172 protein-coding genes, 3 pseudogenes and 1 riboswitch are annotated in these 199,223 nt (G+C 70.9%); of the genes and pseudogenes, 72 read left to right on the top strand and 103 right to left on the bottom strand.

Features of this window, described 5'->3' with window-relative positions:
- The first annotated feature begins 239 nt into the window (after nt 1-239).
- Nucleotides 240-833, top strand: a complete 594-nt coding sequence (locus tag ABZT06_RS00980) for a GPP34 family phosphoprotein (RefSeq protein ID WP_355732875.1) — start codon at nt 240-242, stop codon at nt 831-833.
- On the opposite strand, the gene ABZT06_RS00975 is transcribed toward ABZT06_RS00980, so the two are convergent.
- The 7 genes from ABZT06_RS00975 to ABZT06_RS00945 form a co-directional block, all read right to left on the bottom strand.
- Entirely contained in the window at nt 830-1,429 is a 600-nt protein-coding gene (locus tag ABZT06_RS00975) for a TetR/AcrR family transcriptional regulator (protein WP_355732871.1), read from the bottom strand. The genes ABZT06_RS00980 and ABZT06_RS00975 overlap by 4 nt on opposite strands.
- 57 nt (nt 1,430-1,486) lie before the next feature.
- Entirely contained in the window at nt 1,487-2,065 is a 579-nt protein-coding gene (locus ABZT06_RS00970) for a GAF domain-containing protein (protein WP_355732868.1), read from the bottom strand.
- A 58-nt stretch (nt 2,066-2,123) separates the two neighbouring features.
- On the bottom strand, nt 2,124-2,723 hold the full coding sequence (locus ABZT06_RS00965) for an ATP/GTP-binding protein (RefSeq protein WP_007386183.1): 600 nt from the start codon (nt 2,721-2,723) through the stop codon (nt 2,124-2,126).
- A complete protein-coding gene (locus tag ABZT06_RS00960; RefSeq protein WP_031052041.1) occupies nt 2,701-3,072 on the bottom strand; it encodes a DUF742 domain-containing protein in 372 nt (123 codons plus the stop codon). Before ABZT06_RS00960 ends, ABZT06_RS00965 begins: the two co-directional genes overlap by 23 nt.
- A gap of 2 nt (nt 3,073-3,074) precedes the next feature.
- The gene (locus ABZT06_RS00955) at nt 3,075-3,509 is read right to left on the bottom strand and encodes a roadblock/LC7 domain-containing protein (protein WP_123994033.1); all 435 of its coding nucleotides are present in this window, start codon (nt 3,507-3,509) and stop codon (nt 3,075-3,077) included.
- Between the two features lie 68 nt (nt 3,510-3,577).
- Nucleotides 3,578-6,514, bottom strand: coding sequence for an ATP-binding protein (locus ABZT06_RS00950; protein ID WP_355732863.1), 2,937 nt, complete (start codon nt 6,512-6,514; stop codon nt 3,578-3,580).
- Between the two features lie 796 nt (nt 6,515-7,310).
- A complete protein-coding gene (locus tag ABZT06_RS00945) occupies nt 7,311-8,519 on the bottom strand; it encodes an MBL fold metallo-hydrolase (RefSeq protein WP_355732860.1) in 1,209 nt (402 codons plus the stop codon).
- 177 nt (nt 8,520-8,696) lie between these two features.
- Between ABZT06_RS00945 and ABZT06_RS00940 the strand changes: the two genes are divergently transcribed.
- Nucleotides 8,697-9,875, top strand: a complete 1,179-nt coding sequence (locus tag ABZT06_RS00940) for a Glu/Leu/Phe/Val dehydrogenase dimerization domain-containing protein (protein ID WP_355732857.1) — start codon at nt 8,697-8,699, stop codon at nt 9,873-9,875.
- A 51-nt stretch (nt 9,876-9,926) separates the two neighbouring features.
- Nucleotides 9,927-10,592 (top strand): TetR/AcrR family transcriptional regulator, encoded by a 666-nt coding sequence (locus ABZT06_RS00935; protein ID WP_355732855.1) that lies wholly within the window; start codon nt 9,927-9,929, stop codon nt 10,590-10,592.
- A 59-nt stretch (nt 10,593-10,651) separates the two neighbouring features.
- Here ABZT06_RS00935 and ABZT06_RS00930 read toward each other — a convergent pair whose 3' ends face one another.
- The 6 genes from ABZT06_RS00930 to ABZT06_RS00905 all read right to left on the bottom strand — a co-directional run bounded on the left by ABZT06_RS00930 (nt 10,652) and on the right by ABZT06_RS00905 (nt 19,887).
- Entirely contained in the window at nt 10,652-11,437 is a 786-nt protein-coding gene (locus tag ABZT06_RS00930) for an SGNH/GDSL hydrolase family protein (protein WP_355732852.1), read from the bottom strand.
- A gap of 145 nt (nt 11,438-11,582) precedes the next feature.
- A complete protein-coding gene (locus tag ABZT06_RS00925; protein ID WP_355732849.1) occupies nt 11,583-12,299 on the bottom strand; it encodes a DUF6250 domain-containing protein in 717 nt (238 codons plus the stop codon).
- A 74-nt stretch (nt 12,300-12,373) separates the two neighbouring features.
- On the bottom strand, nt 12,374-13,465 hold the full coding sequence (locus tag ABZT06_RS00920) for a GDSL-type esterase/lipase family protein (protein WP_355732847.1): 1,092 nt from the start codon (nt 13,463-13,465) through the stop codon (nt 12,374-12,376).
- A complete protein-coding gene (locus tag ABZT06_RS00915) occupies nt 13,462-16,194 on the bottom strand; it encodes a Tat pathway signal sequence domain protein (protein WP_355732844.1) in 2,733 nt (910 codons plus the stop codon). Before ABZT06_RS00915 ends, ABZT06_RS00920 begins: the two co-directional genes overlap by 4 nt.
- 214 nt (nt 16,195-16,408) lie before the next feature.
- Nucleotides 16,409-17,341 (bottom strand): M23 family metallopeptidase, encoded by a 933-nt coding sequence (locus tag ABZT06_RS00910; RefSeq protein ID WP_355732841.1) that lies wholly within the window; start codon nt 17,339-17,341, stop codon nt 16,409-16,411.
- A gap of 4 nt (nt 17,342-17,345) precedes the next feature.
- A riboswitch (cyclic di-AMP (ydaO/yuaA leader) is annotated at nt 17,346-17,503 on the bottom strand.
- Nucleotides 17,504-17,811: 308 nt separating this feature from the next.
- Nucleotides 17,812-19,887 (bottom strand): alpha-galactosidase, encoded by a 2,076-nt coding sequence (locus ABZT06_RS00905; protein WP_355732838.1) that lies wholly within the window; start codon nt 19,885-19,887, stop codon nt 17,812-17,814.
- A 206-nt stretch (nt 19,888-20,093) separates the two neighbouring features.
- On the opposite strand from ABZT06_RS00905, the gene ABZT06_RS00900 reads away from it, so the two are divergent.
- Nucleotides 20,094-20,891, top strand: a complete 798-nt coding sequence (locus ABZT06_RS00900) for a tyrosine-protein phosphatase (protein WP_355732835.1) — start codon at nt 20,094-20,096, stop codon at nt 20,889-20,891.
- A gap of 12 nt (nt 20,892-20,903) precedes the next feature.
- Here ABZT06_RS00900 and ABZT06_RS00895 read toward each other — a convergent pair whose 3' ends face one another.
- The 20 genes from ABZT06_RS00895 to ABZT06_RS00800 all read right to left on the bottom strand — a co-directional run bounded on the left by ABZT06_RS00895 (nt 20,904) and on the right by ABZT06_RS00800 (nt 41,960).
- Complete coding sequence (locus ABZT06_RS00895; RefSeq protein ID WP_033415234.1) at nt 20,904-21,026, bottom strand: DUF6126 family protein; 123 nt, start codon at nt 21,024-21,026, stop codon at nt 20,904-20,906.
- Nucleotides 21,023-21,628 carry an XRE family transcriptional regulator gene (locus ABZT06_RS00890; protein WP_355732831.1) on the bottom strand — a complete coding sequence of 202 codons (606 nt, stop codon included), beginning with the start codon at nt 21,626-21,628 and terminating at the stop codon, nt 21,023-21,025. The genes ABZT06_RS00895 and ABZT06_RS00890 overlap by 4 nt, the downstream gene beginning before the upstream one ends.
- A 74-nt stretch (nt 21,629-21,702) precedes the next feature.
- Nucleotides 21,703-23,088 carry an aspartate aminotransferase family protein gene (locus ABZT06_RS00885; RefSeq protein WP_355732828.1) on the bottom strand — a complete coding sequence of 462 codons (1,386 nt, stop codon included), beginning with the start codon at nt 23,086-23,088 and terminating at the stop codon, nt 21,703-21,705.
- A complete protein-coding gene (gene dxs / locus ABZT06_RS00880; protein ID WP_355732825.1) occupies nt 23,085-24,986 on the bottom strand; it encodes a 1-deoxy-D-xylulose-5-phosphate synthase in 1,902 nt (633 codons plus the stop codon). Before dxs ends, ABZT06_RS00885 begins: the two co-directional genes overlap by 4 nt.
- Nucleotides 24,987-25,013: 27 nt before the next feature.
- A complete protein-coding gene (gene ispG / locus ABZT06_RS00875; RefSeq protein ID WP_355732822.1) occupies nt 25,014-26,171 on the bottom strand; it encodes a flavodoxin-dependent (E)-4-hydroxy-3-methylbut-2-enyl-diphosphate synthase in 1,158 nt (385 codons plus the stop codon).
- 4 nt (nt 26,172-26,175) lie between these two features.
- On the bottom strand, nt 26,176-27,198 hold the full coding sequence (gene hpnH, locus ABZT06_RS00870; RefSeq protein WP_355732819.1) for an adenosyl-hopene transferase HpnH: 1,023 nt from the start codon (nt 27,196-27,198) through the stop codon (nt 26,176-26,178).
- Between the two features lie 5 nt (nt 27,199-27,203).
- The gene (locus ABZT06_RS00865) at nt 27,204-27,845 is read right to left on the bottom strand and encodes a 1-hydroxy-2-methyl-2-butenyl 4-diphosphate reductase (protein ID WP_355732816.1); all 642 of its coding nucleotides are present in this window, start codon (nt 27,843-27,845) and stop codon (nt 27,204-27,206) included.
- Nucleotides 27,845-29,836, bottom strand: coding sequence for a squalene--hopene cyclase (gene shc, locus ABZT06_RS00860; RefSeq protein WP_355732813.1), 1,992 nt, complete (start codon nt 29,834-29,836; stop codon nt 27,845-27,847). Before shc ends, ABZT06_RS00865 begins: the two co-directional genes overlap by 1 nt.
- Before the next feature lie 121 nt (nt 29,837-29,957).
- Entirely contained in the window at nt 29,958-31,022 is a 1,065-nt protein-coding gene (locus tag ABZT06_RS00855) for a polyprenyl synthetase family protein (RefSeq protein ID WP_355734055.1), read from the bottom strand.
- Nucleotides 31,023-31,093: 71 nt separating this feature from the next.
- Nucleotides 31,094-32,488: a hydroxysqualene dehydroxylase HpnE gene (gene hpnE / locus ABZT06_RS00850; RefSeq protein WP_355732809.1), complete on the bottom strand. Its 1,395-nt coding sequence runs from the start codon at nt 32,486-32,488 to the stop codon at nt 31,094-31,096.
- Nucleotides 32,485-32,634, bottom strand: a complete 150-nt coding sequence (locus tag ABZT06_RS00845) for a DUF6380 family protein (RefSeq protein ID WP_355732807.1) — start codon at nt 32,632-32,634, stop codon at nt 32,485-32,487. The genes hpnE and ABZT06_RS00845 overlap by 4 nt, the downstream gene beginning before the upstream one ends.
- On the bottom strand, nt 32,634-33,584 hold the full coding sequence (hpnD, locus tag ABZT06_RS00840; protein ID WP_355732804.1) for a presqualene diphosphate synthase HpnD: 951 nt from the start codon (nt 33,582-33,584) through the stop codon (nt 32,634-32,636). Before hpnD ends, ABZT06_RS00845 begins: the two co-directional genes overlap by 1 nt.
- Nucleotides 33,581-34,483: a squalene synthase HpnC gene (gene hpnC, locus ABZT06_RS00835; protein ID WP_355732801.1), complete on the bottom strand. Its 903-nt coding sequence runs from the start codon at nt 34,481-34,483 to the stop codon at nt 33,581-33,583. The genes hpnD and hpnC overlap by 4 nt, the downstream gene beginning before the upstream one ends.
- Before the next feature lie 387 nt (nt 34,484-34,870).
- Nucleotides 34,871-35,659: an ABC transporter ATP-binding protein gene (locus ABZT06_RS00830; protein WP_355732798.1), complete on the bottom strand. Its 789-nt coding sequence runs from the start codon at nt 35,657-35,659 to the stop codon at nt 34,871-34,873.
- Nucleotides 35,652-36,581 carry an ABC transporter permease gene (locus tag ABZT06_RS00825; protein ID WP_355732796.1) on the bottom strand — a complete coding sequence of 310 codons (930 nt, stop codon included), beginning with the start codon at nt 36,579-36,581 and terminating at the stop codon, nt 35,652-35,654. Before ABZT06_RS00825 ends, ABZT06_RS00830 begins: the two co-directional genes overlap by 8 nt.
- 104 nt (nt 36,582-36,685) lie before the next feature.
- Nucleotides 36,686-37,558, bottom strand: coding sequence for a glycosyltransferase (locus ABZT06_RS00820; protein ID WP_355734053.1), 873 nt, complete (start codon nt 37,556-37,558; stop codon nt 36,686-36,688).
- An 8-nt stretch (nt 37,559-37,566) separates the two neighbouring features.
- Nucleotides 37,567-38,346 (bottom strand): CDP-alcohol phosphatidyltransferase family protein, encoded by a 780-nt coding sequence (locus ABZT06_RS00815; RefSeq protein ID WP_355732793.1) that lies wholly within the window; start codon nt 38,344-38,346, stop codon nt 37,567-37,569.
- Nucleotides 38,324-39,385 carry an iron-containing alcohol dehydrogenase family protein gene (locus tag ABZT06_RS00810; RefSeq protein ID WP_355732791.1) on the bottom strand — a complete coding sequence of 354 codons (1,062 nt, stop codon included), beginning with the start codon at nt 39,383-39,385 and terminating at the stop codon, nt 38,324-38,326. The genes ABZT06_RS00815 and ABZT06_RS00810 overlap by 23 nt, the downstream gene beginning before the upstream one ends.
- Entirely contained in the window at nt 39,373-40,125 is a 753-nt protein-coding gene (locus ABZT06_RS00805) for a phosphocholine cytidylyltransferase family protein (RefSeq protein WP_355732789.1), read from the bottom strand. The genes ABZT06_RS00810 and ABZT06_RS00805 overlap by 13 nt, the downstream gene beginning before the upstream one ends.
- Nucleotides 40,122-41,960 carry a DUF5941 domain-containing protein gene (locus ABZT06_RS00800; protein ID WP_355732787.1) on the bottom strand — a complete coding sequence of 613 codons (1,839 nt, stop codon included), beginning with the start codon at nt 41,958-41,960 and terminating at the stop codon, nt 40,122-40,124. The genes ABZT06_RS00805 and ABZT06_RS00800 overlap by 4 nt, the downstream gene beginning before the upstream one ends.
- A gap of 580 nt (nt 41,961-42,540) precedes the next feature.
- Between ABZT06_RS00800 and galE the strand changes: the two genes are divergently transcribed.
- The 3 genes from galE (at nt 42,541) to idi (ending at nt 45,418) form a co-directional block, all read left to right on the top strand.
- Nucleotides 42,541-43,509: a UDP-glucose 4-epimerase GalE gene (gene galE / locus ABZT06_RS00795; protein WP_355732784.1), complete on the top strand. Its 969-nt coding sequence runs from the start codon at nt 42,541-42,543 to the stop codon at nt 43,507-43,509.
- Nucleotides 43,510-43,659: 150 nt separating this feature from the next.
- A complete protein-coding gene (locus tag ABZT06_RS00790) occupies nt 43,660-44,601 on the top strand; it encodes a cation diffusion facilitator family transporter (RefSeq protein WP_355732781.1) in 942 nt (313 codons plus the stop codon).
- A gap of 223 nt (nt 44,602-44,824) precedes the next feature.
- On the top strand, nt 44,825-45,418 hold the full coding sequence (idi, locus tag ABZT06_RS00785; protein ID WP_355732778.1) for an isopentenyl-diphosphate Delta-isomerase: 594 nt from the start codon (nt 44,825-44,827) through the stop codon (nt 45,416-45,418).
- A gap of 15 nt (nt 45,419-45,433) precedes the next feature.
- Here the strand turns inward: idi and ABZT06_RS00780 are convergent, their stop codons facing one another.
- Nucleotides 45,434-45,958 (bottom strand): ATP-binding protein, encoded by a 525-nt coding sequence (locus tag ABZT06_RS00780; protein WP_355734050.1) that lies wholly within the window; start codon nt 45,956-45,958, stop codon nt 45,434-45,436.
- A 229-nt stretch (nt 45,959-46,187) separates the two neighbouring features.
- On the opposite strand from ABZT06_RS00780, the gene ABZT06_RS00775 reads away from it, so the two are divergent.
- Nucleotides 46,188-46,952 carry an enoyl-CoA hydratase/isomerase family protein gene (locus ABZT06_RS00775; RefSeq protein ID WP_355732775.1) on the top strand — a complete coding sequence of 255 codons (765 nt, stop codon included), beginning with the start codon at nt 46,188-46,190 and terminating at the stop codon, nt 46,950-46,952.
- On the opposite strand, the gene ABZT06_RS00770 is transcribed toward ABZT06_RS00775, so the two are convergent.
- Together ABZT06_RS00770 and ABZT06_RS00765 are read right to left on the bottom strand one after the other, a co-directional pair.
- Entirely contained in the window at nt 46,924-47,574 is a 651-nt protein-coding gene (locus ABZT06_RS00770; RefSeq protein WP_355732772.1) for a DJ-1/PfpI family protein, read from the bottom strand. The genes ABZT06_RS00775 and ABZT06_RS00770 overlap by 29 nt on opposite strands.
- A gap of 11 nt (nt 47,575-47,585) precedes the next feature.
- The gene (locus tag ABZT06_RS00765) at nt 47,586-48,545 is read right to left on the bottom strand and encodes a GlxA family transcriptional regulator (RefSeq protein WP_355732769.1); all 960 of its coding nucleotides are present in this window, start codon (nt 48,543-48,545) and stop codon (nt 47,586-47,588) included.
- Between the two features lie 113 nt (nt 48,546-48,658).
- Here ABZT06_RS00765 and ABZT06_RS00760 point away from each other — a divergent pair, with 113 nt between their 5' ends.
- The 3 genes from ABZT06_RS00760 to ABZT06_RS00750 all read left to right on the top strand — a co-directional run bounded on the left by ABZT06_RS00760 (nt 48,659) and on the right by ABZT06_RS00750 (nt 52,216).
- Nucleotides 48,659-49,528, top strand: a complete 870-nt coding sequence (locus ABZT06_RS00760; protein WP_355732767.1) for a hypothetical protein — start codon at nt 48,659-48,661, stop codon at nt 49,526-49,528.
- Nucleotides 49,529-49,617: 89 nt separating this feature from the next.
- Nucleotides 49,618-49,749 (top strand): LPFR motif small protein, encoded by a 132-nt coding sequence (locus tag ABZT06_RS00755; protein WP_256122763.1) that lies wholly within the window; start codon nt 49,618-49,620, stop codon nt 49,747-49,749.
- A gap of 94 nt (nt 49,750-49,843) precedes the next feature.
- On the top strand, nt 49,844-52,216 hold the full coding sequence (locus tag ABZT06_RS00750) for a Tex family protein (protein ID WP_355732763.1): 2,373 nt from the start codon (nt 49,844-49,846) through the stop codon (nt 52,214-52,216).
- A 78-nt stretch (nt 52,217-52,294) separates the two neighbouring features.
- Here ABZT06_RS00750 and abc-f read toward each other — a convergent pair whose 3' ends face one another.
- The 4 genes from abc-f to ABZT06_RS00730 all read right to left on the bottom strand — a co-directional run bounded on the left by abc-f (nt 52,295) and on the right by ABZT06_RS00730 (nt 59,028).
- Complete coding sequence (gene abc-f / locus ABZT06_RS00745) at nt 52,295-53,938, bottom strand: ribosomal protection-like ABC-F family protein (protein WP_355732760.1); 1,644 nt, start codon at nt 53,936-53,938, stop codon at nt 52,295-52,297.
- A gap of 49 nt (nt 53,939-53,987) precedes the next feature.
- On the bottom strand, nt 53,988-55,016 hold the full coding sequence (locus ABZT06_RS00740; protein WP_355732757.1) for an oxidoreductase: 1,029 nt from the start codon (nt 55,014-55,016) through the stop codon (nt 53,988-53,990).
- A 214-nt stretch (nt 55,017-55,230) separates the two neighbouring features.
- Nucleotides 55,231-56,931: a BCCT family transporter gene (locus ABZT06_RS00735; RefSeq protein ID WP_355732754.1), complete on the bottom strand. Its 1,701-nt coding sequence runs from the start codon at nt 56,929-56,931 to the stop codon at nt 55,231-55,233.
- Between the two features lie 87 nt (nt 56,932-57,018).
- Entirely contained in the window at nt 57,019-59,028 is a 2,010-nt protein-coding gene (locus ABZT06_RS00730; protein ID WP_355732752.1) for a Xaa-Pro dipeptidyl-peptidase, read from the bottom strand.
- A gap of 161 nt (nt 59,029-59,189) precedes the next feature.
- Between ABZT06_RS00730 and ABZT06_RS00725 the strand changes: the two genes are divergently transcribed.
- Nucleotides 59,190-60,683 (top strand): M1 family metallopeptidase, encoded by a 1,494-nt coding sequence (locus ABZT06_RS00725; RefSeq protein ID WP_355732749.1) that lies wholly within the window; start codon nt 59,190-59,192, stop codon nt 60,681-60,683.
- 31 nt (nt 60,684-60,714) lie between these two features.
- On the opposite strand, the gene ABZT06_RS00720 is transcribed toward ABZT06_RS00725, so the two are convergent.
- The 4 genes from ABZT06_RS00720 to ABZT06_RS00705 form a co-directional block, all read right to left on the bottom strand.
- Nucleotides 60,715-61,419 (bottom strand): DUF6766 family protein, encoded by a 705-nt coding sequence (locus tag ABZT06_RS00720; protein ID WP_355732746.1) that lies wholly within the window; start codon nt 61,417-61,419, stop codon nt 60,715-60,717.
- An 86-nt stretch (nt 61,420-61,505) separates the two neighbouring features.
- Nucleotides 61,506-61,919: a hypothetical protein gene (locus ABZT06_RS00715; protein WP_355732743.1), complete on the bottom strand. Its 414-nt coding sequence runs from the start codon at nt 61,917-61,919 to the stop codon at nt 61,506-61,508.
- A gap of 33 nt (nt 61,920-61,952) precedes the next feature.
- Entirely contained in the window at nt 61,953-62,429 is a 477-nt protein-coding gene (locus tag ABZT06_RS00710) for a macro domain-containing protein (RefSeq protein WP_355732740.1), read from the bottom strand.
- A gap of 39 nt (nt 62,430-62,468) precedes the next feature.
- Complete coding sequence (locus tag ABZT06_RS00705; RefSeq protein WP_355732738.1) at nt 62,469-63,935, bottom strand: amino acid permease; 1,467 nt, start codon at nt 63,933-63,935, stop codon at nt 62,469-62,471.
- 224 nt (nt 63,936-64,159) lie between these two features.
- Here ABZT06_RS00705 and ABZT06_RS00700 point away from each other — a divergent pair, with 224 nt between their 5' ends.
- Nucleotides 64,160-64,912 (top strand): MerR family transcriptional regulator, encoded by a 753-nt coding sequence (locus ABZT06_RS00700; RefSeq protein WP_355732736.1) that lies wholly within the window; start codon nt 64,160-64,162, stop codon nt 64,910-64,912.
- A 40-nt stretch (nt 64,913-64,952) separates the two neighbouring features.
- Here the strand turns inward: ABZT06_RS00700 and ABZT06_RS00695 are convergent, their stop codons facing one another.
- From ABZT06_RS00695 to ABZT06_RS00670, 6 genes and pseudogenes are all read right to left on the bottom strand, one after another.
- Nucleotides 64,953-66,581, bottom strand: coding sequence for a thiamine pyrophosphate-binding protein (locus tag ABZT06_RS00695; protein WP_355732734.1), 1,629 nt, complete (start codon nt 66,579-66,581; stop codon nt 64,953-64,955).
- Nucleotides 66,582-66,828: 247 nt separating this feature from the next.
- The gene (locus ABZT06_RS00690; protein ID WP_355732731.1) at nt 66,829-69,006 is read right to left on the bottom strand and encodes a 3-hydroxyacyl-CoA dehydrogenase NAD-binding domain-containing protein; all 2,178 of its coding nucleotides are present in this window, start codon (nt 69,004-69,006) and stop codon (nt 66,829-66,831) included.
- Between the two features lie 42 nt (nt 69,007-69,048).
- Nucleotides 69,049-70,263, bottom strand: a complete 1,215-nt coding sequence (locus tag ABZT06_RS00685; RefSeq protein WP_355732728.1) for an acetyl-CoA C-acetyltransferase — start codon at nt 70,261-70,263, stop codon at nt 69,049-69,051.
- Between the two features lie 21 nt (nt 70,264-70,284).
- Nucleotides 70,285-71,427, bottom strand: coding sequence for an acyl-CoA dehydrogenase family protein (locus ABZT06_RS00680; RefSeq protein WP_355732725.1), 1,143 nt, complete (start codon nt 71,425-71,427; stop codon nt 70,285-70,287).
- Nucleotides 71,424-72,578 carry a CaiB/BaiF CoA-transferase family protein gene (locus tag ABZT06_RS00675; protein WP_355732721.1) on the bottom strand — a complete coding sequence of 385 codons (1,155 nt, stop codon included), beginning with the start codon at nt 72,576-72,578 and terminating at the stop codon, nt 71,424-71,426. Before ABZT06_RS00675 ends, ABZT06_RS00680 begins: the two co-directional genes overlap by 4 nt.
- A 108-nt stretch (nt 72,579-72,686) precedes the next feature.
- Nucleotides 72,687-73,086, bottom strand: a pseudogene (locus ABZT06_RS00670) (MmcQ/YjbR family DNA-binding protein).
- Nucleotides 73,087-73,177: 91 nt separating this feature from the next.
- Here ABZT06_RS00670 and ABZT06_RS00665 point away from each other — a divergent pair.
- Nucleotides 73,178-74,356 (top strand): saccharopine dehydrogenase NADP-binding domain-containing protein, encoded by a 1,179-nt coding sequence (locus ABZT06_RS00665; protein WP_355732718.1) that lies wholly within the window; start codon nt 73,178-73,180, stop codon nt 74,354-74,356.
- Between the two features lie 7 nt (nt 74,357-74,363).
- On the opposite strand, the gene ABZT06_RS00660 is transcribed toward ABZT06_RS00665, so the two are convergent.
- Nucleotides 74,364-74,522, bottom strand: coding sequence for a hypothetical protein (locus ABZT06_RS00660; RefSeq protein ID WP_086723806.1), 159 nt, complete (start codon nt 74,520-74,522; stop codon nt 74,364-74,366).
- 62 nt (nt 74,523-74,584) lie between these two features.
- The gene (locus ABZT06_RS00655; RefSeq protein WP_355732714.1) at nt 74,585-75,295 is read right to left on the bottom strand and encodes an endonuclease V; all 711 of its coding nucleotides are present in this window, start codon (nt 75,293-75,295) and stop codon (nt 74,585-74,587) included.
- A 42-nt stretch (nt 75,296-75,337) separates the two neighbouring features.
- On the opposite strand from ABZT06_RS00655, the gene ABZT06_RS00650 reads away from it, so the two are divergent.
- Nucleotides 75,338-75,634, top strand: a complete 297-nt coding sequence (locus ABZT06_RS00650) for a YciI family protein (RefSeq protein WP_355732711.1) — start codon at nt 75,338-75,340, stop codon at nt 75,632-75,634.
- 3 nt (nt 75,635-75,637) lie between these two features.
- On the opposite strand, the gene ABZT06_RS00645 is transcribed toward ABZT06_RS00650, so the two are convergent.
- Both ABZT06_RS00645 and ABZT06_RS00640 read right to left on the bottom strand, forming a co-directional pair.
- Nucleotides 75,638-75,967: a plasmid stabilization protein gene (locus ABZT06_RS00645; protein ID WP_355732708.1), complete on the bottom strand. Its 330-nt coding sequence runs from the start codon at nt 75,965-75,967 to the stop codon at nt 75,638-75,640.
- A 50-nt stretch (nt 75,968-76,017) separates the two neighbouring features.
- Nucleotides 76,018-77,130, bottom strand: a complete 1,113-nt coding sequence (locus tag ABZT06_RS00640) for an oxidoreductase (protein WP_355732705.1) — start codon at nt 77,128-77,130, stop codon at nt 76,018-76,020.
- Between the two features lie 241 nt (nt 77,131-77,371).
- Here ABZT06_RS00640 and ABZT06_RS00635 point away from each other — a divergent pair, with 241 nt between their 5' ends.
- Complete coding sequence (locus ABZT06_RS00635) at nt 77,372-77,788, top strand: SsgA family sporulation/cell division regulator (RefSeq protein ID WP_355732702.1); 417 nt, start codon at nt 77,372-77,374, stop codon at nt 77,786-77,788.
- A 374-nt stretch (nt 77,789-78,162) separates the two neighbouring features.
- Here ABZT06_RS00635 and ABZT06_RS00630 read toward each other — a convergent pair whose 3' ends face one another.
- Nucleotides 78,163-78,381, bottom strand: coding sequence for a hypothetical protein (locus ABZT06_RS00630; RefSeq protein WP_355732700.1), 219 nt, complete (start codon nt 78,379-78,381; stop codon nt 78,163-78,165).
- A gap of 252 nt (nt 78,382-78,633) precedes the next feature.
- Nucleotides 78,634-79,281 (bottom strand): GPP34 family phosphoprotein, encoded by a 648-nt coding sequence (locus tag ABZT06_RS00625; RefSeq protein WP_355732697.1) that lies wholly within the window; start codon nt 79,279-79,281, stop codon nt 78,634-78,636.
- A gap of 282 nt (nt 79,282-79,563) precedes the next feature.
- On the opposite strand from ABZT06_RS00625, the gene ABZT06_RS00620 reads away from it, so the two are divergent.
- Complete coding sequence (locus tag ABZT06_RS00620) at nt 79,564-81,186, top strand: ABC-F family ATP-binding cassette domain-containing protein (RefSeq protein WP_355732694.1); 1,623 nt, start codon at nt 79,564-79,566, stop codon at nt 81,184-81,186.
- Here ABZT06_RS00620 and ABZT06_RS00615 read toward each other — a convergent pair.
- Complete coding sequence (locus tag ABZT06_RS00615; protein ID WP_355732691.1) at nt 81,155-81,862, bottom strand: MerR family transcriptional regulator; 708 nt, start codon at nt 81,860-81,862, stop codon at nt 81,155-81,157. The genes ABZT06_RS00620 and ABZT06_RS00615 overlap by 32 nt on opposite strands.
- A gap of 51 nt (nt 81,863-81,913) precedes the next feature.
- On the opposite strand from ABZT06_RS00615, the gene ABZT06_RS00610 reads away from it, so the two are divergent.
- The 3 genes from ABZT06_RS00610 (at nt 81,914) to ABZT06_RS00600 (ending at nt 84,437) form a co-directional block, all read left to right on the top strand.
- Nucleotides 81,914-82,348 (top strand): DUF6194 family protein, encoded by a 435-nt coding sequence (locus ABZT06_RS00610; protein ID WP_355734047.1) that lies wholly within the window; start codon nt 81,914-81,916, stop codon nt 82,346-82,348.
- 129 nt (nt 82,349-82,477) lie between these two features.
- On the top strand, nt 82,478-83,254 hold the full coding sequence (gene ddaH / locus ABZT06_RS00605) for a dimethylargininase (protein WP_355732688.1): 777 nt from the start codon (nt 82,478-82,480) through the stop codon (nt 83,252-83,254).
- Nucleotides 83,255-83,459: 205 nt separating this feature from the next.
- On the top strand, nt 83,460-84,437 hold the full coding sequence (locus ABZT06_RS00600; RefSeq protein WP_355732685.1) for an acyl-ACP desaturase: 978 nt from the start codon (nt 83,460-83,462) through the stop codon (nt 84,435-84,437).
- A gap of 533 nt (nt 84,438-84,970) precedes the next feature.
- On the opposite strand, the gene ABZT06_RS00595 is transcribed toward ABZT06_RS00600, so the two are convergent.
- Nucleotides 84,971-85,219 (bottom strand): WhiB family transcriptional regulator, encoded by a 249-nt coding sequence (locus tag ABZT06_RS00595; protein ID WP_355734044.1) that lies wholly within the window; start codon nt 85,217-85,219, stop codon nt 84,971-84,973.
- A 228-nt stretch (nt 85,220-85,447) separates the two neighbouring features.
- On the opposite strand from ABZT06_RS00595, the gene ABZT06_RS00590 reads away from it, so the two are divergent.
- Nucleotides 85,448-86,239, top strand: a complete 792-nt coding sequence (locus ABZT06_RS00590) for a VOC family protein (RefSeq protein WP_355732682.1) — start codon at nt 85,448-85,450, stop codon at nt 86,237-86,239.
- Between the two features lie 13 nt (nt 86,240-86,252).
- Here ABZT06_RS00590 and ABZT06_RS00585 read toward each other — a convergent pair whose 3' ends face one another.
- From ABZT06_RS00585 to ABZT06_RS00575, 3 genes are all read right to left on the bottom strand, one after another.
- Nucleotides 86,253-87,278 (bottom strand): LacI family DNA-binding transcriptional regulator, encoded by a 1,026-nt coding sequence (locus ABZT06_RS00585; RefSeq protein ID WP_355732679.1) that lies wholly within the window; start codon nt 87,276-87,278, stop codon nt 86,253-86,255.
- A gap of 118 nt (nt 87,279-87,396) precedes the next feature.
- Nucleotides 87,397-88,320 (bottom strand): ornithine cyclodeaminase family protein, encoded by a 924-nt coding sequence (locus ABZT06_RS00580; RefSeq protein WP_355732676.1) that lies wholly within the window; start codon nt 88,318-88,320, stop codon nt 87,397-87,399.
- Between the two features lie 14 nt (nt 88,321-88,334).
- On the bottom strand, nt 88,335-89,315 hold the full coding sequence (locus ABZT06_RS00575) for a multicopper oxidase domain-containing protein (protein ID WP_355732673.1): 981 nt from the start codon (nt 89,313-89,315) through the stop codon (nt 88,335-88,337).
- Nucleotides 89,316-89,504: 189 nt separating this feature from the next.
- Between ABZT06_RS00575 and ABZT06_RS00570 the strand changes: the two genes are divergently transcribed.
- Together ABZT06_RS00570 and ABZT06_RS00565 are read left to right on the top strand one after the other, a co-directional pair.
- Nucleotides 89,505-92,000, top strand: a complete 2,496-nt coding sequence (locus tag ABZT06_RS00570; RefSeq protein WP_355732670.1) for a ThuA domain-containing protein — start codon at nt 89,505-89,507, stop codon at nt 91,998-92,000.
- Nucleotides 92,000-94,192 (top strand): family 16 glycoside hydrolase, encoded by a 2,193-nt coding sequence (locus ABZT06_RS00565; RefSeq protein ID WP_355732668.1) that lies wholly within the window; start codon nt 92,000-92,002, stop codon nt 94,190-94,192. The genes ABZT06_RS00570 and ABZT06_RS00565 overlap by 1 nt, the downstream gene beginning before the upstream one ends.
- On the opposite strand, the gene ligD is transcribed toward ABZT06_RS00565, so the two are convergent.
- Nucleotides 94,179-95,210, bottom strand: coding sequence for a non-homologous end-joining DNA ligase (gene ligD, locus ABZT06_RS00560; RefSeq protein ID WP_355732665.1), 1,032 nt, complete (start codon nt 95,208-95,210; stop codon nt 94,179-94,181). The two genes, ABZT06_RS00565 and ligD, sit on opposite strands and share 14 nt — an antisense overlap.
- A gap of 74 nt (nt 95,211-95,284) precedes the next feature.
- Between ligD and ABZT06_RS00555 the strand changes: the two genes are divergently transcribed.
- Nucleotides 95,285-96,346 (top strand): ATP-dependent DNA ligase, encoded by a 1,062-nt coding sequence (locus ABZT06_RS00555; protein ID WP_355732662.1) that lies wholly within the window; start codon nt 95,285-95,287, stop codon nt 96,344-96,346.
- A 9-nt stretch (nt 96,347-96,355) separates the two neighbouring features.
- Here ABZT06_RS00555 and ABZT06_RS00550 read toward each other — a convergent pair whose 3' ends face one another.
- The gene (locus ABZT06_RS00550) at nt 96,356-97,546 is read right to left on the bottom strand and encodes a zinc-dependent alcohol dehydrogenase (RefSeq protein WP_355732659.1); all 1,191 of its coding nucleotides are present in this window, start codon (nt 97,544-97,546) and stop codon (nt 96,356-96,358) included.
- Between the two features lie 191 nt (nt 97,547-97,737).
- Here ABZT06_RS00550 and ABZT06_RS00545 point away from each other — a divergent pair, with 191 nt between their 5' ends.
- Nucleotides 97,738-98,763, top strand: coding sequence for a DUF3048 domain-containing protein (locus ABZT06_RS00545; protein ID WP_355732657.1), 1,026 nt, complete (start codon nt 97,738-97,740; stop codon nt 98,761-98,763).
- Here the strand turns inward: ABZT06_RS00545 and ABZT06_RS00540 are convergent, their stop codons facing one another.
- Nucleotides 98,764-99,228 carry a MarR family transcriptional regulator gene (locus ABZT06_RS00540; protein WP_355732654.1) on the bottom strand — a complete coding sequence of 155 codons (465 nt, stop codon included), beginning with the start codon at nt 99,226-99,228 and terminating at the stop codon, nt 98,764-98,766.
- A gap of 210 nt (nt 99,229-99,438) precedes the next feature.
- Here ABZT06_RS00540 and pcaH point away from each other — a divergent pair, with 210 nt between their 5' ends.
- Genes pcaH through ABZT06_RS00515 form a run of 5 tightly spaced genes read left to right on the top strand, consistent with a single transcriptional unit; the run spans nt 99,439 to nt 104,111 of the window.
- A complete protein-coding gene (gene pcaH / locus ABZT06_RS00535) occupies nt 99,439-100,212 on the top strand; it encodes a protocatechuate 3,4-dioxygenase subunit beta (RefSeq protein WP_355732651.1) in 774 nt (257 codons plus the stop codon).
- Between the two features lie 6 nt (nt 100,213-100,218).
- Nucleotides 100,219-100,824, top strand: a complete 606-nt coding sequence (gene pcaG, locus ABZT06_RS00530; protein ID WP_355732648.1) for a protocatechuate 3,4-dioxygenase subunit alpha — start codon at nt 100,219-100,221, stop codon at nt 100,822-100,824.
- Nucleotides 100,821-102,152 carry a 3-carboxy-cis,cis-muconate cycloisomerase gene (gene pcaB, locus ABZT06_RS00525; RefSeq protein ID WP_355732644.1) on the top strand — a complete coding sequence of 444 codons (1,332 nt, stop codon included), beginning with the start codon at nt 100,821-100,823 and terminating at the stop codon, nt 102,150-102,152. The genes pcaG and pcaB overlap by 4 nt, the downstream gene beginning before the upstream one ends.
- Entirely contained in the window at nt 102,149-103,270 is a 1,122-nt protein-coding gene (gene pcaD, locus ABZT06_RS00520) for a 3-oxoadipate enol-lactonase (protein WP_355732641.1), read from the top strand. Before pcaB ends, pcaD begins: the two co-directional genes overlap by 4 nt.
- 49 nt (nt 103,271-103,319) lie before the next feature.
- Entirely contained in the window at nt 103,320-104,111 is a 792-nt protein-coding gene (locus ABZT06_RS00515) for an SDR family NAD(P)-dependent oxidoreductase (protein ID WP_355732638.1), read from the top strand.
- Between the two features lie 58 nt (nt 104,112-104,169).
- Here the strand turns inward: ABZT06_RS00515 and ABZT06_RS00510 are convergent, their stop codons facing one another.
- A complete protein-coding gene (locus ABZT06_RS00510) occupies nt 104,170-106,839 on the bottom strand; it encodes an AAA family ATPase (RefSeq protein ID WP_355732635.1) in 2,670 nt (889 codons plus the stop codon).
- A 570-nt stretch (nt 106,840-107,409) separates the two neighbouring features.
- On the opposite strand from ABZT06_RS00510, the gene ABZT06_RS00505 reads away from it, so the two are divergent.
- Nucleotides 107,410-108,411 carry a DUF2510 domain-containing protein gene (locus ABZT06_RS00505; protein ID WP_355732633.1) on the top strand — a complete coding sequence of 334 codons (1,002 nt, stop codon included), beginning with the start codon at nt 107,410-107,412 and terminating at the stop codon, nt 108,409-108,411.
- 150 nt (nt 108,412-108,561) lie between these two features.
- Here the strand turns inward: ABZT06_RS00505 and ABZT06_RS00500 are convergent, their stop codons facing one another.
- Nucleotides 108,562-109,176, bottom strand: a complete 615-nt coding sequence (locus ABZT06_RS00500; RefSeq protein WP_355732630.1) for a TetR/AcrR family transcriptional regulator C-terminal ligand-binding domain-containing protein — start codon at nt 109,174-109,176, stop codon at nt 108,562-108,564.
- A gap of 231 nt (nt 109,177-109,407) precedes the next feature.
- On the opposite strand from ABZT06_RS00500, the gene ABZT06_RS00495 reads away from it, so the two are divergent.
- Together ABZT06_RS00495 and ABZT06_RS00490 are read left to right on the top strand one after the other, a co-directional pair.
- Nucleotides 109,408-110,250 carry a phosphatase PAP2 family protein gene (locus ABZT06_RS00495; RefSeq protein ID WP_355732627.1) on the top strand — a complete coding sequence of 281 codons (843 nt, stop codon included), beginning with the start codon at nt 109,408-109,410 and terminating at the stop codon, nt 110,248-110,250.
- Nucleotides 110,247-111,194 (top strand): hypothetical protein, encoded by a 948-nt coding sequence (locus ABZT06_RS00490; protein WP_355732624.1) that lies wholly within the window; start codon nt 110,247-110,249, stop codon nt 111,192-111,194. The genes ABZT06_RS00495 and ABZT06_RS00490 overlap by 4 nt, the downstream gene beginning before the upstream one ends.
- Before the next feature lie 21 nt (nt 111,195-111,215).
- Here the strand turns inward: ABZT06_RS00490 and ABZT06_RS00485 are convergent, their stop codons facing one another.
- From ABZT06_RS00485 to ABZT06_RS00435, 11 genes are all read right to left on the bottom strand, one after another.
- Nucleotides 111,216-112,079, bottom strand: coding sequence for a phospholipid scramblase-related protein (locus tag ABZT06_RS00485; protein WP_355732621.1), 864 nt, complete (start codon nt 112,077-112,079; stop codon nt 111,216-111,218).
- A 63-nt stretch (nt 112,080-112,142) separates the two neighbouring features.
- Nucleotides 112,143-114,197 (bottom strand): phosphocholine-specific phospholipase C, encoded by a 2,055-nt coding sequence (locus ABZT06_RS00480; RefSeq protein WP_355732619.1) that lies wholly within the window; start codon nt 114,195-114,197, stop codon nt 112,143-112,145.
- Between the two features lie 167 nt (nt 114,198-114,364).
- Nucleotides 114,365-115,336 (bottom strand): sugar phosphate isomerase/epimerase, encoded by a 972-nt coding sequence (locus tag ABZT06_RS00475; protein ID WP_355732617.1) that lies wholly within the window; start codon nt 115,334-115,336, stop codon nt 114,365-114,367.
- Entirely contained in the window at nt 115,333-115,944 is a 612-nt protein-coding gene (locus tag ABZT06_RS00470) for a nucleoside deaminase (RefSeq protein WP_355732614.1), read from the bottom strand. Before ABZT06_RS00470 ends, ABZT06_RS00475 begins: the two co-directional genes overlap by 4 nt.
- Before the next feature lie 22 nt (nt 115,945-115,966).
- The gene (locus ABZT06_RS00465; RefSeq protein ID WP_355732612.1) at nt 115,967-117,475 is read right to left on the bottom strand and encodes a GMC oxidoreductase; all 1,509 of its coding nucleotides are present in this window, start codon (nt 117,473-117,475) and stop codon (nt 115,967-115,969) included.
- A gap of 30 nt (nt 117,476-117,505) precedes the next feature.
- Complete coding sequence (locus tag ABZT06_RS00460) at nt 117,506-118,651, bottom strand: ROK family transcriptional regulator (RefSeq protein ID WP_355732609.1); 1,146 nt, start codon at nt 118,649-118,651, stop codon at nt 117,506-117,508.
- A complete protein-coding gene (locus ABZT06_RS00455; protein WP_355732606.1) occupies nt 118,645-119,955 on the bottom strand; it encodes a carboxylesterase family protein in 1,311 nt (436 codons plus the stop codon). Before ABZT06_RS00455 ends, ABZT06_RS00460 begins: the two co-directional genes overlap by 7 nt.
- Nucleotides 119,952-120,773 carry a carbohydrate ABC transporter permease gene (locus ABZT06_RS00450; RefSeq protein ID WP_355732603.1) on the bottom strand — a complete coding sequence of 274 codons (822 nt, stop codon included), beginning with the start codon at nt 120,771-120,773 and terminating at the stop codon, nt 119,952-119,954. Before ABZT06_RS00450 ends, ABZT06_RS00455 begins: the two co-directional genes overlap by 4 nt.
- Entirely contained in the window at nt 120,770-121,711 is a 942-nt protein-coding gene (locus ABZT06_RS00445) for a sugar ABC transporter permease (RefSeq protein ID WP_355732600.1), read from the bottom strand. Before ABZT06_RS00445 ends, ABZT06_RS00450 begins: the two co-directional genes overlap by 4 nt.
- Entirely contained in the window at nt 121,711-123,021 is a 1,311-nt protein-coding gene (locus tag ABZT06_RS00440) for an extracellular solute-binding protein (protein ID WP_355732598.1), read from the bottom strand. Before ABZT06_RS00440 ends, ABZT06_RS00445 begins: the two co-directional genes overlap by 1 nt.
- Before the next feature lie 271 nt (nt 123,022-123,292).
- Entirely contained in the window at nt 123,293-124,330 is a 1,038-nt protein-coding gene (locus ABZT06_RS00435) for a chitinase (RefSeq protein ID WP_355732595.1), read from the bottom strand.
- Between the two features lie 186 nt (nt 124,331-124,516).
- Here ABZT06_RS00435 and ABZT06_RS00430 point away from each other — a divergent pair.
- The 4 genes and pseudogenes from ABZT06_RS00430 to ABZT06_RS00415 all read left to right on the top strand — a co-directional run.
- Nucleotides 124,517-124,759 (top strand): annotated as a pseudogene (locus tag ABZT06_RS00430) (diaminopimelate decarboxylase); the annotation flags it as partial.
- A 298-nt stretch (nt 124,760-125,057) separates the two neighbouring features.
- On the top strand, nt 125,058-126,131 hold the full coding sequence (locus tag ABZT06_RS00425) for an aromatic ring-hydroxylating dioxygenase subunit alpha (protein ID WP_355732592.1): 1,074 nt from the start codon (nt 125,058-125,060) through the stop codon (nt 126,129-126,131).
- Complete coding sequence (locus ABZT06_RS00420) at nt 126,128-126,325, top strand: hypothetical protein (RefSeq protein ID WP_355732589.1); 198 nt, start codon at nt 126,128-126,130, stop codon at nt 126,323-126,325. Before ABZT06_RS00425 ends, ABZT06_RS00420 begins: the two co-directional genes overlap by 4 nt.
- Nucleotides 126,322-127,260: a PDR/VanB family oxidoreductase gene (locus ABZT06_RS00415; protein ID WP_355732586.1), complete on the top strand. Its 939-nt coding sequence runs from the start codon at nt 126,322-126,324 to the stop codon at nt 127,258-127,260. Before ABZT06_RS00420 ends, ABZT06_RS00415 begins: the two co-directional genes overlap by 4 nt.
- Here the strand turns inward: ABZT06_RS00415 and ABZT06_RS00410 are convergent.
- A pseudogene (locus tag ABZT06_RS00410) lies at nt 127,175-127,535 on the bottom strand (IclR family transcriptional regulator); the annotation flags it as partial. The gene ABZT06_RS00415 and the pseudogene ABZT06_RS00410 sit on opposite strands and share 86 nt — an antisense overlap.
- 175 nt (nt 127,536-127,710) lie before the next feature.
- On the opposite strand from ABZT06_RS00410, the gene ABZT06_RS00405 reads away from it, so the two are divergent.
- From ABZT06_RS00405 to ABZT06_RS00390, 4 genes are read left to right on the top strand one after another with little or no spacing between them, the layout of a single operon-like run.
- Nucleotides 127,711-128,682 carry an ABC transporter substrate-binding protein gene (locus tag ABZT06_RS00405; RefSeq protein ID WP_355732584.1) on the top strand — a complete coding sequence of 324 codons (972 nt, stop codon included), beginning with the start codon at nt 127,711-127,713 and terminating at the stop codon, nt 128,680-128,682.
- Nucleotides 128,679-129,452 (top strand): ABC transporter permease, encoded by a 774-nt coding sequence (locus tag ABZT06_RS00400; protein ID WP_355732581.1) that lies wholly within the window; start codon nt 128,679-128,681, stop codon nt 129,450-129,452. The genes ABZT06_RS00405 and ABZT06_RS00400 overlap by 4 nt, the downstream gene beginning before the upstream one ends.
- On the top strand, nt 129,449-130,228 hold the full coding sequence (locus ABZT06_RS00395) for an ABC transporter permease (protein ID WP_355732578.1): 780 nt from the start codon (nt 129,449-129,451) through the stop codon (nt 130,226-130,228). Before ABZT06_RS00400 ends, ABZT06_RS00395 begins: the two co-directional genes overlap by 4 nt.
- 26 nt (nt 130,229-130,254) lie before the next feature.
- Nucleotides 130,255-131,079 (top strand): ABC transporter ATP-binding protein, encoded by an 825-nt coding sequence (locus ABZT06_RS00390; protein ID WP_355732575.1) that lies wholly within the window; start codon nt 130,255-130,257, stop codon nt 131,077-131,079.
- Here ABZT06_RS00390 and ABZT06_RS00385 read toward each other — a convergent pair.
- The 7 genes from ABZT06_RS00385 to ABZT06_RS00355 all read right to left on the bottom strand — a co-directional run bounded on the left by ABZT06_RS00385 (nt 131,048) and on the right by ABZT06_RS00355 (nt 139,964).
- Nucleotides 131,048-133,213: a discoidin domain-containing protein gene (locus ABZT06_RS00385; RefSeq protein WP_355732573.1), complete on the bottom strand. Its 2,166-nt coding sequence runs from the start codon at nt 133,211-133,213 to the stop codon at nt 131,048-131,050. The two genes, ABZT06_RS00390 and ABZT06_RS00385, sit on opposite strands and share 32 nt — an antisense overlap.
- A 60-nt stretch (nt 133,214-133,273) precedes the next feature.
- Nucleotides 133,274-134,854 (bottom strand): alpha-amylase family glycosyl hydrolase, encoded by a 1,581-nt coding sequence (locus ABZT06_RS00380; protein ID WP_355732570.1) that lies wholly within the window; start codon nt 134,852-134,854, stop codon nt 133,274-133,276.
- A 26-nt stretch (nt 134,855-134,880) separates the two neighbouring features.
- Nucleotides 134,881-135,741: a carbohydrate ABC transporter permease gene (locus ABZT06_RS00375; RefSeq protein ID WP_355732567.1), complete on the bottom strand. Its 861-nt coding sequence runs from the start codon at nt 135,739-135,741 to the stop codon at nt 134,881-134,883.
- Nucleotides 135,738-136,646 (bottom strand): sugar ABC transporter permease, encoded by a 909-nt coding sequence (locus ABZT06_RS00370; RefSeq protein ID WP_355734042.1) that lies wholly within the window; start codon nt 136,644-136,646, stop codon nt 135,738-135,740. Before ABZT06_RS00370 ends, ABZT06_RS00375 begins: the two co-directional genes overlap by 4 nt.
- A 53-nt stretch (nt 136,647-136,699) precedes the next feature.
- Nucleotides 136,700-138,046 (bottom strand): sugar ABC transporter substrate-binding protein, encoded by a 1,347-nt coding sequence (locus tag ABZT06_RS00365; RefSeq protein WP_355732565.1) that lies wholly within the window; start codon nt 138,044-138,046, stop codon nt 136,700-136,702.
- Between the two features lie 132 nt (nt 138,047-138,178).
- The gene (locus ABZT06_RS00360) at nt 138,179-139,174 is read right to left on the bottom strand and encodes a LacI family DNA-binding transcriptional regulator (RefSeq protein WP_355732562.1); all 996 of its coding nucleotides are present in this window, start codon (nt 139,172-139,174) and stop codon (nt 138,179-138,181) included.
- A gap of 139 nt (nt 139,175-139,313) precedes the next feature.
- Entirely contained in the window at nt 139,314-139,964 is a 651-nt protein-coding gene (locus tag ABZT06_RS00355; RefSeq protein WP_355732559.1) for a hypothetical protein, read from the bottom strand.
- Between the two features lie 224 nt (nt 139,965-140,188).
- On the opposite strand from ABZT06_RS00355, the gene ABZT06_RS00350 reads away from it, so the two are divergent.
- Nucleotides 140,189-140,845 (top strand): helix-turn-helix transcriptional regulator, encoded by a 657-nt coding sequence (locus ABZT06_RS00350; RefSeq protein WP_355732557.1) that lies wholly within the window; start codon nt 140,189-140,191, stop codon nt 140,843-140,845.
- Between the two features lie 32 nt (nt 140,846-140,877).
- A complete protein-coding gene (locus tag ABZT06_RS00345) occupies nt 140,878-141,408 on the top strand; it encodes a toxin-antitoxin system, toxin component (protein ID WP_355732554.1) in 531 nt (176 codons plus the stop codon).
- Nucleotides 141,409-141,431: 23 nt separating this feature from the next.
- Here ABZT06_RS00345 and ABZT06_RS00340 read toward each other — a convergent pair whose 3' ends face one another.
- Nucleotides 141,432-142,454: an alpha/beta hydrolase gene (locus ABZT06_RS00340; RefSeq protein ID WP_355734039.1), complete on the bottom strand. Its 1,023-nt coding sequence runs from the start codon at nt 142,452-142,454 to the stop codon at nt 141,432-141,434.
- A 208-nt stretch (nt 142,455-142,662) separates the two neighbouring features.
- On the opposite strand from ABZT06_RS00340, the gene ABZT06_RS00335 reads away from it, so the two are divergent.
- Complete coding sequence (locus ABZT06_RS00335) at nt 142,663-142,902, top strand: hypothetical protein (RefSeq protein ID WP_355732551.1); 240 nt, start codon at nt 142,663-142,665, stop codon at nt 142,900-142,902.
- Between the two features lie 34 nt (nt 142,903-142,936).
- On the opposite strand, the gene ABZT06_RS00330 is transcribed toward ABZT06_RS00335, so the two are convergent.
- Together ABZT06_RS00330 and ABZT06_RS00325 are read right to left on the bottom strand one after the other, a co-directional pair.
- Nucleotides 142,937-143,617: a 4'-phosphopantetheinyl transferase superfamily protein gene (locus tag ABZT06_RS00330; protein ID WP_355732548.1), complete on the bottom strand. Its 681-nt coding sequence runs from the start codon at nt 143,615-143,617 to the stop codon at nt 142,937-142,939.
- Nucleotides 143,614-144,474 carry a metallophosphoesterase gene (locus ABZT06_RS00325; RefSeq protein ID WP_355732545.1) on the bottom strand — a complete coding sequence of 287 codons (861 nt, stop codon included), beginning with the start codon at nt 144,472-144,474 and terminating at the stop codon, nt 143,614-143,616. Before ABZT06_RS00325 ends, ABZT06_RS00330 begins: the two co-directional genes overlap by 4 nt.
- 263 nt (nt 144,475-144,737) lie before the next feature.
- On the opposite strand from ABZT06_RS00325, the gene ABZT06_RS00320 reads away from it, so the two are divergent.
- Both ABZT06_RS00320 and ABZT06_RS00315 read left to right on the top strand, forming a co-directional pair.
- Nucleotides 144,738-145,862, top strand: coding sequence for an ATP-grasp domain-containing protein (locus ABZT06_RS00320; protein ID WP_355732543.1), 1,125 nt, complete (start codon nt 144,738-144,740; stop codon nt 145,860-145,862).
- Nucleotides 145,863-146,001: 139 nt separating this feature from the next.
- Entirely contained in the window at nt 146,002-147,678 is a 1,677-nt protein-coding gene (locus ABZT06_RS00315; RefSeq protein WP_355732540.1) for a carbohydrate binding domain-containing protein, read from the top strand.
- A gap of 49 nt (nt 147,679-147,727) precedes the next feature.
- Here the strand turns inward: ABZT06_RS00315 and ABZT06_RS00310 are convergent, their stop codons facing one another.
- The 4 genes from ABZT06_RS00310 to ABZT06_RS00295 form a co-directional block, all read right to left on the bottom strand.
- Complete coding sequence (locus tag ABZT06_RS00310; RefSeq protein ID WP_355732537.1) at nt 147,728-148,978, bottom strand: alpha-L-fucosidase; 1,251 nt, start codon at nt 148,976-148,978, stop codon at nt 147,728-147,730.
- Between the two features lie 3 nt (nt 148,979-148,981).
- Nucleotides 148,982-152,023: a glycoside hydrolase family 38 C-terminal domain-containing protein gene (locus ABZT06_RS00305; RefSeq protein ID WP_355732534.1), complete on the bottom strand. Its 3,042-nt coding sequence runs from the start codon at nt 152,021-152,023 to the stop codon at nt 148,982-148,984.
- A 76-nt stretch (nt 152,024-152,099) separates the two neighbouring features.
- Complete coding sequence (locus ABZT06_RS00300; protein ID WP_355732532.1) at nt 152,100-153,437, bottom strand: 6-phospho-beta-glucosidase; 1,338 nt, start codon at nt 153,435-153,437, stop codon at nt 152,100-152,102.
- Nucleotides 153,438-153,672: 235 nt separating this feature from the next.
- On the bottom strand, nt 153,673-154,437 hold the full coding sequence (locus ABZT06_RS00295) for a DeoR/GlpR family DNA-binding transcription regulator (protein WP_355732529.1): 765 nt from the start codon (nt 154,435-154,437) through the stop codon (nt 153,673-153,675).
- A gap of 128 nt (nt 154,438-154,565) precedes the next feature.
- Between ABZT06_RS00295 and ABZT06_RS00290 the strand changes: the two genes are divergently transcribed.
- The 8 genes from ABZT06_RS00290 (at nt 154,566) to ABZT06_RS00255 (ending at nt 166,289) form a co-directional block, all read left to right on the top strand.
- Nucleotides 154,566-155,582: a carbohydrate kinase family protein gene (locus ABZT06_RS00290; protein ID WP_355732526.1), complete on the top strand. Its 1,017-nt coding sequence runs from the start codon at nt 154,566-154,568 to the stop codon at nt 155,580-155,582.
- 65 nt (nt 155,583-155,647) lie between these two features.
- Nucleotides 155,648-156,925 carry an extracellular solute-binding protein gene (locus ABZT06_RS00285; RefSeq protein WP_355732523.1) on the top strand — a complete coding sequence of 426 codons (1,278 nt, stop codon included), beginning with the start codon at nt 155,648-155,650 and terminating at the stop codon, nt 156,923-156,925.
- Between the two features lie 34 nt (nt 156,926-156,959).
- On the top strand, nt 156,960-157,934 hold the full coding sequence (locus ABZT06_RS00280; RefSeq protein WP_355734036.1) for a sugar ABC transporter permease: 975 nt from the start codon (nt 156,960-156,962) through the stop codon (nt 157,932-157,934).
- Nucleotides 157,931-158,800, top strand: a complete 870-nt coding sequence (locus tag ABZT06_RS00275) for a carbohydrate ABC transporter permease (RefSeq protein ID WP_355732521.1) — start codon at nt 157,931-157,933, stop codon at nt 158,798-158,800. Before ABZT06_RS00280 ends, ABZT06_RS00275 begins: the two co-directional genes overlap by 4 nt.
- 27 nt (nt 158,801-158,827) lie before the next feature.
- Entirely contained in the window at nt 158,828-159,787 is a 960-nt protein-coding gene (locus ABZT06_RS00270) for an alkaline phosphatase family protein (protein ID WP_355732518.1), read from the top strand.
- Entirely contained in the window at nt 159,784-162,723 is a 2,940-nt protein-coding gene (locus ABZT06_RS00265; protein WP_355732515.1) for a glycoside hydrolase family 2 TIM barrel-domain containing protein, read from the top strand. Before ABZT06_RS00270 ends, ABZT06_RS00265 begins: the two co-directional genes overlap by 4 nt.
- A 35-nt stretch (nt 162,724-162,758) precedes the next feature.
- The gene (locus tag ABZT06_RS00260; protein WP_355732512.1) at nt 162,759-164,591 is read left to right on the top strand and encodes a LamG-like jellyroll fold domain-containing protein; all 1,833 of its coding nucleotides are present in this window, start codon (nt 162,759-162,761) and stop codon (nt 164,589-164,591) included.
- A gap of 24 nt (nt 164,592-164,615) precedes the next feature.
- Nucleotides 164,616-166,289 (top strand): histidinol-phosphatase, encoded by a 1,674-nt coding sequence (locus tag ABZT06_RS00255; RefSeq protein ID WP_355732509.1) that lies wholly within the window; start codon nt 164,616-164,618, stop codon nt 166,287-166,289.
- 300 nt (nt 166,290-166,589) lie between these two features.
- On the opposite strand, the gene ABZT06_RS00250 is transcribed toward ABZT06_RS00255, so the two are convergent.
- Genes ABZT06_RS00250 through ABZT06_RS00235 form a run of 4 tightly spaced genes read right to left on the bottom strand, consistent with a single transcriptional unit; the run spans nt 166,590 to nt 170,368 of the window.
- Nucleotides 166,590-167,045 carry a MaoC family dehydratase gene (locus ABZT06_RS00250; protein WP_355732506.1) on the bottom strand — a complete coding sequence of 152 codons (456 nt, stop codon included), beginning with the start codon at nt 167,043-167,045 and terminating at the stop codon, nt 166,590-166,592.
- Nucleotides 167,046-167,059: 14 nt separating this feature from the next.
- Nucleotides 167,060-168,565 (bottom strand): o-succinylbenzoate--CoA ligase, encoded by a 1,506-nt coding sequence (gene menE / locus ABZT06_RS00245; protein WP_355732503.1) that lies wholly within the window; start codon nt 168,563-168,565, stop codon nt 167,060-167,062.
- Nucleotides 168,566-168,575: 10 nt separating this feature from the next.
- Complete coding sequence (locus tag ABZT06_RS00240) at nt 168,576-169,451, bottom strand: amidohydrolase family protein (RefSeq protein ID WP_355732500.1); 876 nt, start codon at nt 169,449-169,451, stop codon at nt 168,576-168,578.
- The gene (locus ABZT06_RS00235; RefSeq protein ID WP_355732497.1) at nt 169,451-170,368 is read right to left on the bottom strand and encodes an SDR family oxidoreductase; all 918 of its coding nucleotides are present in this window, start codon (nt 170,366-170,368) and stop codon (nt 169,451-169,453) included. Before ABZT06_RS00235 ends, ABZT06_RS00240 begins: the two co-directional genes overlap by 1 nt.
- A 196-nt stretch (nt 170,369-170,564) precedes the next feature.
- Between ABZT06_RS00235 and ABZT06_RS00230 the strand changes: the two genes are divergently transcribed.
- The 4 genes from ABZT06_RS00230 (at nt 170,565) to ABZT06_RS00215 (ending at nt 173,906) form a co-directional block, all read left to right on the top strand.
- A complete protein-coding gene (locus ABZT06_RS00230; protein ID WP_355732494.1) occupies nt 170,565-170,984 on the top strand; it encodes a MarR family transcriptional regulator in 420 nt (139 codons plus the stop codon).
- Entirely contained in the window at nt 170,981-171,805 is an 825-nt protein-coding gene (locus ABZT06_RS00225; protein ID WP_355732491.1) for an IclR family transcriptional regulator, read from the top strand. Before ABZT06_RS00230 ends, ABZT06_RS00225 begins: the two co-directional genes overlap by 4 nt.
- Nucleotides 171,806-172,044: 239 nt before the next feature.
- Nucleotides 172,045-173,241, top strand: a complete 1,197-nt coding sequence (locus ABZT06_RS00220; protein WP_355732489.1) for a sensor histidine kinase — start codon at nt 172,045-172,047, stop codon at nt 173,239-173,241.
- Entirely contained in the window at nt 173,238-173,906 is a 669-nt protein-coding gene (locus ABZT06_RS00215) for a response regulator transcription factor (RefSeq protein ID WP_355732486.1), read from the top strand. The genes ABZT06_RS00220 and ABZT06_RS00215 overlap by 4 nt, the downstream gene beginning before the upstream one ends.
- On the opposite strand, the gene ABZT06_RS00210 is transcribed toward ABZT06_RS00215, so the two are convergent.
- Nucleotides 173,903-174,322, bottom strand: a complete 420-nt coding sequence (locus tag ABZT06_RS00210; RefSeq protein WP_355732483.1) for a VOC family protein — start codon at nt 174,320-174,322, stop codon at nt 173,903-173,905. The genes ABZT06_RS00215 and ABZT06_RS00210 overlap by 4 nt on opposite strands.
- Nucleotides 174,323-174,520: 198 nt before the next feature.
- On the opposite strand from ABZT06_RS00210, the gene ABZT06_RS00205 reads away from it, so the two are divergent.
- The 4 genes from ABZT06_RS00205 to ABZT06_RS00190 all read left to right on the top strand — a co-directional run bounded on the left by ABZT06_RS00205 (nt 174,521) and on the right by ABZT06_RS00190 (nt 179,833).
- Nucleotides 174,521-176,623, top strand: a complete 2,103-nt coding sequence (locus ABZT06_RS00205) for an MMPL family transporter (protein ID WP_355732481.1) — start codon at nt 174,521-174,523, stop codon at nt 176,621-176,623.
- A gap of 50 nt (nt 176,624-176,673) precedes the next feature.
- Entirely contained in the window at nt 176,674-176,919 is a 246-nt protein-coding gene (locus ABZT06_RS00200) for a hypothetical protein (RefSeq protein ID WP_355732479.1), read from the top strand.
- Between the two features lie 121 nt (nt 176,920-177,040).
- Nucleotides 177,041-178,276, top strand: coding sequence for an Ig-like domain-containing protein (locus tag ABZT06_RS00195; protein WP_355732477.1), 1,236 nt, complete (start codon nt 177,041-177,043; stop codon nt 178,274-178,276).
- A gap of 171 nt (nt 178,277-178,447) precedes the next feature.
- Nucleotides 178,448-179,833 carry a glycoside hydrolase family 16 protein gene (locus ABZT06_RS00190; RefSeq protein WP_355732475.1) on the top strand — a complete coding sequence of 462 codons (1,386 nt, stop codon included), beginning with the start codon at nt 178,448-178,450 and terminating at the stop codon, nt 179,831-179,833.
- Between the two features lie 69 nt (nt 179,834-179,902).
- Here the strand turns inward: ABZT06_RS00190 and ABZT06_RS00185 are convergent, their stop codons facing one another.
- The 4 genes from ABZT06_RS00185 to ABZT06_RS00170 form a co-directional block, all read right to left on the bottom strand.
- A complete protein-coding gene (locus tag ABZT06_RS00185; RefSeq protein ID WP_355732472.1) occupies nt 179,903-180,925 on the bottom strand; it encodes a TolB-like translocation protein in 1,023 nt (340 codons plus the stop codon).
- Nucleotides 180,922-182,214 carry an MFS transporter gene (locus ABZT06_RS00180; RefSeq protein ID WP_355732470.1) on the bottom strand — a complete coding sequence of 431 codons (1,293 nt, stop codon included), beginning with the start codon at nt 182,212-182,214 and terminating at the stop codon, nt 180,922-180,924. Before ABZT06_RS00180 ends, ABZT06_RS00185 begins: the two co-directional genes overlap by 4 nt.
- A 5-nt stretch (nt 182,215-182,219) precedes the next feature.
- Nucleotides 182,220-183,110: an alkaline phosphatase family protein gene (locus ABZT06_RS00175; protein ID WP_355732467.1), complete on the bottom strand. Its 891-nt coding sequence runs from the start codon at nt 183,108-183,110 to the stop codon at nt 182,220-182,222.
- A 212-nt stretch (nt 183,111-183,322) separates the two neighbouring features.
- Nucleotides 183,323-184,237, bottom strand: a complete 915-nt coding sequence (locus ABZT06_RS00170) for an AraC family transcriptional regulator (protein ID WP_355732464.1) — start codon at nt 184,235-184,237, stop codon at nt 183,323-183,325.
- A gap of 146 nt (nt 184,238-184,383) precedes the next feature.
- Here ABZT06_RS00170 and tkt point away from each other — a divergent pair, with 146 nt between their 5' ends.
- From tkt to ABZT06_RS00130, 8 genes are all read left to right on the top strand, one after another.
- Nucleotides 184,384-186,459, top strand: a complete 2,076-nt coding sequence (tkt, locus tag ABZT06_RS00165) for a transketolase (protein WP_355732461.1) — start codon at nt 184,384-184,386, stop codon at nt 186,457-186,459.
- A gap of 19 nt (nt 186,460-186,478) precedes the next feature.
- On the top strand, nt 186,479-187,624 hold the full coding sequence (tal, locus tag ABZT06_RS00160; RefSeq protein WP_355732458.1) for a transaldolase: 1,146 nt from the start codon (nt 186,479-186,481) through the stop codon (nt 187,622-187,624).
- Nucleotides 187,621-189,156, top strand: a complete 1,536-nt coding sequence (gene zwf / locus ABZT06_RS00155) for a glucose-6-phosphate dehydrogenase (protein ID WP_355732455.1) — start codon at nt 187,621-187,623, stop codon at nt 189,154-189,156. Before tal ends, zwf begins: the two co-directional genes overlap by 4 nt.
- Nucleotides 189,153-190,088, top strand: coding sequence for a glucose-6-phosphate dehydrogenase assembly protein OpcA (gene opcA / locus ABZT06_RS00150; protein WP_355732452.1), 936 nt, complete (start codon nt 189,153-189,155; stop codon nt 190,086-190,088). Before zwf ends, opcA begins: the two co-directional genes overlap by 4 nt.
- Before the next feature lie 269 nt (nt 190,089-190,357).
- Nucleotides 190,358-192,010, top strand: a complete 1,653-nt coding sequence (pgi, locus tag ABZT06_RS00145; protein ID WP_355732449.1) for a glucose-6-phosphate isomerase — start codon at nt 190,358-190,360, stop codon at nt 192,008-192,010.
- A 1-nt stretch (nt 192,011) separates the two neighbouring features.
- Complete coding sequence (gene gnd, locus ABZT06_RS00140; protein WP_355732446.1) at nt 192,012-192,890, top strand: phosphogluconate dehydrogenase (NAD(+)-dependent, decarboxylating); 879 nt, start codon at nt 192,012-192,014, stop codon at nt 192,888-192,890.
- Between the two features lie 7 nt (nt 192,891-192,897).
- The gene (locus ABZT06_RS00135; RefSeq protein ID WP_355732443.1) at nt 192,898-193,485 is read left to right on the top strand and encodes a histidine phosphatase family protein; all 588 of its coding nucleotides are present in this window, start codon (nt 192,898-192,900) and stop codon (nt 193,483-193,485) included.
- 99 nt (nt 193,486-193,584) lie between these two features.
- A complete protein-coding gene (locus ABZT06_RS00130; RefSeq protein ID WP_355732441.1) occupies nt 193,585-195,048 on the top strand; it encodes a membrane-associated oxidoreductase in 1,464 nt (487 codons plus the stop codon).
- Nucleotides 195,049-195,066: 18 nt separating this feature from the next.
- Here ABZT06_RS00130 and ABZT06_RS00125 read toward each other — a convergent pair whose 3' ends face one another.
- A complete protein-coding gene (locus ABZT06_RS00125; protein WP_355732438.1) occupies nt 195,067-195,942 on the bottom strand; it encodes a shikimate dehydrogenase in 876 nt (291 codons plus the stop codon).
- A 130-nt stretch (nt 195,943-196,072) separates the two neighbouring features.
- Here ABZT06_RS00125 and ABZT06_RS00120 point away from each other — a divergent pair, with 130 nt between their 5' ends.
- Together ABZT06_RS00120 and ABZT06_RS00115 are read left to right on the top strand one after the other, a co-directional pair.
- On the top strand, nt 196,073-196,738 hold the full coding sequence (locus ABZT06_RS00120) for a TetR/AcrR family transcriptional regulator (RefSeq protein ID WP_355732435.1): 666 nt from the start codon (nt 196,073-196,075) through the stop codon (nt 196,736-196,738).
- 125 nt (nt 196,739-196,863) lie between these two features.
- A complete protein-coding gene (locus tag ABZT06_RS00115) occupies nt 196,864-198,204 on the top strand; it encodes an MFS transporter (RefSeq protein ID WP_355732432.1) in 1,341 nt (446 codons plus the stop codon).
- A gap of 25 nt (nt 198,205-198,229) precedes the next feature.
- On the opposite strand, the gene ABZT06_RS00110 is transcribed toward ABZT06_RS00115, so the two are convergent.
- Nucleotides 198,230-198,640 carry a VOC family protein gene (locus tag ABZT06_RS00110; RefSeq protein ID WP_355732429.1) on the bottom strand — a complete coding sequence of 137 codons (411 nt, stop codon included), beginning with the start codon at nt 198,638-198,640 and terminating at the stop codon, nt 198,230-198,232.
- Nucleotides 198,641-199,223: the final 583 nt, after the last annotated feature.

Raw genomic sequence — 199,223 nt, 5'->3', positions numbered from 1 at the left:
TACGTCGGCCATCTCGTCGACGCCCTCGCGGGCATCCTGGCCCCGGCTCCTGGCCGCCCTGGTGGTCCTCGTGGCGGCCGCGGCCGCCGGTGTGCTGCGGATCGGCTTCCCGCACCACATGGTCGTATCCGGCCACACGGTCCCCGATCAGCAGCGAGAATCGACCGAGGACGCCCGGCCCGCCGCGGCCGGTCCCCTGAGCACTCACCACCGCACGGCCGACTCACGTGGAGCCGCTGATGACCACCGCACGGGACCTCGCGATCGTCGCCCTCGACGTGACCGCCGACAAGCCGGTCGAACAGGGCGATCTCTCGCTCGCGCTCGCGGGAGCCGAGCTGTTCGACCTCCTCGACGCGCACGCCCTCGTCCTGGACGGCGACCGCATCCTGCCCAACGCCCCATCCCCCACGGGCGACCGCCTGTTGGACGAGGCCGCCGAGTCGCTGGTGCGGCAGCAGCCGTACGAGTCGGTCGAGGACTGGCTGTGGCGCCGGGGCCGCGGGCTGTCCTCGGCCTACGTCGACGACCTGGAGCGGATCGGGCTCACGACCCGGCAGCGTGGCCGCCGGATCCCGCTGCGGACCGGGCGGACGGAGCTGGTGGACTCGGCGGCCCGGCGGCAGGCCGAAGAGCGCCGGGCGGCGGGCGAACCCGTCCTCACTGCCCTGGCGGCAGCCGCCGGGATCGGCGACGAACCGGCCGGGGAACTCGCCGACGACACGGTCACCGTGCTGGCCGCGGTCGGGGACGCGGTGATGGAACTGGAGGCCGTACGCCAGCGGAAGGCCATCGAGGACGCCGCGTTCGACAACGTGTGGCGCGGTTACTAGGAGCCGGCGGCGCCGAGCAGGGCCCGGCAGTTGTCCCACAGAGGGCTCAGGCGCTGGGGGCTGTTGTAGAGCTTGGCGAACATCACCTGGCCCTCCAGTTGGGCCACCACCGCCCGCGCCGCCTGCCGCGCGTCGGACACGGTGGCGTCGCCGCGGTCCCGGGCCTCGGCGACGACCGCCTCGACCATGTCGACCTGCGCGTCGAAGATCTCCTGGAGCCGCCCGCGCACGGGTTCGACGTGGTTGCTCAGCTCCAGAGCGAGGTTCCCGAACAGACAGCCCGACACCGTGCCACAGCCCTCCTGGACAGCGCGCTGGCCCGCCTCGGTCTGCTCGAAGAGCGCGCGCAGCCGCTGCAACGGGTCCGCGTTCGCGCTCAACGCGCTTTCCCACTCACGCCGTTGAGCCGCCCAGTGCTCTTCGACGACGGCGAGCGCGAGGGCCTCCTTGGACTCGAAGAAGTAGTAGAAACTGCCCTTCGGCACCCCGGCCGCCTTGCAGATCTCGGCCACGCCCAGCGCCGAGTAGCCGCGCGTCTCGATGAGCGAGCGCGCGGCACCGAGGATCTTCTCTCTGGCGTCACTGGTACGTCCCACAGAAGGAGTGTACGTAAGTACTAGACCGGTCGGCTAGGAAGGGGGCCGACTCGCCCGTCACAGCACCGGAAGCCCGTCGGCCTCCCGTCGCTCCAGGCGCGCGACGAGTTCCGCCGCCGACGACTTGATGGCCTCCAGGCCGGACTTCCCCCAGGTGCGCGGCTCCACGTCCGCCGCGCACACCGTGCCCAGCACCATCCCCGTGGAGTCGATGAGCGGTGCGCCCAGATAGGAACGGATGCCGAACTCGTCGACGACCGGGTTGCCCGCGAACCGCGGGTAGTCACGGACGTCCTCCAGGACCAACGCCTTGCGGCGGGCGACCACATGGGGGCAGAACCCATGATCGCGCGCCATATAACGGCCCACTTCCGGCTTGGCCTTGTCCCCGTCCGCCGGGGGCCGGGGTGCGGGAATCCTGAGACCGGCGAAGAACTGCCGGTGCTCGCCCAGGAAGTTGACCATCGCGTACGGCGCCCCGATGCGCTCGGCGAGCCGCTCGGCGAAGGCGTCGAGGACGGGCTCCGGATGCTCCCCGAGCCCGAGCAGGCGCAGCCGTCGCGTCCGGTCCGGGGCCTCCTTGTCCTCCGGGGTGAGCAGCAGTCGACCGGCCGGGCGCGGTGGGTCGTAGCTCATGGGCGGCCGTCGCTGTGGACGTCGGTCATATGCGGCTCCGTAGCGGTGTATGCGTGGGTCACATGTGGGCGCCATGGCTCGGCGCGGGCGCCGGGCTGTGGGCGATGAGATGCCGTACGAGGGTGAGCAGGGTCTGCACACCGGAACTGGAGATCCGGGCGTCGCAGCGCACGATCGGGATCTCCGGCGGGAGGTCGATGGCGGCGCGGACCTCCTCGGGGTCGTAGCGGTACCCCCCGTCGAACTCGTTGATCGCGACGATGAATCCGAGGCCGCGCTGTTCGAAGAAGTCCACGGCCGCGAAGCAGTCCTCCAGTCTGCGGGTGTCCGCGAGGATCACCGCGCCGAGCGCGCCCTCGGAGAGTTCGTCCCACATGAACCAGAACCGCTCCTGCCCGGGTGTGCCGAACAGGTACAGGACGTGTTCCGGGTCGAGGGTGATCCTTCCGAAGTCCATGGCCACCGTCGTCTCGACCTTGTTCTCGATGCCGTCGAGACTGTCGGTCGCGGCGCTGACCGTGGTGAGCAGTTCCTCCGTGCTGAGGGGGGCGATCTCGCTGACCGCGCCCACGAAGGTGGTCTTGCCTACCCCGAACCCTCCCGCCACCAGGATCTTCAGTGCGGTGGGGAAGGGATCAGAGCTGTCGTCGTAGTCCATCGAGCACTGCCTCCAGAAGAGCCCGGTCAGTCGGGTTGTGGGTGAACTCGGGGGGCTTGGTGGTCAGCGCCCCGCAGTCCACGAGGTCGGACAGCAGCACCTTGGTGACCACCGCCGGCAGCTTGAGATGGGCGGCGACCTCGGCGACCGAGACGGGCGCGCGGCACAGGTCGAGCGCCTGCGCGTGCTCGGGGCCGAGGTAACCGATGGGGGTGGCACCGGTGGCCATCACGTGTGACAGGAGGTCGAACGCGATGGACGGCCGGGTGCGGCCGTTGCTGACCGTGAAGGGCCGCACCAGCCGCCCGGCCGCGTCGTCGAGCCAGGGCCCGTCGCCGACCGCCGCCACGCTCAAGGCCTCATCGCCGGGGATTCGACGGCATGCTGCCGGGGCGCGGTCACCAGGTAGGGCCGCACGCTCTTGACGAGCATCGCCATCTCGTAGCCGAGAACGGCGGCGTCGGCCTCGCGTCCCGCCAGCACGGCGAGACAGGTGCCGGAGCCGGCGGTGGTCACGAACAGCAGCGTCGAGTCGAGCTCGACGACCACCTGGCGGACGTCTCCACCGTCGCCGAAGCGGACGCCCGCGCTGCGGCCGAGGGAGTAGAGACCGGAGGCCAGGGCCGCCATGTGGTCGGCGCTGTCCCCGTCGAGGCCGTGGACCGACTTCACGAGCCCGTCGCAGGACAGCAGGACCGCGCTGCTGGTGTGCGGCACGCGCTGCACGAGACCGCTCATCAGCCAGTCGAGATCGGATACATGGCCGGTCGGCGCTTCGCTCGCCATGGTGGATCGACTCCTTGAGGTACGAAGGTCTGCGGGAGCGCTGGGGGGTGGGGTGAACGCGGGGGTGGTCATCCGGCGGGTGCGCTCCCGTCGTGCCGGGGGGTGGTGCGGTCGTGATCGAGGCGTTGCGTCTCGGATATGCGGGGCCGCTCCATGGGGGTTGCGTCGAGGGGGGTCACGTCGATGGCGGCGGCGTCGGACGTGGGTGCGGCGTCCCTACGGCTCGCGTCGAGGTCGGCGTCGAGGCTGATGTCGAAATCGAAGGAGGCGGACGGGTCGGGGGGCGGGGTGGGGCGGAGCTCCAGAGGCGCGAAGGCCGAGGAGACGGTGCCGGGGGTGGCCGTACCTGTGGGGGCGGTGTCCGTGTGCGTTCGGCTGGTAGGGGCCGGGTCCGGGTGGGCCGCACCCAGGTGACCAGGATCGATGTGGGCGGAGTCCACGGGTGCGGGCCCCATGGGGGTGGGGCCCAGGGGGGTGGGGCCCAGGGGGGTGGGGCCCAGGGGGGTGGGCCCCATGGGGATGGGGCCCAGGGGGGCGGAGTCCATGGGGGCAGGGTCCGTGGGCCCGGACCCTGTGTGCGCTGAGTCCATGTGGGCGCGGGCACCGGGGCGGGACGCGGTGTGCGTCGAGTCCATGTGGCCGGCCTCCCTGCGAGGGGACGGCAATGGCAACGGCGTGGGCGGTTCGCCGTGCTCCGGCTCCCGGTGTTGCTGGGCCTCGGCGAGGTTGATCCCGCGCTGGAAGGCCGCCATCAGCCCCGGGTCGTGGCCGGCGACGTGTTCGGCGTCCTGCCGTGGCGCCGGTCCGCCGCGCAGTTGGGGCGCGATGTGCTCCTGGGCGCGACGCCGGGGCAGTTGGGGCTTACCCATGGTGCCGCGCACGGTCCCGGTACGCGGGGTGGGCGGCGCGGCCACGTGCTCGGCGACCAGCCTCCGGTCGTCGGGCCTGATCCCGGGCACGGCCTCGGCGGGGGTGGGCCGCGCTCCGCGGGCTCCGCGCACGGGCAGCGGCGCGGGACGCCCGGCATGCGCTCCACCGCCGTTCGGCCCGCCTCCACCAGCAGACTGCCGATCGGTCACCGTTCCCTTGTCACGGGCCAGGGGCCCGCTCCCGCTGGAAGCGGGGCCGCCCGCCATGTGCCCCCGGCCGCCTTCAACCGGTACGGCCGAGCCACCGTGCATGGAGGACCCACGGGCATCTGACAGGGGGTCCCCGCCAGGCATCGGGCCACCGGCACCCGGTGCCCTCGAGCCGCCCTGCGGAAGGGCTGCGCCGCCACCCGGCGGCAATTCACCGCCGGGCACCTGGCCTCCGCCACCCGGCCCATGCCCGTCCAGCGGAGAGCCGCCCGCCCCGGCAGACCCGCCGTCGCCCGGTGAGCGCCCGCCCTCATGCGCAACGCTCCCGCTGCTGCCCGGTGCCCCCGAGCCGCCGTTCAAGAAGCGCCCGGCACCACCGGAGAGAGGATCGCTGCCGCCAGGCCCCTGCTCTCCGCCGCCACGCGTCGCGCGACCACTCCCGTTCAGTCCCGGCCCACGGCCACTGCGTCCGTCCCGGACGCCGTGCGGCGCCGCTGAGGCGCTGTTCGCCGTCGGCGCCGCACTTCCGTTGAGACCGGGCCCCGCGCCCCGGATCTCCCGCCGCTGTGGGGCGGCCGCCGGACGCGGCTGCGCGGGCGCTCCCCGGTGGCGTGCCTCCTGCCCGGGCCGCGGATGGACCGGGCCCTGCGGGGACACGGCTGTTCCCGCAGACCCGCCGGTCCCCGTGGCTTCCGGCGCCCGCGCACCGATCACTCCCGGCGCCGAACCCAGCAGCGCCTGCGGCACGACGAGGACGGCCTGGACGCCGCCGTAGATGTTGGTCTGGAGCCGGACGTGGATGCCGTGCCGCTTCGCGAGCTGCGAGACCACGAACAGCCCGATGCGCCCGTCCGCCAGCAGGCTCGCGACGTTGACCTGGTCCGGGTCGGTCAACAGGGCGTTCATCCGGTGCTGTTCGGCGACCGGCATGCCGAGCCCGCGGTCCTCGACCTCGACGGCGAGCCCGGAGGTCACGAGGTTGGCGCGCAGCAGCACTTGGGTGTGCGGCGCCGAGAACACCGTGGCGTTCTCGACCAGTTCGGCCAGCAGGTGGATGACGTCGGCGACGGCGTGCCCGCGCAGCGTGCCGTCGATCGGCGGCACGAGCTTGACCCGCGAGTACTGCTCGACCTCGGCGATGGCGGAGCGCAGCACCTCGGTCATGGAGACGGGGTTGCTCCACTGCCGGCGTGAGACGGCTCCGCCGAGGACGGCAAGGTTCTCGGCGTGCCGGCGGATCCGGGTGGCGAGGTGGTCGACGTGGAAGAGCCCCTTGAGCAGGTCGGGGTCTTCGATCTCGTTCTCCAGCTCGTCGAGGATGGAGATTTCGCGGTGCACCAGCGACTGAAGCCGCCGCGCGAGGTTGACGAAGACTTCCAGTTTCTGTTCGCTGCCGGCCTGGCTGGAGAGCTGGGCGGCCTTGACGACGGCGGTGACGGCTCCGTCGTGGGCGCGGGCCAGGTCGGCGGCGAGCAGTTCGAAGTCGTCGGCGTGGTCGGGTGGCCCGCTGTGCGGGCTGCGCGCCTGTGGCACCTCGCCGCGGCGCAGCCCCTCGACCAGGGCACGCAGGTCGGCCTCGCGGCGCGCGCTGCCGCGGCGCAACGCGGCGACGCGGTCGCTCACCGTTTGCGCGGCGCGGTCGGCCGCCACGGCGGCGATGAGGATGGCCGCGAGGGTCACCGAGACCGCGCCGGTCAGGACGCCCCAGAGGATGAGGCGGGGTTGTGCCCCGGTGGAGCGGACGGTGAACAGGACGGCCGCGCAGCCGCTGAGGGCGACCGCGATCGGCGGGAGCACGGCCAGCCGCAGCAGTTGCGGCCGTATGTGCGTCTCAGGCAGCGAGGGGATCGGGCGGGCGACCGGCCGCCCGTGCCGCCCGCCCTCACGGCGGTCTGCGCGTGCGGCCGGTGCACGGAGGTGAGACATCGGTGTCCTTGTACTGGTCCGTCGGTCCTGTCGGCCCGAGGGCTCCGGGCCGGCCGGCCGGGGTAGGCGGGCTCCGGCGCGTGCCCCTACGGGCTTCGGGGCGGGTTGCCGGGCGGCTCGCGCGGCGGCGTGGTCGTCGGTCACCGGCGCGTCGCCTCCCTCCTCCCCGCACCTCGGCTGTCCGCCTCGGGCATGCGTCATGGCGTACCGGTCGGGAGAACCGAAGACTTCAGCCCCTGGTCGCCCGACGGACACTCACAGTAGTCGCCAACGCATCATGTGCGAGCGGCAGTTGACAAACTCCCCCGCGGAGCGTCCCGCTCTGGTATGAGCCCTCGTACGACAGACCGCCAAGCCGACCGGCCCAGCACCCTCGAACGAGTGAATACCGATCAGCCCTGCTCAGAAGCGGTCAGAGGCGACCGACGAGGCTCGGCTCACGCGCGTACCCCGGCCCACCACGCCGACCCGCCCCGGGGGCCCGTCAGGCCCGCCCACACCCCTCCGGAGCCTTGGCCCGAGCCTTCCGCATTGTCACTGACAGTGTCCGCTCGCCATGCCCCCCGCCACGGCGCGAGCAGGTGAACGGTCACTGCTCGCTTCGCCTCACAGGGGCACTCTGGCAAGAACCCTGACCACAGGCGCGCGTGGCTGCACCCCCGCCGGAACGCGTACGGGGGTGCGGTCAAAGCACCCCCAGCCCTCCCCCATCCGCACCTACGCCAGGGGCGCGGGTGACTGCCCGACAGACCCCCATCACCCCGCAGCAGCCCCGCACCTCTCGCGGAACCACCACTCAGCGCTCGACCACCACCTCCGGCTCCCCGGCGACCCCCGGCTCTCCGGCAACCGTCGACTCCCCGGCAACCGTCGGCAGCGCGGGCCACCCCCCGGCCGGAACCTTCGCCACTCCTCGCCACCAAGGATCGACCGCCGGAAGCGCCCCGGGCTCGAACGGTTCTCCCGGCCGCGGCGACGCCATGGCGACCCCCGCCTTGTGAGAGAGCAGCATCGTCTGCTCCGCGGGCTCCACCCAAGGGTGCTGCGCGAGATTGAACGAGCCCCAGTGGATCGGCAGCAGCACCCCCTCCGCCGCATCCCCGCCCTGCAGATCCAGGTGGGACCGCACAGCCTCTTCGGGCGTCATGTGGATGTCCGGCCAGAACTCCGAGTAGGCGCCGAGCTGGATCATCGTGGCGTCGAAGGGCCCGAAGGCCGCGCCGATGTCCTTGAACCCCTCGAAGTACCCGGTGTCACCGCTGTGGAAGACCCGGTGCTCCCCGCTGGAGACGACCCAGGACGCCCACAGCGTGTGCTGGGTGTTCCGCAGCCCCCTCCCGCAGAAGTGCCGCGCCGGGGTGGCCGTCAGCGTCAGCCCGGCGACCTGCGTCGACTCGTGCCAGTCCAGCTCACGCAGCCGGTCCGCGGAGACTCCCCAGTGCTCGAGATGGGCTCCCACACCGAGCGGCACGGCGAAGACGGTGTCCGTCCCGGCCAGTTCCTTGATCGTGGGCATGTCCAGATGGTCGTAGTGGTCGTGGGAGATGACGACCACATCGACCGGCCCGAGTGCGGCGAGCGGCAGCGGCACGGGGTGCAGCCGCTTGGGTCCGGCGAAGGGGAACGGGGAGCACCGCTCACCCCATACGGGATCGAACAGCACCCGCCGCCCGTCGATCTCGGCGAGCACGCTGGCATGTCCCATCCAGGTCAGCCGCAGACCGGTGGCGGGCGGCTTGGAAAGGTCGGCGAGTGTCGTGGCGTGCACCGGGATCCGGCCTTCCGGAATCCGGCGGGACCTGCTGTCACCGTCGAAGAAGACCTTGGCGAACTCCATCAGCCCTTCGGGCCGGATCCGCACGTTTCCGTCGGGGTTCTGGAAGACACCGTCTTTGAAGTGGGGGGATCTGCGGATACGCGCCATGCGCTCACCGCTCGGGTCCGCACCGAAGGCCGCGGGCTGCAACGCGCGGAGCCCGGAGCTCAGGGGACGGAAGCCGGTCACGGTACCTCCAGGTGGAGTCGCTGAGGCATCCATTATGGTCCGCCCCTCCGACAGTGCCGGAGTCTGTCCGGTCACACGGGTAGGGACGCCGTGGGAGCGGATCACGTTGACAGGGCGTACCCGGATGCCGATACTGACTCCCCGTTCAGTAGCCCGTCCCGCCGTACCGGAGCCCGCGTGACCACCCCCCTGCTGTCGCTCACCTGGACCGACCACGTCACCGGCCGCCAGGGCTTCCTGGTCGTCGACCGGCTGGTGCGCGGTGTCGCGAGCGGCGGCCTGCGGATGCGCCCGGGCTGCACGCTGGACGAGGTCGCCGGTCTCGCCCGCGGCATGACCATGAAAGAGGCCCTGCACTACGACCCCGAGGCGCGGTACATCCCGCTGGGCGGCGCCAAGGGCGGCATCGACTGCGACCCCCGGGACCCGGAGGCGTACGGCCTGCTCGTGCGCTACCTGCGGGCCGTGCGGCCGTACGTCGAGAAGTGCTGGACGACCGGCGAGGATCTCGGCCTCAGCCAGGACCTGGTGGACCGGGCGGCCGCGGAGGCCGGCCTGGTCTCCTCGATCCAGGCGGTCTACCCGCTGCTCGACGACGAGGCCGCGGGCCGGCGGCGGCTCGCGGACGCGTTCGCCGTCGAGGTGGACGGCATCGGGCTCGACGAGCTGGCGGGCGGCTGCGGCGTCGCCGAGTCGGCGCTCGCGGCCCTGGACGCGGCCGAGGTGCCGTACACGGGCACGCGTGTGGCCGTGCAGGGTCTCGGGACCATGGGCGGGGCCACGGCGCGCTTCCTCACGCGCGCGGGGCTCACGGTCGTGGCCGTCGCCGACATCAAGGGCACGATCTGCAACCCGGCGGGGCTCGACGTCGAGGCGCTGCTGGCCGCCCGGGACGCCCACGGCACCGTGGACCGCTCCGTCCTGCGCCCCGCCGACCGCGAACTGCCCGGCGATGCCTGGCTGTCGCTCGACGCGGAGGTGCTGGTGCCCGCGGCTGTTTCGTACGCGATCGACACCGGCAACCAGGAGCGGATCAGGGCCCGTTGGATCGTCGAGGCGGCCAACATGCCGGTCCTGCCCGCGGCGGAGGCGCTGCTGGCCGCGCGCGGGGTGACCGTACTGCCGGACGTGGTGGTCAACTCCGGGACCAACGCCTGGTGGTGGTGGACCCTGTTCGGCGACATCGGCGCGGACGCCGACGAAGCCTTCGCGCACATACGACGTTCCATGCGCGCCCTGGTCGAGCAGTTGCTGGCGCGCGCGGAGGCGGACGGCACCTCGCCGCGCGCTGCCGCGCACGCCCTGGTCGCGGACCGGTTGCCGGTGATCGCGGAACGGTTCGGCCGGTACCGCTGACCTCGCCGCCGTCGGTCGGCGCCCTGCAGGTCGACGGATTAGGGTGATCCCGTGGCGAGAGTGCGGTTGACAGTGGCCGAGCGGCGCGAGGAGCTGCTGCGGGCCGCCATCGAGCAGATCGAGGCGCGGGGTGTGGCGGCCGTCAGGATCGCCGACGTGGCCTCGGCGCTCGGGGTGAGCAACGCCCTGGTGCTCTATCACTTCTCGACCAAGGAGAAGCTCGTCGCCGCCGCGTTCACCTACGCCGCCGAGGACGACCTGGCCCATCTGCGCAAGCTCCTCGGCCGCCGCACCAGCGCCCTGCGCCGGCTCCGGTCGGCCGTGCGCTGGTACGCGCCCACGGGCCAGGCCAAGGGCTGGCGGCTGTGGATCGAGGGCTGGGCGGTGGCCCTGCGCGACCCGGCGCTCCAGGAGGTCACCCGCGACCTCGACAGACGCTGGAAGGCGGCGCTCACGGAGGTGATCGCCGAGGGCGTGGCCGCGGGCGAGTTCCGCTGCCCCGACCCGCAAGCGACCGCGCTGCGCCTCACCGCCCTCCTGGACGGCCTGGCCGTCCAGCTGACGTCCTACGCGGGCGCGGTGCCCAGGTCCCGGGCCCAGGAGTGGGTGGACGAGGCCCTCACGCGGGAACTCGGGCTGGACGGCGCGAGGTCCGCACAGCGGGGCACGGGGAGCCGGTGCGCCCAGGTGGGCGATCCGGCCACGGACACCGGCTGAAACCCGCGCCGCCCGGCCCCGGCACCGCGCACCGTTCAGGCCCCGGCATCGCGCACCGTTCAGGCCACCGGAGCGATCCGCGTCTTGATGTCGTCCAGCGACAGCACGCCCTTGGCCGTCACATGGTCGCCGGAGGACTCGCCGCGCAGCCGACGCCCGATCCACGGCACCAGATACTCACGAGCCCAGTGCACATCGTCCCGCCGCACGTCCAGCGGCCCGCGAGGGGGAAGCGGCGGCCAGGGCTGGTCCGGATCCGCCGGCACCTCCAGGCCCAGCACCTGTCCCGCACGGAGCGCCACACGCGTGTGCCCCTCAGGGGAGAGGTGCAGCCGGTCTCCGTCCCAGGCCCGCCGGTCCTGGATGGTCTTCAGGGACCACAGATCGAGCACCGGGCACCCGTACCGGTCGGCGACGGCCCGCACATGTCCGTTGTACGTGGCGATCTTGCCGCGCAGGTGCTTGAGGACGGGCACCCCGCGGGTGTCGAATCCGGTCGTCACCATGACCGTGCCGCACGTCTTCGTGAGCCGGGCGATGGCCCGCTCGAAGCGCTCGGCGACCTCGTCGGGGTCGGTACCGGGCCGGATGATGTCGTTGCCGCCGGCGCAGAACGACACCAGATCCGGTGCCAGTTCGGCGGCCTGCGGAAGCTGGTCCTCGACGATCTGGTCGAGGAGCTTCCCGCGTACGGCGAGATTGCTGTACCTGAAGTCGCCCTCGGGCCGCCGGTCCGCGAGAAGTACCGCGAACCGGTCGGCCCAGCCGACGAACGCCCCGTCGGGGCCGGGGTCGCCGACGCCCTCGGTGAAGCTGTCCCCCACCGCCACGTACGACCCGATCACTGAGCTGCTGTCATTCTTCGAATCGTCTGCCACAGCCGTTCATGATTCACCTTCGAATGTGACCTACGCGACCGTAGGAAGGGCTTGACGGGCGGTGAGATAAGCCACTCCTAAAGTGTTGGCCAAACTAGGAATAGGCCTCTCATCAGGAGTGTTGACGCTGCGACCGCCACACCCTGAAGTCAGCGATCCGGAAGTGGCTCCAGGTGGTCCGGAACGCGAAGTGCCCACGCGTGTAGGGCTCCGGGTCGGTGTAGTCGAAGACGAGCCGCCCGTTGTTCCACCACTGCACCGTGGAGCCGTCGGAGACGATCCGCACCCGGTTCGGCTCGTTGGCGACGAGCAGCGGTTCGGTGTAGTCGTAGATCAGCGGCCGCACACCGGGTTCTCCGACGTACCGGCGCAGCCGTGTCGTGGTGTTGTAGTTGGCCCCGTAGCCGGAGTAGTAGGTCTTCAGGTAGTCGTACTCCGCGAGTGCCCCGCCCCGGTGGGTGGCGAAGAGGTCGTCGGGGGACCGGACGTCGACCGCGTTCCAGAAGTTGTTCAGGTCGGACACCCGGTCGTTGGCCCCGCCCGCGGACACGGGCGTCGCGGTGTACTCCAGAACGTACGGCCCTTCGAGCGGCTGCCTGTACCAGATCGTCGCACCGGCGGGCACGTCGACCTCCAGGACGCCGCGCCGCGCGGTGACCGTGCCGCCCTGCTCCAGTTCGACGGCCCAGTGGCGAAGGCCCTGGTGGAAGTCATCGTGAGCGATGAGGCGGCGGTGGCGGGTCGAGGCGCTCGCGGTGGCCGCGGGGGCGAGGGCGGCCAGGGCGGCGCCGGCGGCCAGGGCTCCGAAGGCTCTGCGGGTGGTCGTCACGTCGAGGGGTTCCTTTCGGGGTACTGCTTCACGCGGATTCGGGGTACTGCTTCACGCGGATTCGGGGTACTGCTTCACGCGGATTCGGGGTACTGACTCAAGGTTTCGGGGTGCTGCCTCGAAGTTTCGGGGTGCTGCCTCGCGATGAGGCCGATCAGCCGGTCGGCCACCTTGCGGTGGCCCTGGGCACTGGGATGGACCGTGCCGTTGAAGTCGCCCCGCGTGGCGTCGAGCCAGCCGGTCGTGTCGACGAACTCGACGCGTCGGTCGGCGAGTTCGTCGACGACGACGGCGATGTCGGTGGCATGGCTGCCGTCGAAGGGGCGCAGGGCGAGGATGCGGGCGTGCGGTGCGGCGGCTCGGAGCCGGGTCAGATAGGCGCGGTAGGCGGCGCGGAACTCGGCGGAGCCGAACGCGGCGTCGTTGGTGCCCTGGTTCACCACGATCACCTCGGCCCGGCGGTCCGAATCCGCCCTGGAGCCCGCGTAGTTCCAGCCGTAGGCGTCGGACGCGGCGGGCACGTCCCCGTTGCCGGCCCGGATCACCCCCTGCCGCCCGAACCCGACCTGGGTGAGCGAGGCGTGCAGGGCATCGGCGACCAGCGTGGGGTAGGCGGCCGTACCGTCCGCGCAGTCGGAGGTGTTCTCCTCGCACAGGGCCATGACGCCCTGGGTGATCGAGTCGCCGTAGAACGCCAATTCGCGCTTTTTGGCGGGGGGTTGTCGCAGTAGATGCCCCCGGATCCCGGTCAGCGCCACCCCGGTCTCCAGTGGTGGGACCCACCGGTTGACCCGCGAGAAGACGTCCTTGACGGAGATCTCGACGGAGTGCGGCCCGCCGCCGGTTGCGGTGATCGCCAGGTCTGCCTGGTCGACGGAGTGCACCTGCCCGGGGCCGCCGTCGACCAACACCTGGATCTGTGCGGGGACGGTGACGGACGAGACGTCGAAGAGGGCGTGGACGGACGGGCCGGTGAAGCGGAAGCGAAGCCGGGAGCCGGAGTTGACGGTGACGGCGGCTTCGGCGGTCCGGCCCCAGTGTCCCTCGTAGGCGATACGTCCGTCGTCGGGGCGTACGACGGTCGAGGCACCGGACGCGAGGGCGGGCGGCATCGCCCCGGCGAGCAGACCCACGACGGTGGCCGCGGTCGCAAGGGGGCGTCTCATGACGGGATCCGGTCTCCGATCAGGGCCAGGTTCTGGATCGCCGCGAGGGCCCACTGGGCGGAGGAGTTGGTGGAGATCCAGGGGATCTCCCGCGTGGGCCGCAGGACAGCCGGGGTCTTGATCGTGACCGGGTTCCAGTCGTTGGACGGGAAGTAGGTGTCGGCGCCGGTGAAGAACTCGTTCCACGCGCGCGTGGCGAGCGTCGGGTCGTTCTTGCGCTGGGCCGCGTACGCGGTGATGCGCGAATGTGCGGCCGGGAGCGCCGACTTCCAGGTGGAGCCGGTGAGTTGACGCTTCTGGGCGTCGGTGGCGTTGTAGTACTGCGCGTAGTCGAGCCAGGCCGTTCGGAACTCCGGTTCCTCGTCGCCCAGCAACGAGACGATCTCGCTGTTCGTCTCGACGAGGCCGAACACGGCGCTGAGATGGGACACGTTCACGGCCGTGTCGGTCGCCACGGCGAACTTCCCGGTGTCGGCGTCGAGCAGACCAGCCCCCGTGAAGAAGCCATGGGGCTGTGCGGCGATGGTCCGCAGCGAGTTGACGAGCTTGGCCTTCGCCCTGGCCGCCCCCGGGCCGCCCCGCTCCCATTCCGTGAGCCAGGCTGCCGAGATCCCGCCCCAGTCGGTGCCGAAGCCGACCGACAGGGCGTGCCGGTCGCCGGGCTCGTAGCCGTCGGTGCGCACCTTGCGCTGCGGGTCGACCTCGAGGAACGTCAGCTCCACGTCGGCGAGTTCGCTCAGCAGGTCCCCGGTGCGCTCGTCGCCGGTGAGGTAGTAGTGGAAGCGACGGTTGGCGGCCGTGGAGATGCGGACCTGCTTTGCGCTGTCCGCCCAGTGCTGCACTCCGTGCCGGGTGCCGAGGCCCGCCCACTTGCCGAGGTGGTAGACGTCGACCTCGCCGGTGTGCCGGGTCATGGCCTCCGCGAACCGGAACACCTCGGCGGAGCCGGTCCGCAGGAAGTGGTACCAGAGCCAGAGGTCGGTGCCCAACTCCGAGTTGTCCCAGGCGAATCCGCCGATGTCGTAGCGCCAGACGTGCCGGTCGTTGTCGTAGGTGTGCTGGACGTCGCCGTAGTCGAGGAAGCCGTACCAGCGGCGTTCCTCGCGCTGGTCGCGGTAGTAGGCGAACAGGTCGTCGAGGTGGTCCTCGAGCACCGCGCGGGCCTTCGAGGAGCGGTCCACGGGCGCCCAGTCGCCGAAAACGCCTGCGGAGCGCAGCCGTTGGGGAGTGGCGGCGAGCAGCGGAGGTGCGGCCACGGCCTTCGCCTGGGCCGCCAGGACATCGGCGGGCGGGGTCTTCGCCACGGCCCAGAAGGTCAGTTCACTGGTGCGGGCGATGCCGTACGGGGTGCCGAAGCCCGGCTGGTAGTCCTCGTACGTGATCTCCAGGCCGCCGTCGGACTGTTCCTCGTAGGTGTCCTGACCGAGGCCGTCGTGGTAGAAGCGCAGGTCGAGGGGCTGGGCTTCGGGTGAGTAGAGCCAGAGGGTGACCTCGGCGGCCGCGGACTCGGCGCCGCGCACATCGAGTTGGGCGGGGTGCCGCTGCCAGAAGTCCCGCAGGCCGAAGGCGAGTCCGCCGCTCGCGCCGCCGGCGTATCCGAAGCCGGCCGCGCACTGTCCGGCCGCGGCCGGGATCCAGCCGTAGCCCGCCGTGGTGCGCTTGCGGATCTGGTAGCCGTCGGCGGTCGGCTGGGTGAGCGTGTAGTCGCCCCATCGCGGGATGTACGCCAGCCGGCTCGCCACCCGGGTGTCCCAGGTGGCGGTGTCCGGCAGCCGTTCGCCGGCGATCTGCGCGGCCCGCACCGCCGCGCCCGGGTCGCGCCGCAGCCCCGTGACTCCCTGGACGGCCTCGCTGAACAGGCCGCCGCCCGAGTCGGCGAACCGCACGTGGCGGTCGTAGGGCTGATCGCTCAGCGGCACGGTGAAGCGGACGCCGAGTCCGCGCAGGAAGTCACCCTGGTCGGAGCCGGGCCGCTGCTCGCCGTCCCAGACGAAGGTGTGCACCAGGCGGAAGGATTCCGCACCGGCGAAGAAGGCGAACCGCAGCACGAACGGCAGCCAGGCCCTGCCGCCGTGCCGGTGCCGCCCTTCGACCCGGATCACGGCACGGACGGGGCCGTCCTGCTCGACCGTGATCTTCTCGATCCGGCCCGCGAAGCTGTCGAGGTCCGCGCCCTCGCGCACGGAGTCCTGGCGCAGGGCCACCAGCCGTCCGTCGCGCGCGATCTCGGTCGTGCCGCGCCGGATGCCGCGTACGACGGTGTCGGAGCCCTTGGCCCCGAAGACGGCGGTGATCACGCCGGTCGACACCTCGATCCGGCCGCCGACGCCCCGGCCGACGGTGACCCGGTGGGCGGGCTCGGCCGGACTGCCCGCGCTCAGCAGATAGCCGTCGGCCCGCGGTGCGTCGGGGGCGATCGCGTGCGCGGTCCACTTCACCGAGCCGTCGGGCCAGTAGGCGGTGGGCCAGCTCTGGACCGGGACCTCGTCGCCGCCGGTGGTGGCGAGCCGGAACCGCTGCTCCGGGCGGTGGGTGCCGCGCGCCCACGGCACGCCCCAGGTGGCACCGGCGTGGGCGTCGGGCGGAGAGCCCTCCAGCCAGTGGAGCTCGGTGTCGTCGTCGTCGCCGGCCGCCGCGGCGGCGGTACGGGACTGGGCCCAGGAGAACTGGGTGAGGGCGGCCGCGGCTGCGGCGCCCTTGAAGACGGTGCGTCGGTCGACGCCGGACACGGTGACCTCCGAAGGTCGTAGAAAGCGCTTACGCGGCAACGGAGTTCACTCTGTCTCCACCCTCCCCTCCCTGTCGACGCCCTGAGCCCCCTCGCCACAAGAACGCAATGAAGTGATCATGAAGGGGCACACACTCACGCGTGGGAGTCGCTGACGAAACACCGAAGGCCGGACCCGGGGATCGGGGTCCGGCCTTCGGTGGCACAGGGGGGCGTCAGCCGACGGCGACACCCTTCGAGCGGAGGTAGGCGACCGGGTCCACGTCGGAGCCGTAGTCCGGCGTGGTGCGGATCTCGAAGTGCAGGTGCGGGCCGGTCACATTGCCGGTCGCGCCGGAGAGGCCGATCTGCTGACCCTCGGTCACGGTCTGACCGGCCGAGACGGAGAGCTGGGACAGGTGGGCGTACTGCGCGTAGTAGCCGTCGTTCAGCTTGATGACGACCTGGTTGCCGTAGGCGCCGCCCCAGCCCGCGGAGACGACCGTGCCCGCGGCCACGGCCTTGAGCGAGGTGCCGGTCGGGACGACGAAGTCGACGCCGGTGTGGTAGCCGCTGGACCACATGCTGCCCGCGACGCGGTAGCCCGTTCCGATGGTGGCGCCGCTGACCGGGAGGGTGTAGCCGCTGGAGCTGCTGGTCGTGTCGGAGCTCTGGGTGGCAGCCGTTGAATTCGAGGACGACTTCTTCGACTCCGCCTTCTCGGCCTTCGCCGAGGACGCCGAGGAGGAGGACCCGGTCTTCGCCGTGCTCGCCTTTGCCTTCTTGTCGATCGAGAGCTTCAGGCCCGGGTGGATCAGCGACGGGTCGTCGCCGATGGCCGCACGGTTGTCGGCGTAGAGCCTCTTCCAGCCACCCCTGACGTTCTGTTCATCGGCGATCTTCGAAAGATAGTCGCCGACCCGCACCGAATAGGTGCGCACCGTCGAGGTCTTCGCGGTGCTCTTCTCGGCAGCGGTCTTTTCGGCGGACTTCTGCGAGACCGGAATCGACTGAACGGCCTTTTCCGAAACGGACTGCGGGGTGGCGGCGTGAGCGCCGGTGGCGCCTATGAACGGCAGCGCGAGCGCGGCGCCTCCGGTTCCGGCGACGGCGATCGAGCGGGTGAAACGCTGGGACTTCGGACGGCGGTGCTTACCCTTCGCGGGCATGGCGAATTCCTCTCCGGCGCCTGCGAGGTGAGCTGTCGGGTGCGGGCTGGAGATGCCCGGCCGCGCCGAGACGCGGCTATACCCCAAGCCGTTCCGGAGACCGGAACAGGCGGTGATACCTGTGGGTCCCCCGCTCCTGCCGTGCACGGGTGAGTGAGTGTGGGGAATCCGTTCGGCGGCAGGATTGGGCGTCCGACCGGATCGGTGGCGAACGTAAACGAGCAAGACACAAAGGGACAAGTGAGAGGTTGCCCGGATATGCGTTTCCCTTGATCCCGAATGCGAATTACCGGTCACCCTGCGTGAATCGAGCACCCTCCACCCGCCCAAATCCCCTTGAGCGGCCTGCGAATTACGTGAACATGACGGGCGACGCACCGTCACGGATATGACGCTCCTCACGTCACGAATTCACAGGAACCCTCATCCCGGGCGGAGCTGGAAGGAGGCCATCAATTCGGACAGAAGCCCTATATGTGACGCAGTCGGATAACCGTCGCATCAAGGTCTCCACGCAAACCGGTACGGAGCCCGTGATGCAGCAATACGACCCCCCGGTGAACTTCGCCCGTTTCGGGGCATTCGTACGACGCCGCCGGGTCGAGCCCCCGCAGCCGCAGCGAGGGGACGGGCTCGCCGTACTTCTGTGCCTGAAGCCAGGCGAGGACGACGGTCTCGCCCCCGAGCACGTACTGCACCGCGCTCAGTCCGCCCCGCGGAGGCCGCAGCCGGTAGAGGTCGCCGCGCTGCACCAGGGGCCGGATCTCCTTGTAGAGACCCACCCACCGCCCGGCTTCGGCGAGCTCCTCATCGGTCCACTCCGAGAGGTCCCCACCCACTCCGAGCACTCCGGCCATCGCGCTCACGAACCGGAACCGCAGAGAGCTCACCCGTCCGTTGAGCTGGGTGTTGGGACTGTCGGTGACCCAGGCCGCCATCACGCGCGCGGGGTGGATCTGACTGAAGCCGTGCTGGATGGCGAGCCGGTCGAGGGGGTCGGTGTTGTCCGAGGTCCACACCTGGTCGGTACGGCCGAGCACCCCGAGGTCGATCCGGCCGCCACCCCCCGAGCAGGACTCGAAGGCCACGCCCGGGTGAGCCTCCCGCAACCGGTCCAGCAGGGCGTAGAAGCCGCGCACATGGTCGACCCACAGGCGCTGCGGGTAGGGCTCGCCGGGCCAGCCCGCGTCCGTGAAGCAGCGGTTGAAGTCCCACTTCACATAGTCGATCGGGGCCGAGGAGAGCAGGGTGTCGAGCTGCTCCCACAGATACTCCTGAACATCCTCGCGTGCGAGGTTCAGTACGAGTTGATTGCGGAACTCCGTCCGCTTTCGTCCCGCTTGGTACTGCACCCAGTCCGGGTGGGCACGGTACAGCTCGCTGTCCGGGTTGATCATCTCCGGCTCGACCCAGATGCCGAACTGCATGCCGAGCGCGCGCACGGAGTCACCGAGCGGCTTGAGGCCGGAGGGGAAGCGGTCGGGGTTGGGCGCCCAGTCGCCGAGCCCGGCCCGGTCACTGGTGCGGGCGCCGAACCAGCCGTCGTCGACCACGAACAGCTCGACGCCGATCGACGCGGCACGTCGGGCCAGGGTGAGCTGCTGCTCCTCGGAGATGTCGAAGTTCGTGGCCTCCCAGGAGTTGAACAGCACGGGTCGGTCCTGGTCCGCGTCCGGGATGACGTACGCCCGCTGGTAGGCGTGCCAGGCTCGGCTGGCGCCGCCGAAGCCTTCGTCGCTCCAGAGACCGGCGAAGAGGGGCGTCGTGAAGGACTCCCCGGCCGCCAGCCGGAGCAGCCCCGAGTCGTCGTATCCGGCGCCGCCGGTGATCTGCACGCGCGCGTCGGGCAGTTGCGCCACAGCGATCCGCCAGGACCCCGACCAGCCGAGGGCGACGCCGTAGACCTCGCCCCGCTCCTCGGTTGCGTCGGTGTCGAGCGCGACCCACGGCAGGTGCTGGTGGCCGGTGTGGCCGCGGCGGCTGCCGATGACCTTCTCGCCGTAGGTGAGCGGGGTCCGGGAGAGCAGGGACTCTGCGGCCCAGCGGCCGTGCAGCTGGGACAGTCGCCAGCCGTCCTCGCGGTCGGGCAGGGTCCAGGTGGCGGAGTCGGCGCGCAGCAGTTCGACCGGGGCCGGGCCCTGGTTGTCCAGAGTCACCCAGCGCTCCAGGATGTCGTCGCGCATCCGGTAGTGCAGCGTGATGCCCAGCCCGCCGTCGCGGAACCGCAGCCGCAGCTCGTCGCCCTCGGTGTCGTACGCCTCGAAGCTCCACTCGGTGCCGCGCCGCTCGTCGGTGCGCACGGACAGGGCGGGGCGGGTGAAGCGGGGGCCGCCCTCGACGGGGTACTCCTCGCGTCCGTCGAGCGGGGACTCGAAGGGCCAGTACTCGGGCAGCGGACGTACGGCGAGGGTCTCGGCGTCGGCCAGGGCGATCCTCGGGCCCCAGTGCAGGTGCAGCAGCTCGTCCTCGGCCGTGAGGTGCAGGGCGTAGCTGCTGGCCGGCCCGGACAGAATCCACGTACGGCCGTTGTCGGCGATCTCCAGCATGGTGTCCCTCACAGATTCGAACAGGTGCCAACAGGTGCACTCAGGCACCAACATCATCAATGGCTGACAGCCCTGGCTGCAACGGCTGTGGACAAGTGATTGCCGTCCCTGTGGACAACTCATTGCCCCAGGAATCCATGTCGTATGGTCGAGAGCGCGCCCCGCCGACGAGTCGCGTCGGCGGAGCCCGGCTGGGAGGAGCCCCCGTGACGCAGCAGATCCCGTCGACCGAACCCGAACTGTCAGGTGTCCGCAATTTCCGCGATGTGGGCGGACTGCCGACGGCGGACGGGCGGCGGGTGCGGTACGGGGTGCTGTTCCGCAGCGGTCACCTCGCACACGCGACCGAGGACGACGCGGCCTTCCTGGCCTCCCTCGGCCTGCACACGATCTTCGACTTCCGCAACGCGGCGGACCAGAAGCTGGAGGGCCCCGACGTCGACCTGCCGGGCGTCACCAATGTGAACCTGCCGCTGAGCGACCCGGCGGAGGGCACCTGGTTCTGGAAGATGGTCCGGGACGGCGACATAGAGCAGCTGCGCGAGCTCCTCGGCGACGGCAAGGCCGCGCAGCGCATGATCAACTCATACCGCACGATGGTCAAGGAGCGCACCGCCGAGCACTCCGAGGTGCTGCGCTCCCTCGCCGGGGACAGCGTGCCCGCCCTCATGCACTGCGCGGCCGGCAAGGACCGCGCGGGTCTGTCCATCGCCGTGACTCTGCTCGCCCTGGGGGTGGAGCGCGAGGCGATCGTCGCCGACTACCTGGAGTCGAACGCCAAGCACCGCCGCTACAAGGTCCGCCGCACCAGCACCGCCACCGACGCCTACTCCCCCGAGGTCATGGAGCTGCTCAGCCCGTTGTTCGAGGCGCGGGCCGAGTATCTGACGGCGGCCTTCGAGACCATCGAGGAGACGTGGGGCGGCGTCGAGGCGTATCTGGAGGAGGGCCTCGGTCTGACCCCCGAGATCCGTGAGCGGCTGCGGGAGCGCCTGCTCGACTGAGCCGTACGGCCGCTACTGCCCGGCTCCCACCGCGAAGAGGAAGTAGATGAAGGCCGCGAAGACGTGGCCGACGGCGAGGTAGATGATCAGGCGCACCCACAGGGCGCGGGGGAACTTCTCCTCCATGTCACTCATGGTGTCTCTCCAGGGGTCGGGCCCAGGCACAGCGTGGCCGTGGGGCTCTGCAACAGGGTGTGGACGAACAGGAGCTCGACACCGTCGGGGTCCTGGGCGGCGATGCGGTGCGGGGTCAGCGAGTCGAAGTGCGCACTGTCGCCCGGGCCGAGCCGGTGCGTGGTGTCCCCGAGGCGGAGCCTGAGCCGCCCCCTGAGGACGTACAGCCATTCCTCGCCGGGATGCACCCTCACGATGTCGCCCTGGGAGCCGTGCGGCACCTGCACACGCAGGGCCTGCATCCCACGGCCGGCGGCGCCCGCCTGGAAGTACGTCCAGCCGCCCGCCTCGGTCGGTTCCATGTCGGCGGCGCGCACCACGGCGTCCCGGTCGGCGGCCGTCTCACCGAGAAGCTCCGAGACCGTCGTACCGTAGATGCGGGCCAGCGCGAGCAGCATCGGCAGTGAGGGCTGGCGCTGTCCGGTCTCGAGCCGGGAGAGATGGGCGGGCGACAGCCCCGCGGCACCGGCCGCCGCCTCCAGCGTGAGGGAGGCGCGACGGCGCAGCGCGCGAAGCTGGGGAGCCACCGAGGGCAGCTCCGTGAAGGCTTCCGGGGAGGTCATACCTCCATTGAGCCGGAGACTTGCCTCTGCGGCAAATTTCTTGCCTCAGAGGCAAAGATACCCGGAGAGGGACGTCACCGGTTGGCCACCGCCTGCTTGACCAGCGTCTTGCCGAAGTCCCACATCAGGCCGCCGCCGTTGTGCGCGTCGTCCATGACCTCGGTGAAGGCGTCGACGAACCGGTCCACCTCCTTCTCCCCGACGACCAGCGGCGGGATGAGCTTGATGACCTCCAGGTGGTCGCCGGAGACCTGAGTGAGGATCCGGTGCCGCTGGAGGAGGGGGACGACGACCATCTGCGCGAACAGCCCCTTGCGCGCGGCCTGGAGCATGGTCCAGCGGCTGCGCAGCTTCAGCGACTTCGGCCTGCCGAACTCGATGCCGATCATCAGGCCGCGCCCCCGGACGTCGGCGAGCAGCTCGTACTTGTCGATCAGTGCCGCGAGCCGGGACCTGAGCAGTTCGCCGGTGGCGCGGGCGTTCGCGACGATCTGCTCGTTCTCCATGACCGACAGGACGGCGAGGCCGGCCGCCATCGCCTGGGCGTTGGAGCCGAAGCTCGCCGAGTGCACCAGCACCCGGTCCATCGACGAGTAGACCTTCTTGAAGATCCAGTCCTTGCCGAGGGTGGCGCCTACCGGGACATAGCCACCGGAGAGCGCCTTGGCCACGCACACCAGGTCGGGCTCGACCCCGTCGTCGTGCTGGTAGGCGTAGAAGTCCCCGGTCCGGCCGAGCCCGGTCTGCACCTCGTCGGCGATGAGCAGCGCCTTGTGCTTGCGCAGCAGCTCCTGCGCCGACCGAAGGTACCCTGGCGGCGCCTCGTGCACCCCCTTGCCCTGGATCGGCTCGACGACCAGGGCGGCGACGTCGCCCTTCTTCAGCTCCCGGGCCAGGGCGTCGAGATCGCCGAGGGGTACGGCGGTGTCGGGCAGCAGGGGCGCGAACCCGTCCCGGAAGCCGGACTCGCCGTTGACCGAGAGGGAGCCCGTGGTCAGCCCGTGGAAGGCATGGTCGCAGTACAGGACGCGGGGTTTCCCGGTCGCGTACCGGGCGAACTTCAGCGCGGTCTCCACCGCCTCGGTGCCGCTGTTGCCGAAGAACACCCGGTCCAGGTGCGGGCTGTGGGTGAGCAGCCTCTCCGCCAGCAGGCCGGGCAGCGGCTGGCAGTCGAAGCGGGTGAGGTCGGCGAGGCCGGCGTCGAGGACGTCGTGCAGCGCCTTGCGGACGACGGGGTGGTGGCGGCCCAGGCCCATCACCCCGAACCCGGCGAGCATGTCCAGGTAGTCGTTGCCGTCCGCGTCCCAGAAGTAGGCGCCCTCGCCTCGCTCGTAGACCTTGTCGAAGCCGATGGTGTGCAGCATGCGCGGGAGCTGGTGGTTCAGGTACCTGCCGTGCAGCTCGTAGCGTTCGGCTCCGCGCTCGGCCAGGAGTCTGCCGAGGTCGAACTCCGTGCTCATTCAGCTGTCTCCTTGACTTTGGCCTGCGCCTTCACGGCCAGGCTCGCGCTGATCCGTCCGGCGACCTCGACCGGCGTGAGGCCGATGTCGGCCAGCACCTCCCCCCGCTTGGCATGTGCGAGGAACTGCTCCGGAATCCCGAACCGCCGTACGGGCACGTCGACTTCGGCGTCCCCGAGGGCCAGCTCGACCGCGGCCCCGACCCCGGCGGCCCGGCTGTTGTCCTCGACGACTGCGACCAGCCGGTGTTCCGCGGCGAGGCCGGGCAGCGCGGGATCGACGGGCTTGACCCAACGGGGGTCCACCACGGTGCAGTTGATGCCCCGCCCTTCCAGCAGCTCCGCGGCCTGGAGGCAGACGGGGGCCATCACACCGACGGCGACCAGGAGGACATCCGGCCCATCCACGGAACGGTGCAGGACGTCCAGGCCCCCCACCCGGTCGATCGCCGGAACCGCCGGCCCCACCGACTCCTTCGGGAACCGCACCAGCGTCGGCGCGTCGTCCACGGCGACCGCCTCCCGCAGCTGCGCCCGCAGCTGGTCGGCGTCGCGGGGCGCGGCGATCCGCAGTCCGGGCACGACCTGGAGGATCGACATGTCCCACATGCCGTTGTGGGAGGCCCCGTCCACACCCGTCACCCCGGCCCGGTCGAGGACGAACGTGACCCCGCACCGGTGCAGGGCGACATCCATCAGCAGCTGGTCGAAGGCCCGGTTCAGGAAGGTGGCGTACACGGCGACGACGGGGTGCAGCCCGCCCGTGGCGAGACCTGCCGCGGAGACCGCCGCGTGCTGCTCGGCGATGCCGACGTCCCACACCCGGTCCGGGAACCGCGCCGCGAACTTCCCGAGCCCAACCGGGTGCAGCATGGCCGCCGTGATCGCCACGACGTCCTCCCGTTCCTCCCCGATCGCGGCGATCTCGTCGCCGAACACCGAGGTCCAGGAGGGCCCGTTGGACGGGGCGAGCGACTCGCAGGTCAGGGGGTCCATCACTCCGACGGTGTGGAAGTGGTCCTCCTCGTGGGCGAGGGCGGGCTCGTAACCGCGCCCCTTCTCCGTGAGGCAGTGGACCAGCACCGGCCCGTGGAAGCGTTTCGCCCGCCGCAGCGCCGACTCGACGGCCCCGATGTCGTGTCCGTCGATCGGGCCGACGTACTTCAGCCCGAGGTCCTCGAACATGCCCTGCGGCGCGAAGGCGTCCTTGAAGCCCTTCTTCGCGCCGTGCAGGGACTCGTAGACGGTGTTGCCGACCAGGGGGGTCTTCAGCAGTACGTCCTTCCCCCAGGCCAGCACCTTCTCGTAGCCGTCGGTCGTGCGCAGGGTGGCCAGGTGGTTGGCGAGGCCGCCGATGGTCGGCGAGTAGGAGCGCTCGTTGTCGTTGACGACGATGATCAGCGGCCGGTCCTTGGCGGCCGCGATGTTGTTCAGCGCCTCCCAGGCCATCCCGCCGGTGAGCGCGCCGTCACCGATGACGGCGACCACGTGGCCCTTCTCGCCCTGCACCTGGCGGGCCTTGGCGAGGCCGTCGGCCCAGCCGAGCGCGGTGGAGGCGTGGCTGTTCTCGACGATGTCGTGCTCGGACTCCGCTCGCGAGGGATAGCCCGACAGGCCACCCTTGGAACGCAGCTTGGAAAAGTCCTGACGCCCCGTCAGAAGCTTGTGCACATAGCTCTGATGGCCGGTGTCCCACACGATGCGGTCGACCGGCGACTCGAAGACCCGGTGGAGTGCGATGGAGAGTTCCACCACCCCCAGGTTGGGCCCGAGGTGGCCACCGGTCCTGGCGACCGCGTGCACCAGGAACTCCCTGATCTCCTCGGACAGTTCACTGAGATCCGACTCGGACAGCGCCTTCAGGTCGCGTGGTCCCCGGATGTTCTCCAGCATCGTCACGCTCGGGCCCCCTTCGGTCCGTGCTGATCAACTCACGGTGACGGCCGGCTCCCCCGCCGCGACGCCGTCCTGCTCCATCTGTTCGGCGATCTTCATCGCCTCCTCGATGAGGGTCTCCACGATCTTCGACTCCGGGACGGTCTTGACGACCTCGCCCTTCACGAAGATCTGCCCCTTGCCGTTGCCGGAGGCGACCCCCAGGTCCGCCTCCCGCGCCTCGCCGGGGCCGTTGACCACACACCCCATCACCGCGACCCGCAAAGGCACCTCCATGCCTTCGAGACCCGCCGTGACCTCGTCGGCCAGCTTGTACACGTCCACCTGCGCGCGCCCGCAGGACGGGCACGAGACGATCTCCAGCCGGCGTTGCCGCAGGTTGAGCGCCTGGAGGATCTGGATGCCGACCTTGACCTCCTCGACGGGCGGGGCGGACAGCGACACCCGGATGGTGTCGCCGATCCCCCTCGACAGCAGCGCCCCGAAGGCCACCGCCGACTTGATCGTCCCCTGGAAGGCGGGCCCGGCCTCCGTGACCCCCAGGTGCAGCGGGTAGTCGCAACTCTCGGCGAGCTGCTGGTAGGCGGCCACCATCACGACGGGGTCGTTGTGCTTGACGGAGATCTTGATGTCCCGGAAGCCGTGCTCCTCGAACAGCGACGCCTCCCACAGCGCCGATTCGACCAGCGCCTCCGGAGTCGCCCTGCCGTACTTCTGGAGCAGCCGCTTGTCGAGCGACCCGGCGTTGACCCCGATCCGGATCGGCGTGCCGTGGTCCTTCGCGGCCCGCGCGATCTCCTTGACCTTGTCGTCGAACTGCTTGATGTTGCCGGGATTGACGCGTACGGCCGCACAGCCCGCCTCGATCGCCGCGAACACGTACTTGGGCTGGAAGTGGATGTCCGCGATCACCGGGATCTGCGACTTGCGCGCGATGGTCGCCAGGGCGTCCGCGTCGTCCTGCGTGGGGCAGGCGACGCGGACGATCTGGCAGCCGGACGCGGTGAGTTCGGCGATCTGCTGGAGGGTGGCGCCGATGTCGGAGGTACGGGTCGTCGTCATCGACTGCACCGACACCGGGGCCCCGCCCCCGACCGCCACCGGTCCGACGTGGATCTGCCGCGACAGGCGCCGCTCGGCGATCGGCCGGACCGGTACCTCGGGGACACCCAAGGAGATGGCGGTCATGGCGCTACTCGCGGTTTCCGCTGACGGTCTCGCGCATGGCCCGCAGGGACTCCTTGAGGGAGCCCATGGTGGCGAGGACGGCGGTCGGTTCGTAGCCGCAGTGCGCCATGCAGTTGGCGCAGCGCGGGTCCTTGCCGCGGCCGTACTTGTCCCAGTCGGTCTCCTCGATGAGTTCGCGGTACGTCGGAACGTACCCGTCGCTCATCAGGTAGCAGGGGCGCTGCCAGCCGAAGAGGGAGTAGTTCGGGATCGCCCAGGCCGTGCACGGGAAGTCGACCTTGCCCTCCAGGAAGTCCAGGAAGAGCGGGGAGTGGTTAAGCCGCCACTTCTTGCGGTTGCCCCCCGCGAAGGCCTTCTTGAACAGTTCACGGGTCTGCTCCACGCCCAGGAAGTGCTCCTGGTCGGGCGCCTTCTCGTAGGCGTAGGCGGGCGAGATCATCATCTCGTCGACCTTGAGGTCGTCGTTGAGGAAGTTGAGCACTTCGATGATGGTCTGCGGGGTGTCGGTGTTGAAGAAGGTCGAGTTGGTGGTGACCCGGAAGCCACGCCGCTTGGCCTCCTTGATGGCCTCCACGGCCTCGTCGAACACGCCCTCCTTCGCAACGGACTCGTCGTGCCGCTCACGCAGCCCGTCGATGTGCACCGCGAACGCGAAATAGGGAGAGGGCGTGAACTTGTCCATCTTCTTGCGCAGCAGCATGGCGTTGGTGCAGAGGAAGACGTACTTCTTCTTCGCCACCAACTGCCGCACGATCTCATCGATCTGAGGATGCATCAGCGGCTCTCCGCCGGCGATGGACACCATCGGCGCACCGGACTCGAGCACCGCCCCGACGGCCTGCGCCACCGGCATGCGCTGCTTCAGCACGCCCGCCGGATGCTGGATCTTGCCGCAGCCCTCGCATTTGAGGTTGCACGCGAAGAGGGGCTCCAGCTCCACGATCAACGGGAACTTCTCCCGCTTGCGGAGCTTCTGTTCGGCCAAGTATGTAGCGACCTTGATGGACTGACGCAGCGGCATGGCCATCGGGCTCACCTCCTGGGGAGCAGCAAGGAACGGTGCCATTCATAGAAAGCGGGAAGGACGGAACGAAGAACGCGGAAGGCTGATATTCCACCGCGTACCGTGCCGATCCGGACGAGTTCATGTTGTGGAGCGTCCACGACCACCCGGACGGCCGCAACGGGGCGCTCGCCCGCGCGCACGGCGCTCAGGAGCGTGGCCGCGGACTCCATGTCGACCGCGATCGCGCCGGTCGCGAGCAGCTCGGACCGCTCGTGACCGCGGACGACGTGATCGGAGCCGGTGAGGGGCCCGGTGTGCACCGTACGTCCCGGTAGCGCCCGAACGAGCTCCTTGACGAGGAGGTCGGTCTCCACACAGGGAACGGTTCCCTCCGGATCCCGGGTCTCCTCGGCGACGACCAGGTCGCCGGGGTGCATCCCGGGAGCGAGCCCGGCGCAGAAACCGGTGGCCAGCACGGCAGCACCGGCGAGGGCGGGGTCGGCCAGGCGCCGGGTGACGGACCGTTCCGCCGCCTTGGGGCCCATGCCCGTCCTGAGCAGGCTGACCGGCCCGCCGGCGCCGCCGCGCTCGCCCGTGCGCAGGGCGAGGTGCTCGATGCCGAGAGCGCAGGCGATCAGCAGCGGGGCGGTGGCGGGCTGGGTGCTCATCAGATCGCCTCGGTCCGGGAGAACGGTTCTCCGTGGACGTAACGGCCCAGGGCGGTGAGCGGGAAGACCTGCCGGTAGAGGTGGTAGTTGATGGAGAAGTCCCAGGGGAAGCCGGTGCCGGTGAAGTAGGGCTCGTCCCAGGAGCCGTCCTCGCGCTGGGTGGTCGCGAGCCACTCGATGCCGCGCTCGACGGCCTTGGAGTCCTTCTCCCCCGCGGCCAGCAGCGCCATCAGCGCCCAGGCCGTCTGGGAGGCGGTGGAGGCGCCGCGGCCGCTCCACTCCTTGACGTACTTGTAGGAGCGCAGGTCCTCGCCCCAGCCACCGTCGTCGTTCTGCACCTTTTCCAGCCAGGCCACCGCCCGCCGGATAGCCGGGTGCGAGGCGGGCAGTCCGGCGGCCGTGAGCGCGGGCACCACCGACCCGGTGCCGTAGATGTAGTTGACGCCCCAGCGCCCGAACCACGAGCCGTCCGGCTCCTGTTCGGCGAGCAGCCACTCGATGCCGCGCCGGGTGCGCGGGTCGTGGGAGAGCCCCTCGATCGCGAGCATCTCCACCACGTGTGCGGTGACGTCGGCGGACGGCGGGTCGATGACCTCGCCGAAGTCGCAGAACGGCAGCCGGTTGGGGAACGGGCTGGTGTTGTCGACGTCGAAGGCGCCCCAGGCCCCGTTCTTCGACTGCATCCCGAGGTTCCAGCGCACCCCGCGCCCGATGGCCTTCTCGACCCGCTCCGGGTCGTGGTGCCGGACCCGGCGCAGGGCGAGGACGACCTCGGCGGTGTCGTCGATGTCGGGGTAGTTGTCGTTGTGGAACTCGAACGCCCAGCCGCCCGGCGGAAGTTGGGGCCGCTTCACCGCCCAGTCCCCGGGCCGCACGATCTCCTCGCCGAGCATCCAGTCCGCGGCCCTGACGAGCTGCGGGTGGTCGGCGGGCACGCCCGCGTCGGCGAGCGCGATGGTGGCGAGGCAGGTGTCCCAGACCGGCGACTGGCAGGCCTCGATCATCCTCGACCCGTCCTCGCGCCAGATGGCGAACCGGTCCAGCGACTCCAGGCCGGCCCGGATGACCGGGTGCTGGAGGTCGTAGCCGAGCAGGTGCAGAGCGATCACCGAGTACACGGCCGGGGGCTGGATGCCGCCCCAGCAGCCGTCGTTCTCCTGCCGCTCGATGATCCAGCGGGCCGCGCTGTTCATCGCCGCTCTGCGGAGTCTGCGGGGAGCGACCTTGCGCAGCTGGTGCAGCGCCTTGTCGAGACGCTGGAAGGCACCGTCCCAACTCGCCACCGGGGCGAGGGGTTTGGCCGGGTTCGGATCGGCCGGGTCGATGTGCAGCTCGTCGAGCGGGAAGGGCGCGGGCCGGACCGGACGCAGCGCGGAGACCACCGTCAGCGGGACGATGGTCTGGCGGGCCCAGCACCCGAAGTCGTAGATGTTGAGCGGGACCCACTTGGGGAAGTAGATGAGCTCCGGCGGGAGTTCGGGCAGGTCCTCCCACTTCCACCAGCCGAACAGGGCGAGCCAGATGCGGGTGAACACCCGGGCGGCGGCGATACCGCCCTGGGCGCGGATCCAGGCGGAGGCCTTCGCCATGTGCGGGGCGTCGGGCGCGTCGCCGTCCAGACGGAGCGCGACGTACGCCTCGACGGTGGTGGAGAGTTCGCCGGGCCCGCCGTAGAAACTGGCCCAGGTGCCGTCCTCGCGCTGCTCGCCGCGGATGAACTTGGCGGCGGCCCGGGTCGTCGACTCGTCGCGGATGCCCAGGAACTGACGGAGCAGCAGATCCTCGGCGTCCATCGTGACGTTGGTCTCGAGGTCGCCCTTCCACCAGCCTTCGGCGTCCTGCCGGGCGAGCAGGTGCTCGGTGGCGCGCTGGACGGCACGCACGGCGGCTTCTTGTATCCCGGCCGCGACAGGGGTGTCGAGGTGGGTTTCGCTGGCCGCGGCAGCGCGGGGCGGCAGAGCCCCGGTGCTTCCGTCGGTCGTCGCTGTCATGGCTTCCCCTTCGTGCAGTGTGCAATGTGGTGCTCTGCTGTGGGTCCGCCGTCGGCCGGTGCCTTTCCTTTCCTCGCAGCACCGGCCGGCGACTACGCGAGGGCTATTCGACCGATAGTGATCATCTCTTTCGTACGACGACGAAGTCGGCCAGCGCCGCGAACCGGTCCCGCACCCGGTCGGGCATGTCGATGGCGTTCAGGGCCTCGATCGCGACGGTGTGCTGACGGCGGGCCTCCGCGGCCGTCCACTCACGGCCTCCGGCCTCCTCGATCAGGGCGGCGCGGGCCGCGAACTCCTCCTCGGAGAAGTTCTCGAAGTCGCTGCTCTTGGCGTCCGCGGCAAGGATCTCGCCGAGCCGCTCGGAGGCGGGTCCGCCCGCCGCGAGCGCGGCCACGACCGGCAGGGACTTCTTGCGCTGGCGCAGGTCGCTCCAGGTCTGCTTGCCGGTGGAGACCGGGTCGCCCCAGATGCCGAGGAGGTCGTCGACGGCCTGGAAGGCGAGGCCGAGGTGGTAGCCGTACTTCTCCAGGGTGTCGGCGGTGCGGTCGTCCGCGCCGCCGAGCACCGCGCCGATGGAGGAGGCGCAGGCGAGCAGGGCGCCGGTCTTGTTGCCCTCCATCTCCAGGCACTCCTCGACGCTGACGCGGTCGCGGTGCTCGTAGGAGATGTCCTGCGCCTGGCCGTCGATCAGAGCGCGGGTGGCGGTGGTCAGTCGGCGGGTGGCGCGGCCGGCCTCGACGGTGCCGAGCTCCAGAAGGACCTCGTTGGCCAGGGCGAACAGGGCGTCGCCGACGAGGATGGCCTGGGCGGGGCCGTGCACCTTCCACACGGTGTCGCGGTGGCGGCGCTGCTCGTCGCCGTCCATCAGGTCGTCGTGCAGCAGGGAGAAGTTGTGGACCAGTTCGACCGCGACCGCGCCGGGGATGCCGGTCTCGGGCGCGGCGCCGGTGACCTCGGCCGACAGGACGGCGAGCGCGGGGCGCACGGCCTTGCCGCCGTCCCCGTCGGCGGGGTTGCCCTGGGCGTCGATCCAGCCGAAGTGATAGGCGGAAACGGTGTCCATCGGCGACGCGAGGCGGTCGACGGCCGCCTTCAGCACCGGAGTGGCCAGGGTCCGGCCGCGCTCCAGGAGCGCGGTCACGTCCACCGCGGACCTCGCAGCGGCCGTCTCGGCCGGGGGCACAGTGGGCACAGTCTCTCCTCTTGTTGCGGTACCGGAGGTGCTGGGGCCGGATACGCCGTGCTGGTCGAGCATCACGCGGCCTCCTCGAACTCGAAGAGACGGGCGGGGCGGGGCCGGCCCAGGGCGGCGAGGGCGGCGTCCGCCGCACTCACACCACTGCGGACCGCACTCTCCATGGTCGCGGGCCACCCTGTGGCGGTCCACGCGCCGGCCAGGTAGAGGCCGGGGGCTTTCGTACGGGCGCCGGGCCGCAGCCGTCCGACGCCGGGGGTCGGAGCGAACGTCGCCGTGCGCTCCCTGGTCACGAAGAAGTCCTTCACCTCGGCGCCGCGCGCGAGCGGCAGCAGCCGCTCCAGCTCGGGCAGATAGCGCTCGCGCAGTGCGGCCACCAGCTCGTCGATCTCGTCGTGCGCGGCCGACTGGGACAGGGCGAGGTACTGGCCCTCGCGCAGCCCGGAGGCGTCGGTGCGGTCGAAGACCCACTGCACCGGGGTGCCGAGGGCCGCGAAGAACGGCTTGTCGAGGACCTTGCGGTCGTAGACGACATGCACGTTGAGGATCGGCGCGGTGCCGATCTCCCGGAGATTTTCCGGGGCGTCCAGCGCGCCCTCCGGCAGCAGGTCACACGCCTCGCCCTGGGCGACGGCGAGCACGACCGCGTCGGCCCGGAGCGTCTCGCCGGGAACCTGAACGCTCCAAGTGCCGTTCTCGTCAGTAGAGATGGAGGTGACGCGTGTACGGACCTCGGTACGCACGCCCGCGGAGTCGAGCGCCTTGCGGGCGAGTCGGTCATGCAGTTCACCCAGCGGGACGTGCGCCCAGCCGATGTCGGCCGCGCCCGGGTCGGACAGCAGACCGGTCTTGAACACCATCGCGGCGAGCCCCAGCGAGGCGTCGCCCGCGACCGCGTTGAGGGTGGCGACCCCGACCAGGTCCCACAGGGCCTCGACGGCACGCGCCGACTGACCGTGCGCGGTCAGCCAGCTGCCGAAGTCCTGTGCGTCCAGGCTCGGATCGGCGAGGTCGAGACCCTTGAGCGCGAGCGCGGCACGCCCGACCCCGGCCCGCTCGGCGAGCGAGAGGTGCGGGTACGTGGCGAGGCTGCGCCCCAGATGCAGGGGGACCGGCAGCGCGTCGCGCCGCAGTCTGCCGAGCCGTCGGCCCTCGGGCCGGGCCACGTCGAGTACGGGCACGTCGAGACGATCCTGCAGCGGCGCCAGCGCCGACCCCTCGATGCGGTCGAGGAACCAGCGGTAGGCAGTGCAGCAGCGCAGGTAGACATGCTGTCCGTTGTCGACGGTCAGTTCGCCGCGCTGGAAGGAGAAGGCGAGTCCACCCAGACGTGGCCTGCCTTCGAGCAGGGCCACGCGTACCCCGGCGTCGGCGAGCGCGAGCGCGGCGGTGATGCCGGCGAGCCCACCGCCGATCACGACGGCGTCCCGTCCGGACTGCTGGCCGTCGGTCATCGCACACCCTCCCCTGCCCGGACGCCGTGGTGCTCGAACGGCGCACGGCCGGCCGTTGCAGTCAGGGACGCCGTCCCTGAGCGGAGGGTTGCGTGCCGTTTTTCTCCGGCGACATCACCTTGGACCGAATTGTCCACCTCATCCATCAAGCGCGCCTCCTGACGGTCCGCCGCGTCACATGCCGGGTGTCGAGGCCGGACAGGCCGCGGACGGCGACGTACGCCTTCTCGCGGCCGGGCAGCGAGACCCGGCCGCGCAGCACCGCCTCGGGGTCCCGCTCGATGCGGTCGAGCAGCCGGCGATAGATGCCGGCCATGGCGGCGACACAGGCGCCGCTGCGCCGGTCGAGCATGGGGAGCAGCCGGTAGCCCTCGGCGAAAAGGGCGCGGGCCCGTCGCACTTCGAAGTGCACGAGGCCCGCGAAATCGGCGCCCTCCGGTGATTTCGGCCCCTTGAAGCCGGCCGAGCAGCCGAACTTCGCGAGGTCGTCGGCGGGCAGGTAGGTGCGCCCGTCCTCGGCGTCCTCACGGACGTCTCTGAGAATGTTGGTGAGCTGGAGCGCAAGCCCGAGCGTGTCGGCATACTCCGGCGCGCGTTCGGCAGCGCGCGCCCCCGGTTCGGTGCCGAACACGCCGAGTGAGAGCCGTCCGATGGCGCCCGCCACACAGCGGCAGTAGACCTTCAGGTCGTCCCAGGTCTCGTAGGTCTCGCCACGTACGTCCATCAGGACGCCGTCGATCAGCTCGTCCAGGCCGTCGAGCGGGATCGGGAAGGTCTCGGCGGCATGAGCGAGGGCGACCGCCACCGGATCGGTGTCGTCCTCGTCGACCGCACCCTCACGCACCCGGGTCAGCATCGCCCGGGTGTCCTCGAGCCTCGCGGCCTTGACGTCGCCCGCCAGCGCGCCGTCGCCGATGTCGTCGACGCGCCGTGAGAACGCGTAGAGCGCCGACATCGCACGCCGCTTGGACGTCGGCAGCAGCCTGATGCCGTACGCGAAGTTACGGGCCTGCTGCCCGGTCACGGTCTCGCAGTAGCTGTAGGCGGCGAGTACCGGTGCGGACGCGTGCGGTGCTGACTCCACGGTCCGGATCACCCCTCTCCTCGCAGAGTGACGCCCACCTCGCGCAGCAGCTGGAGCTTGCCGGGCTTGGGCGGGCCGGGAAGTACGTCGTGTTCGGCGGCGGCGATCGCACGGAGCGCCGCCCTTCCCCCCGCCACGAACCCTGCGAGCAGCAGCTTCAGTCTGCCGTGGACGCTACCCACCAGGGGGGCGCCTTCATTCAGGAGTTCGCGGGCGCGTTGCGCTTCGTATGCAACCAGAGCGCGCACCGATGCGCTCGCGGTTTTCGTGGCGAGATCCGCCTCCTGGACATGGAAGCGCTTCATGTCCTCCGCGGGCAGATAGATCCGGTCACGTCCGAGGTCCTCGGCGACGTCCTGGAGATGCTCGACGATCTGGAGGGCCGTGCAGATCGCGTCCGAGAGGCGGATCCGCTCAGGGGTCGAGGTGCCGGTGACGGCGAGCACGAGACGGCCGACGGGATTGGCGGACAGCTCGCAGTAGGCGAGCAGGTCGTCGTAGGTCTCGTAGCGGGTGACGAGCTGGTCCTGGCGGTTGGCGGCGATCAGGCCCAGGAAGGGCTCGGGGGTGAGGAAGCGGCGGCGCACGGTGGGCTGGAGGCGGCGCAGCAGCGGATGGCGGGGCTCTCCGGAGAAGACGCGGTTCAGGTCGGCCTCGAAGGCGTCCAGCAGGACCAGCCGGTCTCCGGCCTCCTCGGGCGAGACACCGAGCAGCCTCGCGTCGGCGCCGCCGGGGGCGAGATCGCCGTCGCCGATGTCGTCGACGAGGCGCGCGAAGCCGTAGACCGCCATGAGGTCGGTGCGCCAGTCCCTGGGCAGGAAGAACGGAGCCACGGGGAAGTTCTCCGCCGCGGCCTTGTCGAGCGTTGCGCGCTCCGTCACTCCGGGGCGCGTCGTGCCGGTCTCCGTCATCGCGGCCTGCCCAGGGCGGGGACGGCACGTGCTGCGTTGAGCTGGGGAGTTTCCGTAGCCATCGCCGTCACATCTCCCGTTCTACACCGCCGACCCAATACACACTATTTCGGACACGCCGCCCAGCCGTCCGCGCGGCGCCCCAGTGATCGGGTGTCGCGCATTATCGCCCCACTTGCTGCGATTCGGCACCGGTACAGCTTACGTTGTACAACGCGGCAAGGATCGTCGGGGTGTCCTGCACATCACAACAACACACCGATTGGCCCCAAGATTCCTAAGGGGCGGCGAAGTTGACGTTTCCTTTGCAGACGCGGGGCCCCGCCGGAACAGTTCCGGCGGGGCCCGGTCAAGTGGGGCGGTGTCGTTCGTCCGGGGCGGGGTGGACTACTTGCCCGTGAACTTCTCGTACTCCTTGATGACCTCGTCGGTCGGGCCGTCCATGCGCAGCTCGCCGCGCTCCAGCCACAGGACCCGGTCGCAGGTGTCACGGATCGACTTGTTGTTGTGACTGACGAGAAACACCGTGCCGGCCTCCTTGCGCAGTTCGCGGATGCGTTCCTCGGAACGCTTCTGGAACTTGCGGTCACCGGTGGCCAGCGCCTCGTCGATCATGAGGACGTCGTGGTCCTTGGCGGCCGCGATGGAGAAGCGCAGCCGGGCCGCCATGCCGGAGGAGTAGGTGCGCATCGGAAGGGTGATGAAGTCGCCCTTCTCGTTGATCCCGGAGAAGTCGACGATCTCCTGGTAGCGCTCCTTGATCTGCTCCCGGGACATGCCCATGGCGAGCCCGCCGAGGATGACGTTGCGTTCGCCGGTCAGGTCGTTCATCAGCGCCGCGTTGACGCCGAGCAGGGAGGGCTGGCCGTGGGTGTAGACCTTGCCGCTCTCGGCGGGCAGCAGGCCGGCGATGGCGCGCAGGAGGGTCGACTTGCCGGAGCCGTTGGAGCCGATCAGGCCGATCGCCTCGCCCTTGTAGGCGACGAAGGAGACGCCCTTGACGGCATGTACCTTGCGTACACCGCGCGCGGCGTCGTCGGAACCTCGCTTGAGAATGCGGCTCAGCGCGGCGGTCGCGCTGCCCTTGCCGGTCTTGGCGCCGTTGACGCGGTAGACGATGTGCAGCTCGTCCGCGATGACCGTGGGGGTCTGCTCGTCCCTGGTGTCCTCAGCCACGGCCGTACCTTTCCTCCGCCTTCCAGAAGTACACGAAGCCGCCGAGCGCGAAGAGCGCGGCCCAGCCGCCGGCGGCCGCCCAGACGTGGTCGGGCAGGTTCTCGGCGCCGTAGTCCTCGATCAGGGCGAAGCGCATCAGGTCCATGTAGATGGCCGCCGGGTTCCACTGGAGCACCGTCGCGAGCCACTGCGGCTTGTCGGCCAGCATGATCGGGATCGAGAACATCACGCCGGACGCGTACATCCACGTACGCATCACGAACGGCATGAGCTGCGCCAGGTCGGGGGTCTTGGCTCCCGCGCGGGCCATGATCAGCGCCAGACCGGTGTTGAACAGGAACTGCAGGATCAGCACCGGGACGATGAGCGCCCAGGACAGGTCCGGGTACTGGCCGAAACCGATGGCCACGGCGAACAGCACGACCATCGAGAACAGCAGCTGCTGGAGCTGCTGGAGCGCGAAGGAGATCGGCAGGGAGGCCCGCGGGAAGTGCAGCGCGCGGACCAGGCCGAGGTTGCCGGAGATGGCGCGTACGCCCGCCATGACGGAACTCTGCGTGAAGGTGAAGACGAAGACACCCGTCACCAGGAACGGGATGTACACGTCCTTCGACATGCCCCGGCCGGCGTCCAGGATGATGCCGAAGATGAAGAAGTAGACGCCCGCGTTGAGCAGCGGCGTCGCCACCTGCCACAGCTGGCCGAGCTTGGCCTGGCTGTACTGGGCGGTCAGCTTCGCCCGCGAGAACGCGAGGATGAAGTGGCGCCGGTCCCAGAGCTGGCGGACGTACTCGACGAGTGAGGGCCGGGCGCCGCTCACGGTCAGGCCGTGCCGGCCGGCGAGCTGTGCCGCCGTGAGGCCCTCGTCGGGCGACGCGGGCGCGCTCAGCGCGACCGTGCCGTCGTGCGTTGTCTCACTCACTGATGGATAGCTTTCCTCTTCGGGATGCCTCGGGATGCGCGGCCTGTCGGCATGGCATGAGCGCGGGGCCGTGGTGCGGCCGGCCGCTCTCGGGAACGAGCTTGTCAGATGACGGGGGGCCGGCCCAGTCGGGTCAAGCGCCACACGGTACGCCACTTCATCGGCCGGCGCGGACCGCACGGCGTGCTCCAACCTTCCCGGAAGCCGCCGAACCATGCTTTCAGGGCGGGCCGCGAGGGGCGGCGCAGGAGCGTGAGCAGCAGCCAGACGCCGAGGTAGACCGGGACGAGGAGCGCGGGCAGGTTGCGGCGGGCGAGCCAGACCCGGTTGCGGGCGACCATGCGGTGGTAGACCGCGTGCCGCGAGGGCGCGGTCGTCGGGTGGTACAGCACCATGTCGGACCGGTAGTCGATCATCCAGCCCGCGTCGAGAGCCCGCCATGCCAGGTCGGTTTCCTCGTGGGCGTAGAAGAACTCGTCCGGGAGGCCGCCGACTTCGGCGAAGACCTGGGTGCGTACGGCGTTGGCGCCACCGAGGAAGGTGGTGACCCGGGAGGAGCGCATCGGGTCGGCGGCCCGCAGCCGGGGCACGTGCCGGCGCTGGGTGACCCCGGTCTCGGGGTCGGCGATGCGGAAGCTGACGATGCCGAGCTTCGGGTCGGCCGTGAAGGCCTGGCGGCACAGTTCGGCGGTGTCGTGGTTCGGAAGGAGACCGTCGTCGTCCAGGAAAAGCAATATGTCGACGTCGCGGCCACCGGCACCGAAAGCCTCGATGCCGACGTTGCGGCCGCCGGGGATGCCGAGGTTCTCGGGCAGTTCGATGGTGCGGACACCGTCGGGGACGTCCGGGACGGGCGAGCCGTTGCCGACGACGACCACCTCGACCGGGTCGCCGTCCTGCTTGGCCACCGAGTCGAGCAGCGCCCGCAGCTCCTCGGGGCGGTTGCCCATGGTGATGATGACCGCGCCGACCTTCATGCCGGTGCTCACTTCAGCCTGCTGGAGGCGAGGATCGACACGAGGTGCAGCAGGGTCTGGAGCAGGGCGATACCGGCCATCACCGCCACGCCGAGCCGCGAGAAGAACAGGTCGTCGCGCATCTGGTCCACGACCGCGAGGACCAGGATCACCAGGGACGCCTCGATTCCGAGGATCAGCCGGTGGAACTTGAACGCGGCGGCGGCCCGGCGGGCCAGCGCCATGCCGGAGGAGCGCATCTCGGCGGCCGCCTCCTGCACGGGCGGCTTGCCGGCCTGGTGCCGGGCGACACCCACCAGGTCGGTCTCGGCCTTGATCAGGATCGCGCCGAGGGCGGCCAGGGTGCCGAGGAAGGCCCACAGCCAGTCGATACGGCCGGTGCCGAACAGGTCGGCGGCGCGCAGACCGAAGCCGACCAGCACGGCCGCGTCGGTCAGGTAGGCGCCCACGCGGTCCAGGTAGACACCGTTGAGCGAGTACTGCTTCTTCCAGCGCGCGATCTCGCCGTCGACGCAGTCGAGCAGCAGGTACATCTGGACGCACACCACGCCGAGCACGGCTCCCGGGATGCCCGGCACCAGGAGGGCCGGGGCCGCGAGGACGCCGAAGACGGTCATCAGGTACGTGAGCTGGTTGGGCGTGACCCTGGTGTTCACCAGGTAGCGGTCCACCCGCAGGGACACCTCACGCATGTAGAGGCGCCCCATCCAGTGCTCACCGCTGCGCCGGTCCTTGACCCCTGCGGGGTGGACGACCGGACGGAGTTCAGCTACCGATGGCCTTGACATAGTCGGTGTAGATGTCCTTGATCTGGTCGGTCTTGAGGTCGAGGTGTTCGAGGATGGTGTAGCGGCCGGGGCGGGTCTGCGGAGCGAACTCCACGGCGCGGACGAACTCCGCGGGCGTGAAGCCGATCTCCTCCGGCAGCACCGGCAGTCCGTGCCGGCGCAGCACCCCGGCCATGTACGCCGATTCCTCGTGGGCTCCGCGCAGGTACATCGCGAAGGCAGCGCCCAGGCCGCACTGCTCGCCGTGGGCGGCGGCACGCTTTGGGTAGAGCAGGTCGAACGCGTGGTTGATCTCGTGGCACGAGCCGGAGGCGGGCCGGGAGTCGCCGGAGATCGACATCGCGACCCCGGTGAGGACCAGGGCCTCGGCGAGCACCTGGAGGAAGTCGTTGTCGCCGACGCCGCCCGGGTGCCGGAGCACGGCCTCGCCGGCCTGGCGGGCCATGGCGGCCGCGAGTCCGTCGATCTTCTCGCCCTTGACGCGGCTCGCGAGCTCCCAGTCGGCGATCGCGTTGATGTTGGAGATCGCGTCGCCGATGCCCGCGCGCACGAAGCGCACCGGGGCCTCGCGGATGACGTCCAGGTCGATGACGGCCGCGATCGGGTTGGGCACGCCGTACGACCCGCGGCCCGCGTCGTTGTCGAGGGTCGCGACGGGCGAGCACAGGCCGTCGTGCGCGAGGTTCGTCGGTACGGCGACCAGGGGCAGGCCGACGCGCGCCGCGGCGAACTTGGCGCAGTCGATGATCTTGCCGCCGCCGAGTCCGACGACCGCGTCGTAGTGGCCGGCCTTCATGTCGCCGGCCAGCCGGATCGCGTCGTCGAGGGTGCCGCCGCCGACCTCGTACCAGGTGGCCCCCGGCAGCGAGGGCTCAAGGCGCTCGCGCAGCCGCGCACCCGAGCCGCCGCTGACCGCGATGGCCAGCTTGCCGGAGTGCGAGATCCGCTCGTCGGCGAGCACGCAGGCCAGGTCCTCGAGGGCACCCGGGCGGATGTCCACGACGACCGGCGAGGGAATCAGCCTTGTCAGTACCGGCACGCGATCTCCCGTCCACGGGCGAGGTCGTCGTGGTTGTCGATCTCCACCCACGGAACGTCGCCGATCGGCGCGACGTCGATGCGGAAGCCGCGGTTCACGAGCTCCTGGTAGCCGTGCTCGTAGAACTGCTGCGGGTCGGTCTCCCAGACCGTCTTCAGGGCGTCGGCCAGCTCGGGGGCGGCGTCGCCCTCGATGAGGGTGACCCCGATGTACTCGCCGGTGGCCTCGGCCGGGTCCATCAGCTTGGTGATCTTCGTCATGCCCCGCTCGGGGTCGACGACGACCTTCATCTCCTCGTCGGCGAGGTTCTTCACCGTGTCCAGGGCGAGGATGATGCGACGGCCCTCACCGCGGGCGGCGAGCAGCGTCTTCTCGACGGAGACCGGGTGCACGGTGTCGCCGTTGGCGAGGATCACACCGTCCTTGAGGGCGTCACGGCCGCACCACAGGGAGTAGGCGTTGTTCCACTCCTCGGCCTTGTCGTTGTCGATGAGGGTGAGCTTGAGGCCGTACTTCTGCTCCAGGGCGGCCTTGCGCTCGTAGACGGCCTCCTTGCGGTAGCCGACGATGACCGCGACCTCGGTCAGACCGATCTCGGCGAAGTTGCCGAGGGTGAGGTCGAGAACCGTCGGTTCGCCCTCCATGCCCGCGGGGCCCACCGGCACCAGAGCCTTGGGAAGGCTGTCGGTGTAGGGGCGCAGACGCCGGCCGGCACCGGCCGCCAGCACGAGGCCGATCATGCGGGTTCTCCTTCGTCGTGTACGGCGGGCGCCCCAGCGGACACCCAGAAACGGATGCTCTCGACGACCACCACCAGGGCCACGGCCACGGCCAGGGCCGTGAGCGCGACCGTGAACTGCTCAGCGGTGAGCGCGGCGGCCAGGACGGTGACGAGCAGCGTCCGTCCCTCGTGTCCCCCGACAGCGCGCACCAGCCAGGCCGGCGGCGCTCCGGCGTTGCCGCGGATGCGGTACACCGTGTCGTAGTGATGGTAGGCGACTGCCCCCACCAGGCCGAAAGCCGCAGGAAGGGCCCCGTTCACGTCGGCTTTGGCCGCGAGGACGAGGACGGTGCAGTATTCGGCGGCGCGGAAGAGCGGGGGGATGAGCCAGTCGAGGGCGCCCTTGAGAGGGCGGTACAGGGCCTGACCGGCGGCGACCGCGTAGACAAAGGCACCGGCGACGGGCGCCCAGGTCACGCCCGAGAACAGGGCTACGGTCAGGATCGCGACGCCGGCCACCGCCGCCGGGAGCGGGCCTCCCAGAGGGGCGCGGGCGGGCTTCGCCAGGAGTCCGGCCAGCGGTCCGTTGTCCGCGAGGTCCGCCAGTGCCTGCGCCGCCCGGTCCGTGCGCTGTGCCTTGCGGGTCAGCGAGCGCAGCACCCGGCCCGCCGTGGTGTACGTCGCCGCGAAGGCGCACCCGGCGAGAAGGACGTAGAAGGTGATCCGCGGGGTCGTGACCGCCGTGAGCACCGCGATCATCGCCCAGCGCTCACCGATGGGCAGGACGATCATCCGCCGCACCCACACCGTCCAGCCGACACTGTCGAGCTTGTCCGAAAGGGCCGCCGTGGGGCTGGTGTTGGCGGTGGCGTCGTGGTTGGCCTCGTTGAAGGAGAAGTCGACGACGTGCCGGCAGGTCTGGAGGATCATCGCGCCCAGCGCCAGAGCCCAGACGTCGTCGCCGCCGCGGGCCGCGCCGAGGGCGAGGCCGGCGTAGTAGGCGTACTCCTTGGCCCGGTCGAAGGTGGCGTCGAGCCAGGCGCCGAGCGTGGAGTACTGCAGGGAGTAGCGGGCCAGCTGGCCGTCGGTGCAGTCCAGGACGAAGGACGCTATGAGGAGGACGCCCGCGGCGATGAAGCCGCCGCGGGTACCCGTGGCCGCGCAGGCCGCCGCGATGAGCGCGGTGATCAGGGAGGCCGTGGTGACCTGGTTCGGGGTCAGACCGCGGCGGGCGCACCAGCGGGCGATGTAGCGGGAGTAGGGGCTGATGAAGTGGGTGGTGAAGAAGCCGTCGCGGGACTTCACCGCGGACTTCAGGCGTACGGCCTCGTCGTCGACGTCCGCTACGGCCTGCCGTGCCTCGTTGCGGGCCTGGGGGTCGGCGGGGACGGCGGCGACCAGGCTGCCGAGCTCGGGGCGGTGGACATCGGCGCCGTCGTCGGCCAGCGCGGTGACGACGCGGTCGGGGAGGCTGTCGACTTCCCCCACGCTCAACGCCGATCGCACCGAATTCGTTCGCGCGGGGGCACCCCCATCGGCCGTGCCGCCGCCCGCGGAGTTCTCGCGGGCCAGCGCCCTGGTGAGCGTCGCCCGGCCGTCGGGCTGTGCGGTGACGGCGCCGGGCAGCGCGGCCAGCGAGAAGCGGGGGTCCGTGAGGCCCAGGCGCAGCGCGTGGACGTGGCCGACGAACCGGGCGTCGACGAGCGCGACGCGCTGGTCACCGGGTGCCTCGGCGACCAGCCGCTCGGCGTCGGCGGCGTCCACGGCGGCCCGTACCTCGAAGCCGAGGGACCGCAGATCACCCTCGATCGACGATCCGGGGACCGGCTGACCGGTGAGGATGGCGGTCGACAACCGAACTCACTCCCTGGGTGCCGACGCGCGGGCGCCGGTCATGTGCACGATGGGGGCGCCCCTTGGCTGCACCAGGCGGGCGGCATGTCGGCAGAGGCTATCGGATGCCAAGAAGGCTGCGTTCACCGCCCGTTAACGGACCGATCAACAGCGCCTCCCCCGGCCTTTGCCGCGATCATCATCGGTGATCCGGGGCCCCGCCCACAAACCGCGCCCCGCAGAGCGGACATCCAGGACATCGTGCGGCCCGTACTCGCCGCCGTCGTCCAGACTGAGGACCGGCCGCCGCTGCACACGACGCTGCTTGCCCGGATGTGTTCGCCCCTGGACGTGTGCGCCGACTGGGGCGCCGCCCTGTCCGGACGGCTCCACGGCACGGAGCGGCGACACACATCCTCACTGATCGTCCGCCCGGCCGGCCTCGTCACCGACGGGGCCGGCGCTCCCGGCCTGCGGACACCGCGTGAAGCCTGCATGCAACCGGGCATCCGCGTGCGGTACGCGCAGCGTGTGCGGCCGACGGACCGCCAAGCTGTGGAGCGCACACTGGAGCCAGAGCGTCGGCATAGGGTGGACGACCATGACGTGGCTGATCACCGGCGGTGCCGGGTACATAGGGGCGCATGTGGCGCGGGCCATGACGGGGGCCGGGGAACGGGTGCTCGTCCTGGACGACCTCTCGGCAGGCGTGCCCGCGCGGCTTCCCGCCGAGGTGCCGCTGGTGCGGGGTTCCTCGCTGGACGGCGGCCTGCTGAAGCGGGTGCTGGCCGAGCACGCGGTCACGGGTGTGGTGCATCTCGCGGCGCGCAAGCAGGTCGCCGAGTCGGTGGCGCAGCCGACCCGCTACTACCAGGAGAACGTCGGAGGGCTCGCGACCCTGCTGGAGGCGGTCGCGGCAGCCGGGATCGAACGCTTCCTCTTCTCCTCGTCCGCGGCCGTCTACGGCAACCCCGATGTGGGACTGATCACGGAGGAGACGCCCTGCGCCCCCGTGAACCCCTACGGCGAGACCAAGCTCGCCGGGGAGTGGCTGGTGCGAGCGGCCGGACAGGCACACGGGATCTCCACGGTCTGCCTGCGTTATTTCAACGTCGCCGGGGCCGCGGCGCCGGAGCTCGCGGACACCGGTGTCTTCAACATCGTGCCCATGGTCTTCGACCGGCTCACCCGCGACGAGGCCCCACGGATCTTCGGCGACGACTATCCGACGCCGGACGGCACCTGTGTCCGTGACTACATCCATGTGTCCGACCTGGCCGAGGCACACCTCGCGGCGGCCCGGCGGCTGTCCGAGGACGGACAGCGCGGTGACCTGACGGTCAACATCGGTCGCGGCGAGGGCGTGTCCGTGCGCGAGATGGTGACGGTGATCGGCGAGGTGACCGGAGACCGACGGCCGGCGGTCGTGGAGCCCCGGCGTCCGGGAGACGCCCCGGTGTCGGTGGCCTCGGCCGCCCGGGCCGCCGAGACGCTCGGCTGGAGCGCGCGGCGTGGGGTACGCGAGATGATCGAGTCGGCCTGGCACGGCTGGCTGCTGCACCACGCCTGAGCTCGCCTGACCTGCGCTTCGTTTCCGCAGGTCAGGGCACATGACAACGGTGTTCAGTGCCGCGTTGCCGGATACCCCCCACCCGTAGTTCACTGTGATCCCGGGCGGGCTGTTCGGCTGTTCCGGGTCAATGCGTAGGAGGCGGCTTCCATGGGGGCAGGGCACGATCACGGGCACGCGCACTCGCATGCGCCGGCCGGCGGTACGGCGACCGCGGCGTACGTCGGCACGCTGCGGGTGGCGTTGTCGATCACGCTCACCGTCATGGTGGTCGAGATCGTCGGCGGCGTCGTCGCGGACTCCCTCGCCCTGGTCGCGGACGCGGCGCACATGGCGACGGACGCGCTGGGCCTCGGCATGGCCCTCCTCGCGATCCACTTCGCGAACCGCCCGCCGACCGGCAACCGGACCTTCGGGTACGCCCGCGCGGAGATCCTCGCGGCCCTCGCGAACTGTCTGCTGCTGCTCGGCGTCGGCGGCTACGTCCTGTACGAGGCGATCCAGCGGTTCGTCACGCCGGCCGACACCGAGGGCGGACTGACCATCGTGTTCGGTGCGATCGGCCTGGTCGCGAACATCATCTCGCTGACCCTGCTGATGCGCGGCCAGAAGGAGAGCCTGAACGTGCGCGGGGCCTTCCTGGAGGTCGCGGCGGACGCGCTCGGCTCGCTCGCGGTGATCATCTCGGCGACGGTGATCCTGACCACGGGCTGGCAGGCCGCCGACCCGATCGCCTCGCTCGTCATCGGCGTGATGATCGTGCCGCGCACCTTCAAGCTGCTGCGCGAGACGCTGGACGTCCTGCTGGAGTCGGCGCCCAAGGACGTCGACATGACGGAGGTGCGCACCCACATCCTGGCCCTGGACGGTGTGGAGGACGTCCACGACCTGCATGCCTGGACGATCACCTCGGGCATGCCGGTGCTGTCCGCCCACGTGGTGGTGCGCTCCGACGTCCTCAGCGCGATCGGCCACGAGAAGATGCTGCACGAGCTCCAGAACTGCCTCGGCGACCACTTCGACGTGGAGCACTGCACCTTCCAGCTGGAGCCGGGCGGGCACGCGGAGCACGAGGCGCATCTGTGCCACTGATCGCGTCCGTCCCACTGGTCGCTTCCGCGCCACTGACACACGTGTACGGTGCATGAAACGCCCGTTCTGACGGAATGCAGCGATCCGGCGCACCTTTGCGTCCTCCACCCCACAGCCCCGCCCCGAGCGGTTCCCCACCCGCCGCGCCGGGCACGATCAACTGCCGGGAGTGCCGGATCGGTGCGGCACACTTGGGGCGCGAAGACCGATGTGAAGGATGGGTATGCCGACCACACCTGCCACCACGACGCACACTCCGTCGAACGGCGCCGCGAACGCGATCCTGCTGGAACTGGTCGACGAGCACGGTGTGACGATCGGCACCGCGGAGAAGCTCGCCGCCCACCAGCCGCCGGGGCAGCTGCACCGCGCCTTCTCGGTGTTCCTCTTCGACGAGCGGGGCCGGCTGCTGCTCCAGCAGCGCGCGCTGGGCAAGTACCACTCCCCCGGCGTGTGGTCCAACACCTGCTGCGGTCACCCCTACCCCGGCGAGGCGCCCTTCGCGGCGGCGGCCCGGCGGACGTACGAGGAGCTGGGTGTCTCCCCGTCGCTGCTCGCCGAGGCGGGCACGGTGCGCTACAACCACCCGGACCCGGACTCGGGCCTGGTCGAGCAGGAGTACAACCACCTGTTCGTCGGCCTGGTGCAGTCCCCGCTCGGCCCGGACCCGGAGGAGGTCGCCACGACCGCCTTCGTGACCCCGGCCGAGCTGGCGGAGCGGCACGCGAAGGACACCTTCTCGTCGTGGTTCATGACGGTGCTGGACGCGGCCCGTCCCGCGGTCAGGGAGCTGACGGGTCCGTCCGCCGGCTGGTGAGCAGAGCTCGGGCCCTCAGGACGCGCGCACGGCCTTGAGCGGCAGGGCGGCCCAGATCACCTTGCCGCCGGCGGACGTGTGCTCGGCGTCGCAGACGCCGCCCGCCTCCCGGGTGATCTCGCGGACCAGGAGCAGTCCCCGCCCGCCCTCGCCGCTGTGGTCGGTCTCCAGGGCGGTCGGCCGGTAAGGGTGGTTGTCCTCCACGGACACCCGCACCCACTCCGCGCCCACGGCCACCTCCACGGCGAGCATCGGCGAGAGCAGGGCCGCGTGCCGGACGGCGTTCGTCACGAGCTCGGACACGATCAGCAGGAGGCCCTGGACGAGGTCGTCCGAGACGGGCACTCCCTGGCGGTACAGCAGGTCCCGTACGGCGTGTCGCGCCTGCGGGACCGACGCGTCGACGGCTTGGGCGGTGAACCGCCACACGCCCTCGTACGGCAGCGGGTCCGGTGTGCCAGGGTCGAGGGGGGCGGGTTCGAGGGGGTCCCCTCCGGTGTCCGTCGGGCGAGGGCCGGACCCGCGCCCATGGTCGTCCATTCTTCGGTCGCCACCCTTGCGCTCGATTGTCACCACGTGTCGAGTGTTGGCAGCGCGTCGCTCGACTCCGGATGCCTGAACAGAAGTCAGCGCATATCGAATCCCCCTGACCGATCCCGCGCAGAACTATTCGGTTCATGTCGATTTGACGGCGGCCTTCTGCTGTTCGGTGACCATACCGAGGATCTTGCGCGCAGCACGGTCGAGGCGTACGGCTAGCATCCGACGCATGGACCACTCCGAGCCGCAGCTGCTGCACACCGTCGTCGACTCGGTCGCCACCGTCGTGATCCACCATCCGGCCAAGCGCAACGCCATGACGGCCGCGATGTGGCGGGCACTGCCGCCGCTGCTGGACACGCTGGCCGCCGATCCCGGCGTACGGGTGCTCGTGCTGACCGGGGAGGGCGGGACGTTCTGCGCGGGCGCCGACATCTCCACTCTGCGGGGGTCGCCCGAGGAGGCTCAGGAGCTCGCGGTGCGGGCCGAGGAGGCCCTCGCCGCCTTTCCGAGGCCGACGCTGGCGGCGGTCCGGGGGCACTGTGTGGGCGGCGGGTCGCAGCTCGCGGCGGCGTGCGATCTGCGGTTCGCGGAGGAGGGCGCGCTGTTCGGGGTGACACCGGCGAAGCTCGGGATCGTGTATCCGGCGTCCTCGACCCGGCGGCTGGTGTCGCTGGTCGGCCCGGCCGCCGCCAAGTACCTGCTGTTCTCCGGCGAGTTGATCGACGCGGAGCGAGCACTGCGGACGGGCCTGGTCGACGAGGTGCTGCCCGAGGGCGAACTCGCCAAGCGGGTCGGGGAGTTCGCGCGGATCCTGGCGTCCCGTTCGCAGCTGACGCAGGCCGCGGCGAAGGAGTTCGCGAACGGCCGCACGGACCGTGACGCGTACTGGACAGGCCAGGCGCGGGGCAGCGGCGACACCGCGGAGGGTGTCGCCGCGTTCCTGGAGCGCCGTCAGCCGCGGTTCACGTGGCCGGTTCCTGGCCGAGGATGAACCGGCTGCCCGACCGGAGCACCTCGACGACCTCCGCGGGCGCCTTCTGCGGGGCTCCGGCGTCGTAGGGCGGTTGCGGGTCGTACTCGATGCCCAGTTGTACGGCCTGGGCCACGAAGTCGCCGGAGATCCTGCCGAGCAGGGCGAGTCCCATGTCGATGCCGGAGGAGACCCCGGCCGCGGTCACGTACTTGCCGTCCGTGACGACCCGCTCCCCCGTCGGCTCGGCCCCGAACCTCCTCAGTTCGTCGAGCGCCAGCCAGTGCGAGGTCGCGCGGCGCCCTTCCAGGAGGCCCGCGGCGGCGAGCAGCAGGGAGCCGGTGCACACCGACGTCGTCCAGGTGCTGGTGGCGTCGGCGGCGCGGATCCAGTCGAGAAGGGCCTTGTTCGTCATCTGCGGGGTCTGGCCCGGGCCGCCCGGGACGACCACGAGGTCGGGCTTCGGCACCTCGGTCAGGGTCCGGTCGGCGATCAGCGCCAGGTTCCCGCTGTCGGTGCGGACGGGGCCGCGCTCCTCGGCGACGAAGACGACCTCGGCGTCGGGAAGGCGGCCCAGGGTCTCGTACGGCCCTACGGCGTCCAGGGCGGTGAAGCGGTCGTAGAGGACGACGGCGATCTGCACAGGGAGTCCCTTCAGTGGGCGGGGGTCGGGTGGAAGCGGCGGCGGTACTCGGACGGGGCCGTGCCGAGGGCCTTGACGAAGGCGCGGCGCATGCCCTCCGGGGTGCCGTAGCCGCTGGCGCGGGAGATCTCCTCGACGCCGTCAGAGGTGTCCTCCAGGAGGCGGCGGGCGTGTTCCAGCCGGACCCGGTCGACGTACCGCCCCGGTGTCATACCGGTCTCGGCCTGGAAGGCCCGGGCGAAGTGGCGGGGCGAGAGACGGGCCCGGGCGGCGAGGGTCTCGACGCTCAGGTCGTCGGCGGGATGCTCGGTGATCCACTGCTGGACCTCGCGCAACGGCTCGCGCTGCGCGGTCTGGGCGGCGAGCTGGGCGCTGAACTGGGCCTGGTTGCCGGGCCGGCGCAGGAAGACGACCAGGTGGCGGGCGATGGCCAGGGCGGTGTCCCGGCCCAGGTCCTCCTCCACCAGGGCGAGCGCGAGGTCGATGCCCGAGGTGACGCCGGCGGACGTCGACACCGGCCCGTCGCGCACGTAGATCGGCTCGGGGTCCACCTCGACGGCCGGGTGGTCGCGGGCGAGCCTGTCGCAGTACGCCCAGTGCGTGGTGACCCGGCGACCGTCCAGGAGCCCCGCCTCGGCGAGCCGGATGGCGCCGGTGCACACCGACACCAGGCGCTCGGCCCGGGGCCCGTGCTCGCGCAGCCAGTCGGTGAGGCGGGCAGCGGGGCGCCGGGTGCCCCGGCCACCGGGCACGAGGAGGGTGTGTGGGGCATCGGCTTGCGCGAGGGTTTCGTCCGGTACGACGGTCAGGCCGCTGGAGGTGCGCACGGGAGCGCCGTCCAGCGAGGCCGTACGGATGCGGTAGGTGCCCGGGGTGTGCTGCTCGGCCCCGGCGAACACCTCCACGGGGCCGGTGACGTCGAGGCTCTGCACGCCGTCGAAGAGGACGAAGAGAACGGTTCGCTGCGCCATGTCCTCGATTCTTGGGCCGGCGCCCGATGGCGGCAATGACGAGTTCCCCACCTTTCCTGCCATGAAGGCCACCCCCGCCGAGCAGATACCAAGCGGTCGGTAACCTGCACACCATGACTACTGCCGTCCTGGAACCCCGCGCCGGCCGCCGCTGTCACAACCCGCTCAACTCCGTGCACGCCGCGCACTACTTCTCGCCCGACCTGGGCAGGGAACTGGCCGCGGTCGGCGTCACCCACCCGAGGGCCGTCAACTTCGCGGTGCGGGCCGCCGCGCTGGGGCCGGTCGGTCCAGGGGCGGTGACGGCCGCGTTCTACAACTACAAGCACGAGCTGGTGGCCGAGCACCTGCCCGCGGTGTGGCGGACCGTAATACCCGAACAGGTCCTGGCGGCACGCGCGCGTGCCGTCGACACGACCCTGCGCCGCCTGCTGGGCGACGAGACCGTGGCCTCGGACGCGATGGCCGAGGCCGCGCGGCTCGCGCTCCGGGCCACCGAGGCCTGCTCGCGCGCCGCGCGCCCCCTGTACTCCGCACACGCCGACCTGCCGGTGCCCCAGGAGCCCCACCTGGCGTTCTGGCACGCCGCGACGCTGCTGCGCGAGCACCGGGGCGACGGACATCTCGCCGCCCTGATGTCCGCCGAGCTCGACGGTCTGGAAGCCCTGGTGACCCACACCGCGACCGGCCGGGGCATGACGCCGTCATGGGTGTTCACCACACGCGGGTGGACCCGGCAGGAGTGGGACGCGGCCGTCGGACGGCTCCGCGGACGCGGACTGCTGGACGCCGACGCCGAGCTCACCGAGCGCGGCGCCGCCCTGCGGGACGAGATCGAGACGCAGACGGACCGGCTCGACCGGGCCCCGTACGAGCACCTCGGTGCCGATGGCGTACGACGGCTGACCGAGCTCGCGGTCGGGTTCGCGCGTACCGCGGCGGCCGCGGGGGCCTATCCCGCGGACCTGATCGGCAAGCGCTGATCTTTCGGCGCCTCGAAGATTGCCGGGCGGTCTGGGAGGTACCCGTTCCTTTCCTGGTCGTCGCGGCCGGGAGAGGAAAGGGGATTCACATGTTCCGCGCGATCGCAGACGTCCTGCGCCAGATCGGTGGCGCCATCGCCACCGTGGTGACCCTGCCCTTCCGGGCCGTCGCCCGGCTGTTCGGCGGTGCGTCCAGCTCCACGAGGAGCCGCAGGGCCTGATGACCACGGCCCGATGACCGCGCCCTGATCCCCGACTGTCGGTGCCGCCTGCCACAATTGCCGCGCAACCTCAGTGAGAAGGCGGTACGGGATCGTGACGACACCCGGGTCCAGCGGGTCCAGCAGCGCAGGGTCGATCGAAGGCAGGATCGCCGAGGAACTCGGCGTACGGGAGCGGCAGGTCAAGGCTGCCGTGGAACTGCTCGACGGCGGTTCCACGGTTCCCTTCATCGCCCGCTACCGCAAGGAAGCGACCGAGATGCTCGACGACGCGCAGCTGCGCACGCTCGAGGAGCGGTTGCGGTATCTGCGGGAGCTGGAGGAGCGGCGGGCGGCGATCCTCGACTCGGTGCGCGAGCAGGGCAAGCTCACCGAGGAGCTGGAGGCGCGGATCCTGGGCGCGGAGACCAAGGCGCGCCTCGAGGACATCTACCTGCCGTTCAAGCCGAAGCGCCGCACCAAGGCGCAGATCGCGCGCGAGGCAGGTCTTGAGCCGCTGGCCGAGGGTCTCCTCGGTGACCCGGGTGTCGCTCCGCTCGCCGCGGCCGCCGCGTTCGTCGACGCCGACAAGGGCGTGCCGGACGCGCAGGCCGCGCTGGACGGCGCCCGGGCGATCCTGACCGAGCGCTTCTCGGAGGACGCCGACCTGATCGGCGAGCTGCGCGAGCGCATGTGGGTGCGCGGGCGGCTGGCCGCCAAGGTGCGGGAGGGCAAGGAGGAGGCTGGCGCCAAGTTCGCCGACTACTTCGACTTCGCCGAGCCCTTCACCAACCTGCCCTCGCACCGCATCCTGGCGATGCTGCGCGGCGAGAAGGAGGAGGTCCTCGACCTCGTCCTGGAGCCCGAGGAGGCCACGGAAGGGCCCTCGTCCTACGAGGGCATCGTGGCCCACCGGTTCGGGATCGCCGACCGCGGCCGTCCCGGCGACAAGTGGCTGAAGGACACCGTCCGCTGGGCCTGGCGGACCCGCATCCTCGTGCACCTGGGCATCGACCTCAGGCTGCGCCTGCGGACGGCCGCCGAGGACGAGGCGGTCAACGTGTTCGCGGCCAACCTCCGCGACCTGCTGCTCGCCGCCCCGGCCGGCACACGCGCGACGCTCGGCCTGGACCCCGGCTTCCGTACGGGCGTGAAGGTCGCCGTGGTCGACGCGACCGGCAAGGTCGTCGCCACCGACGTCATCCACCCGCACGTCCCTGCCAACAGGTGGGACGAGGCGATCGCCAAGCTGGCCCGGCTCGCCAAGGAGCACGCGGTGGAGCTGATCGCGATCGGCAACGGCACGGCGTCCCGCGAGACCGACAAGCTCGCCGGCGACCTCATCACCAGACACCCGGAGCTGAAGCTCACCAAGGTGATGGTGTCCGAGGCGGGCGCCTCCGTGTACTCGGCCTCCGCGTTCGCCTCGCAGGAGCTGCCCGACATGGACGTGTCGCTGCGCGGCGCGGTCTCCATCGCGCGCCGGCTCCAGGACCCGCTGGCCGAGCTGGTGAAGATCGACCCCAAGTCGATCGGCGTCGGCCAGTACCAGCACGACCTGTCCGAGGTGAAGCTGTCGCGTTCGCTGGACGCGGTGGTGGAGGACTGTGTGAACGGCGTGGGGGTCGACGTGAACACCGCGTCCGCCCCGCTGCTCTCCCGGGTCTCCGGGATCACCTCCGGCCTGGCGGAGAACATCGTGTCGCACCGCGACGCGAACGGCCCGTTCACGTCCCGCACCGAGCTGAAGAAGGTGGCCCGGCTGGGCCCCAAGGCGTACGAGCAGTGCGCGGGCTTCCTGCGGATCCGCGGCGGCGTCGACCCCCTGGACTCCTCCAGCGTCCACCCCGAGGCGTATCCGGTGGTGCGGCGGATGGTGAAGACCGCCGGGCAGGAAGTCGCCTCCCTCATCGGCAACACCGGGGTGCTGCGCTCGCTTCGGCCGCAGGACTTCGTGGACGAGACGTTCGGTCTGCCCACCGTGACCGACATCCTCAAGGAGTTGGAGAAGCCGGGGCGTGACCCTCGGCCCGCCTTCAAGACGGCGACCTTCAAGGAGGGCGTCGAGAAGATCTCCGACCTGGTTTCCGGGATGGTCCTCGAAGGGGTCGTGACGAACGTGGCGGCGTTCGGGGCGTTCATCGACGTCGGTGTCCACCAGGACGGTCTGGCGCATGTGTCGGCGCTGTCGAAGACCTTCGTCAAGGATCCGCGGGATGTGGTCAAGCCAGGCGACATCGTCAAGGTGAAGGTGCTGGACGTCGACATCCCGCGCAAGCGGATCTCGTTGACGCTGAGGCTGGATGACGAAGCGGCGGTGGCCTCCGGCGGAGAGCGGCGACAGCAGCAGCGGGGTGGGCGGCCGCCTCAGCAGCGGCAGCAGCAACCGCGTCAGCAGCAGCGGTCGGCGCCTGCTCCGGGCAACAGTGCGATGGCTGATGCTCTGCGGAAGGCCGGGCTGCTCGACTCCAAGAAGAAGGGGCGCTAGCGGCCGTAGGGGCTGCGGGGCTGTTGTGGCTGGTCGCGCCCACGCGGCGGAGCCGCACATCGATACAGCCCCGCGCCCCTAACGAGTTTCCGTCACCTTGCCCGATACGACCTCCAAGCGGCGCGTCACCCTCACCGCGTCCAGCATTCGGCGGTCGTGAGTGACCAGCAACAAAGTGCCCTCGTAGGCGTCCAGCGCTGACTCCAGCTGTTCGATGGCCGGTAGGTCCAGGTGGTTCGTCGGTTCGTCCAGAACCAACAGGTTCACACCCCTGCCCTGGAGCAATGCCAGCGCCGCCCGCGTCCGCTCCCCCGGTGACAGCGTCGCCGCCGAGCGCATGACGTGGTCGGCCTTCAGACCGAACTTGGCCAGGAGGGTGCGGACCTCCGCCGGTTCCGTGTCGGGGACCGCCGCGCAGAAGGCGTCCAGCAGGGCCTCCTGGCCGTGGAACAGCTTGCGGGCCTGGTCGACCTCGCCGATCAGGACGCCGGAGCCCAGGGAGGACTGGCCCGAGGTCAGCGGCACCCGGCCCAGCAGGGCGCCGAGCAGGGTGGACTTGCCGGCGCCGTTCGCGCCCGTGACCGCCACCCGGTCCGCCCAGTCGATCTGGAGGGACACCGGGCCCAGGACGAAGTCGCCCTGGCGGACCTCGGCGTCCCGCAGGGTCGCGACGACCGCGCCCGAGCGGGGCGCCGACGCGATCTCCATGCGCAGTTCCCACTCCTTGCGCGGCTCCTCGACGACGTCGAGGCGTTCGATCATGCGCTGGGTCTGCCGGGCCTTCGCGGCCTGCTTCTCGCTGGCCTCGCTGCGGAACTTGCGGCCGATCTTGTCGTTGTCGTTGCTCGCCTTGCGGCGCGCGTTCTTCACGCCCTTGTCCATCCACGAGCGCTGCATCTGCGCCCGGTCCTGGAGGGAGGCCCGCTTGTCGGCGTACTCCTCGTAGTCGTCCCGGGCGTGCCGGCGGGCGACCTCGCGCTCCTCCAGGTAGGCCTCGTAGCCGCCGCCGTAGAGGGTGATCTGCTGCTGGGCGAGGTCGAGTTCGAGGATCTTGGTGACGGTGCGGGTCAGGAACTCGCGGTCGTGGCTGACCACCACCGTGCCGGCTCGCAGGCCCTTCACGAACCGCTCCAGGCGCTCCAGGCCGTCCAGGTCGAGGTCGTTGGTCGGCTCGTCGAGGAGGAAGACGTCGTAGCGGGAGAGGAGGAGGGAGGCGAGGCCGGCGCGGGCCGCCTGGCCGCCCGACAGGGAGGTCATCGGCTGGTCCAGGTCGACCGCGAGGCCCAGGGAGTCGGCGATCTCCTCGGCCCGTTCGTCGAGGTCGGCGCCGCCGAGGTCCAGCCAGCGCTCCAGGCTGGTGGCGTACGCGTCGTCGGCGCCCGGGGCCCCGTCGACCAGGGCCTGGGTCGCCTCGTCCATCACCCGCTGGGCCTCGGCGACTCCGGTGCGGCGGGCTAGGAACTCGCGCACGGTCTCCCCCGGGCGTCGCTCCGGCTCCTGCGGCAGGTGCCCGACGGTGGCCGTGGGTGGGGAGAGCCTGAGCTCCCCCTCCTCCGGCGTCAGCAGGCCGGCGAGCATCCTGAGCAGCGTGGACTTGCCCGCGCCGTTGGCCCCGACCAGGCCGATCACATCTCCGGGCGCGACGACGAGGTCGAGCCCGCTGAACAGGGAACGGTCGCCGTGGCCGGCGGCGAGGTTCTTGGCGACGAGGGTGGCAGTCATCAGACCGTCGATCCTAATGGCCGCCCGAGACCGGACGCTCCCCGGTTTCTCAGCGGGCCATCGCCTCCACCAGGACACTTCCCGAGGTCCGTGCCACCACGAACGATTCTCCCTTCACCGCCTTGGCGTCCAGGGCGATCCGGTGCCGGCCCGCTTCCAGGACGCCGTCGAAGACCTCCTGGGCGTGGCTTCGGTACAGCCGGTCGAGACGGTACGCCGTCAGGCGCACCCGGCACGGCGAGGTGACCTCGACGCCCGCCTCGCCGTCGGCGGCCACCAGACGGGTCAGCCGGCGCCGTTCCACCGGGCTGCGGTCCAGGGCGTGCTCTATCTGGGCCACGAGCAGCGGGACGATCGGGGCGAGACCGTCGACGTAGGCCACGTCGACGCCCGCGCGTGCGAAGGAGCGGCGTACGACGGCACGTTCCTCCTCGGTGACCGTGCGGCCGAAGGCGACGGCGCCGTAGCCGCGCAGTTCGTCGGCGGGGACGGCTCCCACCTCGCGGGTGACGTCGGCGCCGATGCCGATGGCGCGCAGGGCGGCGGCCAGCTTGGCGAGGACGGCGACACGGGCGCCGATGAGCAGGACACGGCGGCGGGCGCCCTCGGAGTCGCTGCCGCCCCGGAGCAGGGAGTCGAGGGCCGCGCGGTACTCGGCGCCCTGGAAACGGAAGGGCCCTATGCCGTGGTAGCCGTTGAGCCGGAGGTCCACGGCCTCGTCGGTCTGCCAGGCGAAGTCCCGCCAGACGAAGTCGTCGCCGTCCCGCTCGATGACGGCGGTGACGGCGCCGCAGGCGAGGTCCTCGCACTCGGGGCAGCCGTAGATGACGTGACGACCGCTCGGAAGCGGGGCGTCCGTCTCGCCCAGGAGGCTGCGGACCTGGGCGGTGAAGATCGCGGGTGGGACGTCGGAGGCGAGGGGGGAGACGGCGTCGAGGTCGGAGAGCTGGAAGAGGAGCGGGCGGCCGTCGACGATGAAGTCGACGAAGTCCCGGTGCAGTTGGAAGTCACCGTTGGCGAGGACTCCACCGGCACGCATCGCCGGTGCCAGGCCGAAGGTCGCGTATGCGGCAGACATGGTGTGAGTATTCCCGGCTTTGGGCCGGTCTGAGCACGGCATGCGTCATTCCGCTGACGCGGGGCGGCGCGGTGGCTCGATGTGCGCGAGGAGTCGGCGCCGTGACGTGGCGTCGTCGGCGTACGCGTGGTCGAAGGGGCACCGGTCGGAAAGAGTGTGACCGTCGCGCGCGGAGGAGGCGGACGGGCTCGCCTCCTCCCGGCACGCGCCGTACTCAGCTGTGGTCGTGGCCCAGCGGGTCGCCCTCCGTCTCGGTGCCGGGGCCCGGACCGATCTGGATCCCGAAGTCGCCGTCGTACTTCCGATGGCCCTCGATCACGGCGAGTTCGACGGCCTCGGAGCCCATCTCGCCCCGCACGATCAGCGGGTCCCGGCGCAGATCTCGCATGAGGGCCACGCACATGCCGATCATCACGAGCACAAAGGGTGCGGCGGCCAGGATCGTGAGGTTCTGCAGGCCGGTGAGCGCGTCGCCCTGGCCGCTGCCGACGAGCAGCATGATGGCGGCGACCGCTCCGGTGACCACACCCCAGAACACGACTACGAACCGGCCGGGTTCGAGGGCCCCCCGCTGGGAGAGCGTGCCCATCACGATGGACGCAGCGTCGGCTCCCGAGACGAAGAAGATGCCGACCAGGATCATCACGAGCAGGCTGGTCACGGTGGCGGCGGGGAACTCCTGGAGCACGCCGAAGAGTTGGCCCTCGGGGGTGTCCTCGCCGCCGAGCGCGCCGCCCTCCTTCAGCTTCATGGCCGTACCGCCGAAGATCGCGAACCACACGAGGCTGACCGTGCTCGGCACGAGGATGACGCCGCCGATGAACTGGCGGATGGTGCGGCCGCGGCTGATGCGGGCGATGAACATGCCGACGAAGGGTGTCCAGGAGATCCACCAGGCCCAGTAGAAGACGGTCCAGCTGCTGAGCCAGTCCGCGACGCCCTTGCCGCCGCTCGCCTCCGTGCGGCCGGCGAGCTGGGGCAGTTCGCCGAGGTAGGAGAAGACCGAGGTGGGCAGCAGGTCGAGCACGATGATCGTGGGACCTGCGATGAACACGAAGACCGCGAGGATCAGGGCGAGCACCATGTTGGTGTTGGACAGCCACTGGATGCCCCGCTCGATGCCGGAGACGGCCGAGAGCACGAAGGCCAGGGTCAGCACGGCGATGATCGTGACGAGCAGCCCGGTGCTGACGTCGTCCATCCAGTTCAGCTCCCGGAAACCGGAGCCGATCTGGAGGGCGCCGAGGCCCAGGGAGGCCGCTGAGCCGAAGACGGTGGCGATGATCGCGAGGATGTCGATCACCCGGCCCACGGTGCCGTTCGCGTGCCTCTCCCCGATGAGCGGGGTGAACACGGCGCTGATGGTCTGGCGCCGGCGCTTGCGGAAGGTGCTGTAGGCGATGCCGAGGCCGACCACCGCGTAGATCGCCCAGGGGTGCAGGGTCCAGTGGAAGAGGGTGGTGGCCATCGCCGTCTCCATGCGTTCACCGGAGTTGGCGGGATCGGTGCCCGGGGGCGGGGTGGTGTAGTGCGAGAGGGGCTCGCTGACGCCGTAGAACATCAGGCCGATGCCCATGCCGGCGCTGAACATCATCGCGACCCAGGACACGGTCTTGAACTCGGGCTCCTCGCCCTCGGCGCCCAGGTGGATGCGTCCGTAGCGGCTCATCGCGAGCCACAGGGCGAACACCACGAAACACGAGGCGGCCAGCATGAAGGCCCAGCCGCCGTTGTGGATCAGCCCGCCCAGCATGGCGGTGGAGACGTCCTCCAGGGAGTCCGTCGCCGCCCAGCCCCAGATCACGAAGGCCAGGGTGATGACGGCGGTGACGCCGAACACCACCCGGTCGGTCTCGTGGCCGAGAATGCCCGCGGGACCTTCCCGGCCACCTCTCTTCTTCAGGTCTTCAGTCATCTGCGGCACCTTCCCCTGGAGCGGTGGATACGCCGGTTTTCACACAGTTCCCCAGGACCTACCACAGGTGCCGCAGATCTCGACCGCTCAAGCAGCCGGCGTCGGGCCCCCCGATGCGGATCCTTGTCCGCCCTCGGGAACCCGGTGGACGGTGCGCGGAGCGCGGACCCCGTCGAGGGTCCCGGCCGCGTGTGGTACGACCGTCCCGGCGCCCTTCGTCGCGTGCGCGAAGGCGGAGGCGCCGCCGACCAGCGGGACGCGGGCCGAGGTGCGGGTCAGGTCGATCGTCAGGGTGGGCCTGGTGGACGGCGGGTCGATGAGGTCCTTGTCGGTGCCCGCGACGATCAGGGCGAGGCGGTGGCCCGCCGGGACGACGTGGTCCGTGGCGCCGAGGTCGAGGGTGATGGTGTACGCCGTGCCTGGGGTGAGCGGTACGCCCTTCCGGTTCGAGGCGTAGTTGCCCAGGTCGGCCCAACCGCGGCTGATCACCGTGTAATCAACCGCGGTGGTCTTCGCCCGGGTCTCCTTGAAGCAGGCGCTGTCGCCGGTGGTGCTGACGCCCCAGCAGGTGCGGTCGGTGAGGGTGGTGATGCCTTCACCGGAGGCCGCGTAGTCGCGGATGGTGTCGGGGCCGAGGTCCACGAGCACGGCGGAGAGGTGGGCCGTGGAGGTGGTCGGGGTCGCGGTGACCGTGACCTTGGAGGGGCCTGAGAGGCGGAGGTCCTTGGTCAGGCTCCCCGTGGTGAAGCCCGCATTGTCGGGGGTCGGCGTGTCGATCCGGGCGGCCCAGTCGGTCTCGCTGAGGGCCGGGTCGTCGGTGAAGGTCTCGGTGCCCTTGGCCCTGGTGAGGCCGAGGGTGCCGACGCCCGGCCGGGAACCCGGCGCGGGGCGCAGGGTGGCTGCCGAAGTGCCGTGCGGGGGCCAGGACTTGGAGGTGGCCCACTGCTCGGGGTGGCGCTCGATGTCGGCCATGGGCTCGCGGTCGATGCCGTTGTCGTAGCCGAGCAGTTCGTGGTCGAACCAGCGGTGCAGGGTGTCGACCCACTCCGCGCGCCGGAAGTCGAAGGGGTCGACGTGGCCCGTCTGGGAGAGCCAGATCTTGCGCTCGACGCCGTTCTTCGCCAGGGCGTCCCACCACGGGCCGACGTGCTGGAGACGGACGTTGAGGTCCTGCATGCCGTGGACCAGGAAGACGCTGGCCCTGACCTTGCGCGCGTCCTTCACGTAGTCGCGCTCGGTCCACAGCGGGGTCCGGTCACCGGTGCGGGGCGCCTGGTCGACGAGCTTCCGCTGGACGGCGGCGCACTTGGCGCGGGCGTCCGGGCTGTCGACGTAGTCGGAGAGCCAGTCGGGGCCGGAGTCGTAGAGCGGGGCGCCCTGGGAGAAGTAGTAGTCGTACCAGGTGGAGATGGCGCTGATCGGGACGATGGTCTTCAGGCCCTCGACGCCGGTGGCGGCGACGCCGTTGGCGATGGTGCCGTCCCAGCTCTTGCCGATCATGCCCGTCTTGCCGTCGGTCCAGGTGGCCCTGGTCTTCTGGGTTCCCGTGCGGCTCGTGTACGCCGTGGCGCGGCCGTTCAGCCAGTCGACGACCGCTTTGGCGGACTGGATGTCGGAGCGGCCGCCGACGTCCACGCAGCCGTCGGAGCGGTTGGTGCCTGCGAGGTCGACGCCGACGAAGGCGTAGCCGCGGGGCACGAAGTAGTTGTCGTAGAACAGCGGCATCTGGACGACGTGCCCGTTCGCGTCGTACGTCTTCAGCTGGCTCTCGTTGCCTCGCCCGCAGCAGGAGTAGTACGGGCTGGCGTCCATGATGACCGGGACCTTGCGGCCCCGCTGGGCGGGCTCGCGGGGCCGGACGATGTCGACGGCGACGCGGTCGGTCTTTCCGTCACCGTCGCCGTCGAGCCGGGTGTCCACCCAGACGGCCTCGCGGACGGCGTTCTCGTACGAGTAGACGGCCTGGCTCTCCCGCGGGGCCGGCCGCGCCTGTGCTTGCGCGGTCGCGGGCGCGAGGAAGGTCGCCAGCAGGGCGGCGGTGGCCGCGGTGGCGGTCGCGAGCGGTCTCCAGATCATGAAGCGCGTGCGTATCGACATGCGCGGACGGTACTGCGGTCAACTCCCGCGCAAAAGAGGGCCCCTTGAGACCATGTCGGCCGAATGGCGATCGTGTGACAGGGGTGGCTGTGGACACATCCAGCTCACAGGTGGTGAATAGGCTGCGAACAGACTCGGTCCCCCCACGACTTGGAGCTTTCGTGCACCGCAGACTCATCGCACCGGGCGCATTCGCGGCGGCCTCCCTGATGCTGGCGATCCCGGCGTCGGCGGCGGGTTTCTCCCCCGGCGCTCCGGGCATCGGCGACCCCTACTACCCGGACTACGGCAACGGCGGTTACGACGTCTCGCACTACGACCTGCGGCTGAAGTACCAGCCCGCGACGGACGAGTTGGAGGGTACGGCGACTCTTCTCGCGCGCACCACGCAGGATCTGTCGCGCTTCGATCTGGACTTCCTGCTCGACGTGAGCGAGGTGCGGGTGAACGGCGCCAAGGCGTCGTTCACCACCTCCGGCGAGCACGAACTGGAGATCACACCGAAGTCGCCCCTGCCCGCGGGCACTTCCGTCACGGTGGTGGTCCGCTACAGCGGGGTGCCGTCGTCCAAGCAGGCGTACGGCTTCACCAGTTGGCACCGCACCCCGGACGGCGGGGTCGGGGCGAACGAGCCCGAGGCGGCCTGGTGGTGGTTCCCGAGCAACGACCACCCGCTCGACAAGGCCACCTACGACGTGTCGGTCCTGGTGCCGGACGGCAGCCAGGCCGTCTCCAACGGCACGCTTCAGTCGACCAGTTCACGCCTCGGCTGGACCCGCTGGAACTGGCGCTCCGACAAGCCGCAGGCCACGTACCTGGCGACCCTGGCCGTCGGTCGCTTCGACATCACGACCGGGACGACCGAGGGCGGGATTCCGGTCGTCAACGCCTACAGCAAGGATCTCGGCGCCAACTACGGCGCCGCGCGGGCCAGCGTCGAGCGGACCGGGGAGATCGCCGACTGGCTGAGCGGCTACTTCGGGCCGTATCCCTTCGACGCGCTCGGCGGCTATGTGCCGAACACGAACACCGGGTACGCGCTGGAGACGCAGACCCGGCCCTTCTACAGCCCGCGCCAGTTCGCGAACGGCTCCAACACTTCTGTCGTGGTGCACGAGTTGGCCCACCAGTGGTACGGCGACCTGGTGTCCGTGCGGGGGTGGAAGGACATCTGGATCAACGAGGGCTTCGCGCGGTACGCACAGTGGCTCTGGTCCGAGCACGAGGACGAGGGGACGGCACAGGAGCTCGCCGACTACGTGTACGCCTCGCATCCGGCCGACGACGCGTTCTGGACGGTCGAGCCGGGTGACCCGGGGCCCGAGAACCAGTTCGACATCGCTGTCTACGACCGGGGCGCGCTGGCCCTGCAGGCGCTGCGGAACGAGATCGGCGACGAGGCGTTCTTCGCTGTGCTGAAGGGCTGGCCGCAGAAGCACGCGTACGGCAACGCTTCCGTCGCCGACTTCCAGAGGTACGCCGAGGAGGTGTCGGGGCAGCCGCTGGCCGCGCTGTTCGACACATGGCTGTTCCAGCCGTCTAAGCCGGGGGTGCCGGCGGCGCGTGCGGCGTCGATCGCGAAGGCGTCCGGCGCGCCGGTGCGGCCGAAGTCGTGGAAGAAGATCGCGGCGACGAACGACGTGCACGCCGATTAAAGGCTGAGGGCGACAGAGTCTGAGGGCGGTCCTATCCTTCGACCCCCGTCGAGGTGTGGGCCGCCCCGACCGGCTTGGACTCCGGGGAGCCGCGCTGTCTGAGGTAGACCGAGAGGATGGCCATGGAGGCCACCGCGAGGAGTTCGGACTGCCAGTTCTGCAGGGTGCGGCTCCAGAAGTCCGCGGATCCTATGTAGCTGCTCCAGCTGACGGGGGCCTCAAGCTGACGGAGCTGCTCCTCGTTGTAGGCGGCGACACCGCTGACCGACTGGGCCAGCCAGGAGAGGGCGAAGATGGTGCCCATGACCAGCCCGAGGGAGCGGGAGTAGAGCCCTTGGCGCAGTCCGCCGGCACCGGCCCAGCGCGGGGAGTTCCGGTGGGCGTACCTTCCGGCCTGCTGGTCCTGGTCGGACTCGGTTCCGGCCTTGTGCATCTCCTTCGACTCGGGCGAACCCCGCTGAAGGAGCCAGACGGTCGCCGTGATGTAGAGGAAGAACTGGAGGTACTCCGACTGCCAGTTCTCCGTCACGTCGACGGCGAAGTCGGAGGACATGAGGTATTCGCCGAAGCCGACCTGGGCGAGTCCCTCGGTGGTGAGCTGGTTGTTGAAGTCCGCGTAGCCCGCGATCGCCTGCCCGGCGAGGGCCAGCAGGAATCCGATGCCGAAGGCCAGAGCGAGTCCGTTGTCCCGCAGGAAGCCGCGGGTGCGGGTGGTCATGGGGGTGCGTGTGGTCATCGGTGCATCAGCCCCACGGCGGTGAAGTAGACCAGACCGCTGAGGACGACGACCAGGCAGAGTGTGAACATGGTCCGCATACGCCGTCAGCCTCCCTGGAGCGTGCACTGGTACGGCCGGCCCGGGCGGGGGGTGCAGCCGGCCGCGACGACTTTCCAGCCGTCGGGGAACAGGGAGAGGAAGAGGGTGTCCGCGTCCAGGACGATCCGGGCCTGTCTGCCGTAGAGGTCCACCCGCTGGGCGGTGCCGCCGAGGGGAATGTCCTGCGAGGAGATCGCCTTCTCGCAGCTCGACTTCTCGGAGTCCTCCAGTTCACTGCGGGTGTCCGGTGCGAGGGTGGTGCAGAGGCCTGCGGGGTCGTCGGCTCGCAACAGCCGTTCGAAACCGACGGCCGCGGACTCGGCGTCGGATCGGCGCTCTCCGACGCTGCCGCAGCCCGCGAGGACCAGTCCCAGCAGGGCCAGGAAGATCAGCGGGCTGACCCGGTGCGGCGTTCTCACCTGGTCCGGGTACCCGATTTCTCCCGGTTCAGCTCAGTCGTGGTCGTAGACGGTGACGGAGAGGCCCCGGTTCACCAGCCGCTCCGTGATCAGCGGCTCCACCCTGGACCACTTCCCGCCGGCCAGTCCGCACCCTATTCGTGGCATGTGCACGGACGCGCCGAGTTCGACGGCCTTGTCGGCCAGCCGTCCCAGGGCCTCGTCGATCGCCTCGTAGCGGACCGGCACGCCGTTGCTGCCCGTCCGTATGCCCCGCTGCCCGATCAGGTTGGCCACCCAGACATACGGCTCGACGGGCACGAACTGCGCGGCGCCCAGCCCGAAGTCGTTCGACGCGCGCCCTCGGTGCCAGGCGCGGTAGGCGGCCTCCGGCTCGGGCCAGCGCCGCGACACCGCGACGACGAAGCCCTTGCCCCAGCCCCCGATGTCGTTGCAGACATGCGCGATCAGCTTGACTCCCTTCACCGACGGAGCGGTGGCGTCGCCTCGGACGTACTTGATCTCCCCCATGACGCCACCGTAGAGGGCCCCACTGACAATGGCGCCTCGTCACTCCGCGAGGTCGGTCAGTTCGCGGTCGGCCGTGCGTTCGACCCTGCGGCGGACGCCGAACCAGCCGCCCACCAGGAGTGCCGCGATCACCGGGATGAGCAGGAGCGTCTTGCGGCCGACCTCGTGGTCGTTCCACATCATGCCCAGGCAGGCCAGCAGGAAGGCGATCGTGGTGACTTCGGTGACCGGGCTGAACGGGAGCCGGAAGGAGGGGCGGGTGAGCAGTCCCGAGCGTGCGCGGCGGACGAAGACCAGGTGGCAGATCATGATGATCACCCAGGTGCTGATGATGCCGAGGGAGGCGACGTTCAGCACGATCTCGAAGGCCTGGCTGGGCATCAGGTAGTTCAGGCCCACTCCGAGGACGCAGACCGCGCAGGTGAGAAGGATGCCGCCGTAGGGGACCTGGCTGCGGTTCATGCGGGCCGTGAACCGCGGGGCCGAGCCCGCCGTCGCCATCGAGCGCAGGATGCGGCCCGTGGAGTACAGACCCGAGTTCAGCGAGGACATCGCGGCCGTCAGCACCACCAGGTTCATCACGTCATCGGCCGCCGGCACGCCGATCTTCGACAGGACTGTGACGAACGGGCTCTCGTCCGCCGAGTAGAGCGAGCCCGGCAGGAGCAGGGCCAGGAGGACGACCGAGCCGACGTAGAACAGGCCCACCCGCCACATGATCGAGTTCACCGCGCGCGGGACGACCTTCTCCGGCTCCGCCGTCTCCCCCGCCGCGACACCGACCAGCTCCAGTGCGGCGTACGCGAAGATCACGCCCTGCATGACGAGGACGACCGGCATCAGGCCGTGCGGGAAGACGCCGCCGTTGTCCGAGATCACCGACACACCGGGCGTCCGGCCGCCCACCTCGTGCCGGGTGGCCAGCAGGAAGATGCCGATCAGCATGAAGCCGACGAGGGTGGCGACCTTGATGATCGCGAACCAGAACTCCATCTCGCCGAAGATCTTCACCGAGATCAGGTTCACGGCGAGGACCACGGCGAGCGCGATCAGGGCCAGCGTCCACTGCGGGATGTCGGTGAACAGGCTCCAGTAGTGCGTGTAGAGCGCGATCGCGGTGATGTCGGCGATGCCGGTCGTCGACCAGTTCAGGAAGTACATCCAGCCGGCGACGTACGCGCCCTTCTCACCGAGGAACTCGCGCGCGTACGACACGAAGGAGCCCGAGGAGGGGCGGTACAGGACCAGCTCGCCCAGCGCACGGACGACGAAGAAGGCGAAGACGCCGCAGACCAGGTAGGCCGCCGCCAGCGCCGGGCCCGCGGTGTGAAGACGTCCGCCGGCGCCCAGGAAGAGCCCGGTGCCGATCGCGCCGCCGATGGCGATCATGTTGACGTGGCGGGCCTTGAGGTCCTTGCTGTAGCCGGCGTCGCCCGCGTCGGCGGGCACCTGGGCCACGTCGGTGCGGGCGGCGGCCTGTGCCGATTGCACGGCGTCCTTGCTCACAGGTGGTTCCACTCTCTGGTGCGCCCCGGCGGGTCCCGCTCGGGTGTCCGGACGTGCGTCGGCCCGTGCCTCCTGATGAAAGGCACAGGCCGACGGGTCGCCTTCCCCGCAGGCAACCGCGCATGCGGTGGCGGACGTCACAGAGGGGCCCCTCCTCTCACATGATCGGAAAGGGGTTGCCGACCGGGTGTCACAGCAGTGGTGAGACAGCGATACTGCTGCACATGACGACCGACCCCTCCCCCGACGCCGAGGCGGATGCCGGCAGCGGCGACACCGATGCCAAGGAGCCGACCCTCACCGTCGACGAGCTGGCCACGCGGGCGGGGGTCACGGTCCGCACGGTCCGTTTCTACGGCACGCGAGGGCTGCTGCCGCCGCCGGTGATCGGTCCGCGCCGGGTCGGCCACTACGGCCGCGAGCACCTGGCGCGTCTCGCGCTGATCGAGGAGCTCCAGCACCAGGGGATGACGCTGGCCGCGATCGAGCGGTACCTGCAGCAGCTGCCGGCCGACCTGAGCGCCCGCGATCTCGCGATCCACCGGGCGGTCGTGGCCTCCTGGGCGCCGGACGTCGTGGAGCGGGTGACGCGCGAGGAACTCGGGCGGCGGGCCGGGCGGGCGCTGAGCGACGACGACCTGGAACGGCTCGCCGCGATGGACGTCGTACGGCGGGACGGCGACGGCTACCGCGTCGACCTGGGCCTGCTCCGGCTCGGCGTCCAACTGCTCGACGTCCCGCTGTCGCAGGAGGCCATCCTCGCCTCGCGGAAGGTGCTCATCGAGCACTCCCGGGCCGCCGCGCACGAGTTGTCGCAACTGTTCCGGGGCGAGGTGGCCCAACGTGACGCGCAGGACGTGAAGTCCCTGTCCGCGCACATGGAACCCATCGTCGTGCAGTCCCTGTTGACGGCCTTTCAGCGGTCCCTGAAGGAGGAACTGCGGGGATGGACGGCGGACGTGGGCGCGGGCTCCTGACCCGTCGGGACGACGTCCGGGACGAGTAGCGGCAGGGCCCCTACACCCGGACGGGTACGTCGACCAGCAGCGGTCCGGTGAGGTCGCTCGCCCCGGCCACCAGTTCCCGCACGTGGTCGGCGCTGTCCGCCCGGATCGCGTCGACGCCGAAGAAGCGGGCGGCCTGGGTGAAGTCGAGCGGGCCCAGTTCGGTGCCGGGGCAGGTGCCTTCGCCGCCCATCGCCGTGTACGTGTCCTGGACGGTTCGGTAGGCGCCGTTGTTCATCACGACGAACAGGACGGGGGTGTTCTGGCGGGCCGCACTCCACAGCCCCTGGAGGCCGAACAGGGTGGAGCCGTCGCCCAGGACGGCGACGACGGGGCGGTCCGGTTCGGCGAGGGACCGGCCCACGGCGGCGCCGATGCCCCAGCCGAGGCCGCCGCCGACCGTGTGGGTGTAGCTGCCGGGGCTTTCCAGTCGTACATGGCGGCGGAACAGCAGGCCGACGGTGATGGCCTCCTCGACGACCACGGCGTTCGGCGGGAGGCCGCTCGCCACGGCGTGTGCGGCGGCTGAAGGATCCAACGGTGCCGGGGAGTAGGAGGAGTGGGCCGCGGAGTCGGCGCGCTCGCGTTCGGTGGCGTGCTGTTCGCCCGCGCGGAGGACGCGGGCCTTCGCGGTGTGTTCGGGTACCTGGTCGCGGAGCAGGTCCGCGAGGCGGTGCAGGGAGGGGGCGAGGGCGCCGACGAGGCCGGTGTCGGCGGCGAAGTTACGGCCGATCTCGTCCGGATCGGAGTCGAGTTGGAGGACGGTCAGGCCGGGGGGCAGGGCGGGGCCCGGGGTGTAGTGGTGGGGGGTGAAGGCGTGGGCGCCGACGATCAGGACGGTGTCGTACGGGGCGAGGGCCGCGCGGATCGCGTCGTGGCGGGGTGGGAGCATGCCCGCGTACAGGGGGTGTGTGGTCGGGAAGTCGAGCGCGTCCGCCATCGGCTGGTGGTGGACGGTGGCTCCGCAGGTCTCGGCTGTGCGGACAAGTGCGCCGAGGGCGTCCTCGCGGGCCACTCCGTCGCCGGCGACGATCGCCGGGCGGGTGGCCGATCCCAGGAGTACGGCGGCACGTTCGATGCCGGGGGCCGGGCCCTGCGGGGGTGTGGGGGTGCGCGGGGGGATCTCCAGCTCCGTCTCCTCCTGAAGGAGGTCCGCGGGGATGGAGAGGAACACCGGCCCCGCGGGCGGCCGTTGGGCGAGGGCGAAGGCCCGGCGGAGGGCCAGGGGGAGGTCCCGCGCGTGCTGGATGTCGTACGTCGCCTTCACGGCGGGACTCGCCAGGCCGATCAGGTCGCCGGAGAGCATCGGGTCCTGCTGGAGGTGGCGGCGGTCCTGTTGGCCCGCTGTGACGACCAACGGGGTGCGGGAGCGGCGGGCGTTGAGGAGGCCGATGAGGCCGTTGGCGAGGCCGGCTGCGATGTGGAGGCTGACGAAGGCGGGGCGGCGGGTGGCTCTGGCGTAGCCGTCGGCCATGGCGACCACGGAGCCCTCGTGGACGCCCAGGACGTACTCGGGGGCGTCCTTCGTCTGTGACAGGGCCGCGAGGAAGGGGAGTTCGGTGGTGCCCGGGTTACCGAAGATGCGGTCCACGCCCTCGTCGCGGAGGATTTCCAGGACGGCGAGGGCGGGGCGGTGACCCATGGTGGCTCCTCGTGGGGGGAGGGGGCAGCGGTGGGGCCTGGTGACCGGCTTGTGGGTCAGCGTCGGGGAGGTGGGGGGTGCGGGGCAAGGGGGCGTGTCGCTCAGCGGTGCGGGGCGGCGGGGAGGTTTTTCGCCCCCGCCGCCCCTACCCGTCCCGTCCCCAGGGGCGCTGCCCCTTCGACCCCGGTTCCTGGGGACTGCGCCCCAGGCGGGCTGAGATGCCCGGACCGGCGTTCAGAAGCCCCCGTCACTCGTCCCCGAACCGCTCCCCCTTCTCCGCCTTCTCCACCAGCAGGGCCGGCGGCGTGAACCTCTCGCCGTACCGGTCCGCCAACTCCCGCGCGCGTGCCACGAAACCCCGCGGGCCGCCCTCGTAGCCGTTGATGTACTGGAGGACGCCGCCCGTCCAGCCGGGGAAGCCGATACCGAAGATCGAGCCGATGTTGGCGTCGGCCACCGAGGTCAGGACTCCCTCCTCCAGGAGCTTGACCGTGTCCAGGGCCTCCGAGAAGAGCATGCGTTCCTGCATGTCCTCGAAGGGGATCTCCGAGTCCGGGCGGGTGAAGTGCTCGCGCAGGCCCGGCCACAGCGATGTCCGCCTGCCGTCGTCGCCGTAGTCGTAGAAGCCGCCGCCCCCGCTGCGGCCCGTGCGGCCGAACTCGTCGACCATCCGGTCGATGACCGACTCGGCGGGATGGGGCGTCCAGGTGCCGCCGGACTCCTCCACCGCCTGCCTGGTCTCCTTGCGGATCTTGCGCGGGAGCGTCAGCGTCAGTTCGTCCATCAGCGAAAGGACCTTCGCCGGGTAGCCCGCCTGCGCCGCCGCCTGTTCGATCGACGCGGGCTCGATGCCCTCGCCGACCATCGCCACGCCCTCGTTGAGGAAGTGGCCGATCACGCGGGAGGTGAAGAAGCCGCGGGAGTCGTTGACGACGATCGGCGTCTTCTTGATCTGACGGACCAGGTCGAAGGCGCGGGCGAGCGCCTCCTCGCCCGTCCTCTCCCCCTTGATGATCTCGACCAGCGGCATCTTGTCGACCGGCGAGAAGAAGTGCAGGCCGATGAAGTCGGTCTCGCGCTCCACGCCCTCGGCCAGCGCGGTGATCGGCAGGGTCGAGGTGTTGGAGCACAGCAGCGCGTCCGGCTCGACGATGTGCTGGATCTCCTGGAAGACCTTGTGCTTGAGCGCCGTGTCCTCGAAGACGGCCTCGATGACCGCGTCGCAGCCGGCCAGGTCCTGCGGGTCCGCCGTCGGTGTGATGCGGGCCAGGAGCGCGTTCGCCTTCTCCTGTGTCGTACGGCCCCGGGAGACCGCCTTCGCGCAGAGCTTCTCCGAGTAGGCCTTGCCCTTGGCGGCCGCCTGCGCGGACACGTCCTTCAGGATCACGTCGATGCCCGCACGGGCGCACGAGTACGCGATGCCCGCGCCCATCATCCCGGCGCCGAGCACGGCCACCTTGCGGACCTGGCGGGGCGCCACGCCCTTGGGGCGGTTCGCGCCGGAGTTCACCGCCTGGAGGTCGAAGAAGAACGCCTGGATCATGTTCTTGGACGTCTGGCCGGCGGCCAGCTCGACGAAATAGCGCGCCTCGATGACCTGCGCGGTCTCGAAGTCGACCTGGGCGCCTTCGACCGCGGCCGCGAGGATGTTGCGCGGGGCCGGGTAGGGCGCGCCGTTGGTCTGCTTGCGCAGGCTCGCCGGGAAGGCGGGCAGGTTCGCCGCGAACTTCGGGTTGGCGGGGGTGCCGCCGGGGATGCGGTAGCCGGGCCTGTCCCAGGGCTGCTGGGACTCGGGGTTGGCCTCGATGAACGCGCGCGCCTTGGCGAGGAGTTCGTCCTGCGTCGTGGCCACGTCGTCGACCAGGCCGTTCTGCAGGGCGCGCTGCGGGGCGTACTGCGTGCCCTGGAGCAGGACCTTCAGGAGGGCGTCGGCGATGCCCAGAAGACGGACCGTACGGACGACTCCGCCGCCTCCGGGCAGCAGGCCGAGCGTGACCTCGGGGCAGCCGATCTTGGAGCCCGGCGCGTCGAGGGCGATGCGGTGGTGGCAGGCCAGGGCGATCTCGTAACCGCCGCCCAGGGCCGCGCCGTTGATGGCGGCGACGACCGGCTTGCCCAGGGTCTCGATGCGGCGCAGGTTGCGCTTGATCGCGAGGCCGCCGTCGAAGAGGTCCTGAGCGGTCTCGGGGGTGACCCGGATGAGGTCGCGCAGGTCGCCGCCGGCGAAGAAGGTCTTCTTGGCGGAGGTGATGATGACACCGCGGATGGTGTCCTTCTCGGCCTCCAGGCGGTCGGTGATCACCGCGAGGGAGTCGCGGAACGCCTGGTTCATGGTGTTGGCGGACTGGTTCGGGTCGTCGATGACAAGGGTGACGACGCCGGTGCGGTCCTGTTCCCAGCGGATGGTCGTGGACTGAGTGCTCATGTGGAAGTGCTCCGTGTGATCCGTCGTATCCGTGGGAGGGGGTCAGATGCGCTCGACGATGGTGGCGATGCCCATACCGCCGCCCACGCAGAGCGTCGCGAGGCCGTACCGCTTGTCCTGGCGCTCCAGTTCGTCGATCAGGCTGCCCAGGATGATGGCGCCGGTCGCACCGAGCGGGTGGCCGAGCGCGATCGCGCCGCCGTTGACGTTGACCTTGTCCAGGGAGAGGCCCATGTCCCGGACGAAGCGCAGGACGACGGCCGCGAATGCCTCGTTGATCTCGACGAGGTCGATGTCGTCGATGGTCAGCCCGGCTTTGGCGAGCGCTTTGCGGGTGGCGGGCGCGGGGCCGGTGAGCATGATCGTCGGCTCGGAGCCGGAGACGGCGGCGGAGACGATCCGCGCGCGCGGGGTGAGGCCGTACCGCTCCCCCACCTCCTTGGAGCCGATCGCGACCAGCGAGGCGCCGTCGACGATGCCGGAGGAGTTGCCCGCGTGGTGGACGTGGTCGATCTTCTCGACCCAGTGGTACTTCTGCAGGGCCACGGCGTCGAAGCCACCGAGGTCGCCGATGTCCGCGAAGGACGGCTTGAGCTTGCCCAGGGAGTCCGCGGTGGTGCCGGGGCGCAGGTGCTCGTCGTGGTCGAGGACGGTCAGGCCGGCCCGGTCCTTCACGGGGACGACCGAGCGGTCGAAGCGGCCCTCCTTCCAGGCCGTCGCGGCGCGCTCCTGCGACAGGGCCGCGTACTCGTCGACGTCACGGCGGGAGAATCCCTCGATCGTGGCGATCAGGTCGGCGCCGATGCCCTGCGGCACGAAGTTGACGGCGAGGTTGGTCATCGGGTCGTTGAACCAGGCGCCGCCGTCCGAGGCCATGGGCACCCGGGACATGGACTCGACACCGCCCGCGAGGACCAGGTCCTCCCAGCCGGATCGCACCTTGGCGGCGGCCATGTTGACGGCCTCCAGGCCCGAGGCACAGAAGCGGTTCTCCTGCACGCCCGCGACCGTGTCGGGCAGGCCCGCGGCGATCGCGGCGATCCGGGCGATGTCGGAGCCCTGGTCGCCGACCGGGCCGACGACGCCGAGCACGATGTCGTCGACCGCCGCCGGGTCCAGGTCCGGGAAGCGGGCCCGGATCTCGTGGATGAGTCCCACGACCAGGTCGATGGGCTTGGTGCCGTGCAGGGAGCCGTTCGCCTTGCCGCGCCCGCGCGGGGTGCGGATCGCGTCGTACACGTACGCTTCGGTGCTCACGAGGAAGCCTTTCAATGAGGGTCAGCTCAGCAAAGAACGCCCGATGATCTCTTTCATGATCTCGGTCGTGCCGCCGTAGATGGTCTGGATCCGGCCGTCGGTGAAGGCCCGCGCCACCGGATATTCGCTCATGTAGCCGTATCCGCCGTGCAGTTGCAGGCAGCGGTCCGCGACCCGCTTCTGGAGCTCGGTCGCCCACCACTTGGCCATGGAGGCGTGGACGGCGTCCAGTCCCCCGTCGGAGTGGTCCTCGACGCAGCGGTCGACGAACGTCCTGGTGACGGCACACTCCGTGGCCATCTCGGCTATCTCGAACCGGATGTGCTGCTTGGTGGCGAGCGGCCCGCCGAAGGCCTCACGCTCCTTGACGTACTCGGTGGTGATCTCCAGGAGGTGTTCGGCGGCGGCGATCGCGGCGACGGCGATGCTCAGGCGCTCCTGGGCGAGGTTGGTCATCAGGTGCCCGAAGGCGCCGTCGCGCTCGCCGAGGAGGTTCTCCTTGGGCACGCGCACGTCGTGGAAGAACAGCTCGGCCGTGTCCTGGGCCTTCTGGCCGATCTTGTCGAGGTTGCGGCCGCGCTCGAAGCCCTCCATGCCGCGCTCGACGACCAGCAGCGACAGTCCGCGGGCCCCGCCCTCGGGTGTGGTCTTCGCGACGACGATCACCAGGTCGGCGATGATCCCGTTGGAGATGAACGTCTTGGAGCCGTTCAGCACCCAGTGGTCGCCCCGGTCCTCCGCGTGCGTGCGGATGCCCTGGAGGTCGGAGCCGGCGCCGGGTTCGGTCATGGCGATGGCGGTGACGAGCGAGCCGTCGCAGAAGCCGGGCAGCCAGCGGCGCTTCTGCTCCTCGGTGGCGAGGCCGGTGAGGTACGGGCCGATGACGTCGTTGTGCAGGCCCAGGGCGAGTCCGGGGGCACCCGCGCGCGTGAACTCCTCGGCGAGGACGGTGGCGTAGCGGAAGTCGGTGGTGCCGCCGCCCCCGAACTCCTCGGGCACGGCGAGTCCGAGCAGGCCCTGCTTGCCGGCCGCGCGCCAGGCCTCGCGGGAGACGATGCCGTCCTTCTCCCACTGCGCGTAGTGCGGCAGGACCTCCCTGGCCAGGAAGGCGCGCACGGTCTCGCGGAACGCGTCGTGCTCGGGGGCGAAGAGCTGCCGCTTCATTCGGGGCCTTTCCGGAGTTCCTGGTCTTTCACGAGGTCCGGTACGCCCCAGTCGCGTGCCACGTCCGCGGTGTCGGCGCCGTCCCGGGCGGGTCCGGTGCGCACGGCCGTGGGGGTCGCGGAGAAGCGGGGCGCGGGCGCGGGCTGGGTGATTTTGCTGTGGTCGGTGAAGGTGCCGCGGGCGGCGAGATGCGGGTGGTGCGGGGCCTCGCGCAGTGACAGGACGGGCGCCACGCACGCGTCGGTGCCCTCGAAGACGGCCGCCCACTCGTCCCTCGTACGGCTGCGGAAGCGGGCCGCGACCGCGTCGCGCAGGTCGCCCCAGCGGGTCCAGTCCTTGCGGGCGTCCGCGAAGTCCGGGACGCCGAGCAGGTCGAGGAAGAGGTGGTAGAACTGCGGCTCCAGCGCGCCCACCGCCATGTACTTGCCGTCGGCGGTCTCGTAGGTGCCGTAGTACGGGCAGCCGCCGTCGAGGAGGTTGGCGCCGCGCCGGTCCTGCCAGCCGCCGGCCGCGGTCATGGCGTGGATCATCGCGGAGAGGTGGGAGGTGCCGTCGACGATGGCCGCGTCGACGACCTGGCCGGTGCCGGTCGCGCGCGCGTGGTGCAGGGCGGCGAGGACGCCGACGACGAGGTAGAGGGAGCCGCCCGCGTAGTCGCCGAGGAGGTTGGCGGGGACGGCCGGGGGCCGGCCCGGTTCGCCGATCAGGCCGAGGGTGCCGGTGAGGGCGATGTACGCGATGTCGTGCCCGGCGCGCTGGGCCAGCGGCCCTTCCTGTCCCCAGCCGGTCATCCGGCCGTAGACGAGGGCGGGGTTGCGCGCGTGGCAGTCCTCGGGGCCGACGCCGAGGCGCTCGGCGACCCCGGGGCGGTTGCCCTCGATGAGGATGTCGGCGCGGGCGGCGAGGTCGAGCACGCGCGCGGGTCCTTCGGGGGCCTTGAGGTCGACGACCACCGAGCGCTTGTTGCGGTTGGTGATGTCGAAGGCGGGGTCGATCGAGAGGGAGGAGCCGCCGGGGCGGGAGACGCGGACGACGTCAGCTCCCAGGTCGGCGAGGAGCATGGCGGCGAACGGGCCCGGCCCGATCCCGGCGAGCTCCACCACGCGCACGCCGGTGAGCGGGCCGTGCCCGGGCGTCGTTGCCGTTGTCATCCAGCCCCCATTGGCGTGACACAACTGATGTAACACCGGTGATGCTATGAACGCGTTCCAGCGGACACAAGACCTGAACGAGCAAGCGCTTAGCCAATTATCGGCCGGTCACCGCTCGTCGAGCTCGGCCGTCAGCCGTTTCGGTGCGATCGCGCGGTAGCTCTCCTCGATCCAGTCGCACAGCAGCTCCGCCGCCGGGGCTCCCTTCTCGGCGAGCGGGACGCGCACCCAGCCGGCCTTGCCCAGGCCGTACCCGGCGGGCTCGGCGCCCGGCGAGGTCAGCGCGTGGGCCTCGGCGTCCTTGAGCTTCACGGTGACGCCCATCGGGTAGCTGCCGTCGCTCACGCCCAGGAAGACGAAGACCTTCTTGTTGACCTTGGCGACGGTCTCGCCCCAGGGGCTGTATCGATGTGCGGCTCCGCCGCGTGGCCTCGGTGGCACCCGGCAGCGCGAGGGCGAACTCGCGCACTTTCTCCCATTTCATCAGGGCATTTTTGGGCACGGCCACCGTCCCACCTCCGGCCTCGTCGTCGGGCTCCGCATCCCTCACGCTAGCCTCGGCCACCGACAACGGCGCGTGCGGCGGGATCAGGAGTGTCATGAGCAGGCTGAAAAGGTCGGACCGTCCCTACGACATCGTGCTCTTCGGAGCGACCAGCTTCGCGGGAGCGCTCACCGCGCACTATCTCGCCGCGCACGGCCCGGACGACCTGCACTGGGCAATCGCCGGCCGCAGTGAGGACAAGCTCCGGGCGCTGCGCGAGAAGCTGCCGGAAGGCACGGACGTGGGGGTGTTCACGGCCGACGTCTCGGACCCGGACTCGCTGCGCGCCCTCGCCGGGCAGGCGCGTGTGCTCGCCACCACGGTCGGGCCCTATCTGACGTACGGCGAAGATCTCGTCGCCGCCTGCGCGGACGCGGGGACGGACTATCTCGACCTCTCCGGCGAGCCGGAGTTCGTGGACCTCATGTACGTCCGGCACGACGCACGCGCGCGTGAGACGGGCGCACGGCTGGTGCACGCGTGCGGGTTCGACTCCATCCCGCATGACCTGGGGGCGTACTTCACGGTCCGGCAGCTGCCGGAGGGCGTGCCGCTCACCGTCGACGGGTTCGTGACCGCGGACGGCATGTTCTCCGGCGGCACGTTCGCCTCGGCCCTCAACCAGTTCGCACGCGGTCGGCAGATGATCGCCGCCGCCCGGGACCGCGGCCGCCACGAGCCGCGTCTGGTGGGCCGGCGGGCCTCCGCGCCGACCGGCACCCCGCGGTACGCGCCGGAGGTCGGCGCCTGGGCGCTGCCGTTGCCGACCATCGACGCGCAGATCGTCCGGCGCTCGGCGAAGGCCCTGGAGCGGTATGGCCCCGACTTCCGCTACCGCCACTACGCGGCCGTGCGGCGGCTGCCGGTCGCCGTGGGCGGGGTCGCGGCCGTGGGCGCGCTGTTCGCGGCGGCCCAGGTGCCACCCGCGCGGCGCTGGCTGTCGGGCCGGGTCAGGCCGGGTGACGGACCGAGCCCCGAGAAGCGGGCCAGGAGCTGGTTCTCGGTGCGGTTCGTCGGAGAGGGCGGCGGGCGACGGGTGTTCACCGAGGTCGCGGGCGGCGATCCCGGTTACGACGAGACGGCCAAGATGTTCGCCGAGTCTGCCCTGTCCCTGGCCTTCGACGACCTCCCGGAGACGTCCGGCCAGGTCACGACGGCCGTAGCGATGGGGGACGCGCTGATCGAACGGCTGCGGAGGGCCGGGATCACCTTCCGGGTCGCGTCGGCCAAGTGAGAGGGCCTCAGAAGGACCAGCCCGCCACCGTGTAGATCATCCCCGCTATCCAGCCGAGCCCCGCGAGCACGCCGAGGACCAGCGCGGCGGTCACGGCGCGCTCGACGGGCCGGTTCGGGTCGGCGAGGGGCTTGGGGGAACGGTGGGTCATGCGGTGCGTCGTCATGCGGGACAGCCTGCCGAGGACCCCGGGGCAGGCACATCCGTACAGATACTCAGACGACGTACTCAGTACCCCCTGGGGCCCGGTGCGGAAGTCGCCTCCCGCAGCGCCCGCCGGCACAGCGCGTCCGCCCTGCGCGTCGTCTCCGGCAGGCGGTACGCCGGCGTGAGCGCGAGGGTGTGTGCGCAGGCGTTGTCGAGGCTCACGCGGTGGCCGACGGAGACGAAGACCGGCTTCACCGCCTCGCGGGTGCGCAGGGCCCGGCCGACCACCTCCGCGTCCGACAGCAGCGGCGTCCACGCACCGCGCCCGGTGCCGGGATCGTCGTAGGTGAAGGTGAACGGGTTCTTGGCGACCCCGATGGTGGGCAGGCCGGTGAGCACGCCCAGGTGGCTCGCGAGGCCGAAGCGGCGGGGGTGGGCGAGGCCGTAGCCGTCGCAGACGACCAGGCCGGGCGGACCCGGCAGGGCGTCGAGGGCGGCGAGGACCGTGGGGATCTCACGGAAGGCGAGCAGGCCGGGGACGTACGGGAAGGAGATCCGGCCCACGGCGGTCGCCTCGGCCACGACCTCCAGGGTCGCCGCGTCCAGCACCACGGCCGCCGCCGCGACGACGTCCCGCTCGTCGTCGTAGGCCACGTCCACCCCGGTGACATGGCCGGTGCCGGGTGGTGGGCCCGGTTCGTCGAGGACCGTTCTCGTCCTCAACTCGTCCTGCACCGCGCGGGCCTGTTCCTCGGTCGCGGGCCAGCCCGCGGGAATGTCCACTGTCCTCATGGTGGGGACGAGCGTACGGCGGGGCGGCGTAGGCTCGCGATCATGTTCGTACTGGAGCTGACCTACACCGCCCCGCTGGCTGCCGTGGACGCCGTGCTGCCGGCGCATGTCGCCTGGCTGGACGAGCAGTACGAGCGCGGGGTCTTCCTGGCGTCCGGGCGCAAGGAACCCCGCGACGGCGGGGTGATCATCGCCGTCGCGGAGGACCGTGCGCGGATCGAGGAGATCGCCGGGGGCGACCCGTTCGTCGCGGCCGGGGTGTGCGCGTACCGCGTCATCGAGTTCGCCGCGACGAAGACGGCTCCGGCGCTGGAGGCGTACCGGGAGACCGTCGGCTGAGGGTCAGCTCTTGCCGCCCAGGGCGCGCTGGAGCTGGCTCTTGTTCATGTCCGAACGGCCCTTGACGCCCTTGCGCTTGGCCTCCTCGTAGAGCTGGTCGTAGGTCGGCCCCTGGGAGCCCTTCCCGGACCGCTGTCCGCCCCGCTTGCCCGAGGACATGTCCTGGGTCGAGGTACGGCTGGCGGTCTTGGACTCGCCGGACCGGGCGCGCTCCTTGTTGACCGTCCGCGCCGCGATCTCCTTGGCCCGTCCGGTGCTCTCGCCCCGGTCCTCGGCGCTCTCCTTGATGTGCTCGTACTGGCGTTCGCGCTTCGAGTTCGAACCGGCTGGCATGGGGGATCACTCCTTTCGCCGTCGGCGACCGGGTACCCACATTCCGCCACTCAGCTCTCCAGACGAGCCACCCGTCCCTTCTCCCCGGCCGCCCAGCAGCCGCCGTCGACCGTGCAGTCCACGGTGTCGTACGAGCCGGTGTCCACGGTCCGCCAGGTCCGGCCGCCGTCCCTGGTGAGGTCCGTGCCGGTCGGGCCGACCGCGAGGGCCCCGGCGCGGCTGTGCGGGAGCCAGGCCAGGCCGGAGCGGTAGGCGTTCACCGGGGTCGCGGCGGGCCGCCAGGTCGCGCCTGCGTCGCCGGTACGGGCGGCGGCCTGAGGGGAGCTCTGGTCGGGGCGGTAGTCGCCGCCGACCGCGAGTCCGTGCGCGCGGTCGCGGAAGGCGAGCGCGAAGACGCCCTTGGCCGGGTCGCCCGCCGGGATCGGCGTGTCGGACGCCGTCCAGGTCAGCCCCCGGTCGGCGGAGTGCAGCACACGCGCGCGTGCGGCGCCGCCGGTGGCCAGCCAGACATCGCGCGGGCCCGAGCTGACCAGGCACTGCCCGCTCGCCGCGAAGCCCGCCTCGCCGTCGAGGGCGGCCGGCATGCCCTTGTTCGGCAGCACCTTCCAGGAGCGGCCGCCGTCGGAGGTCGATAGGATGCGGAACTTCCCGTCGACCGGGTCGCTCATGGCGAGGCCGTGGCGGTGGTCGAAGAAGGTGAGGCAGTCGTAGAAGGCCTTGGCGTCGGTGTTGCGGAAGGACTCGGTCCAGCTCGCGCCGCCGTCGTCGGTGCGGTACACGCGGGACGCCTCGCCCTCCCCGATGGCCAGGACCACCGCCCGGCGCGCGTCGAACGCCTCGATGTCGCGGAACTGGAGCTCGGCGGCACCGGGTGGCGAGACGTTTCGCCAGCTCGTCCCGCCGTCCGTGGTGCGCAGCACGGTGCCCTGGGTGCCGGCCACCCAGGCGGTGTCCCGGCTGACCGCCGACAGCCCGCGGAACCGCACCTCGGGGGTGCCGCTGTCCTTGAGCTCCCAGTGCGGTGTACGGCCGTCCGTGTCCTGCGCCTCGGCCGGTACGACGGTGAGGGCGGCGAGCGCCGCCGTACAGGCCGCCGCCGCGGCGATGGTCCGGATCGCCGGACCCGTCCGTCTCTTGCCTCGCGTGTTCCCCAAGCGCCTCATGGCGGGCGAAGCTAGCCCACGCTCCCGGTGCCGTCCAGATGCCCTCGGCCGACCGGCGAACGGTGCGCGGGGTGTCACAAGTGCCTCGCGGGGCACGGGAGAAGCACTGGATCACACCGGTGCATGAAGACGGTGACAGAGGTCACTCGACTCTCGTGTACACGGATTGGCTCATTCCGACGTCTCTTCCAGTGCCCGTCCCACCCGGAAGCACCATCAGCCGTCACAAGGGAGCAAGGCGTTGTCCACCGTCATCGAGCAGCCCGTCGAGGCCCGTCTCGTCGCCGCGGCGCCGCGGATGCCGAGCATTCCCGCCACACTGCGCTACGACCGCTGCGATCCGTTCGCCGTCCGCATGACCTTCCCGGCCCCGGCCACCCTGGAGGGTGTCGAGGTCTGCTGGACCTTCAGCCGCGAACTGCTCACCACCGGTCTGCACGAGCCCGAGGGCCACGGCGACGTCCGGGTGCGCCCGTACGGCTACGACCGCACCGTTCTCGAGTTCCACGCCCCCGAGGGCACCGCCGTCGTGCATGTGCGCACGGGCGAGCTGCGCCGGTTCCTGGAGGCGACGAACGACCTCGTGCCGACCGGCCTGGAGCACCTCCAGCTCGACCTCGACCACGATCTGGCCGAGCTGATGCGCGACGCCTGCTGACGGGCGCCTGCGAAAAGCGCGTCGATCTCGCCGTGGTCGAACCGTCGGCCGGCGCGTCGTCCGTCCCCGCGTCCAGCAGCTCCCGCGCGGCGCGGCGGACCAGGGCGTGCGCGGCCTGGGCGATGCCCGAACCGACGCTGACGCGCCCGCGACGGACAGGGGCGCCGGGTCCGGCCCTGACGTTCGACGGACCGTCGAGCGCGTCGACGAGGAGCTTGCCGATCCCCGGGTCGACGGCCCCGGGGACGAAGATCCCGTCGGCGCCCGCGCCGAGGAAGGCGGCGGCTGCGGCCTCCCGGGCCGCGGTGATCCGCCCCGTCTGCGCATCGGCCGCAGCGACTCGTCCCCGTCGCCGTGCCGGGCATCCTCGATGTTCACGCCGACCGGCACCCGCAGCCCGGCGGTGATCTGTCCCACGGCGTCCGCAGCCCGGCGGTGATCCGTCCCACGGCGTCCGGGGTCCGCTCCCGGTCGAGGCGGTCGCCGTCGGCCGCACTCAGGGCCCAGGCGAACCCGGCGCTCGTCGCCGGCACCGCGCGCACGGTGCCGGCGACTCCCGCCGCGTCCCGCGCGTGACCGCTCTCGATGTCCACGCTGACCGGCACCCGCACCCAGGACCAAGGCGAACCCGGCGCTCGTGGTGGCGACGGCGACGGCTCCCCGCGTTCTCGGCGATGCGGGCGCTCGTGAGGTCCCAGGCGTTCGGCAGGACGAGCGGGGCGCCGGGGATGTGCAGGAAGCGGAAGACGCGGGCGCGGAGCGCGTCCCGTTTCGCTATGCGCCTCACCCGACCACCGGCCCCGGCGGCCCCGGCGGCCCCGGCGGCAAGGATCCGCCGTCGGCGTTCAGGCGCGCGCCGCGACCGAGGCCGTCGCCCCGCGCACCCCGTGGACGAGCTCCCGCAGGACCGGCGTCACCTGCCCGGCGCGCTCGATCAGCTCCTCGACGCGCGCGTCGTGATGTTCCCCGCGGGGCAGCAGGGTGCGCAGCTCGGCCGCCGCGGCGAGCGCGACGAGGGCTGCGTCCCGGTCGGAGACGTCCACGGCCGGCGCAGGTCCCCGCAGGATTTGCCGGACCTCCTCCTGGAGCGCCTGCACGGCAACCGGGCGGGCCAGGTCGTGCTCCACCGTCGGGAACACACCGAGCACCCGCCTCTTCCGGGCGCGCAGAAGTCCGCCCGCGGTGAGCTGTTCCCGCACGGCGTCCAGGGTGATCCGGGTGTGGGGAGTCACCCAGCCGCGCCACCGGTGCGGCCGGGACTCGCGGACCAGTTCCAGCAGCCCGTCCAGGACGGGATCCCCGGTCTCGGCGTCCATGTCGACCGGTGTGGCGATGCCGTCCACGTCGAGGAGCAGACCGCGCCGGGCCAGCTCGGTGAGGGCACCGGCCCGGACCAGCTGCGGGACCTGGGCGGTACCGGTGGTCTCGGACTTCGAGGTGTCCCAGGCCAGCAGGTAGAGGTGGGCCGGCAGGGAGAGCGGGCCGTCGGGCACGGGGCCTCCTAAGGCGCGTTAACTCGTTGACAGCCCCATGGCCGCCTCGTACGTTGTAGAACGCTTCTGTTGCCGTCGATCGGAGAAGGACGTTGCTCGTCTGAGGTCCTGAGACACCGTGTCACACACCTGAGGTGTGTGCGCTGCGTGCGACCTCGGCACACGAGCCGTTCCGACGAGCAGGACCCTGTCCGTGCCCTCCGGTTCTCTGTCGTCTCCCGTGGTCGCGGGTGTCTCGATACGCGTTTGCCCCTTCACGCTTCGAGCAACCGCGGAGACCGTATGTCTACTTCCATCACCTGCACCTCACTCGCCTTCTCGTGGCCCGACGGCACCCCCGTCCTCGACGGCCTCGACATCGCCTTCGGCCCCGGCCGGACAGGTCTCGTCGGCGTCAACGGGTCGGGAAAGTCAACCCTGTTGAAGCTGATCGCCGGTGAACTCACCCCGGCCGACGGCGCCGTGCGCGTCGCGGGCGAGATTGGCTACCTCCCGCAGAACGTCACGCTCGACACCGACCTGAAGGTCGACGAGGCGCTGGGCATCGCCGCGCAGCGCGCCGCCCTGCACGCCATCGAGGCGGGCGAGGTGGCCGAGGAGCACTTCGAGACGGTCGGCGACGACTGGGACGTGGAGGAGCGGGCCCTGGCCACCCTCGGCGAACTCGGGCTGGGTCACATCGAGTTGGACCGGGCGATCGGCGAGGTCTCGGGCGGTGAGTCGGTGCTGCTGCGGCTGGCCGCGCTGCTGCTGCGCCGCCCGGACGTCCTGCTCCTGGACGAGCCCACCAACAACCTCGACCTGTACGCCCGCAGGCGGCTGTACTCGGCCGTCGCGTCCTGGCCGGGGGTCATGGTCGTGGTCAGCCACGACCGCGAACTCCTCGACCTGGTCGACCAGATCGCCGATCTGCGCTCGGGGGAGGTCACCTGGTACGGCGGCAACTTCTCCGCCTACGAGGATTCCCTCGCCGTGGAACAGGAGGCGGCGGAGCGCATGGTCCGCGTCGCCGAGTCGGACTTCCGCCGACAGAAGCGCGAACTGGTGGACGCACAGGTCAAGTTGGCGCACCGCAGGCGCTACGCCCAGAAGATGTACGACACCAAGCGCGAACCGCGGGCCGTCATGAAGCTGAAGAGCCGCTCGGCCCAGGTCTCGGCGGGCAAGCACCGCATCATGCACGAGGAGAAGCTCGCCGAGGCCAGGGACCGGCTCGACGAGGCGGTGGAGGCCGTACGGGACGACGACGAGATCCGCGTCGACCTGCCGTACACGGCCGTACCGCCGGGCCGTACGGTCCTGACGCTCATGGACCTGGAACTCGCTTTCGGCGCGCGGGTCAAGGGCGGGCTCGACCTGCGGGGCCCCGAGCGGGTCGCGCTGATCGGGCGCAACGGCGCGGGCAAGACGACGCTGCTGCGCACGATCGCCGGGGAGCTGCAACCGGTGTCGGGCGAGGCGACGGTCCATGTGCCGCTCCGTTTCCTGCCGCAGCGCCTGGACGTCCTCGACGGCGAGCTGTCGGTCGCCGAGAACGTGGCCCGGTTCGCGCCGGGTGCCACCAACAACCGGGTGCGGGCCCGTCTCGCCCGCTTCCTGTTCCGGGGCGCCCGGGCCGACCAGCCGGCGTCGACGCTGTCCGGCGGCGAACGCTTCCGGGCGGCGCTGGCCGCGCTGATGCTGGCGGAGCCCGCACCCCAGCTGCTCATGCTCGACGAGCCGACGAACAACCTCGACATGGCGAGCGTGCGGCAGCTGACCTCGGCCCTGGAGTCGTACGAGGGCGCGCTGGTCGTGGCCAGTCACGACCTGCCGTTCCTGGAGTCGATCGGCATCACCCGCTGGCTGATGCTGGACGGGGAGCTGCGGGAGGTCACTCCGGAGGCCCTGGAGTTCCCCGCGTAGCGTCCACGACGGCTGCCAGATCGCTTCCCGCCCGGAGCAGTGCCACGCTCCGGGCGGCGAGCTGGTCGAGTCGTCCCCGCAGGACGCGGCGGGCGTCCGCCGCCCCGTCGAGGCCGTCCAGGGAGCCCATCACCTCGCGCAGGGCCGGGATGCCGTACCCGCCGGCGCGCAGGGCGACGACGACGCGTGCCGCCCGGATCGCCGCGGGGCCGTAGCGGCGTGCGCGCAGCGTGGTCACCCGCTCCGGGCGGACCAGCCCTTCCTCCTCCCAGAACCGCAACGTCGAGGACCGTACGCCGAGCGCCTCCGCGAGCTGTGTGATGGTCATGGAGTCCTCGTCCCGGCCGTCCTCCTCGGCCCGGACACGCTCCAGGGCCCGCTGGGCGCGCACCACCTCCGCGCGCTCCCGGGCGAGCCCGGCGTGGACCTCGTCGATGGCCGAGGCCGCCTCCGTGATCGTCGCCGTCCGCAGCCCGGCGAGCAGCCGCCGGGCCTCGACGGGGCCGGCGGCCGCGGCGAGCCCTCGATAGGCGCGCAGCGCACGTACGTGGAGCGGCGTGTAGGAGCGGTAGCCGTTGTCGGCCCGTACCGCGGGCGGAATCACCCCCAGCCGCTCCAGGTCGCGCACCTGCTGCACCGAATACCCGCACTCCTTGGCGACGTCGACTGTGCGCATCGTCCGGCCAACCCCACATAAGCACTTGAAGGTCACGCTTGAACCATGAGTATGGAGCAGATCATCGCGACCGTGCGCGGCTTCGACGGGGCCCTCGTGGTCGTCCCGGGGCCGGACGGGGACTCCCCCGAGATCGCCTGGGGCGACGCGTTCTTCTACTGCACCCCCGACGGCCGGGTGCCCCGCAACACCCAGCCCTACGGCACGATCGTCACCAAGAACTACCCCGACGACACCGCCTCCGACCTGGACCCGCCGGGCCGCTGGCGGGTCAACGTCCAGGTCGGCCGTGCGGCGCTCCCGGAACTCCTGGGGCAGAGGCACGACCCCGCGACGGCCGACGTTCTCCTGCCGCACCCGGTCTACGGCGCCCTCGGCTGGATCTGCGTCGTGAATCCCGGCGAGCGGACCACGGGGACCGTCGTACGGCTGCTGCGCGAGGCCCATGAGGCGGCACGCGCGCGTGCGGTGCGACGGCACTCGTGAGCGGCGGCGCGTCTCAGGAGGGCCACAGCCTGGCCGCGGGGGTTTTGTCGACACGTACCGGCGCTGCATGATGGCTGATCGGGCCCCGTCACGGGCGCCGCCCCCGTCCCGCCGATACGGAGTTCCCTCGTGCCCAGCAAGAAGGCCCTCGTCCGCCGCCCCGGTCCGCGCCTCGCCGAAGGCCTGGTGACGCACGTCGAGCGGGAGAAGGTCGACGTCGACCTCGCGCTCGAACAGTGGGAGGCGTACGTCGAGGCCCTGCGCACGCACGGCTGGGAGACCGTCGAGGTGGATCCGGAGGACGACTGCCCGGACTCGGTGTTCGTCGAGGACACCGTGGTCATGTACAAGAACGTCGCCCTGATCGCGCGCTCCGGCGCCGAGTCCCGGCGCGAGGAGACCATCGGTGTCGAGGAGGCCGTGGCGCGCCTGGGCTGCTCGGTGAACTGGATCTGGGAGCCGGGCACCCTGGACGGCGGCGACGTGCTGAAGATCGGCGACACGATCTACGTCGGCCGGGGCGGGCGTACCAACGCGGCCGGCGTCCAGCAGCTGCGGGCCGCCTTCGAACCGCTCGGGGCCCGGGTCGTGGCCGTACCGGTGAGCAAGGTGCTGCACCTGAAGTCGGCGGTCACCGCACTCCCGGACGGGACGGTCATCGGGCACATCCCCAAGGTGGACCGGCCCGCGCTCTTCCCGCGCTTCCTCTCCGTGCCGGAGGAGGCCGGCGCCCACGTCGTCCTGCTCGGCGGACCCAAGCTGCTCATGGCCGCGAGCGCGCCGAGGACCGCGGAACTGCTCGCCGACCTCGGATTCGAACCGGTCGTGGTGGACATCAGCGAGTTCGAGAAGCTGGAAGGCTGTGTGACGTGCCTCTCAGTACGACTGCGGGAGCTGTACGCCTGACGGAGTGAGCGTGTCACGTCAACGGCCATGGACCTGCGGTTCCCGGGCCGCTTGTCATGCCCGGGGAACACTGCTGATCAGGGATGTTTACAACACTCTTAACCTACGGTGTCGTAACCTACGGTTTCGTAGCCTACGATTCCGTAGGTTCCCGGCACCGCTCGCCGACCCCAGCCAACAGTTCACGCGTCCCCCTGGAGTACCTGTGACGATCACTTCCCCTCACCTCGGCAGCCCGTCCTCCGCCTGGACCGACGCGCGACTGCTGTACGCGCTGGAGGAAGTGGTCGAGACGGAACTCAACCGGCATCTGAAGGTCACCAAGGACTGGATGCCGCACGAGTACGTCCCCTGGAGCGACGGCCGCAACTTCCCCGGTTTCTTCGAGGACGGCGAGGCCTGGGAGAAGGACCAGTCCAAGGTCACCGAGATCGGCCGGATCGCCCTCGTCGTGAACCTCCTCACCGAGGACAACCTGCCGAGCTACCACCACGAGATCGCCTCGCTCTTCGGCCGTGACGGCGCCTGGGGCACCTGGGTGCACCGCTGGACCGCCGAGGAGGGCCGGCACGGCATCGTGATGCGGGACTACCTGCTCGCCTCGCGCGCGGTGGACCCGGACAAGCTGGAGCAGTTCCGGATGGCCCACATGAGCGAGGGCTTCGAGTCGGACAACCGCCACTCGATGCTGCACTCGGTGGCCTACGTCTCCTTCCAGGAGCTCGCGACCCGCGTCTCGCACCGCAACACCGGCCACCAGTCCGGGGACCCGGTCTGCGACCGCATGCTGGCGCGCATCGCCACCGACGAGAACCTGCACATGGTCTTCTACCGGAACCTGCTGAAGGCCGCCTTCGAGCTCGCGCCCGACCTGACGATGATGGCGGTGCGCGACGTCATCGTGAACTTCCGGATGCCCGGCCACGGCATGCCCGGCTTCGAGCGGGCCGCCGCGCAGATGGCGATCGGCGAGATCTACAACATGCGCATCCACCACGACGACGTGCTCCAGCCCGTCCTGCGCTTCCTGAAGGTCATGGAGATCGACGGCCTCGGCCCCGAAGGCCAGAAGGCGCAGGAGGAACTCGGCCTGTACATGGGTGGCCTGGACGCGGAGGCCCTGAAGTTCGACGAGAAGCTGGCGGCCCGCAAGGCTCGGATGGCGGCTCGCGCGGGCGCCTGACGTCTGCCCGCGGGCCTCGTCGGGGCGGTGGGGCGGCAGCCGCTCCAGGTGCCCCTCGATCAGGCGCTCGACCTGCTCCTTGTGCGTCCGAACCACGGCCCGGCCTTCGTCCCCGGCCGGGAGCTCGGCGGCGGCGCTGAGCAGCCCGCGGCCGCCGAAGCCGCGCTCGTTCGCGAACGACGCGTGATCGGCGTATGCGTCGAAGACCGCCGGCACGCCCTCACGTGGACCGTCGGCGCGCCATAGGCGTGTCCGGTCGGCGGCGCGTCGAACGTCCGGTGCGGGCCGTCGGCTTCCGGCCGGGCCTGGTCGACGCCGGTCCCGGGGTCGACGAACGCCGGGTCGCCTCCTCTGTGCTGGTTGGTCCTGGAGCCGGGCGACCGGGAGCTCGGCCCGGGCCCAACGGCATCTCCCGCGGTACCGACCCCCGGATCGCCGGGTCGACCGAAGCGTGCCCGGAACCGGCCGCGTCTTGCCCTCAGAGTCCGCGGACGCCGCTGGAGATCAGGCGCCCGGTACGCGCCGCAGTCGGCTCAGCGGTTGTCCAGCCGCCTGATCGCCAGCCGCTCCTTCTCGGAGAGGCCGCCCCAGACGCCGAAGCGTTCGTCGTTGGCCAGGGCGTACTCGAGACAGGCCGGGCGCATCTCGCACATGCCGCAGATGCGCTTCGCCTCTCGTACCGAGCTGCCCGGCTCGGGAAAGAAGAAGTCCGCCCCGGTCTGCGCGCACAACGCCTGCGCCTGCCAGGCGGGGTCGGTCGGGGTGATGGTGTCGATGTGCATGGCCGAGATCGTGCCGGGCAGCGAAAAACGTTCGATCAACGCGCGATCAACGGTGCCGTTCATGGCCTCGGGCCGCCTTGATGGTCCCGCGCCCGGTACGGGGGTGCACGGCGGCGCGCGGAAACGGTTCATCCGATCCGAGGCGGGTTCGCGTCCCGGCAGCGATTGTCAGTGGAGGGTGCAAGACTCGGCAGTGCAGGCAACGGGACCCCTCAGAGGAGGGCAGAGATGCTCACGACCCGTTATGTCACCGGCGCTCCGAACTGGCTCGACCTCGGCACCCCGGACATCGACGGCGCCACCACCTTCTACGGCGGCCTGTTCGGCTGGGAGTTCCAGCCGGGCCCGCCCGAAGCCGGCGGTTACGGCTTCTTCCAGCTCGCCGGCAAGACCGCCGCGGGCGGCATGCAGACCACCGCGGAGCAGGGCCCGCCGTCCTGGACCGTGTACTTCCAGACCCCGGACGCGGACGCCACCGCGAAGGCGGCCGAGCAGGCGCACGGCGCGGTGCTCATGCAGCCCATGGACGTCATGGACCAGGGCCGTATGGCGATCCTCGCCGACAAGGCGGGCGTGCCCTTCGGCATCTGGCAGCCGGGGCGGAACAAGGGGCTCGACGTCACCCAGGAGCCGGGCTCGCTGTGCTGGGTCGAGCTATATACGGCCGACCTGCCGATGGCCGCCTACTTCTACCGCGCGGCTCTCGGCCTGGAGACCTACGCAGTGGAGTTCCCGGGCGGCACGTACACGACCGTGCTGCCGGACGGGCAGAGCGAGGACGGCATGTTCGGCGGCATCGTCCCCCTCGCCGACGATCCGCTGGAGGCGCAGGCCGGGGCGTACTGGATGCCCTACTTCGAGGTCACCGACACGGACGGGACGGTGGCGAAGGCACAGGAGCTGGGCGGCAGCGTCCGGCTGCCCGCCACGGACGTGCCGGGCGTCGGCCGGGTCGCCAAGCTGGCCGACCCCCATGGTGCCCGCTTCGCGGTGATCAAGAGCGCGCCGCAGCAGTCGTGAGCGGGGCGGGGGGTCACGCCGAGGCGCGGCGGATCAGCGTCGTCGGCAGGACGACACCGGCAGGTGTGGCTCCCCCGCTGCTGCGGTCGAGGTCCCGCAGCAGCAGGCGGGCCATCAACCGGCCCATCTCCTCGATGTCCTGACGGACCGTCGTCAGCGGCGGATCGGTCTGTTCGGCGACCGGCAGCATGTCGTCGAAGCCGATCACCGCCACGTCCTCGGGCACCCGGCGCCCGCGTTCGCGCAGCACGCGCAGGGCGCCGGACGCGGTGAGGTCGTTGGCGGCGAACACCGCGTCCACGTCCGGGCACCGGTCGAGGAGGGCCCGCATCGCCCGCTCCCCACCGGACGGGGTGAAGTCGCCCCGCTCGACCAGCTCCGGGTCGGCGTCGCCCATGACGTCCCGGAAGCCGTCGAGCCGGTCCGCCGCGGAGGTCTGGTCGAGGGGGCCGGTGATGTGGGCGACACGGGTGCGCCCGAGCCCTACGAGATGCCGTACGGCCTCGCGGGCACCGCCCCGGTTGTCGCTGTCGACGTACGCGGCGTCCGTCGTCCCGTCGCTCCAGCCGGGCCGTCCGCCGAACACCGTGGGGACACCGGCCCGTTGGATCAGTTCCGGCAGCGGGTCGTCGAGGTGCAGCGAGAAGACGAGGGCGCCGTCGACGTGCCCTCCGGCGAGGTAGCGTCCGACGCGGACATGGTCGTCGCGGCCCTCGGTGAGCAGCAGGACGAGTTGTTGGTCGTGGGCCGTCAACTCCTTGCTGATTCCCCGGAGTTGCAGAGCGAAGAAGGGGTCGGCGAAGACCCGGGTCTCCGGCTCGGCCACCACCACGGCGACGGCGTCGTGGCGCCGGGTGACGAGACTGCGGGCGGCCTGGTTGGGCACGTAACCGAGCTCTTCGACGGCCCTGCGCACCCGCTCGACGAGCGGCTCCCGGACCCCGTCCCCGCCGTTCACCACCCGGGACGCGGTGGCCCGCGACACGCCGGCCCGGGCCGCCACGGCCTCCAGCGTGGGGCGCGGCGCTGTCTCGGTCACTTCGGGACTCCTCGTCGGCGGGTGCGGATCAGGATAGCCCCGGACGAGGACCCGGTGAGAGCGCTCTCGCGACGCGGCACGGCGGACACCCACGACCGGGAACGTGCGGTGCACGGCCTCACGCCAGCAGGTCGACCCGCTGCCCGGTCCCCTCCCGCCCGGCCCTCTCGTACGCCGTCCAGGCGACCGCGAGGTCCTGCCAGGGCAGCCCCACGGGTGCGTAGACCGTGCGGTCCGTGTCGCTCGAACGGCCGGGGTGATCGCCCCGCACCACCTCGCCCAGGGTCGCCGCCGCGATCCCGCCGCCCGCCGGCACGCCCGTGCTCACGGCGAGCGGGCGGTCGTCGACCACGACCACGGACGCGTCGAGCAGGTCGGCGGCCAGCTCCGCCTTGCCCGGCTCGTCGACGCCCAGGCTCGTGAAGTGCTGGCCCGGCCGCGTGTCCGCCAGGCTCAGCAGCGGCTCCCGCGACCAGGTCGCCGACAGGACGACGTCCGAGACCAGGGCGACCTCCGCGGCGGAGGACAGCACACGGCCACCGTGCCGCGCGGCGAACTCCGCGGCGCGCTCGGCCGACGTGTCATGGACGACCAGGGCGCCGAGGGGTCGTAGCACCCGAAGACCCCGCACCATCAACTCGGCCTGCGCGCCGGCCCCGATCACTCCGACGACGTCTGCCCGGCCGGCCGGCAGATGCGTGCCCAGCGCGGCCGCGAGCCCCGTCCGCCACGCGGTGACGGTCGCCGAGTCCAGCAGCGCCAGCAACTCGCCGTCGGTGCCGCTGTGCAGGCAGATCACCCCGCGCAGGGCGGGCCGGGCGCCGGGGAACTTGGCGTTGACCTTCACCGTGTAAGCCGGGATGCCGGGAAGCAGTCCCGGCATCAGCGCGGTGGCCGTACCGGGGAACGGGAGGTCCGTGCGCACCCGTTGCCCCGGGACGGGCACGCTGTGCGCGGTGCGGAAGCCGTGCCGCAGAGCGTCGAGGCATACCTCCGGCTCCAGCACCGTCTCCACGTCGCCGCGCGTGAGAAGGAGAGTCACCCGCCCATGATCCGTCAGTGGTGGTGCTCGGCCCGCTGCTCGGTGTGCTCGTGCGGCTCGTACCCCGGGATCGTCCCGTCCGTCTTCTTCACCAGGAACAGTCCCACCATCCCCATGTCGGAGTGGCTCTGCACATGGCAGTGGTACATCCACGCGCCCGCCCCGACCCCCTCCCCCGCGATCACCTGGAAGCCGAACGAGTCCGCCGGGCCCACGATCTTGTTGTCGATGACCTGGCTCGGGTCGTCGGGCCCGGTGAGCATGCCGGTGCGGTTGTCCGCCCAGCGGTGACCGTGCAGGTGGAAGGTGTGGTAGTACTCACCGTGCGTGATCATCACGAACTCGACCCGATCGCCCACCGTGGCCTCGAAGTTCGGCCCCGAGTGCGCCGGCCGGTTGTTGATGAGCATGTCGTTGAAGACGATGGTGTGCGTCGCGTCGGGGAGGACATCGCCCTTGCGGCGGACGATCACCGGGCCGTAGAGGCCCTTGCGGATACCGCCCGTGCCGTGCTCCGTGCCGACCACGTGGTCGTGGTAGTGCCAGTAGCCCGCGCTGCCCGACCGCCAGGTGCCGTCGCTGCGGCGGCCCGGGGCGTGGGTGCGCCAGGTGTAGGTGCGGGTGCCGCCCGGCTCGACGTCACTGTGGTTCACCTTCGTGCCGTCGCTGGAGATCTCGTAGTCCAGCCCGTGGACGTGCAGGCTCGCCCTGACGTCCATGGTGTTCTCGAACTCGATGTGCAGGGTGTCGCCCTCGTTGAGCTCGATGAGCGGACCGGGGATCGTCGCCCTGCCCTTCTCCAGGCCATAGCCCATCTGCCCGTCGGCGAGTTTCTCGGCGTACAGCTTGATGCGCTTGACCTCGCCGCCGCCCGGGGCGGCCTGCGCCGGACCCGAGGCGCTCCGGGCCTCCGGGGCCATCGACAACGATGTCGCGACGGCCGCGCCGCCGAGCAGCACCCGCCGGTTGAATCCACGTCTGTCCAGTGCGCCCATGCAGAACTCCCCACCGTGATACGGGTTTTGCGGAGACGTACCTGTGATGAACCTGTGAGACGGTACCGGCCCCCTCGCCGTTTATCCACACTCAGGACAAAGTTCGTGCGATCCCGGTCATAGGTATTGGCGAGTGAGGCAAAGGGGTCTAGCTTCCATGGCGCTGTTGCTGTGACCGAGGAGGTGCCCATGCACTTACGAGGGTTGAGCGCGAGAAGCGGAGGAAGCGCGAGGAGACGGGTCTGGACGGCCACCGTGGCCGCGGGGGTCGTGGCCGCCGGGCTGATGTCCGGACCGGCGGCGGGGGCGCTACCTGCCCCCGATCCGTCCGCGACAACGATGTCTGTCAAGTCGCCACCGGGCGGCGGGGATGTACGGGTGCTGGTCTTCTACGGATCCGCGGCCGCCGGGGACGAGTCGCCGGTCGTCAACGCCGGGATCGCCGCCATCGAGAGGATCGGGCTGTCCGGTCCGGTGAACCAGCGGTTCGAGACCGAGGCCACCGACGACGCCAGGGTCTTCACCGACGAGAAGACGCTGGGGAGTTATAACGCGATCGTCTTCCTGACCGGCGGCGGCGATGTCCTCGACCCCGACCAGGAGGCCGGTCTGGAGGCCTACATGGAGGCGGGCGGCGGCTTCGTCGGCATCCATGACGCGGCCCGCGCCGAGCCGTACTCCGACTGGTTCACCGGTCTCCTGGGCGCCCGTCCGGCCACCACCAGCCCCACGGCCGTCCAGCGCGCCACCGTCGAGGTGGGCGACCGGCAGCATCCGGCGACCAGGGACCTGCCGGTCCAGTGGAAGCGTCCCGACCAGTGGTTCAACTGGACGAAGAACCCGTCCGGGGACGTGCACACCGTGGCCCGGGTGCGCGAGTCGACATACCGGCCCGGCGCCAGCGCCAACGGCTGGGACCACCCGGTGAGTTGGTGCCGGGACTACGACGGCGGCCGGTCCTTCTACACCGGTATGGGCGGCACCGTGTCCTCGTACGACGAGACCGACTTCCGGGCCCATCTGCGCGGCGCGCTGCTGTGGACCTCGCGGCTCGTGCAGGCCGACTGCAAGGCGACCATCAACGCCAACTACAAGGCGGAGCGCCTCACCCAGCCCAACCAGGCCGGGCAGAACGACCAGATCGGCGAACCGCACGGGCTGGTCACCGCCCCCGACGGGCGGGTCCTGTACATCGGCAGGGGCGGCGCCGACTCCTCCCAGCCGGTGATCACCGACTGGAACAACCCGGACGTCGGCAAGGGCAAAGGCCAGATCCACGTCTACGATCCCGCGACCAAGAAGGTCACCCTGGCGGGCGAGTTGACCGTCTTCGGCAACAAGGGCGGCGGCGACGAGCTGGTGAAGGTCGAGGAGGGGCTGCTCGGGATCGAGCTCGATCCGCGCTTCGAGGAGAACGGCTGGGTGTATCTGCACTACACCCCGCACTCCCGGCTCAACCGCGACACCCGGATGGCCGAGCGGCGGGTCTCCCGCTTCACCCTCGACCTCGCCACCGACAAGCTGGACCTGAACAGCGAGAAGGTCCTGCTCAAGTGGCCGGTTCAGGTGCACAGTTGCTGCCACGCGGGCGGCGGGATGTCCTGGGACTCCAAGGGCAACCTGTACATCGCGACGGGTGACAACAACTCCAGCGGATTCAGCGGCGGTTACTCGGGCAACAACCCGCAGCCGAACTTCAAGGGTGTCTCCTTCGCGGACGCGCGCCGCACCGCCGGCAACACCAACAACCTCAACGGCAAGATCCTGCGCATCCACCCGGAGGCCGACGGGACGTACACGCTGCCCGAGGGGAACCTCTTCACCGGCAAGGAGACCGCCGAGGGCGGCGGCAAGACCCGAGGCGAGATCTACGTCATGGGTGTCAGGAACCCGGCCCGGATCTTCGTCGACAAGAAGACCGACATCCTGTACGCGGGATGGGTCGGGCCGGACGCGAGCGCGCCCTCGACGACCTGGGGCCCGGCCAAGTACGACACCTTCGCCGTCATCACCAAGGCGAGCAACCGGGGCTGGCCGTACTGCATGGGCAACAAGCAGCCCTACCGGGACCGCAACCTGCCGAACCCCGACCAGCCGCTGGGGTGGTACGACTGCGACCACCCGAAGAACGAGTCGCCCAACAACGACGGCCTGGTGAACCTCCCGCCGGTCACCGGCAACAACATCTGGTACTCGCCGCAGGGCGGTGCCCCGGACTTCCCGCGCGACGCGAACGGCATCCCGTCCTACAAGCAGGAGGAGACCACGTACCTGCTGCCGTGGCTCAAGGGCGGTGGCCAGGCCGCGATGAACGGGCCGGTCTACCGCTACGACACGGCGAGCGCGAGCACGACCAAGTGGCCCTCCTACTGGGACGGCAAGTGGTTCGTCGGCGACTTCTACGACGCCGACCAGCCACGCAACGCCGTCATCACCGACCCGAGGACCCACGGCGACGGCGGGCTGCCCGTCCACTCGGAGTCGCTCAAGAAGATCGTGCCGATCGGCAACGACGGCATCAAGAACCTCATGGACTGGAAGTTCGGTCCGGACGGCGCGCTGTACGTCCTCGACTACGGGCGCGGGTTCTTCACCTCGGACGCCAAGTCGGCGCTGTGGCGGGTCACTTACACGGGCGGCGGACCGACCCCGGTCGCCGGACAGCTGGCGGGAGGAGGGCAGTGATGCATCCCCGGAGAGCTCTGACGGTCCTGTTGGCCGCCCTGCTGATGATGCTCGGGCTCCAGTCGACGTCCGAAGCACGGCCTGACGCGGCCCCCGCGGCGGCGCAGACACTCACCTGGACCGCCGGCGACGACATCACCAAGTACGGCTCCGTCCCGACGACGGCCGTCGCGGGCCCGGCCACGATCGTCTTCGAGAACAGCACGGCCACCGGCAACACCACGGGCATGCCGCACACGTTGACCTTCGTGACCAGCGACCCCGAGTTCAACGACGACGTCGAACTCAACATCCTCGCCAACCCGAACGACGACATGGGCGGCCGCCACACCGCCGAGGTCACCCTCACTCCGGGCCGCTACTTCTACCACTGCACGATCCCGGGCCACGGCCAGATGCAGGGCATCCTCGTGGTGACCGAGGGCGGCGGCGAGGACACCACCGCGCCCTCGGCGACGGCCCGGGTGACCGGCACGCGGAACGCGCAGGGCCAGTACGTCGGTTCGGCGAGCGTGGCGGTCACGGCGACCGACGAGGCCGGCGGGTCCGGCGTCGACCGGATCGAGTACGCGATCGGGGAGACGGGGGCCTGGCAGCCGTACACCGCCCCGGTCGTCGTCGACCAGGCCGGCGACCACAAGGTGCGGTACCGGGCCGTCGACAAGGCGGGCAACGTCTCCGCCGAGAAGAGCGCCGACTTCACGGTCGTCCCGCCGCCCTCGGACGACACCGCCCCGCCGGACACCTCGGCGGCGGTGAGCGGGCAGCAGAATCCCGACGGGACGTACATCGACATGGCCACGGTCACCGTCTCGGCCTCCGACACCGGATCCGGGGTCGACACGATCGAGTACGCGGTGAACGACGGGAGTTGGCAGACCTACACCATGCCGGTGATGGTGCACCAGGTCGGCTCCCACACCGTGCGCTACCGGGCGACCGACAAGGCGGGCAACGTGGCCGCCGAGAAGAGCGTCCGCTTCACGGTCGTCGCGGCGGCCCCGCAGGACACCACCCCGCCGGTGACCGGTGTGACCGTGGACGGCACGCGGAACTCCGACGGGGCGTACGTGGGCAACGCCAGGGTGACCGTGAGCGCCACGGACGAGGGCGGTTCGGGTGTCGCCGGTGTGGAGTACTCGATCGACGCCGGACCCTACCTGGCGTACACCGCCCCCGTGGCCGTCGACCGGGCGGGCACACACACCCTGGCGTACCGGGCGAGGGACAAGGCCGGCAACACCTCGGCCGCCCGCACGGTGACCTTCACGGTGGTCTCCGGTCAGGTCCCGGCGCCCAACTGCGCCGAGCTCGACGAGCGGTTGACGGTGATCGTCGGCACGGTCGACTCGGGGGTGCCGAACCGGATCACCAACAGCCGGTGCCGGATCAACGAGTTGATCGAGGACGAGAAGGAGTGGACGTCCCACGCGCTGTTCCTCAAGCACGTGAAGACGGTCCTGGACAAGCTGTTCAAGGAAGGTGTCGTCGACGAGCGCGAGTACGACGCGATCGACGCGGCGGCTCGTGAGTCCGGGATCGGCAAGCCCGGGCAGACCGAGGGCTACCGCACCATCCTCGACGGCAGCGCGGCGTCCTTCGCCAAGTGGCAGCAGGTGGGCGGTGGTTCGTTCGCACCCAACGGCGACGGGTCCATCACGTCCGGTACCACGAAGGACGGCCTCGGCATGCTCTGGTTCCCGGAGCGCAAGTACGGCGACTTCTCGCTCAAGCTCCAGTGGCGGGACGACGCCCCGGGCACCGGTAACGCCAACTCCGGTGTGTTCGTGCGGTTCCCGTGGGTCCACGACCACCCGGAGGAGTCCCGCCCCGAGTGGGTCGCCATCAAGTACGGCCACGAGGTGCAGGTGCTCGACCGGCCCGACGGCGACATGTACAAGACCGGGTCGGTCTACGGCTTCGACCGGGTGGGGCTCGCCGGCGCGGGCGTCACCCAGAAGGGCACCTGGAACGACTACGAGATCCGGGTGGTCGACCAGCACTACTCGGTCTACCGCAACGGTGTGCTGATCAACGAGTTCGACAACCTCGGCGGCCAGGACTTCTCCCCGCCGCGCTCGGACGACCCGGGCACGGACGGGCGGCGGTTCTCCTCCGGCTACATCGGGCTCCAGGTGCACAGCACCACGGACGTGGTCTCGTACCGGGACGTCAGGATCAAGGAGCTGTAGGAGGCGCCTTCTTCGCCGCGGCCCTGCTCGGCTGTACCCGCTTGGGTTCTCCCGGCATCTTCGGATACTCGGGCGGGTACGGCAGATCGCCCAGGCCGTGCTCGTGCTCGTCACGACGGGCCAGTTCCAGCAGGGCGTCCAGCGAGAACGCGTGATCGTCCATGTCCGCGTGCACGTCGCCGAGTTCGGCGAAGCGCGCGGGCATGGTCGCGATGTCGAAGTCCTGCGGGTGCGCCTCGCCGACCTCCTCCCAGCGCAGGGGGGCCGAGACGGGGGCGTGCGGGCGGGGCCGTACCGAGTAGGCGGAGGCGATCGTACGGTCGCGGGCCGTCTGGTTGTAGTCGATGAAGATGCGCTCGCCCCGCTCCTCCTTCCACCACTTGATGGTCACGTGGTCCGGCATCCGGCGTTCCATCTCGCGCCCGACCGCGATCGCGGCCCGCCGCACCTGGGTGAAGGTCCAGCGCGGTTCGATGGGCACGAAGACGTGCAGGCCGCGTCCGCCGGAGGTCTTGGGCCAGCCGCGCAGGCCGCCGAACTCCTCGAGGACCGCCCGCAGTTCGTGAGCCGCGCGCACGGCGTCGTCGTAGTCCGTGCCGGGTTGCGGGTCGAGGTCGATGCGGAGTTCGTCGGGGCGGTCGACGTCCTCGCGGCGGACCGGCCAGGGGTGGAAGGTGAGGGTGCCGTACTGGGCGGCCCACAGGACGGCGGCCTCCTCGGTCGGGCACATCTCGTCGGCGCTGCGGCCGCTGGGGAAGGTGATGTGGGCGGTCGGGATCCAGTCGGGCATGTTCTTGGGCGCCCGCTTCTGGAAGAAGTTCTCGCCCGTCACGCCGTCCGGGTACCGCTCCAGGGTGGTGGGGCGGTCGCGCAGGGCGCGCAGGATGCCGGGGGCGACGGCCTGGTAGTAGCGGGCCAGGTCCAGCTTGGTGAAGCCGCGCTCCGGGAAGAAGATCTTGTCCGGGCTGGACAGCCGTACGGTCCGGCCGCCCGCCTCCAGTTCCACAGCGTCACCCATGCGGCCACGGTAGGCCCACCGCGCACACCTCGCACATCAGGCGAAAAGCACCGGCGCCCAGCAGAATCAGGACCATGGACCTGCCGGTGATGCCCCCCGTGAAGCCCATGCTCGCCAAGTCGGTGGCGAAGATCCCGCCGGACATGCACTACGAGGCGAAATGGGACGGCTTCCGGGCCATCGTGTTCCGCGACGGAGCCGAGGTCGAGCTGGGCAGCCGTACCGGCAAGACGCTGACCAGGTACTTTCCCGAACTGGTGGAGGCGCTGCGGGAGCGGCTGCCCGAGCGCTGCGTGATGGACGGGGAGATCGTCATCGCCCGGGACGGACGGCTGGACTTCGACGCGCTGACCGAGCGGATCCACCCGGCCGCCTCCCGGGTGCGCACACTGGCGGAGCGGACGCCGGCCTCGTTCGTGGCCTTCGACCTGCTGGCGCTCCAGGACGAGTCACTGCTGAACGTCCCGCTGGCCGAGCGCCGGAAGCTGCTCACGACGGCGTTGTCCGGGGTCACGGCCCCGGTGCACCTCGCGCCCGCGACCACCGACATCGACGTGGCCCGGCAGTGGTTCGAGGAGTACGAGGGGGCGGGCCTGGACGGTGTCATCGCCAAGCCGCTCACCCTGCGCTATCTCCAGGACGAGCGCGCCATGTTCAAGATCAAGCACGAGCGCACGGCGGACGTGGTGGTCGCGGGCTACCGGCTGCACAAGAGCGGCCCGGTCGTCGGCTCCCTGCTGCTGGGCCTGCACGACGACCGGGGCACTCTCCAGCACGTCGGCGTGTCCGCGGCCTTCCCCATGAAGCGGCGGGCCGAGCTGATCGACGAACTGGAGCCGCTGCGGATGGCGGACGTGTCCGGGCACCCCTGGGCGGCCTGGGCTCAGGAGGCCGCGCACGAGAGCGCCCGGCTGCCCGGGGCACCGAGTCGCTGGTCGGGCAAGAAGGACCTGTCCTGGGTGCCGCTCAGGCCGGAGCGGGTGGCGGAGGTGGCGTACGACCACATGGAGAACGGCGCACGGTTCCGCCACACGGCCCGCTTCCGCCGCTGGCGGCCCGACCGGACGGCCTCCAGCTGCACGTACGCGCAGCTGGAGGAGCCGGTCCGCTACGACCTCGACGAGATCCTGGGCTGAGCCGCGTGGTCAGGGCCGCATCAGGACCTTGACCGCGCCCTCCTGCTTCTTCTGGAACATCTCGTACGCGTGCGGGGCGTCCGAGAGCGGCACGTGATGGGTCGCGAAGTCGTCGACGCCGAGCGGGTCCTCGTCGGTGAGGTAGGGGATGATGTCGTCGGCCCAGCGCCGCACGTTGGCCTGCCCCATCCTGATCTGGATCTGCTTGTCGAACATCGTGAGCATGGGCAGCGGATCCGCCATACCGCCGTAGACGCCGGTGAGGGAGAGCGTGCCGCCACGGCGCACCAGCTCGATGGCGGTGTGCAGGGCGGCGAGCCGGTCGATGCTGAAGCGCTCGGCGAACGGTCCGCTGAGCTTCCTGGGCAGCACCGCGGTGGCGTTCTGTGCCAGCCGGGCGGCCGCGCTGCCGTGCGCCTCGGTGCCGACGGCGTCGATCACGGCGTCCGGGCCGCGTCCGTCGGTCTCGTCGCGGATCGCCTGGACCAGCTCCTTCTCGCTGTCGAAGCTCCTGAGGTCGTACGTCTCCACGCCTCGCGTGCGGGCCCGGCGCAGTCGTTCGGTCACCAGGTCCACGCCGAAGACGCGCCCGGCGCCGAGCACCTGGGCGACCCGGCAGGCCATGTCGCCGATGGGCCCGAGTCCGAGCACGGCCACGCTGCCGCCCTTGGGGACGTCCGCGTAGGTGACGGCCTGCCAGGCGGTGGGCAGCACGTCGGAGAGGTAGACGAAGCGGTCGTCCGGCGGGCCCTCGGGGACCTTGATGGGCCCGAACTGGGCCTGCGGGACGCGCAGGTACTCGGCCTGGGCGCCCGGTACGGCGCCGTACAGGCGGGTGTAGCCGAACAGGGCGGCGCCCATGCCCTCGCTGGTGACCTGCGTGGTCTCGCACTGGGTCGGCAGCCCGGTCATGCACATCCAGCAGTTGCCGCAGGCGATCTGGAAGGGCACGACGACCCGGTCGCCCACCGCGAGGTCCGGCACCCCGGCGCCGACCTCCTCGACGATGCCCATGGGTTCGTGGCCGAGGATGTCGCCCGGCGTCATGAACGGCGTCAGTACCTCGTAGAGATGCAGGTCGGAGCCGCACAACCCGGATGAGGTGATCCGGATGACGGCGTCCGTCGGTTCCTTGATCTGCGGATCGGGCACCTCCTCCACCCTTACGTCCCGCTTGCCTTGCCAGGTCACAGCCTTCATCCCGGCGCTCCCTCCGTCACGTCGCGTGTCGGTCCTGGGTAGGCGCCCCCGGGTACCCGAGGCGCCCCCGCCGAACCGTGATCAGGGCCGATCGGCGTAGTCGACGCGACTAATCAGAAACTGACGGGTATGGCCACCAATGAACTTATTAGCGCACAATCAAAGACACGAGACGGGCGGGCACGGTGGGCATGGCGGGAATGGTGGGTACGGAGCGAGGGGCGCGCACGCGACGCGTCCGTACGGCGGCGGCACTGCTGACCGCCACGGGCCTCTTCGCCGCGGGCTGCACGGGACACGGCTCACCCCGTGGCCCGGCCGACGACGGACGCGGACAGTTCCGCACGGCGCAACCGGGCACCTCGGCACCGGACACCCCGAAACGGAGCAAGGAGGCCGACGGTCCCTCCGTGCTCGCGGTGAAGATCGACAACGTGGGGGCGGCACGCCCGCAGACCGGCATCGACTCCGCCGACGTCGTCTACGCCGAGCAGGTCGAGGGCGGTCTCAGCCGTCTCATGGCGGTGTACGCGACGAAGCTGCCGAAGGCGGTCGGCCCGGTGCGCAGCGCCCGCGAGTCGGACCTTGAGCTGCTACGGCAGTTCGACGACCCCACGCTCGCCTTCTCCGGAGCCCAGGGCAAGCTGATGCCGCTGATCAACCGGGCGCCGCTGGCCGCCCGGACCCCCGAGAAGGCGTCCGGCGCCTACTTCCGCGGCGCCGGCAAGGTCTCCCCGCACAACCTCTACCTGCGCCCGAAGCGCCTGGTGCCCGCCACGCCGGGCGCGGCCGCGCTGACCAACGGCTTCCGCTACGGCCCCGCACCCGCCGGCGGCACCGCGGACACCTCGGAGACGGTCCGCTTCCCGGCCGCCCGCTTCACCTTCACCTGGTCGCCGAGCCGACAGCGCTGGCTGGTCTCGATGGACGGCGCCCCGGACGTGACGGCCGACGGAAAGCGGCTGGCCCCGGCCACGGTCGTCGTGCAGTACGTGAAGGTCCGCAAGTCCGCCTTCCACGACTTCCTCGGCAACAACACGCCGTACACGGTGACGGTGGGCTCGGGCCGGGCGAAGGTGCTGCGCGACGGCCGCGCCTACGACGTGAACTGGAAGCGGGCAAAGGCCGCGGACGGCACGGAGTTCACCACCAAGGACGGCTCCCCGGTGAACTTCGCCGAGGGCCAGGTCTGGGTCGTCTTCGCGAAGGCGACCTGATCAGGGCTGGGTGAGGAGGGGTTCCGCGGGATTGCGGAGCCCCTCCGCCGCGTCGGCGACCCGGCGGATCAGCTCGAAGAAACGGCTCTGTTCCTCGGCGGAGAGCGGCGCCAGGAAGACCTGGTTCATCCGGGCGGTGCGCACGGTCAGCTTGCGGTGGGTGCGCACCCCGTCCTCGGTCAGGCGCAGCAGGAAGCGGCGGCCGTCCTGGGGGTCGCGCACCTTGTCGAGCAGTCCGCGCCGGCCGAGCCGGCTGATGACCTCGGCGATGGTGGACCGGTCGAGCCCCACCCGCTCCCCCACCGTGCGCTGGTCGAGCCCCGGCTCGGCGACGAGCGCGTTCAGTACGGCGAACTGGGGGGAGGTGATCTCCTCGGAGACCATCGTGTTCCACAGCAGGTAGTGCGCCTGCTGGAGCCGCCGGGCGAGGTGCCCGGGGTGGGTGGTGAGGTCCACCGCGGCCATGTGCGCTCCCGAGTCAGGTTGGTCGATGGTTTTGGTTGGTGCACTGAAGAGTATGGAACCTTGACGTCAGGCTGCCACAGTGGCAGCTTAAGAGAAACCTCGCTGAAATACTCAGTGCACTGAGCACTTGGAGAGATGGGGCTACGTGGATGAGCGCCTCTCCTCCCCTGCCCCTTTCGACGAGAACGTCAGGAACCCCGGGAAACACCCATGACTCTCACCCAGCACGACATCGACCAGGAAGTCGCCGCCGAGCGCGCCGCCTACGAGAAGCGGCTCGCCGAGGGCGCCCCCGTCGAGCACCAGCCGCGGCGCGACTACGCGCCCTACCGGTCCTCGGTGCTGCGGCACCCGAAACAACCGCCGATCGGCATCGACGTGGCCCAGGACCCCGAGCTGGTGGAACTGCACTCGCCCGCCTTCGGGGAACGGGACATCACCGAGATCGACAACGACCTCACCCGGCAGCACACCGGGGAGCCGATCGGTGAGCGGATCACCGTCGAGGGGCGGCTCCTGGACCGCAGCGGCCGTCCGCTGCGCGGGCAGCTGGTCGAGATCTGGCAGGCGAACTCGGCCGGGCGCTACGCCCACCAGCGCGAGCAGCACGACGCCCCGCTGGACCCGAACTTCACCGGCGTCGGCCGCACCCTGACCGACGACAACGGCTTCTACCGCTTCACCACCATCCAGCCGGGCCCGTACCCCTGGCGCCAGCACGTCAACGCCTGGCGGCCGGCCCACATCCACTTCTCGCTCTTCGGCACGGCGTTCACCCAGCGGCTCGTGACGCAGATGTACTTCCCGAGCGACCCGCTGTTCCCCTACGACCCGATCATCCAGTCGGTCACGGACGACTCGGCCCGACAGCGGCTCGTCGCCACCTACGACCACAGCCTGTCCGTCCCGGAGTTCTCGATGGGCTACCACTGGGACATCGTGCTCGACGGACCGCAGGCAACCTGGATCGAAGAAGGACGCTGACCAGCCATGACGAAGATCGACACCAGCCGTCCGGAGACCGTGCTGCCGACCCCGTCGCACACGGTCGGCCCCTTCTACGGCCACGCCCTGCCCTTCCCCGGCGGCGGCGACATCGCGCCCATCGGCCACCCGGACACGATCGTCCTCCAGGGCTACATCACCGACGGCGCGGGCGACCCGCTGCCCGACGCCTTCGTGGAGCTGTGGAGCGCCGACCCGGACGGCAACGTCCCGCAGGTCGACGGCTCGATCCGGCGCGACCCGGCGAGCGGCGGCTACCTGGGCCGCAACGGCGTGGAGTTCACCGGCTGGGGCCGGATCCAGACCGACGCCAACGGCCACTGGACCGCGCGGACACTGCGGCCGGGCGCGCGGGGGCAGAGCGCCCCGTACATCAGCGTGTGCGTCTTCGCGCGCGGGCTGCTGGTGCACCTGTACACCCGGATCTACCTGCCGGGCGACGAAGCGGCCCTGAGCGCCGACCCGCTGCTGGCCCGGGTGCCGGCGGAGCGGCGCGACACGCTGATCGCGCGCCGGCAGGGCGATGGCACCTACCGTTTCGACATCCGCCTTCAGGGCGAAGGCGAAACGGTCTTCCTGGAGTTCCAGTGACTTCTCCCGATCCGGACACCGGCCTGCTCGCCCCCGGGTGGGCAGGCTCCCCCGCCGCCGCGGCGACCTCCGACCGCGCCTACCTCCAGGCGCTGCTGGAGGCGGAGGCCGCCCTGACCCGGGCGCAGGCCGCGCTGGACGTGGCTCCGACGGCGGCGGCTGACGCGGTGACCGAGGCGGCCGACGCGGGCCGTTTCGACGTACGGTCCCTCGCCGAGCGGGCGCGCGGCGGCGGCAACCCCGTCATTCCCCTGGTCGCCGACCTCACCGAGGCGGTCGGCGAGGAGTACGGGCCGTACGTCCACCGGGGTGCCACCAGTCAGGACATCCTGGACACGGCGACGATGCTGGTGGCGGCCCGCACCCTCGATCTCGCGTCGGCGGACCTCGACCGCGTCCAGCGGGCCCTGGCCCGGCTCGCCGCCGACCACCGCGACACCGCGATGCCGGGGCGGACGCTCACCCAGCACGCGGTCCCGACGACGTTCGGCCTCAAGGCGGCCGGGTGGCGGTCACTGGTGCTGGACGCGCGGGACCGGGTCGCGATCGTACGAGGCTCCCTTCCCGTCCAACTCGGCGGCGCCGCCGGGACATCGGCGGCCTTCACGGCGTACGGCACCGAGGACACCCAGGCCCTCACGGCGGCCTTCGCCGCAGAGCTCGGACTCCGGGCACCGGTGCTGCCCTGGCACACCCTCCGCACCCCGATCGCCGACCTCGCCGGATGCCTGGCCTTCACCGCCGGTGCGCTGGGCAAGATCGCCGCTGATGTCCTGGTGCTCGGCCGTACCGAGATCGCCGAGCTCGCGGAGGGCAGCGGGGGCGGCTCCTCGGCCATGCCGCACAAGGCGAATCCCGTGCGGTCCACGTTGGTCGCCGCCGCCGCACGGCGCGCTCCGCAGCTCGCCGCCACCCTGTACGGCTCGCTCGCCGCCGAGGACGAGCGGCCGGCCGGGGCCTGGCACGCCGAGTGGGAGCCGCTCAGGGACCTGCTGCGGCTGGTCGGCGGAGCCGCGCGGGACACCGCCGAACTGACCGAGGGACTGCGGGTCCGTCCGGAGACCATGCGCGAACACCTCGGTCTCACCCACGGGTTGATCGTCTCCGAGCGGCTGTCCGCCGAGCTGGCGTCCGTGCTGGGCCGGGCCCGCGCCAAGGCCCTGCTCACGGAACTCGCCAAAAGGACGTACACCGAAGGACTGCCGCTCGGTGAACTCCTCGCCCGCGAGCCCGAGTTGAAGGGCGTCGACGTCGACGATCTCACCGATCCCGCCCGTTACACCGGTTCCGCCGGTGCTCTCACCGACCGTGCTCTGGAGCGACGTTGACCGAGAAACTTCTCAACCACCGCGCCGAGGGCCCTGCTTCCGCTCCCCCACTGCTGCTCGGGCCGTCGCTCGGGACGTCGTACGCCCTGTGGGACAAGGTGGCGCCCGAGCTGTCCCTCACCCACCGGGCGATCCGCTGGGACCTGCCAGGACACGGCGGTTCGGCGGCCGGCCTGATCGGTCCCGGCGCCACCGTGGGTGACCTCGCCGACCTGGTGCTGGCGCTCGCCGACTCGCTCGGCGTCGAACGGTTCGCCTACGCGGGGGTCTCGCTCGGCGGTGCGGTCGGTCTCCATCTGGCCGTGCATCACCCGGAGCGCGTCGAGTCGCTCGCGGTGATCTGCTCCTCGGCCCACTTCAACGGCAGCAAGCCGTGGCAGGAGCGGGCCGAGCGGGTCCGCCGGGAGGGCATGGAGTGGCTGCTGGAGAGCGCCGACTCCCGTTGGTTCGCGGGTGACTTCAGCGAGCCGGAACTGCTCCGTGACCACGCCGAGGCCGATCCGTCGGCGTACGCCGCCTGCTGTGACGCCCTGGCCTCCTTCGACCTGCGCGACCAGCTGACCGGGATCTCGGCGCCGACCCTGCTGATCGCCGGCCGCCAGGATCCCGCGACCCCGCCGCCCCACCTGCGGGAGATCGCCGACGCGGTGCCGCGCGCCACGCTCGTCGAACTCCCCGGGGCCTCGCACCTGGCACCGGCGCAGTGCCCGGAAGGGGTACTCACCGCCCTGCGGGCGCATCTCGACGGGGGTGCCAAGCGGGGCATGGAGGTGCGGCGCGAGGTTCTCGGGGATGCGCACGTGGACCGGGCGCAGGCCCGGCAGACACCGTTCACCGCCCGCTTCCAGGACTTCATCTCGCGCTACGCGTGGGGCGAGATCTGGACCGACCCGACGCTCAGCCGCCGCGAGCGCAGCATGATCACGCTGACGGCGCTGGTCGCCCACGGCCACTACGAGGAACTGGCCATGCACGTCCGCGCGGCGCGGCGCAACGGTCTCACGCCGGAGGAGATCGGGGCCGTACTGCTCCAGACGGCCGTGTACTGCGGGGTACCGGCGGCGAACTCGGCCTTCGCGACGGCTCAGCGGGTGCTGGCGGAGGAAGCGGAAGGGTGACCCCGGCAGGGACAGGCGCGGGGTGTGGCGATGTGCCTACGGTAGGGGCATGTCGACCATCCTGATCACGGGTGCCACCTCCGGTCTCGGCCGTCACGTCGCCTTCGAGCTGGTCCGCTCCGGCCACACCGTCCTCGCCCACGGCCGTGACCCGGGCCGTACCGGGAGTCTGGTGGAGGAGCTGCGGTCCGAGGGCGAGGCCGAGGGCTTCGTCGCCGACCTGGCCTCACTGGCACAGGTGCGCGCGCTGGGAGCGGAGGTGGCCAAGGCCCACCCCGGACTCGACGTGCTGATCAACAACGCGGGTGTGGGCGCCGGTTCACCGGGATCCGGGCGAGAGCTGAGCGCCGACGGGCATGAACTCCGTTTCGCGGTCGACTACTTGGCGCCGGTGACGCTGACGCGGGCCCTGCTGCCGACCCTCAGGGCGAACGCCCCGGCCCGGATCGTCAACGTGGGGTCGGTCGGCCAGGAGCCGCTCGACTTCGACGACCCGGAGTTCACGCGCGGCTATGCGGGCTTCGCCGCGTACTGCCGTGCCAAGTTCGCCCTGGCGGCCCACACCTTCGGCCTGGCCGAGGAGTTGGCGGGCACGGGTGTCGCCGTGAACGTCCTCCACCCGGCGACCTTCATGGACACGGCGATGGTCAGGGAGGGCGGAGTGGCCCCCTGGTCGACGGTGGCGGACGGAGCTCCGGGGGTGCTCGCACTGGCTACGCGGGACTTGGGATCGGGCGGCTACTTCGACGGGACGAGTCCGGCGCGGGCGCACCAGGAGACGTATGACAAAGAGGTGCGAAAGCGGCTGGCGACGCTGACGGACCGACTCCTCGCGCTGTAGCTCCCCAGGGGCGCGGGGAACCGCGCGACCAGCCCGCACGGTGCGGCAGCCGCACGACTCACCGCAGCCCCCGCCCCGTCTCCAGCACCTCCCTGGCCTGCGCCGCCAACCCGTCCGCCCCACACGAACGCGCCAGTGCCAGACCACGGTTGAGCTCAGCCACGGACCGCGCCGCGATCCCGTACTCGACCCGCGCCGCCGCATGCTCGTACTGGCAGGGCGACGCCTCCAGGTACCCCACCGCCTGGGCGGCGAGCCGCACCGCCCGCTGCCCCGTCTCCAGCGCGGCGGCACACCGCAGCGCCTCGCCGATCGCCGTGTCCGTACCGAGCCGCTCGGCACGGCGACGCACGTCCTTGGCCAACTGGGCGGCCCGCACCGGGTCTTCGCCGGCGAGTGCCCGGGCGAGATCGACGGCCCACGGCACCAGCACCGGATTGTGGTGCCCCCGGACCGCCGCCGCCTTCTCCGCGGCGTCCAGTTCGTTGATCCCTTCCTTCGTCCTGCCGACGGCCAGCAGCAGCCGCCCCCGCACGGACCGCGGATCGGGCAGCACGATCGTGGACGGATACGGCGGCGCGAAGCCGTACTGCTCGGCGATCGCCCATGCCTCCTCGACATGCCCGCGCGCGAGCAGCGTGTCCACGAGGTTGCAGGTCGCCGACCAGTACAGCGGCAGTCCTCGTCCCACCCGCTCGGCGAGTCGCAGGGACTCGCGCAGGGAGGTCTCCGCCTCCCTGAGCCGCCCGCGCCGGCGGTGGGCGAGGCCGACGTAGGCGTGGGCGAGCGCGAGGTGGCCGCCGCTCCAGCCGGCCGACTCGTAGGTGCGCAGGGCGTCGGTGTACAGGGTCTCGGCGCGGTCGAGCCGGTCCGTGAAGGCGTACGCGCTGGCCAGCATCAGCGGCAGTTCGAGACCCCACTCGGTGTCGGTCCAGCCCAGTCCGGGCGCGAGGAGGCCGTTGACGAGGGCGCGGTCGCACACCTCGGCGATCTCCTCGGCGCTCTCGCCGCGGGCCATCGCGTCGAAGCCGCGCAGGATGAGCAGCGCCCGCTCGGAGTTGTCCCGGCCGGTGCAGGTGGCGGCCAGCGCGGCGAGGCGCTCGGAGCGCGCCGGGGAGGTGGCCTCGCCCGGGTAGAGCCCCTCCCAGGTGTACTGCACGGCCTGGAGGCGGAGCCGGGCCGGGCCCTCCTCGTGCCGGGCGGCCTCCGCCTCGACCGTGCGGACCGCCTCCTCCAGCTGGTTGTTGTGCATGAGCGCCTGGGACAGGCGGATGACGGCGTCCACCCGGGCGGAGCCCTCCAGGCCGGGCATGGCGAGCGCGGTCTGGAGGTGGCCGATGGTCTTGGCGGGGGCGGTCAGCAGGGTGGCGCAGCCGAGTTCAAAGAGCACGCGCGCGTGGATCTCGGGTGCCGGGGGCTCCACCAGGGCGCGCTCCAGGCAGCGCCGAGCGGCGTCGGGGGCGCCGACGAGGAGGTGTTCGCGGGCGGCCTCACGCAGCTGCTCGACGAGTTCCTCGTCGTCGTCCGGGTGGACCTTGAGCAGGTGCCGGGAGGCGGCCGCGGCACCGAGCCCGGAGTCGGTGACGAGTTGGGCGGCGATGCCGTGCATGGCGGTGCGCAGGGCGTCGGGGATGGAGTCGTAGACGGCGGTGGCGATCAGCGGGTGCACGAACTCCAGCTCGCCGCCCTCCGCCCCGGAATCGGTCAGGATGCGGGCGTTGCGCAGCAGTTCGGCGCAGAGCGTCGCCTTGTCCGGCTTCAGGGTGGCGAGCCTGGCCACCAGGTCGACGGAGATGTCGGCGCCGAGGATCGCGGCCGCCCAGGCGAACCGGGTGGCGTCGATGCCGAGTTCCTCCAGGCGGGCGACGAGTCCGCCGCCGCGGGCCGAGCGGTTCAGCTCGCGCAGTTCGTTCGCCGAGGCCTCGCTGGGCTCCATCTCGCTGTCCCGGACCTTGGCGAGGAGCTCGACGGTCTCGTACGGGTTGCCGCCGGTGACGGCCCACACCTCGCGACAGAAGGGGGCGTCGGCGTGCTCGCCCAGGGTGGCGCGGGTGAGCCCCGCGGCGGCGTCCGGGGTGAGGGCGCTGAGGTGGGTGACGGGGCGGCCCGCGGCGGAGGCGACCGTTTCCAGGAGGCGGGCACTCTCGGTGGTGGCCTCGCCGGGGCGCCGGGCCACCACGACCAGGACGGACAGGTCGTCCAGGCGCTCGGCGAAAGCGGCGAGCCAGCGCAGGGTCTCCTGGTCGGCCCATTGGGCATCGTCGACCATCAGCACGAGCGGCCAGTCCCGGCGGGCCAGTCGGCGCATCGCGGCGACCAGCCCGTCGCACACACCCTGCGGGTCGGCCTGCCGCTCGCCCGGGTCCGCGATGCCGAGCGCGGGGCCGGCGATGTCGTACCAGTCGCCGAGGTACTCGCGGGCCTCCTGGGGCATCAGCGACAGGAGGGCGGGCTGGAGCAGTTGCCGTACGACGTTGAAGGGGACGGACCTGAGGGTCTCGCCGCCGCGGGCCGACCAGACCGTGCAGCCGCGCGCCTCGGCAATGCGGCGGGTCTCGGCCAGCAGAGCGGTCTTGCCGAAGCCCGCCTCGCCGCGGATCACCAGCACACTGCCCGAGGACGCGCGGCCCGCGCACAGGGACTCGATCGCCCGCTCCACGGCGGCGAGTTCCTCGTCACGCTCCCACAGCGAGGCCGGGGCGGCCGCAATGGGCCGTACCTCCGTCATCCCGCTACCTCCCCAAGTCGCCCGAATGACGTACGGATCTCGAGCGTAGCCGTCCGGGTGCGGAAGCGGAGTGTGGTCGGGGTACCTGTTGCCTTGGCGGGTGACCTGCGGTACGGGCAGGCGACGCGCCCCGCCCGTGACCCCCGCGGACCGGTCTGACCATCAGTCAGGTCATGCACCGGGGGCGCGCTTCAGGGGTTTGTCTGCGGGCGGGGAGTTCAGGTGGGCGGTGCGGTGATGGCGGATTCCGCTGCGCCGGGGTGACGGTGAGGCAGCCGGCCGGGCACGGCCCACGACGCCGCTGACGACAAGTCGAGAGAAACCGCGGCGCGGACCAGGTCGCCGCGGCGATCGCGCTCGGCGCCGTGTGACCGGCGGCCGCCCAGCCCATGATCCACCCCGTGCCGAGCGCGACGCCGCGGGCCGAATGGTCTCCGGCTGCGGCGGCTCGCGAGGGAACGAGCGGTGCGCCTCGTGCCGGAGTGACCGTCGGCGCCGTGCAGGGGCTCGACCGGATCCGGCCGACGCCCCTCTCATCCCTCTTTCACCGAGGGCTCATACGGTGGGGGCATGACGCAGGAGACTCCCCCCGGGTGGTACCCCGATCCCGGGCAGACAAGTGACGGTCCCGCCGCCGAGCGCTGGTGGGACGGCAAGGCGTGGACGGAGCGGACCCGGCCCGCCGGATCGGCCGCCGCATGGGGTCCCCCGGAACAGGTCGCGAGCCCCGGGGACGCCGGGCAGTACCCGGCCTATCCGCCGTATCCCGCCCAGCCACCCACCGGATCGCGGCGCGGCCGTACGGGCATAGCCGTGGCGGTGGCGGTCGTGGTCCTGGCGAGCATCGGCGTGGGCGTGTACGCGCTGGCCGACAACGGCAGCGGCAACGACGACACCGCCACCTCGCAGGGGCCGGGCGGCCAGGGCGGCCCCGGCGGCACGGGGGGCCAGGGCGGGCCCTTCGGCGGCAACGGCGGCTCCGGGGGCAGCGGGGGCTCCGGGGGCGCGTCGCCCTCCCCGCAGGGATCGGAGGCGCCGAAGATCGAGAGCGGTTCGGTGACCGACTCGATCGACGGGATCAGCCTTCCCATCCCGGACGGCTGGTACGGCCAGGAGATCTCGGCCGGCGCGTCCGTGACCTCGAACGACTCCTACGCCTGCCCGGGCGACACCTCCCATAAGTGCACGAAGGGCGGTGCCTACTCGGCGCCCGCCCTGGCGCTCGGCACCAAGGGCAGCACGGCCGAGCAGATCGCCAAGGCCGACATCGAGGCGAACGCCGAGCAGTCCTACGGCGGCAAGACCTACGGCTCGATCACCTCGCACGACGTGCTCGGCTCCCAGGCGGTGACCGTGGCGGGGCAGAAGGGCTACCGGGTCCGCTGGAAGGCGGTCACCAGCAAGGGCTCCGACGGCTATGTCGAGTCCCTGGCCTTCCCGTCCCCGGCCAACCCGCAGCAGATCGTCGTGGTCCGCTTCGGTGTCGACGTCGAAGAGGGCCAGACCGTGATCGACGACATCACCAAGGGGATCAAGGTGTCGACGGGCGGCGGCAGCGGCCAGGGCGTCTGACAGCCGGTCCCCGGACACCAATCGGCCGGGTGGGGCGCCTCTCCGCTCGAGAGGAACCCCACCCGGCCGGGGGGTGCGCGCCGCCCCCGTCCCCACGGTGCGGCGCGAGCAGGTCACCGTCCAGTCATCCCGTGGACGGCGGCCTGGGTCTCAGGTCAGACCGAGCGTCGGTAGTACGGCGGCCTCCACGAAGCGGACCAGGTAGTCCGGATCGGCGTACTCCCCCTCGATGACGGGGCGGGCGCGGATGACGCCGAACATCTGGGCAGGCACGTACTCCAGCGCCGGGTGCCCGGTGGCGATCTCACCCCGGTCGACCCCGCGCTGGAGAATGTGCCTGAGCGCGGCGATCTCCGGCTCGACCAGCGCCTCACGCAGGGCCTGCGCGAGCTCCGCGTCCTGCGTGACGGCATGACCGAGCGCCTGGAGGAGCTTGGTGTCCTGCATCGACCACCGGCCCGCGGCCCGGGCGGCCTCGCGCAGGTCGTCGGCGAGCGATCCGGTGTCGATCCCGTCGAACTTCGACCTGCGGCGGGAGCGCAGAGCGGCCACCACGAACTGGGGTTTGGTCTTCCACTGCCGGTAGAGGGTGGACTTGCTGCAGCGGGTGCTGGCGGCGACGCCCTCCATGGTCACGGCTTCATATCCGCACTCGCGGACCTGTTCGAGCACGGCGTCGAAGAACTCCTGCTCACGCTCGGGCGTGATCTTGGAGCGGCGCGAGGCGGCGACCGTCTCCGGTCCGTCCGCGGCCTGCGACGTCATCAGCTCTTCCCTTCACTCGCTCCGACGGCGGGCCTGCTGCGCGGCCGCCGCGTTTCATTCCCGGATTCCAGTGTGTCGTATGTCTATCGATACGCCAGTGTACCGGTACCCGGTCGTATCGGTACACTGACGTATCGGTACGATGTCGTATCGATGAGTTTCGGAATCAGGACGAGTCATCACCTTGTTCGGATTCAGTACCGCACCACCGCCAGCGAAAGGGCCGGGGGAATGAATGCCCGCACCGAGCCTTCAGAAGCGGAGCAGAGCGCGACAGCGCGGCCGCCGCTCGTCCGTGAGCTCCTGCTCGTCGTAGGACTCTTCCTCGTCTACAAGTTCGGCCGGCAACTGGTCACGGGCCACACCACCGAGGCCTACCGCAACGCCGACCGCGTCTGGGACTGGGAGCGTGCCCTGCACCTGCCGGGAGAGGGCTCGGTGCAGTCGCTGCTGCTGCACGGCGACACCCTCGCGCACCTCGCGAACACCTACTACGCGACCGTCCACTTCCCGGCCACGGTCGCCTTCCTGGTCTGGCTGTACCTGAAGCGCCCGGCCCACTACGTCTGGGCCCGCCGCGTCCTCGCCGGCCTCACCGGCGCCGCTCTGGTGCTGCACCTCGTCTTCCCGCTGGCCCCGCCGCGGATGCTGGCCGCGGCCGGCCTGGTCGACACCGCGAAGCTCTACGGCCCTTCCGTGTACGGCCCGCCGCAGACCGACACCCTCTCCAACCAGTTCGCCGCGATGCCCTCGCTGCACTTCGGCTGGGCCCTGATGGTGGCGATCGGCCTGATCGTGGCCACCCGCTCCCGTTGGCGCTGGCTGTGGCTGCTGCACCCGCTGGTCACCCTGGCCGTCATCGTCGGCACGGCGAACCACTACTGGATGGACGCGATCGTGGCGACCGCCCTGCTCGGCGTCGCCCTGGCGGTCATTCGCCCCCAGACTTCGTCCGGGGGGACCCCCATCTCGCTTCGCTCCCCGCACCGGACGGCCACGACCGCCGGCCGGGCGCAGGAGAAGCTCGCCCCGGCCGAACCCAAGAAGAACGTCCTGGCCGGAGCGGGCCGATGAATGCCACCCTGCTCGCTCTCGCGCTCTCCCTGCTCTCCTCCGTCGCCTACGCGGCCGCCGCCGTCGCCCAGGAACGCCTCGCCTCCCGCAACCCCGGTTCCGGTGTGCTGCGGATGCTGGGCTCGGGCGCCTGGTGGGGGTCGGTCGGGCTCAACGCGGCGGCCGCGCTGCTGCATGTCGTCGCCCTCAAGTACGGGCCCCTGACCGTGGTCCAGCCGCTCGGCGCCCTCACCCTGGTCGCCGCGGTGCCGCTGGGCGCGCGGATCGCCGGGCGCCGGGTCGGCGCGACGGAGTGGCGGGGCACCGCCTACACGCTGGCCGGCCTCGCCGCGATCCTGGTGGTGGCGTCGGGGTCCGCACCCGGCAAGGTGCTGAGCACGACCGAGGCGGTCGCGGTGGCGGCGGCGACGGCGGCCCTGATCGGCCTGCTGGCCCGTCCGGGCGCCCGGCCCGGGATACGGCACGCGTCGGCGTCCGGGGTCGCCTCGGGGGTGGCCTCCGCGCTCACCCAGACGGTGACGGTGGCCGCGACGGACCGCTCCCAGTCGCTGCTCAGCGTCCAGGTGATCGGCGTGGCCCTGCTCGTCGCCGCCTTCGCGGCGGGCGGACTCCTGCTCTCCCAGACCGCCTACCGTGACGGCCTGGGCGCCCCGCTCGCGGTGGTGACCCTGTCCAACCCGCTGGCCGCGGCGGTCATCGGCCTCTCCCTGCTGGGCGAGGGCCTGCGGGGCGGCGCGGCGGGTGTGCTGCTCGCCCTGGCGGGAGCGGGCCTGGCGGCCTGGGGTGTGGTGCTGCTGACCCGGACGCCCCCGGTCCCGGCGGACGAGGAGCACCCGGTGGCGGCGGTGCTGGCGCTGGAGCCTTCGACGGCCTCCGTGGAACCGGCCCTGCGGGACATCGGTGTGCCCCGGCAGTCGGAGCCGGGGCACCTCACACCGCTGTAGGGCGGTCGGCGGCGGGATCGCTCAGCCGAACCCGCGGGCGTCCTGCTTCAGCGCCGTGTCGACCGTCAGCGCGGTGGCGACGACCAGACTCAGCAGCGGTTCGGGCAGCTGGTAGTGGATCTGCAGCACGTAGTTGTCCGCGGTCGTGAACATCGTCTTGGCGAGTCCCTCCCACGTCTTCGTGATCCGGGCGACCTCGTTCTCCGTGTGGTCGACGATCGCGAAGTTCCAGGCGCGCCAGTTCTCCGCCTTGATCGCCCCGACCTGCTGGCCGTTCACCATCAGCGCGAAGTTGATCTTTCCGATCATGTTCTGCTGGACGATCTCACCGACCGGCGAACCGTCCGGACGCTCCACGATCACGCGCGACTTGAAGATCTTCCCCGGCCGGGTCAGCAGCATGACCGGCTGCCCGTGGGCGTCGCGGATCTCCAGCTTGATCTTCATGAACTGATCGATGCTGTAGAAGAACCGCACGATCTTCCGGAAGGCACTCTGCCCGACCTGGCTGACGGAGCCGAGCTGGTTGCCGTTCTGGTCCATGACCTTGTACTCGTTGGTCAGCTCGATCAGCTTGGCCTTCTGGTTGACCACGAGCACCGGCTCGGTGAACAGCGTGCCGCCGCCCGCACCGCCCCCGGTGACCCCGGCCTGCTGCTGCACCTGACGCTGCACGCGCTGGTCGGGACCGGCCGACTGCTGGGGCATCTGCGGCGCCTGCTGGACCGGTGGGGCCAGCACGGCCTGAGCCTGGGCCTGCCCCGCCCCCTGCTGGTCCGGGTGGGTGTGCTGCGTCCACTGCGCCCCGTCCCAGTACCGGAGCGTCTGTGCCGCTCCGTGCGGGTCGGGGTACCAGCCTGCAGGTGTGTTCGAATGCGTGGTCACCGGGGCACACTACCCCGGGACCACTGCGATCCGGCCGGGTGGACGACGACTCCTCGTACGCCTTTACCTGGTGATGACGGCGGGGTCGCTCACCCCGGGACGCCCGTTCTCGACATGTCCGGCGAATCGCCTCAGGAACGCCGGGTCGGCGTCGGAGGTGACCGTGAGGTCGTACCAGCGACGGCTCTTGGCGAGGCCGAAGGTGTGCCGGACGGTGGCACCGGCCCGCACGGTGAAGGTCCTCGCGGGGTCGCCGTAGCCGCTCACGACCTTCAGACGGACCGTGCCGGAGCCCTTGTTGGTGAAGGTCAGCTCGACGTCGTCGCCGGTGTGGCCGGCGGTGACCTCGGGTCCGGCGGTCTTGTTCGGCCCCTTGAATACGCGCAGGAAGCCGGCCGGTCCGTGCACGGTCAGGTCGTACGACCCCTTGGAGTACGCCGAGTTCCAGGTGTCCGAGACGGTCCGGCCGGCCTCGGTGGTGTAACTCCAGGGCCCGTCGGTGCGGTTGCCGGAGGTCACCAGGAAGGCGGCACCGGCCTTGGCGCCCGAGGCGAAGGTGAGCGTGAACCTGCCGTTCTTCGCGTCCACCGAACCGTCCACGCGCGGGGCGTACTTGAGCGGGCGGGCGGGGCGCAGGCCGCGCTCCTGCTTCGGCAGGGCGCCGACGGCCGGCGGGACGGGGACGTAGTCGGGGTGGCGATCGCGGTCCGGCGGCTCGTAGCCGTCGGTGTCCGGGAGGGCGACCGGCTTGGTGTCCCGGTGGGAGAAGTCGAAGGCCGAGGTCAGGTCCCCGCAGACCGCGCGCCGCCAGGGCGAGATGTTGGGCTCGTGGACGCCGAAGCGCCTCTCCAGGAAGCGGATGATGGAGGTGTGGTCGAGCGTCTCGGAGCAGACGTAACCACCCCTGCTCCAGGGCGAGACGACGAGCATGGGCACGCGCTGGCCGAGCCCGTAGGGGCCGGCCGGGTGGCTGCTGTCGCCCTTGTACACGTCGAGGGCGGGGTCGGCCGTGGACTTGCCCTGGGCCGCCGAGCCGGGCGGGAACGCGGGGACCACGTGGTCGAAGAAGCCGTCGTTCTCGTCGTAGGTGATGAACAGGGCCGTCTTCGCCCACACCTTCGGGTCGGAGGTGAGCGCGTCCAGGACCTGGGCGATGTACCAGGCACCGTAGTTGGCGGGCCAGTTGGGGTGCTCGGTGAAGGCCTCGGGGGCGACGATCCAGGAGACCTGGGGCAGCTTCCCGGCCTTCACGTCGGCCTTGAGCTGGTCGAAGTAGCCCTCGCCCTTGGTGTAGTCGGTGCCGGTGCGGGCCTTGTCGTACAGCGGGTCGCCGGGCTTGGCGTTGCGGTACTGGTTGAAGTAGAGCAGGGAGTTGTCGCCGTAGTTGCCGCGGTAGGCGTCCTGGATCCAGCCCCAGGAGCCGTTCGCGTCGAGGCCGTCGCCGACGTCCTGGTAGATCTTCCAGGAGACTCCGGCCTTCTCCAGGCGCTCGGGGTAGGTCGTCCAGCCGTAGCCGACCTCGTCGTTGCCGAGGACCGGGCCGCCGCCCTGGCCGTCGTTGCCCGTGTAGCCCGTCCACATGTAGTAGCGGTTCGGGTCGGTCGAGCCGATGAACGAGCAGTGGTAGGCGTCGCAGACGGTGAAGGAGTCGGCGAGGGCGTAGTGGAAGGGGATGTCCTCGCGGGTCAGGTACGCCATGGTCGTGGACCCCTTGTTCGGGACCCATTTGTCGTACTTGCCCCCGTTGAAGGCGGCATGTCCGTCGTTCCAGCCGTGCGGGAGGTCCTGGATGAACTGCATGCCCAGGTCGTTCGCCTCGGGGCGGAAGGGCAGGATCTCCTTGCCGCTCTTGTCCGTCTGATGCCAGACGGACTTGCCGTTCTCCAGGGCGACCGGCCGCGGGTCGCCGAAGCCGCGCACACCCCTGAGCGAGCCGAAGTAGTGGTCGAAGGACCGGTTCTCCTGCATCAGGACGACGACGTGCTCGACGTCCTCGATCGTCCCCGTGCGGTGGTGGGCCGGCAGGGCGGCGGCGCGCTGGATGCTGTTCGACAGGGCGGTGAAGGCGGTGGTGGCGCCCGCCAGTTGGAGGAATCTGCGCCGGTTGACGTCGGACATGAGTGAGGGAACCTCTCAATCCTGCGCATCGATGGCCCGAAGGTGACGGAAGGTGCGCGCAGCGAGTGTTCCAAGAGCAACAAACGTCAGGGAAGGGCCCGGTGGCGCTGATGTGAAAGTCGCGGGTACGTGAGGGGTGGCCGGACCTCGACCGGAGAATCGGTTCGTCACTGATCCGTCCGCAGCTCCCGGAGACCGCCCACGCGGGGCTGCCCCGCCAGCGCCCGCTTCGCCACCGCCGTCCCCGATCTCAGCGCGGCCACCGGATCGGCGGCCTCGTCCAGTTCGATCAGCACCGTGTCCGCGCCCGGCGTACGGGACATCGCGTCCGCCCAGCCCCGCCAGTCGACGATCCCCGCGCCCAACTCCGCCATGTACGGCTGCTGTCGCGCGTACACCGTGTCGTCGATCGTGAGGTGGACGTCGATCGGGGCGACCGCGTCCTTCCAGTGGGCCAGGGCGATGCGCGGGGCGTGGCGGCGGGCGACGGCGACCGGGTCGCCGCCGCCCAGGGCGATGTGGCAGGAGTCGGGGCACAGCGACACATGGCGCGGGTCGGTCAGGGCCATGAACAGGTCGATGTCCCGCTCGTACCAGAGGGTGCTGTGGGACTCGGTGTGAAAGGCCAGCCGCACCCCGTACCGGGACACCGCCTCGCCGACCACGTGCGCGATGTCGGCCATGCGCGTCATGTAGGCGGCGTCGACGAAGAAGGGCGGCCGGGTGCCGTACGTCGTCCTCATCGGCAGCCCGGTGACGAGGACTTCGGCGCCCATCCCGGCGAGGAAGGCGGCACGGCGCTCGGCGTCGGCGACGATCGCGGGAAGATGGTCGCCGTGCCGCCAGTCGGGGGCGTCGCTGTCGGCGACGAAGGCGCTGACCACGGCCAGGCCCCGCGCGGACAGTTCGCGGCGGAAGACCTCCGCGCTGCCGAAGGCGCGCAGGGCCGAATTCATGTCCCCGGGCGCGAACGTCAGCTCGATGCCGGTGACCTCGGTCTCGGCGAGGGTGTCCATCACCCGCTGCCAGAAGCGGTCCGGATGCTCCGCGGCCCAGGCGCGGACCGCGTCGGCGGAGTCCAGGTCCCAGAACCCGGGGTGGTAGAAGGTGATGACGTCCGTCGCGAACCGCGGGCTCACTCCGCTCCCCCGCGCGCGTTGTAGACGACGACCTCGTCGGACTCGTCCACCGCCTTGCGGTAGCCCCGGAACACCGCGAGCGCCTCGTCCCTCAGGACATCGCCCACGACCTCGATGCCACGGGCCTCGAACTGCCCGGCCCAGTCCGCTCCGAGCGGTCCCTCGTCGAACGTGGTGATCTCCTCCAGTTCCGGGCCCTCCCCCGCGACCACCAGGCCGCGCACCCCGGACCACATCGTGGCGCCGTAACACTGCACGCAGGGGCGCCAGTTGACGACCAGTTCGTGAGCGGGCAGGCCCTCGCCGCCGAGGTCCCAGCTGCCGGTCGCGGTCTGGGCGAGGCCGAGGGCGACGACCTCGGCGTGCGCGCTGGAGACTCCGGTGGACAGGACGACGTTGACGCCGACGGAGACGATCCGGCCGGACTCGCGCTCGGCGACGAGAGCCGCGAACGGACCGCCGTTGCCCTCACGCCAGTTGCGGTCGGCGAGGCGGTGCACGAGCCGCATCCGGTCCTCGCGGGACGGGACGACGGCGGGCACGTCCGCGAGTTCGTCGTCGATCCAGGCGGGCAGGGCCACGCGGTATTCCTTGGCGATGTCGATCACTGTGCTGTTCCTCTCGGATGGTTCAGGTACGTGCGGTGACGGCACGGGCGGCCCGTACCGCGGTGACGGCGCCGGTCAGGGTGACGTTGGCGGCCATCGCCGTGGGGACGACTCCGTTGCCCGCCAGATACAGGTTGTCGAACCCCCACACCCTGCCGTCCGGGTCGACGACGCTGGTGCCGTCGTCGGTGACGCCTGCCCGGACCGTGCCGGTGAGATGCAGGGACGAGCCCGGCGGAAGAACCGTGGCCTCGGTCGCGGGGTCGAAGGGCCCGAACTCCTCGGCGACGCGGCGGACTTCGTCCAGCGCCCGCCGGATCAGGGTGCGGTCGGCGTCGGAGTAGCCGAACTCGACCCGGATACGGGGCATGCCGGCCAGGTCGGTCTCGCGCGCCGAGAACACCAGCCGGTTCTCGGGGCGCGACTCGACGGGGACGTACAGCGACAGGCCGACGGAGTGCGCGAGGGGCCGTCCGGCCTCGTCGACGTAGGTGCGGTTCATGATCTGGCCGTGGAAGGGCTGGGCGGGTCCGTTGCACGGCAGCCACAGCGAGTCCGTGCTGAACTCGCCGGGGCGCGGCAGAGGCAGGGCGTCGAGGTCGAGGCCGAACCGGTCGAGGTCGAGCAGGACGCGGGCGGTGACGAAGGCGTGCTCGTTGAGGTGACGGCCCAGGGACCTGGGCCGGATGCCGGAGGCGAACAGGAGTTGCGGGGTGCGCAGGGCGTCCGCGCACACCACCACGGCGTCGGCCCGGAGTTCGGACTCGGTGCCGTCGGTGACGCGGCGCAGGCGGGCTCCGGTGACCCGGCCGGCGTCCTGGACGAGGGCGGTCACGAGCGTGCCCGTGAGCAGGGTGAAAGCCGGGTCGCCGCCCGCCGCGAGCGCGGGGAAGATCGTCCCGGGTGCCGTGCGGGGCATGGGGCCCGAGGGGGTGGGGGTGACGGCCATGGGCATGGGCTGCGGGGCCCGGTCGGCGGGGCCGATGCCGCCGTAGCGTCGGCGCAGCACGTCGAGGACGAGTTCGCCGACCTTGGTCGGGCCGATCGCGGCGGGGGTGACGGCTAGGAGTCCGCGTGCGGTGTCGAGGTCGGCCGCCCAGGCGTCGGGATCACCGAAGTCGAAGACCTCCTCCGCTGCGGGCCACGGGGTCGCGGCGGTCCAGTGGACGCCCATGCCGCCCGTGTTCCAGGCGAGCGCTGCCTGCGGCATCGCCTCGGCGTCCTGGCCGAAGGCGAGCGCGTGGAACATGCCGGGGGTGAGGTCGGTGAGTTCGGCCGCGACCTCGCGGACCACCTCCGCTCCCGTGTACATGCCCTGGATGCCGGTGGCGACCTTCTCGTTGTAGCGGGACCACAGGTCGGGGTCGTCGAGGTCGTGCAGGTGCCGTCCTGGGGTGCCGCCGATCGGGGTGCCGCCGTCGGCCATGGTGATGTGCAGCGCCGGATCGCTCTCGCGCAGCAGGCGGGCCACGAGGGCTCCCATGATGCCGCTGCCCACGATGAGGACGCGGGTGCGGGGGGTGTGGGTCAACTGGGGCTCCGAGTACGAGTGTTGTGGGGGTCAGTCGACCGGGACGAGCGGGCCGAACAGTTCGGTGTCCATGCGGTCCAGGGCGAGTTTCACCGCGCCGACGAGCGGGGCGTCCTGGCCGAGGGCGGTGGCGCGCAGTTCGACCGCGGGGGTGCGGGCGGCCCGCAGCGCGGCCCGCACGCGGGGCAGCAGGACGTCGGCCGCGTCCTCCAGGCCGCCGCCGAGGACGATCAGCGAGGGGGCGACCGTCCAGGACAGGGTGGTGAGGATCGACGCGATGTTCTCCACGAACTCGTCGACCTCGGCGAGCGCGGCGGTGTCACCGGCCCGGGCCGCTTCGAACCGGGCGAGGGCGAAGGCGCGTTGGCCCGGAAGCGGTGAGGTGAGTGCGGCGACGGGCCGGTCCTCGACCGACCCGGCCGGCATCGAGGGTGCCTCGACGATCTCGCCCGCGGCACCGTCGAGGCCGCGGTGCACGGCCCCCCGGATGAGGATGCCGAGGCCGGTCCGGTTCCCGAGCATCGCCCAGACGACGTTGTCGTGATCGGCGGCCACTCCCCGCCAACGCTCCGCCAGCGCACCGAGGTTGGTGTCGTTGTCGGCGAACCAGGGCACGGGGAGGCGGCGGCCGAGCTCCTCGGGCAGGTGCACGCCCTCCCAGCGAGTGGTGTGCACCAGGCGCCGTACCACTCCTTCGTCGTCGATGGCACCGCCGCCCGCGACGGCCCCGGCGCGCAGCCGCTCCAGCGAGCCACCGGCGTCGTCGAGGGCCTGAAGGACCAGTTCGGCGGCGTCGTCGAGGGTGGTGCCCGGGTCCTTGTAGGCGCGCAGCGGCCGGTGTGCCCGGCCGAGGATCTGGCCGCGCACGTCGGCGACGACGGCGGAGACATCCACGGTGGTGATGCGTACCGCCGCCAGCAGGGCGTGTTCGGCGCGCAGTGCGTAGCGGCGGGCCGGGCGTCCGGCGCAGCCGCTGTTGGGCAACCGGTCGAGTTCGGCGACCCAGCCCGCCTCGACGAGCGAGTCCAGGATCAGCTCGATCGTACGACGGGACAGGCCGGTCTGCCCGGCGAGTTCGGTGAGTTTGCGCGGCCCGGCCGACACCGCCAGCGCTCGCAGGATCACTGAGGTGTTGACCCGCCGTACGGCGCTCTGGTTCATGCCGGCCGTCAGCACGCGTCCCCTCCCGTCACCGGGTCGTACGCGCCCCGGGTGTCGGCTGCGAGCGGTCGGCCGTAGGTACGGGCCGGGTCGCCGGGCCGGCCGACCGCTCTCCCCCAGGCCGGTGTCTCGCCGCGGACGAAGGCGACGAGGTCGGCGTGCATGCGGGTGGCCAGCTCCGCGGGCGGGTTCGGGCCGAGCGCCTCGGGGACGCCCGGTGCGTCGAGGACGTCGAAGAAGAAGGGGAGGTCGACGCAGTGGACGGCGCCGCCGAGGATCGGGGAGGGCCATTCGAAGGAGTACAGCCAGGTACCGGCGGGTGTCTCGCGGCGGGCGGCCGCGGTACGGGGGCAGGCGGAGCGGAACAGGGTGTCCGTGATGCGGGTGCCGGCCGCGCGCGCCTCCTGATCGCTGTCGCCGTCGAACTCGTCTCCCGTGGCGCCGAGCAGCAGCGGCACGTCCTGTCCGTGTACGGCCAGCCCCTCGGCGAGCGGCACCGGCAGGATGTCGTCGCCGACGACCGGGCCGAGCACGAGTACGCCGTCGTCGCCACGCAGGTCGAGGACGCCACGCTGGAGCAACTCCGATGCGCAGGTGGCGAATCCGGCCCGCGTGGGCGGCACGCCCAGTCGCTCCCCGAGCCGGGTCAGGAACTCGCGTGCCCGGGCCGCGTCCACCTCGAACAGGCCGCCGGACAGACTGACCGCCCGCTGGAACAGCCCCCGCCCGGCGGGTGACGACAGCAGCGCGAGCACCGCCGCTCCCCCGGCCGACTGTCCCGCGACGGTGACCCGGTCGGGGTCCCCGCCGAACGCGGCGATGTTCCGCCGCACCCAGTCCAGCGCGAGCAGCAGGTCCCGCACTCCCAGATTGGTGGAAACGTCGTTCAGTACGGCGAACCCGTCGACGCCGAGCCGGTGGCCGACGACGACGGTGACGACACCGTCGCGGGCGAAGGCCCGGCCGTCGTACCAGGGGCTGGCGGGGCTCCCGGCGAGGAACCCGCCGCCGTGGATCCACACGAACACCGGGCAGCCGTCCGCCTCGGGGGCGGTGAGGGAGACGTTCAGCACGTCGTCGCCCGCGACCGACGGTTCCGGGATCGTGGTCACGGCGGACAGCGGCACGCGTTGCGCGGTGGCGCCGGGGCGGGTGGCGTCGTACGGCGTCGTGAAGCGCCCGCACGGGACCGGCACGGCGAATCTCCGTGGTCCGGTGGGCGCTTCGGCGTACGGAACGCCCAAGAAGCGCCGTACGCCCTCGTGTTGCCGCCCGACGACCGTGCCGGCCGGGGCCTGGACCGTGACCGTCGTGCTCATCGCAGCCCCGTCCCCGCGATGCCCTGCACGAAGTACCGCTGCAGGAAGAGGAAGAGCACCAGCACCGGCAGCATCACGACGATCGCTCCGGCGAGCAGCAGGCCGTAGTCGGTGACGTGGGCGGCGGCCTGGCTGGTGGCGGCGAGGCCGACCGGGAGGGTGTAGGTGGACATGCTCTGGGCGACGACCAGCGGCCAGATGAAGTTGTTCCAGGAGTTGAGGAACGACATGATCGTGATCGTGGCGACGGCGGGTCCGGCGAGCGGCAGGAAGACCCTGAAGAAGATCCGGAACTCGCCCGCGCCGTCGATGCGGGCCGCTTCGAGGAGTTCGTCGGGGACCGACAGGGCGTACTGGCGCATGATGAACACAGACAGCGGAAGTGCCGCACCGGGCAAGGCGATTCCGGCGAGGGTGTCCGCGAGGCCCAGGTCCACGGTGATCACGAACTGGGTGACGAACACCGCGGTGAACGGCACCATCATCGCCGCCATGACCGCGCCGAACGCGAGCCGACGGCCGGCGAAGTCGAGCTTGGCGAGCGCGTAGCCGGCGGCCGACGCCGCGACGATGTTCCCGGCCACCACGATCAGCGCGACGACCACGCTGTTGACCAGGAACCGGCCGAAGCCCTGGGTCTCGAACAGCCGCGTGAAGTTGCCGAAGGTCAGGTGGTGCGGGAGCAGGGCGCCGGGGTCGGAGCGGATCTCGTCGAGGCTGCGCAGGGAGCCGCTCACACCCCACACGAAGGGCAGGGTCGTGAGCAGGGCGCACAGCACGAGGACCGCGTACAGCGCGGGGCGGGAGACACGGGTCATGTGCGCGACCTCAGCAGCCGGAACTGGACGACGCTCACCAGGGTCACCAGCGCGAGCGTCACGAAGGACGCCGCCGAGGACATCCCGAACTCGCCCGCACCGAACTGCCGGTAGGTGTACAGCGCGACGGACTCGGTGGAGCCGAGCGGGCCGCCGCCGGTGAGGAGGTAGGGCTCGTCGAAGACCTGGAGGTAGAAGACGGTCAGCAGGACGGAGACCATGAGCGTGGTGGGCAGCAGCAACGGCAGGGTGATGTGCCGCAGTTGGCGCCACCGGCCCGCCCCGTCGAGGGCGGCGGCCTCGTAGACGTCCCGGGGTACGGCCTGGAGGCCGGCGAGGAACAGCACCATCGCGATACCGAAGTTGCGCCAGACGCCGAGCAGGATGACGACCGGCATGGCCAGGTTCGGGTCGTCCAGCCAGTTCGGTCCGGCGAAACCGACCGTGCCGAGCAGTTTGTTGACGGTGCCGTCGATGTGGAAGGCGTACTGCCAGATCAGCGCGACGGCCACGACGTTGGTGACCACGGGCGCGAAGAAGACGGTACGCAGGACACCGCGCAGCCGACGGATGCCGGAGTTCAGCGCGAGGGCGAGCGTGAAGCCGATGCCCATGGTCAGCGGTACGCCGACCGCGACGAAGAGGGCGGTGTTGAGGATGTCCCGTACGAAGGTGTCGTCCTGGAACAGCCGGAGGTAGTTGTCGACGCCGGTGAAGTCGACGGCGAACGGGGTGCGCAGGTCGGCGCCGCGGATGTCGGTGAGGCTGAGGGCGAGCGCGGAGACGGTGGGGATCGCCGTGTAGACCAGGAAGACGAGGGCGAAGGGGGTGAGGAAGAGCCAGGCGACGACCGTACGCCGGGCCCGGGATCTCCTGGGCGAGGCTGCCTTCGGGGCCGCCGCGGTCTCCCGCGGCGCCCTGACGAGAGTCGTCGCCATCACTTCGTACCGGTGCCGACGCTCTCGGCGTACGCCTGGATGTTCGCGGCCGCCTTCGCCGCGGTCTCCGTGCCCTTGGCGACGGCCTCCATCTCCTTGCCCAGCCGGGTCGCCACCTGCTGCCAAGTGCTGACCTGCGGGAACGCCCGGGTGTTCTTCAGTTGGGTGAAGAAGGCGTCCAGGAGTGGCTGGCCCTTGATGGCCGGGTCGTCCCAGGCGGAGATGACGGCGGGCAGTGAGCTGTACGCCTTGTACTGGGCGACCTGGGTGCTCGGCTTCGCCAGATACCGGACGAGCTTCCAGGCGGCGTCCGTGTTGCCGCTGCCTGCCAGGACGCCCCAGGTACCGCCCGCGGAGAAGGAGACGCTGCTCGACGCTCCGGCGGGCAGCGGGGCGGTGGCCACGTGGGAGGCCGTCCAGCCGGTCTTCTTCGCGGCGGTGTCGAGCTGGCCGATCACCCAGGGGCCGGTGATCATGCTCGCCGTCTTGCCCGAGACGAAGTACGGCTGCGCGTCGAGGAAGGTCGGCCCGCTGGTGTCGGCGGTCCCGGCGGTGAAGAAGGACGCGTTGTACTTGAGGGCGTCGACCATCTGGGGCGTGTTCAGGTTCCACTTGCCGTCGGAGCCGACGAGGGAGCCCCCGGCCTGCCAGGCGTACATGGCGACGTCCTGGCCGTTGAAGATGTCCCAGCCGATGTCGGCCCCGAGCGCGTGGGCGGCGCCGGCGCCCTGGAGCGCCTTGAGAAAGGGCTCCATGCCGGTCCAGGTGGTCGGCGCCTCGACACCCGCCTTCTTGGCCAGATCCGATCGGTAGACGAGCGCGTAGGTGTACGCGTACCAGGGGACCGTGTAGGCCACGTCGTCCACGACCCCGGCGGCCCACAGGCTCTTGAAGAAGCCGTCCGGGTCGACCAGTCCGTCCGGCACCGGCTGCAAGGTCGACGGGTCGAGGAACTGCGCCTGCGACTCGGGGAAGAACTGGGCGACGTCCGGTCCCTTGCCCGCGGCGATCGCCGCCTGGAGCTTGGTGTAGTACTCGGCGTTCGGGATCAGCGTGGTCTTGACGACCAGGTCGGGATTGGCGGCCTTGAACGGCTTGACGACCGTGCCGAGCACGTCGGCGTCGCCCTGGGCGGCCCAGACGTTCACGGTGCCGGTGGCCGGGGACGTGCCGATCTTCGCGGCGCTCTTCTTGGCGCCCGAGGCGGCGGTCGCGTCGGTTTCGCGCCCGCAGCCGGCCAGGGGCAGCGTGGCGCCGAGCGCCATTCCGGCGGTCAGCCGCAGGGCGGTGCGGCGGGAGAGGTGGGGCACGGGGACTCCTGTGACACGGGATGCCTCGCGAGTACGGAGGGCAGTGGCGTGATGGGTCCCGACGCTATGAACCGCGTGTTTCGGCCACGTGGCGGTCCTCGCCCCGAATAATTTCGGAACTTGTAGCGAAATCGGTGCGACGAGGGCCCGGTGCGGCGAGGGCCCGGTGCGGCGAGGGCCCGGTGCGGCGAGGGCCCGGTGCGGCGAGGGCCCGGTGCGCGTGCCGCGCACCGGGCCCTCGTTTCCCGGGGTGTTTCTGCGGGGCCTGCCGCTACTTGCGGCCGCCGCTCGTGAACTGCTCGAAGGCGTGGCTGAAGGCCCAGGTGTCCTGGGCGATGCCGGAGCAGGAGTCGGAGCCGCCGGTGCCCGGGCAGCCGCCGTTGTCGCGCTGGAGCGCCCAGAAGGAGAGCGTGTTGATCTTCTTGGCCTCGGCCCACTGCTCCACCGCGAGCGCGTTCTCGACGGTGAAGGTCTCCTCGGGGCCGTAGTCGTCGATGCCGGGCATCTCGATGATCCCGATCATGCTCCACAGCTTGGCGGAGCTCTTGTCCGGGTGGAGCGCGGCGAGTTGGCCGTGCAGCCCCTCGGCCGCCGTCGCCGTGTCGGCCGCCATGTCGTGCGTGGCGCCGTCGTAGTAGTCGAACGTCATGAGGTTGACGACGTCCACGCGCGCGTGGTTCTCGACGGCGTTCTGGAGCACGGCAAGGCCGTTGGCCTCCAGACCGTGCGTGGAGGTCGGCAGGGTGTAGGAGAACTGCACGGTGCGTCCGGTGCGCTCGGCCCAGCGCTGGACCTTGGCGATCGCCTTGTTGCGGCGGTCGATTCCGGCGGTGTTGTTGATCGAGTCGCCTTCGACGTCGAGGTCGATGCGGGTGATGCCGTACGTCGTCACGAGGCTCTTGAACACGTCGGCGACGGCGTCGACGTCGGTGCAGCTGTCGGCCAGTTCGGTGCCGGTGGTGTCCGCGGACCAGCCGCCGAAGGACGGGATGACGTTGCCGCCGCGCGCCTGGATGGTGGCGATGTCCCGGCCGAAGGTCGTCTTCGAGATCGGCTGACCGGTCTTGCCGTTCCAGTAGGCGGTGCAGGAACCCGCCGAGGCCGTCTGGAGGAAGGCCAGCGTCAGGTACTTGTTGCCGGAGGCCGCGGCCAGTGCGGCCGGGCTTTCGCCGGTCCACGACTCGAAGTAGGGGGCCGCCACCTGGGCGGGGAGGGGCTTGCCGAAAGCCGGGAGCGAGGGGGACGTCGAGGGCGCCGCGAGTGCGCCCCCTCCCCCGATTCCGACGAGTCCGGCGGACAGAGCACTCACGCTCAGACAGGACAGCAACGCACGAAGGTGACCAGGTCGTCTCACTGACGCTCCCAGGGGGAAGGGCATGCGGGGACTGCGGAATGACGGATCCGCGGGAAGAACCGTGAGCCATAATTGGACTAGACCAGCTAACTGTCAAGGTTCTTTACAGTTAACGAACCCTGGCAGGACGGGTTGCAGACTCGCCCGATCGCGATCACCCACGCCAGTGCCCAGGTCGACACCCGGACGGTGTTCATGCCGGCTGCCTGGCCCCTGCGCCTCACCGCCCACAGCCCGGACGGCACCCTCAAGCAGGGCGAACCCGTGCCCCAGGACATCGAGGGCCCGTGCTGCTTCGCCGGCGACCTGCTCGCCGAGGCCCGGCCGCTGCCCCTGCTCACCCCCGGCGACATCGTTGCCTTCCTCGACACCGGCGCGTACTACTCCTGATCCCGCCGTCCACGCAGTGCGCGTCGATCCCGACGGTCACGTCCACTTCAGGCCCCTGCGACAGGCCGAGAGCGTCGAGGACGTGCCGGCATGAACCGGCCGGTGACATCCGCCCGGAGCGACCGGCGCATTCGACCCGGCGGTGATCTGTCCCGGAACCAGACCCCGCGCGCCAACAGCCCCTGAGAGCAGGTGACTCAGCAGTCGGCTTCCGTGGGGCGGAAGCGGTGTTGCCCTGCCCCGGCGAACGTCAGGACGATGCCACCACAGCAGACAGACGGGAGCCGCAAGGATGCCTCACACGACCGCCTTCGCCAGGAACCAGTGGTACGTCGCCGCCTACAGCCATGAGGTGGGGCGCGAGGAGTTGCTCGGCCGGACGATCCTCGGTGAGCCGCTCGTCTTCTACCGGACCGAGGAGGACGGGACGCCCGTCGCACTCGCCGACCGGTGTGTGCACCGCCGGTTCCCGCTGCACGAGAAGCCGAGCCGGCTCGACGGCGACCGGATCGTGTGCGGGTACCACGGGTTCACGTACGACACCACGGGCACCTGTGTGTACGTGCCCGGCCAGAAGCGCGTACCGCGCACCGCGCGCGTCGCCTCCTACCCCGTCGTCGAGCTGGACTCCCTGATCTGGGTCTGGATCGGCGACCCGGCGCTCGCCGACGCCGACACCATCCCGCGGGCCAGGCACCTCGACTCCCCCGGCTGGGTCACGGTCCGCGGCATGGAGCCGATCGACGCCGACTACGGCCTGCTGGTCGACAACCTCCTCGACCTCTCCCACGAGACGTATCTGCACGGCGGTTACATCGGCACCCCCGAGGTGGCCGAGACGCCGATCACCACGGAGGTCGACGAGGGCGCCGGCATCGTACGGGTGAGCCGGCACATGGACGACGCCGAGTGCCCCCCGTTCTACGCGAAGTCCACCGGCATCGAGGGGCGGATCACGCGCTGGCAGGACATCGAGTACCACGCCCCCTGTCTGTATCTGCTGCACAGCCGCATCGCCCCGGTCGGTGTGCTGCCCGAGGCCGACGGCAGCGACCCGAACGGCTTCCACACCGAGATCACCTACGCCATCACGCCGTCGAGCGACGGTCACGTGTACGACTTCTGGATGGTCTCGCGGGACTGGGCGATCGAGGACGCCGAGGTCACCGAGTTCCTGCGGGGCAACAACCACACCGTCGTCATGCAGGACGTCGACGCGCTCAACCTCCTGCAGAGGACGCTCGGCACCGAGCGCTCCGGTTACCAGGAGCTGAGCATCAACATCGACACCGGTGGTCTCGCCGCCCGCCGTATCCTCGCCCGTCTGGTCGAGGAGGGCGACAAGCCCGTGGAGAAGGTCCTGTGAGTGCGGGAGCCACCGGGGAGATCTACCGCATCGACTGGCTGCCGGGCACCGACGTCCTGCACGGCACCTGTCACTGCGGCCGCGAGCACACCTCGCAGGATCCGATCGAGATGTGGGAGTGGATGCTCGCGCACCCTAACGGACACTCCCCGCAAGAGCCCCAAGGACACGAGCCGCAAGGAAACAGTTCATGAGTGACGCCTACGAAGCCGAACTCGTCGTCGACCGCAGGGACCCGGTGGCCGACGGCGTGCTCGCCCTCACCCTGCGCCACCCGCTGGGCGAACAGCTCCCGCAGTGGGAGCCCGGCGCCCACATCGACGTGGTGCTCGGCCCCGGCCTCGAGCGGCAGTACTCGCTGTGCGGCGACCCCTCGGACCGTACGTCCTGGCGGATCGCCGTGCTCCGCGAGCCCGCGGGACGCGGCGGATCCGCCCATGTGCACGAGCAGGTGGAGCAGGGCGGCAAGGTCCGGGTACGTGGTCCGCGCAACCACTTCGCCCTGCGCCCCGCGCCCCGCTACCGCTTCATCGCGGGCGGCATCGGCATCACCCCGATCCTGCCGATGCTCGCGGCGGCGGAGGCCGCGGGCGCGGAGTGGACCCTGCTGTACGGCGGACGCACCCGCGAATCCATGGCGTTCACCGAGGAGTTGGGCCGCTACGGCGACCGCGTCACCGTCGCCCCGCAGGACGAGACCGGCCTCCTTGACCTCGCCTCGGTGCTGGACGGCGTCCCCGAGGGCACCCTCGTCTACTGCTGCGGGCCGGGCCCGCTGCTCGACGCGGTGGAGGCACGCTGCCCGGCCGGGCTGCTGCACGTGGAGCGGTTCACGCCGAAGGAGCAACCGGTCGGCGAGAACACGGAGTTCGAGGTCGAGCTGGCACAGTCCGGCACGACGGTCACCGTCGCACCGGACGTGTCCGTGCTCGACGCCGTCCGCGCGAGCGGTGTCGAGGTGCTGTTCTCCTGCACCGAGGGCACCTGCGGCACCTGCGAGACCGACGTCCTCGACGGCACCCCGGACCACCGGGACTCGGTGCTCACGGACGAGGAGCGGGAGGCCGGGGAGACGATGATGATCTGTGTGTCCCGGTGCCGGGGGAAGAAGCTCGTGCTGGACCTGTAGCCCTCCGCAGGTCGGCCTCGATGCCGGCCACGGTGTCTCCAGCAGCGCCGGCAGCAGATCCCGCCGTACCGCGGCGAGTGTCGTACACCCCGCCCGCACGGGGATGTCGACCGCCGCCACCACTTCGCCGCCCCGGTCCCGCACCGGGGCGGCGATCGAACGCGGTCGGCGGAGACGACCGTGCGGGCGGTGAGCGGGGTCAACTCGGCGCGCGGGAGCCGTACTTCGTTGTCCTCCTCCGGCAGACGGGCGAGGATCACCCGGCCGACCGCGGTCTGCGTCGGACATCGTCACCCCCAGCAAGTAACTGTCAACAATATTGTCAGCCAAAGGTGTTGACCCCGCCCCCGCGAGCCCCATACCTTTCGCGCTGAGCACCACTGTGCGGTCTGCGCACAGCCTGTCGAAAGCACAGCCTGTCGGAACAACGAAGTCTGCACAGGAGGAGCCATGCGTCGTCTGCTCACCGCCCTCGCGGCCGGAGCATTACTGGTCACCGCGTCGGCCTGTGGTTCGTCCGGCGACTCGGGGGCCTCGGACTCGGGATCGTCGTCCGGCGGCACCACCACCGTAAAGCTCGGCCTCATCCCGATCGTCGATGTCGCGCCGGTCTATCTGGGCCAGAAGAAGGGCTTCTACGCCAAGCACGGGCTCAAGCTCCAGATATCGACCGCGTCCGGCGGCGCGGCGATCGTGCCCGGGGTCGCCAGCGGGCAGTTCCAGTTCGGCTTCTCCAATGTCACCTCCCTGCTGATCGCCCAGTCGTCCGGAGTGCCGATCAAGGCGGTCTCCAACGGCATCGCGTCGACGGGCGTGGCGGGCAAGGACTTCGCGGCCATCGCGGTGAAGAAGGGCAGCTCGATCAAGTCCGCCAAGGACCTGGAGGGCAAGAAGGTCGCCATCAACACGCTGAAGAACATCAACGAGTCGGCGGTGCGCGAGTCGGTCCGCAAGGACGGCGGCGATCCGGACAAGGTGAAGTTCGTGGAGCTGGCCTTCGACCAGATGCCGGCCGCTCTCGACGGCGGCCAGGTCGACGCGGCCTGCGCGGTCGAGCCCGCGCTCGCCACCATCAAGGGCCAGGGAGGCCAGGTGATCGCCTCCCCGATGGTGGACGTGGCCGCGAACACCACGGTTGCCCTGTACTTCACCTCGACGCGGTACCAGCAGCAGAACGCCGATGTGGTGAAGAAGTTCCAGGAGGCCACCGCCGAGTCCCTCGCCTACGCCGACGCCCACCCGGACGAGGCCCGCCAGATCATCACGACGTACACCAAGATCCCGGCGTCGGTGCTGGCACAGGTGACCCTGCCGAAGTGGCCGGCCGAGCCGAACAAGGAGTCCATCGAGGCGCTCGCCAAGCTGGGCGAGGAAGACGGGTTCTTCAAGAAGACCCCCGACGTCGACGCGCTGCTCCCGTGAGGTTCCAGAACGCGGCGCTGGGCGCCGCCGGGCTCGCGGCCTTCCTCGCGCTGGGCGAGGCGGTGCCGCGGCTCGGGCTGGTCAAGGAGGAGTACTTTCCGCCGACCAGCCGGATCGCCCGCGCCCTCGCCGACGAGCTCTCCGCCGGCACCTTCTGGACGGCGCTCGGCGACACCCTCACCGGCTGGGCCCTGGGCCTGGCCATCGCCGCCTCGGCGGGGATCGTCCTCGGCGTGGTCGTCTCGGTCGTGCCGTATCTGCGCGAGGCGACGGCCTCGACGATCGAGTTCCTGCGCCCGATCCCCTCGGTCGCCCTCATCCCGCTGGCGGTGCTGCTGTACGGCAGCGAACTGCGCTCGGTGCTGTTGCTCGTCGTGTACGCCAGCTTCTGGCAGGTCCTCATCCAGACGCTCTACGGCGTCCAGGACGTCGACCCCGTCGCCGACGAGACGGCGCGTTCGTACGGCCTCGGCACCTGGGCGCGAGTCCGGCACGTGCTGTGGCCGACCGCGCTGCCGTACGTGATGACCGGCGTCCGGCTGGCCGCGGCGGTCGCTCTGATCCTCGCCATCACCGGTGAACTCGTCATCGGGGCACCGGGGTTGGGCGCCCGTATCGCGGTCGCGCAGAACTCGCAGGCGGTGCCGGAGATGTACGCGCTGATCGTGGTGACCGGTCTGCTGGGGCTGCTCATCAACGTCGGCGCGCGTACCGTGGAGCGACGGGCGCTGGCCTGGCACCAGTCGGTGCGCGGGGAGGTGGCGGTGTGAAACGGCTCGCTCTGCGGCTGCTCTTCGTCCTCGCGCTGCCCGCGCTGCTGGTCGTGGTCTGGTGGCTGGCGTCGGACGGCAGCACCAACGTCTTCTGGCCGCCGCTGCGCACGATCGTGCGGACCTTCCCGGACGTGTGGACCGGCGAGCGCCTGCGCGACGACGTCCTGCCCAGCATCTGGCGTCTGACGGCCGGTTACGCGCTGGCGGCCGTCGCCGGCGTCGCCGTCGGCACGGTCATCGGTTCCTACCGGCGGGTGCGGGCGGTGTGCGAACCGGTCCTGGAGTTCCTGCGGGCGGTCCCCCCGCCGGTCCTGATCCCGGTCATCATGCTGTTCGCGGGCATCGGCGACACCATGAAGGTCACCGTGATCGCGAGCGGCTGCGTCTGGCCGATCCTGCTCAACACCGTCGAGGGCGTGCGCGCGGTCGACCCGGTGATGCTGGAGACGGCCCGCTCCTACGGCATCACCGGCCCGTCACGCCTGCGCGACCTGGTGCTGCGCTCGGCGAGCCCGCAGATCTTCGCGGGCCTGCGTCAGGCCCTGTCCATCGGCATCATCCTGATGGTCATCAGCGAGATGTTCGCGGCCAGCAACGGCATCGGCTTCACCATCGTCCAGTTCCAGCGCAGTTTCGCCGTCCCCGACATGTGGACCGGGATCCTCGTCCTCGGTCTCCTCGGGTTCCTGCTCTCCCTCGTCTTCCAGCTGGTCGAGCGGCGGGCCCTCGCCTGGTACCACGGCCTGCGCGCCTCGACCCGGCGGTCCCCGTGAAGCACCCGAACGCGAAAGGGCGGTCCATGCACGCGCTTCTTGGCGTATCCGGCCTGAAGAAGGTCTACGAGGGGTCCGGGCGCCGGGTGGAGGCGGTGCGCGACCTCACCTTCACCGTCGACGCGGGCGAACTCGTCTGTCTCGTCGGCCCGTCGGGCTGCGGCAAGACGACCCTGCTCAAGTGCATGGGCGGCCTGCTCACACCGACCGCCGGCGAAGTCCGCCTGGCGGGGCGGAAGGTCAGCGGTCCGCCGCCCGGGATGGCCTTCGTGTTCCAGGAGTACGGCCGCAGCCTCTTCCCTTGGATGCGGGTCGCCGAGAACGTCGAACTCCCCCTGAAGCAGAAGGACTTGAGCAAGGTGAGGCGACGTGAACTGGTCGCCGACGCGCTGGAGTCCGTGGACCTCGCGGAGGCCGCCGGGGCCTATCCCTGGCAGCTCTCCGGCGGTATGCAGCAGCGCGTCGCGATCGCCCGCGCCCTCGCGTACGAGCCCGAGGTCCTGCTCATGGACGAGCCGTTCGCGGCGGTGGACGCACAGACCCGGGCCGACCTGGAAGATCTCGTACGACGGCTGTGGCGGGAGCGCGGCATCACCATCCTGTTCGTCACCCACGACATCGACGAGGCCGTGTACCTGGGCGAACGCGTGATCGTGCTGTCCGCCTCCCCCACCGTCGTGCAGGAGCAGCTGAAGGTCGATCTGCCGGACGACCGGGACCAGTTGCACACGCGGGTGGCCCCGCGCTTCGCCGAACTGCGCACCCATGTGTACGAGCAGATCCAGGCGGCGAAACGCGGGGTCGTGCGGGACGCTCCGGTCACGGAGTCGAGTACGCCTCCACTTCACTGAACTGGCCCGCGGACCAGCCGGTGTTGGCGCTCACCGACAGGCGCAGATACCGCAGGCTGGTGCCGCCGGGCAGGGAGACGGTGGCCGTGTTGCCGGTCGCCGGGTCGAAGCGGTAGCCCTGGGCGCCGACGACGGTGGTGTAGGTGCCGCCGTCGGTGCTGCCCAGCACGGTGACGGTCTGGGTGCGGGCCTGCCAGGCGCTCTGGGGAGGCAGCTTCAGGACCAGCCTGCGCACCGGCCCGGCCGTTCCCAGGTCCACCGTCCAGGACTGCGGGAAGGCGTTGTTGGTGGACTCCCAGTAGCTGTTCGCGTCGCCGTCGACCGCCCTGCCGGGCGTGTAGACGTCCTGGGAGCCGGTCGCGGTGGCCGGGCGGCCCTTGGCGAGGTTGCGATTCGGGTCGGGGTCGGGATTGCCCTGCCCCGGCTGCGGCCAGGTGGAGCAGTCCGACCAGGTGGTGTTCCAGCCGGAGTTGCCGCCGCCGTCGGTGAGGGCGAAGGTGCCGGAGTTCGCCGGATAGGGGCAGTTGTAGACGCCGGCCGCGCCGACTCCCGTCGCCGTGGTGTTCCGGAAGGTCGCGGCGCCCTGGGCCTCCGCCTGCACGACGACCGTACCGGTGGTGCGGACGGTCGCGCCGTCCACGGTGACGTTCCGTACCGGGTAGCCCTGTCCCCCACCGGACACGAACTCGAAGGCGCTGTAGGGGCTGTCGGTGATGGTCGCGTTGGTGATGTTCACCGTGGCGTTGATGGCGCTGTCGTAGGAGTCGACCCGCAACGCGCCCATCGGGTGGTTCCAGTTGGGGTTCATCGCGCCGGTGCGGACCAGGGTGTTGCCGTCGACCGTGATGGTGCCGGCCAGCGGGAAGAACGGGTCGAGGAACTTCTGGTTGGAGATCGCGATGCCGCTGCCGAGGGCGTTGGTGTCGGAGACCAGGTTGTTCCTCACCGCGATGTCGGTGCCACCGTAGATCGCGATGCCGTTGGCGAGGTTCGGCTGGCTGATGGTGTTGTTCTCGAAGCTGCTGTTCGTGTCGGGGGCGTAGAGCGACCACATGGCGAGCGCGTCGTCGCCCTGGTTGCGCAGGAAGTTGTTCCGAACGCGTACTCCGCGGGCGTTGCCGTTGAGGTTGAGGCCGTCGGCCGTCGTGTCGAGGAAGCGGTTGTTCTCCACGACGAGGTTGTCGTTGTTCCCCGTCAGCCAGAGGCCGACCTTGAGGTGCTGGAGCCACATGCCGGACACGCTGGAGTTCGCGCCGAGCGAGCCGTTCACGAAGTTGTCCGGGCTGGAGTCGACGCGCTCGGTGACCTCGCCGACGACCGCGAAGTCCTTGATGTGGACGTTCCCCGAGGAACTGGACTGGTCGATGAACCGGGAGGAGTGGACGATCGAGTGCCAGCTTCCGGCGCCCTGGAGGGTGACGTTCTGGACGCCGCTGAGGGCTGACGTCAGCCGGTAGTCGCCCGGCGGGATCCAGACCACTCCCCCCTGGGCGGCGGAGATCGCGTCCCTGAAGGCCTGGGTGGAGTCGCCGTTCCCGGTGGGGTCGGCGCCCTTGGAGATGACGGACACGGATCCGGCGGGCTGTCCGGTAGCCGCCGCGACCTGCTCGAAGTCGGCCACGTCGACGCTGACCTGGACCCCGTTGGCCTCGAAGGCGACCTTGTCGCCCGCCTGGACGCTCTGGCCGAGAACGAGGCGGGCGTTGTCGAAGAAGTGGTGGGTCCTGGCGCCGGGAATCCAACTGGTGTCGATGTAGGAGTACTTGGAGGTCACTGGGAGCGTCTTCGCGAGTCTGGTGCCGTTGACGTAGACGTTCAGCGTGCCCGACTGGCCGTCCGGGACGCTGTAGGCGACGTTCACGGCGTCGGCCGCGCGCGGCAGGGTGAACTCGACGCGCTGGCCGGAGGTCAGCCGTACGGCCTGCCTCCCTGACGCCTCCGAGGCGAGCGTGCCTTGCGTGTGGTCCGGGCCGATCTTCGTGCCGGTCGTGGTGGCGGACTCGGCCTCGACCGAGGTGAAGGGCAGGGTGGCGCCCGCGACCGCGTGGGCGGTGGGCGCGGTGGCGGTGAGGAGCCCTGCGGAGAGGGCGACCACCGTCATAGCAGCTGGCATGCCCCTGACAGACCTGTACATGTGCTGATCCCTTCGTGTGGGGGTGCTGCGGTATCAGCGATCCGGGTGATCTGCTCGGTCTCAGCTCTGCAGCCAGACCGCTGTGTCCTTCGGCAGCCGGCCCTCGGGGTCCAAGGGCCCGCTGGCGAGCAGTAGTTCGGTGTGCCCGGGCAGGTGCGCGGCGGTGCCGGCAAGATTCACCACGCACAGGGCCCCGCCGGCACGGGCGAAGGCGAGGACGCCCTCGGGCGCGGACAGCCAGGTGAGCGGGCCGTCGCCGAAGGCCGGCCGGATCCGGATGGCCTCGCGGTAGAGGCTGAGCATCGACCCGGGATCCCCGGCCTGCCGGTCGACCGCGTACGACGCCCAGCCGGCGGGCTGCGGCAGCCAGGGCTCGCCGCCGAACCCCGCATGAGGCGCCGCGGCCGCCCACGGCAGCGGCACCCGGCAGCCGTCCCGCCCGGGGTCCGTGCCGCCGGAGCGGAAGTGCATCGGGTCCTGGATGCGGTCGCGCGGGATGTCGGCCTCGGGCAGGCCGAGTTCCTCGCCCTGGTAGACGTAGACGGCTCCGGGCAGGGCGAGCGAGAGGAGGGCCGCCGCTCGGGCGCGCCGGGTGCCGAGGGCGAGGTCGGTCGGGGTGCCGAAGGCCTTGGCCGCGAAGTCGAAACCGGTGTCCTTACGGCCGTAGCGGGTCACCGTGCGGGTGATGTCGTGGTTGCACAGCACCCAGGTGGCGGGGGCGTCGACCGGGGCGTGCTCGGCGAGGGTCGTGTCGATCGAGGTGCGCAGTCGCCCGGCGTCCCAGGGGCAGGACAGGAAGGAGAAGTTGAAGGCGGTGTGCAGCTCGTCGGGGCGCAGATAGCGGGCGAAGCGTTCGGTGTCCGGGAGCCAGACCTCGCCGACGAAGACTCCATGGTACTCGTCGGCGATCGCTCGCCAGGAGCGGTAGATGTCGTGGAGTTCGTCGCGGTCGACGAAGGGGTGCGGGCCGGGGCCGTCGGCGAGGTCGGGCAGCGCGGGGTCCTTGGCGAGCAGGGCGGCGGAGTCGATGCGGACGCCCGCCACCCCCCGCTCGAACCAGAAGCGCAGGACGTCCTCGTGCTCCTGCCGGACGGCCGGGTGGGCCCAGTCGAGGTCGGGCTGTTCCGGGGTGAACAGGTGGAGGTACCAGTCGCCGTCGGGCAGTCGCGTCCACACGGGCTCGGTGGAGCCGACGAACTGCGACGGCCAGTCGTTGGGCGGGAGTTCGCCATGGTCACCGCGTCCGCGCCGGAAGTGGAACAGCTGGCGTTCCGGGGTGCCGGGGCCCGCCTTGAGTGCGGCCTGGAACCAGGGGTGCTGGTCGGAGACGTGGTTGGGCACGATGTCGACGATCGTGCGGATGCCCAGCTCCTGTGCCTCCGCGATCAGCTTCTCCGCCTCGGCGAGGGTGCCGAAGGCCGGGTCGACGGCGCGGTAGTCGGCGACGTCGTAGCCGCCGTCCTTCATCGGCGAGAGGTACCAGGGGTTGAACCACAGGGCGTCCACGCCGAGTTCGGCGAGATACGGCAGCCTGGCGCGGACGCCGGCGAGGTCGCCGGTACCGTCCCCGTCGCCGTCGGCGAAGCTGCGGACGTAGACCTGGTAGATGACGGCGGAGCGCCACCAGTCCTGCTGTGCCACGGGGCCTGCCTTTCTGCGGATGGGGGTCAGCCCTTCGTGCTGCCCGCGCTGATCCCGGCGACGATGTGCCGCTGGAAGACCAGGAAGAGGGCGACCATCGGGATGCTGGCGATCACCATCGCGGCGATGAGCACGGTCAGTTGGATGTTCTGCGACAGCTGGACGAGTGCCACGCTGATGGGCTGCTTGTCGGTGTCGGAGAAGACCATCAATGGCCAGAGGAAGTCCTGCCAGACGGCGACGAGGGCGAAGATCGACACCACCCCGAGGACCGGCCGTGACATGGGCAGCACGATCGACCACAGGGTGCGCAGCTTTCCGGCCCCGTCGATCTCGGCGGCCTCCAGCACATCGCGCGGGAGCTGGTCGAAGAACCGCTTGAGCAGGTACAGGTTGAACGCGTTGGCGGCAGCCGGCAGCCAGATGGCGAGGGGGTCGTTGAGGAGGCCGAGGTCGGCCACGGTCAGGTACTTCGGTACGACCAGGGCCTGGGCGGGGACCATCAGCGTGGCGAGGATGCCGCCGAGGATCACCTTGCCGAGGACGGGGTTCAGCCGGGACAGTGCGTAGGCGGCGGCCGTGCACAGGACGAGCTGGAACGCCCAGGCACCGGCGGCCTGGACCACCGTGTTCCACAGGTGCTGCGGGAGCTGCATGAGGTCCCAGGCATCGGTGTAGCCCTCCAGGTGCCAGTGCTCGGGGACGAGGGTGGGCGGGGTGCGCGTCACCTCGTCCGGCGACTTCGCCGCGCCGGTCACCATCCAGTACACGGGGAAGAGGAACGCGAGCGCGAAGAGCACGACGACCGTGGTGAAGACGGTCCAGTAGAGGGCTTTGCCGCGCGGGCGGGCGAGCGTCGCCGGTGAGACGAGGGTGCGGGCGCTCATGCGAGATCTCCCTCCGGGGACCGGGTGAGCCGCAGATACCCGGCCGAGAAGGCGCCCAGCAGCACCAGGAGCATCACGCTCAGCGCACACGCGCCGCCGAAGTCGTTGTAGAGGAACGCGTACTTATAGATCAGGTAGAGCACGGTGACCGTGGCGTTCTCCGGGCCGCCCCCCGTGATCACGAACGGCTCGGTGAACACCTGCATGGTCGCGATGACCTGAAGGAGCATCAGCATGAGGATGACGAACCTGGTCTGAGGGATCGTCACATGACGGACGCGCTGGCTGAGGTTCGCGCCGTCAAGTTCCGCGGCCTCGTACAGCTCGCCGGGGATGGACTGGAGGGCGGCCAGGTAGATCAGGACCGTGCCGCCCATGTTGGCCCAAGTGGCCACGATCACCAGGGAGACGAGTGCGGTGTCGGCGCCGTTGGACCAGTTCGAGGTGGGCAGGTGCAGGAAGCGCAGTACCTCGTTGGCGAGGCCGGCCCCCGGGTCGTAGAACCACTTCCAGAGCAGGGCGCTGACCACCGGCGGGATCATGACGGGCAGGTAGACCACCACGCGGAAGAACGCCTTCGCGTGCCTCAACTCGTTGAGCACCAGAGCCATGACGAAGGGGATGGCGAAGCCGATGAGCAGGGCCAGCAGGGTGAAGGTGAGGGTGTTGCGCCAGGCCGCCGTGAACTCCGGGTCGTGCCAGACGCGGGTGAAGTTGGCGGTGCCGACCCATTCGGGATCGGAGCCCGGCGTGTACTTCTGGAAGGCGATCACGACGGCGCGGATCGCCGGGTACCAGGAGAACAGGGCGAAGCAGACGAGTCCGCCGAGGAGGAAGCCGTAGGCGCGGGCCTGGTCGGCGAGGCGGCGCCGCCTCCGGTCCCCTGCGGGAGGCGGCGCCTGCATCAGGGGTACGGCGATGGCCACGTGGGGCGGGCTGTCCACCGTCTTCACGGGGGTCAGCTCCGGGCCAGGATGCCGTCGATCTTGCCGGACGCGTCCTCGAGGAGCTGGCCGATGTCGGCGTCCTTCTTGGTGAGGACGGCAGAGACGGCGCTGTCGAGGACGGAGTAGATCTGCTGGGCGTTCGGCGGCTCGATCTTCGTCTTCAGGCTCTGGTTGCCGTCGAGGAAGGCCTGGTAATTCTCCACGGGCACATTGGCGTTGGCCTTCTTGACCTGCTGGTCCTTGGCGTCGGCGGCGCCCGTGAACAGACGCGGCTCGGGCAGGCCCACCGGGGCGTCGGCCTTCTTCGCACGGGCGTAGTCGCCGAGGAAGCCCGCGCCGGGCCTGAGGAACATGTGGTCGAGCCACTTCAGGCCGGCCCTGATCTGGTCGGGGCTCGCCTTCTTGTTGAACATGTAGCCGTCGCCGCCGATGAGGGTGCCCTTGCCGCCGGGCATGGGCGCGAGGGCGAGGTCCTTGTAGTCGCCGCCCTTCTCCTTGACCAGGATCGGGATGTTGTCCGGGGCGGAGAGGTACATGCCGAGCTTGCCCGAACCCATCATCTGCTGGACGTCGTTGATGACCAGGAGCTGCTTGCTGCCCATGGAGTCGTCGGCCCAGCGCATGTCGTGGAGGTTCTGCAGGACGGCGTGGCCGTCGGGGGTGTCGATGGTGGCCTTCTTGCCGTCGGCGCTGACGACGTCGCCGCCCTGGGAGTACAGCTCGGCCGTGAAGTGCCAACCGCCCTGGTTCTGGGCGCTGTAGTCGGCGTACCCGACCGTGCCGTCGCCGAGCGCGGCGATCTTCTTGGCGTCGGCGCGCAACTCCGCCCAGGTGGCCGGGGGTTGCTCGGGGTCGAGGCCGGCCTTCTCGAAGAGCTTCTTGTTGTAGATCAGGCCCATCGAGTAGCCGGTGCGCGGGATGCCGTAGATCTTCCCGTCGACGGTGTAGATGTCGCGGAGTTGCTGCTGGAGGGTGTCGTAGCTCTTCAACTCCTTGACGTAGGGCGTGAGATCGGCGGCCTGGTTGATGTCGACGACGTGCTTGGCGTCGGTGAAGTACGTGTAGAAGACGTCCTCCATCTGCCCGCCGGCGAGCTTGGCGTCGAAGGTCTTGGGGTCCTGGCAGGGGAAGGCGTCGTGCGCGACGACGTCGATGTCCGGGTGCCGCTTCTCGAAGGACGCGATGTCCTGTTCGAAGAAGCGCCGGTCGACCTTGGCGCTCTTGGGCGGCATGCAGTTGACCGTGATGCGGGTCTTGCCGCTCGCCGTGTCGTCGCCCGATCCACAGGCGGATACGGCGAGGGCAAGGGAACAGACGCTGAGCGCGGCGAAGGTACGGCGAAACCCGGTGCTTCTCATCGGTGGACCCCTCGTGGCAGGAGCGGTGGGCGCCGCACACTCAAGCACCGCCGACATCTGCCCGCAAGATGTCACGCAGAATCTGTAATTATTCGACAGAGTGATGGCAGGACAGCGCCAGAGCCGTGGACCTCAGTCGCGAGGGGCCTGCGCGGTGGAGCCGCGGACCACCAGCTCGGGTTCGAAGAGCAGTTCCTCGGGCGGTACGGCACTGCCGCCGACCTGAGCGTTCAGTAGCTCCACGGCGGCGCGTCCCATGGCCTCGATGGGCTGGCGGACGGTGGTCAGCGGGGGTTCGGTGCAGTTCATCAGGGCCGAGTCGTCGTAGCCGACGACCGACACCTGGCCCGGCACGTCGAGCCCCTTGCGGCGGGCGGCCCGGATGGCACCGAGCGCGAGGGGGTCGCTGGCACAGATGAAGCCGGTGACCCCGCGGTCGATGAGCCGGGCGGCCGCCGCGTGGCCGCCCTCGATGGAGAACATGGCGCGTGCGACCCGCTCGTCGGGCAGTTCCCCGAGGCCCTGCGCGGCGGCCAGCTTGCGCGCCGACGGCATGTGGTCCGCGGGCCCCAGCACCAGGCCGATCCGCTCGTGTCCCAGGGAGGCGAGGTGCCGCCAGGCCTGCTCGACGGCCACCGCGTCGTCGCAGGACACGCCGGGGAAACCGAGGTCGTCGATGGACGCGTTGACCAGCACCACCGGGATGTTCCGGTCGGCGAGCCGCCGGTAGTGGTCGTGCGGCGCGTCCGCCTGGGCGTAGAGCCCGCCGGCGAAGACGACCCCGGACACCTGCTGCTGCAGCAGAAGATCCACGTAGTCGGCCTCGGACACCCCGCCCTTGGTCTGCGTGCACAGCACCGGTGTCAGCCCCAGCTGGGCCAGCGCCCCGCCGATGACCTCGGCGAACGCCGGGAAGATCGGGTTCTGCAGCTCCGGCAGCACCAGGCCCACCAGCCGTGCCCGCTCGCCGCGCAACTGTGTCGGCCGTTCGTACCCGAGGACGTCCAGCGCGGACAGGACCGCCTGCCGGGTGCCCTCGGAGACCCCCGGCTTGCCGTTGAGCACCCGGCTGACCGTGGCCTCACTGACCCCGACCTTCTTGGCAACCTCGGCAAGTCGTCGCGTCATGCACGCAAGAATAGCGCAAGAACCGCAAGCGGCTTGCGTAGAGCGGAGCACCACCGTTCAACGGAGTACCACCGTTCAGCGAAGCACCACCGTTCAACTGACGAGGCGCCGTCGACGACCTGAACGCCGACGGTGCCCGTCAGGCCTCGGGGGTGGGCACCACCGTGAGGTGGGCCGCCGTGCGCCGCGGGCGGCGCCTGGTGGGAGCCGGGCGGAGCACCAGCGTCAGCCGCGTGTAGCCGAGGTCGCGCAGGGTGCGCGGGGTCTCGTCGACGACCCGGCAGTCGGTGGCGCCCCAGCGCGGGTCGGGGTGCACCAGGGGACGTACGGCGCCGTCGTGCTCCACGGCCTGTTCGCCGACCGCGCGGATCCAGTGCGGCAGGCCGTGCCGGTAGGCGGCGTCCATGATCGGGTCCTGGGCGATGTCCCGGCGGATCGCCTGGAGGCCGTGGTCGTGACCGTGCCGCTCCACCGCGGCCGCGAAGTGCGCGAGCATCGGCAGGCACCACCGCGACTCGTGCTCGCCGAGGACGCTGCTCGCGTCGGGATGGAAGAGGACGAACCGGAGGAAGTTGTCACCCGGCATGGCCGTCGGATGCGGACCCACGGCACGGAAAAGTGACGCGAAAGCGGTGTTGGCGAGAACGACGTCCCAGCGGTGGTCGACGACGACGGACGGGAAGGGGACGGCTTCCAGGAGCGTGGCGTAGTCCTGAAGGTACGCCTGGGCTTCCAGCCCCTCGGGGACGGGCCGCAGTTCCGACCGCTGCCCACCTGCCTGATATGCCATCGGGAGGTCACCCCTCTTGCCTATGCGGCCTTCACGCGGCGCCTTGATCCTGCTTCCCCGTGCCAAGTGGTGTCAACTATCGTGGCATTCCACAGCGGTTGACGGCTGAAATTGGCCACAGTTGTGGCGAGACCTGGATGTGAGTTCGAACAACGGGCTACTCTCCGGGAAGTTCACGGCGACCGCCTGTGAGAAGTCGGGTGAGAGACGTAGGAGATCTGTCGGTGTCGGATGGCTTCGAGAGCCCGGACGACGCGGCAACGGTCGTGCTGACGGCCGTCGTCGCCCGCGTCACCGCACTCGCCGGCCGGCTCGGCGTGCCGCACGCGCAGGTCTTCGACACCGGCCGCCTGTCCGTCGCCTCCGGCGTCCCCGAACCCGTGGTCAAGGCCCTGCTGAGCGGGCGCCCGGCGGGTGAACCGGACGTCCAGGCGCGGTTCCTGCAGCGGCTGGACCTGTTGCGCCGCACCCGGCTGAAGCCCAACGGGCGCAAGTACACCCAGCAGGAGATCGCCGACGGCGCCGGCATGTCGCGGCAGCAGGCGGGCGCCCTCATCAACGGCGACCGGCGTCCCACCATGGAGCACTGCGACGCCATCCAGCGGTTCTTCCGCGTGCACGCCGGGTTCCTGACCGCGGAGGACCCCGAGGCGCTCGCGGGTGCCCTCCAGCACACCGAGCAGGAGCTCCTGCACAAACTCGCCGACCGGGAGCGGGAGGCCGCGGCGGCCACCCGCGACCCGTTGGAGCGGCTGCTGCAGGACCACGGCGTCCGCGGGATCGCCTGGCGGGCCGCGCAGCTGCCCACCGACCAGCACCGTGACAAGGTCGCCGAGTGGCTGGACATGCTCCTGGAGAGCGTCAAGCGGCCCGAGTCCTGATCCGGGAGACAACTGTGGGCATCGGTAGGCACATGCGCCGCCTGAGCGGCGAGCTGGTGGCGGAGCTGGAACTGGACGCCCCGGCGCGGCCCGAGGACCTCTACGGCGCCCTGTGCGACGCGATGAGCAGACGCCGGGGCCGCCCGGTCCACTTCCGTACGGCACCCTTCCCGCCCGGCACCGCCAGCGGGCTGTGGCTCGACATGGCCGACCAGGACCTCGTCGTGATCGAGGAACGCACCGCCCCCGACCACCAGTTGGTCATCCTCGGCCACGAGCTGTGGCACATGAACGCCGGCCACTGCTCCCACCACGTCGAGGGCGCCGCGGTCGCGGCCCGCCTCCTCCACGACGACGCCGATCTCCAGGCCACCGTGCGCAAGGTCGCCGCCCGCAGCCGCTTCGAACTCGACGAGGAGCGGGAGGCGGAGAGTTTCGGCCTGCTGCTGGCGAGCAAGTGCCGGACGTGGCTGGCGGGTTCACCGCTGCGGGGTCCGGTGCAGCGGGACCGTCTGGCGGGGCGGATCGAGGCGTCGCTGGGGTATCTGGGTCCGCAGGGCTGAGAGTTCACCGCAGTCACCGAAGGTCACGTCGCGCTGCGCTCGCTGGCCTCCCGCAACTCCCGCTCCCCACCGGGTGCCCGCCCGCCTTCCGGGCTGCCCTCCCGCAGCAGCTCCCTCCAGTGCTCCCGGCTCCAGTCCGCCGGGGCCGTGCCGGCGGTGAACTCCTCGACCAGGGAGACGAAACGCGCGGGGTCGGCGTGGAAGGGGAAGTGGCCCGCGCCCTCGAAGATCTCCAGCCGGCTGCCCGGCATCGCCTCGTGCGCCCCGAAGGCGTGCCGTACGGGCACCACGCTGTCCCGGTCGCCCCACAGCAGCATGGTCGGCATGCCCTCGGTGAGATAGCAGCGGTCGAGCATGGTGACGACCTGGCCGCGCCAGTCGACGACCGCGCGCAGGGTGCGGATGAAGGCGTTGCGGGAGGTCTCGTCGGGGAGGGAGTCGACGAGGTTCAGCAGGTCCGGGGCGTCCTGCCCGAGGTCGGTGTCCAGGAGCTTCATCAGGCGGACGGCGAGGCCCACTTGGAGCCGCATGCCGGGCAGCCGCAGCGAGGACAGCATGAGGTGCGCGCCGGGCAGGGAGACCAGCCGCAGCACGGGGTTGACCTCGCGGCCCACACCGCCCGCGCTGACCAGGATGAGCCGCTCGGTGCGCTCGGGGAACTGGTAGGCGAACTGCATGGCCACTCCCCCGCCCAGCGAGTGCCCGACGAGAGTGGCCGACTCGATGCCGAGGGTGGTGAGCAGATCACGGACGCCGTTGGCGTACGCGGCCACCGAGTAGTCGGCGCGCGGCTTGTCGGAGTCGCCGTGGCCGAGCAGGTCGGGGGCGATCACGGTGTGGGTGCGGGCGAGGTCGGGGATCAGTTCGGCCCAGGTGGCGGAGGAGTCACCGATGCCGTGGATCAGGACGAGCGGCGGCCCCTCGCCCGCCATGCGGAAGGCACGGCGGTACCCGTGCACCACGCGGTACCGCAACTGCAGTTCTGCGTCGCCCACCGGGCGCAGCCGGACGGCGCGCACCGGGCGCCGGCGCGGGTCGTCGACCACGTGCTCGCCCTCCGTACTCCAGGCCGCCATGCGGCCGCTCAAAGCCCTTCCTCCCAGCGTAGAACTGCTTTCCGCACGGTGATTTCGGGGAGGTTTCGCCCCCGCTAAGCGGGCGGGGGGACGGGCGCGGAAGCCGGATTGTCAGTGGTGGGCGGCAAGCTGGAGACGCACACCCATATGACCGGCAACGACTTGGGGAGAGCCGCCGATGCCCACCGCCGTACTGACCGACCGTGAGCGCACCGCCGTCCAGGCGTATCTGCGGCTGCTGCACACGGTCCGAGCCGCCTTCGACACCGCGGCCGGCCCGCCCGACACCGCCCGGCCACCGGTCGTCCCGCCGGCGGTCCTCGCCGAGGCCGAACAGGCCCTGGCGGACGCGGGGCTCGCGGGCAACGAGGAGGCGTTCTTCCGGCTGCTGCAGAGCTGGTGCCCGCCGGAGGCGTAGGGGGCGGGGAACGGCGGGGGGCCGTGCCGTGCGTTCAGGCGTGCGGCACGGTCACCGAGGTCGCGACCAGGCCGTCCCGGACCGTCCAGCGGCCCTCGAGGACACCGCGCCGCTCGCCGCCCACCAGCGGGCCGGGGACGAGGAGTTCGGCGCGCAGGGTGCCGCCGGAGGGCTGTCCGGGGTCGACGCGGATGTCTATGTCGGCCTCGCTGAAGTCGAGCCACCTGCCGGTGAGCGGGAACCACGCCTTGTAGACGGACTCCTTGGCGCTGAACAGCAGCCGGTCCCAGTGGACGGCGGGGTACACCTCGGCGAGTTCCCGCAGCCTGACCCGTTCACCCGGCAGGGAGACGCTCTGCAGCACGCCCTCCGGGAGCGGTCCGTGGGGTTCGGCGTCGATGCCGAGGGAGGCCAGGTCGGCGGCGCGGACCAGGGCGGCGGCGCAGTAGCCGTCGCAGTGGGTCATGCTGCCGGTGAGTCCGGCCGGCCAGCGCGGGGCGCCGCGTTCCCCGGGCAGGACCGGCTGCGGTGGCACACCGAGCTTCTCCATGGCCCGGCGTGCGCAGGCCCGCACGACGGCGAACTCACGGCGGCGTTTGGGGACCGCGGGTGCGATGAGCGCGGCTTCCTCGGGGTACAGCGCGGCGTTCTCCGGCTCGTCGTGGCCGTACACCTCGACGGCCACCACCGAGTCCGGCAGGAGTTCCTCGATCACAGCGCGCCGACCTCCCTGGGCACGATCCGGCGCAGCCGTCCGGGCGGCTCCGGCCGCTTGCGCCACTCCCTCGGGTAGCCCACCGACACCTCCTCGAAGCGGACGCCCTCGTGCCAGGTGGTCCGCGGGATGTGCAGATGGCCGTAGACCATGGTCTCGACGCGGAACCTGCGGTGCCAGTCGGCGGTCAGGGTGGTGCCGCACCACATGGCGAACTCGGGGTACCACAGGACGTCCGTCGGGTGCCGGTCCAGCGGGTAGTGGTTGACCAGGACGGTGGGCAGGCCGTCGGGGAGCGCGGCGAGTCTGCGCTCGGTCTCGGCGACCCGGGCCCGGCACCAGGCCTCGCGGGTCGGGTAGGGGTCGGGGTGCAGCAGGAACTCGTCGTTGCAGACGATGCCGGTGCCGTGCGCGTACTCCAGGCCCTGCTCCTTGGTGGTGCAGCCGGCCGGCAGGAAGGAGTAGTCGTACAGCAGGAACAGCGGGGCGACGGCGACGGGGCCGCCGGGGCCGTCCCAGACCGGGTAGGGGTCCTCGGGGGTGAGGACGCCGATCTCCCGGCACATCTCGACGAGGTGCTCGTAGCGGGCGACCCCGCGCAGGGTGACGGTGTCCTTCGGGTGGGTCCACAGTTCGTGGTTGCCGGGGGCCCAGACGACCTGGCGGAAGCGGCCGGCGAGCGTCTCGAGGGCCCAGCGCACGTCGGCGACGGTCTCGGCGACGTCACCGGCCACCAGGAGCCAGTCGTCGTCGGTACCGGGGCGCATCTCCTCGACGAGGGAGCGGTTCTCCGGGTAGCCGATGTGCAGGTCGCTGACGGCCAGCAGCTGTGCCGCCCCACCGGCCGTAGACGTCACCTCTCGCCCCCTCCGCGCGCTCGAACGGGACCACGAGAACACATTTGGTTTCCCGGTACAAGAGTGGACCGGGGCGACGGAGCTTCATGATCGGAAATTCCGTAACACGGGTGTTGCACGCGTGGCCCCTGGAAAGCCGTATGATCGCCCCAACACCACCGCATGAACATCCCTTCGCCAGGGGCGGTTTGGTGTCCCTCCAATCACCCTGCCCGGGCACGGGCCCGCTTCGCCGTGCCCGAAAACCCCGAAAGGCGGCCTGAATGCTTTCTCGCGTACGCGTCTGGCTCAACCGCACGTACGCGGAGAACGTGTTCTTCATGGATCAGCTGCGGCGAAATCCCATCGACAGAGCCGTCGAGATCCATGCGACGCACGGCGACCCCGACTCGCCCGTTCTCGCCGCCGCCGACACCGCCGAACTGGAGCCGGAGGGGCTGTCGCCGGCCGCCTACGTCGAGTTCGCCCTCGACCAGTGCCAGAAGCGCGGCATCGACGTGTTCGTGCCCCGGCTGCACCAGGCGGCGATCGTCGCCCACCGCGCCGACTTCACCGCGATCGGCACGGCGCTGCTCGCGCCGCCGCCGGAGGCCGTCGCCGTCTTCCACGACAAGGTGATCGCCTACGAGGCGGTCCAGGCGGTCGGTGTTCCGGTGCCGCCGTGGTGGCGGGTGCGGACCGCGGACGAGCTGGTCGCGGCGGTGGAGGAGCTGGAGGCCGACGGCCACAAGGCCTGCTTCAAGCCCGCGTCCGGTGCGGGCGGGGTGGGTTTCCGAGTCATCACGCGCGCGCCCTTCTCCCTCGCGCAGCTCAACGGGTTCCCCAGCCCGTACGTCTCGCTCGACATGGTCGTCGAGGCGCTGGAGCAGGCCGACGAGCAGGTGGACTGGCTGGTCATGCCGCGCCTGGAGCAGCCGGAGGTGTCGGTGGACACCCTCACCGGACCCGACAACCGGGTGCGGCTCGTGATCGGCCGCACGAAGAACGGACGGCGTCGCGGGTTCACCCAGCACGAGCAGTGGCTGGAGCCGGCGCGGCTGATCGCCGAGGGGTTCGGGCTGCACTATCTGTCCAACATCCAGTTCCGGATGTTCGGTGACCGGCCCGTGCTCATGGACGTGAACACGCGCCCGGCGGGCGGATTGCACCAGCTCTCGCTCTGCGGGGTCAACGTGCCATGGGCCGCCGTGCAGTTGGCGCTCGGGGAGGAGACCGGGGTGATCGACCCGCCGTTCCTGGGACAGGACTACACGGTGGTGTCGGGGCCGCGGCAGCTGCGGCCGGTGTCGGTTCCGCATCAGCGGGTCGAGGAGGTCGAGCCGTTGTTGCCGTCCGTCCCCGCGCCTGCCCCCGCGGTGGAGACCGCGGCGGAGGCCCTGCCCCTCTAGGAAGGCACCATCCCCCACCGGTATGGACCAATCTCGCCGTTCTTCTTGACACGGCTATTGGTCCATACCAACTTGGTTGCGCACCCCCTGCACCACCTCTCTGCACTCCCGAACACCCCCATATCTTCAGGGAGATCGCGTGCGCAACCCACTCAGACGTCCCAGACTTGTCGCTCTCCTCGGCTCCGCCGTACTGGCTCTCGCCGGAGCCATCGCGCTTCCCGGCACGGCCCAGGCGGCCAACGTCCTGCCCAACCCCGGCTTCGAGTCCGGCGGTCTCTCCCCCTGGACCTGCACCGGCAACCTCGGTTCGGTCGTCTCCTCCCCCGTGCACGGGGGCACCAAAGCCCTTCAGGGCGCGGTGAGTTCGAGCGACAACGCCCAGTGCAGCCAGACCGTCGCCGTCCAGCCGAACACGACCTACCGGCTCAGCGGCTGGGTGCGCGGCTCCTACGTCTACCTCGGCGTGAACGGCGGCTCCTCCACGTGGACGAGCTCCCCCTCGGCCTACAGCCAGCTCACCACGAGCTTCACCACCGGTGCCGCGCAGACCAGCGCCACCGTCTACGTCCACGGCTGGTACGCCCAGGGCACCTACTACGCCGACGACATCAGCCTCGACGGCCCCGGCGGTGGGGGTTCGGACACCCAGGCGCCGAGCGCGCCGACGGGGCTCGCCTCCACGGGCAAGACGTCGTCCAGCGTGTCACTGAAGTGGAACGCCTCGACGGACAACGTGGGCGTCACGGCCTACGACATCTACAGCGGCTCCAACAACGTCCTCGCCGTCTCGGGTACGTCCGCCACCGTCAGCGGGCTGTCGCCCAGCACGTCGTACACCTTCACCGTCAAGGCGCGCGACGCGGCCGGCAACACCTCCGGGGCCTCCAACTCCGTGAGCGTGACGACCGACGCGGGCGGCGGGGGCGGCACCGGCTTCAAGCAGGCCGCGCCCTATCTGTACGAGGGCTGGGGCGATCCGCCGAGCCCGAGCACGGTGATGAGCGCGACCGACGTCAAGTGGTTCACGATGGCGTTCGTGCTGGACTCCGGTGGCTGCAATCCCGCCTGGGACGGCAGCCGGCCGCTGACCGGCGGTGTCGACCAGACCGCCATCAACCAGATCCGTGCCGCCGGTGGTGACATCGTGCCCTCGTTCGGCGGCTGGCAGGGCAGCAAGCTCGGCGCCAACTGCTCCTCGGCGAGCGCGCTCGCGGGCGCCCTCCAGAAGGTGATCGACGCCTACTCGCTCAAGGCGATCGACATGGACATCGAGAACACCGACGAGTTCGAGAACGAGGCCGTGCAGGCGAGGATCCTGACCGCGCTGAAGACGGTCAAGGCCAACAACCCCGGCCTGAAGACCATCGTCACCTTCGGCACCTCGACGACCGGCCCGACCTACTACGGCAACCGGCTCATCGAGCAGGCGCAGTCGCTGGGCGCGAACATCGACGTCTTCACCATCATGCCGTTCGACTTCGGCGGCGGCTCCGACATGTACGGCAACACCGTGAACGCCGCGGACGGGCTGAAGGCCAAGCTGAAGTCCACCTTCGGCTGGGACGACGCCACCGCGTACTCCCACATCGGCATCTCCGGCATGAACGGTCTCTCCGACCAGCAGGAGAGCACGACCCCGGCGATCTGGACCCAGATCCGCGACTGGGCCAACTCCCGTCACATCGCCCGGCTCGCCTTCTGGTCGGTCAACCGCGACCGGCCGTGCCCGGGCGGCGGAGTCGTCAGCAACTGCTCCGGCATCAGCCAGAGCACCTGGCAGTTCACCTCGATCACGGCCGGATTCACCGGCTGAGCGAACGGGTGCCCGCCCGGCCCGGCGGCCGGCGGGCACCCGCCCGGTATCAGGACCGGCCCGCCCCCCGGTACAGCTCCACTTCTCCGTCCAGCTCGACCTTGAGCACCGTGGCGTACGGATCGAGGTCGGCCTCGGCGGGCGGGTCGATCCACACGATGCCCACGGCCTCGTGGAGTCCGCCGACCATCCGGTGGCCCAGTTCCCTGCCGGTGCCGAGGACGGTGACCCTGCGGACCGGGGTGACCAGTCCCCGCAGCCCGATCTCGGCACGCGGCGCGTCGAAGAGCACCAGGTAGAGCGTCCGGCCGTCCGCGGACAGGGTGCTGGGTCCGTAGTGGTGCCCCGCGGGCAGCCCGCGCACGGTCCCGTACACCGCCTCGGAGTGCTTGCGGATCCACTCCCCCAGCCCCTCCAGGCGCTCGACCTGGGGCTCAGGGATGGTCCCGTCCTCCCTCGGGCCGACGTCAAGGAGCAGGTTGCCGCCCCCGCCGATGGTCTCGGTGAAGTAGCGGATCAGCTGGGCGAGGGACTTGTGGTTGTGATCCTGGTGCTGGAAGCCCCACGAGTCGTTGATCGTCAGGCACAGCTCCCAGGGCCCTGCGGGCGGTTCGATGGGGGCGCCCTGTTCGGGGGTGGCGTAGTCGCCCTCGCCGAGCATGCGCGCGTTGAAGACGACGTCCGGCACGTACGACCGTATGAGCGCCGCGAGTTCGGGGATGCGCCACTGCTCCTCGCTGCGCTCCCACTCACCGTCGAACCACATCAGGTCGGGCCGGTAGCGGGAGGCGAGCTCCCGGATCTGGCCGTCCCGGTAGGCGATGAACCGTTCCCAGGCCGCCAGGTCCTCGTCCTCGGCGGCGACCTCGGAGTAGCGGTTGTCCTCCTGCTCCGGCGGGCGGCCCGGCTTGCGCGTGGAGGCGTAGTCGGGGTGGTTCCAGTCGGAGTGCGAGTAGTAGAGGCCGACCTTCAGGTCCTTCTCGCGCAGGGCCTCGGCGTAGGGGCCGAGGTAGTCCCTGCCCAGGTTGAGGTCGCCGAACTCCGTGTCCCACAGGGCCACTCCGTCATGGTGACGGCTCGTCAGCACCGCGTACTTCGCGCCCGCCCGGGCGAACAGGTCGGCCCAGGCGCGCGGGTCGTACTTCGCCCCCGTGAAGCGCTCCAGCTGGGACATGTACCGGTCGTGCGGCACGATGTCGTCGTAGAACGACCAGGACTCCTGGACGCCGTCCACGGCGTAGATGCCCCAGTGGATGAAGATCCCCAACTTGGCGTCGGTGAACCAGGGTTGCATCGGCACGGGTCAGCCCCTCCGCAGCCGGAGCGTCAGCACCTGGAAGGGGCGCAGCGAGACCGGCACGCCCCCCTCCTCGACGGCGGCGTCCTCCAGCGGGCGCTCCAGCAGGTCGGTCACCTGGGCGCCGGCCAGCGGGAAACCGGTGCGCAGCACACCGCTCGCGCGGCCGCCGCCCGACTCGTAGAGACGGACCACGACGTCTCCGGAGCCGTCGTCGGCGAGCTTGACCGCCTCGACGGTCACGCCCTGGCCGTCGACCGAGACGACCGGCTCGGGGGCACCGGCCGCGTCCGCAACCCGGAGCGGGAGGTTGAGGGAGTAGCCCTCGGCGACGGTGTCCTCGATGCTCGCGCCGGGCAGCAGCGAGTAGGTGAAGCGGTGCCGGCCCTGGTCGGCCTCCGGGTCCGGGATGCGCGGGGCGCGGACCAGGCTGAGCCGGACCGTGGTCGTCGTACCGCCGTCCTCACGGACCGTACGGGAGACGTCATGGCCGTAGGTGGAGTCGTTCAGGACGGCGACGCCGTAGCCCGGTTCGCCGACGTGCACCCAGCGGTGGCCCGAGACCTCGAAGCGGGCCGCCTCCCAGCTGGTGTTGGTGTGCGTGGGCCGCTGGACGTGGCCGAACTGGATCTCCGCGGAGGAGTGCGCGGCCCGGACGTCCACCGGGAAGGCGGCCTTGAGGATCTTCTCGGCCTCGTGCCAGTCGATGTCGGTCTCGAAGTCGATGCGGGCGCTGCCGGCGCGCAGGGTGATGGTCTGGGTGATCGTCGAGCCCTTGCCGAAGGACCGTGTCACGCGGATCGCGCCCAGCAGCGGGTCCTCGGAGACGACCTCGACCGAGGTGGGCTCCAGGAGGTCCGTGTACCGGTTGTTGTAGTGCTTGTCGATGTCCCAGGCGTCCCAGTAGTTGGGGAGGTCGGTGTGCAGGCGGAGCAGGTTGCCCTTGTCGCCCAGCACCTCCCGGTCACAGCGCAGATCCCGGACGGACGACAGCGTGCCGTCCTCCGCCACCTCCACGCGCACCAGGCCGTTGTCGAGGACCCGGCCCTCGGTCTTCACGGACCGGGCGGGCTCCGTGACGGTCAGCGGCGCGGAGCCGTTCGCGGGCACCTCGACGTACGCCGGCGCCCCCTCGGGGGTGCGGACCACCTCGGCCCGGTCGAACGGGCTGGTGTTGAAGACCCGGGTGCCACCGGCCCCCAGCGCGGCCACCGCCTCCGCGGTCAGCACCTCCAACTCCTCGGCGACACGGGCGTATTCGGCCTCCGCCTCGCGATGCACCCAGGCGATCGAGGAGCCCGGCAGGATGTCGTGGAACTGGTGCAGCAGGACCGTCTTCCACAGCCGGTCCAGCTTGTCGTACGGGTAGGAGTAGCCCGGCGCGTGCAGTGCGGCGGTCGTCGCCCACAGCTCGGCCTCACGCAGCTTGTGCTCGGAGCGGCGGTTGCCCTGCTTGGTGCGGGCCTGGGAGGTGTAGGTGGCGCGGTGCAGCTCCAGGTAGAGCTCGCCGACCCAGACCGGGGCGTCCGGGTACTCCTCGCGGGCCTGGGCGAAGAAGTCGTCCGGGTGCTCGACGACGACCTTGGGCGAGCCCTCCAGGTCGGCCAGGCGTCGGGCCCGCTCCATGATCTCGCGGGTGGGGCCGCCCCCGCCGTCGCCCCAGCCGAAGGGGGCCAGCGAGCGCTGCCCGCCGCCCTTCTCCGAGTAGTTGCGGACCGCGCGGTCCATCTCCTCGCCGCTGAAGCGGGCGTTGTAGGTGTCGACGGGCGGAAAGTGCGTGAAGATGCGGGTGCCGTCGATGCCCTCCCACCAGAAGGTGTGGTGGGGGAACTTGTTGGTCTGGTTCCAGGAGATCTTCTGGGTGAGGAACCAGTCGTTGCCCGCGAGCTTGGCGAGCTGCGGGTAGGCGGCGGTGTAGCCGAAGGAGTCCGGCAGCCAGACGCCCTTGGTCTCGATGCCGAAGTGCTCGATGAAGAACCGCTTGCCGTGGACGAGCTGGCGGGCGATGGCCTCGCCGCCGGGCAGGTTGCCGTCGGCCTCGACCCACATGCCGCCGACCGGGGCCCACTGGCCCTTCTTCACCGATTCCTGGATGCGGGCCCACACGTGCGGGTAGTTGTCGCGCACCCACTCGTACTGCTGGGCCTGGGAGCAGGCGAAGATGAAGTCGTCGTACTCGTCGGCGAGCGCGGTGACGTTGGAGAAGGTGCGGGACGTCTTGCGCTTGGTCTCGCGGATGGGCCACAGCCACGCGGAGTCGATGTGCGCGTGGCCGACACCGGAGATGGTGTGCGCGCTCGCGTGGGCCGGCTTGGCCAGCACCGGCGCGAGGACCTCGCGGACGGCCGCGGCGCTGCCGGAGACGTCGTCCAGGTCGAGGGCGTCCATGGCCCGGTCCAGAGCATGCAGGATCTCGTGGCGGCGCGGCTCGTGCTCGGCGAGGTGCACCATGAGCTCGCGCAGCACCTGGAGGTCCAGGTCGAGGTGGAAGACCTCCTCGTCGAGGACGGCGAGGTCGGCGCGCTGGAAGGTGTAGAGGGGCGCGGAGCCGGCCGTGAGCTTGTCGCCCATCGGCGTGACCTTGGAGAAGTTGTCCTTGAGGATGTCCGGGTTGGAGGCGGCCTCGACCAGGTAGTCGATCTGCTCGCCGCCGGTCGCCGGGTTGGCGATGGGGACGTACTGGTTGAGCGGGTTCACGGCCTTCAGGGGACGGCCGTCGGCCAGGTGGACCAGGGCCTCGGCCTGGTTTCCGGGCCAGTCGCCGACGAAGCCGAGGTCGATGACGGCCTCGACGCGCTTACCGGCCCACTCGGCGGGCACCTGGCCGCGCATCCGGAACCAGGTGGTGCCCCAGGGCGGCCCCCACGGGGTGTCCATCGCGAAGGGCGTGTAGCGGGCGGCCGCGGCCTCCTCGAAGGAGACCGGCTCGCCCGGCGCCTGCCAGGCCTCGACCTCGAAGGGGACGGTGGCCGCGTAGACCGCGGGCTTGATGCGCTGGTCGTGGGCGCGCTGGACGCGCTCCTCGATGCGGCGGCGTTCGTCGTGCATGAAAGGTCTCCAGGGAGGGAGAGGGCGAGCTGGTGAGGCCGTGAAGCGAGGGGAAAGCGCTTTCCGATAAGGGACGCTACTTAAGGTACGCGAGCCCCGGGTGCACCGAGGTGTAGCCCTCGACCAGCTTGCGGGCGACGTTGACGGAGTCGACCAGCGGGTGCAGCGCGAAGGCCTTCACCGCGGTCGTGCGCGAGGCGGACTCGGCGGCGGCCAGCACCTCCCGCTCCACCGCCTTGACCGAGCAGACCAGGCCGGTGGCGTGGTCGGGCAGCGGCGCGACGGAGACGGGGTGAGCGCCGTTGGCGTCGACGAGGCAGGGCACCTCGATGACGGCGTCGTGGTCGAGCACGGCGAGCGTGCCCTGGTTGCGGACGTTGAGGATGAGGGTGGTGCGCTCGTCACGGGCGATGGCCCGCATCAGGGCGAGGGCGACCTTCTCGTAGCCGCCGGAGAGGTCGTCGGCGTCGCGCTCGCCCGCTCCGGCCGTCTCCCGGTTCTCGGACATGTAGGTGGCCTCGCGCTCGGCGCGGGTGCGGTCCCAGACGTCCAGCGCCTTCGCGCCGGGGGCGCCGACCTCGTCGTAGAACCGCGCCTGCTGGTCGGCGAGGAAGGCGCCGCGGGTCTTCTCGGCCTGCTGGTAGGCGCGGACGGCCTCGCGGTTGAAGTAGTAGTAGTGCAGGTATTCGTTGGGGATCGCGCCGAGCGACTGGAGCCAGTCGGTGCCGAAGAGCTTGCCCTCCTCGAAGGAGCCGAGCAGGTCGGGGTCGGCGAGCAGGCGGGGCAGCTCGTCCCGGCCGGCGATCTTCAGGCCGCGGACCCAGCCGAGGTGGTTCAGGCCGACGTAGTCGATCCACGCCTCGTTGGGGTTGGCGCCGAGCACGCGCGCGATACGGCGGCCGAGGCCGACCGGGGAGTCGCAGATGCCGATGACCCGGTCGCCGAGGTGGCGGGACATGGCCTCGGTGACCAGTCCTGCCGGGTTGGTGAAGTTGATGACCCAGGCGTCGGGGGCGAGGCGGGCCACGCGCCGGGCGATGTCCACGGCCACCGGCACGGTCCGCAGTCCGTAGGCGATGCCGCCCGCGCCGACCGTCTCCTGGCCCAGGACACCTTCCGCGAGGGCCACCCGCTCGTCCTCGGCCCGGCCCTCCAGGCCGCCGACGCGGATCGCGGAGAAGATGAAGTCGGCGCCGCGCAGGGCCTCGTCGAGGTCGGTCGTGGCGCTCACCCGTGGGGCGTCCTCGACCCGGGCGGCCTGCTCGGCGAGGACCCGGGTCACCGCGGAGAGCCGGCCGGCGTCCAGGTCGTGGAGCACGACCTCGGTGACCCTGCCCTCGCCGCGGTCGCCCAGGAGGGCGCCGTACACGAGCGGCACGCGGAACCCGCCGCCGCCCAGAATCGTCAGCTTCACCGGCTACCTCCCTCGCAGGAGCGCTGTCCGACCGGCCGGGAGACCTCTACCCGCATGAGCGGATGAGCTCCGTGAAGTGCGTTGCGAGAACCAAGCACGCGCTGTCCCCTTGCATTTGCTCCCAGAACCCGGGCTGGTTTCGACCCGGCTGGTGATGATCGCGTCAGACTCGATCGCCTACTGAGCGATCGAGCGGTATGAGCCAGGAATCTCCTTCGATTCCGAGGGAGGGGGTTCAATCTTGCACCTTTCCTGCCTCGACCACCTCGACGCCCGCCTCCTCCAGGGAGGCTCGGGTCACCGGGTCGGCCGGAGCGTTCGTGACCACCACGTCCAGGTCCTCGGGACCACAGACCCTCGCCATGCCCGTACCCGGGAACTTGGCGGCGTCGGCGAGCAGGACGACCTTGTCGCCGGCCTTGATCATGGCTCGCTTCACCGGCACCTCGACGACCGTCGTGTCCATCACCTGCCCACCGGGGCGCACTCCACTGGTGCCGAGGAAGAGCCAGTCGGCGTGCAGCTGGCGCAGGTTGTCCTCGGTGAGGAAGCCGACCAGGCTGCGGTACTCACGGCGGAGCATGCCGCCGAGCAGCACCAGCTCGATGCCCTCGTCGTCGGCGAGCTCCTCGTAGACCACCAGGTTGCTGGTGATCACGGTGAGGCGGCGGCCGTGCAGCTGGCGGGCCAGCCGGTAGGCGGTGGTGCCGATGTCCAGCAGCACCGACTGACCGTCGGCGACCATGGCGGCGGCGCGCTCGGCTATGGCGTCCTTCTCGGACACGCGCACCTCGGCGACCTCGGCGAAGGGCTGGTCGCCCTCCTCCACGACGGCGCCGCCGTGCACGCGCGTGAGCATGCCGTCCTCCTCGAGCCTGACCAGGTCGCGCCTGATCGTGGCGGGGCTCACACCCAGCTGCTCGGAGAGATCGGTCACGGATGCGGGGCCACCGGAGCGCAGGGCCCGCAGGATGAGTTGGTGTCGTCGTTCTGCCAGCACGGCGTGAACACTACTCGTCATCTTCAATCAAATCCATGCTCAGTTCTGCTCGGGTATTGACCAATCTCGCGGATCAGCGCACGATTCCGGTCATCGAAATTGACGAGTTTTGACGAGAGGCTCTTCGCGTGGACGACGACAGGCCCGACGTGCTCCTGACCGGGCTGCTCTTCTACGACCTCGTCCTCACCGGCCTCGGGAAGCCGCCGACGCCCGGCGAGGAGATCTGGACGGCCGGCATGGGCTGCGGCCCCGGCGGCATCGCCAACCTGGCGGTCGCCGCGTCCCGCTTCGGTCTGCGCACCTGGCTGGCCACCGCCTTCGGCGACGACTTCTACGGCGAGTACTGCCGGGACGTGCTGTGCGACCAGGAGGACATCGACCTCTCGCTCTCCCGCACCGCGGACGGCTGGCCCACCCCGGTCACCGTCTCACTGGCCGCCGGCCACGACCGGGCCCTCGTCACCCACGGCCAGGAACCCCCGTACTCCCAGGACACGCTGATGGGCGACCCGCCCGAGGCGCGCACGGCCCTCGTCCACCTGGAGGCCGAGCCGCGCGCCTGGCTCGCCAAGGCCGCCGCGAACGGCACCCACATCTACGCGGACGTCGGCTGGGATCCCACCCAGGAGTGGTCGAAGGACCTCCTGGACCAGCTGGCCCTGTGCCACGCCTTCCTCCCGAACGAGACCGAGGCGATGGCCTACACCCGGACCGACAGCGCGATCGCGGCGCTCGGCACGCTCTCCGAGCTGGTACCGGTCGCCGTCGTCACCCGCGGCGGGGACGGCGCGGTCGCCGTCGACCAGGTCACCGGCGAGTACGCGGAGGTCCCGGCCCTCCAGGTCGACGTCCTGGACGCGACGGGCGCCGGTGACGTCTTCGGCGCTTCGTTCGTCGCCGCCTCCCTGGGCGGCTGGCCCCTGGAGGAACGGCTGCGGTTCGCCGTCCTCGCGGCCGGACTGTCCGTCCAGCACCACGGCGGCGCCCTCGCGGCCCCCGGCTGGTACGGCGTCGACCGCTGGTGGCGCGCCCTGACCGACCCCGACCTGCGCAAGACATATGGCTTCCTGGCCGACCGCCTGCCGGCGGACGTCGGCCCGCCGGTGCGCCACGCCCCGGTCACCCCGCCCCGGCAGCACTGACCCTCACAACGCCCCCACAGTCCAACGCCCCTCAGCACCACGAACAGGAACAACAGGAGTGACCCGTGGACCTTTCTCGTAGAGGCTTCCTCCAGGCCGCCGCGCTCACCGCGGCCGCCTCCGGACTGACCGTCGCCTGCGGCGGCGGCTCGGGCTCGAGCGGCACCAAGAACGGCAAGAACCTCACCCTGTGGTACTGGGGCGGCGCGCTCAGCGACAAGGTGGTCGCGGAGGCGAAGACCCACTTCAGCAGCCAGATCAAGCTGACCTCGGCGTCCATCGGCGGCGACTTCAAGCAGAAGCTCACCACCACCCTCGCGGCGGGCACCTCCGTCCCCGACATCACCGGCATCAAGGGCGAGGACATCGCGTCCTTCCTGCCCAACGCCAACCGCTTCCTCGACCTGAACGACCTCGGCTTCAAGAAGCTGTCGTCGCAGTACCTGGACTGGAAGACCAAGCTCGCCCAGACCGAGGACGGCAAGCAGGTCGGCTTCCCGATCGACATCGGCCCCACCGCGATGTTCTACCGCGAGGACTTCTTCGCCAAGGCCGGGGTGGACACCGACCCCGCCAAGGTCGCCGCGCTGGTCAAGACGTGGGAGGACTACTTCCAGCTCGGCACCGAGCTGCAGAAGAAGAACCCCGGCACCTACCTGGTCAACAACCTCGGCTCCATGTTCGACATGACCGTCGGCCAGGGCACCCAGCGGTTCATCGACAAGGACAACCACTTCATCGGCGACCAGGACCACATCCGCGCCGCGTGGACCACGTCGGTGCGTCCCTACACCCTCGGCCTCGACGCCAAGATCAACGACAACACCTGGAACGCCGCCGTCGGCAAGACCCTCCTCACCGAGCTCGGCGCGGCCTGGCACGCGCTGGACATCGAGCAGGCCGCCCCCCAGACCAAGGGCAAGTGGCGGGTGTGCCCGATGCCCGTCGGACCGGCCAACCAGGGCGGTTCCTACCTGGCCCTGCCCAAGCAGTGCCGCAACCCCGAAGAGGCGTTCAAGATCATCAGCTGGATCCTCAGCCCCGCCAACGACGCCCGCGGCTTCACCGACGCCGCCATCTTCCCCGCCGCCCCGGCCGCCTACACGATGCCGGCCATGACGGGCCCGGACGCCTTCTTCGGCGGACAGAAGATCATCGAGGTCTTCGGTCCTGCCGCCAAGGCTGTTCCGCTCGCCTACGAGGCCCCGGCCGACGCCGCTGTCATGGCCCCCTACAAGACGGAACTGACCAACATCGAGGCCAAGGGCAAGAAGCCCGACGACGCCTGGAAGGACGCGGTCAGCCAGGCCAAGCAGATCGCCCGGCGGCAGGGGGTGAGCTGAGGTGACGTCACCTCCGGTGACCGGTCCCGCCGCGGTGTCCGAGCACCGCGGCGGGCCGGGCCCGGCCCGGTTCCGCCCGCGGCGCGCCGCGCCCGCGGGTGCCGCTCGGCCCAAGAGGCGCGGTCCGCTGTCGTACTGGCGGCAGTACCTGGCGATCTCGCCGTTCTACCTGATCTTCGCCGCGTTCTCCTTCTTCCCCGTCTTCTACTCGCTGTACCTGGCCTTCCAGCGCTGGGACGGCATGGGCACCATGCAGTTCGTGGGCCTGCAGCAGTTCCGGTTCCTGTGGGACGACCCGGTCTTCTGGCTGTCGATCCGCAACACCCTGGTGATCTGGGTGCTGTCCACCGTGCCGACCCTCTTCGGCGCCCTGACGCTCGCGACGCTGCTGCACTCGGTGCGCCGCTTCAAGGGCTTCTACCGCATCGCGCTGTACGTGCCGAACGTGACCTCGATCGTCGCCGTGGCGATCTTCTTCGGCGCGGTGTTCAGCAACAACTTCGGTCTGGTCAACGCGATCCTGGGCGTGGTCGGCATCTCGCCCATTCCGTGGCTGAGCAACCCGTGGCTGATCAAGGTGGTCATCTCGCTGCTGATGACCTGGCAGTGGACCGGCTACAACATGATCATCTATCTGGCCGGCCTGCAGGCGATCCCGAACTCGATCTACGAGGCGGCGAAGATGGACGGTGCGGGGCCCATCCGCACGTTCTTCCAGATCACCATCCCGATCATGCGGCCGATCATCCTGTTCACGGTCATCATCTCGACGATCAACGGCCTGCAGAGCTTCAGCGAGCCCCAGGTCCTGTTCGCCAGCAACGCCGCCAACGCCAACCTCGGCGGCCCGGGCCAGGCGGGTCTGACGACCTTGCTGTACTTCTACCAGTCGGCCTTCCTCAACAACGACTACGGCTACGGCGCGGCCATCGTGTGGGCCTTCTTCGTACTGATCATCATCCTCGTCGCCGTCAACTGGCGCATCACCACACGGGGGAGGAAGCCATGACGGCAGTGGACACCGCACGGCCGGCCACGGGAGGCAGGCGGCTGCGCCGCCCCAAGGGCCTCACCGCGCACATCATCCTCGTCGTGGCCGTCCTGGTCTCGGTCTTCCCGTTCGCGTGGACGATCATCATGGCGACCAACACCACGCAGGACATCTACAAGAGCCCGCCGAAGTTCACGTTCGGCTCCCATCTGCTGGAGAACATCCGGCACGTGCTGAACACCATCGATTTCTTCGGGTCGATGCTCAACACGGTGCTGGTCGCGACCGTCACCACCGCCCTGGTGCTGTTCATCGACTCGCTGGCGGCCTTCACCTTCGCCAAGTTCGACTTCCCCGGGCGCAAGCTGCTCTTCGGCACGCTGCTGCTGTTCATGATGCTGCCGCTGCAGCTGGCGATCCTGCCGCAGTTCATCCTCATGGCGAAGATCGGCTGGGTCGGGATGCTCAAGGCGCTCGCCCTGCCGTCCCTCGCCAACGCCTTCGGCATCTTCTGGCTGCACCAGTACATCCAGAACGGCGTGCCCGACGAACTCCTCGACGCCGCGCGCATCGACGGCGCCGGGTTCTTCCGCCAGTACTGGAACATCGCGCTGCCGATGATCAGGCCCGCGCTGTCGTTCCTCGCCATCTACGCCTTCGTCAACTGCTGGAACGACTACATCTGGCCGCTCGTCGTGCTCACCGACCCGGGCCACGTGACCCTCCAGGTGGAGCTCGCCCAGCTCAACGTCGGCCACACCACCGACTACAGCATGGTCATGGCCGGTGTCCTGATGGCGGCGCTCCCGCTGGTCATCGTGTTCAGCATCTTCGCCCGCGGGTTCATCGCGGGCGCCACCGAGGGAGCGGTACAGGGCTCCTGACCCGGTGCCGTGAGAAAGGGGTGGGCGGTGACGTACGACATCGGCGGACGCGGCAGGGTGCTCGTCGTGGGCATGGACGGGCTGCGGTACGACCTGCTGACCCGGTCGCCGGCCACAGCACCCGTCCTGCACGGCCTGATGGCCGCGGGCGCCCACGGCACCAGCCTGCTGCCCTACGGCGAGGTGGACGGCCTGGCCCCGGACGGGCCGTCCACCAGCATGGCCTACACCGACTCCGGGCCCGGCTGGTCGAGCGTGCTGACCGGGGTGTGGCCCGACCGGCACGGAGTGCGTGGCAACGACTTCGCCGGGGCCGACTACGGCCGCTACCCCGACTTCCTGACCCGGGCCGTCACCGCCCGGCGCCGGCTGCGCACCGCAGCGGTGGCGTCCTGGCCGGAGCTGATCCGGCGCGGCACCCTCGGCCCCGCCATCGGCCGCCGGGTGCGCTACGACGGCGAGTCGGAGGGCTACGGCACCGCGGACCGCCTCGTCGCCCGCACCGCCCAGCGCTGGCTCACCGAGGACGATCCCGACGCCGTGTTCGTGTACTTCGGCGCCACCGACGAGGCCGCCCACGCCATGGGCCCGCACAGCCTCGCCTACGACCGGGCCCTGCTCACCCAGGACACCCACCTCGGGTGGCTGCTGGCGGCCGTCGACGCCCGGCGCTCCGACCCCGCCCGCGCGCGGGAGCGCTGGACCGTGCTGGTCACCACGGACCACGGCCACCTCGACACCGGCGGCCACGGTGGCGACACCCGCGCCGAGCGCGAGGTGTTCGTCGTCCTGGCCGAGCCCGGCATGCCCGGCGGCACCCGGCTCGACACACCGCGCCTCATCGACATCGCTCCCACCGTCCTGGACCGGCTCGGCGTCCCCGTCGACCCGGCCTGGGGCCTGCAGGGCCGGGTCCTGCACGGCCACGGACACTCCTGCCACACCCCGGCTCAACCCACTCCACCTCCGACCCCGGAACGGTCATGACCGACGCACCCCGCCCCATCGATCCCCTCATCGCCCTGCGGCCCTGGGAGGCACCCGAGGTGACCTCCTGGGGGCGGCTGCCCATGAACGCCGTCGACCGGCGCTCCGGAGCACTCCCCCTGGACGGCGACTGGAGTTTCCAGCTGCTGCCAGCTCCGGACGCGCCGGTCGGCGGTCCCTGGTCGTCGGCCCACGTCCCCGGCGTCTGGACGATGCAGGACACGGACGACCTGCCGCGGTACCTCAACGTCCGCATGCCGTTCTCGGAGTTCCCGCCACACTCGCCTTCGGTGAATCCCACGGGCGTGTACGAGCGTGAGGTGGACGTCCCCGCCGAGTGGGCCGGACGCCGGATCGTCCTCCAGGTCGGCGCCGCCGAAAGCGTCCTGCTCGTCCATGTCGACGGGCGGCCCGTCGGGATCTCCAAGGACTCTCACCTGGCGGCCGAGTTCGACCTGACGGGACTGGTCCGCGCCGGAGACCGGGCCGTCGTACGGCTGACCGTCGTCAAGTGGTCGGACGCCTCGCACATCGAGGACCAGGACCAGTGGTGGCACGGCGGGATCACCCGGTCGGTACTGCTGTACGCGACGGATCCGCTGCATCTGTCCGATGTGACCGTGCGGGCCTCCTTCGACGGCTCGCTGCGGGTCGACTGCCGGGTGCGGCACGCGGGCGGTGCGCTGCCCGAGGGCTGGTACGTCAGTGGGGAGCTGGACGGTCTCGCGTTGGCGCAGGACGCGGAGTTCGACCGGTTCAACCGGGAGGACGACCGGGTCTCCGACTTCCTCGGCGAGGCACGACTGCGGACCGTCGTCGAGGACGTCCGCACCTGGAACGCCGAGACGCCCGAGCTGTACTCGCTGACCCTCCGGCTGCACCGCGCGGACGGTACGGTCACCGACACCTCACGGCACCGGATCGGATTCCGGGACGTCGAGATCGCCGGCCGGGACCTGCTGGTCAACGGGGAGCGGGTGTTCATCCGGGGCGTGAACCGGCACGACTTCCATCCGCTGACCGGGCGGACGGTGTCGTACGACGACATGCGCGCGGATCTGGTCACGCTGAAGCGGTTCGGATTCAACGCGATCCGCACCTCCCACTACCCGAACGACCCCACGCTGTACGAACTCGCCGACGAGCTCGGCTTCTACGTGGTCGACGAGGCGGACATCGAGTCGCACGACCACGCCCACGAGATCGCCGACGACCCGCGCCATCTGAACGCCTTCGTGGACCGGGTCTCGCGGATGGTGCGCCGGGACAAGAACCACCCCTCGGTCATCGTCTGGTCGCTGGGCAACGAGTCCGACTACGGGGCGAACCACGACGCGGCCGCCGGATGGGTGCGCCGGCACGATCCGACGCGGCCGGTCCAGTACGAGGGGGCCGCGAAGCTCGACTGGGCGGCGAGCGGCGACGCCTCCGACATCGCCTGCCCCATGTACGCCTCGCTGGAGGAGTGTGTGGAGCACGCGCTCTCCGGGCGGCAGACCAAACCGTTGATCTGGTGCGAGTACTCGCACGCCATGGGCAACAGCAACGGCACCCTCGCGGACCATTGGGCGGCCATCGAGTCAACGCCGGGTCTTCAGGGCGGGTTCATCTGGGAGTTCTGGGACCACGGCATCCTGCAGCGTGTGAACGACGGCAGACCGGTCGGGCGTGGGGGCGCCGGGCTCTATGACAACGGTGTCGCCGCGCCCGGCCACCGCTGGGCGTACGGCGGCGACTTCGGCGAGACGATCCATGACGGCGCCTTCATCGCGGACGGCGTGGTCTTCCCCGACCGCACACCCAAACCGGTGATGTACGAGCACCGGGAGATCGCGGCGCCGGTGCGCATCGAGTGCTTCCGGCACGAGGGCATCGTGCTCGGCAACCACCAGCACTTCCGCGGCCTGGCCTGGCTGGCCGGCGAGTGGGAGCTGTCGCTGGCCGACGGCCGCACCCTGACCGCGCCCGCCGTCCTGCCCGATCTGCGGCCCGGCGAGACGGCGGCCGTGCCGCTGCCGTTCGAGCTGCCCGAGGACGGCGGCGAGGCGTGGCTGACGCTGCGGGTGACGACCGCGGGGGACGAACCGTGGGCGCCGCGCGGCACGGTGGTGTGTGTGCCGCAGGTCAGGCTGCGGGAGGCGGTGCCGCAGGCTCCCGCACCCGTGCGGAATCGTTCCGTCAAGGTCGACGACGACGGACTCCTGGTCCACCCGCTGCTCACCTCGGCCCCCACGCTCTCCCTGTGGCGGGCCCCCACCGACAACGACGAACTGGGCGGCATGGCGCCGCGCTGGCGTGACTGGGGCCTCGACGCCCTGGTGCGCAAGGTCGCGCACATCCGGCAGACCTCCGGACGGGTCACCGTCCGTGCCGAGTACGCCTGTGAAGCCGGCGTCGTCCGCCATGTGCAGGTCCTCACCGCCGTCGAGGGCGGGATCCTCGTCGAGGAGTCGGCGGAGCTGCCGGAGGAGCTCCACGACGTGGCACGAGTGGGCTCCGTGTTCGAGACCGTCGCCGGGCTCGACCTGATGGAGTGGTACGGACAGGGCCCCTGGGAGTCGTATCCAGACCGCGGCTTCGGGGCGCCGGTCGGTCATCACTCGGTGCCGGTGGACGAGTTGTTCACCCCCTATCTGCGCCCGCAGGAGAGCGGCGGCCGGCACGGTGTACGGCACTTCACGCTCTCCGCGCCGGACGCCACCGGCCTCACCGTCGTCCTGGACGAACCCCGCCAGGTCGGCGTGACCCGCTACCGCGCCGCGGACCTCACCGAGGCGGCACACCACGACGAGCTCGTCCCGCGGGCGGGCTGCGTGGTGCACATCGACGCGGCCCACCGCGGCCTCGGCACCGCCTCGTGCGGCCCCGACACCTTCGCCTCCTACCTCGTCGCGCCGGGCGTCCACCGCTGGAGCTGGACCCTGCGCGCGCTCTGAATCCCCTCTCGACTTCCCCTTGTTACGGAGCACACGTGTGTACTTCGCATGACCAGAATCAGAGCGAGGCCGAGGCCGCGCAGGCCGGTGCCGGACGGCGCAGCTTCCTGCGGGCCACGGCGCTGCTGGGCGCGGCCGCCACGGCCGGGGTCGCGCTGCCCACGGCGGCCGAGGCCGCCTCGGGCTCTTCCTGGCGTCCCGACACGGAGAGCCGGCGTTTCACGCTCGCCGTCATGCCCGACACCCAGTACCTCTTCGACGGGCCGAGCATCGACAAGGCGCCTTTCGAGGCCTCGCTGCGGTATCTCCTGGAGCACGGGAAGGACGAGAACATCGTCTTCCTGTCCCATCTCGGCGACCTCACCCAGAACGGCGCGGTGGCCGAGTTCGCCGCGATCGGCGACGCGTTCAGGCTGCTCGACCGGCGGGGCGTCGGTTACAGCGTCCTCGCGGGCAACCACGACGTGAAGTCGTCCACCACCGACCAGCGCGGCGCGTCGCCGTACCTGGACACGTTCGGGCCTGACCGGTTCAAGGGGCACAAGACCTTCGGCGGCGCCTCGCCCGACGGCTACAACACGTACCACCTCTTCGAGGCCGCGGGCCGCGAGTGGATGGTGCTCGCCCTGGACTGGCGGCTGTCGGACCAGGGGTACGCCTGGGCGAAGAACGTCCTGGCCGCCCACCCGACCACGCCGGTCGTCCTGACCACACACGAGCTGGTCGTCGAGGACGACACGCTCTCGGACTACGGCCAACAGCTGTGGGACAAGCTGGTCAAGGACCACGACCAGATCTTCCTCACCCTCAACGGCCACTACTGGCCGGCCGGCCGGGCGACCCGCAAGAACACCGCGGGCAACGACGTCCACCTGCACCTGACGAACTACCAGAACCGGTACTTCGGCGGCGCGGCCATGATCCGCCTGTACCGCTTCGACCTCGACCGCGGGGTGATCGACGTGGAGACGGTCTCCCCGTGGATCCTCGGCCGGGCCGCCAAGGGGCTCAACGAGCTGGAGCGGCAGGAGATCGAACTCAGCGGCGACGCCGACCGGTTCACCGTCGACATCGACTTCGCCTCGCGCTTCGCCGGCTTCGATCCGGTGCCCGCGCGTGCGGCGCGTCCGGTGTCCAGGATGCTGATCCCGGGCACGGCCGCGTACTGGCGGTTCGACTCGGCGGTCTCCGGCACGGTCCGCGACCTCTCCGGCCGCGGCAACGACCTCACCGTGGTGTCGGTGGGCGGCGGCTCGCTGGGCTGGTCCGCGGACCACCACCCCGACCAGCCCGGCCACGGCAGCCTGGAGTTCCAGGGGTTCAAGTCGCCCCTGAAGGGCGCCTATCTGCAGACGGTCGACAAGGCGCCGCTCAACTCCGCCGTGTTCAAGGACGGTTACACCATCGAGGCGTTCTACCGTCTCCCCGCGAACTGGGACCCGGACCACCACGCCTGGGCCGGGCTGGTCAGCCGGAGGGGTACGGGCGGCGCCGCGGGCAAGACCGCGGACGACCCCGACGAGCCGCTCGCCACGCTGTCGCTGTCGAACGACCGTGAGCCGCAGTGGGCCATGCGTCCGCTCAACCAGGAGGGCATCGCCACCAACTGGGGCCAGGAGACGCCGCTGGAGACCTGGTGGCACCTCGCCGTCGTCAACGACGGCAGGCACACCACGCTGTACGTCCAGGGCTGCCCGGTGGTCCGCAACCCGAAGGCGTCCGCCGTCGGGATCACCTCGGTCTCAGAGCCGTGGCTGCTGGGCGGCTACACCTACGCCGACACGATCGACCAGATCTTCCATGGCCGGCTCGGCGACGTCCGGATCGTGTCGCGGGCCCTGCCCGTCTCCTCCTTCATGACCCACTGACCCGACTCACCGACTGGGATCACGATGACCGAGCAGCAGCTGCCCTCCTGGGCCGACCCCTCCGTCCACCCCGCCGACCTCGACGCCCAGGGCGTGTCGAGACGCGGACTCCTGCGCCGCGCGGGCCTGTTCGGCGCCGCGTTCGCCCTCGGCTCGGCGGCGACCCCCGCCTTCGCCTCCTCCGGCAGGCCGCACTTCGGCGGCGAGGACCCCCGCCTCGCCTACCTGGTGGGCGACCACCACGTGCACTCCGTGTACAGCCATGACGCCAAGTACACCTTCTCCCAGCAGGCGCAGGCCGCCGCGAGGTACGGCCTAGACTGGATGGTCTTCAACGAGCACTCCAACTTCGGACACGCCTACTACGGCGCCAAGCTGGAGCACGCGGAGATCGTCAGGGCCCGCGCGGAGAACCCGCGCCAGCTGATCTTCCAGGGCCTGGAGTGGTACATCCCGGCCGCCGAGCACTGCACGGTGTTCGCGGCCCCCGGCCCGCACGAGACCGACCTGCTCACGCAGTTCGAGCTCGCCTACGACGGCAAGCTCCTGGGCTACACCGAGGGATCCGCGGGCGCCGCCGACACCGCGCGCAACGAGGCGCACGCCGTCAAGGCGATCAAGTGGCTGGCTGAGCAGCGCCGTTCGGGATACGTGGACGACGTCCTGGTGCTCGCCAACCACCCGCTGCGGCTCGGCATCGACTCGCCGCACGAGATGCGCAACTGGCGGGACGCGGCCCCCGAGATCATGATCGGCATGGAGGGCGCCCCGGGCGCCCAGGGTGCGGCCCTCCCCGGCTGGCGCAGTGCGACCTCGATCCGCGGCGAGTACGAGAACAAGCCGTCGGCGCAGTCCTGGGCGGCCTACCCGGCGGACGCGTATCTGACGTACGGCGGCTTCGACTGGGCGACGGCGACCGTCGGCGGGCTGTGGGACTCGATGCTGGCCGAAGGCAGCCTGTTCTCGATCACCACGAACTCCGACAACCACCGCACCGTCTTCGACACCTGGAAGAACGGCGACTGGCCGGCCGGCCAGAACTTCGACAACACCGGGAAGCTCCCCGACCCGGTGAACACCGACACCCCGCAGCCCGGCAGCGACTTCTGGCCGGGCCAGTTCAGCCGCACCCACGTCGGTGTGACCCGCTACAGCTACCGCTCGGTCATGGCGGGCCTGCGCGCGGGCCGGGTCTGGGTGGACCACGGGCATCTGCTCGACGGACTCGACGTGCGCGTGAAGCGGGACTGCGACCTGGGCCGCGGAGTCACGCTGGGCGGCCGGCTGCGGGTCCGCAAGGGCGAGAAGATCACGCTGTACGTCACCGTCACCAGCGCCTCCCGCCCCAACCCCCAGGGAATCCTCCCCGAGTTGGCGCACGTGGACGTGATCCGGGGCGCGGTGCGCGGTCCGGTGAGCGACCGGGACGGCTGGCAGGCGCCCGACACCAGGGTCGTACAGACGAAGGACGTGTCCGGCCGGAAGGGGACGTACACCCTGCGCATCCCCCTGACCGCCGGGGACGAGTCCTTCTACGTCCGGCTGCGCGGCAGCGACGGCAAGCGGCACGGTGCCGGGTATCTCGGTGCCTCGGTCGACCCGCACGGGCCGATTCCGCACGCGCCCGGGGACGGTGACCCGTGGGCGGACACGTGGTTCTACTCCAACCCGGTCTTCGTCGACGTCGCGGGCGCCTGACGAAGCGCCATTCCGCCGTCGGGGCTGCCTATCGGCCGCCGTCACGCTCGGTGCGGGGCCCCGCCTTCGCGGGCGGTGCCCCGCACCGGGCGGAGACCGGCACGGCGTACGCGGACGCCCTCAGAGGCGGGCAGGGGCTCGCCTCCCGGGCGGACGGTTCGCTGCTGTCGCGGGCCGGTCCTCGATCCCCTCGACCCGCGGATCAACGGAGAGGCCCATAAGGGCGCGGGAACCTCGCGACAAGCCAGGACGGCGCCGCAGTCGCCCGGACGGCATGTCGCGGCACCTCCAGCGGAGCGCTTACGCGTAGAACCGGGAAAGACTCTGGAGCACCGCCGCCGGCTTGGCCCCGCCCTCGATCTCTATCGCTCCGTCGACGGTGATCTGCACACCGCCCGGCACCTCCTCGACGTCCGTGAGCTTGGCGACGAGGCGGATACGGGAGCCCACCTTCACCGGGGAGGGGAAACGGACCTTGTTCAGGCCGTAGTTGACCTTCGTGCTGACGCCCTGGACGTCAAGGAGCTCGGTGAAGAGCGGGATGAACAGGGAGAGGGTGAGGTAGCCGTGCGCGATGGGGGCGCCGAAGGGGCCAGCCGCCGCCTTCTCGGGGTCCACGTGGATCCACTGGTGGTCGCCGGTGGCGTCGGCGAAGGTGTTGACGCGCTCCTGGGTGACCTCGATCCACTCGCTGGTGCCGAGGTCGCTGCCGGCGAGCTTCTTCAGTTCGTCGAGGCCGTTGACGGTGACGCTCATGTAGCTGTCCTTACTTACGAGTCGGAGCCGTAGCGCTTGCGCACCCGGGACTTGAGGAGCTTTCCGGAGGCGGTGCGCGGGAGTTCGTCCGCGACCACCACCGACTTGGGGATCTTGTACTTGGCGAGTCGGCCGGCCAGGGAGGCCAGGACCTCGTCGGGGTCGGGCGTGGCGCCCTCGCGGGGGACGACGACCGCCCGCGGCACCTCGCCCCACTTGTCGTCCGGGACGCCGATGACCGCGCACTCGGCGATGTCCGGATGGCCGAGGAGCAGGTCCTCGATCTCGGCGGGGTAGATGTTCTCGCCGCCGGAGATGATCATGTCCTTGATCCGGTCGACGATGAAGACGTATCCGTCCTCGTCGACCCGGGCCGCGTCCCCGCTGCGGAACCAGCCGTCCGCGAAGGAGGCGGCGGTCTCCTCGGGCAGCCCCCAGTAGCCGGGCATGACGTGCGGGCCGCGGAGCACGACCTCGCCGGTCTCGTCGGCGCCGACGGGCGCCAGGTCCGGCCGTACGACCCGGACGTCGCTGAAGAAGTGCGGCACACCCGCCGAACCCGCCTTGCTGATGGCGTGCTCGGCGTCCAGGAACAGGGTTCCGGGGGACGCCTCGGTCATGCCGTAGCCCTGGAGGAAGGTAAGCCCGCGCTCCTGGTAGGCGGCGATGAGGGGGGTCGACACCGGTGAGCCGCCACAGGTGAGGATCCGCAGCGACGACAGGTCCGCGTCCGCCCAGCGCGGGTGCCTCGCCACCTGCTCGAACATCGTCGGCACCCCGAACATGAAGGTGATCCGGTGCCGTTCGATCAGGTCGAAGGTCGCGTTCGGGTCGAAGGCCTCGACCAGGACGCAGGTCCCGCCCTTGAGCAGCACCGGGAGCGTCAGCATGTTCAGGCCCGCCGTGTGGAACAACGGGGCCGAGACCAGGGCGCGTTCGTCGGTGATCAGGTCGGTGTCGACGAGGACGTTGATCGCGTTCCAGGTGAGGTTGCCATGGGTGAGCATGGCGCCTTTGGGGCGGCCGGTGGTACCCGAGGTGTACATGATGATGCAGGTGTCGTCGGGCGTGACCGGCTCGTCGATCGGTTCGGCCGGTGAGTCGGCGAGCAACTGCTCGTACTCGGCGCCGACCTCGACGTACGTCCGCACGTCGGTGCTGCCCGGCAGTCCGGCGACGAGCCCCGCGTGCGAGGGGCCGTAGACCAGCGCCCTGGCCCCGGAGTCGGAGAGCTGGTAGCCGATCTCCGGTCCGGCGAGGCGGGTGTTGAGGGGGACGAAGACCACGCCGAGAGTGCCGGCCGCGAACAGTGTCTCCAGGTAGGAGGGGTGGTTGGGGCCGAGGTAGGCGACCCGGTCACCGCGCCGGATGCCCCGGGCGCGCAGGGCGTGCGCGAGGCGGGTGACGCGGGTGTGCAGCTCGGCGTAGGTCACCGTCGTGTCGCCGTGGATCAGGGCGGTGCGGTGCGGGGTCTTGCGTGCCCGGCGTGCGGGCCACGAACCCAGTCCCTCGTTGCGCATCTGGGGCCCCTTATGGCTTGGTCAGCCCGAGCAGACGGGCGGCGTTCTCCTTGAGGATCTTCGGCTTCACCTCGTCCTTGATCGACAGCTTCTCGAAGTCGGCGAGCCAGCGGTCGGGGGTGAGGACGGGGAAATCGGAGCCGAAGAGGACCTTGTCCTTGAGCAGCGTGTTCGCGTACTGCACGAGCTGCGGCGGGAAGTACTTCGGCGACCAGCCGGACAGGTCGATGTGCACGCCCGGCTTGTGGGTGGCGACGGCGAGGGCCTCGTCCTGCCAGGGGAACGACGGGTGCGCCAGGATGATCTTCAGGTGCGGGAAGTCGGCCGCCACGTCGTCCACGTGGAGCGGGTTGGAGTACTTGAGGCGGATGCCGCCGCCGCCCGGGACCCCGGCGCCGATGCCCGTCTGGCCGGTGTGGAAGAGGGCGATCGTGCCCGTCTCCTCGATCACCTCGTAGAGCTCGTACGCCACTGCCCTGTCGTTGGGGAAGAAGCCCTGGATGCTCGGGTGGAACTTGAAGCCCTTCACCCCGTACTCCTCGACCAGGCGGCGGGCCTGCTTGACGCCCGCCCTGCCGCGGAAGGGGTCGATGGAGGCGAAGGGGATGAGGACGTCCGCGTTGGCGGCCGCGGCCTCGGCGACCTCCTCGTTCGGGACGGGCGCGGTCCCGGTCGCGGACTCGGCGTCCACCGTGAAGATCACGGCGGCCATCTTCCGCTCGCGGTAGTAGGCGGCCGTCTCCTCCAGGGTCGGCTTCCGCTTGCCCTCGACCTTGAAGTAGGCGGAGGAGGCGTCGTGCAGGTCGTCGTCCAGCGAGGAGTGGCCCTTGGAGGAGACCTCCGCGTGGGTGTGTACGTCGATGGCGACCAGCTCGTCGATGTCCATCAGGCCTCCGGAAGCTTCGGTGCCGGGATGCCGACGGTCTGCAGTTCGGCGCCGACCGACGTCGGGAACGCGTCGGCCAGGGTCGCGGGGGTCCAGCCGCCGTCGGCGTAGGCCGTCTTGATCTCCTGCGGGTGGGACCAGAGTGCCACCTTGTCGCCGCCGATGCCGATGGCCTGGCCGGTGATGCCCCGGGCGGCCTCGGAGGCGAGGAAGGGGACGAGCGCCGCGCAGTCCTCGGGGGTGCCGAAGCCCTCGCCCTTGCGGAGGAAGTCCGGGAGCGCCTCGCCGTTCTTCATGGCCTCGATGTACGGGGCGAAGGCGGGGATGGTCTCGGTCATCGCAGTGGCCGCGACCGGCACGATCGCGTTGACCGTGATGTTCGCGCGGCCCAGCTCCATGGACCAGGTGCGGGCGAAGGCGGCAATACCGGCCTTGGCGGCGGCGTAGTTCGTCTGCCCGAAGTTGCCGCGCTGCCCGGCCGGGGAGCCGACCAGGATCAGGGTGCCGCCCTCGCCCTGCTCGCGCATCCGGACGGCGGCGGCTCGGGCGCAGGTGAAGGTGCCCTTGAGGTGGGTGGCGATCACCGCGTCGAAGTCGTCGTCGGTCATCTTCCACAGCACCTTGTCGCGCAGGATGCCCGCGTTGGTGACCAGGACGTCGATCCGCCCGAACTCCTCCACGGCCCGGTTGACCAGGCGCTCGGCGGCCTCGGTGGTGCCGACCGGGACCACCTCGGCGACGGCGGCGCCGCCCGCCTCGGTGATGGACTTCACGGCCTGCTCGGCCACCGCCTCGTCGACGTCGTTGACGACCACGGAGGCGCCGTGGGCGGCAAGGGCGTGCGCGTAGGCGAGGCCGAGGCCCCGGCCACTGCCGGTGACTACGGCGACCTTGCCGGAGAGATCGATGCTGGGCACGAGCGGGTCCCTTCACGAGCTGATGCTTGGGTGCGGCTACGAGATCGAAGCTAAGAGCAATAATTGATGACGTCAATAGTTGTTGGAGACCTTCGGGTACGTCATGCTGGAATCTCCCTGACACACCGAGCGCGAGGAGCCCGCCATCACACGCCAGCACGTCACCCCGAAGCCCATCGACTCGGAGGAGCCGTGGATGCGCGGGTTGCACGCGGACACCGGTTACCTGCTGTACCGCCTGGGCCTGCGCTCGGGTCAGCTCTTCAACACGTTCCTCCAGGAGTCGGGGCTCAGGCTGCGGCACTACGCGGTGCTGCGCTATCTCGCCGGGGCCGAGGGCGCCCTCCAGCGGGAGCTGAGCACCCGGCTGGGTTACGACCCCAGCGCGATCGTCGGGCTCGTCGACGACCTGGAGAAACTGGGGATGACCGAGCGCCGCCCCTCCCCTGACGACCGCCGAAGCAAGATCGTCGTACTCACCGAGAACGGCCGGGCCTTCCTGCGCGGCACCGACGAGGCGGGCCGACGGGTGACCAACGACCTGCTCGCGCCGCTGGACCCCGCGGAACGCGAGACGCTCCAGGCCCTCCTGCTGAGGGTCGCCGACCGGCCATGACCGCCCTTCCCGACCCCGGGCCCCGCTCCGGCCGTGGCGCCGCCCCCACCGCGCCGGACCGGCTGCTGTCCGTGCTCGCCGCGTTCGACCACGACCACCCGGCGCTGTCCCTGACCGACATCAGCCGGCGGGCCGGGCTGACGCTGACGACCACGCACCGGCTGGTGGGCGCGCTGACCGACTGGGGTGCGCTGGAGCGGGACGACGCCGGGGTCTACCACGTCGGCCTCCGCCTCTGGGAGGTCGCCGCGCTCGCACCGCGCGGGGTCGCGCTCAGGCAGCTGGCGCTGCCGTATCTGGAGGACCTGTACGAGGCCACCCACGAGAACGTGCAGTTGGCGGTGCGGGACGGCTCGGACGTGGTCTACATCGAGTGGATCGCGGGGCGTTCGTCGGTCGGCGTGCACATCCGGGTCGGAGCGCGCTGGCCGCTGCACGCCACCGGGGTCGGCCTGGTGCTGCTGGCGCACTGCGAGCCGCGGGAGCAGGAGGAGTACTGCGCGTCCCCGCTCGCGATCTTCACGCCGTACACCATCGCCGAACCGGCGAAGCTGCGCCGGGTCCTGGCCGAAGTCCGGCGCACCGGCGTCGCGGTGAGCAGCCGTCAGGTCACCGACGACGCCCTGTCGGTGGCGGCCCCCGTGTGCGGGCCCGACGGGACGGTGGCCGCGGCCGTGTCCGTGGTCGTACCCGAGGCCGACGCCCAGGTGCCGGCGCTGATCCCGGCGGTACGCCTCGCGGCGCTCGGAATCTCACGGGCACTGGGCTGGCAGCCGACGGTCACACCCCGCCCGGGCACCGGAAACCCCTCTCACCGGTGAGGGATATTGGAACGACCCTGATGACCCAGTCATGTCCGCCGCCGGGCCCTGGCATCCCCTCGCAGTCACCCGACCACTGAGCCCCTGTGAAGCGGCATACAGCCCCCGGGACCTGCCAGGCCCCGGCCGGCAAACCGCGAACGCGACCCGCTCCGGCGCCGGATATCCCTCGCACCGGTGAGGCCCCACCCGCACCGGCGTCGTGATACTGGAACGGCCCCGGCCCCGAGGAGCCGCTCATGTCCGCCGCCCGGTCCTGGTACGCCCCTGTCGTGACCCGTTTGCGGACGACGAATCCGTACGTCGTCGACGGCGCGCTCGCCGTGCTGGTGCTGTTCGCCGCCTCCCTGCAGTGGATGTTCCCCGACGAGGGCGACGACCGGCTGAGCCTGGTGGGCTGGCTGCTGGGGGCCGCCACCGCCGTCCCCCTCGTCTGGCGGCGCCGCCACCCCTACGCGTGCGCGCTGGCCGTCTCGGCGGCCACCACGGCGATGGCCTACTACCACGCGCCACCACCGGACGTGCTCTACGGCGGTCTCGTCGTCCTGTACACGATGGCCGCCCAGGGCCTGCCCTGGCAGCGCCGCACGATGCTGGCGAGCTGGCTGCTCGGGGCCGTGCTGACCATGCAGCACAAGGAGCACTCCGAGCCCTTCGAGTACGCCTTCCACCTCACCGGCATGATCTGCGCCTACGGCCTCGGCGTCCTGGCCCGGGTCCAGCGCGCGTACACCGCCGCCGTCGAGGACCGGGCCCGCCGGCTGGAACGGGAGCGGGCCGCGGATACCGCGCGGGCCATCGCCCAGGAACGCTCCCGGATCGCCCGGGACATGCACGACATCCTCGCCCACGCGGTGAGCCTGATGGTCGTCCAGGCGGAGGCAGGACCGGTCGTGGTGCGCAGCGATCCGGCCCGCGCCGAGGCCGCGTTCGACGCGATCGCGGCCAGCGGCCGGGACGCCATGGCCCAACTCCGGCGGATCCTCGGCGTGTTGAAGGAGGAGGAACGCCGGGGCGGCGCCGCCCGGCTGCCTCAGCCGGATCTCGCCGGCCTCCCGACCCTGGTCCGGCAGGTCTCCGAGTCGACGGGGCTGCGGATCGAGTCGACCACGCGGGGCAGGCCGCGCCCCCTGCCCCCGGACACCGAGGTCGCCGCCTATCGCGCGGTGCAGGAAGCCCTGACCAACACGGTGAAGCACGCGTACGCTTCCTGCGCACAGGTGGAACTCGACTGGGCGGAGGACGAGTTGACCCTCACGGTGACGGACGACGGCAGAGGCCCCGCGCGTCCGGACGGCGGGCACGGGCTGATCGGCCTCAGGGAGCGGGCAGCCGCCTGCGGGGGCAGCGCCGAGACCGGTCCGGGTCCGCAGGGGGGCTTCCGGGTCGTCGTACGGCTGCCCGCCGGCGCGGACCGGGAAGCGGCCCTCGGGTGAGCATCCGGGTGGTCGTCGCCGACGACCAGGAACTGGTCCGCAGCGGCTTCACCATGATCCTGGAGGCGCAACAGGACATCGAGGTGGTCGCCGAGGCGGGGGACGGCGCCGAGGCGGTGGCCGCCGTGCGGAGCCACACGCCCGACGTACTGCTCCTCGACATCCGGATGCCCGTCATGGACGGCCTGGAGGCGGCCCGGCGGGTGTGCGCCGAGTCGAGCTGCAAGGTGGTCATGCTGACCACGTTCGACCTCGACGAGTACGTGTACGACGCGCTGTACGCCGGAGCCAGCGGCTTCCTCCTCAAGGACGTGCGCCGCGACGACCTCGTGCACGCGGTCCGCGTGGTCGCGGGCGGCGACTCGCTGCTCGCGCCGACCGTCACCCGCCGCCTGGTCGCCGACCTCGTGCGCCGCCGCCGCGAGGAGGCCGCCACCGGGGCCGCCCCCGACCGCCTGGACGTCCTGACGGCCCGCGAGGTGGAGACCCTGCGGATGCTGGCCCGGGGCTTGTCCAACGCGGAGATCGCCACGACGTTGTTCGTGAGCGAGCACACGGTGAAGACCCATGTCAGCAATGTGCTGAGCAAGCTGGGGCTGCGGGACCGGGTGCAGGCGGTGATCTGCGCGTACGAGACGGGTCTGGTGGCGCCGGGCGCGCCCTAGTCCCCGGGCTGGTCCCCGAGTTCGGTGAACAGGGTCAGCTGAAGCGAACCGGGCGCCTCCAGGCGGGAGTTGAGGGAGTTCCACGGCGTACGGGTCGGCTCGGCGACCACCTCCGCACCGGCCTCCTCCAGCTTCCCCGTCATGACGGTCGAGTCGTCGACCTCGAAGGCGACCCTGATGTGCCCGGCGACCCGCCGCCCCACCTCCACCTCGTCGATGAACGCGGCATGGTTCGGATCGGTGAGCTCCAGCGTCGCGCGTCCCGCCTCCAAGATGGTGACCCGCCCCCCGGGCGACGAGAACGCGGCGCGTTCCGGCAGCCCGAGGACGTCCCGGTAGAAGCGCAACGCCTCGTCGTAGTCGTCCGCCGTGACGACGAGACGGAGTTCACGGACGGTGGGCGGTACCTCGGACATGCGGCCTCCTAAGTGGTGTCCTCAAGGTCAACTCCCCGACCGGTACCGGAGATTCCTCCCTCGCGAGAGTGAGGGAGCATCCCGCCTCACCCGCGCGACGGAGGCCCCGAAACCGCCCGCCCCGGCGATCCCGTGAGCACGCCCACGACAGCACTCTGACGGTTCCGGCAACCACCGCCAACCCGCCGGGAGGCTCCCGTGCTCTCCACCCTCGCCCGGACGGCGACCCGCCGCCCGCTGACCGTCATCGGCCTCTGGGCCGCTTTCCTGCTGCTGGGTTTCGGCCTCGGGACGGGCGTCTTCGCCGACCTCTCCGACGACGTGCCCGACGTGCCGGGCACCGAGTCCGACATGGCCGACGATCATCTCTCCGGTGTGGACCCGACCGGCGAGTCCGTCACCGCGGTCGTCGCGGGCGAGGCCGTCTCCGACGCGGCCCTGCGCGCCCAGGTCGAGCGGACCGTCGCCGAGGTCCGCGGGATCGCCGGGGTGGCGGATGTACCGGACCCGTACACCACCCCCGGTCTCACCGCCCGCGACGGACAGGCACTCATCATCCCCGTCACCTTCGAGGGCGGCCTGAGCGACGAGGCCGAGGAGGACGCGACGGACAAGGCCGTCGAGACGATCAAGCGGATCGACGCTCCCGACGTCCACGTCAGCGGCGGCGAACTGCTTGGCCGCCAGCTCGGTGAGCGCGCCCAGGAAGACGTGAAGAACGCCGAGTTGATCTCCCTTCCGGTCGTACTCGCCCTGCTGCTCGTCGTGTTCGGGGGACTGCGCGCGGCCGCACTGCCGCTGGTGGTCGCGGTGAGCGGGATCGCCGGCGCCTTTCTCGGACTGTTCGCTTTCAGCCAGGTCACCGACATCTCGGTGTACGCGATCCAGGTCACCACCATGCTCGGCCTCGGACTCGCCGTCGACTACGCCCTGTTGATGCTGGTCCGCTTCCGCGAGGAACGCCGGCACACCGACGACGTCGTCGAGGCCGTGCACCGCACGGTCGGCGCGGCCGGCCGGACCGTTCTGTTCTCCGGGCTCACGGTCGCCGTCAGCCTGACCGGGCTGCTGGTCTTCCCGAGCGTGTTCCTGCGCAGCATCGGCCTGGCCGTCGCCGCCGTCGTGGTGGTCGACATGCTGGCGGCGGTCACCCTGCTGCCCGCGCTGCTCACGAGGTTCGGCGGGCGGATCTGGCCTTCGAAGGCACGCTCCGACGACGAGGAGGGCCGTGTCTTCGCCCGCCTCGCCCGCTTCGCCCAGCGCCGACGGATCGCCGTCCTGGTCACCGTCGTCCCGGCCCTGCTGCTCCTCGCCCTGCCCGTGACCGGTATGCGCATCGCCATCGGCGACGCCCGCCAACTGCCTTCGAGCACCGAGGCACGGCGGCTGTACGACACCGTCGACGCGCACTTCCCCCAGGGCACCGGGGTCTCCCCCGTGGTCGTCGTCCTCGAGCCCGGCACCGGCACCGCGACCGCCGACCGGATCCGCGCCCTGGTCCCGAACGCCGAGTCCCGCCGGCTGCCCGGCGGCAACACCGTCGTGGAGCTCCAGCCGCCCGGGAGCGTGGACGGCGGGGCGGCGACCGACCTGGTCGAGCGGGTACGGGACGTGCGCGGGGACGAGCCCGTCGAGGTGACCGGGGTCGCGGCCCGGCTGGTCGACTTCCGCGCGATGCTCGCCGGCCGGGCGCCCTGGGCGGCGCTGACCGTCCTCGCCGGCATCTTCGTCCTGCTGTTCGCCTTCACCGGCTCGGTGCTGATCCCGCTGCGCACGATCGCGACCACCCTGCTCAGTCTGGGCGCGGCGCTCGGCGTGGTGGTGTGGGTCTTCCAGGACGGCCACGGGGCCGGGCTGCTCGGCGGCGAGGGGCTGGGCGCGCTGAGCCTGACCGCCCCGCCGCTGATCGTGTCGATCGCCTTCGGGCTCGCCATGGACTACGAGCTGTTCATCCTGGCCCGGATGCGGGAGTCCCGGCAGCGCACCGGGGACGACCAGGAGGCCGTGGTGACCGGGTTGCGCCGCTCCGGGCGGGTCGTCACCTGTGCCGCGCTGCTCCTCGCGGTGGTCTTCGGCGCCTTCATGACCGGCGGGTTCTCCCCCATCCTCCAGATCGGTCTCGGCCTGACCCTGGCGGTGCTGATCGACGCGACGGTCGTACGGATGCTGCTGGTCCCGGCGACCATGGCGCTGCTCGGCCGGCGTGCCTGGTGGGCACCGAAGCCGCTGCGCCAGGTGCACGACCGGTTCGGGCTGCGGGAGGCGGCCACACCCGAGCGGCCCGTGTCGACGAACGCCTGACGAGGGCGGCCGGCAGCGCTCCGGCGCTCACTGCGAGCGCCGGAGCAGGCATGGACGTGGAGGCCCGCGCCACCAGATCCCGGGTGAGCAACCCCGACGAGGCCGACCACGCCCACGACACCGAGACACCCCAACCCGGCGATCCCCCATTCACCGGAGCAGACAGGACCCCGAAACCCCGCACCACCCGGCCCCGGGCGAGCAACCCCCGCAAGGCCAACCACACCCACGACACCGAGACACCCCGGCCCGGCGACCCCACATTCACCGGCCGCGGGTGTCCGCGCACCCGTTGAGACTCCTCCTCAGAGTCTCCTCATCCGAATCTCAGCCAGTGGCCCGGCGATTCAAAGGATCACCCAAGGTGCGAGGCGCACGATGCACCTGCCGAAGACGGATATCCCAGGAAGGCCTGCAGTGGGCGACACGCACATATCGAACCGGTCCGGGCAGTCGGAGAAGTGGTCCCGGCGCGGGATCCTCGCCGCGCTCGGCGCCGTACCGGCCGCGACCCTGCTGACGGGGTGCGGCGGCGGTTCGGCGGACTCCTCGCAGGGGTCGGGGGCGACCGCGTCCGTGCAGGCGGCGACCAGGAAGGCGGCCGTCTCGGTCACCCCGGCCGACGGCACGGCGAAGGCCGACTTCGCCACCCCCGTCGAGGTCACGGTGACGGACGGCACCCTCGCCTCGGTGAAGGTCACCGGCAACGACGGCTCCACTCTGGCCGGTGCCTTCAACGACGCCAAGACGAAATGGACCTCGTCGAGGAACCCGTACTCGGGCACCAGGTACACGGTGGCCGTCACCGCGGCGGGCGGCACCGAGGAGACGGCGACCTTCACCACCAAGTCGCCCGGCGAGACCTTCGTGGGCTACTTCACCCCCGAGGCGGACTCCACCTCCGGCGTCGGCATGCCCGTGTCGATCAACTTCACCCATGCCGTGTCCGACAGGGCCGCCGTCCAGAAGGCGATCACCGTGACCGCGGAGCCGGCGGTCGAGATCGTGGGCCACTGGTTCAGCGACACCCGGCTCGACTTCCGGCCCGAGACCTACTGGGCGGCCGGCACGAAGATCACGCTCGGTCTGCGGCTCAAGGACGTCGAGGGCGCGGACGGCGTCTACGGCGTGCAGTCGAAGGACGTCACCTTCCACATCGGTCGCGAGCAGATCAGCACGGTCGACCTGTCCACCAAGGAGATGGTGGTCGAGCGGGACGGCGCGACGATCGCCACCTACCCGGTCAGCGGCGGCGACTCGGACCACACCACCTGGTCCGGGATCATGGTGATCAGCGAGCGGTTCAAGCAGACCCGCATGGAGTCCTCGACGGTCGGCCTCGGCGACGAGTACGACATCTCCGACGTCCCGCACGCCCAGCGCCTGACCACCTCCGGGACCTTCGTGCACGGCAACTACTGGGCGCCCACCTCGGTGTTCGGCCACCAGAACACCAGCCACGGCTGTGTGGGTCTGCACGACGCCAAGGGCGCGGACGACAGCTCCGTGGACGGCTCCAAGTTCTACGACAGCTCCATGCTCGGCGACGTCGTCATCGTGAAGAACTCCGGCGAGAAGACCGTGGCGGCGTCGAACGGTCTCAACGGCTGGAACCTGTCGTGGGCAGACTGGAAGGCGGGCAGCGCGGTTTAGCGGGTATGCCCGGTTTCAAGGGGTGAACTCACCTGGGGCGCAGGGACTTTCACGGCTCAACCTCTTGACGGCTGGAGTGACTGCGAGCACATTGGGCCCACCGTGAGAGCGCTCTCAAGGGCTCCCGAAGACACCCGCACTCACTTCTCTCCGTACCCGAGAGGCACCCCCATGAGTGAAACCTCCGGCATACCCAGACGGCGACGGGCTCTCGTCGCCGTCTTGAGCACCCTCGGCCTGGCCGCCGCCCTCGCGACGGCCGCCACCCTCCCCGCCGACGCCTCCGCCCCCACACCTCCCACCGGCTGGTCGCAGGTCTTCCTGGACGACTTCAACGGCTCCGCCGGAACCGGCGTCAGTACCTCCAACTGGCAGTACTCGACCGGCACTTCCTACCCGGGCGGTCCCGCCAACTGGGGCACCGGCGAGGTCGAGAGGATGACCAACAGCACGAGCAACGTCGCGCTCGACGGCAACGGCAACCTGCGCATCACCCCGCTGCGCGACTCGGCAGGCAACTGGACCTCGGGCCGCATCGAGACCAACCGCACCGACTTCCAGCCCCCGTCCGGCGGCAAGCTGCGCGTCGAGGCACGCATCCAGATGCCCAACGTCACCGGCACCGCGGCCGAGGGCTACTGGCCCGCCTTCTGGATGCTGGGCGCGCCCTACCGCGGCAACTACCAGAACTGGCCGGGCGTCGGTGAGCTGGACATCATGGAGAACGTCCAGGGCATGAACCGGGTGTGGGCCACGATGCACTGCGGCACCAACCCGGGCGGCCCCTGCAACGAGACGACGGGCATCGGCAACAACGTCGCCTGCCCCGGCTCGGCCTGCCAGTCCGGCTTCCACACCTACACGATGGAGTGGGACCGCTCGGTGAGTCCCGAGACGATCCGCTTCCTCGTGGACGGCACCCAGTACCACTCGGTCAACGCGAGCCAGGTGGACGCGGCGACCTGGGCCAACGCCACCCAGCACGGTTACTTCATCATCCTCAACGTGGCGATGGGCGGCGCCTTCCCCGACGCGTTCGGCGGCGGGCTCGACTCGGGCACCCAGTCCGGCGTGCCCATGGTCGTGGACTACGTCCAGGTGCTGTCGGCGAGTGGGAGCGGTACCACGCCGCCGCCCACCGATGGTGTCGACGCCTACAGCACCATCCAGGCGGAGTCCTACAACAGCCAGAGCGGTGTCGGTACGGAGACCACGACCGACACCGGCGGCGGCCAGAACATCGCCTCCCTCGCCAACGGTGACTGGGCGCTGTACCAGAACGTCAACTTCGGTTCCACGCCCGCGACCCAGTTCGTCGCGCGGGTGGCGAGCGGCGCGGCGGGCGGTGTCAGCGGTCTGGTCGAGGTGCGCCTGGACAGTCGTACCGCCACTCCGATCGGCAGCTTCGCCCTCGCCAACACCGGTGGCTGGCAGTCCTGGAGAACGGTCCCGGCGAACATCAGCGCCGTCACCGGCACCCACAACGTCTATCTGACCTTCACCAGCGGCCAGCCTGCCGACTTCGTGAACGTGAACTGGTTCAACTTCGGTCACTGACCGCCGGGTTGACCCCCTCAAGACACGCCGCCCCGCGAGGCCCCTGCGGTCTCGCGGGGCGGTGCCGTGTCATCCCAGGTAGGCGGGGGCGACCGCGGAGGTCATCAGGCGGCGGGCCGCGCCGGTGCCGTCGGCGGGGACGGTCCACAGGTCGGAGCCGTAGTCGCCGGGGAGGGCGTAGACCAGGGTGTCGTCGCCGTCCCACAGGGCCTGGTCGTCGATGTTGCGGGACTCGGCGGTCGCGGTCTCCTTCATGGTGCGCAGGTTCAGGACGTACAGGCGCCAAGGGGCGTCGGGCGAGGCGCCCTTGACGCGCTTCTTGTAGGCGAGGCGGGTGCCGTCCGGGGAGAGGGAGGGGCATTCGACGTTGCGGTGCAGGGTGGTGAGGGTGCGCGCGGTGACGTCGCCCCGCACGAGATACGTCCGGCCGCCGGTCGCCAGCGTGGCGTAGAAGCGGTGGTCGTCGGCGAAGGTGACGCCCCAGATGTTGGTGTCCGCCGCGTGGTAGCTCCGGCCGTCCTTGATGACGCGGAAGGTCTCCAGGTTGTCGTCGATCGCCCAGGTGCGGGTGTCGACGATGGCCGTGCGGGTGGAGAAGTTCGTTCCGGCGTACGAGTCCCCGCTGACGAACACCGTCCAGGCGACCAGGTGTCCGGAGGGCGAGACCCGGGCCCGGGTGGGGATGCCGGCGGCCGGGAAGCGGTGCCGTTCGCGCAGGTGCGCGTCGAGCACCACCGCGCGGTAGGTGTCCTCCAGGGCGCCGTGCACGGCCTGGAGGCAGATGCCGGTGCCGGCCGCCGCGTGGAAGCGCAGGCACTTCACGCCCGACGCGGTGCGCGGGCCCTGCGGATCGTCGGCGGGGACGGTGGCGATCTCGTCGCGGTGCGGGCCCCAGGCCAGGTTGCGCACCAGCAGTCGGCGCCCGGTTGTCGGCCGCAGCGTGACGGTGCCGGCCCGCACGCTCGGACCGTCCGCCTGCTGCCGGTCCCGCAGGTCCGCGCGGTGGGAGGCGTGCAGCACCGCCCCGGTGCCGACCGCGCCGAGCAGCACGACGGCGACGAGCAGGGTCACCAGCCGGGTGGTGCGTGTCATGCGGGCACCTCGTCGCTGGTTGCGGTGGAGCGCAGGACGAACGCGGCCACGACGGCGCTGACGGCCAGTGCGGCCGCGGTGACGGCGAGCGCGGTCCGACCGCCCCACAGGCTCCAGGCCGCGCCGAAGGCGAGCGAGCACGCGAACCGGGCCAGTGCCTGCCCGGTGCCCACCAGTGCCTGCCCGGCGCCCTGGTGCCGAGCGGGGACGGCCGCGGCGGTCGCGGCCGCGAGGACTCCGTCGGTAGCCGCGTAGAAGGTGCCGTGCAGGACGAGGACGGCGACCACGGCCGGGACACCGTGCCAGGGGGAGAGCACCAGGCCGTAGCCGAGCAGCAGGACGCCGTGGCCCGCCAGGAAGAGCCGGCGCCGGCTGACGCGGTCGGCGAGTGCGCCGAGCGGCACGGCGAGCAGCAGGAAGAACGCCGCGGTGCCCAGCGGCAGCAGCGGGAACAGGTGGGCGGGCAGGTCCCCTTCGCGCTGGAGCAGCAGATAGAGGAAGGAGTCGCTGACGGTGGTCAGACCGAGCAGGGCCGCGCAGAGGGTGAGCCGCCGCAGCTCGGGACGGCGCAGCAGCGCGAGGGCGTCGCGGAGCAACGGGCGTTCCCCCTCGGCTGGTTGTACGGCTCCCGCGCGGGTGATGTGGCCCGGCACGAAGAGCACCAGCACCAGGACCCCGAGCACGGCGACGCAGCCGCTGACCGCGAAGACCGCGTCGTAGCCGTCGACGGTGGCCCGCAGGACGGCGAAGGCGACGAGCGGGCCGAGCAGCGCCCCGGTGGTGTCCATGGCCCGGTGGACGCCGAACGCCCGTCCCCGGTGCGCGGGTTCGGTCGCCAGCGAGATCATCGCGTCCCTGGGGGCGGTGCGCAGTCCCTTGCCGGTGCGGTCGACGGCGAGCACGGCACCGAGCACGGGGAGGGTGTGGGCGAGCAGCAGCAGCGGTTTGCACAGCGCCGACAGGCCGTAGCCGAGGCCCGCGACGACCTTGTGGCGGCGGCCGCCCCGGTCGGCGAGGTGGCCGCCGGCCAGCCGGACCAGGGCACCGACGCCGTTGTTGACGCCGTCGAGGAGGCCGAAGCCGAGCGGCGACAGGCCGAGCCCCGCGACCACGTACAGCGGCAGGACGGCGGTGACCATCTCCGAGGAGACGTCCGTGATCAGGCTGACCGCGCCCAGGGCCAGCACGGTGGCGGGCACGGCGGCCGGCCGCCGCCCCGGACGGGTGTCCGGGACGACGGCGGCCTCGGTGCCGCGGGTACCCGTGCTCCGGGAGTCCGCGAGGTACACCGGCGTCAGTTCCAGATGCCGGAGATGTCGGAGGCCGAGGCGGCGTTGCCCGCGTGGGCGCTCAGGCCGGCCAGGTCCTCCACCGTCCGCAGCACGTTGTAGTGGTTGTAGGTGGTGGAGCTGGAGCTGCCGGGGGCGACGTGCTGCCCGTAGAACAGGGTGGGGATGCGGTTGCCGGAGAGCTTGTTGTCCTCGTCGAAGGTGACGGCGAGGATGCTGTTGTGGGTCGTCGCCCAGGTGGCGTAGGCGCCCAGGTTGTTCTTGATCCAGGTGTCGCCCGTGGACACCGAGCAGTCGTGCATGTCGCTGCAAAGGTTCGGCACGACGAAGGAGACCTTCGGCAGGGTCGTGTAGTCGGTCGGGAACTGCGCGAAGGTCATCGCGGTGTTCGTCGGCACGTTGGAGAAGCCGAACCACGGGTTGTGCTTCTGCGCGTAGTTGCCGCTGCTGCAGGTCGTCGAGCCCTGGCTGGGCAGCGACTCGTTGTAGCTCTTCCAGGTCTTGCCCGCGGCGATCAGTTCGGAGGCGAGGTTGGGGGCGGACATGGAGCCGACGCTGACGCAACTGTCGTCGGTGCGGCCCTGGTTGGAGCCCGAGAAGAGCATGTAGTAGTTCGGCTCACTGGGGTGGGTGAGGCCGTAGGACTGGGTGAGGTTGGCGCCACCCGCCTTGAGGGTGTTGTTGAGGTAGGGGGCGCTGGAGCTGCCGATGACCTGCGAGTAGGCGTGGTTCTCCAGCACCACGACCACGATGTGGTCGGGGGTGGGGAGAGCGGCTGCCTGGGCGGTGGAGGCGGTGGCGGCCCACACGCCGATCGAGGTGGCGGTGAGGGCAACGGCTCCGGCCAGTGCGGAGAGGGAACGTCGGTTGCGCTGCGGTGCCTTGACGGCGGCCATGACTGTCCTCCGGACAGAGTGACGGACGTGCGGGGGGAGCGGCGCCGCAACCCTAGGGGCCCCCGGCCGGGTCCGCGTGAAGCCCGGGCGAACCGTGGGCTCCACCGGGCAAAGATCACCCCATGCCCAGGTCACGCACAGCAAAGTGGGAGTCAAGTGGGCGTCATGTGGGCGCGTTCCGGCGGGAGTTGGCGGTCCGTGAACCACCCCTCCTAGCGAAGTTCCGTCCGGAACGCCGCCGGCGTCACATCGGTGTGCTGCTGGAAGAACTTGGAGAAGTTCGCGGCGTCGGGAAACCCCACCGCCGCCCCCACCCGCCCGATCGGCAGGTCCGTGTGGGCGAGCAACCGCTTGGCCTCCAGCACGACCCGTTTGTCGATGAAGCCCTTGGGGGTCTCCCCCGTGGCGGCGCGCACGGCACGCACCAGGGTCCGGCGGGAGTAACCCAGGGCGTCGGCGTACGCACTGACGCTGTGGTTGGTGGCGAAGCCCTTCTCCACCGCGTCCCGGAACAGGGTGAACGTCGACTCGGCCCGCCGCCCGGCCTCCGCCGAACTCGCCGCGAGGTGGGCAAGCCGCAGCAGATACGCCGTCAACGAGTGCCGCAGGACCGAGGTGTGCAGGCTCAGCGGAAGGGTCGACGTGTCCTCGTACTCCCGCTGCAACTGGGCAAGAGCCGCGCGGAGGCCCGCCAACTGGGCGCCGGAGGGCCGCAGCAGCGGCGGCAGATCGTAGCGGTAGAGCCCGGTCGCCTCCACCGTCGCGCGCGGCAGGAAGCCCGGTTGCATGGTCAGCACGGTTCCGCGGTACTCGCTCGTCGGTGAGAAACGGTGGACCTGGCCCGGACGGATCCACAACAGATCGCCCGCCGTCGCCTCGTACTCGGCGAAGTCGATCATGTGGCGGACGGGGCCGTCGTCGAAGAGCATCACCACATGGAAGTCGATGCGGTGGACGCGCTCCAACGGGGCATCCGCGTGCCAGGTGCGGCCGGCTCCCATGGGGCCGATCTGCATGCCGACTCCGCACACACTCAGCTCGATGGGAAAGGGGAACGTTCTGATCCCGTCCACTCCGCCGTCACCGTCTCCACTTTGGATGGAGTCTTGGGTTGTTCTGTCCGCCATGTCCTGCTCGTGCCGCCTGCCTGGAGCGCTCCGTGTCCCACTTTCACCACAGGCTGACACACCGAGACCTTCCCCCGTAAAAGTCAGACTTTTAAGTTTGAACACGTCACACCAGCTACTTCGCTCCGATCGAGGACTTCTTGAAGATGAGCACGCAGACACCGGACAGCTTCGAATGGACCGAACTCGACCGGCGTGCCGTCGACACCGCCCGCCTGCTGGCGGCCGATGCCGTGCAGCAGGTCGGCAACGGCCACCCGGGCACCGCGATGGCCCTGGCTCCCGCGGCGTACACGATCTTTCAGAAGGTGATGCGTCACGACCCGGCGGACCCCGAGTGGACCGGCCGTGACCGCTTCGTCCTCTCCCCCGGGCACACCTCGCTGACGCTGTACACCCAGCTCTACCTCTCCGGGTACGAGCTGGAGCTGGACGACCTGAAGGCCTTCCGGACCCACGGCTCCAAGACGCCCGGTCACCCCGAGTACGGGCACACCGCCGGCGTCGAGACCACCACCGGGCCGCTCGGCCAGGGTGTCGCGAACGCCGTCGGCATGGCGATGGCCGCCCGCTACGAGCGCGGCCTGTTCGACCCCGAGGCGCCCGAGGGCGAGTCCCCCTTCGACCACACCGTCTGGGCGATCGTCTCCGACGGCGACCTGGAGGAGGGCATCTCCGCCGAGGCCTCCTCCCTCGCGGGCCACCAGAAGCTCGGCAACCTGGTCTTCGTCTACGACGACAACCACATCTCCATCGAGGGCGACACCGCCACCGCGTTCTCCGAGGACGTGCTGAAGCGCTACGAGGCCTACGGCTGGCACACCCAGCGGATCGAGCCCGGCGCCGACGGCGACATCGACGTACACGCGCTGTACGCGGCCCTGAAGGCGGCCCAGGCCGAGACGGAGCGGCCCTCGATCATCGCGATGCGCACGATCATCGCCTGGCCCGCCCCGAACGCGCAGAACACCGAGGCCGCCCACGGCTCCGCGCTCGGCGCGAGCGAGGTCGCCGCGACGAAGCGGGTACTCGGTTTCGATCCGGAGAAGACCTTCGAGGTCTCCGACGAGGTCATCCGCCACACCCGCCTGGCCCTGGACCGGGGCGCCGACGCGCACGCGGCCTGGGACAAGCAGATCTCCGTGTGGCGCGGTGAGCAGCCCGAGCGGGCCGAGCTCTTCGACCGGGTCGTCGCCGGCCAGCTCCCGGAGGGCTGGGAGTCCGCGATCCCGGTCTTCGAGGAGGGCAGGTCCGTCGCCACCCGAGCCGCCTCCGGCAAGGTCCTCCAGGCGCTGGGCCCGGTGCTCCCCGAGCTGTGGGGCGGTTCCGCCGACCTCGCCGGCTCGAACAACACCACCATCGACAAGACGAGCTCCTTCCTGCCGGAGGGCAACGCGCTGCCGGAAGCCGACCCGTACGGCCGAACCGTCCACTTCGGGATCCGCGAGCACTCGATGGCCGCCGAGATGAACGGCATCGCACTGCACGGCAACACGCGGATCTACGGCGGCACCTTCCTGGTGTTCTCCGACTACATGCGCAACGCCGTGCGCCTGTCCGCACTGATGCAGCTGCCCGTCACCTACGTCTGGACGCACGACTCCATCGGCCTCGGCGAGGACGGCCCGACCCACCAGCCGGTCGAGCACCTCGCGTCCCTGCGCGCCATCCCGGGCCTGAACATCGTGCGCCCGGCCGACGCCAACGAGACCGCGATCGCCTGGGCCGAGATCCTCAAGCGGCACGCCACGAACCCGGCCCCGCACGGCCTCGCGCTCACCCGCCAGGGTGTCCCGACGTACGCCCCGAACCCGGACGCCGCCAAGGGCGGGTACGTGCTCCAGGACTCCTCCACCCAGATCCCGGACGTCGTCCTCATCGCCACCGGCTCCGAGGTCCAGCTCGCCGTCGCCGCGCGGGAGCAGCTGGAGGCCGAGGGAGTCGGCACCCGGGTCGTGTCCATGCCGTCCGTGGAGTGGTTCGAGGAGCAGCCGCGGGAGTACCGGGAGAGCGTCCTTCCGCCGTCCGTGCGAGCCCGCGTCGCAATCGAGGCCGGTATCGGTCTCACGTGGTACCGCTTCACAGGTGACGCAGGACGCATCGTCTCCCTCGAACACTTCGGCGCCTCCGCCGACGCCAAGACCCTGTTCGCCGAGTACGGCTTCACCGCCGAGAACGTCGCCGCAGCAGCCAGGGAATCGCTGGCCGCCGCGCGTGGTTGATCCGACCGCCAGAAAGAAGATGATCACTGTGACCGAAGCGACCGCAACCGCGGGAGCACTCAAGCGCCTGTCCGACGAGGGCGTATCCATCTGGCTGGACGACCTGTCGCGCGGGCGGATCGAGTCGGGGAACCTCGCCGAGCTCGTCGCCACGAAGCACGTCGTCGGCGTCACCACCAACCCGTCCATCTTCCAGGCCGCCATCGGCTCGGGAGCGGGCTACGAGGAGCAGCTGAGCGACCTCGCCACCCGGGGCGTGACGGTCGACGAGGCCGTTCGGATGATGACCACGGCCGACGTCCGCGCCGCCGCCGACGTGCTGCGCCCGGTGTTCGACGCCACCGGCGGCCGGGACGGCCGGGTCTCCATCGAGGTCGACCCGCGTCTCGCCCACGACACCGGGGCGACGATCGCCGAGGCCAAGCAGCTCGCCTGGCTGGTGGACCGCCCGAACGTCATGATCAAGATCCCGGCGACCAAGGCGGGGCTCCCCGCGATCACCGAGGTCATCGGCCTCGGGATCAGCGTCAACGTCACGCTGATCTTCTCCCTGGAGCGCTACCGCGAGGTCATGGACGCCTACCTCGCCGGTCTGGAGAAGGCCGCGAAGAACGGCCTCGACCTCTCCACGATCCACTCCGTCGCCTCCTTCTTCGTCTCCCGGGTCGACTCCGAGATCGACAAGCGCCTCACCGTCCTCGGCACCGAGAAGGCCCTCGCGCTCAAGGGCAGGGCGGCGCTCGCCAACGCGCGGCTCGCCTACCAGGCGTACGAGGAGGTCTTCGGCGGTGAGCGCTGGAACTCCCTCGGCGGCGCCCGCGCCAACAGGCAGCGCCCGCTGTGGGCCTCGACCGGCGTGAAGGACCCGTCCTACAAGGACACCCTCTACGTCGACGACCTGGTCGCGCCCGGCACGGTCAACACCATGCCGGAGGCCACGCTGAACGCCACCGCCGACCACGGCGAGATCACCGGCGACACGGTGACCGGCGGCTACGCGCAGGCCCGCGCCGACCTGGCCGCCGTGGAGGCGCTGGGGATCTCGTACGACGAGGTTGTGCGGCAGCTCGAGACAGAGGGCGTGGCCAAGTTCGAGGCGGCCTGGCAGGAACTGCTGGACGCCGTCACGAAGTCGTTGAACAGCAAGGGAGTTGACGCGGAATGACCATCACCGCCGACTGGGAGAACCCCCTGCGCGACGAGCGCGACCGGCGTCTCCCCCGGATCGCCGGGCCGTCCGGGCTCGTCATCTTCGGTGTCACCGGCGACCTGTCCCGCAAGAAGCTGATGCCGGCCGTCTACGACCTCGCCAACCGCGGGATGCTGCCGCCGGGCTTCTCGCTCGTCGGGTTCGCCCGCCGGGACTGGGAGGACGAGGACTTCGCGCAGATCGTGCACGACTCCGTGCGCGAGCACGCGCGGACCGAGTTCCGTGAGGAGGTCTGGCAGCAGCTCGCCGAGGGGATGCGGTTCATCCCGGGCGACTTCGACGACGACACGGCGTTCAAGCAGCTGCGCCAGACCGTCGAGGACCTCGACAAGGCGCGCGGCACCAGCGGCAACTACGCCTTCTACCTCTCCGTACCGCCGAAGTTCTTCCCGAAGGTCGTCCAGCAGCTCAAGAAGCACGGGCTGGCGAACGCGCCCGAGGGGTCCTGGCGGCGGGCGGTCATCGAGAAGCCGTTCGGCCGGGACCTGAAGAGCGCCCGCGAGCTCAACGCGCTCGTGCACGACGTGTTCGAGCCGGACCAGGTCTTCCGGATCGACCACTACCTGGGCAAGGAGACCGTCCAGAACATCCTGGCGCTGCGCTTCGCCAACCAGATGTACGAGCCCATCTGGAACCGCTCGTACGTCGACCACGTGCAGATCACGATGGCCGAGGACATCGGCATCGGCGGCCGCGCGGGGTACTACGACGGCATCGGCGCCGCCCGTGACGTCATCCAGAACCACCTGCTCCAGCTCATGGCGCTGACCGCCATGGAGGAGCCGGCCGCCTTCGACGCCGAGTCGCTGCTCACCGAGAAGCTGAAGGTCCTCAGGGCCGTGAAGCTGCCGGAGGACATCGGTGCGCACGCCGTGCGCGGGCAGTACGCGGGGGCCTGGCAGGGCGGCGAGAAGGTGCTCGGCTATCTGGAGGAGGACGGCATCGACCGGGACTCCACCACGGACACGTACGCGGCCATCCGGCTGAACGTCGACAACCGCCGCTGGGCGGGCGTCCCCTTCTACCTGCGCACCGGCAAGCGGCTGGGCCGCCGGGTCACCGAGATCGCGGTCGTCTTCCAGACGGCCCCGCACTCGCCCTTCGACTCCACGGCCACCGAGGAGCTCGGCTCCAACGCCATCGTCATCCGGGTGCAGCCGGACGAGGGCATGACGGTCCGGTTCGGGTCGAAGGTGCCGGGCACCTCGATGGAGATCCGGGACGTGACGATGGACTTCGCCTACGGCGAGTCGTTCACGGAGTCCAGCCCGGAGGCGTACGAGCGGCTCATCCTGGACGTCCTCCTGGGGGACGCCAACCTGTTCCCGCGTCACCAGGAAGTGGAAGAGTCCTGGAAGATCCTCGACCCGATCGAGGAGCACTGGGCGAACCACGGCCGTCCGGCGCAGTACGCGTCGGGTACCTGGGGACCCGAGGAAGCCGACGAGATGCTCGCACGAGACGGACGGAGCTGGCGCAGGCCATGAAGATCGACCTGACCGACACCACGGCAAGCAAGATCAACAAGGCGCTGGTGCAGGGCCGCCGCGCCATCGGCACCCCCGCGGTGGGCATGGTCCTGACGATGGTGATCGTCACGGACGAGGAGAACGCCTACGACGCGATCAAGGCGGCCGAGGAGGCCTCGCACGAGCACCCCTCGCGCACCCTGGTCGTCATCAAGCGGCACGCCCGCACAGCCCGCGACCGGATGGCGTCCAAGCTGGACGCCGAGGTCCGGGTGGGCGCCGACGCCGGCACCGGCGAGACGGTGATCCTGCGGACCTACGGCGAGGTCTCCGACCACGCCGACTCCGTGGTGCTGCCGCTGCTGCTGCCGGACGCCCCGGTCGTCGTGTGGTGGCCGGTGGACGCACCGGAGAACCCGGCCAAGGACCCGCTGGGCGCGCTCGCCCAGCGCCGGATCACCGACCTGTACGCCGTCGAGAACCCCCTCGACGTGCTCGCGGCCCGGGTCCGCTCCTACGCGCCGGGCGACACCGACCTGGCCTGGACCCGGCTGACCCCGTGGCGCTCGATGCTGGCGGCGGCCCTCGACCAGGCCCGCACGGAGATCCTCTCCGGGGCCGTGGAGGCCGAGGCCGACAACCCGGCCGCCGAGCTGCTCGCGCGCTGGCTGGAGGCGCGGCTGAAGGTGAAGATCGACCGCGTGGTCACCGCGGGACCGGTCGTCACGGCCGTCCGCCTGGGCACCGCGAACGGCGAGGTCGTCATCGACCGTCCCGAGGGCCCGCTGGCCACGCTGTCCCTGCCGGGCCAGCCCTCCCGCACCCTCGCGCTGAAGGTCCGCACCACCTCCGAACTCATCGCCGAGGAGCTCCGCCGCCTCGACGCCGACGAGATGTACGCCGTCGCCCTGCGGGGCGAGGGGGTGTCTGATGGATCAGGCCGGCTCTAAGGCACAGCACCTCTTGACCAAGCCGAGCGGGGTCATGGGGGTCCCCCCGCGCGAGCGAAGCCGAGCGTGGGGGAGCGTGCAGCTGCAAGGCGGAGGAGGGAGTCGACGCGATGGGGGTCCCCCCGCTCGAGCGAAGCCGAGAGTGGGGGAGTCGGCGACCGACGACAACGCCGCTGGGGGCACCCCCTCTGGGGGAGTGCGTGCCAGACCACGCGACGCCGGCAAGATCCATCAGACACCCCCTGCGGCCACCAAGGAGAAGCCTGCTCATGTCTGACTCCCCTCTTCTGACGCGTCGCCCCGAGTGGACGGCCCTGGAGGACCACCGCGGCGAGCAGCGCGCGCATCTGCGTGAGCTGTTCGACGAGGACCCGGGGCGCGCGGAGCGGTATGTGGTGCGCGTGGGCGATCTGCGCATCGACTACTCCAAGCACCTGATCACCGACGAGACCCTGGCCCTGCTCCAGGAACTGGCCACCGCCACCGACGTGTTCGGGCTGCGCGACGCCATGTTCCGCGGTGAGCGGATCAACCTCACCGAGGACCGGGCGGTGCTGCACACCGCGCTGCGCGCCCCCGCCAACGCGGTCGTCGAGGTCGACGGCGAGAACGTCGTGCCCCGCGTGCACGCCGTGCTCGACAAGATGAGCGACTTCGCGGGCCGGGTCCGCTCCGGCGAGTGGACCGGCCACACCGGCAAGCGCATCAAGAACGTCGTCAACATCGGCATCGGCGGCTCCGACCTCGGTCCCGCGATGGCCTACGAGGCCCTGCGGGCGTTCACGGCACGGGAGTTGACCTTCCGGTTCGTGTCCAACGTGGACGGCGCCGACCTGCACGAGGCGGTGCGGGACCTGGACCCGGCGGAGACCCTGTTCATCGTCGCGTCCAAGACGTTCACCACCATCGAGACGATCACGAACGCCACCTCGGCCCGCACCTGGCTGCTGGACGGACCGGGCGGCCTGCGCGACGACAAGGCCGTCGCCAAGCACTTCGTCGCCCTGTCGACGAACGCCGAGAAGGTCACGGACTTCGGCATCGACCCGGACAACATGTTCGAGTTCTGGGACTGGGTCGGCGGCCGCTACTCCTACGACTCGGCGATCGGCCTCTCCCTGATGATCGCCATCGGCCCGGACCACTTCCGGGAGATGCTCGACGGCTTCCGGATCGTCGACGAGCACTTCCAGAACGCGCCCGCCGAGGCCAACGCCCCGCTGCTCCTGGGCCTGTTGGGCGTCTGGTACGGCAATTTCCACGACGCCCAGTCGCACGCGGTACTGCCGTACTCCCACTACCTGTCGAAGTTCACCGCCTACCTCCAGCAGCTGGACATGGAGTCCAACGGCAAGTCGGTGCAGCGTGACGGCGACCCCGTCCAGTGGCAGACCGGCCCGGTGGTGTGGGGCACGCCCGGCACCAACGGGCAGCACGCGTACTACCAGTTGATCCACCAGGGCACCAAGCTCATCCCGGCCGACCTGATCGGCTTCGCCCGGCCGGTCGGCGAGCTGAGTGACGAACTCAAGGCGCAGCACGACCTGTTGATGGCCAACCTGTTCGCACAGGGGCAGGCGCTCGCCTTCGGAAAGACCGCCGAGGAGGTGCGCGCGGAGGGCGTGGCCGAGGAGCAGGTGGCCCACCGCACCTTCCAGGGCAACCACCCCACGACCACGATCCTGGCCAAGGAGCTCACCCCCTCCGTCCTCGGCCAGCTGATCGCCCTCTACGAGCACAAGGTGTTCGTCCAGGGCGCGGTCTGGAACATCGACTCCTTCGACCAGTGGGGTGTCGAGCTCGGCAAGGTCCTCGCCAAGCGCGTCGAGCCCGCCCTCACCGAAGGTGCCGAGGTCCCCGGCCTCGACTCCTCCACCACCGCCCTCGTGGCCGCCTACCGTGAACTGAAGGAAGTGCACTGACATGCAGTTGGGACTCATCGGCCTGGGCAAGATGGGCGGCAACATGCGCGAGCGCATCCGCCTCGCCGGCCACACCGTCGTCGGCTACGACCGCAACCCCGAAGTCTCCGACGTGTCGAGCCTCGCCGAGCTGGTCGACAAGCTCGAAGCGCCGCGCACGGTGTGGGTGATGGTCCCGGCCGGCGCCGCCACCCAGTCCGTCGTGGACGAGCTCGGCGATCTCCTCTCCCCCGGTGACACCGTGGTCGACGGCGGCAACTCCCGCTGGAGCGACGACGAGAAGCACGCCGAGGAGCTGGGCGCCAAGGGCATCGGCTTCGTCGACGCGGGTGTCTCCGGTGGCGTCTGGGGGCTGCAGAACGGCTACGCCCTCATGGTCGGCGGCGACAAGGAGCACGTGGAGCGGCTCCAGCCGATCTTCCACGCGCTCAAGCCCGAGGGGCCGTACGGCTACGTCCACGCGGGCAAGGTCGGCGCCGGGCACTTCTCCAAGATGGTTCACAACGGCATCGAGTACGCCATGATGCAGGCGTACGCCGAGGGCTGGGAGCTCCTGGAGAAGGTCGAGTCGGTGGACAGCGTGCGGGAGGTGTTCCGCTCCTGGCAGGAGGGCACCGTCATCCGCTCCTGGCTCCTCGACCTCGCGGTCAACGCCCTCGACGAGGACGAGCACCTGGACAAGCTCAAGGGCTACGCGCAGGACTCCGGCGAGGGCCGCTGGACCGTGGAGGCGGCCGTGGACAACGCGGTGCCGTTGCCGACGATCACCGCCTCCCTCTTCGCGCGGTTCGCGTCCCGCCAGGACGACTCCCCGCAGATGAAGATGATCGCGGCGCTGCGCAACCAGTTCGGCGGCCACGCCGTCGAAGCGAAGAAGTAGGCGCGCCGTGGGGGATCTTCTTCTGGTCCGCCACGGCGAGACGGAGTGGAGCGTGTCGGGACAGCACACCAGCTGGACCGACCTGCCCCTCACCCAGCACGGCGAGGAACAGGCAAAGTCACTCGCTCCGCTCCTCTCGGCCCGGACCTTCTCGCTCGCGCTGACCAGTGAGCTGGGCCGCGCGATACGCACCGCCGAACTGGCGGGCATCACCGGGGCGTCGACCGACTCCGACCTCCACGAGTGGGACTACGGCGCCTACGAGGGCGTCACCACCGTCGACATCCATCGCACCCGGCCCGACTGGGACCTGTGGACCGACGGGGTCCCGCCCGGCCCGGACGGACACCCCGGTGAAGCACCCGAGGAGGTCGGCCGCCGTGCCGACCGGGTCCTCGCCCGGGTGGACGCCGCTCTTCCCGACGGTGACGTGGTCCTCGTGGCCCACGCCCACTTCCTGCGGGTCCTGACGGCCCGCCGGCTGGGACTGGCCCCGGCGGAGGGCCGGTTGTTCCAGCTGGCGACCGGCACGGTGAGCCGGCTGTCGACGGAACACGACCGTCCGGTGATCGCGGAGTGGAACACCAGGGCGTAGCAGGGCAGTTGCGGACGGCCCGGGAGCACAGGCTCCCGGGCCGTCGTCGTCGGCAGGGCCGGTTGACACCGTGACGTGTGCGTTGGAGAGTCACGGCTGATGGAGATCGACAACCTGACCCCGGCCGAACTGCGTGTGTGGCGTGCCTTCCCGAAGGGCGAGGCCGTGGACTTCCGGGCGGCGGACGACGAGGACGTGTCGGGCGGCGCCGAGTGGGGTGCCGCGCGTACCGTGCGGGCCTCCGTGGTGCGGGCCCTGATGCTCAACGGACCGCAGGAGGACGGGGAGATACCCGCCCTGAAACTGGCGGGCGCCCGGATCACCGGTGTGCTCGGGCTCCAGTACGGGACGGTCGACCACGCCGTACGTCTCAGCCATTGCTGGTTCGACGACGTACCGCTGCTGTACGGCTGCCGGCTGCGCCAGTTGAACCTCAGCGACTCCGTGCTGCCCGGGCTGACCGCCGCCACGATGCGCGTGGACGCCGTCCTGCGGATGACGGACTGCCGGGTGAACGGTCCGGTGCGGCTCGGCGGGGCGCAGATCGCCGGGGCGCTGTTCATGGACCGGGCCGAGATCGTCGCGGACCAGGCCGGGGAACCCGCGCTCCAGCTCAACCACATGAGCACCGGCGACGACCTGTGGGCTCCGGGGCTCCGGGTCCACGGTGAGATGCGGCTGAACGGCGCCACGATCGCCGGCTCGGCCAACCTCAACGACGCCCGGCTCAGCCACCCCGGCGACATCGTCCTCGACGCGCAGACCCTCGTCGTGGAGGGCGACTTCCATCTGCGCCGGGTGCACACCTTCGGCTGGATCGGCCTGCGGGGCGCCCGGATCGCTGGCCGGCTGGACCTGTCGTACGCGCATCTGTCGAACCCGGGTGACGCCGCGCTCAGGGCGAACAGCTCCACCATCGGGGAGCTCTGGCTGCGCAAGGGGCCCCGCATTCAGGGCACCCTCAGTCTGCGCCGCGCCCAGATCGACGACCTGTTCCTGGAGCCCGAAGTGGTGCCGGAAGAGGTCCAGTTCAACAAGCTCGTCTACACCTCGCTCACCCCTCAGGAGCCCGCCGAGCGCCGCCTGCCCATGCTGGAGCGCGACCGCGAGGGCTATGTCCCGCACGCCTACGAGCAGTTGACCGCTGCATACCGCCGCATCGGCGACGACCGCGCCGCCCGACTGGTCCAGCTCGCCAAGCAGCGCCGCCACCGCGCCACGCTCGCCTGGTACGGGCGCCTGTGGGGCCATGTCCAGGACGCCACCGTCGGCTACGGCTTCCACCCCCTGCGGGCCTGCGTCTGGCTGCTCTCCCTGCTCGCCGTCGGCACGGTCGCCTACGGCCTGCACCATCCGCCGCCGCTCAAGGCGGACGAGGCCCCGCACTTCAACGCGCTGTTCTACACCCTGGACCTCCTGCTGCCGGTGATCTCCTTCGGCCAGGAGGGCGCCTTCGCCCCCCGCGGCTGGTACCAGTCTCTGTCGTACGCCCTGGTCATCGCGGGCTGGATCCTGGCGACGACGGTCTTCGCGGGCGTCACCCGGACCGTCAACCGCCAGTGAACCCCGGTTGGAGCGGGCCTACTTGGGTGCGCCGACCTCGTCCGCCAGGTCCGCGATGTCCGCGAGCATCCGCGCCGCGTCCGGCTCGCGTCCCGTGAACAGCCGGAACGCGTCCACGGCCTGGAAGACGGCCATCCCTCCGCCGTCCAGAGTGGCGCAGCCGAGCGCGCGGGCGGTCCGCAGCAGTTCTGTCTCCAGCGGGCGGTAGACCACCTCGGCGACCCACAGCCCGGGGCGGAGCAGGTCGGCCGGGAGGGGCAGGCCGGGGTGGGCGGCCATGCCGGTGGGGGTGGCGTGCACGAGGCCGTCGGCGTCGGCGAGCAGCTGCGGCAGCCGGTCCGGGGTGGCGGCGGCCGCCCGGCCCTCGCCGAAGTGCCGGTTCAGGGAGGCGGCGAGGTCGGCTGCCCGGTCGGCGAGCGCGTCGACGACGGTGACCCGCCCGGCGCCGAGGGTGAGCGTGGCGTGCGCGACGGCCGCGCCCGCGCCGCCCGCGCCCAGCTGTACGACCCGTTCCAGGGGCACGTCGGGCAGGCCGCGCGCGAAGGAGGCGGCGAAGCCGGTGACGTCGGTGTTGTGGCCGGTCGCCCGGCCGTCGTCGAAGACGACGGTGTTGACCGCGCCGAGCGCCTCGGCCTGCGGCGAGAGCGCGTCCAGGTGCCCGATGACCTGCTGCTTGCAGGGGTGGGTGATGTTCAGTCCGTCGTAGCCCAGGTCACGGGCGGCCCGCACCAGCTCGCCGACCGCCTCGGGGCGCACGCCGAGCACGTCGATGTCGAGGAGCCGGTACAGATAGCGCAGGCCCTGCCGGTCCGCCTCCCGCTCGTGCAGCGCCGGGCTCAGCGAAGGGCCGATGCCGGCGCCGATCAAGCCGACGAGAAACGAGTCCTTGGCCACACGGACCTCCCGAGCCCAGCATTAATGTACGAACCAGTACGTTAGCTATACCAGCCGGGCCGCCGCCGGGGAAGAGCCCGGCCGCGCCTTCTAGAATCTGCGGCACCGGCCGCACTCCCGAAGGAACCCGATGACCAGCGTCGACGAACCGGCACGACCCAACGGGCGGATCCGCGACGCCGCCCGCACCCAGGCCGAGATCCTCGACGTGGCGACCCAGGAGTTCGCGCGGGCGGGCTACGACGGCGCCCGCGTGGACGACATCGCCGCCCGCACCCGCACCACCAAGCGGATGATCTACTACTACTTCGGCGGAAAGGAGCAGCTGTTCACCGCCGTCCTGGAGCGGGCGTACACCGTGATCCGCGAGGCCGAGCAGGAGCTGGACGTCGAGCACCTGGACCCGGTCGCGGCGATCCGGCGCCTCGCGGAGCTGACCTTCGACCACCACGAGCAGCACCCCGACTTCATCCGCCTGGTCAGCATCGAGAACATCCACGGGGCGGAGCACATCGCCGCCTCCGAGAAGCTCGGGAAGATCGGCTCCCCGGCGCTCGACGTGATCCGCCGCATCCTGGCCTCGGGGCAGGAGTCCGGCCTGTTCACGGCCGACGTGGACGCGGTCGACCTGCACGCCATGATCAGCTCGTTCTGCTTCTTCCGGGTCGCCAACCGGCACACCTTCGGCGCCCTCTTCGGCCGCGACCTCGTCGCCCCGGAGCAGCGCGCGCACTACCGGACCATGCTGGGCGACATGGTGATCGCCTACCTGACGGCGGACCGCGCGGCGGACTGACCCGGCACGGTCCCGACCCCTTGACACCCGGGATGTGCGGGCGCACCATCCTCGGCAACCGCTACTAACTATCCAGTGGGTTAATTACCTGGATAGCTCCCGGAGTCCCCCGAAGGAGCACCCCCGTGTCCGTCCCCGCCGAAGCCGTCGGGCAACCGAAAAAGGCCGCCACCGCCGCCTGGATCGGCAGCGCCCTGGAGTACTACGACTTCTTCATCTACGGCAGCGCCGCAGCCCTGATCTTCCCGAAGGTGTTCTTCGACGAGTCCGACCCGGCCACCGCGACCCTGCTGTCGCTGGCCACATTCGGTGTCGCCTACGCGGCCCGGCCGGTCGGCGCGCTCTTCCTCGGCCATTTCGGCGACCGCGTCGGCCGTAAGAAGATCATGGTCTTCACGCTGCTCCTGATGGGCCTGTCGACCTTCCTCATCGGCTGTCTGCCCACCCGCCACCAGGTCGGCACCCTCGCCCCGGTCCTGCTGGTCCTCTGCCGGGTCCTGCAGGGCATCTCGGCGGCCGGTGAGCAGGCCAGCGCCAACTCCATGAGCCTGGAACACGCGCCGGCCCACCGGCGGGGCTTCTTCACGAGCTTCACGCTCAGCGGCACCCAGGGCGGGCAACTGCTCGCCACCCTGGTCTTCCTGCCGGTCGCCGCGTTGCCCGAGGACCAACTGCTGTCCTGGGGCTGGCGCGTGCCGTTCTGGCTGAGCGTCGCGGTCGCCGTGGTCGGCTTCGTCATCCGCCGCAAGCTCGACGAGACCCCGGCGTTCGAGAAGCAGGCCGCCTCCGGGGGCGTCCCGAAGATGCCGCTCGCGGTGCTGCTGCGGGAGCACTGGGCGGACGTGCTGCGGGTGATCGGGGGCGCGCTGATCGCCTCGGTCTCCACGATCTTCACGGTGTGGGCGCTGGCGTACGCCACGAGCGACGCGGTCGGGATGAGCCGTTCCTCGATGCTGTGGGTGGGCGCGCTGGCCAACCTCGTCGCGCTCGCCGCGATCCCCCTGTGGGCCACGCTGTCGGACCGCATCGGCCGGCGGCCGGTCTTCCTGATCGGCGCGGCGGGCAGCGCGGTGACGATGTTCCTGTACCTCTGGGCGATCTCCACGGGCAACTACCCGCTGATCATGCTGCTCGGCATCATCGCCTTCGGTGTCGTCTACAGCGCCGCGAACGGGGTCTGGCCGTCCTTCTACGGCGAGATGTTCTCCACCCGCGTCCGGCTGTCGGGCATGGCGATCGGCACCCAGATCGGCTTCGCGGTGGCCGGATTCGCGGTCACCTTCGCGGCACAGATCGCGGGCCCGGACGGCACCGACTGGTCCTCGGTGGCCCTGTTCACCGCGGCCCTGTGCGTCCCGCCGCTGATCGCCGCCGTGACGGCCCGCGAGACCCACAAGGTCCCCACCGAGGACCTGGGCTCACGTGCACCCCGTGAGGCGTCCCGCCCGGAGACGGTGACGGCCTGACCCCGGGCCCGCGCGCCCGTCGCGCCTACCCGTTCGACCAGCCCCGCGTGCACAGCACCAGCCGGTAGCCGTCCGGGTCCTCCACCGTGACACCCCACTCGTTCCAGTACGGGTTGGGCGACCGCACCTGTTTGCCCCCGTGTGCCTCCAGGCGGGCGACGAGGTCCTCCGGGACCGGACCGTCGACGTAGACCACCAGCAGGTCCTCCTCGGTGGGGCGGGGGTCGACGGGGTGGTCCTGCTCGTGGACCAGCTCCAGATGCCAGTCGGCGTCGGGCCACCCGAGCATCAGGAGGTCGTGCTCACCGGGCTCGGGGCCGCCCTCGGCACGCCATACGACCCCGAGGCCGAGCCCCTCGACCCAGAACCGTTCGGCGGCGGCCAGGTCCCGGGAGGGGCGGGCGATACGGATGTGGCTGCGGCCGTCGACCGGCATGGTGACCTCTTCCCTCGGTGTGCAGGTCAGCGTAGGCAGCGGTCGATCCCGCCGCATCGGCCATCGGCCCTGCGCCCCCGGGCCTAGGACCGGCGGACCGCGTCGGGCGAGGCGGACGGGCGGGGTGCCGCGCCCGAAGTGCTCGCGGGCATCGGAACACGGCGGGATGCCGCTCGGGCGGTACGGCACGGCTCGTGCACGCGCGGTTCCGCCGCGTCCCCGACCAGCAGCGCGCCGGGGTCGACCAGTGAACCCCCCGCCATCACGAACGGCCACCAACCGGGCCCGAACACCCGCGCCCGCGCCGGCACCGCGGTCGGCCACCGCCTTGCCAAGGCCCTGACCACCGCCGACGGCAGCACCGCCGCGGTCCGCGTTCCCGTGGACCGCGCGGTTCCGCCGCGCCCAGGACCAGCAGCGCGCCGGAGACGACCAGTGCCCCCCGCCATCACGAACGGCCACCAACCGGGCCCGAACACCCGCGTCCGCGCCGGCACCGCGGTCGGCCACCGCCTTGCCAAGGCCCTGACCACCGCCGACGGCAGCACCGCCGCGGTCCGCGTTCCCGTGGACCGCGCGGTTC

It is taken from the genome of Streptomyces sp. NPDC005483 (genome assembly GCF_040606035.1).
Taxonomy (GTDB): Bacteria; Actinomycetota; Actinomycetes; order Streptomycetales; family Streptomycetaceae; genus Streptomyces.
This window is presented reverse-complemented; position numbering and strand designations above follow the sequence as displayed.

Bases quoted from the DNA above. Each gene is read 5' to 3' on its own strand.
- ABZT06_RS00320 (WP_355732543.1), top strand. From the start codon at position 144,738: ATGCTTTCTCGCGTACGCGTCTGGCTCAACCGCACGTACGCGGAGAAC.
- ABZT06_RS00190 (WP_355732475.1), top strand. From the start codon at position 178,448: ATGAGTGAAACCTCCGGCATACCCAGACGGCGACGGGCTCTCGTCGCC.
- ABZT06_RS00565 (WP_355732668.1), top strand. From the start codon at position 92,000: ATGCATCCCCGGAGAGCTCTGACGGTCCTGTTGGCCGCCCTGCTGATG.
- shc (WP_355732813.1), bottom strand. From the start codon at position 29,836: ATGACAGCGACGACCGACGGAAGCACCGGGGCTCTGCCGCCCCGCGCT.
- ABZT06_RS00950 (WP_355732863.1), bottom strand. From the start codon at position 6,514: ATGTCTCACCTCCGTGCACCGGCCGCACGCGCAGACCGCCGTGAGGGC.
- ABZT06_RS00515 (WP_355732638.1), top strand. From the start codon at position 103,320: ATGTCGACCATCCTGATCACGGGTGCCACCTCCGGTCTCGGCCGTCAC.
- opcA (WP_355732452.1), top strand. From the start codon at position 189,153: ATGAAGATCGACCTGACCGACACCACGGCAAGCAAGATCAACAAGGCG.
- ABZT06_RS00335 (WP_355732551.1), top strand. From the start codon at position 142,663: ATGCCCACCGCCGTACTGACCGACCGTGAGCGCACCGCCGTCCAGGCG.
- ABZT06_RS00385 (WP_355732573.1), bottom strand. From the start codon at position 133,213: ATGTACAGGTCTGTCAGGGGCATGCCAGCTGCTATGACGGTGGTCGCC.
- ABZT06_RS00710 (WP_355732740.1), bottom strand. From the start codon at position 62,429: ATGGGGGAGATCAAGTACGTCCGAGGCGACGCCACCGCTCCGTCGGTG.
- ABZT06_RS00775 (WP_355732775.1), top strand. From the start codon at position 46,188: ATGGACCACTCCGAGCCGCAGCTGCTGCACACCGTCGTCGACTCGGTC.
- ABZT06_RS00255 (WP_355732509.1), top strand. From the start codon at position 164,616: ATGACCGAGCAGCAGCTGCCCTCCTGGGCCGACCCCTCCGTCCACCCC.
- gnd (WP_355732446.1), top strand. From the start codon at position 192,012: ATGCAGTTGGGACTCATCGGCCTGGGCAAGATGGGCGGCAACATGCGC.
- ABZT06_RS00615 (WP_355732691.1), bottom strand. From the start codon at position 81,862: ATGCGCACAGTCGACGTCGCCAAGGAGTGCGGGTATTCGGTGCAGCAG.
- galE (WP_355732784.1), top strand. From the start codon at position 42,541: ATGACGTGGCTGATCACCGGCGGTGCCGGGTACATAGGGGCGCATGTG.
- ABZT06_RS00130 (WP_355732441.1), top strand. From the start codon at position 193,585: ATGGAGATCGACAACCTGACCCCGGCCGAACTGCGTGTGTGGCGTGCC.
- ABZT06_RS00820 (WP_355734053.1), bottom strand. From the start codon at position 37,558: ATGAAGGTCGGCGCGGTCATCATCACCATGGGCAACCGCCCCGAGGAG.
- ABZT06_RS00110 (WP_355732429.1), bottom strand. From the start codon at position 198,640: ATGCCGGTCGACGGCCGCAGCCACATCCGTATCGCCCGCCCCTCCCGG.
- ABZT06_RS00425 (WP_355732592.1), top strand. From the start codon at position 125,058: ATGCCTCACACGACCGCCTTCGCCAGGAACCAGTGGTACGTCGCCGCC.
- ABZT06_RS00980 (WP_355732875.1), top strand. From the start codon at position 240: ATGACCACCGCACGGGACCTCGCGATCGTCGCCCTCGACGTGACCGCC.
- ABZT06_RS00265 (WP_355732515.1), top strand. From the start codon at position 159,784: ATGACCGACGCACCCCGCCCCATCGATCCCCTCATCGCCCTGCGGCCC.
- ABZT06_RS00735 (WP_355732754.1), bottom strand. From the start codon at position 56,931: ATGACTGAAGACCTGAAGAAGAGAGGTGGCCGGGAAGGTCCCGCGGGC.
- ABZT06_RS00220 (WP_355732489.1), top strand. From the start codon at position 172,045: ATGTCCGCCGCCCGGTCCTGGTACGCCCCTGTCGTGACCCGTTTGCGG.
- ABZT06_RS00200 (WP_355732479.1), top strand. From the start codon at position 176,674: ATGGACGTGGAGGCCCGCGCCACCAGATCCCGGGTGAGCAACCCCGAC.
- ligD (WP_355732665.1), bottom strand. From the start codon at position 95,210: ATGGGTGACGCTGTGGAACTGGAGGCGGGCGGCCGGACCGTACGGCTG.
- ABZT06_RS00765 (WP_355732769.1), bottom strand. From the start codon at position 48,545: ATGGCGCAGCGAACCGTTCTCTTCGTCCTCTTCGACGGCGTGCAGAGC.
- ABZT06_RS00695 (WP_355732734.1), bottom strand. From the start codon at position 66,581: ATGGGTCACCGCCCCGCCCTCGCCGTCCTGGAAATCCTCCGCGACGAG.
- tal (WP_355732458.1), top strand. From the start codon at position 186,479: ATGATCACTGTGACCGAAGCGACCGCAACCGCGGGAGCACTCAAGCGC.
- ABZT06_RS00805 (WP_355732789.1), bottom strand. From the start codon at position 40,125: ATGATCGGCCTCGTGCTGGCGGCCGGTGCCGGCCGGCGTCTGCGCCCC.
- ABZT06_RS00720 (WP_355732746.1), bottom strand. From the start codon at position 61,419: ATGACCACACGCACCCCCATGACCACCCGCACCCGCGGCTTCCTGCGG.
- ABZT06_RS00620 (WP_355732694.1), top strand. From the start codon at position 79,564: ATGTCTACTTCCATCACCTGCACCTCACTCGCCTTCTCGTGGCCCGAC.
- ABZT06_RS00250 (WP_355732506.1), bottom strand. From the start codon at position 167,045: ATGAGCGTCACCGTCAACGGCCTCGACGAACTGAAGAAGCTCGCCGGC.
- ABZT06_RS00210 (WP_355732483.1), bottom strand. From the start codon at position 174,322: ATGTCCGAGGTACCGCCCACCGTCCGTGAACTCCGTCTCGTCGTCACG.
- ABZT06_RS00760 (WP_355732767.1), top strand. From the start codon at position 48,659: ATGACTACTGCCGTCCTGGAACCCCGCGCCGGCCGCCGCTGTCACAAC.
- ABZT06_RS00445 (WP_355732600.1), bottom strand. From the start codon at position 121,711: ATGGCGACGACTCTCGTCAGGGCGCCGCGGGAGACCGCGGCGGCCCCG.
- ABZT06_RS00370 (WP_355734042.1), bottom strand. From the start codon at position 136,646: ATGCAGGCGCCGCCTCCCGCAGGGGACCGGAGGCGGCGCCGCCTCGCC.
- ABZT06_RS00505 (WP_355732633.1), top strand. From the start codon at position 107,410: ATGACGCAGGAGACTCCCCCCGGGTGGTACCCCGATCCCGGGCAGACA.
- ABZT06_RS00865 (WP_355732816.1), bottom strand. From the start codon at position 27,845: ATGAGCACCCAGCCCGCCACCGCCCCGCTGCTGATCGCCTGCGCTCTC.
- ABZT06_RS00645 (WP_355732708.1), bottom strand. From the start codon at position 75,967: ATGCCAGCCGGTTCGAACTCGAAGCGCGAACGCCAGTACGAGCACATC.
- ABZT06_RS00500 (WP_355732630.1), bottom strand. From the start codon at position 109,176: ATGACGTCGCAGGCCGCGGACGGACCGGAGACGGTCGCCGCCTCGCGC.
- ABZT06_RS00415 (WP_355732586.1), top strand. From the start codon at position 126,322: ATGAGTGACGCCTACGAAGCCGAACTCGTCGTCGACCGCAGGGACCCG.
- ABZT06_RS00815 (WP_355732793.1), bottom strand. From the start codon at position 38,346: ATGTCAAGGCCATCGGTAGCTGAACTCCGTCCGGTCGTCCACCCCGCA.
- ABZT06_RS00240 (WP_355732500.1), bottom strand. From the start codon at position 169,451: ATGGACATCGACGAGCTGGTCGCCATCGACGTACACACCCACGCGGAG.
- ABZT06_RS00510 (WP_355732635.1), bottom strand. From the start codon at position 106,839: ATGACGGAGGTACGGCCCATTGCGGCCGCCCCGGCCTCGCTGTGGGAG.
- abc-f (WP_355732760.1), bottom strand. From the start codon at position 53,938: ATGACTGCCACCCTCGTCGCCAAGAACCTCGCCGCCGGCCACGGCGAC.
- ABZT06_RS00545 (WP_355732657.1), top strand. From the start codon at position 97,738: ATGGCGGGAATGGTGGGTACGGAGCGAGGGGCGCGCACGCGACGCGTC.
- ABZT06_RS00895 (WP_033415234.1), bottom strand. From the start codon at position 21,026: ATGAGTGACATGGAGGAGAAGTTCCCCCGCGCCCTGTGGGTGCGCCTG.
- ABZT06_RS00690 (WP_355732731.1), bottom strand. From the start codon at position 69,006: ATGAGCACTCAGTCCACGACCATCCGCTGGGAACAGGACCGCACCGGC.
- ABZT06_RS00575 (WP_355732673.1), bottom strand. From the start codon at position 89,315: ATGGGCGCACTGGACAGACGTGGATTCAACCGGCGGGTGCTGCTCGGC.
- ABZT06_RS00390 (WP_355732575.1), top strand. From the start codon at position 130,255: ATGCACGCGCTTCTTGGCGTATCCGGCCTGAAGAAGGTCTACGAGGGG.
- ABZT06_RS00755 (WP_256122763.1), top strand. From the start codon at position 49,618: ATGTTCCGCGCGATCGCAGACGTCCTGCGCCAGATCGGTGGCGCCATC.
- ABZT06_RS00845 (WP_355732807.1), bottom strand. From the start codon at position 32,634: ATGGATGAGGTGGACAATTCGGTCCAAGGTGATGTCGCCGGAGAAAAA.
- ABZT06_RS00555 (WP_355732662.1), top strand. From the start codon at position 95,285: ATGGACCTGCCGGTGATGCCCCCCGTGAAGCCCATGCTCGCCAAGTCG.
- ABZT06_RS00405 (WP_355732584.1), top strand. From the start codon at position 127,711: ATGCGTCGTCTGCTCACCGCCCTCGCGGCCGGAGCATTACTGGTCACC.
- ispG (WP_355732822.1), bottom strand. From the start codon at position 26,171: ATGACCGCCATCTCCTTGGGTGTCCCCGAGGTACCGGTCCGGCCGATC.
- ABZT06_RS00175 (WP_355732467.1), bottom strand. From the start codon at position 183,110: ATGGCCGCCGTCAAGGCACCGCAGCGCAACCGACGTTCCCTCTCCGCA.
- ABZT06_RS00660 (WP_086723806.1), bottom strand. From the start codon at position 74,522: ATGACGACGCACCGCATGACCCACCGTTCCCCCAAGCCCCTCGCCGAC.
- ABZT06_RS00375 (WP_355732567.1), bottom strand. From the start codon at position 135,741: ATGAGCGCCCGCACCCTCGTCTCACCGGCGACGCTCGCCCGCCCGCGC.
- ABZT06_RS00590 (WP_355732682.1), top strand. From the start codon at position 85,448: ATGCTCACGACCCGTTATGTCACCGGCGCTCCGAACTGGCTCGACCTC.
- ABZT06_RS00275 (WP_355732521.1), top strand. From the start codon at position 157,931: ATGACGGCAGTGGACACCGCACGGCCGGCCACGGGAGGCAGGCGGCTG.
- ABZT06_RS00490 (WP_355732624.1), top strand. From the start codon at position 110,247: ATGAATGCCACCCTGCTCGCTCTCGCGCTCTCCCTGCTCTCCTCCGTC.
- ABZT06_RS00655 (WP_355732714.1), bottom strand. From the start codon at position 75,295: ATGAGGACAGTGGACATTCCCGCGGGCTGGCCCGCGACCGAGGAACAG.
- ABZT06_RS00345 (WP_355732554.1), top strand. From the start codon at position 140,878: ATGCGCCGCCTGAGCGGCGAGCTGGTGGCGGAGCTGGAACTGGACGCC.
- ABZT06_RS00650 (WP_355732711.1), top strand. From the start codon at position 75,338: ATGTTCGTACTGGAGCTGACCTACACCGCCCCGCTGGCTGCCGTGGAC.
- ABZT06_RS00640 (WP_355732705.1), bottom strand. From the start codon at position 77,130: ATGAGGCGCTTGGGGAACACGCGAGGCAAGAGACGGACGGGTCCGGCG.
- ABZT06_RS00680 (WP_355732725.1), bottom strand. From the start codon at position 71,427: ATGAAGCGGCAGCTCTTCGCCCCCGAGCACGACGCGTTCCGCGAGACC.
- ABZT06_RS00610 (WP_355734047.1), top strand. From the start codon at position 81,914: ATGGAGCAGATCATCGCGACCGTGCGCGGCTTCGACGGGGCCCTCGTG.
- ABZT06_RS00360 (WP_355732562.1), bottom strand. From the start codon at position 139,174: ATGACGCGACGACTTGCCGAGGTTGCCAAGAAGGTCGGGGTCAGTGAG.
- ABZT06_RS00225 (WP_355732491.1), top strand. From the start codon at position 170,981: ATGACCGCCCTTCCCGACCCCGGGCCCCGCTCCGGCCGTGGCGCCGCC.
- ABZT06_RS00905 (WP_355732838.1), bottom strand. From the start codon at position 19,887: ATGCTGGAGATCGCCGACAACGGCCGTACGTGGATTCTGTCCGGGCCG.
- ABZT06_RS00910 (WP_355732841.1), bottom strand. From the start codon at position 17,341: ATGCCCGCGAAGGGTAAGCACCGCCGTCCGAAGTCCCAGCGTTTCACC.
- pgi (WP_355732449.1), top strand. From the start codon at position 190,358: ATGTCTGACTCCCCTCTTCTGACGCGTCGCCCCGAGTGGACGGCCCTG.
- ABZT06_RS00955 (WP_123994033.1), bottom strand. From the start codon at position 3,509: ATGGCGAGCGAAGCGCCGACCGGCCATGTATCCGATCTCGACTGGCTG.
- ABZT06_RS00185 (WP_355732472.1), bottom strand. From the start codon at position 180,925: ATGACACGCACCACCCGGCTGGTGACCCTGCTCGTCGCCGTCGTGCTG.
- ABZT06_RS00550 (WP_355732659.1), bottom strand. From the start codon at position 97,546: ATGAAGGCTGTGACCTGGCAAGGCAAGCGGGACGTAAGGGTGGAGGAG.
- ABZT06_RS00790 (WP_355732781.1), top strand. From the start codon at position 43,660: ATGGGGGCAGGGCACGATCACGGGCACGCGCACTCGCATGCGCCGGCC.
- ABZT06_RS00455 (WP_355732606.1), bottom strand. From the start codon at position 119,955: ATGAGCACGACGGTCACGGTCCAGGCCCCGGCCGGCACGGTCGTCGGG.
- ABZT06_RS00920 (WP_355732847.1), bottom strand. From the start codon at position 13,465: ATGAGACGCCCCCTTGCGACCGCGGCCACCGTCGTGGGTCTGCTCGCC.
- ABZT06_RS00970 (WP_355732868.1), bottom strand. From the start codon at position 2,065: ATGAGCTACGACCCACCGCGCCCGGCCGGTCGACTGCTGCTCACCCCG.
- ABZT06_RS00890 (WP_355732831.1), bottom strand. From the start codon at position 21,628: ATGACCTCCCCGGAAGCCTTCACGGAGCTGCCCTCGGTGGCTCCCCAG.
- ABZT06_RS00355 (WP_355732559.1), bottom strand. From the start codon at position 139,964: ATGGCATATCAGGCAGGTGGGCAGCGGTCGGAACTGCGGCCCGTCCCC.
- ABZT06_RS00570 (WP_355732670.1), top strand. From the start codon at position 89,505: ATGCACTTACGAGGGTTGAGCGCGAGAAGCGGAGGAAGCGCGAGGAGA.
- ABZT06_RS00305 (WP_355732534.1), bottom strand. From the start codon at position 152,023: ATGCACGACGAACGCCGCCGCATCGAGGAGCGCGTCCAGCGCGCCCAC.
- ABZT06_RS00540 (WP_355732654.1), bottom strand. From the start codon at position 99,228: ATGGCCGCGGTGGACCTCACCACCCACCCCGGGCACCTCGCCCGGCGG.
- ABZT06_RS00675 (WP_355732721.1), bottom strand. From the start codon at position 72,578: ATGACAACGGCAACGACGCCCGGGCACGGCCCGCTCACCGGCGTGCGC.
- tkt (WP_355732461.1), top strand. From the start codon at position 184,384: ATGAGCACGCAGACACCGGACAGCTTCGAATGGACCGAACTCGACCGG.
- ABZT06_RS00365 (WP_355732565.1), bottom strand. From the start codon at position 138,046: ATGAGAAGCACCGGGTTTCGCCGTACCTTCGCCGCGCTCAGCGTCTGT.
- hpnH (WP_355732819.1), bottom strand. From the start codon at position 27,198: ATGGCCATGCCGCTGCGTCAGTCCATCAAGGTCGCTACATACTTGGCC.
- pcaH (WP_355732651.1), top strand. From the start codon at position 99,439: ATGACTCTCACCCAGCACGACATCGACCAGGAAGTCGCCGCCGAGCGC.
- ABZT06_RS00170 (WP_355732464.1), bottom strand. From the start codon at position 184,237: ATGGCGGACAGAACAACCCAAGACTCCATCCAAAGTGGAGACGGTGAC.
- menE (WP_355732503.1), bottom strand. From the start codon at position 168,565: ATGCGCAACGAGGGACTGGGTTCGTGGCCCGCACGCCGGGCACGCAAG.
- ABZT06_RS00740 (WP_355732757.1), bottom strand. From the start codon at position 55,016: ATGTCTGCCGCATACGCGACCTTCGGCCTGGCACCGGCGATGCGTGCC.
- ABZT06_RS00480 (WP_355732619.1), bottom strand. From the start codon at position 114,197: ATGTCCGACGTCAACCGGCGCAGATTCCTCCAACTGGCGGGCGCCACC.
- ABZT06_RS00780 (WP_355734050.1), bottom strand. From the start codon at position 45,958: ATGGACGACCATGGGCGCGGGTCCGGCCCTCGCCCGACGGACACCGGA.
- ABZT06_RS00595 (WP_355734044.1), bottom strand. From the start codon at position 85,219: ATGCACATCGACACCATCACCCCGACCGACCCCGCCTGGCAGGCGCAG.
- ABZT06_RS00665 (WP_355732718.1), top strand. From the start codon at position 73,178: ATGAGCAGGCTGAAAAGGTCGGACCGTCCCTACGACATCGTGCTCTTC.
- ABZT06_RS00495 (WP_355732627.1), top strand. From the start codon at position 109,408: ATGAATGCCCGCACCGAGCCTTCAGAAGCGGAGCAGAGCGCGACAGCG.
- ABZT06_RS00885 (WP_355732828.1), bottom strand. From the start codon at position 23,088: ATGAGCACGGAGTTCGACCTCGGCAGACTCCTGGCCGAGCGCGGAGCC.
- ABZT06_RS00730 (WP_355732752.1), bottom strand. From the start codon at position 59,028: ATGTCGATACGCACGCGCTTCATGATCTGGAGACCGCTCGCGACCGCC.
- zwf (WP_355732455.1), top strand. From the start codon at position 187,621: ATGACCATCACCGCCGACTGGGAGAACCCCCTGCGCGACGAGCGCGAC.
- hpnE (WP_355732809.1), bottom strand. From the start codon at position 32,488: ATGACCGACGGCCAGCAGTCCGGACGGGACGCCGTCGTGATCGGCGGT.
- ABZT06_RS00965 (WP_007386183.1), bottom strand. From the start codon at position 2,723: ATGGACTACGACGACAGCTCTGATCCCTTCCCCACCGCACTGAAGATC.
- hpnC (WP_355732801.1), bottom strand. From the start codon at position 34,483: ATGACGGAGACCGGCACGACGCGCCCCGGAGTGACGGAGCGCGCAACG.
- idi (WP_355732778.1), top strand. From the start codon at position 44,825: ATGCCGACCACACCTGCCACCACGACGCACACTCCGTCGAACGGCGCC.
- ABZT06_RS00230 (WP_355732494.1), top strand. From the start codon at position 170,565: ATGCGCGGGTTGCACGCGGACACCGGTTACCTGCTGTACCGCCTGGGC.
- pcaG (WP_355732648.1), top strand. From the start codon at position 100,219: ATGACGAAGATCGACACCAGCCGTCCGGAGACCGTGCTGCCGACCCCG.
- ABZT06_RS00120 (WP_355732435.1), top strand. From the start codon at position 196,073: ATGACCAGCGTCGACGAACCGGCACGACCCAACGGGCGGATCCGCGAC.
- ABZT06_RS00700 (WP_355732736.1), top strand. From the start codon at position 64,160: ATGACGACCGACCCCTCCCCCGACGCCGAGGCGGATGCCGGCAGCGGC.
- ABZT06_RS00450 (WP_355732603.1), bottom strand. From the start codon at position 120,773: ATGACCCGTGTCTCCCGCCCCGCGCTGTACGCGGTCCTCGTGCTGTGC.